Origin of the sequence: Tunturiibacter gelidiferens (assembly GCF_013410115.1) — a bacterium.
Classification (GTDB): domain Bacteria; phylum Acidobacteriota; class Terriglobia; order Terriglobales; family Acidobacteriaceae; genus Edaphobacter; species Edaphobacter gelidiferens.
In genome coordinates, this window is the sequence record NZ_JACCCV010000001.1 from 1,436,331 (window position 1) to 1,667,016 (window position 230,686).

Here is a 230,686-nt window from a genome sequence, read left to right on the forward strand (position 1 = left end):
GAACGTCACGATGTTTTGATATTTTGTGCTGAGCGGATAATTGTCGAACTCCTATCTAGTATTCGAGCCGAATAAAGCTTGAAGAAATAAGAATAAGTGTTGACAAGCGAGATGAAGGTTGATAATCTCGAAAAGTTCGCTAAAACGTCACACGCTACTGAATGGCACCTCGCAGAGCCAAAACAAGGCCACAGAGAGAGCTAGAAGTAGGTAGCAAACACAGACGACAACAGCGCATCAAGTTCGAGGACACGAATATGGCTTATGCCGATTCAGTCCTTGATCCAAAGCTGCCCGCTTAGGTGGATGCAGTCCGGATCTTTGACAACATAGTTGAACGTGCCAGTCGTGAGATGATACGAAATTTGGTTTAGTCATTCTCACTAGTTATAAACCTCCGGGTGTTTTCGAGCACCGGGGGCGCTTGATCCGCACCGACCCCTGTCGATGTGCGGCAAGCAAACCAAGATTAAACGAGAGTTTGATCCTGGCTCAGAATCAACGCTGGCGGCGTGCCTAACACATGCAAGTCGCACGAGAAAGGGTAGTAATACCTGAGTAAAGTGGCGCACGGGTGAGTAACACGTGACTAATCTACCCTCGAGTGGGGAATAACTGAGAGAAATCTTAGCTAATACCGCATAACACTTACGAGTCAAAGCAGCAATGCGCTTGGGGAGGAGGTCGCGGCCGATTAGCTAGTTGGCGGGGTAATGGCCCACCAAGGCGATGATCGGTATCCGGCCTGAGAGGGCGCACGGACACACTGGAACTGAAACACGGTCCAGACTCCTACGGGAGGCAGCAGTGGGGAATTTTGCGCAATGGGGGAAACCCTGACGCAGCAACGCCGCGTGGAGGATGAAATATCTTGGTATGTAAACTCCTTTCGATGGGGAAGATTATGACGGTACCCATAGAAGAAGCCCCGGCTAACTTCGTGCCAGCAGCCGCGGTAATACGAGGGGGGCAAGCGTTGTTCGGATTTATTGGGCGTAAAGGGTGCGTAGGCGGTTTGGCAAGTCTTGTGTGAAATCTTCGGGCTCAACCCGAAGTCTGCACAAGAAACTGCCGGGCTTGAGTATGGGAGAGGTGAGTGGAATTTCCGGTGTAGCGGTGAAATGCGTAGATATCGGAAGGAACACCTGTGGCGAAAGCGGCTCACTGGACCATAACTGACGCTGATGCACGAAAGCTAGGGGAGCAAACAGGATTAGATACCCTGGTAGTCCTAGCCCTAAACGATGATTGCTTGGTGTGGCAGGTACCCAATCCTGCCGTGCCGAAGCTAACGCGATAAGCAATCCGCCTGGGGAGTACGGTCGCAAGGCTGAAACTCAAAGGAATTGACGGGGGCCCGCACAAGCGGTGGAGCATGTGGTTTAATTCGACGCAACGCGAAGAACCTTACCTGGGCTCGAAATGTAGTGGAATCCGGCAGAAACGTCGGCGTCTAGCAATAGACCGCTATATAGGTGCTGCATGGCTGTCGTCAGCTCGTGTCGTGAGATGTTGGGTTAAGTCCCGCAACGAGCGCAACCCTTATCTTCAGTTGCTACCATTTAGTTGAGCACTCTGACGAAACCGCCTCGGATAACGGGGAGGAAGGTGGGGATGACGTCAAGTCCTCATGGCCTTTATGTCCAGGGCTACACACGTGCTACAATGGCCGGTACAAACCGCTGCAAACCCGCGAGGGGGAGCTAATCGGAAAAAGCCGGCCTCAGTTCGGATTGGAGTCTGCAACTCGACTCCATGAAGCTGGAATCGCTAGTAATCGTGGATCAGCATGCCACGGTGAATACGTTCCCGGGCCTTGTACACACCGCCCGTCACATCACGAAAGTGGGTTGCACTAGAAGTCGGTGCGCTAACCGCAAGGGAGCAGCCGCCCAAGGTGTAATTCATGATTGGGGTGAAGTCGTAACAAGGTAGCCGTAGGAGAACCTGCGGCTGGATCACCTCCTTTCTAAAAGAGAACGCCTCGACACACTCTAGCGTCCTGCGATTGCAGGCAGCTTGGTTTTGCGACCAAGTTGAGCATAGAGTGACGTTGTCGAGAACCATCTTGATAGGCTTCGGCAAATCTCGATGAGCCTGAACTAGACCTTCTTTTTTTCGATATCTGTCAACACCGATGGTCAATAGCGGCGTAGCTGCTATGCACGTTCAACTGTGTCCTCGAAACCTTTCGAGAGAGCTCGATTCTTGATTCTTCGGAGTCAACAACAGAGCAGCCTGCGCATCAGGCTCCTTGCTGATAAGCTGGAGGCTGGTGCTGTAGAGTCGGGCCTGTAGCTCAGTTGGTTAGAGCGCACCCCTGATAAGGGTGAGGTCGGTAGTTCGAATCTACCCAGGCCCACCACCTTTATCCCGACGGTCAGGTAATCTGATCATCGTATTTGTGTAAATCACAAGGGGCTGTAGCTCAGTTGGGAGAGCACCTGCTTTGCAAGCAGGGGGTCAACGGTTCGATCCCGTTCAGCTCCACCATACTTCTCGATTGGCATATTCGATATCTAGTGCAAGCGAAGTCTGCTTGAGGTTGAGTCTCTGCGAGCCGGAGATTGAACCTTGAGCAGGAATGCTCAAGCCGCCCGAGGGCGCGAAGTGATGACGCAGCAATGCGAATCGCTCCATGATTTTTGACAACTGAATAGATTGGGTAAATATAACTACAAGGCTGAGCAGCTAGCTTTCAGGTTGTTTCTGATAGCGACGCTGTCGTCAGTATTGAGTGTCTTTAGAATAATTTTCGTGTTACCGACTGGATTCTCGTAAGTTGAGATGAAGGTTGTACGACACAGGCGTGGACTATATCAAACGTAGATAGCTCTAGTGTTGCAGAGGTTGTCACTCTGCTGCGTGCGAGTAAATTCTATGGTCAAGCTACTAAGGGCGCACGGTGGATGCCTTGGCAGAAACAGGCGATGAAGGACGCGGCAAGCTGCGATAAGCTTCGGGGAGCGGCACACACGCGTTGATCCGGAGATTTCCGAATGGGGAAACCCACCCAGGTAAAACCTGGGTATGTCCAACTGAATTCATAGGTTGGAACAGGCGAACGGAGGGAAGTGAACCATCTCAGTACCTCCAGGAGGAGAAAGAAACCTCGATTCCGATAGTAGTGGCGAGCGAAATCGGAACAGCCCAAACCCGTACTATTTAGGTAGTTCGGGGGTTGTAGGGCCTGCAAAAGTAGAGTTACCAATCTGGTTGCTAGTCGAATCTTCTGGAAAGGAGATCCAAAGAGGGTGACAGACCCGTAGACGAAAGCGATCCAGACTCGAAGCAGGTACCTGAGTAAGGCGGGGCACGAGAAACCCTGCTTGAATCCACGGGGACCATCCCGTAAGGCTAAATACTCGTTTCTGACCGATAGTGAACCAGTACCGTGAGGGAAAGGCGAAAAGCACCCCATTGAGGGGAGTGAAAAGTACCTGAAACCGTGTGCCTACAAGCAGTGGGAGGACTATGCCCGTAAGGGAATGTCTGACCGCGTGCCTATTGCATAATGAGCCGGCTAGTTATTCTTGTCAGCAAGGTTAAGCGTGAGCGAGCCGCAGCGAAAGCGAGTCTGAATAGGGCGATAAGTTGGCAGGAATAGACGCGAAGCGGGATGATCTACCCTTGGCCAGGTTGAAGGTGAGGTAACACTCACTGGAGGACCGAACCGGTGTTTGTTGAAAAAAGCTCGGATGAGCTGAGGGTAGGGGTGAAAGGCTAATCAAATTCCGTTATAGCTCGTTCTCTCCGAAATAGCTTTAGGGCTAGCCTCGGGTGATTTGGATCGGTGGTAGAGACATGGATAGACTAGGGGGCTTTCCGGCTTACTGAATCTAATCAAACTTCGAATGCCGATCACAACCAGCCCGGGAGTCAGACTGTGGGGGCTAAGCTTCACAGTCGAGAGGAAAACAGTCCAGACCGCCTGCTAAGGTCCCAAAATTACAGTTAAGTGGGAAAGGAAGTCGGAACGCTCAGACAGCCAGGAGGTTGGCTTAGAAGCAGCCATCCTTTAAAGAAAGCGTAATAGCTCACTGGTCAAGCGGTCCGGTGCCGACAATACAACGGGGCTAAAACTGTATACCGAAGCAGCGGATGCACACCATTAGGTGTGCGTGGTAGGAGAGCATTCTGTCGTGGATGAAGCGCAACTGGGAAGATGCGTGGACGTTACAGAAGAGACCCTGCCGGCATAAGTAGCGATAATGAAGGTGAGAACCCTTCACGCCGAAAGTCTAAGGTTTCCTGAGGAAGGTTAATCCGCTCAGGGTTAGGCGGTCCCTAAGCTGAGGCCGAAAGGCGTAAGCGATGGAAATCCGGTTAATATTCCGGACCTCCCAGTTTTTCGTTATCACGATGGGGTGACGCAGAAGGATAAGCAGGGCCTCCTATGGCTATGGGGCTCGATACGCGTAAGCTGGTTTCTCTAGGCAAATCCGGAGAGACTTAACAGTGAGGCGTAAAGCAGTAAGCCGAATGGCTGAAAGCTGCTGATTTCATGCTGCCAAGAAAAACCTCTAAGGAGAGAGATTGGGAACCGTACCACAAACCGACACAGGTAGACGAGGAGAATATCCAAAGGCGCTCGAGTGAAAGCTTGTTAAGGAACTCGGCAAATTAGACCCGTAACTTCGGGAGAAGGGTCGCCCTTCAGGGTGCAAGCCCAGAGGGGCCGCAGTGAAACGCGAACGGCGACTGTTTAACAAAAACACAGGTCTCTGCAAAGTCAAAAACGACGTATAGGGGCTGACTCCTGCCCGGTGCCGGAAGGTTAAAGGGAGAGGTTAGGGCGCAAGCTCGAAGCTTTGAACTGAAGCCCCGGTGAACGGCGGCCGTAACTATAACGGTCCTAAGGTAGCGAAATTCCTTGTCGGGTAAGTTCCGACCTGCACGAATGGAGTAACGATCGTTCGACTGTCTTAACGAGTTGCTCGGCGAACTTGTAGTACCGGTGAAGATGCCGGTTACCCGCAGCTAGACGAAAAGACCCCGTGCACCTTTACTATACTTTTACTATGAGTTACGGCCACTGCTGCGCAGGATAGGTGGGAGGCTTTGATACCGGACTTTTGGGTTCGGTGGAGCCAACGGTGAGATACCACCCTGCGGTTGTTGTGATTCTAACCTGCTCCCGTAATCCGGGAGAGGGACATAGTAAGACGGGTAGTTTGACTGGGGCGGTCGCCTCCTAAATTGTAACGGAGGCGCGCGAAGCTACACTCAGGTCGTTTGGAAATCGACCGTCGAGTGCAAAGGCATAAGTGTGGTTAACTGCGAGACCTACAAGTCGAGCAGATGCGAAAGCAGGCCTTAGTGATCCGGTGGTTCTGTATGGAAGGGCCATCGCTCAACGGATAAAAGGTACGCCGGGGATAACAGGCTGATCGAAGCCAAGAGTTCATATCGACGCTTCGGTTTGGCACCTCGATGTCGGCTCATCACATCCTGGAGCTGTAGAAGGTTCCAAGGGTTCGGCTGTTCGCCGATTAAAGTGGTACGTGAGCTGGGTTCAGAACGTCGCGAGACAGTTCGGTCTCTATCTGCTGTGGGCGTAGGAGATTTGAAGAGGGCTGTCCTTAGTACGAGAGGACCGGGATGGACGAACCTCTTGTGTTCCAGTTGTCCTGCCAAGGGCACGGCTGGGTAGCGAAGTTCGGTTGTGATAACCGCTGAATGCATATAAGCGGGAAGCACGCTCTAAGATGAGATCTCCCAACCCAAAAGGGAAATGAAGGGCCCTAGAAGACCACTAGGTTGATAGGCTGGAGGTTGAAGTGCAGTAATGCATGTAGCTTACCAGTACTAATCGCCCGTTCGGCTTGTCCATAGAATTTACTCTGCGCAGTGAGAAAGTCCACTGTTCTGGAGTCATTCAATACAAGCTTTGTAGTTATATCTTTTGGAAAATACGCAGTAAATGCAACAAACGTCTAATCCCAATCTATTCAGTTGTGGAAGATCGCGAGAGCGAGATTTCTAAAGTTTGCCGGTGAGTTTACCGCGAGGGTCACACCCGTTCCCATCCCGAACACGGAAGTTAAGCCTCGTTGGGCCGATGGTACTGCACGCGTAAGTGTGTGGGAGATTAGGTGATCGCCGGCATAATACAGAGCCCCATCCTTTCGAGGATGGGGCTTTTTTATTGACCGGGTCGTTCCTTTTAGGACGTCTCCCACGCTTCCGCGGGCTGGAAAAGTCAAGAGCGGAGGACTGACCACTTGCCTGTGGATAAAACAGGTCTTCGGGGTTTGTGGTGAGTTGTGGTTGATTTTTGGTTTTGGCGGGTTCCATTTGGGCATTTGGGCTTGATTCTTTTGGCTTTCTGGGACGAAGACGACAATTTCTGTGCAGTAAAACGTGGTCATTAGCGTGGTGTTTTGCTGGTGAATGAGTGCATTTCTATGGTCACCTGTGGTCTTTCCGCTCGTACAACCGGGGGGTGCGAGCGCTCTGAAGGTGGTTTGCGGCGACTGTTCTGGATGGTCTATACGATTTTGATGACTGGTGTCATTTGATGACCGGTGAGATCGATGAGGGATGCGATCGTCGATTGGGAGTCAAGGAGACTCGTCGAAGGTGTCCCAACTTCGGAGGGTATGTTCGTAGACTTCCATGTTGACGCGCTTGCCTCGAAACTTTACGCCTTCTATGCTGAGACGAAGGCGTTGCTCTGCGGCAGCATCGCCTTTCAGTTTGATCTCGCCGCCTGCCCCTACTATTCGTTGCCAGGGGAGTCCGTGAAGCGGAGCGCTGCGTAATAGCTTTGCAACTGCCCGGTGGTACAGCGGATAGCCGGCTGCCGCAGCGACCTTGCCATAAGTCGAGACCTTCCCTTTGGGAACGGAGCGGATGATGCGCCGAAAGGCAGCGTCGCGTGGCTCATTTTTGCGGAGCGCATCTTTCAGAATGCGTCGCTTGAGATTTTGCGGAGCGATCTGGGGTCGCATGAGCTGAACCTTATCAGAACGTGATTGCCACAACTCAAATGAGTTTGTGTCTTATTTGATGTTGGTTAGTTGGGCCGGTGTGTATTCGAGCTTTGGATACCAATCGGTTCCGCGGCCTTCGGGTGCGAGGTCTAGGAATGTCCAGAGCAGGTCGATCTCCGGGGCGCCCCGGGGATCCTGGCCTGGATCGGCCATCTCGCCACTGATCTCGCCGCCCCAGAAGTGGCGGATGGTACCGTCGCGGCGGGTAAAGACGTTCAAGCCTGGGACGTCGCCGTCGTCGGCACTGACGTAGGCGCGGGTGTAGTCGCCTTTGCTGTCGGAGTAGAGTTGCAGGTTTTGCCAGCCTCGTTCTTTGCTGAATTCGAGAAGCCGCTGGATGGGTGAGCGTGCGAAGACCGCCAGGGAGACGCGTTCGCGGAGATTCCTTGCGGTTCCGTCCCACGCGGAGAGAAAAGAGGTGCATACCGGACATGCGCGTTGGCGTTCTGGGCCGAACATCATGCTGTAGATGATGAGGGTTTGCTTGTCGCCGAAGAGCTCCGACAGATGTACCGTGCCTTTTTCGCCTTCTAGGGTGTAGTCCTGTTCGAGGGTGCCACCGGGAGGCAATGCACGGCGCAGCTCTGCGACTCGCTCGATGTGACGCCTGAGTTCGATCTCTTCGGCGAGGAGGGCGTTGCGCGCCTTCCGGTACTCGGGGCTTTCATTGGGGAAGTGCGATTTGTTCTTTGCTGCGAGTTCGGTTGCTGGGATGAGAGTGCCACTGGTTGCCATTCAGTTCTCCTTTGAGGCGGAGCCGAGATATGGACTTGCGGGGGGCCGGGGTGAGGTGCTCGACCTCAACAGCATATCGACAATGGATGCAGACAGAGCCATTGGTTGGCTAGATGTACTGGATGTCGTGAGGGTGAAGGGTTCCGAGCCTCGCTCGAATGCCCACCTTAGCGCAATGAGGCAGTGCGAAGGTCGGGTCCCCAAAGTTGTGATTCGTTTGACGTGCCCTGCCTTCCTAGATATGGGCCACGCGCCTTCAAAATCAAGATCTGTTGTACGTTATAAACTTTCAAACTATGGCCCCACGTCGATACTCACGTTACATCATCTTGGGATTCTCGCTCGGCACTTGGTTTGAACACCAAAAAGATATTCCGCCGTACATTTTGTGTTCGACGGGAATCAAGAATTCCCGAATCGTGAGCCTCAGACTATCTGACCTTCGTAGTCGCCACGTTGGCCAATGGAGACTGTGTATAGAAGTTGAGCAAAACAATCTTACGTCAGCGAGACGAGTACTAAGCGACTTCGAAGGTCTATTCACCCAATTAAATCATGGCCGTATTGAAGATCTTTCTTTGCAATTGCTTCCCGCAGAAGTTGTTCGTGACCGCGAGATACTTGGCGCTGATCTTGTTCAAGCGGTAAAGATTCGAGCTCGCCGAGATGGTGATTTCTTCTTGGAGAGAACTTTTGAATCCCAGCTTTGGAGTTTTTATATGGTGCCCGACATTCTTGTCGCCTTTTTGTTCTTCCAGCTTCCAATATTGTTGCAGTCTGACTGGCTATTTGCAGCCTGTAGTTTTTTTCAGTCCGCCTGTCACGATTATGCTTTCACTGGCGACGGGAATAAGCGACATTTTGCGACAGAGAAGCATGCCTGTGAAGCATGAGCGTGATCGAGTGCAACTGGAAAACGTCATACTCAGTTCCTTTAGAACAGTCGAAGCGGTTGTTGGTGAGCCAGGAAAGGAACATCGGTTTAGAGCAATTCTTATGTCGCGGGGGCTTGATTTCAACGAACTAGTAGGTTTTCCGGGCACACGCCGGAAGAGACTCGGCGACGCTATTTACGCCCTGCAAAGTCTACGAGATGCTACCTCCGCCCACGGTGTTCGTCGTCGCTCCCACCCGGTTAGTTGGTTAGAGGCTATGCAGGCTCAACATCTTGCCGAGTCAGTATTCCACACTGCACTTTGGCAAGAGTGCTGTCGAGTTGGACGCTTAGGAGGTGGCGACGAAGAGCTGAGATATCTCTTACGGCTTATGTACCCATTCCGAAAGTCGGACGATTGGACCGAGAGGTCTTTTGAAACGCTGGGCAACTTATCACCAATTCAAGCAAGCCGACAACCCGGTGGCCTCAAGATGCTCGAAAATCTTCCGATGGGACTCTGATCGTCTGGTCTTCAGAAGGCGCTGCGGCATGACAGCGAAAGACAGAGACAAAATGCGGGGGGTCTCTCCACTACGCTGCAGACGATGAGTCTGTCTGTAGCTCCGGTCGAGATGACGTGTGGGTAGGAGATGTCTTCGGAAAGCTGGCGACCGAAGAGTAGCGTCTGAACTTTCGCCGCTTAGTTTCTCCGCTAGTAGGCGAGGGCGCAGCCGTCGGCTCGCATCTCGCTGGCGGCGGAGTAGAAACGATCGGAGCCGCTCATGCGGTGTTCGATGCATTCGTAGCGGCCGTAGCCGCCGTCGGATGGGCCCATCGGCCAACCGAGGGCAATGAGAGCGTTGCGGGTGGATTCTGGAACTCCGGCTTCCAGGCGGACGATACCTTTCGGGTCGAGGTTTGGTGGATCTTCTCCCATGCTTTGGGAGGAGCCTTCGTGGTGCCAGCGTGGGCTGTCTCCTGCGGCCTGGATGTCGAGCCCGTAGTCCACGCGATTGATGATGATCTGAGCCTGTCCCTGCGGCTGCATGTCTCCGCCCATTACTCCGAAGGACATCCAGGGCTTTCCGTCTTTGGTGGAGAAGCCGGGGATGATGGTCTGGAAGGGGCGTTTGCCTGGGGCGTAGATGTTCGGATGACCGTCCTGGAGAGAGAAGAGTTGGCCGCGGTCCTGGAACATGAAACCTAAGCCGTCGGCTACCAGGCCAGAGCCCATGCCGCGGAAGTTCGACTGAATCTGAGAGATCATGAGGCCGTCTTTGTCGGCGACGGTGAAGTAGGTGGTGTCTCCGTGGCTCGGGGCCTGGCCTGGATGAACTGGGGTGAGGATGCTGCCGAGCTTGATGAGTTTTGCTCGTTCGGCGGCGTAGGCCTTTGAGTTGAGCCATTCGATTGGAATCTTTGCGAAGTGCGGGTCTGCGTAGTAACGCGCTCGATCTTCGTACGCCAGTCGTTTGGCTTCGATCTGAACGTGGAGGGATTGAGCGGATTGAAAGCCCATGTTGCGCAGGTCGAAGTTCTCTGCGATGTTGAGCAGTTGGAGGGTCGCGAGGCCCTGGGTGTTAGCGGCCATTCCATAGACCTCGACACCACGATAGCTGGTGACAAGCGGATCGTTCCATTCGGCGTGTTGGTCGCGGAGGTCTTCGGCGGAGAGCCAGCCTCCGATGCGCTTGAAGTAGGCATCGATCGTCTTCGCAATGGGGCCGTCGTAGTAGGCGTCGCGGCCTCCTTCGGCGATGAGGCGGTAGGTCCGGGCTAGATCTGGGTTACGGAAGACGTCGCCTTCGCCTGGAGCTTTACCGTTTGGAGCCCAGGTGTGCAGTGCGTTTGCGGTCTCTTCGACTCCAGAGCCTGGGCGCGTGAAGGCGGCGAGATTTCGCTTGATGTAGTACCCGATGATTTGAGGGACGGGGACGCCGGATTCGGCGAGGTGAATGGCGGGTTCGAAGAGCTCGGCCCATTTGAGTTTGCCGTAGCGTTGATGAAGCGTCCACCAGGCATCGAGGGCGCCGGGGGTGGAGACGGTGACTGCTCCGAGGGGTGGGAGTGCTCCGTTTTTGGCGCGGGCGCGGGCTGTTTCCAGGGTGAGTGACTTCGGCGAGCGGCCGGAGCCAGCTAATCCCACCACTTTGGAGAGCTTCGGGTCCCAGATCATGGCGTAGCAGTCGCCGCCGATGCCTGAGCTGGTGGGTTCGAGAAATCCGAGACAGGCGTTGGCAGCTACTGCGGCGTCGATGGCTGAGCCGCCTTTTTTCAATATCTCGATTGCGGTCAGAGTCGCGAGCGGATGGGCTGTGCCGGCTGCACCTGAGCAGCCCATGACGGCGGATCGGCTGGCAAAGCTGGCTCCTGAGACGCGGTCGCCAGCGTGAACATCTGGACGGATAAAACGCTCAGCGCCCGCCGGCTGAAATTTGGGAGTGGAACCTTCTTCAGGTTTGCCGGCAGGGCTTTGGCCGAGACTCGGCTGCATGCGGGAGAGAGACCCAGCGGCAACCAACGGAAGAGAAGCGATGAAGGAACGACGTCGCACGATAGTTCTCCTGAAGGAGATTGAGAGAAACGCAGCAAATGATGTTGAACCATCTGTCGAGATATTCAATATATCAAGACCGACCGATTTGATTCGGCGGAAGGGCCTGGAAGATCTCCGGCTCGCAAGGTATCTGACCACAGACTGGGTATGATTGAAGAGATCCCTATTTGATTCCTGTGAGGTTGTTGGTGAGACGACTCGATTTGTTCAAGAAGATTTGTGTTCTGTTGCTGGTGGCGGGCTTCTCATGGACGGGTCTTGTCCGCGAAGTCTCGGCCCAAAGCGGCTCGAGTGAAACTGCGCTGCGGACGGTTGGTTTCATGACGGACTTCGATGTGAAGGACGATGCTGTCGGAATCTGTAAGGCGGTTATGAACGGCGTGGCGCCTGGGGTACAGATCATTGACATCACGCATCAGGCGACGCCGTACGACATTGCAGAGGGTGCGCGATTTCTTGCGGGATCTTCGCCATACTTCCCGAAGGATGCGGTGTTTGTTGTGGTCATCGACCCAACGGTGGGAAGTACGCGCCGCGCCATCATCGCTCATTCCAAGACGGGGCAGTATTTTGTATTGCCGGATAACGGCCTGCTGACATTGATCCAGGATCGGGACGGAATTGACGGTGCGAGACAGATCACTAATCCGGAGTGGATGATCGGGGCGAAGACCTCTTCGACCTTTCATGGCAGAGATATCTTTTCTCCGGCGGGAGCGCATCTTGCGCGAGGCGATGATTGGACGAAGGCTGGCCCGGCGGTGGAGGTGGCGAGTCTGGTAAGGCTCAATCTTCGAAGCGCAGTGGTGGATGCTTCTGGTCTGCATGGTGAGGTGATTGGAACCGACGGGCCCTTTGGAAACCTTGTGCTGAACGTGCCGGCTGAGACGTTTGCGAAGCTTGGGTATCGCGTGGGGGATATCGTGCCGGTGCAGGTAGGCGATCACCTTTACCAGCTGCCGTTTGTAAAGACCTTCAGCGACGTAGCGGTTGGGAAACCACTGGCTTACATTGATTCGCGCGGGCGGCTCAGCCTCGGTATCAATCAAAACAGTTTTGCCGATACCTACGGAGTCAGGGCCTCGACTCCAATCTCGATTGTTGCGAAGAGATGAGATTCAACCTGCAGTGAAGTGGTGCGGGTGTCGTTAGCAGTCACGGGAACTATTGGTTTTGATCTTTCTGCTGTTTGGCCTCGCGTCTGGCTTCGTCGGCAGCTTGTTTGGCTTCCCGTTTCGCTTCGTCGGCAGCTTGTTTGGCTTCACGCTTCGCTTCGTCGGCTTGGCGTTTCGCTTCATCTGCTGCCTGCTTTGCTTCGCGCTTACCCTCTTCCGCAGCCTGCTTGCCTTCACGGGCGGCGTCCTGCGCCTCCCGCTTCGCGTCCTGAATAGCCTGGCGTGCATCTTCCGGCATGGCGGTGATCTTTGGCATGGGAGGCAGAGGGGGCAGCGGCATGATGCTCCCCTTCTTCAAGGAGATGTCGCCCTGGCTGGTGGAGATATGCAGGAGGGGGCCGCCTTTGCCTGCAGTGCCGTTGATGGTCTTCTTTTGGAGGCCGCCATCGGGGATTTGAATCTCGGAGAAGTCGCTCTCGATGTCGCCGTTGGTGGCGTCGAGTTGATAGGCGAAGTTGGCCTGCTCGGGCAGGGTGAGGTTGACGGAGCCGTTGCGATTCTCGACGGTGACATTGCCGAGAGGGGGTGCGCTGGTGAGGTCAACCGACCCGTTGCGATTGGTGACGGTGACATCGCCGGCGACCCGCTCCAGGGTCACGTTGCGGTTGCCCGCTGTGAGCGTAAGAGGGCCGACGGCTTCACTGGCGGTGATATCGGAGTGGCTGATATCGATCTCGCCGTCGAGGCGGGCGAACTGAAGATCGGTGCGGCTGGTGTGGAATTTGATGGGGCCGCGGATGTGTTCGAAGTGCGTGGTACCGAAGAAGTCTCCACTCATGGTGACCGGGCCGGTGAGGTCAGAGAGTGTTGTGTCATGGCCGCGACCCTGAATGGCGAGGGGGCCGGAGACACTGTGTGCGGAGAGGTCGGAGTCGCTGTTGTTGACGTGAGTAACGACGGGTCCGGTGATGCCGGTGAGCTCGATGTTGCCGTGGTTGGCGGTAACCTGAAGCGGAGCCTTGAGTGCACTGACGTGGATGTCGCCGTGGTTGGCGGAGACAACTACAGGTGCAGTCGCCGGCAAGGTAATCGTGAGGTCGGCGCGGGTGCCGTCGATGGCTGGCATGGAGAGAGAGAGGCTATCTCCGGTGTTGGTCAGATTCGGACTGAGTTTTTTGGCTTTGCTGTCGGCGTCAGAGTCGGAACGAGTGTAGACCTCTTTGTGGACGGAGATGTGAATCTGGTTGTCGTCGCTGGTGCCTGAGATGGAGACGTCGCCGCGCGGGTTATCGACGGTGAAGCCGCTGTTTGCGGGGAACGATTGCGAGAGCATCTGGTCGCTCTCGTGTTTGTCGCCGAGAAATTCGTCGAGATTATCTTGATTGAGGTTGAGACCGTTGAGCACGTAACTGTGACCGTTGCCGTTGCGTACGCTGCTGAAGACGATCCCGGTTATGCCTAAGATCAAGAGCAGGGCGAAGACACCACCGCCGAGTCGGCGGCGATAGCGGGGCTGGGTGTCATCGGACTGCATGTACTGGTCGTAGGCCCACTCGAGGAGCATGATGACGCCGGCGCCTACGAGGAGGATCGGCCAGAAGCGGGCGTACCAGTCCCAGAGGCTGTGGGCTGCGACGCGACCGGTTTGCACCAGCAAGAAGAGGATGCCGATGGTGATGAGCAGCAGAGGTCCAAGGATGGAGCTGCGACGGAGGCTGCGGGCCTGATAGCGGTAGGCGTCACGCTGGGCGCGGGCCATGTCGCGCTGGGCACGGGCCTGCTCTTTGAGGACGCGGCGCTGATACTTCCAGTCGCCTCCGTAGGGTGGGCCGGGCGGTGGCGGATAGGGTGGAGGAGGATAACTTCCCATGGCCTAGCTCCCTTCCTGATCGTGCTGGTTGGAGGGGACGATGCTGGTGCCTGGAGGGGCCGGTGGGGGTGGAGCGACCGGGGAGGCCGGAGGAACCCCATAAGGGTAGGCTACGGCTGCGGCAGAGTTGAAAGAGGTGCGTTGAAAGACTGCCATGAGGCCGGCGACGATGATGAAGAGCGGCCAGCTATGGGACCAGGACAGAATGTCGAAGGAGTCGAGCAGGAAGAGGATACCAACGAGAATGACCCAGATGGAACCGCGCAAGGCGCTGAAGAGCCGGTATTGGTAGGCGGGGGTGCCGTCATCTGAGAGGCCGTTCCCTGTGCCGGTCATCTTGTGGACGAAGAGCCAGACGCCGAGTCCGATGAGGAAGAAGGGGATGATTCGGTGAATGGGGAAGTGGTGGAAGAGGCCTGCGTTGCCGATCAGGAAGATGCAGCCGAGGCCAATCAGCCAGAGGGCGCCGGCGGGAAAGCGGTTACGCGATGGCGTAAGGCTAGGATCTAGCGGGTAGGCGGGAGCGCCGTAGGGCGGGATCGGGGGTACGGGTGGGGCGTAGTTCTCCCAAGGAGTTCCCCAGGCGGCGGAGGGCGGCTGCTGGGGCGGATAGCCGGAGGGCGGTGGGGTGTAGGGGCTGCTGGGCGGGAAGTTTGGGACGTCGGGTGTCGGAGCGGTTCCTTGCGGAACGAAGGGGGCGGCTGAGCCTGATTGGGCTGTGCCGGGCCAGGACTTTCCGAAGCCGAGGCGTTCGCCGAGATCGTTCAGGCCGAAGGGATTTGGGAGCAGGGTGCCGTCTCGCCGGGCTTTGGCGGTGTGGTAGGCCTCGATAACCTGGTAGCACACCCAGCCGGCGATAAAGAGCCCGAAGATACCGTGCTCGTCGGCGAGGCTGACGAGGATCGCGAAGACGACCAGATGCACGACTCCCTTGGCGTATTGGCCGTTGTACATTGCACCTACGCCGGGGATAAAGCCTAAGAGTGCGGCGAGGCCGGGGTTTGGTGCTCCCGGCGGGATGGGGGGCGGAATGACTCCGCCGGCAGAGTAGTTTACGCCGGCTTCCGCTCCGCTATAGGCGTAAGAGCCGGCAGCGGGTGGTGGGGCTCCGGCACCTGAGAGTTTGGCGGCGAGGCAGGGTTCGCAGAAGACAGCAGAGCCGACGGTGCGGGTGCACTCCTGGCAGAGTGGCTTGCCGCAGTTCTGGCAGAAAGCAACACGTTCACGTTCAGGATGGTTTGCGCAAGTCATACCAATCCCCCTTCCGACTTAATGACACTGGGAGTAAAGACAACAAAATTCTGAGACTGGAAGGGGAGAGGGGCCCGGGTACTAACTGACGCTACTAGCTGGATATTGCCGCCGGGGGTTTCGCGACGGCTGGAGCCAGGGTTGGGTTTGGGGCTGTTCTGCTTCTGGTCATTTTTCTGGCCGGGCTTCTGATCCTTTGGATCATTCGGCTGGGTGCCAGCTGGCTTGCTGTTTGGCTGGGACGAGTCGTTCTGGTTGGTTGGGGTGCTGGTCGTTCCGGCGGATCCCTCATCGTCGGAAGAGCGCTGCAGATCGCGGACGCGCGATTCAAGTTCGTAGACGACGCGAAGATTGTCGGAGTAACGGACTACCTTGGCTTTGGCCTCGTAGCAACTACGCAGGATACTGGAGGGTTTGAGGTCGCTGGCGCGAAGCTGACTGAGGCGGACCCCGGTGAGGTTCATGGTGAGGGCGATGGAGAAGAAGGCCATGGCAGCAGTCATTGCCAAGCGCGGCTGCAGCATGGTCTGGCCGAAGGAGCGGAGCCCGGAGGTGACGCGAGTGCGGAAGGGAAGCACCTTGGCAGAGGCGAAGGGATTGGTTGCGAGGTTGCCTGACGCGGAGGGAAGCAGAGTCGGATGGCTGAGGAGCGTATTCGGAGTGCGAAGGTAGTCGGTTCGGCCGAGGACGATCGGGGGTTGGTCTTCTTTGGCGGGGCCGAGGGCGGTTTTGCCGCTCGTCTGGGCAAGAATGCTCTCAAAGAGGGTGGCGGGGGGTTCGGGGCGGGGAGACTTGAGCATCTCCATCCAGGCGGCTCCGCGCTGGGCGTCGGCGAGCAGGCCGGCGCAACTGGGGCAGCCGATCATGTGGGTGTCGAAGGTGGCCCGATCTGCTGCGGAGAGGGTACCGTCGAGTGCATCCACGAGCATTGCTTCGCATTGCGCGCAGTGCTGAGGATCGCCGGGTGCGCCGGGTTTGACGCTGCCGAATTGGTTGAAGTCTGCCACTTTAAACCACCTGCCCTTCTATACGTTGCAGAAGCCTTGCTAGTTCCCCGCGACCGCGGCTGATGCGGCTTTTTACCGTACCTTCGGGTATGCGGAGAACCTGTGATATCTCTTTGTAATCCATATCCTCGAGATCGCGGAGGATAACAGCTTCGCGAAGCTCTGGGGAGAGCTGCTTTAGCGCGTTTTGGACGCGAACTTTGAGCTCGAGACCGGCGACATGATGTTCCTGAGAGGGCCGGGGGTCGGCGAGCCGGTCGGCCATGGTGGGACCGTCTTCTTCGCCGTCAAAGGTGGCGTCGAGGGACTCGGAGGCGCGCTCGAGGCGGGTGCGGCGGAAGTGGTCGACCAGGAGATTGCGGGCCAGCGTGGTGATCCAGGTCTGGAAGCTGCCCTTCTGGGTATCGAAGCTGGAGAGGTTCTTGTAGAGCTTCAGGAAGACTTCTTGAGTGAGGTCTTCGGCGTCGGTGCCTGAGCCAGTGAAGCGGTAGCAGATGGCGTAGATACGGCGATGCTGGGAGGCAACCAGCTGCTGCCAGGCCTGCGAGTCGCCGGCCATGCACTGGCGTACCAGTTTGGCGACTGCTTCCTGCGCTGCTTCCTGTTCTGGGGTACGCTCCAACTTCGCCTCAAGTGATTTTGTCGGTGGGAGAAGTGTACCGCGTGGAACGGGCGCTGGATTGATTTGTTGCTGTTGGATATGTGGGTTCTCGACGGCCTTGGGAGCTGGCTGCGAGATGTGCTGCGTGGGGATTCTGGGCAGACGGCGCGTCGCAACTTTGAGCTCTGTGTACCGGCTCGCGGTTGGAATCGTCATGTGTAAAACGCCCATGCATTGCTATACGCATGGGCGTTCCGGTTTGTTCAAAGATGGACAGTGGATGAGGGTTAGGGGGTAGGAGCCGAGATGACGCCGCAGGCGATGCGGTTGCCGGAGTTGCCGGAGGGGTCGGTCTTCATGTCGTCGGCCTTCTCGTGGATGACGATGGAGGTGCCACCGTTGGCGAGGATGCTGTTGGCGGCGGAGGGGTCCATGGAGAGATAGTCGACGTTGAAGGTGGCCTGGCCGAGATGGCCTTCGCCGATGGTGACATTGGTCGGCAGGTCGCCCGCGTGGTGTCCCATGGGGTTCTGGAAGCCATGTTGCTTATTCTCGGGGTTGAAGTGACCACCGGCGGTCTTGAAGTCGGGTGCCTCGCAGAGCGGTTTGGCGTGGATGTGGACGCCGTGCTCGCCCACGGGAAGGTTCTTGAGGTCGAGCTTGATGTGGACACCTTTCTTCGTAGGGCTGAAGGTTGCGGTGCCTGCGTCCTCGCCGGTGGCGGTCTTGATGGGGACGACAACGGCGTCTTTTGGTTTGGCGAAGGCTGGAACGACGAGAAGACTGAGAGTGATGGCGGCGAGGATGTTGCGCATGGCTGTTTCTCCGAAAGACCTACACATGAGAATAGCGAAGTATTTGTTTGGGTTGCGCGCTGTTTCGAAACATCTATGTAAAAATTTGGATCATGATTTCAACGCGGTCCTCGATCCTGACGAAGTTGCTTGTTTTTTCGTTCCTTCCAACGATTTTTTCTGCTGTGGTTGCTCTCTCTGCGGCTGCGCAGACCGCGCCGGATACGAAGCCGGTGGATGCGAAACCCGCAGCTACACCGGGACTGTCGGTCACACTGCCACCCCTGCCGGCGGATGCTCACGTGGATCAGACGATGCAGTTTGAGGGAAAGACGCTGCACTACACCGTGACCGTAGGTACGCTGCCGGTGCGGGATGGTAAAGGCGCGCTGAGCGGGGAGGTGGTCTATACCTCGTACGTTGTTGAGGGGAAGGACCGGCCGGTTACGTTTGCGTTCAATGGCGGACCCGGTGCGGCTTCGGTGTATCTGAACCTCGGCGCGATTGGGCCGAAGAGGGTGGCGTTCGGGGCGGAGGGGCAGAGTCCGTCGGATCCAGCTACGTTGCTGGATAATCCAGGGACTTGGCTGGACTTTACGGATCTGGTGTTCATCGACCCGATCGGGACGGGGTTTTCTCGTTCGCTCGTGTCGGAGGAGGAGTCGAAGAAGCAGTTCTATGGCCCGGACCAGGATATTGCGTATCTGTCGCGGAACATCTACGACTGGCTGGTGAAGAACGGGCGGCTGCAGTCTCGCAAGTACATTGTGGGCGAGAGCTACGGGGGGTATCGCGGGCCGAGGCTGACGGCTTACCTGCAATCGCAGACTGGAGTCGCGGTGAATGGGTTGGTGCTGGTTTCGCCGGCGCTCGCTCCGCAGGCTGGTTCGCAGGATATCTCGCCGATTCCATGGATGATTACGCTGCCTTCGATCGTTGCGGCGAACTATGAGCGACAAGGGAAGCTGACGAACGAGAGTATGGCCGAGGTGATCGACTACACGCGCGGCGAGTATGCGGTGGATTTGATGAAGGGCAACAGCGATCCGGCGGCGACGCCTCGTCTGGTGAAGAGGGTGACGGAGCTGACGGGGCTTGATCCGACGTTTGTGAAGCAGTCGGGTGGGCGGCTGGAGACGCAGGCGTTTCTGCGGGAAGAGTTTCGTGAGACGGGCAAGCTGGGGAGTCGCTATGACCCGAATGTGACGGCTTACGATCCGTTTCCTTACAACCCGACGCAGGAGACGCAGGACCCGATTCTGTTGAGCATTATTGCGCCGACGACTACGGCGATGGTGGATTTTGTGACTCGCACGGTTGGTTGGAAGACGGATGCGAGCTATAACGCGCTGTCGTTCGATGTGAACAGAATATGGGATAACAGCGGGCGGAATGGCGCGTTTTCGGGGTCGGCTTCTGCGACAGATCTGAGGGTTGCGGTGGCTACCGATCCGAAGCTGCGCGTAGTGATTGCGCATGGATGGGCGGATCTGTCTTGTCCGTTTATGGGGTCGGTGCTGACGGTGAGCCAGATTCCGCCGATGGGCGATCCGACGCGGGTGCAGGTGCATGAGTACCCCGGTGGGCACATGTACTATGCGCGGCCAGCCAGTTCGCTGGCGCTGCGCAAGGATGTGATGGAGATGGTGTCGAAGCACTGACAGGGTCCTGCCGGACGGGCTGCCTGCGCGGCGGGCGGCCACTTCGTGGCGGGTGTACCTTGTCTTGGCTGAGTGGCTGTTGTGGGCCTCGCGTTGCTCGGCTTCAACTGCTGCTTTGGATCGAGAGGAACTCCAGTTGCTCGGTGTGCTGGTCGTCGAGGAAGGGCTCGAAGTGGGTGCGGCAGCGGGCTTCGTAGAGGCCGGCGGCGCCTACGAGGACGAGCTCCTGGCTTTGTCCCAGGCGCTGGGTGTGGATGGCGGGGGCGCCGCAGACCATGCAGACGGCGGAGAGCTTAGTGACCTCGTCGGCGATGGCCATGAGAGCGGGAATGGGGCCGAAGGGCTCGGCGTTGAAGGTGGTGTCGAGGCCTGCGATGATGATGCGTTTGCCTAGGTGAACGAGCTCCACGGTGAGGGGGAGGATGGTGTCGTCGAAGAACTGAGCCTCGTCGATACCGATGACGTCGATGGTGTCTAACTGAGGCAATAATGAGGCTTTGAGGTGCTCCACATTGGTGACGGTGCTGGCTTCGTGGGTTTGGGAGCTGTGGCTGGCGATGGAGGTGCGGTGGTAGCGGAGATCGATGTCGGGCTTGTAGCAGGCGACGCGCTGGCGGGCGATGCGGGCGCGTTTGAGGCGGCGGATGAGCTCTTCGGATTTTCCGGAGAACATGGGGCCTACGATGGTTTCGATTCTGCCTGGGATGGGGTGGGTCATTGTGCGGAGGCCTTTGTTGGGGGTCTCTGGTTATCCTAAACGGCGCTTGCGGTGGATTTCCGGGGAGTAATTTTTTTGCCGGGAGAAATGTGGTTTTTGCTGGGGGTTTTGGGAAAAACGGCGTTTTGATTGTGGTTTTTTGGTGGTGAGAACGTGGTGGATTGCGTGGTAGACGCGGTGATTTGGCAGCGTGTTTTTCTGATCTCAAAGATGTGACAGCTTGGTGAAGTTTTTTTTGCCTCACGCAAAAACGATTTTGACGCTTGACCGCAGCCTTGGGGCAACCGTAGTATCCATCCACCGACGACACAGCGCACCAACGACGAAGCCTTGCAATCCCACTTTGGTTGTACTCTCCCACGCTCCTCCCACAACTGCTCCAGACAGACAAACCCAATTCAACGAGGATTTTAGCTATGACGCAGCACTACTTTCGTAATCATGTCTCTCCTCGCCTTACCTTCGCCGCTGCGCTTGGAGTTCTGGCGCTGACGGCGGGTTCGGCATTTGCTGCCACGGCCGGCCAGACGAACCTGGGCCCAGAAGACGAGTCGAAGCAGATTTCAGTGACTGTTTGGCTGAATCCGCATAACAAGGCCGCTTTGGATACGGCGGTTCAGCAGATGTATGACAAGGAGTCAGCGAGCTATCATCACTTTCTGACGCTGAAGCAGTTCAACGAGCAGTACGCGCCGACTGCGAAGGAAGCCGGTGTGGTTCGCGAATATCTGGCGGCTCACAATCTGAAGGTCAAGTCGACCGAGAAGAACAATCGGTTTGTTGTGGCTGAGGGCCGGGTTGGGGACGCGCAGGCGGCTTTCAATACGAAGATCAACCGGGTGATGGTGAACGGAGAGGTTCACCATGCCAACACGGCGGAGGCTTCGGTTACAGGAGAAGCGGCTCCGCTGGTGGCTACGGTGCAGGGGCTGAGCGATCTCAAATATCGAGCGCTGGTGAAGCCTTCCGTCAACCCGGAGAGCGGCGTGCCTTATGAGGGGGTTTCGCCATCCGCGGTTGGCGCCGATGGACTGTTCTACAGCGCGGACTGTCTCCGTGGGGCTGCGTCGAAGGTTTTCAAGACGGACGGCGGATTTCCGGAGGCGTTCTACGCGGGCAACCTGTATGGGGCGAGCATTACCAATGCCAAACCGCCTAACCTGCCGCCGTGCGGCTACGATGCGGCTGAGATCCAAGAGGCGTACGGCCTGAAGCCGCTTTATAAGAAGGGCCTGGATGGGGCCGGGCAGACCATCGTTATTGTCGATGCCTTTGGCTCGAACAGTATCGTGTCAGATGCCAATCTGTTTTCTCAACTGAATGGATTACCTGCGCTCACGCCATCGAACTTCCAGATCGTGGAGCCGACTGGGCCGGCTACCTGCACAGCTACCAACGGATGCATTGCGGGGAACTGGCAGTACGAGACGACGCTGGACGTGGAATGGGCACACGCGATTGCGCCGAATGCCAATATCGTCCTGGTGTTGGGAGCAGACAACTCATTTACCAACCTCGATCTTTCCAACCTTGCTGCGATCCAGAATGGATATGGCAACGTGATCTCGAACAGCTTCGGGATTTCAGAGATAGCGCTGAAGGAGTTAGATCCGTCGGAGTTGGTGGTAGAGAACGGGATTGCGCAGATCGCTGCGGCATTGGGCATCTCGCTGAACGTATCTACCGGCGATAGCGGGGATGAACTGATCACGAATAATGCCGACTTCGGCATCAACGCGGTCTCTGTCAACGCAAATGCCGACTCTCCGTATGCGACGGCGGTTGGCGGCACGAGTACGTTTCTGGACGCCCACAACAACATCAAACTGCAGACGGGATGGGGTTTGAACCTTGCGCGAATCGCCAACGCGAATCCGAATCCTCCGGTGATTCCTCCACTCCTCTTTGGTTTTCAGTCTGGTTCGGGGGGAGGCACCAGCGTTGTCTATGCCAAACCTAAGTTCCAAAAGAGCCTGAAGGGGAAGTTCCGCCTGCTGCCGGATATCTCTATGAATGCGGACCCACAGACCGGCAACGAGGTCGTTGTTTCGCCCGATGGAGTTCCTGCTCACGGGACTCAAGTGCTGGTGTTCGGGGGGACGAGTCTTTCTTGCCCGATGTTCTCCGGCTACTGGGCGATCGCGAACCAGGCTGCCGGAGCGCCGCTTGGACAGGCTGCGCCGATTCTTTATGAGTTGTCTGAGGGTGCGATCATAGACGTCAATGTGACACCAGTCGATACGCTGCTGAACGTATCGGGACTTATCATCGATCCGCCGAACAGTCCGATCTTTGAGAGTCAGTCTGCTCTGGCGCAACCGTTGGAGAACACGAAGCTGTTTGTGAGTGCGTTGTACAACAGCCCGAGTTCGACTCGCTGGGACGTGCTGACGTTCGGGACGGACTCGTCGCTGGTCACGGGCCCCGGCTGGGACAACGTGACTGGACTGGGTACACCGAATGGAGCGACGTTCATCAACGACGTTGTCAAGGCTGTGCAGTAGAAGCAGGAGTAGATTTTTCAGGTCGGTTTTATCTAGTTGTTATCCGGGCCGGAGGTCTCAGGCGAAACGATCCGCCAGAGGCTCCGGCCGGAAGTACGTCCATCTTTGAATACTCAATGAGGACAATTATGAATGTTTCCCGTTTGTTAACCTGGGCGATCTCCGCCGCGTTGGGTATCACCCCCTCGCTTCATGCCACTCAACAGAAGCACATCGATGTACACAAGAAGGGAACGACCAGTATGGCTCAGGCCAGAGCGCTGGCTGAGGCTCCTGAGACTTCAGGGCTTTATGCGATGAAGCCGAGGGCTATGCGGAAGCAGATGCCGAAGCCGTTCGTCGGCAGATCTCATGTGGAGCTGAATCAAGCGACGAGCGCAGGTCTTGTATTTGGCGGCTTTCCTATAGTGGCTCCCGATAAGACGTTTTCCGGCTTCGACGCTCTCGACTCGACGGACTCCGGAGAAGCCAACGGATTTGTTGTGGAACCTCCCGACCAAGGTCTTGCGACCAACGGAGAGGATATTCTGGAGCCGGTGAATCTGGCGCTGCGGGTGTTCACGAAGACGGGAGCTGCTTTGACGCCGCCGGTGAGTCTGAATGCGTTCTTTGGCGTGCCGACCGCACCTAATAAGGACGGCACGACGGATCAGTTGTCCGATCCACGTGCGTTCTATGATTGGGAGTCGAAACGCTGGTTCGTGACGATACTCGAATACGCCACCACGCCTGCGGGGAATTTGAGCGGAGGGTCGGAGGTGCTGGTTGCGGTCAGCGATACGAGCGACGTTCTGGGCAGCTACACGGTGCAGTCCATCGATGTCTCTGACGCGAGTTTTGGTCAGTGCCCGTGCCTGGGTGACCAGCCGTTGCTGGGACTGAACAAGGATGGTGTGTATCTGAACACGAATGAGTACTCGAACACGACGGGGTTCTTTCAGACGGCACTGCTGATTGCGGTCAGCAAGCGCGACCTGATCGCAGGTTCGTCGAGCGTTTCCGCTGCAGGCTTTGACGGTCTGCCGGTGGCAGAAGGGCAGGCGTTTTCGATTCAGCCTTCGTTTCCTTCGCCCGGAACCTCGACCACAGAGAATCGCGGGACGGAGTACCTTGTTAGTTCGCTCGACTTCACCGGAACGGTGGACAACCGTCTGGCAGTGTGGTCGCTCACCAACACTCAGAGTCTGAATGGAAGTGTGCCTAACCTGAACCTGCAAGTGACGGTTATTACAACGCAGGAGTATGGGCAACCGGTTCCCGCGGTACAGAGACCTGGAAGCTATCCACTTGGTGAATCCCTGGGAGAGCCTGAAGAGGCGATCGACACGGGCGATGACCGCCTGCAGCAGGTGTTTTACTCACAGGGCAAACTTTACACGGCCTTGACTACAGTGCTTCTTGAGCCGAAGGAGACCACGGGACCGCGATCGGGTGCTGCCTGGTTCGCGATCGAGCCGAATGCTACCTTTGCTTCTCTGTCGGCGAAGATATGGAAGCAGGGACTTATAGGGATCGACGATGGTTCGGTCATGTACCCCGCATTCGCGGTGAACGCTGCAGGAAATGGCGTGATCGCCTTCAGCCTTACGGGCGCGAACTACTTTCCAAGTACGGGTTACGTTGATTTCAGCAAGGGGAGCGTTTCGCCCAAGGTGCATCTGGCCGGCATTGGTCAGACACCGGACGACGGTTTCTCTGGCTACCCGGAGTTTGGGGGCGCAGGAGTGGGTCGCTGGGGCGATTATTCCGCGGCGATGGTGAGTCCGAATGGAGACCTCTGGATGGCTGCAGAGTATATCCCGAATACTTTCTCTCGCCCACGGACCAAATACACCAACTGGGGTACGTTCATTTACCAAGTGCATTGAGGCAAAGGGCGGGCGTTCTGACGAACGTCCGCCCTTCATTTCGTCTGGCTGGAGAGGACCGTATGGCTGCTATTCGTGGGGCTGATGGCGGTCTTCTGGTGATGCGTAGTGGGTCGTGATGTCAGTCGCGGTGATATCGATTTTGGAGCTGGCGGCAATTGTTTGTGCGATCTGCTGATCGGTGTGCCCCTGCTTGCGGAGAGTTTCAATCTCGTCGCTGATCATGCCGACGAAAGATTGGATGGGAAACATTTCGGCTCCCAGGCCTGCGAGTTTACGGAGCGCGTTCTGGGCGCGAATGGCTTCTTCGATCGGGTAGCTCTTGCTTTCGTCGGGCATGGGATCTCCTTGTGGATGGATAAGTTCAAGGACCAGGGGAGCTGGTTTGTCCTGATCAGTATGGACCGATCGGATGCAGACGCGGAGGCTTTAGCGCGGCGGGTTTCGCGTGAGGTCAACTCTGAGGTTGCTACTTTTCGATGGGATAGAGGGATTCTTCCGGGGCGTTGGTGGGGCTCTCGAAGTCGAGTTTGTAACCGTCGGGGTCCGGGAGGATGGTGACCCACATCGCGTTGCCAACGAAGGGGCGTTGGGGCTGAAGACCTTGTGAGAGCGCTGCGTGGTAGATGGCGAGGGCGTCTTTGCATTGGAAGCAGAGAGAGACGCCTTCGCCGAGTTTGCCGGGTGGGCGTCTTTCGGGGCTGAACTCCTGGAGCATGAGGGCTGCGCCTTCGAGTTGAAGCCAGCACCAGCGAAGCTTGCCGTGGTCAATCCACTCCCTGGTCTTTTCAAAGCCCAGGCCGTCGACGTAGAAACGGAGAGAGGCGTTGAGGTTCGAGACCCAGAGGAAGGGAACTACCTGCTGGATGTTGGGAGCGAGTTTTTCCGGATAGGTTTCGACGGTCATAGGGCGGGCTCCTGTTGGTTATGCGGGAGGCTCTTCTTTCTTTTCGACGGCGACGAGGGGTTGCCAGAGTTCGATGCGGTTGCCTTCGGGGTCGGTGATCCAGGCAAAGCGGCCGTAGTCGGAGTCTTCGCGATGGGGATCGATGGGGATGTTTTCTGCGAGTTGGGCGAGGAGTTCATCCAGATTGTCGACGCGATAGTTGACCATGGCTTGCTGCGGGCCTTTCTCGTTGCCCTTGCCGAAGTAGGGGGTGTCTTCGGGGAAGAGAGACCAGATGGTCATTCCGGTGGTGGCGGGGATCTCGTCGGTCCAGAGGAGGGTGGCGCCGCCGTATTCGGAGAGGGTGAGGCCCAGGTGTTTGGCGTACCAGGCGGAGAGGGTTTTGGGATCGCGTGCGCGAAGGAAGATGCCGCCAATGCCGGTGACTCGGGCCATGAATGCCTCCTTGATTTTAAGACGAGTATATACACGGGAATTCCGGGGATGCGGGATGGAGGGGCTTAGGCGCCGACGTTGACGCTGGGGAGGGTGTCCGAGTATGCTCCTCGGCAGTTGGTGGGCCCGGGAATCTGCGCGACATCATGTGCCGGCTCGTGTGCTTGCTCTCGACTACTCCTGCGCACAACTTAGAACTGCTGTCGCGAACCCCGAATCAATTTTTTCCGAGGAGATTGCGATGGCTACGACACAGCAGGCGACCCCACAGGGGCGAGAGATTAATCCGGATGCGTTGAATGCGCTTCTGGGGCGTGTGGTTCAGGATATGGGTGCTGCGATGCAGGCCCCGCTGATTTTGATTGGCGACAAGCTGGGGCTCTATCGGGCGATGGGGGATGGAGAGCCCGTGACTCCGGCGGAGCTGGCGAAGAAGACGGGCACCGCGGAGCGCTATGTGCGGGAGTGGCTGAATGCGAATACTGCTGGGAAGCTGATGGAGTTTGACGCCGCTAAGGGGACCTATTTTTTGACGCCGGAGCAGGCGCTGGTGCTGGCGCTGGACGATACGCCGGTGCATCTTCCGGGGTTTTATCACATGATGGCCTCGGTGATGAAGGATGAAGAGAAGCTGACGGAGATCTATCGCACGGGCAATGGGATGGGTTGGCACGAGCATGAGAAGGGGCTGTTTGAAGGGTGTGAGCGGTTCTTCCGGCCGTCCTATCTTGCGAATCTTGTCTCCAGCTGGATTCCTGCGCTGGAGGGAGTGGAGGCGAAGCTGAAGGCGGGGGCGCGGGTGGCGGATATCGGCTGCGGGCATGGAGCTTCGACGTTGCTGATGGCGAAGTCTTATCCTGCCTCGAAGTTTTTTGGGTTTGATTATCATGGGCCGTCGATCGAGAAGGCTCGTGCGAAGGCGGAGGCTGCGGGGGTGGCGGATCGCGTGACGTTTGCTGTGGCTTCAGCGAAGGATTTTCCGGGGAAGGATTATGACCTGGTGGCGTTCTTCGACTGCCTGCATGACATGGGCGATCCGGCGGGGGCGGCGAAGCATGTGAAGACGACGCTGGCGCCGGGTGGCACCTGGATGATTGTTGAGCCGTCTGCCCAGGACGATACGGCGGCGAATCATAATCCGGTGGGGCGAATCTACTACTCGGCTTCGGCGACGATCTGCGTGCCTTGCTCGCTGGCGCAGGAGGTTGGGCTGGGGTTGGGAGCGCAGGCGGGGCCGGCGAGGATCGAGAAGGTGGTGCGGGAGGGAGGTCTTACGCACTTCCGCAAGGCTGCGGAGACGCCGTTCAATATGGTGTTTGAGACGCGAGGTTGATGGAGACGCGAGGTTGATGAAGAGGGACGGCGGCTTTTACTGCTCTGCCGTCAGCTTTATTTATTGCTTTTCGACAACGACGGCGGTGCCGTAGGCGAGGACTTCGGTGACGCCGTTCATGAGTTCGTTTGCGTCGTAGCGGAAGGCGATGACGGCGTTGGCACCGAGCTGGGCGGCGTGGAGGGTCATCATGGCGTAGGAGTCCTGGCGGGTCTTCTCGCAGAGTTCGGTGAAGAGAGTGATGTCGCCGCCGACGATGGTCTGGAGGCCGGCGCCGATGGTGGCAACGATGTTGCGCGAGCGGACGACGATGCCGCGGACGATGCCGAGGTTCTGGACGATGCGGTAGCCGGGGAGCTCGAGGGCAGAGGTGACGAAGGCCGGGTTGATGGAGTTTGCGGGCGGCGGGTAGGTCGACATTTGGAGCAGGCTCCTGACTTGCTGGAGAAGATACGGATTGAGGTGGGATTTGGTTCCGGCGTGTGTGTCGATGTGAGTTGCCGGCTAGTCGATGTGGAAGACTTCGTCGATGGGGGACATGAGCTGGTCGGGGTCTTTGCCGTTGGTTTCGACGAAGAAGTCCTTCATCTCCGACTGCCAGAGGGCGTTGATGGGTTCGTTGCGCATTCTTGTCTGGGCCAGCTGGAAGTCGTCGGTTTCGAGGTAGCCGATGAGCTGGCCGCCTGGGGTGAGGAAGAGGGAGTAGTTGTGCCAGCCGGTGCGCTGGAGGGCGGCGATCATGTCGGGCCAGACGGCGGCGTGGCGGCGGCGGTACTCGTCGAGGCGGTCGGGCTTGATTTGGAGGAGGAAGCAGACTCTTTGTTTGGTGGGGTGCTCTGAGTTCATGGGGCTCCCTTGTTTGTTGCTCGATGCTTGTTGCTTGACTCAGACGCGGAGGTTGGCGATGAGTCGGGTGACGGCTCCCGAGTCGATGGTTTTCGCGGCGAGGGCTATGCCGTTGGGGAGGTCGAGAGCAAGGTCTGCGGCGACGAGGACGGCGGCGGCGTTGAGCAGGACGATGTCGCGGCGGGGGCCTTGCTCGCCGGAGAAGATGGCGGTGAGGATGGCGGCGTTGGTCTGCGCGTTGCCGCCCTGGAGGGTCTCGATGGGCGCGCGCTGGAGGCCGAGGTCTTCGGGGGTGACGGTGGCGATGGTGACGGCGCCGTCGTGGACTTCGGCTAGCTGGGTGGGGCCGCTGATGGAGATCTCGTCGAGACCCTTTTCGCGGAGGGTGCTGCCGTGGACGACGAAGGCGTGATGGGTGCCGAGGAGGGACATGACTTCGGCGACGATGGGAACGAGATACGCGGCGTAGACGCCCATGACCTGCGCGGAGGCTCCGGCGGGGTTGGTGAGGGGGCCGAGGATGTTGAAGACGGTGCGGACTCCAAGGGCGCGGCGGACTGGCATGACGGCCTTCATGGCTGGATGAAGACTGGGGGCGTGGAGGAAGGCGAAGTGGTGGGTGCGCAGAGCGGTTGCGGCTTGCTCGGGGGTGAGGTCGACGGGGATGCCGAGGGCTTCGAGGACGTCGGCTGAGCCGGTCTGCGAGGTGATGGCGCGGTTGCCGTGTTTGGCGACCATGAGGTTTGCGTCTGGGGTTGCGGCGGCGACAAGGGCGGCGGCGGTGGAGATGTTGAAGGTGCCGCTGGCGTCGCCTCCGGTGCCGCAGGTGTCGACTAGATTGATGCGTTCGGCGTTGGTGAGGGGGATGGGGGTGACGGCTGTGCGCATGACGTCGACGAAGCCGGCGATCTCTGAGGCGGTTTCGCCGCGGGCTGCGAGAGCTCCGAGGAGGGCGGCGATCTCGACGTCGGTGAGGTCGCCGGCGAGGATGTGGTGCATGAGGTCGCGGGCTTGTTCGCGGGTAAGGGGAGTACGGGCTTCGATGATTTGTTTGAGATGAGGCTGGGGCGGCATTAAATAAAGCGTAGCAGGTGGGGGCTGGCTCTCGGGCCTTGAGTGTTCGTTCTGGCGATCCGATGTTGGCTGGTTTGCTGGGCGAGAACATTCGGGGGTGAACGTGATGTGGGGAAACCGGTTGTGGGCCAGTTTGAAATGCTAGGCAAGCAGAGTTAGCGATAACGTCGTTTTGCGGGATGTCGCTTCGTTACTACCGAGAAACCGACTTATCGTTACTTATCCCGGCTCGAAGAGTGACTTGGCGATTTATCAACAGTTGACCCGCTGTGAGACATTGACGCCCTACGCTGAAACATCACTTTCACGGCAGAGCGCACGCTCGTCTTCATATGGTTCCGTTTGAGTCGCAGTGGTTGATCTTATGCCCCATTCAACCAACCGCCGGTAAAGCCTGCTCGCTTCAAACCACGCACCAGGTTGGGCACTTTGCGGGTGGCGTTCCAGATGATCCCCGTTTTGTAATTCGCGATCATGCCTAGAATTGGCCCCTGATTGTCGCTGAGATAATCATTGTCAACCCAGCCTAAGCGCCCATCAACGCTGCCTGACCTAAGGCTGACATGGGTATCACGGAAGCTAGGGTTGAACGAATCGAAAAAACCGTACTTGCCGTAAAGCCGCCCACCTTGGAAATTGCGTAAGGCCCAGGCCGCAGGGATGCAAATCTCGGGTGCAAAGGGAATCGAGGCTACCGCGGCGGTGGGGGCAAGGGTGCCATAGTCTTCCTCGTCGGGCATGCCCTTCGGCCCATAGGCCGCATAGCCATAAAACTGCGTCGGCTTGCCTTTGAAATTTATGACTAGATCACCTGGTCCATCGCAGGCGCTGAGGCCCCAGATGTCCTTGGAATAACTATCCCAACCCATGGGGTTGGCCATGGCATAGTTGCGCTGCGCATAGGTGGCGCGGCGGGAATTCTCGAAATAGTCAAACCCGGCCGCGCGCGTGGTCGCATCATAGATGCCGCGATAGTCAACCCACACGGCCCCATATTGATGCGCAAAGTGCGGCGCAAAGGAGAGGTAGCGGTTCGCACCTTCTCCACGCCAATATTTTGGGAAGGGCGCAGTCCATGCCTCGAAGGCACCCTCCTTAGCCTGGTGAGACCGTGAGCCGAGCGCGAGGAAATAGAGCGCCATGCCCTCGTTATAGCCATCCCAATTTCGCTCAATAAAGCCGCTCTCCGGATGCCAGCCCATCGAGATGGCTTTGCCGCCCGTGCTATTGGCCTGCATCCAATCCCATTCGGTGCGATCCAGCAGACGTTGCGCGAGTGCACGGATCTCCTTTTCCTTCTCATCCTCCTGGTCGAACCAGCCTTGCGCAAATGCCATGCCCATTTGCAGCCAGCAGGTATCAATTGTTGAAAGTTCCCAATCTGGCAACCGTAGTCCGGTCTCCATATCGATAAGGTGGTAAAAGAAGCCACGATAGCCCGCGGTGCCAGACCGTTGTTCGCCCTGCGGTAACTGCTCAAAGAACCGCAGCGTCCGCAGCGTGATGTCTCGTGCCTGATCGCGTGTGATCCAACCGCGCTCAACTCCAATTGGCCAAGCAGTTAGAGCGAAGCCTGTCCCCGTGATGCTGCAAGCGGCCGGCGTCGACCAACGATCTGCCATCAGGCCGTTGCTATGGTTCACACGCTCCCAGTAAAAGGAAAAAGTGCGATGCGCAATATCGCTGAGCAACTGGGAATCCGAAACGCGCGCCGTAGCGGCCTTCGCCCATGTCGGACTAGAAACAATTCCGGCGGCAGCAGCGCTGAGGAAACTGCGGCGGGTCAGTCTCGGAGGCTCGCTGGGCATGGTCCGGTCAGTGTAACGGAGAGGAGACCAGAGCCGGAGGTTATGGTTAACGCTATCAGGCCTATGCACTCATTGAACGGGGCCTGGGTCCGTTTGCATCACTAGTCCCGGGAATCGAGCTTGTATTCCCAAAGCTAAATTGGGTATCTACGCAGCCCCTTCAAAGCGCCAACTTTTAGTTTCAATGTTCTTCTTCAGGATTTTGTGATGACTGTGAAGGGGGATGGATTCTCCTGGGGGCCGAGGAAGGCTGGGCGGCGGAGGTTGGCGGAGGAGAAGGCGTGTTCCCATGCTGGGGATTGGAGTTCGGGCATGGGTTTGGCGGCGAAGAGTTTGCGGCACTGCTTCGCGGTCCAGCGGGCCCAGGTTTTGGATTTTTTGCGGCGGGCGCTGTCGGTGGAGATGCCGGTGCCGGCGTACATCTGGCGGTAGAGCTTGGAGAGGAACATGAAGGCGACGCGGGCGCGGAGGGTGGGAGTGCAGGCGCTGCGCTGCCAGATGGAGGTCCAGTCGTAGAAGCGGTCCCAGACTTTTTGAGTGCGCTGGCTGATCTCGGCGGAGCTCATAGAGGGATGGGGCGTGAACATTTTGGGGCGGATGGCGGTGGGGATTAGCCAGTAGCGGGTGATGGGGATGTCGCCGGTGGGTGTTGCGACGACTTCGGGTGCTTTGGCTTGCTCCTTTTCCCAGCGGGCGAAGTCTACGGTGCCGGGGAAGGGCGTCATCATGACAAATTGGGCGAAGGTGACGCCGGCTTTGAGGGCCATCTCGACTGTGGCGTCGAAGGTGGCGGGCTTGTCGGTGGGGAGGCCGAAGATGAAGGAGCCGAGGACGTGGACTCCGTGCTTTTTGAAGGTTTGGAGCTGGCGGGCTAGCGCTTCACCGGAGTAGTTGAAGTCTTTGAAGACGGCTTTGAGGCCTTCGGGAGTGACGGCTTCTACGCCTACGAGTGCGCCTTTGATGTTGGCTTTGCGCATGGCGTCGAGGTACTCGCCGTCTTCGCCGGCTTCCATGGTGATCTGGGTGAAGAAGACCATGTCTTTGGGGAGTTTGGCTAGTTCGGCCATGAGGAGGAAGCGTTCGGCGCGGATGGCGGTGAGTTCGGCGAGTTTGGCTTCGTTGTTTTGTTCGCGTGCGAGGCGGAGGTCGGTGAGGGTGACGGGGTAGAAGTTGTCGTCGGCGAGGGCGATGAAGCGGAAGCCGATCTGGCGGAGGTTGACGATCTCGTCGATGACGGACTGGTGGGGGCGCTGGCGGGGCTGCTGGCCGTCGGTGCGCCAGACGCTGCAGAAGGAGCAGTGCTTGGGGCAGCCACGGATGGTTTGGACGGAGGCCCACATGTACTTGTCGCGGGGCATGAGATCCCAGCGGGCGGCGAGGAAGTCGGTGCCGCCGATGCGACCGCCTTCGTAGATCTTTTCGGGGTCTGCGCCGGAGAGAATATCAGTGACGGCTTTGCCCCAGGCGATGTCGCCGTCGCCTTTGACTTCGGCATGGGCTTCGCCTCGTTCGAAGGCCTCTTCGGGGAAGAGGGTGGCGTGGATGCCGCCGTAGATGACCCAGGCTCCGCGCTCGCGGGCGATGCGTCCGACCTCGTAGCCGCGGAGGGCGTTGCCGGTGTGGACGCTGATGCCGACGATGTCGCCGGACTGGATGGATTCGGGGATTATTTGTTCAATGGATTCGTCGATGAGGATGGGGTCGCCTGCGAGGGAGGGAGTTGCGGCGGCGAGGACGAAGAGCCAACGAGGGGTGATTACAGCGGTCCCAAAGGAGTTATCGCTGGGATTTACGAGATGAACACTCAAGAATCCAACTTTGCTGATTACGGTGGTTTCACAGAGTGTTTGAGAGTGGAACGAATCAGCACCTAGCTGCGGCTGGGCCCGAGTGCCGGCCGGGAAGATTCCCGCCAGACTATGTTGCCTATCATACAGAGGCAAGATGAAGGCAGGCTTAAGGTTACGCGCAGAGGGACGGGCGATAAACGCACATCTGTGCGAGTTTCTGATTGCGAGGGATTGTGAGAGTCCGCTACACTTCTCGCGCGAGCGTAATTTCAAAGGCATTCATGAAAATTCACGAGTATCAGGCAAAAGAGATTCTGCGGAAGTACAGTGTGCCGGTTCCGGGCGGCGAGATGGCGACAACCCTGGAACAGGCTGATACCACGGCGAAGAGCCTGTTTGGTGCGGGAAATAAAGTTGTGGTGGTGAAGGCGCAGATTCATGCCGGTGGGCGTGGCAAGGGCGGTGGCGTCAAGCTGGCGAGGACACTCGAAGAGGCGAATGCGGCGGCGAAGGCGATTCTGGGGATGCAGTTGGTGACGCACCAGACGGGGCCTGCCGGGCAGAAGGTGCAGAGACTGCTGATCGAAGAGGGATCGGCGATCGAGCGGGAGCTTTATCTCGGGCTGGTGCTGGACCGGGCTTCGGCGAAGGTGGTGTTTATGGCCTCGCAGTCGGGTGGGATGGAGATTGAAGAGGTGGCGCATGCTACGCCGGAGCTTATCTACAAGGAGTACATCGATCCGGCGGTGGGTTTTGCGCCTTATCAGGCGCGGAAGCTGGCGTTCAAGCTGGGATTGAAGACGACGCAGATCAACGATGCCGTGAAGTTTATGACAGGGTTGTACAAGGCGTTTGTGGAGACGGATTCGACGCTGATGGAGATCAATCCTTTCATCACGACGAAGGATGACAAGCTGCTGGCGCTCGATTGCAAGATCAACTTTGATGACAATGCGATGTTCCGGCATAAGGATCTGAAGGAGCTTCGCGATCTGGCGGAGGAAGATCCGCTGGAGGTTGAGGCGAGCAAGTTTGCGCTCAACTACATCAAGCTGGATGGCACGATCGCCTGCATGGTGAACGGCGCTGGGCTTGCGATGGCGACGATGGACATCATTCAGTATGCGGGTGGGAGTGCGGCGAACTTCCTCGATGTCGGCGGTGGCGCGAACCAGGAGCAGATTGAGAATGCGTTTGGGATTTTGCTGAGCGATCCGAATGTGAAGGCGATCTTCATCAATATCTTTGGCGGAATTTTGCGCGTGGATGTGCTGGCTCAGGGCGTGGTGAATGCCGCGAAGAAGCTGGGCGTGAAGATTCCGATTATTCTGCGGCTCGAAGGAACGAACGTGGAAGAGGGCCGGAAGATTCTGGCGGACTCGGGATTGAACTTTCAGGTGGGCACGACGATGAAGGAAGCCGCGGATCTTGCTGTGGCTGCTGCGAAAGGTGGCAAGTAATGGCGGTTTTGGTTGACAAGAATACGCGGCTGATTGTGCAGGGGATTACGGGGCGTGAGGGTACTTTTCACGCGAAGGGCTGCGCGGAGTATGGGACGAAGGTTGTGGGTGGTGTGACGCCGGGTAAGGGTGGGACTACGCATGAGGGTTGGCCAGTGTTCAACACCGTCGAAGAGGCGGTGAAGGAGACGGGGGCGAATGTGTCGGTGATCTTTGTGCCGCCGCCGTTTGCTGCGGATGGGATTCTGGAGGCTTCGGCTGCAGGGGTGCCTCTTGTGATCTGCATTACCGAGGGGATTCCTGTGCTCGACATGGTGAAGGTGTGGGAGTTTGTGAAAGGGACCGGATTAAACGGCAAGGGGACGCGTCTGATTGGGCCTAATTGTCCGGGGGTGATTTCGCCGGGTAAAGCTAAGGTTGGGATTATGCCGGGGCGGATTCACAAGGAAGGCTCGGTGGGGATTGTTTCGAAGTCGGGCACGCTGACGTATGAGGCGGTGTACCAGCTGACGACGCGGGGGATTGGGCAGTCGACGGCGATTGGGATTGGGGGCGACCCGATTATTGGGACGACGCATATCGATGCGCTGAAGCTGCTGAATGAGGATCCGGAGACTGAGGCGATCATCATGATCGGTGAGATCGGCGGGTCGGCGGAAGAGGCTGCGGCGATGTACATCAAGGAGCATGTGAAGAAGCCGGTGGTTGGGTTTATTGCCGGGCAGACGGCTCCTCCGGGGAGGCGGATGGGACATGCGGGGGCGATCATCTCGGGCGGCGAGGGGACGGCTGCGGACAAGATGAAGGCTATGACCGAGGCTGGGATTACGGTGGTGAAGTCGCCTGCGGAGATTGGTGAGGCTATGGCGAAGGTGCTGGGGAAGGCTTAGTTTCTTCGGTTGTAGATGTGGCAGGGAGAAGGCATACCCAGGGGCTAAAGCCCCTCCTGATGCGCTGATTTAGAGACCCAAGGCCAAAGCCTTGGGGGTACCTAGATGCAGAGGCAACTGCAAAATACGGGGGTCTCTCCACTGCGCTGCTCACGATGAGACTGTGAGCAGCTTCGGTCGAGATGACGCTTCTACGGTTTTGCAGGAGAAAGCAAAAGCAAAGTCAAAGCCAAATGCAAATGCAGGCGTTCTTCGCTCCACTTAGGATGACAAGATTTATTGGGCGTTGAGAGAGAAAGGCCGCAGAGTGAGTGCTCTGCGGCTCTTTTTTGTTGGGAAGCGCTGATCACTTCGTTGTTACGGAGGGTTATTTGATGAGGGTGCCGGTGGTGTCGCGGTACTCGATGGGGCCTAGGTTGAGTTCCTTTAAGCCGGGTTCGATTTTGGCGCGGTCACCTACGGCCATAAGGATGAGCTGGTCGGGATGGACGTCGGTTTGGGCGGCCTTTGATACTTCGGCGGGGGTGACGGCTTCGTACCGGGCGGGTAGCTTGGCGAAGTAGTCGAGGGGGAGGCTGTAGACGAAGAGTTGACGGAGGCCGCCGATGGAGGCTTTGGTGGTTTCAAAGTCTCCGGGGAGTGAGTGGAGGAGCGAGTCCTTTGCCAGTTTGAGTTCGGCTTCGGTGGGAGGCTCGGTGCGGATGCGGTTGAGTTCGAGCATGAGCTGCTTGGCGGCGGGAGCGGTGACGTCGGTGCGGACCTGGGCTCCGCTGTAGAAGGGGCCTCCAGTGCGGTACATCATGAAGCCTGAGGTGGCGCCGTAGGTGTAGCCGTGTTCTTCGCGCAGGTTCATGTTGATGCGGCTGGCGAAGAGGCCTCCGAGGACGTTATTCATGATCATGACGGCGGGGTAATCGGGCGTGGTGCGAGGAAGGCCGAGGCCGATGGCGAAGAGTGCGGTTTGTGGTGCGCCGGGTTTGTCGACGATGACGATCTTGAGGCCGGGTGGGGCGGGGGCAGGAGGTACGGCGATGGTTGTGGCTGCGGAGCCGGACCAGGGGGCGAAGTACTTGTCGGTGAGGTGCTTGACTTCGGATTCAGTAACGTCGCCGGCAAGGACGAGTGCGGAGTCCTTGGGGCCGTAGTGGGCTTGCCAGAAGCTGGTGATGTCGTCGTGGGTGATGGATTTGATTCCATCGGTGTTGCCGATGGAGCGGATGCCGTAGGGGTGGTCCCCGTAGAGGGTGTGGAAACCAACGCGGAGGACGGAGGCTACGGGCTGGTCGCCTTCCTGGAGGATGGCGACGAGGCGCTGCTTGCGAATGCGCTCAACCTCTTCAGGGGCGAAGGCGGGGTGCTCAATGACGTCGGAGAGGAGGTCGAGGCCCGCTTCAGTGTTGTTGCTGAGCGCATTGAGACTGGCGTTGGCGCTGTCTACGTCGGCGGCGGAGGTGAGGGTGGTGCCGATCTGCTCGGCGTTGTCGGCGAGTGTGGTAGCGGAGCGCTGGGTGGTGCCTTCGGTGAGGAGACGGGCGGTGAACCCTGCGAGGCCAGCCTTCGCGGGTGTGTCGGACTCGCTGCCGGCGCGGGCTACCACTGCGGCGCTGAAGACAGGAAGAGAGTGATCTTCGAGGAGATAGACCTGGAGGCCGTTGGCGAGGGTGAAGGTTTTGGGGACGGGGAGGTGGAAGGCGGTGGTTGGGCCGGGTGCGGGTGCGGTCTTGCGCCAGTTCTGCTGGTCTTCGAACTGCGCGGTGTAGGGGGCGGTGAGTTTGACGTCGGCGTCAGTGTTGTCCGGGCTGCGCGGGACGTCATCGACTACTTTTTTGCCGGGCACGCAGTTGACGACGACGCTTTGATCTTTGCCGAGGTACTGCGTGGCGGCTTGCTTGACGGAGGCAATGGTTGCGGCCTGATAGCGAGCAATGTCCTTAGGAAGGTAGCCGGGGTCGTCGAGGAACTGGTTGTAGCGATCGAGGGTGTCGGCTACGCCGCCGAAGCCTCCGAGGCGCTGGAGGCCGGTGATCTTGGCGGTGACGTCGACGGTGCGGGCGCGGTCGAGTTCGGCTTGCGTGGGCCCTTCGGATTGGAGGCTGGCTATTTCTTTCCAGAGGGCGGCTTCAAGGGTGTCGAGCGAGACACCGGGTTTGGCGGTGATATCGCACTGGGCGATGGAGCCCAGCTTGAGATCGTTGAGATTGCAGGTTACGGTCTGGGCGACTTGTTGCTCGTAGACGAGCTTGCGGTAGAGACGGCTGGCTTTGCCTCCGCCGAGGATGTGAACGAGAAGATCGGTTTCTGCGTCGCCGGGAGTGAAGACGGGAGGGGTGAGCCAGGCTACGGAGAGGCGCGGGAGTTGGACGGAGTCGGTGACGGTTGCGCGTTTTTGGGCGTTGATGGGTGGGGTTTTGACGGTGACGGGTTCGACGGGTGGGCCTTGTGGGATAGGGCCGAAGTATTTTGTGAGGAGAGCTTTTAGCTTTGCGGCGTCGAAGTCGCCGGCGATGGCGATGCTGGCGTTGTTGGGGGTGTAGAAGTGCTGGTGAAAGTCGCGGATGTCGTTGATGCGGGCGGCTTCGATGTCGGCGTGGGAGCCGATGACGGAGGCGTAGTAGGGGTGCTCGTGGGGGAAGAGCATGTGGTACGCCTGCTCGTCGGCGAGCGCGTAGGGAGTGCCTTCGCCCTGGCGGCGCTCGTTGCGTACGACGTCGCGCTGGTTGGTGAGCTTGACGCGGTCGAGGCCTTCCAGGAGAAAGCCCATGCGGTCGCTTTCGAGCCAGAGGCCCAGCTCGAGCTGGTTGCTGGGGAGGGTCTCGAAGTAGTTGGTGCGGTCGAAGTCGGTGGTGCCGTTGATGTCGGTGGCGCCTGCGCCTTCAAGGTATTTGATGTGGGCTTTTTCGCCGACGTGCTCGGAGCCTTCGAACATCATGTGCTCGAAGAGGTGGGCGAAGCCGGTGCGGCCAGCCCGCTCGTTGAGTGGTCCGACGTGATACCAGAGGTCGATGGCGACGAGGGGGAGGCGATGGTCTTCGTGAGTGAGGACGACGAGACCGTTGGGGAGGGTGTACTTTTCGTACTTGAGTTCGGGGAGCTTCAGTGGCTTGGCGGCCGGCAGATTGTCTGCAGCAATTGCCATTGGCGTAGTTACAAGGCCGCATAAAAGTGCTGCGGCAAATTTTTTGAATGCGAACTGGGGTGCTTTCATCTGTTCTCCACGGAGGCCCGGCAGGTTTTTTAGAGAGTGCCTGCGTACTCAGATTGCAATGGTGAAAGGATGATATCAACCTGGTGGGCGAATGACCTGAAGATAATGCGGTGTTGCGGCTCTCGGGTTTGTATACTGCCCCAATGCGTCTCCATTCGATCCCCTGCGTTCTAACGTTGGCTGCTGCGTGTGTGTGTTTGAACTCTGAGGCTGGGAATGCTCAGACCGGTGTTCAGGCGGTTTCGGTTTCTTTTCCTGCTGCGCAGTCGGCGAAGCCGCTGGACGGACGGGTGTTGCTGCTGTTGTCGAATGATCCATCGGAGGAGCCTCGGATGCAGATCGACGACACGCCGCGGAGCCAGATGGTGTTTGGGGTTACTGTGGATGGGCTAAAGCCGGGCGAGAGCGTTGTGGTGGACGATAAGGCTGCGGGTTATCCAATCAAGAGTTTGAAGGACGTGCCGGCGGGGGATTACACGGTGCAGGCGGTACTAGATGTTTATGAAACGTTCCATCGTGCGGATGGGAAGACGATCAAGCTGTCGCCGGACCGGGGCGAAGGGAAGCATTGGAATCTTGCGCCGGGGAATTTGTATAGCAAGGCGGTGAAGGTGCACGTCGGGCCGGGCAGTGCGCCGATCGCGATCTCGCTGGATCAGGTGATTCCGCCAATTGTGCCTGAAGCGGATACAAAATATGTTCGGCATATCAAGATTCAGAGTGCGCTGCTGACGAAGTTCTGGGGGACGCCGACGTATCTGAGTGCGGTGGTGCTGGTGCCGGAGGGATTCGATGAACATAGTGAGGCGCATTATCCTCTGATCATCTTTCACGATCACTTTGTGACGGGGTTTGATGACTTTAGGACGACACCGCCGGATCCGAATTTGAAGCCGAACTACTCGGAGCGATTTCATCTTGCGGGATATAACCGGATCCAGCAGGAGGAAGCTTACAAGGAGTATCAGCAGTGGGCCAGTCCGAAGTTTCCCCGTGTTTTGATTATGAAGATTCAACATGCGAATCCTTACTATGACGATTCGTATGCGGTGAACTCGGCGAACCTGGGGCCGTATGGAGATGCGATTGAGACGGAGCTGGTTCCTGCGGTGGAGAAGCAGTTTCGCGGGATCGGGCAAAGCTGGGCGCGGTTCATGTATGGCGGGTCGACGGGCGGATGGGAGTCGCTGGCGGTGCAGATCTTCTATCCGGACCACTATAACGGGGCGTTTGTGGCTTGTCCCGATCCGGTGGACTTTCATGCGTATATGTCGCGGGATCTTTATAAAGATGCGAATATGTTTTACCTGCAGGGCGCGAACAAGCAGGTGGAACAGCCGGCGATGCGGGACTATCTGGGGCATACGCTGATCTCGATGAGGGACAACATTGCGTATGAGGCGGCGCTGGGGGATCATGGACGATCTGGAGAGCAGTTTGACATCTGGCAGGCGGTGTATTCGCCGCAAGGGAAGGATGGGTATCCGGAGCCGATCTTCGATAAGGAGACCGGGGCGATCGATCACAAGGTCGCAGAGTATTGGAAGGAGCACTATGACCTGAACGCGAAGTTGCAACGGGATTGGAAGACGCTGGGGCCTAAGCTGCAGGGAAAGATTCACCTGTATGTGGGCAGCGACGACACCTATTTCTTGAACGATGCGGTTTATCTGATGGAGGACTTTTTGAAGGCGACGGGAACGCCTGGGCATGGCGTGGCCTATGACGGCGAGGTGCTCTATGGCCCGCGGGCAGAGCACTGCTGGAATGGGGATCCGACGCTGCCGAATGCGCTGTCGCGGCTGCACTACAACACTATGTACCTGCCGAAGATCATGGATCGCATCGAGAAGACGGCACCGGCCGGGGCAGATGTTACGAGTTGGCGGTACTAGGACAGACGGTCGGCTTTTGCAGAAGTTAACTTGAAATCAGCAATAAATTGGGCTTTCTTTGGATTCCGATCGATTTCAGCCTGCAAAAGATCTAAGTCAGTAAAGATTAAATTGCACAAAATCCCTTTCAAATGCATCAAACTGAGGCAGCGGTGGAGATCGATCCTTGAGGCACGCCTTCCACTCCGCTATCAAATCCGCCGGGGGACTAGACGTGCCAACAACTATCTTCGCGCCAGACGCACCGCTGATCAGTATTACTGATGCCGTCGCCTTTGAAGCACGCGTGGGCCTGTCTGCTACGCCTAAGACCCTGTCCCCGTGGCTCTTCTACGATGAGTCTGGTTCGCGCCTCTTCGAACAGATCACGGAGCTGCCGGAGTACTATCTGACCCGGACCGAGCGTGGCATCTTTGCGGCCAACGCCGATGAGATTCTTCGCGAGGCTGCGCTTGGTCAGGGGCCGAGCGGAAAGCTTACCCTGATCGAGCTAGGTGCTGGAACGGCGACCAAGACCGGCATCCTTCTGGCGGAAGCCGTTCGCCAGCAGGGGAGTGTGGTGTACCAGCCTGTTGATGTTTCCGAGACGGCTCTCGCCGAGGCCAGTGAAAATATTCTCGCCAATATTCCTGGCGTGACGGTCCGCTCTCAAGTCGCTGACTACACTCGTGAGGCTCTCCCGCTCAACCGCCTACCCGACACGCGGACGCTGGCTCTTTACATTGGTTCCAGTATTGGTAATTTCATGCCGGAGGATGCGAGGGATGTTCTTCGCAACCTCCGCGCGCAGTTGCTTCCCGGGGATACTCTTTTGCTGGGCACGGACCTGGCGCCGAACGGTGGCCCACACGCCAATAAAACTGTAGCCACGCTGCTTGCCGCATATGACGACGCCGCTGGGGTGACTGCGGCTTTCAATCTGAACGTGCTTGCGCGTCTCAATCGTGATCTGGGGACTGATTTTGCGTTAGCAAACTTTCAGCATCGGGTTCGTTGGAATCCCGCTCAGTCACGCATTGAGATGCACCTGGAGTCGGTCATCGCTCAGCGCGTTCATGTCCCGGCTAACTCCAGCGGTCCTGCCTTCGCTGTCGACTTTGCACGGGGCGAGAGTATTCACACCGAAAACAGTTACAAATTCACCTCGGCTGCGGTTGAGGAACTTCTCGCGTCGGCGAACTTCAAGAAGACCAGGTCCTGGGAGGACCCGCAACATCTGTTCGCGGTCACGCTGGCGACTGCGGTCTAATTCAGAGGCTTCCGCGCCGATAGTCGCCGCTCTTCCCGCCGGTTTTGCGCATCAATACCACCTCGCGGATTCGTATTCCTTTGTCGAGTGCCTTGGTCATGTCGTAGATGGTTAGCGCCGCGATTGAGGCTGCCACCATCGCTTCCATCTCAACGCCTGTGCCTGCAACTGTCGCTGCGGTTGCTTCGATCGCGACGCCACCTTCGACAATTTTTGTCTGTATGTCTACGAAGCTCAGCGCTATTTGATGACACATCGGAATGAGGCTTGAGGTTTGCTTCGCCGCTTGAATACCTGCGAACCGCGCCACCTCGAGGGGATTGCCTTTGGGATTTTGCGGCAGCGCCTCGAGCACCGCGTCGGACAGCTCGACGAACGCTGATGCCACGGCCTCGCGTCTTGTTGCCAACTTGTCGCTGACATCCACCATGTGCGCCTCGCCGGTCTGATCGTAGTGCGAGAGATGCAGCGGGACCGGGGACCGGGGAGGGAAGTCCGCATCATTGCCGAGAGGTTCGGGGGCGTCATCCATCAGCTGTTCGGAGGTGTAGTCTACGTCGTCCATCCTACAAGCCTACCGCAGGAGAATCGTGATGACATCCCCGGTGGAGAAGTGATCTTTGTCGGGTGGGAGGACCGCATAGCAGTTCGCTTGCGCATTCGCGGCCAAGTCGCCTGATCCCTGCCAGCCTACCAATCGTACCTCTGGGCGGACTCGGTTGGAGGTCCATCTGGCGGGGAGCACACGCATCAGGCCGGCCTTTCCTGCGAGGCCCTCTGCCAGCGTCGCCTGCAGAAAACGCGGGCCCTGGACTTCGGACCCGCCCATCGCACGGAGCACCGGTTCGACGAAACAATGGAAGGTCACTTGAGTCGAGACGGGGTTTCCGGGCAGGCCGAAAAAAAATTGGGCGGGGAACTGGTCGTCAGCCGGCAACCTGCCGAAGACCAGGGGTTTGCCTGGCTGCATCTTGACGCCGGTGAAGAAGAACTCTGCCCGCAGGCTTTGCAGTACCTCTTCGACCAGGTCGTACTTGCCCATGGAAACGCCACCGGACAGCAGCAGAAGTTCGCAATGGCGTGCGGAACGAATGGTTTGTTCGAGTTCAGGTCGCCGGTCCGGAGCAATCGGGAGCTGGACGGGTTCTCCGCCAGCGTGCCTGATCAGCTCAGACAGACCGTAGCTGTTCGAGTTTCTGATCTGGTGCGGCCCGGGCGTCGCTGCGAGGTCGACAAGTTCGTCTCCAGTTGCGACGATGGCTACCTTTGGCCTGCGATAGATCTCTAGCTCTGTGTATCCGCAGGAGGCGGCGAGAGCTACCTCCGCGCCCTCGATTTTAGAGCCAGAGGCCAATACTGTTTGGCCGGCCTGGGCCTCGCTTCCCTGGGGAACGATGTTTTCTCCGCTTCGAATCAGGCGTCCAGCAAGTAAGCGTATCGAGTTGTTGGTGCGTTCCACATGTTCGATCATCACGACAGCGTCGGCGCCTGCTGGAGTTGGTGCGCCGGTCATGATTTCAATCGCGGTATTTTGTTCGAGGGTGCTGCCCCGCCACTGCTCACCGGCCCTGACCTGGCCGACTACCTTCAATGGACCGAGCGTGTCGGACGCCCGCACAGCAAACCCGTCTCGGGTCGACCTATTGAATGGCGGCTGATCGCGATCCGCGAGCACGGGCTGGGCGAGTACGCGGTCTCCGCAGGCCAGCAGCGCGAGCGGTTCGCTTGGCGGACGTGGAAGATCGGTTGCGTGTTGAAGCACCTTCGTCAGAGCTTCATCGAAACCGAGAACTGCGGCCGCTGACTGCATCCTCTTCTCCTTCAGCTATCAGCGTGACAAATGGAAAGGCCCCGAGCGGGGTCGCCCGGGGCCTTCCGGTTTTTCCGGCGATTATTTCTTTCCAGCTTTGAAGGTCGACTTTATCGGTGCGCCGATGCCTTCGAGAATACCCTTCACATCAGCAGCATGTGGTCCGTCCGGAGCCAGTTCAAGGTATTCCTGATAGGCTTCGACGCAACCCGGTGGCGCTACAATCTTCTGGGTTTTCGGATCGACTGTTGCCTGTGGAATGAGCGCCTGTCCCTTGATGTAATAAGCATCCGCCTTCTTCGGATCGGCTGCGATTGCCTTGTCGGCAGCAGCACCCGCCTCGGTCAGTTTGCCTGAGTTGTAGAGGGTTGCGGCCTCGTTGAAGAAGTACATTCCGGCCTTTTCCGGTTGGGCCTTGGCAGCCTGCTCGTAGGCGTCGGAGGAGGCCTTGGCGTCACCCAGACGGGCCTCCGCCTGTCCCAACTGGTTGTAAGCTACGCCGGCGGTTTCGGGGTTTGGTTTCTTGGAAGCGGCATTCAGATCCGCGGCTTTTTTATAGGAGGCAGCGGCATCGGTGTACTTCTGGAGGATGGCCGGATCCGTCGGTGAGGTGCCAGCTGCTTTAGCTGCCTTTGCTGCGGTCTCTCCGCTCCCAAGTTGAGCATCACCAAGGGTGACCCACAGAATTCCCTCGTCGGGCTTGGTTTCGGTGGCCTGCTTCATGGCGGTGATTGCGGAGTCGTAGTTGCCAGCCTTGTTGTCGGCGCGGGCCTGAGTCAGAAGGGCGTTGAGGTTCTGAATCTTCGCGTTGCCGGCGACGACCTCGGCGTTCTTCTTCTTGTACTCTTCGAGCGCCTTCCGGTCTTCGGGGCTCATCTTACTGATGTACTCCGCGCGCGACATGTCGAAATCGAGGAGCTTGTCTTCGTCTTTCGCAATCGGAACACTCTCGTTGAAGTCCAAGCTCTTATCGTCCTGGAAGACGAAGACTACATAGGTCCCAGCCACGATCCCGGTTCCTTTGTAGTTGCCATCTTGATCGATGGGAAACTTGTAGGGGTACTTTCGGTCCTTCGCGTCAGACGAACGATCCGTTGTGAGCCTGACTTCGCCCTTTGTAATTGGCAGGCCGGCGGGATTGAGAATGTGGCCATGAATGCTTGCGGTTCCCGCGGGCGGGGCTGCTTGTGCTTTCAAGCGTGTGGGCTGCGCGATTGCCAGGATTACCAGCAGAGCGGCTGCCAGGGTGCTTATCTTCCATCCGATACGTTTCATGCTCTTATCTTCTCCTGGCCCATTGATGGGGGGCGTAAGTCTTCGTTGCAAAACAGTTCTTGCTTCCTCAAATTTGATGCAAAATGCAGCGGTCACGCGACCGCATACGATATGGGATCGACCGCTCCGGCGTCACGAAATGCCCGCAGTCGCAGAACGCAGCTCTCGCAAACGCCGCAGGCCTCGGTCTCGCCGGAATAGCATGACCAACTTACATGGAAGGGTGCACCGAGTTCAACTCCCAACCGGACGATCTCGCTCTTGCGCATCTGGATCAGCGGAGTGACGACCTGGATCTGTCCGTCTTTGGTGCCCATCCTGATTAGCTGATTGAACGCTTCATAATACGCTGGCCGACAGTCGGGATACCCCGAACTGTCCTGTTCGACGGCCCCGATAAAGACCTTCTTGGCACCCAGAACCTCGGCCCAGCTTACCGCGGCTGAGAGGAAATGCGCATTTCGGAATGGAACATAAGTGATTGGGACTTCGTTTCCGATGGTCGCTTCCTCCCCCGCCGCCGGTACGGCAATCGAGGCATCGGTCAGCGCCGACCCTCCGATTCGGCGAAACAGGTCGATCTTGAGATGCAGCAGCTCTTTCACTCCGACGATGCGGGCGACCTCCTGTGCGGAGTGCAGTTCCCTCGATTCCGTTCTCTGGCCGTAGCTGAAGTGGAGGGCGAAGACGTCGTAGTCTCGGGCCGTGAGCGCGGCGCAGACGCTGGAGTCCATTCCGCCTGACAGGCAGAGGACGGCTCGTGGGCGGCCTTGCTCATCCTTCGTCATCGCCTGCCTCCAACTCGCGCTGTTCGGATGGGGTCAGTTCATCTCCGGTCAACTCGCCGACGGACTCGCCGAGAATCTCCCGTGCGGTCTCTTCGTCCTGCTTGTGCACCAGCAGCCTTGCTCGAAAGGCCAACGCCAGCAGGCTATTGGCGTTCTCGCCCTGCAGGAAACACTCGATTCCCGCCGACTCGAGCATTCCTTTCGCCATCTGGGCATTCACGGGCTCGAGAAACTTGCCTACGGTTACGAACTTGTCTGGATCTTTGTCTGGATCTAATGCTGCGTCGTGTTTTGAATCTGCCATCAAAAGCCGTCTTTCTTCTTATTTTGTATCGTACGACTGCAGGTGGAAGGTGATCGTCCCCCAGAACAGCCGTGCCTGAATCTGCACGGGCATGTGACGTGCGTCGTCGGTATACCAAACCCAGATATGGCCGCGGTTTTTTACGATTCCCTCATCCGCGGTTGGCTCTACTTTTAGCGTCTCGAAGGTTCCGGCTGGGGTCTTGATCTCTTCTTTGGATTCAACCTTCATTGCCACGGTCACGGTGCGCATCGAGTCCGCCAAGGGGAACCGGATACTTTGGCCGACCGCCATTGGCTGCGACGCTGCATAAAAGATTGCCGAGAGGGAGTCGGTCACGCAGGCTGGAATCGAAGCCACTTGCTCCTTCGAGGTTCCCTTGACCAGATTTTTCTCGATCTGTTTTTGCTTGCCCTGGGAGTAATCGAAGCTCAGCTCGCTGGAGACCTTTCTGCGCCCTTCCTGTAATTGTTTGCTGAATCCGGTGGAGCAACCGGTCTTGGTGTCGAACCCGGCCTGGAACTTGTCTACGACGGGGAAGAGCATGGTCACGGCGCCGGTTGAGTCTGCGGTGGCTGTAATCTTTTGCACTGTCCCTTGCTGTTCGAGTTGAAATACTGCTGTGCCCGCCGTAAAGACACGCCAGTCAACAGTAAAAGTCAGGGTTTGTTTTTCGGGAAAGGGAAAGCCTGGCTGCGGAGGCTGTAGGGTTGGAATGACTACCGGCGCTGGTTTGGCGCCTAACCCCAGAAGCTGCGCACTCGCCGTCAGCGAACCTATGGAACACGACATCAGGAAGAAAGATGCAAGGAAAGACCGTTCCGGCTTCAGCAAAGGGCAGCACTCTCACGAGTTGAAGTTTGTGGGCCATTCAGCCCCAGCCTCCGCGCCTTCAGCGCAGACCCCCCGCCACCCCGTGGTGATGGAGAAAAAGCCGGACCGCCAGCGCTAGATAGATTGCGCCAGCACCCATTAGAGCATTGTACTCGCGGTGGTGCTGCCACTGTTGCCAGGAGAATCTGCCTCCGCTGGCATTCTGGTTCGCCGGAAATGTCGCCGGGGTCAGTCGCGGCAGCAGACGGGGCACCTTGGTGGAATAGTCGTCGAAGCCTGCAAAGTGCTCTCGCAGATAGGCTTCCTCGCTATAAATTGTGGGGATGTAGATGGCCGCAAAAAGTGCGGTCAGCGCAATAAGAATCGCCCAACTGCCTGCTGCTGCTGCGAATCCGAAGGCGATTAGCATCGAGCCCAGGTAGAGCGGATTTCGCGTGTAGGCGTAGGGGCCTGTGAATGTCAGCTCAGCGTTTTTGCGCACATAGCCAGCCGCGTAGGCTCGCAGCCATACGCCGGGTACTACCAACAGGAGGCTGAGCAGCATGGTTTTCCCGGTCGGTCGTGCCAGCCACAGAAATACGGCGGCGAAGGCGAATCCGAGCGGTACGCGGATCCGCCGGGCTATCTTTTGCCATGTTGTTCGTTCGCTCACAGCTTTACCTTATCTTGTCCGCTGCGGAGCAGCTCCAGCGCTGCTTCTACAACCTCGTCCGTTGATATCTGCATGAGCCCCGGCTCCGTCTCTGCGTGCCGCGAGTGGTCTGTTCGGCTGGACTCGTGTCGCAACACTCGCGCCTTTGAACTGTCGGTCATGTAAGGGCCGTTGCGAGAGGGATCGGTGGGGCCGTATAAACCGACTGTGGGATGGTCCAGGGTGGCTGCGAGGTGCAGTGGTCCGGTGTCCCCGGCGATCACCACTCCGGCGCGGCGCACGAGCGCAATCATCTGCTCGACGGAGCAGGGAACGGAAGTGGCAAAACCATCGCTGGCGTCAACGACTGCATCTGCAAATCGATGGCCGGGAGCTTCGTTTACGAGTGAGTGAAATCCGGCTCGGCCCAGAGCTGCAGCGACGGCGGCGTATCTCTCCGCGGGCCATTGCTTGGCCCCCCAGCCGGCTGTAGGGGCGAGGAAGACGAATCCGTCTCTGATCGATGAGGTCTGGGCTAGAAGTCTGTCGCACCATAACTCGGCCTTCGGGTTTACCGGCAGCGTTACTGCTGCTGGTCTCAGAGTTTCTCCCACTGCGGCGCCTAGCAGCTCGCACGCCTGCTCCACTACGTGGGTGGAGGTGGTTGCTATCGGATGTCGATAGAGCCAGCGCGCAGGAGTCTCACGTGGACTCGCTGGCCCGGCAAAGATCGGTGTGGCGGCCATTCGCCCCACGAGTGCGGACTTTATCGACCCCTGCATGTCGACGCAGACGTCATACCGGGCTGCACGGAGTTCACGACGCGTCGTATTGATCTCGGCCAGAGTGGAGGGAGCAAAAGGGCGGTTGCTCCAAGCTTTGGCAGGCACGGGGTGCCATCGATCGATCAATGGCTTGCTGCCGCTTCGGTCGGCTTTGTGGGAGATCCGGTTGAAGTCCGTTGAAGCCTGCAGCAGTCCGCTCCAGGCGGGTTCGATCGCCCAACCGATAAACCACTCGGGATGCTTCTCGCGCAATGCAGCAACCGCGGGCATCGCGTGGAGCACATCTCCCATCGCGCCAATCCTTACAATCAAGACGCTTCGCGAAGAATCTGACGTGTGGGTTGCGACACTGCGCGACGGTGAGGGCGTGAGTTCAGTGGCCAAGCCTTCATTTTCTCATGCAGGACCCAATCCCTAGCGGCCCTGGCGTCGGCGGCGATCGAGCCGGCCCACGAGCGCTACCAACTGCTCCAGCGCTTGCTTCTCATCCAGCAGTTCGACGCAGAGACGCGCCACGACAATGGGGCCTACCGTTTCCAGCCGGTCTCGGAGGGTGGGTGTCAGCTTCACGGCATCCTTTTCGGTGGTCACAAATCCATTCGCTTCGACCGCGCGCGCCTGCTGCATCAAACGCGCAATATCGTCTTCGTCGTAGGCATGGTGATCTTCGAAGGCCACTGTCTGCATGGCCTCATAACCCTGCGCCGCCAGCATCCGGGTAAAGTTTTCAGGTCTCGCAATTCCGCAAAAAGCAAACGGCATCGTTGGCAGCGTTACTTCGCCGCCCTCCCCCAGGCTCAACCTCCGGCGAATGATCCAGATCGAAGGCCTGCCCTTGGAGTGGCTTAATCCATCGACTACGCTTCTGAGTGTGTCCGCCTCGTCCTCTCGGAGAACCACAACATCGGCCTGCGCTATCGCCTCGAGCGGTTCTCTCAGGTTCCCGGCTGGCAGTAGCGTGTCCTCAACATCCTCCTGCGTCAGCAAGACGATATCGATGTCGCGAGCCAGCCGTCTGTGCTGAAATCCGTCATCCAGCAGATGAACTACCAACTTTTCCGAAGGCTCACCCTGCTCCGCCATCATGCCGGCCTGATAGCGGTCTGCTCCCACGTACACCGGGACGCCAGAACGCTGAGCCAGCAAGACGGGCTCATCACCATGCCAACGGGCGTCGTCGAACGGTTCGACCCTTGCAATCATCTCCGAGCTGCGTTTATACCCTCGCGTGAGGATTCGTACCGCGTAGCCGCGATGGCGCAGAATGCCAGCCAGCATCAACACAACAGGTGTTTTGCCCGCGCCACCCGCCGAGACGCTACCGATGCTGATCACAGTGCTCTCCAGATGGTTGCGCTTCAACCAGCCCCAAGCAAACAGCTGCTTTTTGAGCGCAAGCGCAGCTCCGTACAGGGGAGACATCGGAAGCAGCCATGGTCGCCGCACACTCATCGCGTGGTCCTCACCCTCTCCTCCAACAGTGAGACGACGGCCTGTGCCGTCCGCGCTGCTGCTCCTGCTTGAGCTTCAAATACTGCTCGTCCGCGTTCTCCGAGTGCCCGTGAGGCTGCCTCGTCCTGCAACATCGCGATCAGCGTCTCTGCAAGCTTTTCGTTTGCGACGATGCGAATCGCTTCTGCCTCTTGCATGGTCTTTACGATCTCACGAAAGTTCTCGAAGGAAGGCCCCATCAGCACCGGCACTCCAAACTGCGCTGGTTCCAGCGGGTTGTGTCCACCCTTTGGAACCAGGCTGCCCCCGATGAAGGCCACGGACGCCAATCCGTACACCGATGCAAGATCTCCTATCGTGTCCAGCAGAAGGATCGTTCCGCCGACAACGGGATTGGGATTCTGCGTGAGTTGGCTGCACTGGAGGAATGGAGTTCCGCTTCTTCGAATCAGCTGCAAAACTTCCTCAAAGCGGTCCTTGTGCCGCGGAGCTATCAGGAGCGACGCATCCGGAATAGCTTGCCGGATCGCAGGCCACGTAGCGAGGAGGGTCTCTTCTTCGCCGGCAAGGGTGCTCCCGGCGACAACCAGTCTTGTGCCGGAGAGTATCGACGCGATTCGCTTTGTCATCTCGTTGTCGGTCCTTGCCTGCACGTCATACTTCAGATTCCCGGTCACCCGCACACGTGTCTCGGAAGCGCCGATTTTTATCAGCCTGTCCGCGGTTTCGGTACTCTGCGCAAGAAACAGAGCAATCATCTCCAGGAACGGTCGCCAAAGTCGCCGCAGCCGCATGTATCGCGGAAACGACCGATCCGAGATCCGCGCATTCACCACTACAATCGGCATTCCATCCCTGGTGCACTCCGCGATCAGCCGCGGCCAAAGCTCGCTCTCCATGAGCACCAGCATCTTCGGCTGCAGTACGCGCAGATACTTCCTTACGGAAAATTTGAAGTCCAACGGCAGATAAAACACCGGTGAATCCGGTAGCCTCTCCTTTGCAAGCCTCTGTCCCGTCTCCGTGGTGGTCGAAACCGCCACCAGCCAACCCGGCAGCCTCTGCTTCAGTTCGCGTATCAACTGCGTAGCGGCCATCACCTCACCGACGCTTACCGCGTGTACCCAAACCACACTGCGTCCGGCTGCGCTCGCGTGCAACCCCTTCGACACCAACCCTAGTCGTTGCCGCAGCCCCGCCCTGTATCGCCCGCTGGTTGCCATTCGCACTAACCAGTACGGAGCGACTACCACCAGTACGGCCAGCAATAACGAGCTATAGATCACCATCATCACTGTCGCCGAGCCCTCGCTTTACGTTGTACGCCAGCGGAGATGATAATCAACCTTGGCTATGAAGTCCCACCGGTTCCCCACAACTCCGATCCTACTAGTAGTCATTTTCTGCCTCTTCGCGGCGAATGCCAGGGCCGCCGACAAGAAAGCGCCTCCGGTAAAACCGGCCGACCAGTACGCGGCCTTCGAGGTGCACCCGAACGAAAAGGTCACCGTCGCGGCCGAACCTTGCGACGACCCCAAAGACTGCGATTTCTTTCGTCTTCCCTACCTTCAGCACGGCTTCGTTGCGATCCGCGTAATCTTCACTAACGACAGCGACGCCGCGATTTCTCTCGACGATGCTCGTATCCAGTTCATCTCCATCAATAACGACAAGATTCCTGCGGCTACGGACGATGATCTTCAGCGCCGACTCTTCTCTACCAAAGGTGCAGCGGGCCGGAAGATTCCGCTACCGCTTCCCTTGCCTCCCGTGACCGTCCACGACAAGCCTGTCGATAAACAGATCATCAAGGACGACAAAGACTTCGGATTCAACGGGACGACAGTCAATCCCCACAGCACTCTCGCTGGCTATCTCTTCTACGACGTACGTCAGCTATCGGACCGACCCCTGAAGGGCGCTGAACTCTACGTCAAGATGGTTCACACCGTGGACGGCAAGAAACAGCTCTTCGACTTCAATATTCCTTTTGACAAATGGCTCGCGGCTCAACCTGGAGCGAAGTCCTCTGACAACGCGCCTAAACTATGAGCACAGGAATAATTCAGCGATGACCGATCCCCTCCCGAACCGCAACGACGAGCTCAATCTACGCGCTACTACGTCTGCCGACGTTTCGCAGATTCTCGAGTTCATCCGCGAACTCGCCACTTATGAGCGTGAACCAGATGCCGTTCTCGCCACGGAAGCCGATCTGCTTCGCGATGGTTTCGGACCCAATAAACGCTTTGATTGCGTTATCGCCGAGTTGACCAACGCAGACAGGACCATTGCCGCGGGCTTCGCTCTCTACTTCTACAACTACTCCACCTGGCGAGGCCACGCAGGTATCTATCTCGAAGACCTCTACGTCAGTCCCGAGCATCGCGGGAAGGGAATTGGGAAAGCTCTACTCACCCGCGTCGCCGCAATTGCTGTGTCCGAAGGGTGTCCTCGGTTCGAGTGGAGCGTGTTGGATTGGAACACTCCATCCATCGACTTTTATAAGCAGTTGGGAGCCGTCATGAAGTCCGAGTGGAAGGGTATGCAGGTTTCCGGCGAAGCTCTCGCTGCTCTTGCCACACAGTCCAAATAGGCTTGGTGAAGACTGTGAGCAATTGGCAAGCGTAGCTCTTTGCGACAAAAGACTTCTGCAACTTCCTCTATGCTGGAAGGAGCATGAAAAGAATAAAAATCATCGGCGGCGGGCTGGCCGGTCCTGAAGCAGCGCTCCAGGCAGCAAAGCGCGGCTGCGAGGTCGATCTTTACGAGATGCGCCCGACGCGTTCCACCGAAGCCCATCAGACCTCTGACTTCGCCGAACTAGTCTGCTCCAACTCACTGAAGTCTGAGTCTGAAAACACCGCTCCCTGGTTGCTAAAGCAGGAGATGCGCCGGGCAGGCAGCATCCTGCTCGCCGAAGCGGATGCTACGGCTGTCCCTGCTGGCCATGCCCTTGCGGTTGACCGCGTCGAATTCTCCAAGCGCGTCGCCCAACGAATCGAGTCAGAGCCTCGTATTCGTGTTCATCGTGAAGAAGTGACCACCCTTAACGAGGGAGACCCTGGCACTCTGACAATCCTCGCGTCAGGTCCGCTCACCAGCGCGGCGCTTGCTGCCGAACTCCAGCGCATCACTGGGTCTGACCATCTAGCTTTCTACGACTCCATCTCCCCTATCGTTGACGCGTCGTCCATTGATATGTCGAAGGTTTACTTCGCAGCGCGCTATGACAAAGGGACCGCCGACTACATCAACTGCCCCTTCACCAAAGAAGAGTACGACCGGTTTATGGAGGCTTTGACTACCGCAGAGGCTGTGGAATCGAAGGACTGGGAGAGGTTTCCTGTTACCGGTACGGCTGAGAAGCTTCAGTATTTCGAAGGCTGTCTGCCGATTGAAGAGACGGCCCGACGTGGTCGCGATACGCTCCGTTTCGGTCCGATGAAGCCGGTGGGGCTCACCGATCCCAAGACAGGCCGTTGGCCCTACGCTGTGGTGCAGCTCCGCCAGGAAAACCTCCGCGCCGACTCCTACAATCTTGTGGGCTTCCAGAATCACCTCAAGTACGGCGAACAGAATCGCATCCTCAGACTCATCCCTGGACTGGAGAACGCAACGTTCCTACGCTACGGCCAGATCCACCGCAACACATACATCCACGCGCCGTCTTTGCTCAGCGAAACTCTCCAACTCAAGGCTCAACCATGCATCTTGATCGCTGGCCAGCTCAGCGGCGTTGAGGGGTATACAGAGTCGATTGCCTCGGGTATGCTGGCGGGGATTTACGCCGCATCCATCGCGAACGGAAACACACCTGCAATTGCGCCGCGCTTGAGTGCGAACGGGTCTCTGACCCACTACATCACCCACGCTGATACGAAGAAGTTCCAACCGGCCAATATTACTTTCGACCTTCTACCACCTCTGGAAGAAGATCTTCGCAAAAAAATCCGCGACAAAAAAGAACGTCACAAACTGCAGTGCGACCGTGCACTCGCCGCCTGGACGGAGTGGCTCGCACCCACGAATTAGTGAAGGGGACTGACAATTCGATTTTGAAATTGGGAGAGCTGAGATACCCTCATCGCATCAACCTATGCGAATACTCTCAGCCGCCGAAGCTATCACGCCCGCTATCGAACGCACAAAGTCAATGTTCCGGCCCTTCTCTCTTCGAAGCTTCGTCAAGCTTGGGTTGGTCGCGCTTCTGGCGGAGATGGGCGCACAGTTTATCTTCCCTCCGACCGGCCACTTCGCTTCGCATTCGAACTCTCGGTCTGGAGCGGTCTCGTGGAGTATTAATCAGCATGCTGTGGTTGCGCTGGCAGTTGTCAGCGTTTTATTCCTTCTAATCGGCGTCTGCATGCTCTATTTCGGTTCCAGAATGCAGTTTGTTCTTATGGATCTCGTTGCTTGTCGCACCACTGTGGTCGGTCCGTCGTGGCGTCGGCATGGTCCGAAGACCTGGCCTTGGATTGGTCTCAAAGTTGCGACCTTTTTGTTGGCATTTCTGGTTATCGGCGCGGTCGCGGCTTGGCCGCTATTGCACCTCATCCGGTCGATGCCGGCCAAGACAGGCCAGCCGCCGAGCGCTATCTTCTTTGGAAACTTCCTTTTGTTATTCGCGATGGTCGCAGGCATGGTCGTAGTGCTGATGCTCTGCCTCTGGTTTCTGCGAGACATGGTCCTGCCATTTTTGGTCTTCGAAGACGCGACTATGCGACAGGGCTTCACCAGCGCGGTAGATCTGATTCGACGCGAACCGGGCGGCGTTTTACTCTACTTCCTGATGAAATTTGTGTTAACTCTGGTCGCAGCCATTGCTGCTGAGCTGTGCATCGTCGCCACTGCGTTTATCGTAGGCATCCCTGTCGGTCTTATCGGCGGAGGTCTATGGATCCTGCTCCGCCACGCGGGACTCTTCGGCGCAGTCTTTCTCTACACCAGCCTTGGGCTACTCGGCTTGATCTTCTTGGTGTGTCTGATGCTCACGATCGTTTGTATCGTGGGGGCGATATTGGTCTTCTATCAGGCCTATGCGCTTTATTTTGTAGGTGGACGTCTCGCCGCGCTAGGCGATCTGCTGGAGCCACCGCCTCCTCCGTTCCCGGAAGCGGTTCCCCAGCAGTTCTGTCCAATCTAGCTCTCGCCACGCTTATCCTATTTTTTTCTTGTTTCGAGCTTTGATCTTGAACCAGATCGGGCTTCCGATAAACCCGAAGTTCTCCCGGATCTGGTTGCCCAGAAAACGCTCGAAGGAGAAGTGCATCTTCACATCTTTGTCAGTGAAGAGTACGAACGTCGGCGGAGCAACGGCAGCCTGCGTCATGTAGTAGATCCGGACGCGCTTGTTCATCGGTACGCTTGCCTTCTGAAAGTCGACCTTCTCCAGAAACCGGTTCATCTGTCCGGTGGTCACGCGCTTCCGTCTCTCTCGCGCAACCAGCTCTACCTTCTTAAACACGGATTCTATGTTTTTTCCATCGGCTGCAGAGATAAACAGTAGCGGCGCATAGTCAAGGTACTTCAACTTATCCCGAACGTCTTGCTCGTAGAGCTTTTGATCGGCCGGCGGCTTGCCATCGAACAGGCGCATGCCGTCCTTGCCGGTGCGAGTCATTAGGTCCCACTTGTTGACGACGATAATTACACTGCGTCCACTCTCGTGGGCATAGCCTCCGATATTCGCGTCAAGTGCGGCAACGCCCTCCGCCGCATCGATGATCAGCAAGGAAACGTCTGCCGCCTCCAGATGTTTTCGCGCCATGATGACTGATAGCTTTTCGGCCATCAGCTTCGTCTTCCCCTTCCGCCTGATTCCTGCGGTATCGACAAATCGGAATGCGTGGCCGCCGCGCTCTACCACCTCGTCGACTGCATCGCGAGTGGTTCCTGCAATCGGGGAGACGATAGCTCGCTGCGTTCCTGTGAGCGCATTCAGAAGCGTACTCTTGCCGACGTTTGGCCGCCCGATGATCGCGATCTTCGTTTCGCGGCTCTCATACTCACCATGTGATCGAAGCATTCGCGGGCGTTTCGGTGTAGCGACCTCTGAGGGCTCTGTCGAGAGGGTTGCTGCGGGAGAGACGGAAAAGTCCGGGCCCGTTTCATCTTCTTCAGCTTCGTCGTTTTCGGTGAGCATCACCTCAGGCTCTTCGATGATCTCTGCCGGCTCCGGGAGTATCTCGAATACTGCATCCAGCAGATCACCCATCCCCGAGCCGTGTTCCGCGGAGATGGGGAGCACATTCCTGAATCCGAGCCGGCGGAAATTCTCCGCTTGCGATTGCATTGCGTCGGTATCCATCTTGTTTACGGCGAGAAACACCGGCTTTCCGCCGCGTAACAGCAATCGCGCCAGTTCGAGATCAGGCGAGGCCAGCTCAGTGCGGCCATCCACGACCATCACGATCGCATCGGCCTCTTCCAATCCAACCTTCGCTTGGAGGAAGATCTCTGCTGGAATCAGAGCCTCGTCGTCGGGTACCACGCCCCCGGTGTCCACGATTCTCGCCGCACGGTTCATCCACTCGATTTCGCCGTAGATGCGGTCGCGTGTGATTCCGGGCTCATCGCCTACGATCGATCGGCGTGAACCGGTTAGCCGGTTGAAGAGGGTGCTCTTACCCACATTGGGCCGACCGCAGATTGCGATCAACGGTAGTTCGCGCGCATCCGCACTCTCGGTCTCGGTGACCATCTGAGAAGCCAGCAGCTCAATGTCCCGCCAGTCGTCCTCAATTCGTTCGCGGCCTGCGACGTTCTCCGAACGCGGCGTCTGCCGTCCGACAATCCCATCTGCCGGTCTCTCGGCCTTTGGACGAACTGCTCCCGCGGGCTTTTTAGGGGTGGCTCCGTCGGGACGGATCGCCTTCCGCTTCTCCCGTTCGGGGGACTGCTTTGTGACTCGCGAAGCTCGGTCGACGGCAGCGCGCTTGGTTGAAAGGATCTTCCGCTTCCGCGGATCTACCCCCCCGGTTGTCGGGGTGGATTTCGGGGCTCGGCCTTTTTTGGGCCGCGTACTGGCCTGCCTGTGTTTTTTGCCTAACCGCTTTCTATCGTCTTTCTGAGCCACGGAACATCCAACTTTCTCCCGCGCACGCGTCAGGCGGCCAGGCTTATTACGCTAATTCTTCGCTTCCCCCTCTATTATAGAAATTGCAAAGCCTCTGTGCCGCCGATCCTTAAGCAAATCGCCTTGTCTACGACCGCTCCCATCTCGATTACGCCCGCGAAACCGGAGAATCTGCCGAATCTCCGTGATTTCTTTGCTCCTGGCGGCATTCTCTCTCGATCTTCGCTGGCTTTTGAGCATCGTCAAGGGCAGTACGACATGGCACGAGCCATTGAGGCGGCTTTCAAAGAGAAGCGTCACCTTATAGTTGAAGCTGGGACGGGGACCGGCAAGACCCTGGCGTACCTTCTGCCTGCCCTTCGTGTTGCTCGTGAGCGAAACCAGCGCGTCATCATCTCCACCGGCACTAAGAATTTGCAGGAGCAGCTTTATTTCAAGGATGTTCCTTTCCTTGAATCTCTCCTGGGCCCGCTCAAGGTTTGTTACATGAAGGGCCGCGCCAACTACCTTTGCCGGCACAAGCTCTATGCGCTCCGCGACAACCCTCTTCTCAATGGCCTCGAAGAGATCGATCAGTTCCATCAGATTGCTAAGTGGGAGAAGACATCTGAGACCGGAGATCGCGCTGAGCTCGATCATCTTCCGGAGTCTTCCGCTTTATGGCACAAGCTCGACGCCCGGACCGAGGTGTGCCTGGGCCAGACTTGCCCGGACTGGGAGCGCTGCTTTGTCACCGCGATGCGACGCAAGGCTCTCGAGTCGGACATTGTCATCGTGAACCATCATCTTTTCTTCGCGGACTTGAACATCAAGCAACAAGCGGCAGGCACGCCTGACGCAGGCATCCTGCCCGAGGCTGCGTGTGTGATCTTCGACGAGGCTCACGAGTTGGAAGAGGTTGCCTCCAACTACTTCGGTATCGGCCTCTCCACTCAACGCGTCGACGAGCTTACGCGCGATGTCGACATGCTGTTGAAGGCGAAACAGGCCAGCACGTCAGCGATCGAGAGTGCCTGCGCTACTCTCAAAGACCGCTCTCGTCTGTTTTTCTCTGTTCTTCCGACGGATCCCATGGGAATGCCGAATGGCGGAGGACGCATGCCCTTCGTTCATCGCGAAGCCTTCCTTGAGGAGAGCGGCGATACCTACATTGCTACCCTCAATGCTCTTACTCGACTTGAAAGCGAACTCGATTATCTGAAAAACGTCGAAGAGGCATCTGGGCTTCGCAAACGTGCCGCCGACATTCGCGCCCATCTGGTTTTTTTGCTTGAATCGACGGATCGCAACACGGTGTTCTGGATTGAGCGGCGCGCCGCAGGTGGAGTCCGGAACCTTGCGCGCGGAACTGGGAATGCGAGCTTTCACACGCATCTGCAGGCGACTCCTATCGACGTCTCCGAACTACTGACGACCTCGCTCTTCGATAACTATAGTTCTGTGATTCTTACCTCTGCGACCCTCACCGTCTCCGGAGGCTTCGACCACATCCGCAAACGCCTTGGCCTGACTACTGCTCGAGAACTGATCGTTCCATCGCACTTTAATTACGAAAAGCAGGCGCTGCTATACCTTCCACCCAATATGCCTGATCCGCGAGAACCGGATTTTCCGGAGCGCGCGGCTGAGCGCATCCGTCGCGTGCTAGAGATCACCAAGGGTCGCGCCTTCTGCCTGTTCACGAGCTACACGCAGATGCGCAACACATACGAGCGATTGCTAGCGGAACTCCCCTACCCACTACTGTTGCACGGCACCGCGCCGCGCCACGTTTTGTTGCAACAGTTCCGCGATACGCCTAATGCCGTCCTGTTTGGTACCTCGAGCTTCTGGCAGGGGGTAGACGTCCAGGGTGAGCAATTATCCTGCGTTATCATCGACCGTCTTCCCTTCGCCGTGCCCTCCGATCCGATCGTTGAAGCCCGTATGGAGGCCATCGAAGCACTTGGGGGGAAGCCTTTCTTCGACTATCAGATTCCCAACGCCGTCATCACGCTCAAGCAAGGCTTCGGTCGCCTCATCCGCTCGCTTAACGACCGTGGAGTCTTGATGCTGCTCGACCCCCGCATTCAGCGACAACGCTACGGCCGAATCTTTCTGGAGTCCCTGCCCCCCTACCGCCTCACGCAGGAGATTAGCGACGTCGAGAACTTCTTCAAAGAGCTTGCGTGACATCACAAAGATCGTTTCGCGTTGAACAACTAAGCGACGACCGATCCCATCTGACCTTCTGACTGCGTATGAACGAACGGCTTTGATGCCACGCAATCGCGCGGCCTGCCTTCAAATTCTGGTCACCGCAGAAAAGGACTCTCCCATGAAAGCTTTACGGTTCATCCTCTTGGCCTCGGCCGCGCTCGCCTGTACTTTTTTCACAACTACCCTCCCCACGTCGCGGGCTATCGCGCAATCGTCAGATCAGACGACCCCGCCCGATAACTCCAAACAAAATAAAGCCCAGCAACCGACGGCTGACACCCAGGCGCACGGCGGCACGTCGGATAGGCAGACAACTGCTCAGATTCGTAAGGCGATCATCGCCGACAAGTCTCTCTCAACCTATGCCCACAACGTCAAAATCATCACTGTCAACGGCACTGTAACTCTCAAGGGCCCAGTTTCATCCGACGACGAAAAGCAAAAAGTAGCATCCGTTGCGGCAAGCGTGGTTTCTGCTGACAAGGTAACAAACGATCTCACCGTCAAGTAGTAGCCCACCGTCAAAGAATTAAATCAAGACGATCAACCGAGTAGATCCATCATCCACCAGTGCTGCATCCAGCAGCAAAGGAGTAATCATGTCCAGCAAAAACACCGCAGTCTTCGGTATCTACGCGACTCCCAAGACCGCCGAATCCGCCGTAGACCACATACTCGCCAAGGGTTTTCAGAATTCGGCGATCTCCGTTCTCCTTCCCGACGACGAAAGCACACGCGCCTTCGCCCACGAGAAGCACACCAAGGCTCCTGAAGGCACAGCCACCGGCGTCACCGCTGGAGGCGTCATCGGCGGATCCCTTGGTCTCCTTGCTGGTATCGGAGCTCTCGCCATCCCCGGCGTCGGCCCGCTGATCGCCGCTGGCCCCATCATGGCATCGCTCGCCGGTCTCGGCATTGGCGGAGCGGTAGGTGGACTAGTCGGAGCCCTCGTCGGTATGGGCATCCCTGAATACGAAGCCAAGCGTTACGAAGGCGCCGTCAAAGGCGGAGGAACACTCCTCTCCATCCACTGCGACACCTCTGACCAGATCGACACTGCCAAAGCTGCACTCAAGGAGACCGGCGCAACCGACATCTCCTCCACTGGCGAAGCAGGATCGAAGGACACAACCGGCGGCCGCGGCACCTTCGGCAATCTATCTGACAGTGAGCCGATTGCCGCGCGCAAAATCGACAATGATCCGATAGACCGAGAGCGCGACCTTGTAGCCGGCGACCGAACCGTCACAAAGTACTAACTTCTTCTTGATGGATTGCTAACGGAAGAGCCTGTGTCTACTCGATGCAGGCTCTCTTTTTTCTGCGATCGCGGAGTGCCTTGCTTGACGCGCTTGAGGCTTCCGTAGACGATAGTGCGGTGAAGCCATCTACCCTCATCGCAATTCTTGCATTAGCCTACCTCGCGCCGTGCGTCCCGCTCCGGTCACAAGCCATCGCCCCTGCGCAGATTGCCCTCATCAACGGCTATCAGCCAATCTGGTGGAAGGAGGCCGTCGTCTATCAGGTCTACCCTCGCTCCTTCAAAGACTCTAACGGCGACGGCATCGGGGACATCCCCGGCATCACCTCCAAGCTCGACTATCTCCAGAAGCTCGGCGTCAACGTCATCTGGCTTAGTCCCCACTACGACTCCCCCAACGCCGACAACGGCTACGACATTCGCGACTACCGCAAAGTTATGGCGGAGTTCGGCACAATGGCCGATTTTGACGCCATGCTTGCCGGGATCAAGCAGCGGCACATGCGCCTTATCATCGACCTCGTAGTCAATCACACCTCCGACGAGCATCACTGGTTCGTCGAAAGCCGAAAATCAAAAGAGAATCCGTACCGCGACTACTACTTCTGGCGCGACGGCAAACCCGGTCCCGCGGGCCCTGACGGCAAACCCACCACGCTGCCGCCTAATAACGATCCGTCGTTCTTCTCCGGTTCGGCATGGCAGTTCGACCCCGCTACCAGTCAGTACTACCTTCACTACTTCGCCGTAAAGCAGCCCGATCTTAACTGGGACAACCCGAAGGTTAGGGAAGAGGTCTACAGCCTCATGCGCTTCTGGCTCGACAAAGGCGTCGACGGCTTCCGCATGGACGTCATTCCCCTCATATCGAAGAATCCGGCTTTCCCCGATCTGACGCCTGACCAACTTCACAACTACGGCAATGCCTACGCCAACGGCCCCCACATGCATGATTACCTGCAGGAGATGAACCGCAACGTCATGGCGAAGTACGACGTCATGACCGTGGGCGAGGCTCTCGGCATCTCTCTCGAACAAACCCCGCTCATCGTCGGCGACAACCGCCGCGAGCTCAACATGATCTTCAACTTTGACGCGATCCGCTCCAACCGCGACGGCATCAAGCTCAAACCCTTCGACCTCGCCACCATCAAATCTATCTACACCCGCCACTCAGAAGTGCTTGGCAAGCACGACTGGGACACCGTGTTCCTCTCAAACCACGACAACCCGCGCCTTGTCTCCACGTTCGGCGACGACTCGCCTGAGTTCCGCATCCCCTCTGCCAAGCTTCTCGCCACGATGCTCCTCACTCTCCGTGGCACGCCCTTCCTCTACCAGGGCGACGAACTCGGCATGACCAATTACCCTTTCAAAAACATCGCTGACTTCGACGACATCGAAGTAAAGAACGCGTATAAGGCCCAGGTCCTCACCGGCAAGATCCCTGAGGAAACCTTCATCGCCAACCTCCGCCATACCAGCCGCGACAACTCGCGAACCCCCATGCAGTGGGACACCTCCGCTAACGGCGGCTTCACCACCGCACCCAAGCCCTGGCTAGCCGAAAACCCCAACTACGCAGAGATCAACGCCGCCTCTGAAGTCGCCGATCCCAATTCGATCTACAACTACACCAGCAAGCTCATCGCACTTCGCCGGGCCCACCAGGTTTTTGTCTACGGCGACTACAAGGACCTCGACCCAGAGAACAAATCGATCTTCATCTACACTCGCGCGCTGGGCGCAGAGCGTTACCTCGTCGCCCTCAACTTCAGCTCAGGCCCTGTCGCCTACACCCTTCCGGCCAGCGTCAAAGTTAATTCGCTCATTATGTCGAACCTCGACACCACTGGCCTCGTCACCGGCACTCTCAACCTGGCCGGCTGGGAGGCCCGCATCTACAAGTTGAGGTAGGGCCGGAGTCGTGCGGGTGCTTCTCGCCGTAAAATAAGACCATCCGTATGGGCCGCAACCTCTACATCCTCGCCAGCAGCCTCATTCTCTTCGCACTCATATCCTGCGGTGTCGCCTACACGAACATTGCCCAACAGCCCGGCTCGCCCGGAGACGCCGCTCTGTGGCGCACTATGGGCTTGGGTCTCTTCGTCGTTGGCCTCCTCGTGGCCCTCGCAGGCATTCTGTCTTCACTCTTTGAGCAGGCAGAGCGCCGCAACGAAGAGGCACGCAGAGCAAAGCGCCGACGAGCCCTTTAGCCCGCAAAACGGTACAATCAAAGCAGGCTGCTGCCGCGTCCGCGAGCCCACCCATATCCAACCCAGACGCGGCCCGATCTTTTTCGAAGTATCGAACGATCGAACTACCGAAGGGACTTCCAGACTCATGTTCGAAGTAACTGTAGAAGCCGGCTTCTCCTCCGGCCACTACCTCCGCAACTATCGCGGCAAGTGCGAAAACCCGCACGGGCACAACTACAAGGTCTTCGTGACCCTCATCGGCGAAGAACTCGACGAAGCCGGCATGCTCCTCGACTTCAAACTACTCAAGCAGGTCATGCGCCCAACCGTTGACTACCTTGATCACTTCATGATCAACGACCTGCCACCGTTCGACAAAGAGATGAATCCCAGCGCCGAAAACCTCGCCAAATACTTCTACGATCAGACCAGTGCCCAACTCCACGAGATGACGAACGGTCGCGTCCGTGTCAAAGACTGCACCCTCTACGAGACCGACACCAGCTTCGCCCGTTACTACAAGTAGGGCCGCAGCCGGCCGGCTGTGCTCTGTACAGGGTCATGGCAGAGGGTTTCTTGTTCAGAACACAGTCGTTTTGACCGAAGTGGCGAACGGTTCCGTCCTGACGTCCTCTTCGTTAGCGAGATAAAAATGCATCTAATCGAGCTCTACAAATCTGTCCAGGGTGAGTCCTCCTTCGCCGGCCTCCCCTGCATCTTCGTCCGCCTTGCGGGTTGCAATCTGCGCTGTGCCTGGTGTGACTCTGAGTACACCTTTACCGGTGGTAAGGCACATACTGCCGATGAGATTGTCGCGCAAATTGAGGCCCTCGCCCCGTGCCGTCTCATCGAATTCACAGGCGGCGAGCCCATGCTTCAGGCCAAGGAATTGGTGCCACTCATGGAGCGGCTGCTGGCACAGAACTACACGTTGATGATGGAAACGAGCGGCGAGCGTCCTTTGGCGGACGTTCCCAAACTCGTTCACAAGATAGTCGACGTCAAGTGCCCGGGTGCAGGGAGTGCAGCCAACAGCTTCCGCATGGAAAACCTCGAAGCCCTCACTAAGAATGATGAGGTCAAGTTCGTTATCTCGCATCGCGAAGACTATGATTTCGCGCGCGAGTTCATCTTTTCCCATGCGCTCCACGAGAAGGCTGGTCAAATCCTGCTGAGTCCAGCCTTCCACAAAGCTCCTAGCCTGCTCCGAACAACCGATAACGCCATCCTGGACCCTCGCTTGCTCGTTGAGTGGATGATGGCCGATGGAATCGACGCCCGTTTGTCACTCCAGATTCACAAGTTCATCTGGGAGCCGATCAAGAAGGGTGTCTAGCTCGAATTAGTTGATCAGGCCCAGCGAGAAGACGGACGCCACCATCGTAATCAATACGACCGCCTCGTATCCGCGCCCCTTTTTTTCGTGCGTTTTGGGTTTCATTTCGACGATCCGGCCACTCCTGCTTCGTTCGCGTTCTGGTTGCTTTCGCATCGCCCTTCTACAACACTCGACTAAAGGAATCCAAGCGGCCATCACAGCAAAGAATGCGATGGTCACTACAACTGCAGCAGTATCTTCAGACATGTCAGTCTCCTTTCTATACTTTGCGCATATAGTGCAGGCGTCTGCTCACGCGTTACAAAGTTTTCGAGCGCTGCTGCGCTACCATTGCCTATGCGCCTCTTTTTCATGCTTCTCGTGTTGGCTGTGTCGAGCGTGGCTGCAAGTGCCTGTTGTCCGGCCCCCGTCGCCACAATCTCCAGCGCCGACCGGCACCTGACCGATCTCACCGGTGCTCCGGAGAAGGTCTCCAAGGCCATCGAGATCAAAGTCGTGGTCATCAACATGTTTGAAGTAGGTGCCGACACCGGCGATGCGCCTGGTGAGTATCAGTACTGGGTTGAGCGAGAACACCTCGATACGGTTATCCCCTTTTCCGCGGGCTACCACGACCTCCGTCTCAATGAAAAGAATGGGATTCTCGGCGTGCTTACTGGCGTCGGCACCGCCCGCACTGCCGCCACTATTATGGCGCTGGGCCTCGATCCCCGATTCGACCTTACGCATGCCTACTTTCTCGTTGCCGGCATCGGCGGCATCGACCCCAGCATGGGTTCGCTCGGCTCTGCAGTCTGGTCCGATTACATCGTCGACGGAGACCTTGCACATGAGATCGATGCACGCGAAATTCCGAAAGACTGGTCGACGGGATACGTGCCACTGGGTAAGTCCACGCCGTATGAGCAGCCCCGAGCCGCCAGGTTTGGAGACGACGGCAACATCTATCGCCTCAACACCTCTCTGGTTGACTGGGCGTTCGCACTTACCAAGGACACGCCGCTTCCCGATACACCGGCGATAGCCGCTCGTCGCCAGCAATACGCCGAAGAAGCGGCTCATCGTCCGCCCTTCGTTCTGCGGGGTGATAATCTCTCCGCTTCAACGTTCTGGCACGGCAAGCTCCTCAACCAGTGGGCGCGTGACTGGGTGAAGTATCAGACTGACGGCCATGGTACCTACGCGATCTGTGGCATGGAGGATACCGGCACCATGCAGTCCCTGACATGGCTTGCTCACGCGCATAGGCTCGATATCAACCGCGTCCTTGTACTTCGAACGGCGTCCAATTTCGATCAACAGCGTCCTGGAATCACGGCCGCCGAAAGCCTCGGCGAAACCAAGGTGCGACAGTACAGCGCGTACCTTCCGGCGCTCGATGCTGCTTATCGCGTCGGCCACCTTGTCGTGGATGATCTGATTGCCAACTGGCCCCAGGCCCGTGATCACATCCCATCGGCGCTGCCCGGTAAAATAGGCTCTGGAGCCCACCCTGAAGATCCTCATTCTCTCCCCACACCGCGATGACGCTGCGTTCTCTCTCTCGCTGGCGATGACTCACTGGCTTATCGCGCGCCACACGGTCACGCTCCTCAACGTCTTCACACGCAGCCGCTACGCTCCGTACTCGGATGCTGCCTTCGTCCACGAAAACGACGAGCTCTCCTATGTCTCGGCCATGCGCCTGCGTGAAGACGAGCTCTTCCTTCGGCGGATGAAAGAGTCCTTGCCGAAGGGTCTCAAGAACAATCTGCAGATGCTTGACCTCAACCTCAAAGACGCGCCGATCCGGCTTCGTGTTCCCCTCGATCAACTATGTGATATGCCTGTAAATCCAAGCGACCCGTCGATTGAAAAAATCCGCAAGGCTCTTACTCGTCAATCCGAGCTAGACGCGATGGAGGCTGTTGTTGTTCCGGCCGCTCTGGGCAATCAAATTGACCACCTCACCGTCCGCGAAGCTGCCATGCCCTTCGTAGGGTCGCTTCCCGCCGCCTTCTACGAAGACCTTCCGTACGCCGCTACTCACCCCAGTGCTGCCGCAGACCTTGACTCGCTCCGCGATGCGACGACTTTGCTTGACGAACCGCTCCGTTCCATCCTCTGCCGGACCGACGAATCCGCCGCCGGAGCTATCACTCGTAAGCGCAAGCTGGTTCTCAACTACGCCTCGCAGATCGACGAGGAAGCTGGCAACGTCATCGCCAACTTCGCCACTCGATACGACTCCGCCGAACGCCTCTGGGCTAATGCTCAATGGATAGCCGCTTTTACTCCTTGAAGCGATTGTGCGCTGCAGTGCTGCCAAGGTTATGCATTGCGGATTCTGTAACCTTCGGACTACATGTTGCGACAACGCCTAACCCAGCATCTTCCTCACTGCGCGACGGACGGTCTCGGTGACCATTCCGTAGACAACGTGGGTGGCCAGCTCACTGGTGCGTTCGCGGGTTGTCTGCTCTTCTGGCTCTGGCGAAATACCCAGCGCTGGAAGGGTTGTCCCATGGGTCAGGGAAGATAGTGCCATTCCGAATCCAGCACCATCCTTCGCCGTGGCTTGCGGATAGTACTCTGCCAGCGCTCCATAAGCAGCGCCAGCCGCAGCTCCGAACCCCCAGTGAAGTGTCTCCGTCGCGATGACCCTTTGGGTTCCGATAAGCTCGTGCCCGACGAGCTTCTCCGCCAGCACTGTGAATGGTTCTGGCTCTCCGTGAGTGCGCGGCGGATAGATCTTTTCCGCAAGCGTCTTTGCTGCTGTTGCCACCAAGCCACCAATCAACCCTGCCAGCAGGCCCTTCGCCAGCGACTTTGTAACTGTCTTCTCTTGCGACCGATCCATTTGTTCAACCTCTTCTCAATTTATCTAACTTACGATGCGGCAGAGCGTGCTTAGGGTGGTTGCACGAAGGGCCGTTTTACCGATGCCAGGTTCGGTGGACGAATTGTCGTGTCAACGAAAAGGCGCTGCACGAATGCAGCGCCTTGATTGTTGTGGCGGGTGACGATCTATTTGGATTCGACTTTGTCGTGCCAGGAGTGGGCCTGCTTGAGGGCGTTGTTGACGTTGGTGATGTTTTCTACGCCGGTGGTGTTGAGCCAGTCTTCGAAGGCTTTCGGGCCTTGCTTGGCGTAGATGGGGATGCCGTCCTTCCATGTGGCGCGGCCGCAGAGAACTCCGTTGAAGGTGGTTCCTGATTCGACCGCCAGTTCGAGGGTCTCGATGAAGACGGGGTTGGAGACGCCGGCTGAGAGGTAGATGAAGGGCTTGTGGGTCATGGTGGCGGCGTCGCGGAAGTGCTGGAGGGCTTCCTTGCGGGTGTACGCCTTCTCGCCCTTGAAGGACCTGGTGCCTTCAACGAAGGCCATCTCGACGGGGACTTCGACCTTGAGGACGTCTACGTTGTAGTGGGCTTTACCGAATTCCGCCATTGAGCCGGAGACGATCTCGGGCTTCTTCTTGGCGTAGGCTACGGACTTTTCATCGCCTCCTTCGGCGTCGTAGCCGACGAATTCGAGGAAGAAGGGGATGTCGTTGGCGACGCACTCAGCTCCGATGCGCTCGATCCAGGCGTGCTTGAGATCGTTGACGCTGCTCTTCTCGTAGGGGGTGTAATAGAGGAGGATCTTGATGCAATCGGCTCCGGCTTCCTTCAAGCGGCGGACGCTCCAGAGGTCGAGGAGGTCGGGCAGGCGGCCGGGGGTGGTGGCGTCGTATCCGGTCTTCTCGTAGGCGAGGAGGAGGCCCTTGCCGTTGCGGTGCTTGGAGGCGGGGAGGCCGAACTCAGGGTCGAGGAGGATGGCGGAGGCGTACCTGGTGAGGACCGAGGTGACGAGGGTTTTGAACTCCTCGAGGTCGTGGGCGTCGGCTGCTGCTCCGCGCTCTTTGGCGAGGGACTTCTGGAGGGATCCGCGCTGATCCATGGCGGCGGCGGCGATCACGCCACGATGGTCGGAGACGGCCTTGAGGCCGGCTAACTTTCCTGGTGTCAACTTGATCATGGGGTGCTTGTCTCCTGAGACGGTTCGAGTGATGGAAGGACTACGAAGGGTCATTTTACACAGCGGAGGATACGTTCGGTGTGAAGCGGAGGGCGAGGCTATGATGCGCCCGATCTTTGCAGATTTGAGGCGGTGTCCGTCGATTCGCTCAGGGATGGGATGCCGCTTCTGTGGGTTTGGCGTCATCCTGGATTTGGGCAGAGAGGCCGGGTGGGAAGACATGCCATTAATCCACGCTGGTCTCTACATCTCCCTTTCACCGAGCCAGTCAGGTAGACCTTGGGTGGCGGCGGGCCGAGTCTGGGGTACCCCCTGGGGGTATCTCTCCGTAAGCGGCTTAGATACAGTCAGATAGAAAAACAGGTGTCGCTAAATTCCTCAAAAGAAATGGGTTGCGGGCAAATTCTTCTTCTCAAAGGACTTACGGCCATCTGCTGCTGAATTCGGTTATGCACGAAACTTATTTGTTGATTTGTTGATCTGACTCTATTTTATAGGATTGGGAGGAACTCATACGCCACGCGTAAGTGGTTTTATAAGAGTGATTTGAGCGAATTGGGGACTTGACAGGTTTTTAGGGCTGTCTGGATTGGCACGGAATGGTCCATTTGGGGAGGCGAATTCGATAGTGGGCCAGTTTGAACTCCGGGGCAACCAAAGTTGCCTATAACAACGTTTTCAGGGATGCGGAACCTAAGCACCCTCAAGTGATGAACGCAGATCTCAAGATCGTTGATTCTCGGAGGCCCGAGTGGTCACGAAAATCCCGCGCTTAGGCAGGTATCTTCTGAGTGCAGCGGTCGCTATCTTGGCTTCTACGATTATTTATCAAGGGTTGCGTATGTTCCCAGAGTCAACATTCCAGTTGGCGAGTGAGTCGAGGCTGCCTAAATGGATCACGCTTCCGCCGGGACTTACACGCTCCGACGTTTCGATCAAGATGAGCTATTTCACATGGCCCAGCGCGGGATTTGTATTGCAAGATGCGAAAGGGCAAACACTGGAAAAGGCAGATGGTAGGGTGAAATGCTCAGATTTTAGAATGAAAAATCCTCCACCAGAATCCCCTCCGGGGTATCCACGCTATACAGAGATCGTTGTGAAGGGGACGAGTGAGTTGATCGAACGTCGAAAGATGGAGCCGGTGTTTTATGTAACGGATGATCCTGCTGTTTGGAAAGAGTATCGGACAGTTGGGTGTGGTTCCTAAGTCTGAAAGTGTGGTCCTCCCGCAAAGTCAGGTCTTCGGAAACTTCAGTCGTTCCCTCCAAACTGACCCGCTACCGAATTTCCCGGCGAAAGTTCTCGCCGGTGCGAAGGAGGAGCGGGTTCCTCCACTTCACTGCGCTTCGGTCGGAATGACAGATTTGTGCTGTTGCTATGAACTCCCACTTGCTTGAAGGGTGCCGGTGGGAGTTCTGTTTTAGTGAGCGGTGGCGGTGTGTGAGGGGTGTCTGGGGTCCTGATCGATGTCTTTGCGGCGGGAGGCGACGAAGCCGAAGATCGCGATGTAGATGTAGCAGACGGCGGGGATGATGAAGGCGTGCTGGACTCCTACACGGTCGGCGAGGTGGCCTTCTGCGAGGGGAAGGAGTGCACCGCCTACGATGGCCTGGACGAGGAGGCTTGAGCCCTTGCTGGTGAGCTCACCTAGTCCGGCGAGACCGAGGCTGAAGATGCTGGGGAACATGATGGAGTTGAAGAAGCCGATGGCGAGGACGCTGTAGAGGGCTACGGGGCCTCCAGTGGCCATGGTGGTGAGGACGAGGCAGAAGGCGATGAAGGCTGCGGCTGCGAGGGCTTTGCCGGTGCTGATGTAACGGAGGACGTAGGAGCCGATGAAACGGCCGATCATCGCTCCGCCCCAGTAGAAGGAGACGTAGTGGGCGGCGGTGCGCTCCGGGAAGTTCATGATGTGAGGCAGGCCGAGATAGTTGATGAGGAAGCTGCCGATGGAGACCTCGGCGCCTACGTAGACGAAGATGCCGAGAGTTGCCATCAGAAGATAGGGTTGATGCCAGATGCTTCCTGCGGCCCGGCCGACTAGTTCACCGGGGCGGAAGTCGCGGGTGAAGTCGGTGGTGGGGAGTTTGATGAGGCCGATGGCGACGGCGAGGACGAGAAGGGTGAGAGCGATGCCGAGATAGGGCAGGCGAACCGAGGATGCTTGCTGCTCACGATAGGTTTGGAGGGCTGCGGTGGAGAAGGACTGGAGCTTTTCGGGCGAGGCCTGGATGGCGCCGAGGATGAGCGCTCCGCCGAAGAAGGGAGCGATGGTGGTGCCGAAGGAGTTGAAAGCCTGGGCGAGGTTGAGGCGGCTGGCCGCGGTGGCTTGCGGGCCAAGGTTGGTGACGTAGGGATTGGCCGATACCTGGAGGCAGGTGATTCCGGCGGCGAGGATGACGAGTGCGGAGAGGAAGAGGGGAAAGGAGGCGGTGCTGGCGGCGGGAAGAAAGAGCAGCGCGCCGGCGGCCATGACGATGAGGCCGATGACCATGGCTTGTTTGTAACCGCGCCAGTCGACAAGTTTGCCGGAGGGCAGGGCGAAGATGAAGTAGGACGAGAAGAAGGCGAACTGGACGAGCAGGGCCTGGCCGTAGTTGAGGCTGAAGATGCCTTTGAGATGCGGGATAAGGATGTCGTTGAGACAGGTGAGGAAGCCCCACATGAAGAAGAGCACGGTGGCGATGCTCATGGCGCGAACGTCAGTGGCCTGGGGGTCGCGGGTGGAGGCGTTCTGCTGGGTCGTGGTTATGTTCAAGGGTTTTTTCCTGCCTCTGCAAGCTAGTTATATCAGCGTGAGAGATTCTACAGGTTTGGAGTGCCGGGTTGGGCCTCCGGTTGCAAAAGAGAGGTTGTGAGTTGTTGCAACCCGCAGTAAGGATCGGGTCATCCTAGGAGTGATTGCGGCGGAACGGGGGCTGCACATTCCCTTGCCGAAAGCCAGTGGCATGAGGTTTTTGACGAGGTGAGCCTATGTCCAGGCACAAGCGAATTTGTCTGATTGTGGTGTATGTGTTCGCTACGGTGCAGTTTGTGTGGTGCTATCTATGGCTGACAAGGCCCTACGTGAACACACTGCTGTACGAAGAGGGCCGGGAGCGGATGCCGTTCCAGGGGCGAAGCCTGATGATGCTGCCGATGCGGTGGGCGCATGAGAGCATCGTCCTTGCGTGGCTGGCGAGACCGCTGGCGAAGTCACACTTCTGGTTTCCCAAGCCGGTGTCTCCCGAGGTGCTGGTGCAGGCGGGGATCAACGTCGTGTGTTTGCTGGTGGCTGGGTACATGACGACGAGGATCTACCAGGCGAGTTCGCGGCGGCGGCTGTTGACGCCGATGGTTTATCCGCTGCTGCTGGTGGCCTGCGCCGCCACCTATGTAATGCATACGGTGCAGAACTTTCGATTCGTCTACGATCTGCCGAGCCTGGCGTTCTTCGCGACGGCGATGTACCTGATGTACTTTCGGCGGCACTGGATTTACTTTGCGGGACTGTTTGTGATCGCGACGCTGAACAGAGAGACTACGCTGCTGTTGCTGCCGTTGTTTTTGCTGAATGAAGCGGTGGAGGGTGGGCGGCTGCGATGGTCGAGGATGCTGCGCGTGCAGAGCCTGGGAGTAGTCGTGCCGCTGGCTTTATTTTGGGCGGGGTGGCAGATCTTCCTTCGACACGTGTTCGCGGGTAATGTGTCGGAGTTCTATCCACGGATCGACTGGAATGTGAAGTCGCTGCTGTTTCCACAGGCGTGGCCACAGTTGATGAGTGCTTGCGGATATCTGCTGGTGTTTGTCGTGGTGATGCGGCGGAGGATTCGCGACCCCCGGTTGGAGGCCTGGCTGTGGCTGCTGCCGATCTGGTTCGGGTTCATGTTCGTGTATGGGATTTTGATCGAGACGAGGGTGTTTGGCGAACTGATTCCGCTGATTGTGTGTGCGACTGTTTTGATCGTTGAAGAGGGTCTGCTGGCGCAGATGATGATGCCGAATCGGCAGCCTGCGCTGGAGTTGGCGGCCTCGGTTGGTACTTCGATGGGGGCACGTGAGGCGGCTTGAAGCGGTTGTCCTGCCGGACGGGCTCCCTGCGCGGGAGGCGGTCACTTCGTGACTTTTGTACCGGTCGCGGCTGGGTAGGTGCGCGGGTCCTCCCGTTGGTCGGGATGAAGATTTATCCTGCCTGGTCCAGGATCGTGCGCTGGGCGGCGAGGAGTTCTTGGATGCCCTTCTCGGCGAAGTCGAGCATCTGGCCAAGCTGGGTGCGGGTGTAGGAGTCGTGCTCGGCGGTGGCCTGGGTCTCGACGAGGCCTCCGTTGGCTAGCATGACTACGTTCATGTCGACGGCGGCGCGGGAGTCCTCTTCGTAGGCGAGGTCAAGCAGAACGTTGCCGTCGACGATGCCGACGGAGGTGGCGGCGACCATCTGTTTGAGAGGCGAGTTCTTGAGGGTGCCGGCTTTGACGAGCTTGCCGAGCGCGAGGGCCAGGGCGACGCAGGCTCCGGTGATGGCTGCGGTGCGGGTTCCGCCGTCGGCCTGAAGGACATCACAGTCGAGGATGACGGTGCGCTCGCCGAGAGCCTTCATATCTACCACGCTTCGCAAGGAACGCCCGATGAGGCGCTGGATCTCGTGAGTGCGGCCGCCGACCTTGCCGCGTTCGCTCTCGCGTGCGGTGCGGGTGAGGGTGGCTCGGGGGAGCATGCCGTACTCGGCGGTGACCCAGCCACGGCCGGAGTTGCGGAGCCAGCTGGGGACGCCCTGCTCGACGGTGGCGTTGCAGAGGACGCGGGTGTTGCCGGACTCCATGAGGACGGAGCCCTCGGCCATGGCGACGTAGTGAGGGGTGATGCGGACCTGACGGAGGGCGTCGGCGGAGCGGTGGTCGGGGCGGAAGAGCTGAGGGGAGGGTGTGGCGGTGGTTACGGACATTAGGGAATTATAGTTGCGGGGTTGTGGGAGCGATGGGATGGGTGGAGTGTGAGCCCTTTGGGGGAGTGTTCCGAAATGGGATTGGTTCCATAATGGGAAGGCTCGATTGGATTGGAGTTTTGTTGAGGATTTTGTGGGAGTCGGTGGATCTTGGTTGGATTCGGTTCCATATTGGGACGGCTCCTGATTCGGGCGGCGCAGGAGGATTGGAGGAGTTTTCGCTTGATGTGTAATCACTTAGGAAGGGAGTTCCAGTTTGGCACTTGAAGTGATTACAGAAGTGCATCTGCTATAGGTTACTAAGCAGGAGAACGGTGGATTTACGGAATGCAGGCAATGCAGAGTGGTACTGCCTCGGGGCCAGAGAGTTATTCAGGGAAGTTTGCGGCGCTTCGCCATGTGACACGCCAGATGGGTCTTGGTGGCTCGGCGATGCCGACGGTGCGGAGGACGGTGGATGCGCCGGCTGCCGAGGTGTCAGCGATCGCGGGGGTGGCCGAGGGCGCGGGGCTGGCGCATGACGCGGGTAATCTGCTGGGGGCGCTGAGTCTTTATTCTGATCTGCTGGCGCTGCCCGGAGTGCTGCATGAAGAGCATAAGGAATATGCCAACGAGCTGAGGATGTTGAGCGATCGCAGCTGGGCGATGATTGACCGGCTGGTGAATCATGCGCGTGCTGGAAGGTCGACGAAGGTGCAGGGAGAGTTTGCCGTGCTGCCAGATGTGGTGGACCGGTGCAGGGGCCTGCTGAGCCGGGTGGCCGGGCGAACGGTGGAGATCTCTTATGGCGTGGGCGCGTTTCAGGCGGTGAAGGTGCCGGTGGAGTCGGTGGAGCGGATACTGACGAACCTGGTGAAGAATGCGGCGGAGGCTACGCCGTGGGTCGGGGCGATCTCGATCCATGTGGAAGGCGTGCTGCAGCAGACGGAGAGCGAAGGCGAGGAGCCGCGACGCAGAGTGGTGATGACGGTGACGGACCGCGGCTGCGGGATGGATCAGGCGGCGGTGCGACGGTTGATGCAGACCGGTGGGATCTCTTCTGCGAATGGACGCGGGCTGGGCTTTCGGGTGGTGCGGGAGTTGGTGGCTATTTCGGGTGGATCTCTGAATATTGCGAGCCAGCCGGAGGTGGGAACAAGCATCTCGGTGGAGTGGAGTGCGATGAAGCGGTTGGATGCGGTGCTCGAGCGGGAGGAGTTGGAGATGGAGGGAACGAGGATGAACGATTCGGGAGTGAAGATGGTCGTACGGGGAGAGGCTGGATGGATCGCATGCTAAGGATGACGGGTTTTGAGACGGCGGGAGCGAGGACGAGCGGTGCAGGAGGTGTTTCTGTGTTGAACGAAGGAGCGAATGGTGAGCGGAGGAGTGGGGAAGTGGGCGCGGACTCGCCGTCGGGAGTGCTGGTGGGCGTGTCGCCGGTCTCTGCGCCGCATGCGGTGAGCTCGGCGGAACATCTTGGGCTGCTGCATGTGCTGGTGGTCGACGATGATGAGGCGGTGCGGAAGGCTTGCTGTCAGATCGCAGCGGGGATGGGGTTTGAAGTAGTGGGCGCTGAGAGTGCTACGGCGGCGCGAGCGATTCTGAAGCAGAGGCGGATCGATCTGTTGCTGCTGGATCTGAAGCTGCCGGGCGGGGGAGGTCTGCCGTTGTTGGAGCAGGTGAAGGCGCTGCATCCGGACACGGCGGTGATTGTGATGACGGCGTTTGCGACGGTGTCGTCTGCGGTAGAGGCGATGCGGATTGGTGCGGGAGATTATCTGACCAAGCCGTTTGCACTGGAGGAGCTGACGGCGGTGCTGGAGCGTACGGGACAGCAGCTGCATATGGATGTGCAGAGCCGGCAGCTGCGCGAGAGGTTGAGAACGCAGCAGGGAATGGGGGGGCTGGTAGGCCGGTCTCCGGAGATGGAGAAGCTGTATCGGATTCTGTCGAAGGTGGCTTATTCGACGCATCCGGTTTTGATCCTGGGGGAGAGTGGGACGGGCAAGGAGCTGGTGGCGCGGTCCATTCACTTCAACGGGCCGAACGCGACGAAGCCTTTTGTGCCGGTGGACTGCGGGTCGCTGGTGCCTACGCTGATTGAGAGCGAGTTGTTCGGGCACGTGAAGGGCGCGTTCACAGGAGCTGATCGAGCGAAGGAAGGGCTGCTGGCCTCGGCTGAAGGCGGGACAGTTTTTCTGGACGAGATTGGTGAACTGCCGCTGGATCTGCAGGCGAAGCTGCTGCGGGCGCTCCAGGAGAAGGAGGTTCGGCCAGTGGGAGCGACGCAGGCCAGGCCGATCTCGGCGCGGGTGCTGGCGGCGACCAATCGCGATCTTTCGACGATGGTGGAGCAGGGACGGTTTCGCAAGGATCTCTACTTCCGTTTGAACGTGGTGAACCTGCGGATCCCTCCGTTGCGGGATCGGCGAGAGGACATTGCTGTTCTGGCGACGCACTTTCTGAAGCAGATGGAGAAGGAGACAGGCGTGGAGCGCACGTTCTCGGACTCGATGCTGCGGACGATGGCAGAGTATGACTGGCCGGGCAATGTTCGTGAGCTTGAAAATGCGATCGAGCGGGCGTGTGCGCTGTCGTCGGGGCCGGTGCTGCACCTGGGCGACCTGCCGACGCAGCTGCAGAACTTTCGCATGCAGCAGGGACCGGCGATCCATGCGGTTGAGGAAGATGGGATGGAGCGGGGTGAGACGATGGGCGCTTCGCAGGGCGGCGGGATCGTTTCGATCGCGGAGATGGAGAAGCATGCCATTCTTGGGACTATCCGGCAGCTGAAGGGCGATAAGCTGATGGCGGCGAAGTTACTTGGGATCGGCAAGACGACGCTTTACCGGAAGCTAAAGGAGTATGGGATTACGGAGGGGATGGGGGATTAGAAGACTGGTCCTGGCCGGACGGGCCCACTACGCGTGGGGCGGTCACTTCGTGACTTGTGTACCTTGTTGTGGTCAGGGAACGATGCTGGTCCTCCCGTTGGTCGGAGGGAAGATGAAGCCGACCAGCGGGAGGCCCTTTGCTGGTGAGGGTGATGCGACCGGTATACGTGTCACGAAGTGACCGCCCTCCGCGCAGGAGGCCCGTCCGGCAGGATAGCTTCTCATCAGCCTCTTGGAGATAGAATCAGGCGAAGGCAGGTGCGCGAATGGAATGTACTCATCTGGATCAGATTCGTAAGGTGAAGCCGTCGGCGAAGGGTTGCGAGGATTGCTTGAAGATCGGCAGTAGCTGGGTGCATCTGCGGATGTGCCTGGAGTGTGGGCATGTGGGGTGCTGCGATTCTTCTCTGCACAGGCACGCGACCAAGCATTTTCATACTACACAACATGCGATTATGCGGTCGGTTGAGCCGGGCGAGAGCTGGGGCTGGTGCTATGTGGATGAGCTGGAAGTCGATGTTGTGTGATTGAGGTGCCTTGTCTTCGAAGGAGCGTGAAGATAGGAGGCTGCATCGTTTGGAGAGAGGTCCAATTTTTGAAGCGGGCGGGGGAGTCTGCGCGAATTTGGCCGCGACTGGATGGTGTGGATCTTCTTCGGGGTCTTGCGATTTGCATGGCGCTGATGAATCACGTCAACATGCAGCTGCTAGGCGCGGAGGTTCCCTACACGCAGGGCCTGCCGCGTCAGCTGGTGTCTTCGCTGGTCTGGAATGGTCAGTTTGGTGTCCAGATATTCTTTGTGATCTCCGGATTTCTGATTACGTCAACGACGCTGCGGCGTTGGGGTTCAGTGTCTGCGGTGAACGTGGGTGATTTTTATCGGTTGAGGTTCGCTCGCATCGCGCCGCTGCTGATGCTTCTTCTTGTGATTCTCAGTCTTCTTCACTTGGCGCACGTCAAAGAGTTTGTGGTCTCTCCGAAGACCGGCGGACTGGGGCGTGCTCTCGCCGCAGCGCTTACCTTTCATGTCAATCTGCTTGAGGCGCGAAGAGGATATCTGCCGGCGAGTTGGGACATTCTATGGTCGCTGTCAGTCGAAGAGATGTTTTATCTTGGTTTCCCGCTGGCTTGTCGAGTGCTTCGTCGCGTCAGCGCTGTCTCGGCTTTGCTCCTTGTTTTCGTCCTGTTGGGACCCTTTGCCCGGTCGCAGGCCTTCAACCATAATCCGGTCTGGAGAGAGTACTCCTATCTTGGTGGCATGGACGGCATTGCATTGGGTTGTTTGACTGCACTTCTCTCTGCGAAGACGCGTCTTTCCAGTACGACGCTGCGAGTACTCGGAGCAGCAGGGACCATGATGCTGGTTTTTATCCTCGGTTTTTCGATCAGCGTCTACCGTTGGGGCCTTGGCCGTAATGGACTGGATATGACGGTCCTGGCTGTAGGTGTTTGTATGGTGCTGATCGCGGTTGCTCAGATGCGGTGGCAAGCGCCGATATTTCTTGGTCCTCTGGTGCGCGTGGGGGCACTGAGTTATGAGGTCTATCTGACACACGTGTTTGTTGTTTTGAGTCTTTTTCATCTTTTCCTAATCATGAATAAACCAATCCAAACGGTTCCGGCGATGTTTCTTGCTGTTCTCTTGCTTTCGGGGTTGCTGGGAGCCCTTATTTCGCGGAATTATTCAGAGCCGATGAACCGCTGGCTCCGAGCGCGGTGGGTGAGAGATGCAGCGAGATATAGCGCCGTGCTCAAAACAGGCACAATTGCGAAGAGCGCGACGGCTGTCTCCCCGTAGCGACGAGGTGGAAAGGGTACTGGCTGTGGAGTGGCGCGACGGTTTGCTGCTGCCGAGGGTTTGCTATGCTGAACGCATCCTTTGTATGAGAGAGAGTAACGAACGATGTCAGAAGAAGTAGTAAAGATTACGGTTCGGCCGAATGGTCCGCTACGGGTTGAGGGTCACATCCTTTTGAAGGATGCGGATGGCAAGGAGTGGGATCTGACGGGGAAGCCGGCGATTTCGCTTTGCCGCTGCGGGGCCAGCGAGAAGCGGCCGTTTTGCGATGGGTCGCACAATCGAGTGGGCTTCCAGTGCGTGGCTAGCCCTGAAGCAATTCTTACCTAAGAAGGAGACTGCAGATTTCATGGAAAGAGGTGGGCCCTGAGTGCTACTCAACCCATTTCTTCTTGAGTGCCTGCGGTCTCTTTTGCTTTACGGCTTGACGATTTCAGTGTGAGGATGAGCTTGATGAAGATCAGCGGCTGGTGCGCGGTGGTTCTCTCCGGATGGTTGACGGCTTCGGTGGCTGTGCTGGGTGCGCAGGAGGTTCAGGCCGCGCAGAAGCCGCATGCGATTACGCTTTCCGTTGGGGCACTTGACGAGTATGTGGGGCAGTATCGGGATGAGATGGAGCCGGATGTGCTGAGTTCGGTTTACCGTGAGGGCGACAAACTCTACGTCGAAGGCGAGCGTTCACCGCGATATGAGTTGCGGGCCGAGTCGGTCGATCACTTCTTTGCGCACGAGCTGCGAGTCGTTTTCGCGCGGGACGCTGCGGGGAAGGTCTCCGGATTGACGAGCACGTTTGGCGAACGGGGCGAGCCGGGCGTCGAGAGGAAGGAAGGCCGCGTCAGCCTGGTGGGAACGCGGCTCAATCACTTTCGGGAGTACACGCGTAGCGAGGCAATGATTCCGATGCGTGACGGGGTGAAGCTGCATGTGGTGATTCTGCGGCCAGCGGGATCGGAGACGAGTGGGGAGACGCTTCCCTTTTTGATGCAGAGGACGCCGTATGGGACTTCGTGGGTTTCGTCGGCAGCGGTAAACGGCAGTAAGCCGGAGCTGGCGGCGAGTGGGTACGTCTTTGTGTTTGGAGATATTCGCGGACGGTATGAGTCGGAGGGAAAGTTCGTGATGAACCGCGCGATCGTTGCACATGCGACGAAGAATGATGTGGATGAGACGACCGATACGCGCGACACGATCGACTGGCTGCTGAAAAATGTACCGAAGAATAACGGAAAGGTGGGGGTGCTGGGGGTCTCGTATCCGGGGTTTCTGGCGATGTCGGCTGGGATTGATGCGCACCCGGCGGTGAAGGCGATCTCGCCGCAGGCTCCGATGACGAATGTGTGGATGGGGGATGACTTTTTCCATAATGGAGCGTTCCGCGAGACGTATGGCTTCGACTATGTGCAACAGTTAGAGGCACAAAAGACGGATGCGCGGGTGGAGAGTAAAGAAGACACTTTCGATTTTTTTCTTCGCAACGTGAACTTCGCTGGTGCTGCGGACGCAGCGAAGATGGAGAGTCTGCCAACGGCGAAGATATTTTTGACGCAGCCCGCTTATACGAAGTTCTGGCAGGATATGGCGGTGGAGAAGCGTCTGACGAAAGTGGAGGTGCCGACGCTCGAGGTGGGAGGGTGGTGGGACCAGGAGGATATGTGGGGGACGCAGGCCGAGTATGCTGCGTTGAAGCCACATGACTCGCAGAACGAAGTGTTCATGGTGCTGGGGCCGTGGAATCATGGTGGATGGGGGCCGACGACGCGGCATCTTGGGGTGCTCGACTTTGGGGCTGCGACGGGCGATCAATACCGGAAGACGATTGAAGCTCCTTTTTTTGAGAAGTATCTGAAGGGAAGGGCGGGTTTTGATTTGACGGGTGTGGCAAGCTTCAGGACGGGCGTCGATAAGTGGGAGCGCTATGAGGCGTGGCCTCCGAAGCAAGGGTTCAAAGAGACGAAGCTATTTTTGAATGCTGGTGGGGAGTTGACGACGAATGCGCCTGCGGCTGGGGGAGCTGCGAAGGCTGCGGTTAGTTACAGTGCGGATCCCGCGAACCCAGTGCCGTATCGGAATCGGCCGATTCAGTCGACGTATGCGGATGGGTCGAAGTGGCGGACTTGGCTGGTGGAGGATCAGAGGTTTGTGAGTGGGCGGAAGGATTTGGCGAACTTTTCATCGCCGGTGCTGGAGAAGGATGTCACTGTGACGGGGGATGTCGTTGCGGATCTGTTTGCTTCTACGACCGGTACGGATGGGGACTTTGTGGTGAAGCTGATCGATGTTTATCCGGACGATGCGCCGGCACCGATGGCGGGGTATCAGTTGATGATTGTGGATGAGATCTTTCGCGGGCGATATCAGAAGAGTTTTGAGGCACCCGAGGCGTTGACGCCGGGGAAGGTGACTGAGTACAAGTGGAGTTTGCATGGGGCGGATCATACTTTTCTGAAGGGACACAAGATGATGGTGGAGGTGCAATCGAGCTGGTTTCCGCTGTACGACCGGAATCCGCAGACGTTTGTGCCGAATATCATGACGGCTCCGGCGGGGGCGTACCGGGGGCAGACGGTGACGATCTATGGATCGGAGAAGTATCCGTCGCACCTTGAGTTTTCGGTTCCTGACGGGGATTGAGTGTGACGGAGGTGTTGTGACGATCAAAACGATTAGCAGCCGGGAGGTTTATCGGAATCCGTGGACGAGCGTGCGCGAAGACGTGATCGAGCGGGCGAATGGTAAGCGCGGGATCTATGGCGTCGTCGACAAGCATCCGGCTTGTATTGTGATTCCGCTGGAGGTGGGAGCGGATGGCGAGTTTGTTTATCTGATTGAGCAGTTCCGGTACACGGTGGGGGCGCGGCACTGGGAGTTTCCGCAGGGAGGTTGGGAGTTGGCGGAGGTGGTGCCGGAGGAGTTGGCGCGGGGAGAGTTGCTGGAGGAGACTGGATTGACGGCGGAGCGTATGACGCTTTTGTCGACGCTGCAGATCGCGTATGGAGTGATGAATCAGATACAGCATGTGTTTCTGGCTGAAGGGCTGACGATGGGGAAGCCAGACCCGGATGCGGAGGAGAGCGATCTGGTGGTGAGGCGGGTGAGCGGGGGGGCGTTCGAGGAGATGATTCTCGATGGGACGATCGTGGATAACTGCTCGGTGGCGGCGTGGGGGTTGTACAGGCTTTGGCGGGAGCGGCGGCAGGTGGGTTCGCGGCCATAGCTGGTCTCCTGGTGGAGCGGTTTGCATCTAAGAAGCCTATGACAGCGCGGTCGAACTTCGTTGTGATTGCGATCCTTCTCGGCGGCTCTCTTGCTCGGGCGCAGAATGCAGCGGTGCAGCTGGTACCGGGGCGGCGGATGCCTGTACAGCAAGTAGTTATGCTGCGGAATGCGCGGGTGATTGACGGCACGGGTGCGGCGCCGCAGGAGCATGTTTCGTTGCTGCTGCGCAATGGAAAGATTGAGCAGGTTGGTGGGGCGGAGATGGCGGTGCCGGTGGAAGCGCAGGTTCGTGATTTGACGGGAAAGACGGTGATTCCGGGGTTGATTTGCGCGCACTCGCACCTGGGTTTGATTGTGGATGATGCTGAGTCTTCTGCGACGGGGTACACACGGGAGAATGTGACCGCGCAGTTGATCCAGTATGAGCGATATGGTGTGACTACAATCTTGTCGCTGGGACTGAATCGCGATCTGGTGTTTGTGTTGCGTGACGAACAGCAGGCGGGGCGCTTGGCTGGGGCTTCGATCTTTACGGCGGGCAGGGGGATTGGAGTGCCGGACGGTGCGCCTCCGCTGCTTTCGGCGGCAGACCAGATCTATCGTCCAACAACAGAGAAGGATGCGAGGCGCGATGTGGATGAGATGGCGGCGCAACGCGTGGACATCATCAAGATCTGGGTGGACAAGCTGCATGGCAAGGTGCCGGAGATGACGCCGGAGATCTATAAAGCCGTGATCGATGAGGCTCATAAACGGCATGTGCGTGTTGCGGCGCATGAGTATGCGCTGGAGGATGCGAAGCAACTTGTGGCGGATGGTGTGGATGTGCTGGCGCACTCGGTTCGCGACCAGGTGGTGGATGATGTGTTTGTGCGGTCGATGAAGCAGCACCACGTCTGGTATGTGCCGACGTTTACGGTGGACGAGTCGGCGTACATTTATGCGCAGAATGCTGCATTCATGCAGACGCCTTTCTTTCAGCAGGCTGCGGGTCCGAAGTTGATGGCGAAGTTTAGCGCGCCTGGGTATGCGGAGAAGATCATGCAGGATCCGCAGACAGCGCAGCATCAGAAGGACTTCGAAGTGGGACAACAGAATTTGAAGAAGGTGTTTGATGCGGGCGTGAGCGTCGGGTTCGGAACAGACTCAGGGGCTTTGCCCGGGCGCATTCCGGGGTTTGCCGAGCATCACGAGCTTGCATTGATGGTGCGGGCTGGACTTACTCCGTTGCAGGCGATTACGGCGGCGACGGGAGAGAATGCGAAGCTGCTGCATGCGGGTGATCGTGGGACAATTGCGCCCGGGAAGCGAGCGGATTTGCTGGTGCTGGACGCTGATCCGCTCGTTGACATCGGCAACACTCAGAGGATCTTTGCGGTGTACCACGATGGACATAACATCGCCGATCTGCCGGGTCGTACGAAGTAGCAGTTTTTTTATCACTAGTGCACGGGCGAGTTTTCTTGAAAGACGATGGTGCAGGTTTCTTTATCCGGCGCGGCAAGCCGGTTGCAGTTTTTGAGTGCGTCTTTGCGAGCGTCGTCAGAGTTCATCTGTGCGACGGAAGATGCGTAGTGGTGGGCAGAGATCGCGAAGGCCTTGTGCGGGCCGAGTATGAGATAGCTGCGGAAGGCTTGCTGGCCGCGGTCGGAGAGGTCTGCGGGTGGTGGGATGTCGGGCGGAGTTACGTCGGGAAGCGGTTGCGGCAGAAGTACAAGGTCATGGGCTTTGAGGAAGTCGTCGACCATGGGCGACCAGATGGGGATACCGTGGCTGAAGAGAGTATGACCATCATCGCCGAAGGCTGGAGCGTGGAGGAACTGGTCTTGACCACCGGCGGAGCGAAAGGCGGTGTCGAACTGCTGAGCGATCTCGGGCCAGAAGTACTTGTCGTTATCGGCATAGATCCAGAGCATGGGCGTGCGTGAGTGCTTGCCGAAGTCGCGAAAGGCGGCGATAAGGGCGTTGGGGTTGCAGATCTCGTGATCGGCGTTTGAGCCGCGGCCACCTGCGAAGTTGATGGCTGCGACGAGGTTTTTGGGAGCGTCGGCGGTGAGGGCGACGGTGGCCATGCCGCCGGTGGAGATGCCGACCGCGAGAACACGGGTGGGGTCGACCTGGGGGAGCTTGCTACCGAAGTCGATGGCGATGCGAAGATCTTCGGCGGACTTGCGGGCGGCACCTTCGTAGTCGGTCTGGGGGCAGCGGCCGTTGCCGAGGTAGTCGGGCTTACCGCTGGAGGAGCCGTAGCCGCGGCGCACGACGACGAGGGCAACGAAGCCGCGACGCGCAAACCAACGCGCCTGGGGAAGAAACAGCCAAGGGGTAACGTTGTTGCGTGGTTCGAGGTCGCGGGAGGTTCCGTGGGTGATGACGACGAGAGGACGTTTGCCGGGAAGATCAGCATAGACAAGAAGCGCGCTAAGACCGTTTGGCGTTGCCTGAGTCCAGGGAATGCGCGTGGGTTCTTCGTGGATCTGCACAGCGTGAACAGTAAGCGGCAGCAAAAGGACCAGGATACCGAAGACGATCATGTGTGGCTTTGGCGACACGGATAAACGTAACTCAATCTCTGACGTAGGAGTATTTTTTGTTTACAAGAGCATTCTGATGGAGGGAGTTGACTGCGCCGGGGTTGCCTTCGGTTTGATTTATTGCGCCGGAACCGTGCTGCAGCTTTTTGGCATCAAAAAATATCACTGCAGTTGTGAATGACGAAAACATGAACGAAACAATAAGTGACTTGAAGACTCCGAAGCATCGCGGCGTGTGGGCTTGGATTTTGGTCTCTGTGCTGATTGCGGTTGTTGTTCTCGTGGTGATCGGCGTGATTGTGGTGCATCGGGCCATGCCGATCTTGAAGGGGCGCGTGATCGAGACGCTGAGTACTCGCTTTGACAGCAGGGTGGAGATGGATGGGTTTTCTGTTTCAGTGCTGAAGGGGCTTGAGGTCTCTGGGGACGGGCTCCGGATCTACCCTGAGGACGAGGTGGTTGCGGCAGGGGCGACAGATCCTCTTATCGCGCTTGATCATTTTTCGTTTCATGCAAACCTGTCGGGTTTGTTTGTGAAGCCGATGCGCGTTCGGACGGTGCACGTTGCGGGCATGGCGATTCACATCCCGCCGCGGGAGATGCGGCAGCAGGCGCCGAAGGGACGGAGGCATCTGGGCAAGATCACGATTGTGGTGGATGAGATAGTGTTCGACGATTCGAAGCTGATCATCGGAACGATGAAGCCGGGCAAAGAGCCGAAGGACTTTGAGATGAGCCGCATCGTGATGCGGAATGTTGGGCCGGATGCGGCGTGGAGGTATGATGCAACGCTGGTCAATGCTATTCCGAAGGGCGATATCCATGCGACGGGAACGTTTGGGCCATGGAATAACGAGAGCCCCGGCGACTCGACTGTGACGGGAAGATACACGTTTGATCATGTGGACCTGAATACGATCAAAGGCATTGGCGGGATGCTGTCTTCAGTGGGTGAGTTTAGCGGGCAGTTGAACAAAATTATTGTGGATGGGACGACGGAGACGCCGAATTTTTCGCTCGATACGGCAGATCATCCTGTGCCTTTGCATACGAAGTTTCACGCGATTGTGGATGGGACCAGCGGCGATACGTATCTACAGCCGGTGGAGGCGCGGTTGGGTAGATCGGAGTTTACGTGCAGCGGAGCGGTTGTGAATGAAAGAGGCAAAGGGCACATGATTGACCTGGATGTGAACGTACACGCGGGAGAGATTCAGGACTTTCTGCGGCTTGCGGTGAAGACTACGCCGGCGGTGATGACGGGGCGACTGCAAATGAAGACAAAGCTGCATATTCGCCCGGGACCGGAGAGCGTGTCGAAGAAGATTGGATTGAAGGGCGGATTTTCGCTGCAGCAGATTCATTTCAGCAATACCGAGGTGGAGGATAAGGTGGATATGTTGAGCCTGCGGGCGCAGGGCGATCCGAAGGATGCGAAGCCTGGCGCGGCGGACGTGCACTCCGAGATGGTGGGAGAGTTTGTGATGGATGCCGGGCGGATCAGTTTTAGCAAACTGAACTACACCTTGCCGGGAGCCGATGTGATGCTCGCGGGGGAGTACACGCTGGATGGAGAGCGGTTCGAGTTTGAGGGAAAGATACGGACCAACGCCAAGGTGTCGCAGATGGTGGCTTCGAGGTGGAAGTCGATTTTGCTGAAGCCGGTTGATCCATTCTTCAAGAAGGATGGTGCAGGCGCGGTGATTCCGGTGAAGGTGAGTGGGACGAGGTCAGCACCGAAGTTCGGGCTGGACCTGCATCGGTAGGGTCATTTGCTGAGGGATTGTCTTCTTGAGTAGCGGGTTGCGCTTTCGAGGAGGATGAGGGCGAGTCCTATGAAGAGGATGATGCCTGAGAATGCAGAGGCTGCACCAAGGTGAGGCGAGACGATGCGCATGAGGAGGAGCCAGGAGAGGAGGGCGAGGGCGAAGCTGGCGTCGTCGACGAAGAGTCCGAAGATCTCGCGGAGGATAGTTTTGATCGAGTTTATGGCGGTCTCCTTATGTGGTGGATGGGACGGCTTGCGAGCGCCTGCGGCAGAGGGGCACCATTGCTAACGCGAGGACAAGGTAGGCGGCGATGAGAGCGAGGATGGACCAGTCGGCTGCAGGCCAGTGGAGGTTCATGCCTTCGCCGACCCAGAAGGTCCCGAAGGCGGAGAGCAGGACGCCGACGATGAACTTAAGGGTGTTCTCGGGGACTCGCGCGAGGGGTCGATGCAGGATGAGGCCGAGGGCGATGACGACAAGGAGTGCAGCCACGGCGCCGAGGCTGGCGGGTAGGAGCGTGCCGGCGCGGCCTGCACCGATGGCAATGACGATGAAGACGACCTCGGTGCCTTCGAGCATGGTGATGTTGAAGGCGGCGGCGAAGGCGATCTTGTCCCATGCGGCGGGGCGGTTGCCGTGCTGACGCATGGCCTCGGTGTTCTTCGAGAAGGCAGCAGCTTCGTCGTGAAGGGGAATGTGGCCGGCGGCTCTGAGGATGGCCTTGCGCAGCCAGCGCAGACCGAAGAGGAGTAAGAGGGTGCCGACAGTGAGTTGAAGGATGTGCAGAGGGATGTGGGTGAGGGCGGTCCCAAGCGCGGCGATGATGAGGAGAAGAACGGCGATTGCTGAGGCGCTGCCGATGAGAGCGGAGCGCCAGCCGCGGACGCTGCCTACGGCGAGGACGACGGTAAGGGCTTCGACACACTCGACGAGGGAGGCGAGGAAGGAAGCTGTGACCGCGGTGCCGATATGTGCCCAGCTTGTGCCCATGATTCTCCTTTTGGTGATGATAGTTGAAAGTGCTGTCCTGCCGGACGGCCCGCTGCGCGCGGCGCGGTCACTTCGTGACTCGTATACCTTGTCTCGGTGGGACTGGCGCAATTGTCCTCCCGTTGGTCGGAAGGGGTTCTCAGTGGATGGTCTTCATTGACGCTTAGCGAGCTACTGAATGGTCCGCTCGATTTTAGTGGATGGTCTTCATGCGGCGGGACATGAAGTCCATGAGAAGGTAGTTGCCGAGATTTTCCGGAGTGGTGAAGTAGGCCTTGCCGCGGCACATCGCGCTGACCTGCTGGACGAACTGCACGAGGGAGAAGTCGCTGGCGAGCATGAAGGTGTTGATCATGATGTTGGAGCGCTTGCAGCGGGCCACCTCTTCGAGGGTTTCGGAGATGACGAGCGGGTCGAGGCCGAAGGCGTTCTTGTAGATGCGGCCGTCGGGAAGGGTAAGGGCCGAGGGCTTGCCGTCGGTGATCATGACGATCTGCTTCATGTCTTTGTTCTGGCGGGCAAGGATGCGCTGGGCCATGCGAAGGCCCTCGCGGGTGTTGGTGTAGTGCGGGCCGACTTTGACGCGGGAGAGTTGTGAGACCGGGATCTCTTCGGCGGTGTCGTGGAAGAGGACGAGGTTGAGAGTGTCGCCGGGGAACTGAGTGCGGATGAGATGTGAGAGGGCCATGGCGACGCGCTTGGCGGGGGTGAAGCGGTCTTCGCCGTAGAGGATCATGGAGTGGGAGCAGTCGAGCAGGACGACGGTGGCGCAGGAGGACTGGTAGTCGGACTGGTGGACGTGGACGTCGGAGTGGTAGATGTTGAGTGGGGCGTGCTCTTCTCCCTCGATGGCAGTGGCTAGACCCTCGCGCGCGAAGACGCTGGAGAGGGTTGCGGTGATGTCGAGGTTGAGGGTGTCGCCGAACTCGTAGAGCTTGCTGCTGCCGTTGGTTTCGACACCGGCGGCTTCGTGGCGGGTGTCGTGGCGGCCCAGGTTGGATTTGCCGAGGGGGCCCAGGAGTTCGCGGAGGGCCTTGTAGCCGAGGAAGTCCATGCCCTTGTCGGTGACCTCGAAGCGCGCTTCGCCGTTGCCGTCGCCTTGCTCGCCCTGACCTTGTTCGGGCATCTCGGCGTTGATGAAGTTCTGCTCCTGCATCTTCTGGATGATCTGGTCGATGAGTTCTTCGACTTGATCTTCGGAGAGTGCTTCGTACTTTTCCTGCGCTTCGTCGTCGAAGAGCTCGCCTGAGTCGAGGGCCTGGCGGATGGCTTCGCGGAGGTTCTCCATGGTCTGGTCGCCGTCGAACTCCTGGAAGCGGGACATGGGGTCGTTGAAGCCGGAGTCGAGCAGGAAGTCGGATAGGGCCTGCATGAGGTCTTCGAGGCCGAAGGAGGAGGCGAGGTCGCCGGTGAACTTTGTGTATCGGACGCGCTTCATGGTGTGGACCTAGTGGACCCAGCGGGTGTTGACGACGGTGAGTTTCGGGCAGCCAGCCTTGGCTGCGAGCTGTTTGTCGGTGAGGATTGGCGCTTGCGACTGTTGTCTGATTTTGGATTGGAACGACTTGATGTCCTCGAAGCGGAAGACCTGACAGCCGCGTAGGAAGTCGACCACATCGCCGGTGGTGCGGTCGATGGAGTACATGCGGACGAGGTGGGCTTTTTTGTAGATGCCGATCGAGTCGAAGCCGTCGTCGGTGTCGGGATGCATTGGATCGAGCGTGTAATCCGGGTCGCCCAGGGGCCAGCCTTCGTCGTGGGCGAGGATGGTGGCGATGTTGTTGAGTTGATCGGCGGGGATGTGGGGGCGCGGCTTCTCCGGGGTGACGGCGAGGGCGAGGAGTGCGATGGTGGAGGTGAGGAGCATGGTTGTTTAGCGATTGGATCTGAATTGATCGAACGAAGAGACATTCATAAGCTTATAAGGCCATACCGAAACCCAACCAGACAACGAGCGCGAGACTTGATACGACCAATACTGCGATTCGGGAGAAACCTCTTCCAAAGAGACTAAGGATTATGGACAATAGTGCGACAGCCAGCCCAGCACGCAGCCATAGATCGTTTTCGGACATGTGATTCCAGAACCCTCCGATTACTTTGGCACGATGCATGTAGATAGCCCCAAGTGCCCATGAAAAAGCTGCGAGCACTACGCCGGCACGGAAAAACATAATACGGGTGGAGGACATCTAGGCTCCTTAGTTGAAGCCGCGGCGGGTGCGCTTCGCGTAGTCGTCGCGTTCGATCTCGCGTTCGCGCATCTTTTCGGCGTACTGCGAGGCCTGATCGTTACGGGATTTCTTTTCGGCGGCGCTGAAGGCACGCTCTTCGGTGCGACTGAGGCGCTTGTGGGCGTACATGCCTTCGAGGAGAAACTCAGCCGCGCTTACGGTGATCTCGGGTTTGGACTTGGAGTTGATCTCGAGCGGTGAGAGTTTTTCGATGAGGCCTTGAATCTGTTTGAGCTCTTCGAGAGAACCGCTGGAGGGCTGCTCGTCGTTGAGCTGGACGGTGCCGCCGAGGTTGAACCACTGCTCAATCTGTTGCGTGTTGGTGGTGGCGAAGTACTTGTCGAAGACGTTCGCTACACTCGTGCGGATGATCTCGCGGATGACGGTGTCGGCCCCGCGCATCTCACCTTCGTACTCGAGTTCGATCTTGCCGCTGATGCCGGGAAGCGCGGTGTAGATGTCGCCTACGCGGGGTACGGCTACGGCTTCGTCATGGAGCAGGGCGCGGCGTTCGGCGTTTGAGAGGACTAGTTCCATCGTGCTGATGGGGAGACGCTGGGAGACGCCGCTGCGCTTGTCGACCTTCTTGTCTTCGCGCGCGGTGAAGGCGATTTGCTCGACGATCTGGCGGATGTAGTGGGGGATTTCGATCCTGGAGGCGGGGCGTGTGGACCACGCTTCCTGCGCGGTGATGGCGATACCTTCTTCTACGTTTTCTGGGTAGTGAGTGCGAATCTCGCTGCCGATGCGGTCTTTGAGTGGAGTGACGATCTTGCCGCGGGCGGTGTAGTCCTCGGGGTTGGCGGAGAAGACGATGGCTACGTCGAGGGGCAGGCGGACCGGGTAGCCTTTAATCTGCACGTCGCCCTCCTGCATGATGTTGAAGAGAGCTACTTGAATTTTGCCGGCGAGGTCGGGGATTTCGTTGATGGCGAAGATGCCCCGGTTGGCGCGGGGAAGCAGACCGTAGTGCATGGTGAGTTCGCTGCCGAGGTCCTGGTTACTGCGGGCGGCTTTGATGGGGTCGATGTCGCCGACGAGATCGGCTACGGTGACGTCTGGGGTGGCGAGCTTTTCTACGAAGCGGTCGTCGGGAGTCATCCAGGCGATTGGGGTCTCGTCGCCCATCTTTGCGATGAGGTCGCGGCTGAATTTCGAGATGGGGGCGTAGGGGTTGTCGCGGATCTCGGAGCCGGCGATGTAGGGGCAGTGCGGGTCGAGCAGAGTGGTGAGGGAACGCAGGATGCGGGATTTCGCCTGGCCACGAAGGCCGAGGAGGATGAAGTTATGTTTTGAGAGGACGGCGTTGACGATCTGGGGGACGACGGTGTCCTCGTAGCCGACGATGCCCGGGAAGAGCGGAGCTTTATTGCCTTCCTTCGATTGGGCGGAGGCGCGAAGTTTGGCGATCAGATTTTCGCGGAGCTCGTCTTTTACGCTGCGAGCAAGCCGGACTGGAGTGAATTCGCTGGCGCGAAGAGAGCCTAGGGTGGTCGGGAGTGTGGTCGCCATGTCTAAGTATAGATGTTTGGCGGCGACGAAGGGTTCGGATGTCGGCCCCTTGTAGGCGGATGTGAAACAAATGCGGATAATTTTCAGTGTTCGTTGCGGACGTGTTTGTAAACGGTTCTATGAGGTGAGATCGTCGCGGAGGGATTCCATTTCGGCAAGGGCGTGCGGGTTGTTGGTGCGGTTCGCGGTAGCGATGCCGTGGTGGAGGCGGTCGAGGGCTTCTTGGGTGCGGCCTAGTTTGGCCAGTGTCTGTGCGGACATCTGGTAGGCGGGGACGTAGTCGGGGCTGTGGTGGATGAGCGCGCTGAATTCGGCGAGGGCGGTGTCGGTGTTGCCCTGGCTAATGTGCTCCATGGCGAGGCCGTAGCGGGCGAAGGCGTTGGTCGGGTCGGCGGTGAGGATTTCGGTGAGAGCAGCGATCTTGTCCATGAATCGATGGTGCGTTGTTCGGGGTGGGATTGGCAAGTCTCGTATGCGCAGGATTTTTGAGGGCGAACTGGCGTCGCTGCGGTGCTCTAGGTGATTGCGTGCGGCACGCGACTTTGTGGCGATTTAGACTTGTAGGAATGAGCGATTTGGTTTTGGAACGGACGGTGGCTGAGTCGCAGTCGGAGCGAAGCGAGATTGTCTTGCCTGCGGACTCGAATGCGTTGGGAAGCCTGTTTGGCGGGAGGTTGATGCAGTATATCGACCTGGTGGGAGCGATGGCTGCTTCTCGGCATGCGCGTGCGTTTACAGTGACGGCGAGCATGGATCATCTGGATTTTGTGGCTCCAGTGCGGGTGGGGGAGTTGCTGATTTTGAAGGCGAGCGTGAACCGCGCGTTTCGGACTTCGATGGAGATTGGTGTACGGGTGATGGTGGAGGATGTGCGGGAGCAGAGATTGCGCCATGTTTCTTCGGCTTATCTCACGTTTGTGGCCGTGGATCGCGAGGGGAATCGGTTGGTCGTGCCGCAGGTGGTGCCGGAGACGGAGCATCAGAAGCGCAGGTTTGAAGATGCGGGGCGGCGGCGCGAGATGCGGGCTGGAGAGACGCAGAGGAAGAAGGAGATGCGAGCGGCGCTGGGGGCCGGCTGGCATGTGTGAGGCTCGTGCCGATGCGGTGAAGCAGATTCCTTCCCCCTTCGGCTTCGCTCAGGGTGCGGAATGACAATAAATAAGACGTTCGATTTCAGGAGATGAATATGGGACACACAGGAGCAGGAGTACCGCAGGGGCCGCAGCCGTTGCCGGGAGTGGCGCATGTAGTGGCGATTGGGAGCGGTAAGGGTGGGGTGGGGAAGACGACCGTTGCGGTGAATCTGGCGGTTTCGCTGGGGAAGCTGGGATATCGGGTTGGGCTGATCGATGCGGACATCTATGGGCCGAATGTGCCGATGATGCTGGGTGTGACGCGGCAGCCGAATATTGTTGGGGAGAACCGGATCGAGCCGATTCTGTCGCATGGGGTGAAGTTTATTTCGGTGGGGCTGATCTCGCCGGGGGACAAACCCATGGTGATGCGGGGGCCGATGCTGCACCAGATCATCCGGCAGTTTTTGCAGCAGGTGGAGTGGGGGGAGCTGGATTTTCTGATTGTTGATCTGCCTCCGGGGACTGGCGACGTGGTGATTTCGCTGGTGCAGACGGTGCCTTTGACCGGGGCCGTCGTGGTTTCGACGGGTTCAGGCGTGGCGTTGCAGGATGCGCGGAAGGCGTTGGAGATGTTTCACCAGGTGAAGGTGGAGGTGATTGGCCTAGTGGAGAATATGTCGCAGATGACGCTACCCGATGGGCAGGTGATCGACGTGTTTGGTGCGGGCGGAACGGAGCGGACAGCGGCGCAGTTTGGGCTGGAGTTTCTTGGGGCCGTGGAGCTTGATCCTCAGATTCGGGAGGGTGGAGATAAGGGGCTGCCCGTGGCGCTGGCGGGACCTGAATCGAAGCTGGCGAAGGACTTCTATCTGATCGCGGCTAAGGTTGCGGAGAGAGCTAAGGCGATTGCTTCGAAGACGGAGGATGTGCTGGAGATTTCGTAAGTGCTTGTCCTGCCGGACGGGCCCGCTGCGCGCGGTGCGGTCACTTCGTAACGTGTGTACCGCTTCGCGTGGCGCTCCCGTTGGTCGCGAGGGAAGATGATTCCGACCAACGGGAGGACCGATGCAGATCATCTTGCCGAGACCGGTATACGCGTCACGAAGTGACCGCCCTCCGCGCAGGAGGCCCGTCCGGCAGGACATGGGTTTGCGTGCTTGACGGGTGGCGTAAAGTTAAGGGTGGAGGAGCGAATGGCGGATGCGGAGCGGGTGACGGCGCGGCAGAGAGCTATTCTGACCGCCATTATTGAGAGCTACATCGAGACGGGCGAGCCGGTGGGTTCGGGAACTATTGCGCGGCTGCAAAGCGGTGAGAGCGTGGGGCTTAGCCCGGCTACGGTGCGGAACGAGATGGCGGAGTTGGCCGATGCGGGGCTGCTGGAGCAGCCGCATACTTCGGCGGGGCGGGTGCCTACGGCTCGGGCGTTTCGGATGTTTGTGGAGCAGTTGAGTGGCGGGGTGAATCCGAGAATCGATGCGGCGCGGTTGTCAGCGCGGTCACGGTCGCAGATCGACCTGAGTTTTGTTGGAGTTGCGGGGACGCAGGCGGTGTTGGAACGGACTTCGCATGTGCTGGCTACGTTGTCGAGCGGTGTGGGCGTGGCGATTGCCGCGGCGGCGGATGGGGACATGCTGGAGCATGTTCATTTTTCGCGGCTGGCTCCGGCGCGGGTGCTCGCGGTGGTGGTGACGCGCAGCGGGCTGGTGCGGGACCGGGTATTGGCGCTTGATAAAGACTTGACGGTGAGGGAGTTAGAGGTTGCGGCGAATTTCTTGAATGAGAACTTTCGTGGGTGGAGCGTGGAGCGGGTACGGGCGGAGATTGCCCGGCTGGTGGAGCGGGAGAAGAGTGAATATCAGAGGTTGCTGAATTCGGTGCAGCAGCTTTGGGTGAAGGCGGTGCCGGAGATGGATGTACCGATGCAGACGGTTTATGTGGATGGAGTGGCGAATCTCGTTGGTTCTCAAGAGGATAGGGAGAGGCTGCGGGAGGTGTTGACGGCGCTTGAGGCGAAGCAGCGGTTGGTGGAGCTCTTGAATGCTTATATCGATGCGCGGCAGGAGAGCGTGAGGGTGGTGTTTGATCTGGAGGAGCAAGCGCCTGAGATGGCTGGACTTGTGCTGATTGCCGCGCCAGCGCGGATGGGCGGAGAGAGTCGCGGGACGGTGGGAGTGATTGGGCCGAAACGGATGCACTACGAGAACACGATGAATGCGGTGAGCTATATTGCGCAGGTTTTTGACCGGATGCTGCATCCGGAGGAGTGATTTTTTTCTGGCGGGGCGCGGCGTGGTTTTGCTGGGGTTTTTGAGAAAATAGCGTGTTTGGACGTGGTGAATTTGTGGTGTGAGTGTGGTGTTTTGCGTGGTGGATGTGGTGTTTTGGACGTCACTTTTTGGGTCACGAAAAAAGTGCCAGGTTTTTGAGATTTATTTTTAGCGAGTTGTGAATGGGGTGGGTTTTGAAAAGGTTTGAGGTGGGGACGTTCGGAGTTGGAACGGCTGGCGGAGGATTTTCGCGATGAACGCCAAGGAGCAGTTCGCGCGATGGGCCCGGATGGGCAACAATAGAAGAGGTACTACGATGAGGAGTTCTAAAAAGATGCAGGATGAGATGAACGGGCAAGGAGTTGTTGACCCGGAGGTGGCTGTGGGTTCTGACGTTGAGCCGATAAATGAGATGAGCCCCGCACAGGCGGAGTTGGAGCAGGTGAAGGGCGAGCGGGACCAGTTGCTGGACCGTCTGGCTCGGCTGCAGGCCGAGTTCGATAATGCACGGAAGCGTGAGGCGAAGGAGCGGGCCGATTCGCGGGACTATACGATCTCGAATACGGTTGAGCCGTTTCTGGGCGTGATGGATAACTTTCAGCTGGCGCTGAAGGCGAATGGTACGGCCGAGCAGCTGCGGGGTGGCGTGGAGCTGATTCTGAAGCAGATGGAAGATGCGCTGAAGGGATTGAATGTTCAGGCTGTCGAGACGATTGGGACGCAGTTCGATCCTCGAATCCATGAGGCTTTGGGAAGCATCGAAACCAAGGAGTTCCCGGACCACCAGGTGCTGGAGGAGATTCGGCGGGGTTACAAGATCCGCGAGAAGCTGTTGCGGCCGGCGCTGGTTAGGATTGCAGCGAATCCGAATCAGGTTGTGGATTAGTGGCTCGACCAATGCAAATGCAACAGCAAAAATGCGGGGGTTTCTCCACTGCGCGGACCACGATGAGACTGCGGTCCGCTTCGGTCGAAATGACGGTTTGTTGAGTGGGCGATGAAAAGCAGATTCCTGCGGGATGACAAGCAAAAGAGCAACGGCAACGACAAATGCAAAAGCAACAGCAATGCGGGGGTTTCTCCACTACGCGGACCACGATAAGACTGTGGTCCACTACGGTCGAAATGACGGTTTTATTGAGTGGGGTGATGAAAAGCAGATCCCTGCGGGATGACAGGCAAAAGAACAATGGCAAGGATAGCGACTGCAACGACAGAGTGATTGGTACGAATTTTGTAGCTGCATAGAATGGAAGAGAGATTTTCAGGGATATGGCGACGGCAAACGTGACGAAGGTTGACTACTACGAAGTATTGAGTGTTTCGCGGGATGCGAGCGACCAGGAGTTGAAGACTGCGTATCGCAAGCTTGCCATGCAGTATCACCCGGACCGGAACCCGAACGATCCGTCTGCGGAGGAGAAGTTCAAGGAGTGCGGCGAGGCCTACTCGGTGCTGAGCGATCCGGATAAGCGCGCGGCTTATGACCGGTATGGGCATGCGGCGTTTCAGAACGGTGGTGGTGCCGGTGGTCCATTTGGTGGCGGGTTCAGCGGCAATGCGCAGGACCTGGGGGATATCTTCGGCGATCTGTTCGGCGAGATGTTCAACATGGGCGGCAATGGCCGTCAGCAGGCCTCAAGGGTGCAGCGTGGGCGCGACCTGCGGTACGACATGAAGCTCGAGTTCGAAGAGGCGGTGTTCGGCAAGGAGAAGGAGATTACGATTCGGCGGATGGAGACCTGCTTCGACTGCAAGGGCTCGGGCGCGTCGAAGGGCAAGGCTCCGGTGACTTGTACGCAGTGCGGCGGGCGCGGGCAGCAGAGGTTCCAGCAAGGATTCTTTTCGGTGGCGCGGACCTGCTCGGTGTGCGGAGGGACGGGGACGCTGATCGTTGACCCGTGCCAAACGTGCAAGGGTGAGACGCGGGTACAGCGCGAGCACACGATTATGGTGAAGGTGCCGGCGGGTGTGGAGCAGGATACGCGGATTCGCTACTCGGGCGAGGGCGAGGCGGGCAAATATGCAGGGCCTGCCGGTGACCTGTATGTTGTGCTGAGTGTGAAGGCGCACAAGTTCTTTGAGCGCGACGGTGACGATCTGCATTGCGTGATGCCGATCTCGTTTCCGCAGGCGGCGCTGGGGACGGAGCTGGAGATCCAGACGCTGGAGGGTGCGGCGACGATCAAGGTTCCCGAAGGAACGCAGAATGGGAAGGCGTTCAAGCTGAAGGGCAAGGGCGTACCGCATCTGAACTCGCATGGGAAGGGTGATTTGATCGTCGAGATTCGGGTGCAGACTCCGGGCAAGCTGAGCAAGCAGCAGCGGGAGTTGTTGAAGCAGTTGAGCGAGACGATGGTGGTGGAGAATACACCGACGTCGCGTGGGCTGTTTGATAAGGTGAAGGATATGTTCAGCTAGGTAGTCGGTGATCTGTTCTCTGCTGTTAGTTGTTGGGATGGAATGGAAAGAGGACGGATCGCTTGCGCGACTGCGCATCTTACGACGAAGAGACCGTCGCCCCGCCAAGTATCGAGGGCAAGAACAAATGCAAATGCGGGGGTCTCTCCACTGCGCACCTCACGATGAGACTGTGAGGTGCTTCGGTCGAGATGACGATTCGGTGGGGACTTCTAAATAAGGCTGGCTTGCTGATGTCGCCTGGCTTGCTGATGTCGCTGACTTGCCGAAACGGGGGATGGAATGTTCCTGGCTATTGGACATGCGTTGATGATGTCGTTGACGATGGCCTGGGAGATTCTGTGGGCGTTGATTCTTGGATTTCTGCTGTCGGCAGTGGTGCAGGCGGTGGTTTCGAAGGAGGAGATGTCGCGGCTGCTGCCGGACGACAGGCCGCGCACGATTGTGAAGGCGTGCGGGTTGGGGGCGGCGAGTTCTTCGTGCTCGTATGCGGCGGTGGCGCTGGCGAGGTCGATGTTCCGGAAGGGTGCGAACTTTACTTCTTCGATGGCCTTCCAGTTCGCTTCGACGAACCTGGTGATGGAGTTGGGAATTCTGTTGGCGGTGTTGATGGGCTGGAGGTTTACGCTGGCGGAGTTTGTGGGCGGACCGCTGATGATCTGGGTGCTGGTGCTGCTGTTTCGGATGTTGCTGCGGCCTGAGTGGGTGGAGGCGGCGCGGCGGCAGGCGGAGCTGGGGATTCAAGGTCGCATGGAAGGGCATGCGGCGATGGATATGAGTCTGCATGAGGGGTCGCTGTGGGAGCGGGCTGCGTCGGAGAAGGGGCGAACGGCGATCAGCCACTTTTTCGTGATGGACTGGGCGTCGCTGTGGCTGGATATTGCGGGAGGTCTGCTGATTTCCGGAGCGCTGGCGGCGTGGGTGCCGAAGCAGTTCTGGCAGGCGTTTTTCTTCGCGGGGCATCCGGTGTTGGCGAAGCTGTGGGGGCCGCTGGTGGGGCCGGCGGTGGCGGTGATCTCGTTTGTATGCTCGGTGGGCAATGTACCGCTGGCGGCGGTGCTGTGGAACGGCGGGATCAGCTTTGGTGGCGTGATTGCGTTTCTGTTTGCCGATCTGATTATTCTTCCGATCCTGAATATCTATCGCAAGTACTACGGGTGGAAGATGAGCGCGTTTCTATTTGTCACGTTTTACGTGGCGATGGCGGCTGCAGCTTTCGTGGTGGAGCTTTTGTTTGGGGCGCTGCACCTGATTCCGCAGCAGAGGGATGCGAGGGTGATGGAGGAGGCGATCTCGTGGAACTATACGACGTGGTTGAACATCGGATTTCTGGTAGTGGCGGGAGTGTTGGTGGTTAGATTTTTGAGGACAGGCGGGCCAGCGATGCTGCGAATGATGGGGAAGCCGCAGAAGGCGGGTGGGGATCACTCCCATTCTCATACTGCGGCGACTATGGATGACCACGGATAAGGGCGTGCGAGACTCTTCTTATCCGCCTACCTTGGACCTGCTCTAGAACCTGTCGTTTCGGCGATCTTGCTGGCTATAGATACCGCCTCACTCGATTGGAGTATTCGGAGTATTGTTGGCCGTAGTGACTTCTCAGGTATTGCTCTTCACGTGATACCTGGCGGTGGAATAGCCAGATGGCGGCGAGCAGATAGACCAGGAGAATCCAGTTTGAGAAGAGCAGGAATTGGCCCAGCAGGACCGAGGCAAAGGCCACGTAGATTGGGTTGCGGCTAAAGGCAAAGATGCCGGTGGTTACGAGTTTGTCCGGGTAGGCCTGGTCAATGCCAACGCGGAAGCTCTTCCCGAAGGAGATGAGACTCAGGAGTAGCAGGAGCAGACCCGCTAAACAGAGTAGGACTCCGATCAAGGAGGCTATTCGGGAGTGAAAGAGTTCTTGCCTGCTTACGGTTGGAAGATTGAATGCTGCGGCAAAGACGAGGTAGAAGTAGAAGAAGGCGAACGGCGGAATCAGGAAGTCTTTTTTGTCGATTTTGCCGAAGTTCATCGCCTGGATTCCTTTGCTTCTCATCAGCAGGACGCGGCTGCCTACCAGGCCAAGCAACAGCACAATGGTCAGAGGTCCGAAGTACTTTTGCATGGAGGCCGTCCGTTCAGATGAGATGGGTGGAGGCGATGGCGATGGCGGCGATGGCGGCGGTTTCGGCGCGGAGGATGCGGGGGCCTAGGGTGACGGGCTGCCATTGATGGGTGGTGAAGAGGCTCATCTCTTCGGGGGTCCAGCCGCCTTCGGGGCCGATGGCGAGGGCCGTGTCGGTCTCTCGTGAGGGGGTTGTCGCTTTGAGTGCGGCGGTTAGGGTGAGGGTTTGTTCGGTTTCGCTTAGAAGGATGCGGGTGGGGGAGTTCTCGTTTTCGAGGGCGGATTTCAGGGGAGTGGGGTCGGCGATCTCGGGGATGGTGGTGCGGCGGGATTGTTTGGAGGCTTCGAGGGTTATGCGGCGCCAGCGTTCGGCGCGTTTGAGGGCTGATTGGGCTAGGTGCTTTTCGGTGCGGCGGGCGAGGATGGGCGTGATCTTCGCGATGCCCAGTTCGGTGGCTTTTTCGATGGCCCACTCCATGTGGTCGAACTTGAAGACGGCGAGGAGGAGATGGAGGGGGAGGGCGGCGTCGGAGGAGAGCTCTTCGTGGAGGGTGAAGAGGACTTCGTTGTCGGAGACGGTGAGGATCTCGGCGCGGTGGAGGAAGCCGTTGGAGACGATGTCGTAGATCTGGCCGGGTTCGGCGCGGAGAACGCGGGCGAGGTGGGCGGCCTGGTCGCCGGTGAGAGATGCGGTGGTGGCGGTCCAGGCGTCGGCGATCCAGCGGCGGCGGGTCATGGAGTTAGTTTATGGGTTGGTGGGTGGATTCTCACGGAGGGTTTGGGCGCTTCGGGCGAAATGCGGGGGTCCCTCCACTGCGCTGCGCTCCGGTCGGGATGACGGGATTTGTGGTGCGTCCTAAAAGCAAGTCGTCGATTTGTGGGTGCGTCCTAAAAGCCAGTTGAGTCGGGTGGGTGCGTCCTAAAAGTTTATGGGCTGGTTCTCAAAGGTCAGTTAAGTCAGTTGGCGAGTTTGGAGGCGGGGGCGGGGATGGATTCGCTGGCGCGGCTGATCATCACCCCTTGTTGACCCTGGTGGTAGAGGTCGACGTTGAGAATGGCGGTGCGGCGGTGGTCCCATACGGCCTGGGTGACGGGGAAGTGGAGGAGGATCATGCCTTCGGCGGATTGGCCGGGGCTGATCATGGTCTCGCGGAGGAGGGGCTCGGAGGCGAGGGGCTTGAGGGCGGGGAAGGTGGTGTAGAGGTTGGCGAAGTCGTCTTTTTCGACGGCGCTGGTGGTGATCTCCTGACCGTCGCCGGTGGTGAGGGTGGCGGTGAAGTCTTTGAGGAAGAGGGGGAGGCGGAGGCCGTCGGTGATGCGGAGGGTGGTGAGGACGTAGAGGTCGTCCTGGCCCTGATCGTGGCCGACGAGGATGGATTCGCCTTTGAAGACGGTGTGGGCGGGGTAGATGGCGGTGTGGAGGATGTCGAGGTCGGCAGTTCTGCGCGGGGTGAAGCGCATGACCAGGGCGAGGGTGATGCCAAGGATCAGAAATGCCAGGAGGACCGGTGCCAGCAGGTTGCTTCGAGCGGGTTGGGCAAACTTGAGGTCGGACACTGGGATGAGAATAGCAAGGCTGGTTGGTTTTCAGAAGATTAAAAAAACTGAAATTTAACTTAATCGATTGCCCACAGGGGTTTGTAAGCCCTGATGGAGGTGAGAATGCGGGTTCTGAGGCTACTGGAGTTGGAGGCGGTCAGGGTCGGCCTTTTTGGACGGCGTACTCCTCGAGGAGAACGGTGATGAGGGCGGCGGTGGGGACTGAGACGAGTGCGCCGACGATGCCAGCCAGGGCTGTGCCCAGAAGCAGGGCTACGAGGACGGTGAGGCCCATGAGGTTGACGCTGGAACGCATGATGCGCGGGGTGAGGACGGCGTTTTCGATGTTGATGTAGATGGCGTAGAAGATGAGGACGCTGGCCATCTTGGTCCAGGAGTCGAGCGCGGCGACCCCGGCGGCGACGACGATGGTGATGACTCCGCCGGCGATGGGGATGATGTTGAAGAGGCCCATGAGGAAGCCGAGGAGGAGGAAGTATCGGACGTGAAGGAGGCCGAAGACGATTGTGCTGGAGACTCCGAGGATGAGCATGAGGAGTCCCTGGCCGAGGAGCCACTTGCTGATCTTGCGCTCGGCTTTTTTGAGGGTGTTGTTGAGGCGGTGGCGTTCGGCGTCGGGGAAGAGGGAGAGGAAGAAGTGATAGGCGTGCTCGCCTTCGAGCATGAAGTAGATGCAGAGGAAGGCGGCGGTGAGGATATCGAAGAGGTGGGAGAGCCAGAGGGGGAGCGAGGTGACGAGATAGGAGGCGGTGGCGTCGAAGGCTCCGGCGGCGCGCTGGGCGATGGAGTCGATGCCTAACTTATCGGCGAAGGGAATTCTTTTGACACGGGCGACGACTTCGGGGATGCGCTGGGGGAGTTCGGCGGAGAAGTTACGAAGGTCGCTGAGGACAGGCGGGAGGCCGGTGGTGAAGAAGACGGCGAGGACGAGTGCCACGGCAGCGATGAGAAGGACGATGGCGACGCCGCGGGAGGGCTGGTAGTTGCGGATCTTCAACTGCCGGATGCGCGTGACCGCGGGCATGAGGACGACGGCAAAGAGACCGCTGACATAGATGATCAGCAGCTCTTTCTGAAGGGTCCAGGCGAGGGCGAGCAGGAGGATGACGGCGAAGAAGAAGAGGATGTTGCCGCGTACCTGGGCGCGGGTTTTTTTCTCGTAGGGGGTGAGGTCGTCGGGTGTGGGGTTGGTCAGCCGGGTTCTCCTGTGGGTGCTGACGTTGAGATGCAGATAGTGTGCGCTTTCACTGCTCACGTGCGGGAGTGCGGAGTTTGAGTCTGGGTTTGGGGGGGAGAAGCGGCGACTAGAGCCTCTTTTCAGCTAAAGCGCGGAGGAGGGCTTCGACGGTTTGGGTGGGGGTCTGGTCGGTGGTGGCGATGGTGAGGCCGGCCATGCGGCGGTAGAGGGGGTGGCGGCGCTCGAAGCGGAGTTGGGCGGCGGCGGGGTCTTCGAGGACTGGCCGCGCGATGTCCTGCAGCATGCAGCGGTCGAAGAGGGTGGGGAAGGGTGCGTCGAGGAAGATGGTGAAGGTGGCGGGGGTCTGCTCGAGGAGGAGGCGGTTGGTGAGGTCTTCGGGGGTTCCGCCGCCGAGGGCGAGGACGATGTTGCTGTAACCGAGGGCGGAGGCGAGGGCGGTGGATTCGAGGCGGCGGAAGCGGGCTTCGCCGTGCTGCTCGAAGAGCTGGGGGATGGTGGCGTTGGTGCGGGACTCGAGGTGGGCGTCGAGATCGAGGAAGTTCCAGCCGATGCGGGCGGCGAGGAGGCGTCCGATGGTGGATTTGCCTGCTCCCATGAAGCCGGTGAGGACGAGACGTTTGAGGTGGGCTGGGGCTTCGGTCATGGTTTCGGTTTGGGGCTTGGATTCTGTTTTGGTTTGGGTTTCGGGTTCGGTGGACGTCATTGCCTCTCCTTAGTGTGCCTGTCAACGTGTGCAGAAGACGAAAGAGCCGCAACCTGGTGTGGGTTGCGGCTCGGGAAGGTCGAAGACTCTGAAGTTTTTTAGGTGTTTTCAGAGATGCATGCGAGGACTCCACTGGCCGCTGGATGGCGCCAATAGGAGCAGGTAAAAAAGGCGAACTGGAAGCGGCTCGACATGCTGGTTGGAGGATACACCGGAGGTTTGGGGGATTGCAAGGGGTTGAAGCGTTCGGTTAGTGGATCAGTTTGAAATCATTCCTTGTGGAAGACCATGAGGACCACAAACGCAACAAAAATCAAAATCGAGATTGGTATGGCTGACCACCACTTATTACCTTGCCTTGAGGCCATCCAGCCAAATAATGCCGCGAACACGGCGAATATCCATCCAAATGGAAGATTGCCAATCATGAATGGCGACACGATAAATACACCGAGGAGGAGGATTGCAGCTATCCCAAGTTTTGTTGGGCGTCTCATTCCAGTCATACTCTCATGCGGTTAGACCTTCTACAAGATCGTCGACCATCTACATGTGACAACAGAAGGACAGGCAACAGCAAAGACAGAATGCGGGGGTCTCTCCACTTCGCGACGGACGATGAGACTGTCCGTCGCTTCGGTCGAGATGACGATTTCTGGGGTGTTCTTGGATGTTGAGGGTGTTGAGGCTGTCTTGGGTGTTCGGGGAGTCGTTCGAGGTGTTGTGGGATTGCTGGGGGCTGGGAGTGTTCTTAGGGTGTTATGGAGTTGGTTCGGTGGAGGGTGCGATGGGTTTGCCCCATTCTTCGCTCAGATCTTTCCAGGTCGGATTTTGCGCGACAATCAGCCGGATCTTTTTGATGCGAGACCAGCGTTTGAGCTGTTTCTCCCTTGCAATGGCGGTGCTGATTTCGGTGTAGCGCTCGAAGTAGACGAGTTTTTCGATCTTGTACTTCGAGGTAAAACTGCCTTCGTATCTCCCTGCTTGGTGTTGGCTGGTGCGGAGTTGGATTTTGGTCGTGACGCCTATGTAGAGTTTTTGAAAGGTGCTGGAGAGGATGTATACGTAGGCTTGCTCGACCATAGCTGGATTATTGCAGGGGGCGGTGGAGAACAGGCAACAGCAAGAGCGAAATGCGGGGGGTTTTGACGGATACCGCGACATGAATCGGTTCGCTGCAACTGAGAGCTGTGGCCGCAATCCACTTCGCGACGCACGATGAGACTGTCCGTCGCTTCGGTCGAGATGACAAAGTTTTTGGAGGCGGTGGATTCCGAAGACAGCGTTGGACGCACGTCGGAGTGGAAACGGCGGGTGAGGGTTACTCGTAGCGTAAGGCTTCCATCGGTTCTATCTGGGTAGCGCGGCGGGCAGGGATGCCACTGGCGATGAGGACGACTGATGCGAGGATGGCGACAGCGATGAGGAGGGGACCGGCGCTTTGGTCGGTTGATGTGGCCCAGTGGGCCAGACTTTTTTGCAGGAGGATGGAGAGTAAGACTCCGAGGGCGACGCCCATGCCGACGCTGGTGGTTGCCGAGCGCACGACCAGCTCGAGAACGCTGCTGCGGGGCGCGCCCAGGGCCATGCGAATGCCGAACTCGTTGGTGCGTTGCGAGACGGTGTAGGAGACCACGCTGTAGAGACCGACGGCCGCGAGGAGGAGAGCGAGAATGGCGAATCCGGCGAATAGCCAGGAGAGGAGCTGACCCTGGGCGTACTCGGGTTGGGTGCTGATCCAGTGGTCGAGGTCTCTGACCTGTGCGCCTATCTGTTGATCGTGATCGATGGAGGCTATCTGCTGGGCGATGGTGTGGAGCATGGCGGTGGGGGAGCCATCTGTCCGGACGAGGAATTGGGTGTATTGCCACATGGCGAGGGGATAGGGGACGAAGGCCTCCGGTACCACTGGATTCTTCAAGCCATCGTCGAGCTTGTCTTCGATGACGCCTATGATTTGAAGCCAGTCTCCTGCGTGGGGCTGAGTGGTCACGTAGGGCGGTGCGTTTTTGAGAGCCACCATCTGGATGGAGTGGCCGATGGCATCGCCGTTGGGGAAGTACTTGTGGGCGAGGGTCTGGTTGATGATTGCGACGGTGTTGGCGTTGTGGTTCTCGGCTTCGGTCCAGAGCCGGCCCTGGAGGAGGGAGATTTTGAGCAGCGGGAAGTAGCCTTCACCTACAAAGTTGAGCCTGGCAGTGCGGTCCTGGGAGGAGGGCTGGCCTAAGAGTTCGATTGGCGTGTTGAGGCCGTTGTTCGGGGGCGTGGCGTTGGCAGAGATGGCGACCATGTTAACGCCCGGGATCTCGGCGACTTTGTTGCGAAGCAGTTCCACGTAGGCGAGGCGGGCGGTGAGGGTCGAGTAGGCGGACTCGCGCAGTGGAATGCCGATCGACATGGTGTGATGCGGGTCGTATCCGAGGCGGGTGTGGGCGAGTTTGAGAAAGCTTTGAACGGCTGCTCCGGCGGCGGACAAGAGCAGAAGGGTAAGAGCGATCTGACCTGCGATGAGCGCGTTGTGGAGCGTTCGGCCGCTGACGGTGCCGGCGACTTTGCGTGTGCCGGTCTGCATGGCCTCGCGAACATCGGGCCGGGAAAGACGCAGGGCGGGCCACAGGCCAAAGAGGATGCCAGTGAGCAGCGCAACGGTGACCGAGAAGCACAAGACGGGGAGGTTGATGGCGAAGGCGGCCTCGTGGGGGAAGGAGTACTCGGGAAGCAGCGCGACGATGCCTGCCAGGAGTTTGTAAGCGAGAAGCACACCGAGGGCGGCGCCGGTGATTGAGAGGAGCAAGGCTTCGGTAAGGAGTTGGCGGACGATGCGGACCCGAGAGGCACCGATGGCGGCGCGGACGGCAAACTCATGCTCGCGTGCGACCCCGCGGGCGAGAAGAAGGATCGACACGTTGCCGCAACCGATGGCGAGGAGCAGGAGCACGGCACCGAAGAGGAGCGCGAGGGAGGGGCCGATCGCTTTCATGAACTGATCGTTGAGGCCGATGACGGTAAGAGGGCCCGGGTTGACGGGAAAGTTACGTGGCGTTTCCTTTTCGAACTGGGTGATAAGGCCTTGCATCTGCTGTTCGGCGAGGTGGTGGCTGACTCCGGGTTTGAGGCGGGCCTCGACTTCGTTGGAGTCGGTGCCTGGAACTATCTTCATGGGGAGATAGACATCGGCGTCGCTCCAGGTAAATCTCTTTGCGGTAACGCCGACTACGCTGTAGGGCTGGTGATCCAGTTGAATGATCTTGCCGATGATGGTGGGGTCGCCGTTGAAGCGGCGCTGCCAGAACTTGTAGCTGAGCACGACGACGGGTTGCGGATCGTGGCCGTCGATTGCGTCGGAGGGGAGAAGTTCCCGGCCGAGCAGAGCGGGCACGCCGAAGAAGTTGAAGGAGTTGGCGCTCATCTGGCTGCCCTGAACGTCTTCGGGCAGGTCGCTTCCGGTGATGGTCATGCGTTTGAAGCTTAGGAGGATCGTGTCTTCGATCGCAGGAACCTGGCGGAGTTGTTGCCACTGGGTGGAGGTCAACTGGACGGGGTAGTAACCGCCGGCCGTGGCGCCGCCGAGGGCGAAGTGCACCATGCGGTCGGGTGCGGCGTAGGGGTAGGGGTTCATCACGACTCCCCAGACGACGCTAAAGACGGCGGAGGTGGCTGCGATTCCGCAGGCGAGAGAGAGGATGGCGGTGGCTGCGAAGCCGGGGCTCTTCAGGAGCTGGCGTAGGGCATAGCGCAGGTCTTGGACGAGAGATCTCATGCAGACTCCAGCGGAGCAGCGATTGAACTTATCGGTGTTGGAGCATGCGAATGCCCAAATCGGGGAGTTCTATTCGAGTCAACTATATGGGTGTTTTGTTGGTTTTGGGGGTTTGCGGTGCGTGATTTGTTCGGGGACGATGTCCGTAAATGGACGAGCGCGTCCACGGATGTACAGGGTAGCCGGGTGGGCGTGAGGGCTCAGGCTTTTATCGAAGGGGCGAGGTAGCCTTCGGTGGCGAGGTGTTGGCCCATTCTGGCGTACATTTCGGGGTCTTCGGGTTGCCAGGTGGCTAGTCCGTCGACGTAGCGGTTGAACATGCAGAAGGCTGCGGCGATGAGGACGGTGTCGTGGATTTCGAGGTCGGTTGCGCCTTGCTCGCGGGCGTTTGCTACGTCCTCGGAGGTGACGTGCTTGCCTCCTTGTTGGACCTTGCCTGCGATTGTCAGGAGGGTTTTTAGCTTTTCTGAGACGGGGGCTTGTTCGTAGTTTTGTCTTACCTGTTCGGTTAGCCCCCAATCGTTGTTGAGGTGCGCGGCGGCTGCTGAGGCGTGACTGGTCTGGCAGAAGTAGCAGTCGTTCTGGCTGGAGACGTAGGTTGCGATGAGTTCGCGCTCGCCGGGGGTGAGCGTGCTGGGCTCGTGGAGGAGGACGTGGGCGAGTTCGCGCATGGGCTTGGCGGTTTCGGGGCGATAGACGAATCCGCTGCTGATTCCGGCGAAGCCTTCGGGCAGTTTGATGTGGGGCATGGGGTCTCCTTAGCGTGCGGCTTCGGCGGGTAGATATTCCTTGCTGACGTTGACGTATCCTTCGCGTGCGATCCACTTGCCGCGTTCGCGATACATGGCTTCGTCGCGTGGCTGGATGGTGGCGAGGCCATCGACGTAGCGGTTGAACATGCAAAAGGCGGCTGCGATGAGGACGGTGTCGTGGATCTCGATGTCGGTTGCGCCCTGGGTGCGGGCGGCGGCTACGTCTTCGGTGGTGACGTGCTTGCCGCCGCGCTGTACTTTGCCTGCGATGACGAGGAGAGCTTTTAGCTTTTCGGAGATGGCGGCGTTGTGGAAGTCGTGCTTTACCTGTTTGACGAGGGCTTCGTCGCCGTTGAGGCTTGCGGCAGCTACGGCTCCGTGGATGGTTTGACAGTAGTAGCAGTCGTTTTCGGAGGAGACGTAGGTTGCGATGAGTTCGCGTTCGCCGGGAGTGAGGGAGTTGGGGCCGTTCAGGAGGACTTCTACGAGATCGTTGAGCGGCCGCGCGGTTGCGGGGCGGAAGGCCATTGCGCCGCGGATGCCGGGGAGACCTTCGGGGAGTTGGATGTGTGCCATAAGAGTGATCCTTTCAGGATGGAATTTGTTCGGGAAGTGGATTGGTGGTGAGGGTTGGATTTGCGAAGAAGAGACGGCGGACGGGGTCGCCGCAGAGCACGATGACTAAACCTATGAGCGCGGGGATGGGATCGTGCATGAGGATCATGAGGTTGATGATGGTGCAGCCGAGGAGGAAGACGATGGGTGCGGCGGGGAACCACCATCGGCGTACGGGTTGCGGCATGCGGAAGAGGGTAGTGACGGAGAGCGCGAGGAAGCAGACCGCGGAGAAGATGATGAAGGAGAGGATGCGGGTGAAGGCTCCGAAGCTGAGGACGAGGAGAGCCAGGGATGTTTGCAGGAGGACGGCGTTGGCGGGAGTTCCGAAGCGTGGGTGGAGCCTGCCGAATGGGGCGAAGAAGGCTCCGTCTTTTGCCATGGCGTAGTAGACGCGCGGGGCTGCCATGGTGAGGGCCATGAGCCCTCCGAGGACAGAGAGCAGGACGCAGGCGGAGAGGACTTTGCCTCCGATGGTGCCGAAGAGGGCTTCGCCGAATTGGGCTACGAAGGCGGTGTTGGAGACGATCTTTTCGAGTGGGACGACCATCAGGAACGAAGAGCTGACGAGGAGATAGACAGCTGTGACTAGAAGTACGCCCCCTGTGAAGGCGAGTGGCATATTGCGGCGCGGGTTGCGGACTTCGCCGGCGATCTTGCCTGCCTCCCACCATCCGCCAAAGCTGAAGAAGGCGCTTACAGTGGCTCCGGCGATGGCGGCGAAGAGGGGTTCGGAGCCAGGGCGGCGGGCAGTCAGGGGCAAGAGATTTGTTGCAGTGGCGTGGCCGGAGATCCATGCCCAGAGGACGAGGCATAGGAGGACGGCGATCTTGAGGAGGTTGGCGGTGGTCATTACGCGGCGGCTGAGGCGAGTGCCTATGTAGTTGAGGATTGCTAGGCCGATGAGGATTAGCGCGGGGATGATGATTTGCGCGCGTGGTGGAAGGCCGAAGAGGGAAAGGACATATGGGGCTGCGCCTACGGCGAGCGCGGCGGCGAGGCCGGGGTCCATGACTGCGGCGGACATCCAGCCGTAGAGAAATGCGAGGCGGGTGCCGTAGCCCTGGCGGAGGTAGACATACTCGCCGCCGGTGAGGGGATAGTTGATGGCGAGTTCGGAGTAGCAGAGCGCTCCGCATAGAGTGATGAGGCCCATGCCGCACCAGACGGAAGCGAGCAGGAGTGGGGAGCCTAGCGATCTTGCCATTGCGGCGGGGGTGAGGAAGATGCCGAGCGCGATCGATTCGCCCGTGACTACGGAGAGGGCGGCGGCTAAACCCATCTGTCGGCGTTGTTCCATCAGGGAGCCATGCTACGCGTCCGAGGAGGAATCGCCCATCCATCAAAGGGTGGAGATGAGTCGTCGCATTTAGTTGCCAGATGATCGAAGCGCGGTTGCGAGGACGGAGATGCCGCGATTCTGTCGCAAGATCGAAAAGTGACTATTCGACAGTTTGATTGTGGACCTTTCCGATGATCCGTAGTTCTTCTAGTCTGAAGATGGAGGAAATAACGATGAAAGCAAGAGTGGAACCTCACAAGGCATCTCCCGCGGCGTATCGGGCAATGATGGGGCTGGAGACGTTTGTCAGTAAGTCGTCAAAGCTGGAGCCGTCGTTGCTGGAACTGGTGAAGATGCGGGCTTCGCAGATTAATGGGTGTGCATATTGTTTGGATATGCACTCGAAAGATGCGCGTGCAAAGGGGGAGAGCGAACAGCGGCTCTATGCTTTGAACGCCTGGCGGGAGACGCCGTTCTTTACGGATCGGGAGCAGGCTGCGTTGGCGTGGACCGAGGCGGTGACTCTGGTGAGTGCGGACCATGTTCCGGATGCCGTGTATGAGCATGCGAAGCAGCACTTTTCGGAGGAGGAGCTGGTGAACCTGACGACGGCTGTGATCGCGATCAATGGATGGAACAGGATTGCGATCTCGTTTCGGATGGTGCCGGGTGAGTACCAGCCGGCGGTGCTCAAGGCGGAAAAATAAGTGAAGAAGTCTTCGGGTGCTTGGCGAGGGCGCAACTGGAAGTGGATTGTCGACCTCGCTGGCTGGGGTGATTTGTTGACCGAGTTTTAATTGCGCTTTGGAACTTCGATTGGCTGGTGGACGTATCCGGGGGCATGAGTTTACTTGTGCGCTCAGTTCTGCTTTGTGCCGCGATGGGAGCCTGCTGGTACAAGTATGGGTATGGGCAGGATGGTGTGCCGACTCAGGCGGATGCTCAATCGACGATTCGAGTCTCGGCGAAGTTCGTAATGCTTGACGCTGAGGTTGAGAACAAGAAGACAGGCAAATTGATCGGGACGTTGAAGTCTGATGACTTTGTGTTGTCGGAAGATGGAGTTCCGCAGCACATCACTTACTTCAGCCACGATCAACTGCCTCTGTCGGTGATCTTTCTGTTCGATCTGACTCAGTCGGTGCGTCCGGCTCTCGCATCGCTGGGCGGAGGCGCGAGGGAGGTGCTGGGTCATCTCAAACCGCAGGATGAGGTGGCTGTGATGGTCTTCTCTTCGCATACGGAGCTGCTGCAGAGTTTCACTACTGACCGTTCGCTTGCCGCTGATGCTATTGGAAGAGCCTCGAATATGAAGACTGGCGAAGGGACGTTTATTCACGAAAGTATGTATGAAGCTGTGGACCAGGCGATGAAGTCGACTGCTCCGGGCAGCCGGAAGGTGTTGGTGTGGCTCACGGACGGAACTGCGAACTTTGAAAATTCGCATACGCGAAAGACTATGGGGAGGGAGGCTCCGGCGTATCTGCATACGAAGGAAGAGGCGACGGCGAGCCTGCTGCGGTCGGGGGTAGTGGTCTCGGCGCTCATCGACCGCACCGCGGAGACGGATGCTGTGATGGTCGCCGCAGATGTTAATCCGTTTGCGATGTTCTTTGGCGCACGCATGGGGGATATCCGTAAGTATGCGGATCTGACGGGTGGGCCGGTTCTGAACACGAGCAAGAAGGAGGTTGCGGATCGGCTCGCCGAGTTGATCGATCAGCTTCGCGGACGGTATACGGTTGGGTACAAGCCGACGAATGCGAAGCCGGAGGGAACGTTCTGCAAACTGGAGCTTCGGCTCAAGCCGGAGGCTTATGAAGGTCTTTTGGATAGGCAGGACGTTGTTGTGCGCACGAGGAACGGCTACTTTCGATAGCTTAGTAGCAGTTTGTATTGATGTGGAGGGTTAGAGGCAGAGACCAAATACGGGGATCCTTCCCCTTCGGCTACGCTCAGGGTCAGGATGACGGCACGTGTAGGATGATGCGCCCCTTTTGCACTGATCGGCCCATCCCGGTGAGTCGGGATGGGCCGATGTGGTCAAGATGCCGGCTAAACAGTTTGGGGAATGGGGGAGTCGTCTTCGCCACTGACGCTGACGCCCTGCTTGAGCTTGTTCTGAATGTTGCTCCAGACGGTGTCGCTTGGGTCCTGATCCTCTGTGGGTTCGAAGAGGCTGCGGGCCTGGTCGGCGATAGCTTCGAGGTCGCGAACGAGGGCGGCGCAGTCCGGATTGTTCCTGAGGAAGGTCTGAAGGCGGGGGTCGGTGCTGACGTGTCCGTCTCCGTTGGCGAAGAACTCAGGCAGATAAGTCTCGAAGTCAGCCGGAGTCATGGTGTCGAAGTCGAGAGATTGGAATTCAGTCATACCGCCACCTCCTTGAGGCCGTTTGGCTGGGCAGCAGGTTCAGGCTGGCGGAGGAGCTCACGGAGTTTGAGGCGGGCCTTGTGGAGCTGCGATTTGCTGTTGCCGGTGGAGCACTCGAGCATGGTGGCGATCTCGTTATGCTCGAAGCCTTCGACATCGTGAAGGACGAAGACCATGCGATAGCCGGGGGGTAGAGAGGCTACGGCACGCTCCAGGGCTACGCGGTCGACTGAGCCGGTGAGGGCGAGGTCTCGGCTGCCGAAGTCGCGCTTAGGTGCGTCTTCTTCCGAAGGGTTGATGGTCTCTTCGAGGGAGACCAGGTTGAGACCTTTCTTACGGAGATGCATGAGCACCAAGTTTACCGTAAGCCTGTGAAGCCAGGTAGAGAAGGCGGACTCTCCGCGGAAGCTGCCGATCTTGCGGAAGAGATGCAGGAAGGCCTCCTGGGTCATGTCTTCGGCTTCGGAGACGTTGCCGAGCATTCGCAGGCAGAGGGTGTAGACGCGGCGTTTGTGGAGGGCGTAGAGGCGGGAGAATGCTTCTGCATCTCCATTCTTCGCTGCTTCGATGGCTTCGGCTTCGCCTGCGATGGGCGGGTTGCGTTTGAAGACGCCAGGAGTAGGTGGTGTTGGTTGGGTCATTTGTAGGCCTTGGACGTCCATAGCTAGACTCCGGACTAAATTAATCATTCACCGTTAAGTTTTCGCCTGCATCGAGCCTACCGCAAACGGAGGAAATATTCTGTCGTAGGTACGTTGGATGGATGACAGGCGGGAAGGGTTGTTTGTGGGGTGCACGCAGCGAATACGGGCGGACGGAGCAGGCAGAAGCAGCTTCTCCTCTACGGCGGCAGAGCGCCAACCGTTCGACTTCGCTCAAGATCAAAAGGACCGTGGTGTGGGAGGTGAAGGCAAACAAAAGCAAAGGCGAAATGCGGGGGTCCCTCCACTGCGCAACGGACGATAAAGCCGTCCGCTGCTTCGGTCGGGATGACGCTTCTTTTTGGCGGGTTGGAGGAGAATGACGACGGCAAGTGCAAGGGGCTGTGCTAATTCAGGAGCCGATGAAGCGGGCGTAGAGGGAGCGCGCGAGGGTGATATCGGTGGTGCCCTGGATGAGGGCGCGGCCGTCGGGAAAGAGAGTGAAGGTGTGTGGGCCGCGTTTGAAGCGGAGGAGAAGTTCATTGAAGCGCAGGTCGTGGATGTCGGCGTGAGGCGCGAGGCGGTTGTGCATGGCAGCGAAGTCTACGGGGCGGTGATGCTCGTGGATCTGGACTGAATTGCGGCCGCAGAGAGTGATGTGAGGGCGACCTTCGCCGGCGAGGTGGGTGAAGATGCGCTGGCCGCAGACGGTGCAGGAGGGATCGGGTTTGGTGGCGTTGATCTCGGTGCGCTCATTGGACCAGAGGTCGTGGGAGAGGAGAGTACGGCGCATCAGGTGGGGCTGGTTGGTGAGGAGCTTGAGGGCTTCGGTGGTTTGGATGGAGGCGGCGAGGTTGACGGCGGTGGAGAGGATGCCCGCGGTGTCGCAGGTCTCGACCGGGCCGGTGGGGGGCTTGGGGAAGATGCAGGCCAGGCATGCGGTGGGGGTGTAACGTGCAGCGGTTCCGCCTGTGGACTCCGGCGTCTGCGGGAGGATGTTCATGGTGGCCGCGTAGGCGCCGATGGCGGCGGCGTAAATCCAAGGTTTGGATTGTTGGACGCAGTAGTCGTTGAGGAGGTAGCGGGTCTCGAAGTTGTCGGTGGCGTCGAGGACGAGGTGGGCGGGGGCGAGGAGCTCGTGGATGTTGTCCGGGACGAGGTCTGCGATGTGAGAGTGGACGGTGACGTCGGAGTTGAAGAGGGCGATCTTGCGTCGGGCGGCCTCGGCTTTGGGGAGAGAGTCGCGGGCGTCGGCCTCGTCGAAGAGGATTTGGCGCTGGAGGTTGGAGGGTTCGACGAAGTCGCGGTCGATAAGGGTGAGGGTGCCGACGCCGGCGCGCGCCAGGAGGGAGGCGGTAGCGGCTCCGGTGGCTCCGATGCCGATGATGGCGACGTGGGCGGAGGCGAGGAGATGCTGGCCGGGGGCTCCTATGCCGGGGAAGAGAATTTGGCGGGAGTAACGGTCTGTATCGAGAATGACGGGATCTGTGGTGCGATTGGGATTGGCGTGGCTGGTGGTGCCAGTTTTAGTGGTCCTGGAGGATTGCGCGTCAGCGGGGGTGCCGATGTGGATGCTCGCGGTCGGTTCTTCGAAGGGGGGTGCCGGATGCTTTGACATGATGGGGTCACACCGTCTGAAAAAGGCGGCTGTTTCGTAGTATAGGGAAGGACGGATGTGCAGGGAACCGGCTGACGAGCTATTGGCTTTCGGCATCCTACGGGAGAACGAGTTTGCGGGCTGGATGCGGGCTTGCTGCACATCGTGAAAGACTTGCTGGGCTCCTCAAATTAGATAAGGAATGATGGGTGGTTTTTTGGGTCAGGTGCTTCGAGGTCGTGCGCGAATACCACGGTGGATGAGGTGCGAGTGTGTCGCTGCGGCGGTGTGGCTTGGTTTGTCGCTGATGGCGGGTGTGGCTTTCGGGCAGGAGGTGCCGGCGGCGTCGACTTCGGCGCGTACGCCGAGCCCGGTGCCGAGTGAAGCGACTCCGGCGCAGGGTCAGCAGACCAAACCGGTTGAGGACAAGCCGGATTCGGTTGACGAAAAGAATGTGGGACTGACGACTTCGGTTTGGCAGTGGAAGGGTCTCATCGTCGAGAAGATTTCATTTGAGGGTGTGACGTTCGATGCGACGGATACGCTGCCGAAGGAGTTGACGCAGAAGGTTGGCGTGCCGCTGGATCCGGAGGAGGTGCGGGCGAGTCTGCGTCGGCTGTTTGCGAGCGGGCGGTATCGGGATATTTCGGTTCGAGGGATCCGGCAGGGCGACCAGGTGACGCTGATCTTTGCTGGTGCGGCGCGGTACTACGTGGGCCGGGTGACGATTGCGGGGGTGAAGAGCGAACGGCTGACTTCGCTGCTGGAGTTTGCCACGAAGCTTTCGCCGGGAACTGCGTTTACCGATTCACAGATACCGGCGGGGACGGTGGGGATTAAGGAGATTCTGCAACAGCAGGGGTACTACGAACCAACGGTGGCGGTGAAGTCCGAGACCGATGAAGCGGGCGATCAGGTGAATGTAACTTATACGGTTGCAATTGGGCCACAGGCGAGAGTCGGACAGATAAAACTGGTGGGTGACGATACGGGGTTAACGCCGGAGGGGTTTCGCAAGAAGTCGAAGCTGAAGGAGAACAGCAAGGTGGGGCGGGATACGACGAGCAACGCGCTCGATCGATTGCGGAAGCTCTATCAGAAGAAGAACCGGCTTGAGGCGACGGTGTCGCTGCAGAAGCAGACGTACGACGATGCGCGGGACAAGGTGGATTACGAGTTCCATGCGAGCCAGGGACCGGAGGTGAAGGTGTCGGTGGAGGGGGCGAAGATTTCGACGGGTCGCCTGCATCTCCTGGTCCCCATCTTCGAGGAAGGCACGATTGATAACGACCTGCTGAACGAAGGTGTCTTCAACATTCGGGACTACGAACAGCAGCAGGGGTACTTCGACTCGAAGGTGGATGTGAGGGTGGTGGGGAACGGTGCGACGGCGGAGCAGGTGGTGTTTACTGTGGATCGCGGGGTGAAGCACAAGGTCGTGGCGGTGGATTTGAAGGGCAATAAATACTTCACAGATGATCTGCTGCGGGAGCGGATGCGGGTGCAGAAGTCGAATGCGTATCAGCGAAGCGGGAGGTACAGTCCGGCGCTGGTGTCGGGCGATGTGAGTGCGATCCAGGCACTCTATCGTGCGAATGGCTTTGATCAAGCCAAGGTGACGACGGATGTGAAGGATGTTACGACGGCGAAGAATGGAAAGGCTATGAAGGTGGGGGAGATTGCGGTGACCTTCACCATCGTCGAGGGGCCGCAGCAGAAGTTTGGCAAGGTGGACCTGACGGGAGTAAATGCGAGCCGCGTGCCGGATGTGCGGGGACTGATGAATACGCAGGCAGGCCAGCCGTTTTCGTTGGTAACGCTCTCTGGCGATCGAGACACGGTGCTGCAGTATTACCTGGCGCATGGGTTCGACCAGGTGAAGGTGGAGATCAGGCAGACGAAGGAGGGGGCGGACGCGGATAAGACGAATGTGTCGCTGAACGTAACCGAGGGGCAGCAGGTGTTCGTCAACCGCGTGCTGTTATCGGGAGTGGAGAAGACGAGGCCGAGCGTTGTGGCATCGCAGATTCTGGTGCATCCGGGGGATCCGCTGGACCAGACGGCGCTGCTCCAGACGCAGAGGAATCTGTATAACATTGCGCTGTTCAATGAGGTTGTGGCGGCGGTACAGAATCCTGCGGGAGACGCACCTCAGAAAAATGTGGTGCTGCAGTTGACGGAGGCGAAGCGGTGGAATGTGACGTATGGGTTCGGCTTTGAGGCGCAGACGGGGACGCCGCAGCAAGGCATGATCTCGGAGGCCTCGTGCATTCAGTTGATGCTGAACCCATGCAACCAGTTGACGCAGGAGGGAAGGGCGGGAGTGAGCCCGCGGGTGTCGCTGGATGTGTCGCGAATTAATCTGCGAGGGTCAGAGGATTCGCTGACGCTGCACACGTCGTATGGGTTATTGGAGCAGGTGGCGATTTTAACGTTGCAGAATCCGCATCTGCACGGGAGCAAGAACTTCAGTGCGGCGATCTCAGGCGGCTACTCTAACATCCAGGACATTACGACGTTTCAGGCGTCGACGCTTCAGGGCGACTTTCGGATTACGGAGAAGCTTCGGCGTCGGGATACATTTATCTACGACTTTCTGTATCGCCGGGTGGCGGTGAACCCAAACAGCTTGCAGGTCTCGGCGGATCTGATTCCGCTGCTGTCTCAGCCGGTTCGCGTAGGCGGGCCCAGCATCACGTGGTTTCACGACACGCGGTCGCCGGGGCCGCTGGATGCGGTGAAGGGACAGTATTCGACGGTGCAGGGCTTTGTGGCTTCGTCGAAGTTCGGGTCGCAGACGGACTTCTGGAAGCTGGATGGAACGAACTCAACGTACTACCAGTTAGGCAAGCTGAAGTATGTATTCGCACGTGAGACACGGATTGGATATGAGCGGGCGTCGGGACTAAATCCAAACGTAGGGAACGCTGCGTGCGCTGGCGTTTTGCTGACGACGAATCCTAGCTGCAATGCGATTCCGCTGCCGGAGCGGTTGTATGCGGGCGGTGCGAATTCGCATCGCGGATTTCCGATCAATGGCGCGGGGCCCAGGGACTTGCAGACCGGCTTTCCTGTGGGTGGGTCAGCGGCGTTCGTGAATACGCTTGAGCTGAGGTTGCCGCCGCAGACTTTGCCGCTGGTGGGGAACAGTGTGAACTTCGTGATCTTTCATGACATGGGCAATGTGTTTCAGAATGCGAAGGATATGTTTCCGAGTTTTACGCGGTTTCATCAGCCGGACAAGCAGACTTGCGCGAATGTTTCGGGGATGATCGGGACCTGCAACTTCAATTATTTTTCCCACGCGGTTGGGCTTGGCGCACGCTACAGGACGCCGGTTGGGCCGATTCGTGTGGACTTCAGCTATAACCTTAATCCGCCGGTGTATCCGATCATTTACGACTTCAACAATAACCCTCCGCATGAGGGGCAGGCTTCGCACTTCAACTTTTTTTTCAGCATCGGAGAGAGCTTCTAGATGCGTTGGATGACGCACAATACGATGAAGCAGTTGTTGCTGGTTGCGTTTGCAATGACGCTTGTGTGGAGCAGCGGGCAGGGTTTGGCTTCCTTGCAATCGCCTGCCGGACAGACGACGACACCACCGGCCGGGGCTGCGAGTTCCGCGCCTGTCACTACGCCTGGTTCGGTTGCCCAGCAGGGTGTGGTGCTGGATCGAGTGGTCGCGGTAGTGAACGGAGATGTGATTTTGGAGAGCGATGTCGATGAAGAACGGCGGTTTGAGGACATTCAACCTTATCGAAGGACTGCAGGGGACCGTTCGAGGGAGAGGACGATCGAACGATTGATCGATCGCGATTTAATCCTGCAGCAGGCGGAACTGGAGCCGGAAGATGCAATCTCCAGTAAGGCGTTGGATGACCAGTTGACGATGCTGCGGAAGGATATTCCCGACTGCAAGGAGTATCACTGCGAGTCGGACGAGGGTTGGAAGAAATATCTCGGCGACCACGGATTTACGGTGGAGGAGTTCCGCGAGCGGTGGCGGCTGCGGATGGAACTGCTGAGGTTTATTGAGGTGCGGTTTCGCAATGGAATCAAGATTTCGGACTCTGAGATTAAGGACTTTTACGAGAAAAGGATGGCGCCGGAGTATGCGAAGCGAAATGTGCCCGCGCCACAGCTGGATACGATCTCGAAGAGGATTGAAGAGGTGCTGCTGCAGCAGCAGGTAGGAGCACTGTTGGTGGATTGGCTGAAGTCGCTGCGGGTGCAGGGCAGCGTGAAGATTATGAATCCAGGTGAGGTGGCACCATGAGCGACCTGGAGAAAAAACTTAGTGAGAAGAAGGAGGAGCTCGAGGCGAAGGTTGCCGGTGAGATTGCGAAGGTGAAGAGGTCGCTGGCGAAGCGGATGATGATCTGGATCGGCTGGACCGTGGCGGCGTTGCTGGTGCTGGTGGTGGTGCTGTTCGGGACGTTCGCGTGGTATTCGAAGACGAACGACTTCAATCGGCGGGTTGGGAAGGAGGTTGTAAAGGTTCTGGAGGACGCGACGGGCGGAAGAGTAGAGCTGGCGAAGATCAGCTTCGATCTTTGGCACCTTGCCATAGAGGCCGATGGGCTGGTGATACATGGGCTTGAGGGGCCGGGAGAGGCTCCCTATATCGCGGTGGATAGAGTTCTGCTTCGCGTAGAGATCTTTGACTTCTTCACGCATGTAACGGGCAGCGGGATTTCGTCGCATATTCGTTTGAACTACCTGGACGTGGAGCGTCCTCAGTTCCATTTGATCGTTGATAAAGATGGCAAGACCAACCAACCGGTGCCGAAGCATCCTAATACGAGTAAGACATCGGTTACGGATACGCTGCTTGATCTGAAGGCGCAGGAGGTGGTGCTGTCCAACGGTGTGGCGTTGATTAATAATCGGGCGATTCCGTTCGATCTTGCTGCCCGAGATCTGGATGCGGAGGTGCATTATCTTGCTGCAACGGATCGGTATGGCGCGACGGTAGAGCTGAAGGATCTTCGAACGAAGATGGGGAAGCAGGTGGAGGCGCAGTCGGCGTTGAGCCTGGCAGTGGAGTTGGGAAGAGACGCGATGGAGTTGCAGCGGCTGAAGTTCACCACAGGCAAGAGTTCCGAGCTGGACGCAACTGGGAGCTTCAAGAACTTTGCTAAACCACAGTGGCAGGCGACGGTGAAGGGAACGGTCGAAATAAAGCAGATTTCGGTGCTGGCCGATGTGGATGGTCTGAATGCGGGCACGGTGGATCTAGATTTGAATGGGCATAACTGCACGACGTCCCCCTCGGTAGCGCAGAAGCATCCGCCGTTCTGGCGCCGGAGCCATCCCGCGGAGACGACTAAGCCGCCGCGGCCGTTGCCGCCTGATCCAGATTGTGTGGCTGGATATCTTTTGGTGGGGACGGCGAAGATTCACAAAGCAGCTTATCGGGATCAGAATGTGCGACTACATGATATCGATGGCGGTGGGACGTTGCATGTGACGCCTACGGAGTTATTGTTGACTGCGTTGACGGGATATCTGCCTGGCGGAGGCGGCGCGGCGGGTGAGCTGCGGATTGCGAACTGGCTTGGGGAGGTACCGCCTCAGGATGTTGCGGTGAGTTCGTCTTCGACCAAAGCTGCGATTACGACGGCGAATACGACTGCAAAGACGATCGGGGCGAAGGCTCCGATTTCGGAGACGGCGAAGGTGCCCCCGGTGCAGGTCGCGCACGCGTATTTGACTGCGATAGTTACGAAGATTCCGCTGCGAACGATTATGGACGTGACGGCCCCGGAGGACTATGGCGATCTGGGGTTTGATACGGCTGTGAGCGGGCCGGTGGAGGTCGAGTGGGGCGGCCCGGCGAAGAATATTGCCGATACGGTGGAGGTGGAGGGAAATTTGACGTTTGCTCCGACAGGGGTTAAACGGCGTGGGGCGTTGAACGATGTTCCGGTGACGGGGCAAACTGTGGCTCACTACACGGGCCGTAACGAGACGGTGTTGATTCAGCGGATTTCGTTGCAGATGCCCCAGACAAACTTTGAGGCGTCAGGAATTTTGGGGGTGAATGAGGGCGATCCGCTGACGGACCTGCGTGTGGATATGACGGTGCGGGATCTATCAGAGTACAACCAGCTGCTGACGACGCTGGATCTGGAGGGAAATGGAAAGAAGGGCACCGCGGCAATTCCTGTTGTGTTGCATGGCGCGATGCAGTTCAACGGAACAGCGAAAGGGAAGATTGCGGATCTTGATGTGAAGGGGCATCTGCAGGCGACGAATGCGGAGTTCGCGCTGGGAACGACTGATGTGTTGATCGATTCGCTTGTGACGGATGCGGAGTATTCGCCTAACACCGGGGTGGTTGTGGCAAGTTCGACGATCAAGCGGGGGACTGCGGTGCTGAATGTGGAGGGCAAGATTGCGCCGCGGAAGGTTGTGTCGCGATTCGGCAAGACGACTTATTTGTGGGACGACGGGATGGCTCTGGACGCGAAGGTGCAGCTGGCCAATGCGCAGGTGGTCGATGTATTGCAGATCGCGGGGCAGCAGGAGAAGGTCTCGCTGACAGGAACGGTGGCGCTGAACGGGCATGCGGTGGGGACGCTGAGGAGTTTGAGTGGAGGCGGTCATCTTTCTTTGATGAACGGTGTGGCCCACGGGGAGCCGTACGAGTCGGCGGTGGCGGATTTGACGGTGCAGGGGAAGGATGTGGAGGCGGCCAATGTCGTGCTGCGGCTGCACGGGATGCAGATTGCGGGTAACGGCGGGTACGACATGGACACGGACCACCTTCATGGGCACGTAGAGGGACATGATATTCAGCTGTCGAAGTTTGAGACGGTGAAGAAGGCGAAGAACGATGTCGATGGGACGGTGAACCTGGTTGCGGATGCGAATGGGACGCTGACGCAGCCCGGGTTGAAGGCGAATGTCACTTTGAACGCGGTGTCTTATCGCGGGCAGATGATTGGCGAGGCGACGGTGGAGGTGCATAGCCAGGGAGAGGTGATGTACTTCACTGCGAACTCGACGCTGGTGGGAGCGAAGCTTGATGCTTCAGGACAGACGCGGCTGACGGGCGACTACCAGACGCAGGCGAAGATGACGGTGGCGGGTCTCGATATCGGCAAGCCGCTAGCGATGTTTGGGCCAGGGACGATGAAGGCTCAGTCGATGATTAATGGAAGTGCGACTGTGAGCGGGCCGCTCAAGACACCGAAGGCGCTGCGAGGCGAGGCTGAGTTCAGCCAGGTAGATGTGAAGCTGCAGGGGGTGGAACTGAAGGCTGCTGAACCCTTGCGTGTTGGACTGCGCGATGGTTTGGCTACGCTCGAGCAGGTTCACATCACCGGGCAGGATACGGATATGCGCGCGAGTGGGACGGCACAGTTATTTGGCGCGACGGATCCGAAGGGAGGCAAGCTGGATGTGAAAGCCACCGGCAGCGTGAGCATGACGCTGCTGCACACCTTCGACTCGGATGTTATTTCGACTGGCAAGGTGGAGTTCACCGTGGGCGCCGGCGGATATGTGATGAATCCGGAGCTGACGGGGAGAGTACAGTTCGACAAAGTGAATGTTGCGATCGATGGCGTGCCGAATGGGTTGAGCAATATGAACGGCACGCTGGTGTTCAACGACGACCGGCTGCAGGTGCAGAGCCTGACTGCTACGACCGGCGGAGGAACACTGAAGATCGGCGGGTTCATCCGCTACAAGAATGGGTTGTATGCGGACCTGTCGGCGACGGGCGATGTGGTGCGGGTGCGGCTGTATGGGTTAAGTGCGACGGCGAATGCGAACTTGAAGTTGCAGGGCGGTCCGGAGAGCTCGCTGTTGAGCGGAACGATCCTGATTACACGATTCGGCGTGGGGGCTGATGTGGATTTCGCAGCGTTTGGTTCTGCAGGAGGGGTAAGCCCGCCTCCCGATCCGAATGCGCCTTCGAACAAGATTCGTTTAGATGTGCATGTGACGAGTGCGCCGCAGCTTGATTTTCAAAACTCGTATGCAAAGCTGGCGGGGACCGTTGATTTGCAGATTCGTGGGACGGCTGCGGTGCCTTCTTTGCTGGGGCGGATCGAGATCAATGAAGGAAGCGCGACGTTTGCGGGGACGAAGTATCTACTGCAGCGCGGGGACATTTACTTTACGAATCCAGTGCGTATTGATCCGATCATCGACCTGGATGCGACGGCGCAGGTGGAGAACTACGACATTACGATTGGGCTGCACGGGACTTCGACGAATTTGAAGCCGACGTATCGGTCGGAGCCGCCACTGAGCGAGTCGGATGTGTTTGCCCTGCTGGCGCTGGGACGGACGCAGGAGGAGGCGCAGCTATACCAGGAGCGGCAGGTGCAGCAGGGAACCGATCCAACGACTAGCGCGTTGTTGGGTGGGGCGTTGAATGCTACGGTCAGCAATCGTGTGGAGAAGTTGTTTGGCGTGGGCAGCGTGAAGATAGATCCGGCGTTTGTGGGGACGCTGGGCGGGTCGTCGGCGAGGATCACGGTGCAGCAACAGTTATCTCGGCAGATTACGGCTACGTTTGCGACGAATGTGAATACTTCGGCGCAGCAGTTGATCCAGGTGCAGTATGACTTGAACCATGACAACTCGATTGTGGTGGCGCGTGACGAGTCGGGCGTGTTCAGCATCGTCTATAAGCTGCGGAGGAGATATCGTTAGCGCGCTGAGACGGATGTTGCATCGTACTAAGTGTGGATGACGGTGCTTCACGCGGGTATCGCGACGCAATATTTTCGGAGGAAAGATATGAGCAGGATGAAGAATTTTGCACGCGTCGGCGTGTTGGGTTTTGCTGGTCTGGTGATGTTGTTCGGGACGTCGAAAGGTGTGGCCCAGAGCGCCGTCAACAACGTCGGATCGGGGCCAAACGATACGCAGATTCAGGCGGATGTGACGAAGGCGCTGGATAATAAGCGATTCAAAGATGTGAAGAGTTTGGTGCAGAATGGCGTGGTGACGCTGACGGGGACCGTGGAGCTTTACAGCGCGAAGATCGATGCGGATGATCGTGCGCACCACCGCAAGAATGTAAAGGGCGTTGAAAATCAGATTCAGGTTGCGGGGCCTGAGGTCGATGACATGACACTTCGGAACAAACTGGCAGAAAAGCTGGCGTACGACCGGGTTGGGTATGGAACCACGGCGTTCAATGCGTTTACGATCGGCGTCGAGAAGGGTGTTGTGACGCTCGGCGGGACTGCGTATGGGCCCACGGATAAAGATTCGGCGCTGAGCCTGGTGGAGAACTATCCGGGTGTGAAGGATGTGATTGACAACGTGGAGGTGGCGCCAGTGTCGCCGATCGATGACCGGATTCGATTGGCAGAGGCGCGGTCGATCTATGGGTTTCCGCAGTTGAACAAGTACGCGATTGATCCGGCAAAGCCGATTCGGATCACGGTGGTGAATGGGAGTGTGACCCTGTCGGGTGTGGTGGACAGCCAGTCGGATAAGGATGTGGCGAATATACGGGCTAACGCTGTTTCGGGGGTGTTCAAGGTAGTGAACAACCTTGAGGTGGTTGGTAGTGAGGCGGAGAAACCAGCTAAATAGGGATAGTTTCTGGCGTTCGGGCTGCGCCGGTTAGGTCGGCGGGGCCCGGGTCTTTTACGATGGAAGGATGGCATCGTTGTGGAAGAGTACGGTTGTAACGCTTGAGATGATCAAGTGGGAGCATTCGGTGTTTGCGCTGCCGTTTGCGTTGACGGGTGCTGTGCTGGCTGCGGGTGGTTGGCCGACGCTGCGAGTTTTGGGCTGGATTATTGTCTGCATGGTGGCGGCGCGGTCTGCGGCGATGGCGTTCAACCGGCTGGCAGATGCTCAGCTGGATGCGGCAAACCCGCGTACGGCGATGAGGGCGCTGCCTGCGGGGACGCTGAGCAACGGGTTTGTTGCGGGATTTGTAGTGATATCGATCGCGCTGTTCGTGCTGGGTGCGGCGATGTTGAACCGGTTGACGCTGGAACTTGCTCCGGTGGCGTTGGCTGTGGTGCTGGCTTATAGCTACATGAAGCGCGTAACGCGATGGTCGCATGTTGTGTTGGGGCTGGCGTTGGGGATCGCGCCTTCAGCGGCGTGGATTGCGGTGAGGGGATCGCTGGATATCAGGATTGTTGTGCTTACGGCGGCAGTGCTTTTGTGGGTGGGCGGCTTCGATGTGTTGTATGCGTGTCAGGATTTCGAGCACGACCGCAAGGTGGGTTTGAACAGTGTGCCGCAGGCTTTTGGCATAACAGCGGCGTTCTGGATTGCGCGTGCAATGCATGTGGGAATGCTGCTTATGCTGTGCTGGCTGATGGAGTTGTTCGGGCTGGGAAGGGTTGCGATGTTGGGGGTTGGACTGGTTGCGATGCTGCTGCTGTATGAGCACTCAATTATTTCGCCAAAGGATCTGCGGCGCATGAATGCTGCGTTCTTTACGTTGAACGGGGTAATCTCAGTGGTGTTCTTTGGATTTGTTGCCGCGGATGTGTTGATGCGCAAATAGAAGGCCCGCTCGATGGCGGACCTTCTCTAGGGGATTACAGTTCTGTTTAACTGCGGTGCTCTCGTTTGAAGTTATCCAGCTTTTCGCTCACGCTCTCTTTGACATTGTGCGCTGTGTTCGCGATCTTCTCGCGCATATTGTGAGCTGTATCTTCAGCACGCGCTTTGTAGTCTTCGCCTTTGACTTCGGCACGGGCGCGGGCATCATCATTTGCGACAGCCGCGGCATCTTTGGCATTGCCCCAGGTTTCTTTGGCGGCGCCCTTGACCTGATCTGCCACGCCGGAGTTGGCTAGTTTCTGATTGCCGACAGCTTCGCCAACGTTCTGCTTGATCTTGCCTGCTACCTGGTCAAACTTGCCTTCTACTTTTTCGGTGTTCATAGTTTGCTCCTTGGGTGTACGCGTAAAACGGGAGGGCTGCGATTTCGGGGTGGTTACAGTGCTCGCCTACCGGACAGCAGGTTGAAGATGAGCACGATGATGGCGAGGACCAGAAGGATGTGAATCCATCCGCCGAGGGTGTAGCTGCTTACAAGCCCTACGATCCAGAGGATGAAAAGAATGATAGTGATTGTCCAAAGCATTTCGTTCTCCTAAACGATTGCCGGTTTTGGGTCCCCGGTTCGCTGTGATGGTATTCAAAAACTCAGGCCCTTCTTGTGGTAAGTTGCCGGGTTCGTCGAGGGGGTTGCCAATGAGCATAAAATATGAACCTGATAAGAACGAATATGCGGGGTGTGTGGATTGAAGGTGGCGATTCAAGGGGAGTTGGGCTCGAATAGCCACATGGCGACAGTCGAGATGCTGGAGAGTCCTGGGGGCTTAGAGATCGTCGCGTGCGCGGTGTCGGCACAGGTGTTGGCGAAGGTCATCGCGGGTGAGGTCGATGCGGCGGTGCTGCCGATTGAGAACAGCCTGCACGGATCGGTCGCTGAACACTACGATCTGTTGCTGGATCTGCCGGTGCACATTGAGCGTGAGAGCCTGCTAAGGATTCGACACAATGTGATTACGATGCCAGGGGTGAAGCTGCAGGAGGTGAAGAGAGTGATGTCACATCCCGTGGCGCTGTCGCAGTGCAGGAGATTTCTGGCCTCGCATCCAGAGTGGGAGGTAGTCCCCTTCTACGACACGGCGGGGAGCGTGAAGCGACTCATGGCCGAAGGCTTGCGGGATGCGGCGGGGATCGCTCCTGCGCTTGCGGCATCAGAGTATGGCGCCGAAGTAATGGTGGCTGACATAGAGGACCATACGGAAAACTACACGAGGTTTCATCTGGTTCGGCGGGACGATTCGGTTTTGGAAAAGGCCGGAGCGGACGGGAACAAGATGAGCCTGGCATTTGCAATCGAACATCGGCCGGGAACGCTAGTGGCGGCTTTGCAACGACTGGCGAAGGCCGGGGTGGATCTGACTAAAATCGAGTCCAGACCGGTCCCGGGTAGCCCGTGGGAGTATGTTTTCTATGTCGATGTGCGGTTCGATTCACGGGAGAAGGCTGAGGCTGCTTTGATTGCGCTGCGCGAGCACTGCCGGATGGTCAAGGTGCTGGGGCGGTACTGGGCGGCTTAGGTAGCAGTGCTGGGGCAGCGATGCAGAAACTGTGCGGTTTTTAGACCTTGGGCGGCGGTGGCGAAGACGCAGAGTGGAGGCGTAATATGCCGAGTACTGTGAGCCGTTGGGAGGCTTGCCATGGCGGTCCCTTCCCTCAGGGTCTGCGTCGATGTAGGCGAATGATGGTTTTGGCGGCGTGACTGGGCCAGCACTCTCTATTTGGAACTACTCATAATACCTCTATTAGACAGTTACTCACTGATGTGAAGGGAGTTATGGCCGATGACGGAATGTGAAGAGACACGTTTTCCTGAGAGAGGGCCATAGTTTGCGACCAGACGAAGACTTGCTGCATCGAATAGTGGATAATCTGATAGAGGTACACTCAATGCCAAGCGATTTTGTAAGTGTGATTCAACCTACGGCAACAAAAAGCGGTGAAGGGTCAGGCGCGGAAGTGGTAGGCAAACGTCCTGTTCCAGTGTTGCCGGTGCGGGATACCGTCTTATTTCCTCACGCGGTGCTTCCACTGACAGTGGGGCGGGATAGCTCGATCCAGCTGATTCAGTCGCTGGGCGAGGAGAAGACCATTCTGGTAGTGGCACAGCGAGATGCGCGGCAAGACGCTCCGCAGGCTGCAGATCTGTTTGCGACCGGGACCAGAGCAACAGTGCACAAGGTCGTCAAGATGCCAAACCAGAGCCTGTTTGTGTTCACCGAGGGCAATGAGCGGGTACATCTTGGCGAGTTTGCGCAACTGACGCCCTTTATGACGGCCGAATATGAGGCCATCCCCGACGTGGATCCGCAGCAGACGCCGGAGGCCGAGGCGCTGCAACGCAATGTGGTGAGCCAGTTCCAGCAGATTGTGACCTCGTCTCCTACATTGAGCGACGATCTGCAGACGATTGCGATCAACATCGACGAACCCGGCAGGCTGGCGGACTTTATTGCTTCGTCGCTTCCGTTTTTGACGACGACGGACAAGCAGGAGCTATTGGAGACGCCGGATGTTTCGGCTCGTCTGGAGCGGATCAACAAGCACCTGGCGAAGGAGCTTGAGGTGCAGCAGCTGCGCAACAAGATCCAGACGGAGGTTCAGGATTCGGTGCAGTCATCGCAGCGGGATTACTACCTGCGCGAGCAGTTGAAGGCGATCCAGAAGGAACTGGGTGACCAGGATGATACCCAGAAGGACATCGCGGAGCTGAAGGAGAAGATTGAGACCGCTGGAATGCCGGAGGATGTGAAGAAGGATGCGCTGAAGGAACTGGGCCGGTTGAGCCGGATGAATCCTGCTGCTGCGGACTACTCGCTGACGCGGAACTATGTGGAGTGGCTGGCGGTACTGCCGTGGTCGAAGACATCTTCGGGCGAGGTGGACATTCTGAAGGCGAAGGCGATTCTCGATGAGGATCACTACGGCTTGAAGAAGGTGAAGGATCGCATTCTGGATTACCTTTCGGTGCGGCGTTTGAAGCCGGATATGAAGGGGCCGATTCTTTGCTTCGTTGGGCCTCCGGGTGTTGGTAAGACGTCGCTGGGACGTTCGATCGCGAAGGCTCTGGATCGCAAGTTTTCACGCATCTCGTTAGGCGGTATGCATGATGAGGCGGAGATTCGCGGGCATCGGAGAACGTACATTGGCGCGCTGCCTGGGCAGATCATTCAGCACTTGAAGCGGGTTGAGGTGAAGGACCCGGTGTTTATGTTGGATGAGATCGACAAGCTGGGGCGCGACTTCAGGGGAGATCCTGCGAGTGCATTGCTCGAAACGCTGGATCCGGAGCAGAACAATACATTCCGCGATAACTATCTCGACCAGCCGTTCGATCTGAGCAAGGTTTTGTTCATCTGCACGGCGAACCAGCTGGATACGATTCCTGGGCCGCTGCTTGATCGTATGGAGATCATTGAACTGACTGGCTACACGGAAGAGGAGAAGGTGAATATTGCCATCAGGTATCTTATTCCGCGGCAGATCAAAGAGAACGGAATTACGGAAGAGCAGATCGAATTCCCGAAGGATAGCGTGCATCTGATTGCGCGGCACTACACGCGGGAGGCTGGTGTCCGTAAGCTGGAGCAACAGATTGGTACCGTTTGCCGTAAGGTTGCGCGCAAGATTGCGGAGGGTCAGACGGAGAAGGTTTTGATTACTCCTGAGATCGTGCACGAGTTTCTTGGAGGTATCAAGGTGCGCGTGGATACCGAGATTGCAGAGCGGACCAAGCGTGCCGGCGTTGCTGTTGGACTGGCGTGGACCCCGGCGGGCGGCGATGTTTTGTTCATCGAAGCGAACCGGATGAAGGGTAAGGGCGGGTTCACGATCACTGGCCAGATTGGTGATGTGATGAAGGAGAGCATGCAGGCTGCGTTGACCTGGGTGCGCTCGAATGCCGCGTCGTTAGGGCTTGAGGAGGACTTTACCAAGGATACGGACCTGCACATTCACGTGCCTGCGGGTGCGATTCCGAAGGATGGCCCGTCGGCTGGCGTGACGATGGCGACTGCGCTGGTGAGTCTGTTGACCGATACTCCGGTGCATCCGCTGACGGCGATGACGGGCGAGATTACGTTGAGCGGCAATGTACTGCCGGTTGGCGGAATCAAGGAGAAGTTCCTTGCGGCGAAGCGGGCCGGCGTGCGGGATGTGATTCTGCCGGCGGACTGCAAACAGCAGGTGGATGAGGACTTAACGCCGGATCAGATTGAAGGTGTGACGCTTCACTACGCTACGCGGATTGAGGATGTTCTGGCGGTTGCGCTGCCTAAGACTCGAGCGGAGAAGGTGGAGGACGAGGTGGTTCGCGAAGAGGTACTTCACGCTACGGTGTAAGTTGGATTGAGAAAAGTGGGCGGTTCGGCGAGTGCCGGATCGCCCTTTTTTGTTTTTTGGAGGGATTTTTTTTGTTTTGTGGTGGAGAGGCGTTTTTGCAGGGGTTTTTGCGCAAAATGGGTGTTTTGGTGTGGTGTTTTGGTGGTGAAGATGTGGTGGTTTGCGTGGCTGGTGTGGTGTTTTAGCCGTCATGTTTTGAGCGTCTAAAAATGTGACACGTTTTGGAACTCTATTTTCGGGCGGTGGCTGGGATGATGACGGTTGGACATTCGACGCTGGAGCTGGAGTCGTTTCTGCGGGCTTTGCGGGAGAATGGGTGCTCGACGCTGGTGGATGTGAGGCGGTATCCGGGGTCGAAGAGACATCCGCAGTTTGGGCAGGAGAGGTTGTTTGCTTCGCTTGAGGGGGCTGGGATTCGCGGAGTGTGGCGGGTGGGGTTGGGAGGGCGCAGGGCTGCGCGGAAGGACAGCGTGAATACGGGATGGCGGAATGAGAGCTTTCGGGGTTATGCGGACTACATGCAGACGGCGGAGTTTGCTGCGGAGATCGACTGGCTGATGGGGCTGCCGGATTTGGAGACTGCGGTGGTGATGTGTGCGGAGGCGGTGCCCTGGAGGTGTCACCGGTCGCTGATTGGTGATGCGGTTCTGGCGCATGGGGAAGGGGTGGAGGATATCTTTGTGACGGCTGAGGGTGGGAGCTCGCGAAGGGTGCACGAGATGACGGAGTTTGCCCGGGTGGAGGGCGGGAGGGTTTGGTATCCGGGCGTGACGGAGGCTGGGTTGTTTGATTGATTTTTGAGATTGGGATTCTACTGTGTCCCGTTCGTCAGTGGTCCACGCAAGTGAGCTTTCTGTTGTTGAGGGGAGAGGAGCGGTTCGCGCGGGCGCGAATGCCCACATCTCGAAATCGAGATATGGGGCACCCGGCACCCGGCCTACATATTAGGAGCGGGATTGAGGACGCGGCTGTTCTTTTTCGATCAATCGGCGCTTACCGATTGATGACTGTGCAGGAGATGAGCGATGGGTTCGGGAGTCGGCTGGTGGCGGAGAAGCCACTCTGCGAAGAACAGGTTTGGTACCCAACAGGCCCAGGCGATAATTCGATAGCTTGTCGAGAAGGAAAGTCCAGTGAGCGGCAGAAGTGGAAGGTAGATGCGAAGAGTGATCGCAGCCGCAGTGAGGGCAAAGCTTCTGATCATCCACCTGCGATGGGCGATTACTTTACCGGAACGAATCGTGAAGTAGCCCGCGGCGGTGGAGCCGACCCAGAGAAAGCCGAGTGTGAGGAAACCCGCGGAAGAGATGGCTCCTGCCTGCGCATGGGCTGCTATGGGTAACGAGGCCAACCATCCCAAAAGGACCGCGCCGCAATAGATCCTTCCTATCCAGCGATGCATAGGAAGCCAACGCTGTCTTATGAGAGGAAGGAACTGCCAAGGGCCAACCAGAAGCGCGATGGAAGCAAAGATTGCATGAGCTATGAGCCACTTGTGGCGTAGCTGAAAGTTCGGCAGACCGGCAGGGAAAGGGACTTTGGGCAGGGTGTAACGAAGCGATGCCAAACCAACCAGGGTTGCGAGAAGCGCCAGGAGCGCCCAACGCCATGAGACAAGCCTTGAACTCGATGCAGCCTGAGGCATGAATTCCTCCCGTGTCGATAGAACGTCTAAAGCGACCGGTTGGTTCCACGCTTTACGATTTTGGGCGGACGCGTATCTTTTTGATCTGAAGAGCGGAAGAAGCAAAATTTTTCTGGACGATCTGTCGAATTCCGGTTCGGTCGTTCGACTATGTAGTGAAGGCAGGCAAGCGCCCGCCTGAGACCGTTACAGGAGAGATCATGACGCAGTATTTGGTCGCTACTCACCACCCCGACAACTTCGACTCGTCCACAGAGGGCGAAGCGATCCAACTGCGCTTTCAATCCGAGTTCACCGGTTAGTCAACAAAAATAGCTAAACCCGAAGATAAGCCACCCAACCATCGCTCAACCCAAAGGAGATTCCGCAATGCGATTCATGGTCATCGTCAAATCAACCCCAGAGGCAGACAAAAAAGGCGCCCTCCCCGATCCACAGATGTTGCAGGAGATGGGCAAGTTCAACGAAGAGCTCATCAAGGCTGGAGTCGTGCTCGCCATGGATGGTCTCCATCCCAGCTCCAAAGGCGCACGCGTCAAGTTCTCCGGCAAGTCTCGTACCGTCGTCGACGGCCCCTTCACCGAGGCCAAGGAGCTCATCGCCGGCTTTTGGATCTGGCAAGTCAAGTCCCTTGAAGAGGCCATTGAGTGGGTCAAGCGCTGCCCCAACCCCCATGGCGGCGAGTCCGAGATCGAAATCCGCCAGGTCTTTGAGATGGAAGACTTCGCACCCGTCCTGTCCAAAGAGGAGATTCAGTACAAAGTAGCGAAACGGGCTGAGCTGCCGAATCAGCCCGTCAGCAAATAGCCGCTCTTGCATCCACGGATTGAAGCGGTAGTGGTGCGCGCGTTTTTTCCGATGCCGGCCCGACGGGCTGGCATCGGGGTGCCACGAGCCCAGGGGCAGGACTCGAAAGGAACTCAGTCATGAGAAAGATCAATGTGCTTGAATTTGTCTCACTTGATGGCGTCATCGAAGCCCCAGGCGACCCAGAGGAAGATACCAGTGGCCCGCCATGGTGGATACGTATGCATTCCGACCCAGTTAGTTCAGCGGCCGTAAAAAAGCAGATGAACATGCCGTTTGACTTGTTGCTAGGGCGCAGAACCTTTGATCTTTGGGCACAATTCTGGCCGCAACATAATGACATTTGGCCAGGCGTCAACTCAGCGACCAAGTACGTCGCCTCGAATACCGTGACTTCTCACGAATGGCAGCCGTCCGTGTTTCTAAACGGAGATATTGCGGAAAAAATCACCAAACTTAAGCAGCAGGAAGGTCCGGATTTGCACGTTTATGGAAGCGCAAATCTCGTGCAGACGCTTATGAAGCATGATCTGGTTGATGCGTTCTGGTTGAAGATATTTCCGATCACGTTGGGCGGTGAAAAACGATTGTTTGCCGAGGGCACGATCCCGGCGGCATTCAAGGTGACGGAGAGCACAGTCACCTCGAAGGGCGTGATTTTCGTGAACTACGAGCGTGCAGGCGCGGTCCAAACCAGAAGTCTATGAACATCTGACGGAGGACTTGAGCTACGCGTGGATGGCTCGGTAGGCCAGGCAAAAGAAGAGGGCTGAGTGCTGTATACGTCGTATGCGGCGAGATTCCGAAGACCGCATAAACACGGTATCCCGAAGGTCGCGGCGGCGATGGTAGTGGGAAGGGGCTGGGCGCTTTGTCCCTTGAACGAGTCAGTAAAGAATCGCGGCTGTTGCCAGGAGTTTTTGCCATGTTCGCAGGATTTTTGGGTGGCGCTTTCATCTTCGTTTGTATTCGTACGGCGGGGGAGTTGTTGTCATGGCGAGAGATAAGGAGACGGCTTGACACTGTACCTACCGGTGGGTATGTTGGTGGCCAGAATTTGCCTGACGAGTTTTTGCTTCGAAAGTGAACTTGATCCGGGTTCGTGCGTAGTCGGTGCAGGACGGGGCTTCGTGATTGCCGGCTGGGCCTGGCCGATTTGCGGGGACCGTCGAGATGCTTTCTGTTTCATCAACCAAAGGAGAGAAGACGATGACGCTTAATAATGGCAAGGCCGGGCCCTCGAATTTTGTCTGGTATGAGCTGGTGACCTCGGATGCGAAGGCGGCTGAGGCCTTCTATCGCGGCGTGGTGGGGTGGGAGGCGGATACGCAGGCGGGCGTGACTCCGGGGGAACCTTACACCATCTTGAAGGCGGGAAAGGTGCCGGTTGCGGGGATGATGGCGATGCCGAAGGAGTTCTTTACCGGTGGGACGAAGCCGGGATGGATCGGCTATATCGGGGTTGATGACGTGGAACGATTTACGAAGCGGGTGCAGGAGGCGGGTGGGAAGCTGCATCGTCCGGTTCGGGAGATTCCGAGTGTTGGGAGTTTTTCGGTGGTGGCCGATCCGCAGGGAACGGTGTTTGTGCTGTTTCAGCCGAAGGAGGGAGCAGAGAGACCGCCGGAGCCGCCGGCGGGGACGCCTGGCTATACGAGCTGGCATGAGCTGCATGCTGTGGATGGGAAGTCGGCGTTCGAGTTTTACTCCGGAATGTTCGGCTGGAAGAAGACTGAGGCGATGGATATGGGGCCGATGGGGGTGTATCAGATGTTCGCGGCAGATGGGCCTCCGATTGGCGGGATGATGACTGCTGAGGATCAGGCGAATCGTCCGGGTTGGATTTACTACTTCAATGTGGAGAGCGCGGAGGCGGCGGCGGGGAGAGTGAAGGAGAAGGGCGGCAAGGTGTTGATGGGGCCGCATGAGGTTCCGGGCGGGAGCTGGATTGTGCAGGGGATCGATCCGCAAGGGGCTTTCTTTGCGGTGGTTGGGCCTAAGTAGGTACTGCTTTGGAGACGGCAGTAGATTTCTCCCTTGCAGAGCGACAGAAAGAAGACAGGGGCACCAGCAAAGACGAGATGCGGGGGTTTCTCCACTGCGCTGCTCACGGTGAGACTGTAAGCAGCTTCGGTCGAAATGACCGTTTTTTTGTTGGACTGGAGGACAAGCAAAGGCAACGGCAAAGGCAAAGGCAAAGGCAACGCAACGACAAAGGCAACGGCAACGCAACGGCAACGGCGACTACGGCAGAGATAAAGGAGAGTGGAATGCAGAGAGTGATGGTGTTCAACAACGTGTCGGTTGATGGCTACATCGCGGACGACAAGGGCGACATGAGCTGGGCCCGTAACGATGACGCAGAGTGGAACGAGTTTGTGCAGGGCAATGCCAGCGGGAAGGGCGTGCTTTTGTTTGGCAGGAAGACGTATGACCTGATGGTGAGCTTCTGGCCAACGTCTGCCGCGATTGCGATGATGCCTGAGGTCGCGGAGAAGATGAATAGTGCGAAGAAGGTGGTGTTTTCGAAGTCGATGGAGACGGCGGGGTGGAAGAATACGACGCTGGTGAAGGGTGATCCCGCAGAGGCCGTGCGTCAGATGAAGGGCGAGGCTGGGGAAGGGATGGTGATCTTCGGGAGTGGAACGATCGTCGCGCAACTGGCGGATGCGGGGCTGATCGATGAGTATCAGATCGCGGTGGTGCCGGTGGCTTTGGGTGGGGGAAGGACGATGTTTGAAGGGCTGGAGAAGAAGTTGAAGTTGAAGCTGACCAAACATCGCGTGTTTGGGAATGGGAGTGTGCTGCTGCACTATGAGCCGGTGCAAGTGTGAGCCGGTGAAGCCTGAGACGGCAGGTGATGGCTGCTATTGCGTCGCTGAGACGACGGTGAATCTCGAGCCAAATTGTCTTCCTGAGGATTCGAAGGCGTGGCAAACGCGGTTACGGCCGGTGGCTTTGGCGGAGTAGAGCGCTTCGTCGGCGATCTCTATCAGGTCTTCGGAGGTCTCCTTCCATCCGAAGGCGGTGGCGATGCCGATGCTGATGGTGGGGGAGCTGATGGGTTTTGTTTCGTACGCGATCATCGTGGACTGGACTGCTTTGCGAACGCGTTCGGCGACGCTCCAGGCCTCGCTGGAGGCGGATTGAGGGAGGATCACGAGAAACTCCTCTCCGCCGTATCGTCCGATGTATCTGGAGTCGGGGATGATGCGTGCGATGACGCGGCCAAGCTCTTTGAGGACGATGTCTCCGGCGCGGTGGCCGAAGGTGTCGTTGATGGTTTTGAAGTTGTCGATGTCGATGAGAAGGATGGAGAAGGGTGAGTTGCGGTCGCTGGAGAGCTGGCATTGCGCGTCGAGAAGAGCCATGATGTGACGGCGGTTGAAGAGCTCGGTGACGGGATCCACGATGGCTGCAAACTCGAGAGCAGCAATCTTCGAGACATCCTTGGCCGTGTTGAGCGCCAGGGTGCAGACGGTGACGACGAAGATGGATGCGGCGAGGAAGACAAGGCTGACGAGCCAGTCTTCGTGGTGGTTTGGGCCTTCTGTGCTGTTGATGCGCAGGAATACGGTGACGCCTGCGGCAGAGAGAAGGATGAGTATGCCCATGGAGCGCCAGGTGGAACGTGCGAATCCACGAGGGAGCATCCCGCAGATCCAACGGATGGGGAAGAGGGAGGCGAGAAGTAGCGCGACGGAGATGGCCAGTATGAATTTAATAATGAGATCTGGGATGGATGGAATGGTCATGGACGGTGCGGCTGGTTGATGTTGATTTGATGCTGAAAGGGGCGTGGATGTTGGTCCGTCTGGAGTTACTTGAACGGACGATGGGCAAGTGACGCTATCGCAGCGGTTACAGGGACGGTCGATGGAATGTGAAGACAGGGCGGATTCTAATTGGAGCCGTGGGTGGTGCAATTTGTGAGAAGTACCATGCGGCGAAGGAGTCGAAGGGAGAGCGGTCGTCCTTCGGACGATGCCCACATCTCAGAATCGAGATATGGGGGCCCGATTTTTGGGTATGTGAAGGCTGTTGATGGAGTCAGTGTTGGGTAGGGCGTTTGAAGCGGTGGATGTATTCGGCGGGGGTGACGCCGAGGATGCGGGAGAAGGTGCGGCGCATGGCGTCTGCGGTGCTGAAGCCGGTGGCGTCGGCTATTTCTTTTAGGCCCATGTTGGAGCTGTCGATCATTTGTTGCGCGGCTTCGACGCGCATGCGATCGACGAACTGGCCGGGGTTCATGTTGGTTTCGCGAAGGCAGATGCGGGTGAAGTGGCGGGGGCTTATTCCCATGCGCTCGGCGAGGCGGTCGACGGTGAGGTTTTCGCGGAGGTGTTCGAGCATCCAGACCTGGAGCTCGCGGAGGGGCTGCGAGGTGACGGCTTGGTGGGAGAGCATGTGGCTGTACTGGGCCTGGCCTCCGGGGCGGACGAGGAACATGACGAGCTTGCGGGCGATGGCGAGGGCTGTAGCGTGGCCGTGGTCTTCTTCGACGAGAGCGAGGGCGAGGTCGATGCCGGCGGTGATGCCGGCGGAGGTGTAGACGCAGCCATCGCGGAGATAGATGGGGTCGGGCTTGACGTGGACGGCGGGGAATTCGCGGGCGAGGCGGTCGCAGAAGTCCCAGTGGGTGACGGCCTGGCGGCCGTCGAGGAGGCCGGCGGCGGCGAGAGGGAAGGCTCCGGTGCAGATGGAGGCGACGCGGCGGGAGCGGGTGGTGGCGGCGGCGATCCACGCGATGTAGGCGGGGTCGTAGGTGCCGGATTCGGCGCCGGGGCCGCCGGTGACGAGGAGGGTGTCGATCTTGCCGGTGATTTCGGTGAGTGGAACGGCGTTGGTGAGGGCGAAGCCTCGGTTGGTTTGGAGGAGGTGAGTGGTGTCGGGTGTGGCGATGGTGATGTCGTAGTCGGGGGAGTGGGCGAAGACGGCGTTGGCGAAGACCTCGAGGGGGCCGGCGATGTCGAGGATCTGCACGGGTGGAGGGCCGGTGATGACGATCTTTCGCATGAGTTTCAGGGTACGACAAGTGCAAAGGCGAAATACGGGGGTCTTGACGGATACCGCAACATGAATCGGTTCGCTGCAACTGGGAGCTGTGGCTGCAATCCACTGCGCAACGGACGGTGAGGTTGTCCGCCGCTTCGGTCGAGATGACGAGTTTTTATCTGGCCGAAAGAGAGCGAGCCAGACAAAGAGAAAGTTGAGTTCGATGGTGTACGGGGGCAAGCTTCGCTGCGGAATGGCAAGAAAAGACGGAGACGGCCAGCGCGGAGGGATGTCCGAATTTGCTGTATCTGTGTCGTGGCGGTGCGGGCGGGGGAGGCGCAGGATTGGGGTGTTAGTGAGTTGTGCCAAAGGAGAGTGCCATGAGCCTTACGATTTCCGCTACTGCGATTCCTGATACCAAGCTTGCCAAAGAGGCGACAGAGATTTTGCGTGAGCAGGGTACGGATCTGTTGTTCAACCATTCGAACCGGGTTTATTTGTTTGCTGCTGAGCTGGGGCGGCAGAAGAAGCTGCGGTTCGATCCTGAGCTGTTGTATGTGAGTGCGGCGTTTCACGATCTTGGGCTGGTGAAGAAGTACATCAGCGAGACGGAGCGGTTTGAGGTGGATGGTGCGAATGCGGTGCGGCAGTTTTTGACTGCACATAACGTTCCCGAGGAGGAGGTGCAGACGGCTTGGACAGCGATTGCGCTGCATACGACTCCGGGGGTGACGCAGTATATGAAGCCGGAGGTGGCACTGTTGTTTTCGGGCGTCGGGCTGGATGTGCTGGGGGAGGGATTTGAGAGTTTTCCGTCGGACGTTCGCGAGGCGATTGTGGTGGAGTATCCGCGGGTGAACTTCAAGGACGGGATTGTGAAGGCGTTCTTTGGCGGGTTTGAGCATAAGCCGGGGACGACGTGGGGGACGGTGAAGGCGGATGTTTGCGAGCGGTTTATTCCGGGGTACAAGAGCCCGAACTTCTGCGATTTGATTGCGAATTCTCCGTTTCCGGACTCGCCTGTGCGCTGAGGATTGCTGTAGGACGATGTTGCTCCCGGTGGGGGAGTGATGTTTGAGGTTGGCTGAACGTCAAAGACTCGTGCTCGCGTATCCTGATGGGATATGCGGGTGCGAGTTCTTTATTTTGGGGTGCTGAAGGATGTCTTTGGCAATAGCGGTGAAGAGATGGAGTTGGCGGATGGAGCCTCGGTGACGGATTTGATTTCGGCTTGCCGAGGGCTTGCTGCGGACGCTGGGGTTTGGGATGCGATTGCGGTGGCGGTGAATCAGGAGTATGCGCGGGGCGTGGATGTGTTGAAGGATGGCGATGAGGTGGCTTTGTTGCCGCCGGTGAGCGGCGGGAGTTTTGGAGTTGGATGGCAGGGATAGGAAGGCTTCCAAAGGGGCTAAAGCCCCAGTTGGTTGGTCGGTAGAGGGCCAAGGCTGAAGCCTTGGCGTACCTAGAGGCAACGGCAAGGGCGATACAGCAGATCCCCTTCGGGGATGACAACCAAGGAGGCAACGGCAACTGGAGATGCAACGTCAACTTCAGCGGCAACTGCAACTGCCGAGGCAACTGCAAAGGTAAAGGCAACTGCAACTGCAAAGGTAAGGGCAACTGCGAAGGTGAGGGTATGCGGGGACGAGGATAGGATGATGCGGGTTGAGATGACGGATGAGGTGATTGCGGGGGAGGAGATAGTCGCGGAGATTAAGGCTGGTGCGGACGGCGCGGTGTGCGTGTTCGATGGAATCGTGCGGGATAATACGCGGGGAAGGAAGACGCTGTATTTGGACTATGAGGCCTATCGGGAGATGGCGCTGGAGAAGATGCGCGGGCTGGCGGGTGAGGCGGTGGAGCGATTTGGCGTGAGGGATGTGGCGCTGGTGCATCGGCTGGGGCGGCTGTACGTTGGGGAGACGAGTGTGCTGATTGTGGTGGCTTCGGCGCATCGGGGTGCGGCGTTCGAGGCTTGCCGCTGGTTGATCGATACGTTGAAGAAGACGGTGCCGATCTGGAAGAAGGAGCAGTTTGTGGATGGCGCGATCTGGGCGGATGGGGAGCCGTTTCCTGAGGCGGTAGGGTTGGGTGTTATGGATGCGGAGGAGAGCGGTCGCCCTTCGGACGATGCCCACATCTCAGAATCGAGATATGGGGCACCCGGTGAGACGGGGGATGCTTCTGAGGCTTTGGATTCGGGAGATGGGGAGCAGAGCGGTCATGCTGCGCATGATGCACCTACATCAGAAGCGACGTATGGGGCACCGGGTTCTTTGGCGAAGGTCGAAGGTGGAGGCGGTCGGTGAGATTGGTGGTCGGGGCTCTGGTTGGGTTGCTGATGGTGCAGGGTGATCTGCTGTCGCAGGCTCCGGTGGTGCGGCAACCGCCGCCGACGGTAGGGGCGCAGGCGCCGAAGGATCCGGATGATGTGCAGAGTCCTCCGGTGGCTGATGCGCAGACGAACGGCGCGCAGGCTGGTGGGAAGACGAATGGCACTGCGACAAATGGTTCCACGAATGGCTCTCCCGCGGGTGGGTTTCCTACGATTAAGGTGGAGACGCGGCTGGTGAATGTGGCGTTGAATGTGGTGGACGCGAAGGGTTCGCCGGTGGGTGGGTTGGGAAGGGACGATTTCGAGATTCTGGAAGATGGGAAGCCGCAGAAGATTGCGGTGTTTGAGAAGGAGGCTACGACGCCGCTGTCGATCGTGCTTGCCATTGATGCGAGTGAGAGCGTGATGACCAGCGAGCGGCTGGAGAAGGAGGCGGCGAAGCACTTTGTGCGGGCGCTGCTGCGGGAGCAGGATGAGCTGGACCTGATGGAGTTCTCGGATGTGGTGCGGGAGATTGTGCCGTTTACGAATCAGCCGAAGCGGATTGAGAGTGGGTTGAACGCGATTCAGCATGGAGACGCTACTGCGTTGTATGACGCGATCTATCTGGCGTCGGACCGGTTGGCGGGGACCTCGGCTGCGAACGGGCGGAGGCGGGTGATTGTGCTGATCACCGATGGCGGAGATACGGTGAAGGGCGCGCGGTATACGCAGGCGCTGGAGCAGGCGCAAAGGGCTGGGGCAATGGTGTACTCGATCATTATTGTGCCGATCTATGCGGATGCGGGCAGGAACACGGGTGGAGAACATGCGCTGATTCAGATGGCAGAGGATACGGGCGGGAAGTACTACTACGTGGTGGATCCCAAGGACCTGGAGCCGGCGTTTGCGCATGTGTCTGATGATCTGAGGACGCAGTATTTGCTGGGTTACTATGCGCCAAAGCGGGGGACGGACAGCTCATTTCGGCAGATCAAGGTGCGGATGACGGATGCGGAGATGAAGGGGAAGTATGACCTTCGCTACAGATCTGGGTACTACGCGGACGCGCGGTGAGGTTTATGCGTCGGCGTAGTTGGGGTCAATCGTGGACCGGATGAGGGTGATGACGTTGGCAGGGAAGCCGCCCTCGAAGGCGTTGCGGCGGATGATCTCTTCGTCGGGCGCGATGTAGATGCAGAAGATCTTGTCGGCGGTGACGAAGGAGGTGATCCACTTCACTTCGGGATCGATGCCTCGGAGGGTAGAGCAGGAGCTTTTGGAGATGGCGAGGAGTTGCTCGGGCGTGAAGTTACCAGCTCCGGGGATGTCGCGTTCGATCAGAAATTTTGGCATGACTGACCTCGAGAGAGATGGAGTTTCGAGCAGGCTCGGCGGGCACAGGATACTCTGGAGGACAACGATAGCACTGGAGACGGCTGCGGTCGATGGGAGGGTTACCGTGAAGAAGTTTGAGTTTGCGCATCTTGCTGAAGGGATCGCGCGGCAGGCGGGGGCGTTGCTGCGTGGGTTTTATGTGAAGGGGGTGGCAACCGAGTACAAGGGCGATGTGGACCTGGTGACGGAGGCCGATCGGGCGAGCGAGCAGTTGATTACGGAGAAGTTGAAGGCGGCGTTTCCTTCGCATGGGGTGTATGGCGAGGAGGGGACGCGGAGTGGGTTGGAGAGCGAGTTCCGGTGGTACGTCGATCCGCTGGATGGGACGACGAACTTTGCGCATGGGTTTCCGGCGTTTTGCGTGGTGCTGGGGCTGGAACGGCGCGTCGCGGGGCTGGCTGCGGATGCAGATGGAGAGATGGTTGCTGGGGTGATCTACGATCCGTTGCGGGATGAGATGTTTTCTGCGGAGAGAGGTAAAGGCGCGTGGCTGAATGGGAGGAAGATCTCGGTTTCGAAGATAGCTTCGCTGCAGGAGTCGCTGACGGCTACGGGGTTTCCGAGCAAGAAGCGGCATGAGAGCCCGAATATTAACTTCTATAACGAGATTACGCTGCGGTCGCATGGAGTGAGGCGAGCGGGGAGCGCGGCGCTGGATATGGCTTATGTGGCTTGCGGGCGGCTGGATGGGTTTTGGGAGTTCAATTTGAATCCGTGGGATACTTCGGCTGGTTTCTTGTTGGTGGAGGAGGCGGGTGGGACGGTGACTCACTTCGATGGGGGGAAGTTCACGCTGGATAGTCGCGAGGTGCTGGCGACGAATGGGCTGGCCCACGGAATCCACGGGGAGATGGTGCATCTGTTTACGGAGATGTTTGCGGGGCGGGAGCTGACGGCGATTCCTTCAGCGGCGGAGTTTGCGGCGAAGCGGTTGGCGGCGAAGTAGGGTGCGGAAGAGGCGAACGGCGCGGGTGATGCTGTTTGATGAGTCCGGAGAGGTTTTGCTGATTCGATTTGTGGTGCCGCGAGAGGATGGCGAGTTCGTCTTCTGGGCTTTGCCGGGTGGAGAGATAGAGGCGGGCGAGACGGAGACTGAGGCGGCGGTGCGCGAGGTGCGGGAAGAGCTTGGTTTGGATTTGGTGATGACTGGACCGGTCTATTGCGACAGGAATCAGTTTCTGCATCAGGGGGAGATGCAGGACAACACGGATTTTCTCTTCAGGGCGAAGTGTCGGCGCGAGGAGCCTCAACTGATGGGAGTTACGGCTGATGAGAGGGAGATCATGCGAGAGAGTCGCTGGTGGAGTGAAGATGAGATTGCGAATTCGAAGGAGAGAATCTTTCCTAAGAATCTGGCGGAGCGGATGCGGGAACAGAGCGGTCGAAGTGGGCTGGATCGAGCCTGAAGCGGGCGCAGTTGCATTGGGCAGCGAGTTGCGAAGGAGTGCGGTTGTGCTGCTAGAATCTAGCTACGAGCTGATTTTTGCGCGGCGAATTTAGACGGTGAATTTAGACGTGAGTTTACACGTAAATAAGGGAGATTTTTGAGATGGCTTATGTGATTGCGGAACCGTGCATCGGGACGAAGGATTCGGCTTGCGTGGATGCCTGCCCGGTGGACTGTATCCATCCGAAGAAGGATGAGTCCGGGTTCGGCGAGTCTGAGCAGTTGTTTATCGATCCGGTGGAGTGCATCGATTGCGGCGCGTGCGTGCCGGTGTGCCCGGTGTCGGCGATCTATGCCGGCGATGACCTTCCAGAGAAGTGGGCGGAGTATCAGACGAAGAATGCGGCTCACTTCGGGCGGTAATTGGTTTTAGGGATTTCAAAAGAGACGCGTGGCCAATGGGCTGCGCGTCTCTTTTTGCGTGCCGGCTCGGTTCAGTTCATCTTGAGATGGTGTCGATGACGAGACCGTGGGAACCGTTTTTGGCGTAGTCCTTTCCAGTGACCGTAACGTGCTCGCCTGCGTAGGGGAGTAGTCTAGCGTTCTGCGATGCGGAGGGTGTGTTGCTGTCGATCGGCAGATAGATGGTTCCGTCGTCTTGCAGAATGACCAGCGGCGAACCGTTTTTGGCGCAGGCTTTCGCGCACGCTACTCCGATGGGTTTGCTGAGGCCTTTGGTGTAGGCGCACGCGGAGTCGATGACCCAGCCGGCGACTTTGACGTTTGAGCCGCGTTCTTGTGCCATTGCGATTAGAGATACCGTCATTGCGGCTCCCACAAAGAATCCTTGGATTTTCTTCACGCTATTCCTCCCAAAGTATTGCTGGCGGCAGAAGTGGTTGCTCGCCGACGCAATCCTACACCTCGCATCGCCGGTTTCAGAGATGGCGCGGGGATCTCCGGCGATAGACCCGTGTTTGCTGGCTTGTTGCCGTGGTTGTAGCTGGCGTGGGAGGCACGGAGGAAGTTTTGGGGAGGGTTTCAGGAGGCGGCTCCTGGTTAGCCTGTTTTATTAGGACAAGCGCGTCTGCGATTTGGCTTATTTCGCGCTCATTTGGAAACCTCATTCGTTCGATTGAATCAATTAGAAGTGCCGGCGATTTTCTCGGGAAGTTGATAATTCTGTCGGCCAGGAAAGGTTCTATGTCAAAGGTTTGGCTTATTACGGGAAGTTCTCGGGGACTTGGACGCGCGTTTACGGAAGCTGTGCTGGAAGCAGGCGATCGCGTGGTGGCGGGTGCGCGAAATCCGGCGCAGCTTGCCGATCTAGAGAAGAGGTTTGGGGAGAGGGTTCGTGCGGTTTCTCTGGATGTGACGAGTGAGGCACAGGCGAAGGATGCTGTCGAGGCGGCGATTGAACGCTTTGGTGGGCTGGATGTGCTCGTGAACAATGCGGGCTATGGGAATGTAGCTCCGGTAGAAGATACGACGCTTGAGGAGTTTCGTGCGCAGATCGAGACGAATCTGTTTGGCGTGATCATCATGACGAAGGCGGTGATTCACTACTTTCGCGAGCGCGGGGCGGGACATATTATCCAGGTGACTTCGATCGCTGGACGACTTGGACCGGTGGGGCGGGCGCCTTATGCGGCTGCGAAGTTTGGGGTGGAGGGATTTTCAGAGTCGCTGTCGCGGGAGCTTGGACCGCTTGGGGTGAAGGTGACGATTGTGGAGCCGGGTGGGTTTCGTACGGACTTTGCTGGCTCGTCTACTGAACTTCGCGAAGGGCGGCCGGAGTATGACTCGACTGTGGGGGCGACGGTGCGATTTCAGAAGAACTACAACGGGAGGCAGCCGGGTGATCCGGCAAAGGCTGCTGCGGCACTTCTGCAACTTGTGTCGCTGCCGGAGCCTCCGCTGCGGCTGTTGCTGGGAAGTGATTGCTATGCGGCGGCTGAGAAGAGCGCTCTTGCGACACTTGAGGCTGACAGGAGATGGAAGGATCTTAGCGTCTCGACTGACTTCCAGAGAGATGACGGCTGAGCGGGGCCTGTTGCGTGGATTAGTCTTGGAGGGATGACAGAGCGGCAGGGAGAGGCGATCGTGTTGCGGGTGTGGCCGTTCCAGGAGGCGGACCTGCTGGTGAGCCTGTTTACGCGGGAACAGGGGCGGGTGAAGGGAGTGGCTCGTCATGCGATGCGGTCTCGACGGCGGTTTGGCGGGGCGCTGGAGCCGATGACGTATGTGCGCGCGACGTATGCGGAGAGGCCGAAGCAGGAGCTGGTGCGACTGGATGCGTTTGAGATTTTGAGTTCACCGCTGTCGCGGCCGATTGATTATGCGCGGACGGCGGCGCTGCAGTTTGTGGCGGAAGTCGTGGAGGAGGCGCTGCCGGAGCAGGCTCCTGAGGATGCGGTGTTTCGGCTGGTGCTGGCAGTGCTCGACCAGATACAGGTGGGCAGGGTGTGGATGCCGGTGACGTATTTTTCGCTGTGGATGAGCCGGCTGATGGGATGGATGCCGGAGTTGGGACGGTGTGTTGTGTGTGGACTCGTGCTGGATCCGAGAGACGGGGGCGGGGGAACGGTTTGGTATTCGTCTACAAGTGATGGGGTAACGTGCGAGGATGACCGGCGGCCGGGGAGTGTGGCGCTGTCGGCGGCGTCGGTGGGTGAAGCGGTGCGGATGTTTCGGGGGACGGTGGGCGAACTGGCGAAGGAGGAGTGGCCTAAGGGGCGGGCGGCGGATCTGCGGCGCTTTGCGGTGGAGACGCTGGAGCGGCATCTGGAGCGGCGGTTGGTGAGTGCGAGGGCGTTGGGGAGAGCGTGAGAGTTAGCCAGGAGAGCGGTTCGCGCGCGGCGAGAATGCCCACATCTCAGAATCGGGATAGGGGCACCCGGCTGTCTGACCGGGACGTTTCCGAAAACGCCGTTTCCGGTAGTCAGACGATCAAGCCGTCACCGTAGGTTTCCGATGAGCCGATTTCACTATTCCGATGCGAGATCCTATGCAACGTGCAGGTCCATGTCTAAGATGGAAGCGCCTGGCAGAGCGCTTTGATTTACTTCTTACCCCAAATCCACGTCGATAAGCGCGGAGCGCTCACGAAGTAATCGCCTCGCCGACATGAACATGCACACCGTCCTCTGAAGCGTCTTCGACAGACGCCAGAAGCACCCTGATGCAGTTTCGTCCAGCCCGTTTCGCGTTGTAGAGAGCCCTGTCCGCCCGCGCAAGCGTCGACACCGCGGTCTCGCACGGTCTGGCAAAGGTGAGCCCGATGCTCAGCGTAATCGGAAGCGCGAATCTCGAGACCGCAAGCCCACTCACCGCGTGTTCTATCCGTTCCGCGATTCGCAGCGCGTCTTCGTAGGAAGTCTGCGAAAACACCAACAGGAACTCGTCGCCTCCGTAGCGCCCGAAAAAATCATACGAGCGAAGCCGCGAGGAGATGACCTCGACAACCTGCTTCAGCGCCGCATCTCCTGCGGCATGGCCTGCCGTGTCATTAATCTGTTTGAAGTGGTCGATGTCGATCAGCGCCACAGCAAGCTCATAACCGTTTCGCTCCGCACGAACCAGCTCAAGGGCAAGCCGCTGATCAATTCCTCGCCTGTTCAGCGCACCTGAGACGTGGTCATACAGGGACTGCGCCTCAACAATCGCTACCAGTTCACTGCTCAGCATCAGCAGAAAGAACAACCCGATAATGCAGATGAACAGAAGGTTCACCACCAGCGACGGTGTCTGAAATCGGCTGGTCTGCATGAAGTCGTATGGAGGGCCATGCAGAAAAGTCACGATCGTCCGGACCGCACCAAATGACGCGTAGGCTGCCATGAGCGCCGCGAAGACGTTCAGGATCGACCGCTGTCTGGCCTGGTGGAACAACTCCACCGCGATCAGCCCGCGCGAAACCAACAGCACGCACGATACGATAACGATCCGCGCGGCGACCCGGTCCTCTACCGCACTGAAGTACGTCAACAGCAAAAGGGCGACAGCGCACAGGATCGAAAGGAAGCGAGTCGTCCGTGGACTACGAAAGAAGAGCAATATCCCGCGATAGAACAGCACAAATGTTGAGAAGATCAGGGAATGCTCGACAACGACAGCGACAGAGTTCGGCACGCCGCTTCGTAGAAGAATCAGGATGCACCCCAGAAAGCCCGAAAAAAATCCCAGCGCGAAGGACCCGGTGCCAGGCAGATGACGATACATCCGCCTCATTCCCAGAAAGGCGATCGAGTAAACCATCGTCAGCAGAATCTGACATGCGAAGAGCGTTCTGTTATCCATCCACGAGAGCCACATAATCTTGTGCAAAGTGCAATAAAGCGGTGCAGCCAGGTTAAGCGGACACGAGTTGAGGTTTGCGGCGCGTCCGACGCTCACATCACTGGGAAACAGGCTGGTTCAGCTGGTTCTAACTGCTTCTATTGATCGGCAATCAGCGAGAAACCGAGAGGAGGAGAGACAATTTGAACAACGGAGATCGACGAGTTGCCGAAAACTCGACTTTCGATTGCGTTGCGGCGATGGGTGTGGCATTTGCGCTTTGGTCAGGGTTGTTTGAAGTTGAGCCAGGCAAGGTTCATGTTGCCGCCGGTGAGGATGTGGACGGTGAGGACGCTTTTGCCGGCGGGGAGGTTGAGTTTGAAGAGGCTTGGGGTTAGGTTCCAGTGGTGCCACTGACGCCAGGCGAGGGGGTCGGCCTGGTTGAAGGTGGATTGGATGGTGAGGGGGCCGGTGGCGGGTTTGCCGTTGAGGTCGATGGAGATGGTCCCTCCGCGGTTGGAGGTGTAGAGAAGGTCGGCGGGGTAGAGGCCGGCGTGGGCGACTTCGACGGTGATGTTGAACCACTCGCCGGGCTCGGTCCAGCCGACGTAGAGCTGGTCTTCGGGCGGGAGGACGAGAGAGTAGGGGCTGTTGTCAGTGGGGTCGGGCGTGGTGTGGAACTTGGTGTAGGAGGTGTCGACGCCCTCGTGGATGCGGAACTCGTGGAGGTAGGAGCCGTCGGCGGGATTGAGCTCGCCGGAGCCGTGATTGACGGAGTCGGTGTCGTGGTAGGCGATGCCTTCGCCGCCGCTGTCGTAGAAGGCGCACTCTACTTTGCCGGGGATGGTTTGGGGTGCGTTTTTGTGGTGGTCGTTGCGGTAGGGGGTGCCCTTGTAGTCGCTGGGCAGATTGTTTTGAATGGCGAAGACGGTGGTGGTGAGGAGCGTGGCGAGGAGGGCTGCGAGCGGTCTTCTTTGCAAGAGGGTAGTGGCCTTTCGGAGACGGGTGCGGTGTTGGAGACGAGATGATGGTACACCGCACCTTCTTGCAGGCCTGGTTCGTGTGGTCGGATTAATGGGGGTCGGCGGCCATGGCGTCGTTGAATTGTTTGAAGAAGGCGTTGTACTTTTCGGGGCCGTTTTGTTCGGAGAAGCGGAGAGGCTTGACGCGTTCGACGAGGACTTCGGTGACGTCGGGTTGGGATTTGAGGATGTTGATGGTCTCGTTAAGGTAGTCGGCTAGCGGCATGGCGCGTGGGTCGGAGGCTTGCTTGCTGCCCATAAGCTCGGTCTGGACGTAGGGTGGGATGAGTTCGATGACCTGAATGTTGGTGGACTTGAGTTGATAGCGCAGGGCCTGGGTGTAGGAGTGGATGGCGGCCTTGGTGGCGTTGTAGGTGGGGGTCATCGCCATGGGGATGTAGGCAAGGCCGGAGGTGACGGTGAGAATAGCGGCGTGGGGTTGCTTTTCGAGGTGAGGAAGAAGAGCTGCGGTGAGACGGATGGGGCCGAGGAGATTGGTGGTGATGATTGCCTCGGCGTCGGTGAGGTCTTCTGGTTGAGCGAGGAGTTTCTCGGGGCGCATGATGCCGGCGTTGTGGACGACGGCGTTGAGGGCGGGGAAGTCGGCGATGAGCTTGGCGGCGAAGGCGCGTATGCTGGCGGCGTTCTCGATGTCGAGGATCGCGGAGGACATGCCGGGGTTGGCGGCTACGGTGTCGTCGAGGGCTTGTTTGCGGCGACCGGCGATGATGACGTGGTTGCCGAGTTTGTGAAAGGCCTCTGCCAGGCCGCGGCCGATTCCGGAGCCGCCGCCGGTGATGAGGATCGTATTTCCAGTGGTGTTCATGGTGTTGAATTCTCCTGACTTAATAGTAGGATTGTTTGTATCCATTGGGAAGTAGGCACCTTAAATATCTATACTTACCTAAAAGAGAGTGAAGAATTTATGGGAAAAACGAAGGTTGCGGCTAAGAAACCGGTTCGTAATAAGACGACGACAAAGGAACGGTCGAAGTATCCGGCTGAGGCGGACCCAAAGGTCGAGGCACTGGTCCGAGAGATTATTGCGCGTGTGGCGGACAAGTGGACGATGCTGGTGCTGGAGGTTTTGGAGGAGCACGGGGTGGTGCGGTTTACGCGGCTCGGGGAGCTGGTGGGCGGTGTAAGTCAGAAGATGTTGACCAAGACGGTGCGGCAGATGGAGAGGGATGGGCTGGTGACACGGAAGGTGCATCCTGTGATTCCGCCGCGAGTGGAGTATGAGTTGACGGCGCTTGGTTCGAGCCTGGGCGAGGCGTTTTGCGGGGTGTGGATCTGGGCGGAGAAACATGGGAGTGAGATTGAGCGGGCGCGGGTTGCGTTCGAGAAAAATGCGGTCAAACGGCAGGATTCCGTATAGATGGTTGTTGCCGACTAAGTTCTGGCATACTGCTGGGATGGCGAGGGCGGGTGGGTTCGCGTTTGGGTTGGGTATGGCGGGCCGGTTGGCAAAAGCTTGTGTGTGGGCCTTTGTGTGGGTATTCGTATGGGCTTTGTGGATGGCGGGGTGGGGACTGGGCTTGCCGGCCAGGGCACAGGATGCGGATATTCCAACGTTGCATGTCTATGCGAATACGATTCAGATCCCAGTGCTGGTGCTGGGGGAGGATCGGAAGAAGATTGCGCCGATCGCGCCGAACAGGTTCAGCGTAAGCTTCGACGGAGGACCGCCGTTCCGCGTCTCGCATGTTCGTCTGGAGGGGGATGATCCGATCTCGCTTGCGATTTTGCTGGACATGAGCGGGGCGGAGGCGGAGTTATCGTCGAAGCTTGAGGATGCGATTGCGGGGCTTGCGCCGTTGTCTCTGCGTTCTCAGGATCATGTCTCGGTCTACGGGCTGGATTGCGAGCTTACTCGCTATGCGAGTGACGTGCCAGCCGACCAGGCGCATTTGAAGAAGCTGGTCCATGAAGCGCTACAGTCATGGGTCGACCGGAGGCGCGATAAACAAGGGTCGAAGTGCAAACCAAAGGTGCAGCTATGGGACGCACTGGCCTTCGCTACCAATCAACTGTCGGCGCTTCCTGGCCGGCGGGTGATTCTTGCGGTGACCGATGGGAACGATAAGGGAAGCACGCATCGATGGAACGAGGTGAGGGTGTTCGCGCAGGCTAGTGCGGTTGCGGTCTTTGGCGTGACGTATGTACCGTGGCTTTCGGTTGGATCCCCCAGCGTGGGTAACGCATTGGAAGATCCCTTCCGTTCGATCTGTGAGTGGAGTGGGGGGTTGGTGTTTTCGGCGAACAGAAGTGACGTGGCGAAGAGGCTAAAAGGGTTTATGGAACTGGTTAGAGGACGCTACATCTTGGAGTTTCCTCGACCGTACAACTCGACGAAGGGACTACACGAGCTGGTGGTGGCTATCGATAAGAGCAAGGCGTTTATTCGCTCGACGGGGATCTCAGTACCTGTGCAGGATGCGAAGGTGCTGGCCGATCCGACGACGGTACATACGGATCCTGCCTTGGCCCCGGAGGTGGGGACGCATCATATTCTGACGCCGCCGCAGTGATGTCGTGAAGGCGATGAGGCGGTCTCCGGAGAGACGCCGATGTAAACCTACCCCGCACCTCTTCAGGTGGTGCGGGGTAGGTTTGAAGGGGAGCCGCGCCTATTTGGGAGGCGGCTGCTTCGACTCTGTTTTGGGTTGTGGGGGATGGGCGACTGGATGAGGAATAGGCTCGGGCTGCTCATGTGGACCGGCTGGGCGTCCGCTGCGCAGATTTTCGACCTGCTGTGGACCAAGAGGGCGGCCGGGGTCGGTCTTCTGTATGGCCTGTCGTTGCTGGACGAAGGTGGGTTGCGCGGGCGGGGGCTCGCTTCGGTTGATGAGCGGACGAGGTTGATCGACGGGCCGTGGCTGCGGCTTCGGTTGAGCGGCTTGCGCCGGAGGCTCGGGCTTCGGCTGGATGACCGGAGGTGGCGGCTGCGGTCTAGGTTGTGTTGCTTGCGCGGGCGGTTCGGGCCTTGATTGGTTGACGGGAGCCACGCTTTGCGGCTTCGGCTGGATGACAGGAGGTGGCGGCTGCGGTTTTGGTTGGGCCACTTGCACCGGAGGCTCGGGCTTTGGTTGGTTGATTGGAGCTACAGGTTGAGACCGTGGCGGGTTGGACTGGGCTGTGGGCTGTGCGGGTTGTGCCGGGACGGCGCGCGCGGGCTGGTTTGGAGTAGGTCGTTCTACGATTGCTTGTCGTTGAACGGGTGCGGGTGCGGGCTGCTGGATCGGTTTCTGGCCGCCGGGCAGAGGTTGGAGTTTGACTGCCTGCTGCTGTTGCGGGGTGAGGGTATGGACTGGGACGGGGTGGGCCTGGGCTCCGGGGACGGCCTGCGCAAGGCCAACGCGGGTTTGCAGGACGGGGCGTGCGAGGTTGACGGGAACGGCTCGGGCTGGGGCAGGCGCCACGATCTCATGGGTGGGTGTGATCATGGGGTGGGGCATGACCTGAGCCTGGACGAGCTGCTTTGGATCTACGTGAACGGCTGCTGACGCTACCGGACGTCCGGCAGCGAAGGCGCGCTGGGGAACGACGGTGGTGGCGGCGGTGCGATTGACGTAGGTGATGTTGTTGATGGTGGTGTTGTTGACGGTTGTCTTGTTGATGTAGGTGTTGGTGGTGCGGTTGTTATAGATGTTGCGGATCTCGGTGTCGTTGCGGCTATAGATGTTGGTAACGTTGACGCGGTTCACGTAGCCGGGGCTCGCGTGATACCAGGGAACATAGGTTTCGCGCGGGCCGAGTGGGAACCATGCGGCGAGGCCACCTCCGTTGCCGCCGCCGAAGCCAACGCTAACGGAGAAGTTGGATCCTCCGACGAAGGCTACCAGAGCTGGAGAGTAGACGGGACGCACGATGGTGGGGCCAGGGATCCATCCCCAGCGTCCGTTGAAGCTGGCCCAGCGGCCGTAGTGGAAGGGTGCGAATCCCCAGGGTTCGGCTTCGACCCAGGTCCAGCCCCAGGGGGCGATCCAGGCCCAGTGGCCGTTATGGTAGGGGGTCCAGCTGGCGTCGACGTTGCGGGGATACCAGACCTGACCGTAGTCCGATTGGGAGGACCATTCTCCATACTCCTGAAGGTCGCTGTATCCGATCATGTTTGGGTTGACGTACTGCTGCTGGGCGGCGCGGTCGGCCATCTGGCGGCGGTCGCGATCCTGATCGAAGCGGTCGAGGTTGTCGCCTGGGGCGAGCTCAACATATTCGACGTAGATGGGGTTGGAGCCGGTGAGGCGGAGGGCCTGGCCGGGATTGATGGCTTGAGAGAGATTGGGGCCGGTGGCTTCGGCCTCTCCGGAGTTGACGGTGACGACGGTGGTGTCGTCCTGGGGGTAGCTGTCGATGCGTACGTCGCCTGGCCGGACGATGGTGATGGTGCCGTTAGGGGTATCGATTTCGATGGTGGCGCCGTTCTGGAGGTCCCAGCTGCGGATGTGGACGGAGCCCTGGGCGAGGCCGAGTTGGGCGACCTGATCGGTCATGCTGGTGAGGGAGAGGTCGGCACCGAGGCCCATGCGGATGGCGAGGGCGTCGCTTTGAAGTTCGGCGAAGCTGGAGTTGTCGACGTAGATGCGGTCGCCGTTGGTGAGGGGATAGTTGGTTTCGGCCTGGCTGAACTGATCGACGCCAGCGGGCTGGAGGGAGACGTTGCCTTGAAGGATGCTAAGGCGGGCGACGCGCTCGGGTGGGTCTGTGTTCTGAGGATAATCCTGGGCATGCAGGGAGAGGGCAGAGAGGAGGGTGAGGACGAATGAGGCGATGATGCTCTGCTTGAAGAAGCCCCTAATGGTCGTACTACGTGTTTGTGGGGTTTTCATGGTCGTTCCTCGATACTTCGGTTGTATGAACCCGGCTTTTCCCGGATGTTGTCGCCGACAATTGAAATTGGGTTGTAAAGTACTGGGCAATCATAGATGGGAAACCCGGTCGCAGGATCGGAGAAGGCGCGGAAGTTGCTTGGATGGCGCGCCAGGGTAAGGGTTGCGTGACCACGGTTCGGTGCGGGTGGGAATTGACCGATTGCATTTAGAATCGGTGGATTGCCGTTTGTGAAGAGAGATGCATGACTGAGATAGCTGGAAAGAAGCGCGCGCTGACGTTTCAAGAGCTGTTGTTTACGCTGCAGCGTTTTTGGGCAGATCGGGGTTGTGTGCTGCAGCAGCCTTACGATGTTGAGGTGGGCGCGGGGACGATGTCTCCGGATACGTTTTTGCGGGTGCTGGGGCCGAAGCCGGTGCGGATCGCTTATGCGCAGCCCTCGCGCAGGCCTGCGGATGGCCGGTATGGAGAGAATCCCAATCGGCTGTTTCGGCATACGCAGCTGCAGGTGATTCTGAAGCCGCCACCGGTACGGATTCAGGAGATGTATCTCGAGTCGCTGGTGGCGATTGGGATTGACTTGAAGGAACACGACATCAAGTTCGAAGAGGATAACTGGGAGTGGCCGGTGGGCGGCGCCTGGGGCGTGGGCTGGCAGGTGATGCTGGATGGGCTGGAGATTACGCAGTTCACGTACTTTCAGCAGTGCGGCGGGATGGATCTGGATCCGATCTCGGGAGAGATTACCTACGGTTTGGAACGGATCGCGGGGTTCCTGCAGGATGTGGATTCGATCTACGACATTGTATGGGCGGTGGAGCCGGATACCGGGCGCAAGGTGACCTATGGCGAGATGCGGCTGGCCGAGGAGGAGCAGTTTTCGGCTTACAGCTTCGACTACGCGGATGTTGGGCGGCTTTGGGAGCATTTGAATTCGTATGAAGCGGAGTGTTTGGGACTGCTGTCGCAGGTGAAGGATTTTGGTGAGATGGATGAGCTGAAGTTGAAGCGCTTTCCGGTGTTGGGCGCGTATGAGTTGGCGCTGAAGTGCTCGCATCTTTTCAATCTGCTGGATGCTCGCGGGGCGATCTCGGTGACGGAGCGCGTTGGAGTGATGGCGCGGATTCGGACGCTGGTAGTGGGAGTGGCGAAGGCGTATGCGGCGCAGGGTGAACGAGTCAGCGAGTTAGCAAGTTAGCGAGTCAGCAAGTTAGCGATTTGGAATTTTGCGAGAGTGTGATGGCTGATTTTTTGTTTGAGATTGGTTTGGAAGAGGTCCCGGCGCGGATGATAGCCGGGGCGCAGGCGGAGCTGGAGCAGCGCGTGGTGAAGATCCTGGAGCGCGAGCGCCTGATGAGGTCGGGCGCAGGGACGAAGAGCTTTGCTACGCCGCGACGGCTTGCGGTGTGGGTTGAGGGAGTTGCGGAGCAGCAGGAGGATGTGGCTGAGGAGTTGGTGGGACCCTCGGTGAAGGTGGCTTACAAGGATGGTGTGGCGACTCCGGCGGCAGTGGCATTCGCGAAGAAGGCTGGGGTGGAGGTTGCTGCACTGAAGACGATTACGAATGCCAAGGGGGAGTATCTTGCGGCGACTTTAGTGAAGGCGGGACGCGAGGCGGCGGAGGTGATTGCTGCGGAGATGCCGAAGGAACTGGCTGGGATTTATTGGGCTAAGAATATGTACTGGCGCGCGGGGCGGCCGGAGCGATTTGTGAGGCCGGTGCGGTGGATGGTAGCGATGCTGGGTGAAAAGACGGTGCCGGTGGAGTTCGGCGGATATGTAGCTGGAAGTGTTACGTATGGGCACCGGGTCTTGTTTGGGGAGAAGGAGATTGTGCTGAAGGCTCCTGGGGACTACGAGGATGCGCTGCTGGGCGGCTTTGTGATTGCGGATGTGGAGGTACGGAGGCAGAGGATTCGGAAGGCTTTGGATAAGGTGACGCGGGCTGGTGATCCCAAGGGGTCGGGACTGCGGTGGCGCGAGGACCATGAGCTGGTGGATAAGCTGACGCAACTGACGGAGTGGCCTTCGGTGCTGATGGGTGGGTTTGAGAAGGAGTACCTGGCGCTGCCGGAGGAGGTTCTGGTGACGGTGATGCGGGATCATCAGAACTACTTTGCAGTGGAGGATAAAAGTGGAAAGCTGGCTCCGCATTTTCTCGCGGTGCTGAATACAGAAGCCGATGAGGCTGGTGTCGCGGTGATTCGGCATGGCAATGAGCGGGTGCTGAGAGCGCGGTTCAATGACGCGCGGTTCTTCTGGGAGTTCGACCAGCGGGTGCCACTAAACGAGCGGTGTATGTTGCTCGAAAATGTGACCTTTCAGAAAGACTTGGGAAGTTATGCTGTGAAGACAGGTAAAGTACGGAAGGCTGCGGCCGCGCTTGCGGGACGCGTCGTGGAACGCGGCTTGGAAGTGGATGTCCTAGCACTGGATCACGCGGCGCGATTAGCGAAAGCGGACCTCACGGCAGAGCTAGTGAAGGAGTTTACGGAGCTGCAGGGCGTGGTGGGCGGCCTGTACGCACGGGCTCAGGGGTTTCCTGCGGCGGTGGGAGATGCGATATATGACCAGTACAAGCCTGAGTCGATGGAAGATGGCGTACCTCGGACAACGGAAGGTGCGCTGCTGGCGATAGCAGATAAGGCGGATACGATTGCGGGGATGTTCGGGTTGGGATTGGAGCCTACGGGGTCGAAAGATCCGTTTGCGCTGCGACGGGCGGCGAATGGGATTGTGAAGATTTTGGCCGAGACGAAGGTAACGCTGCCGTTGAAGCTGGATGAGATCGCGGAGATGGGTAGCTACGATGCTGCGGTGGTCGCGAAGATGCGAGGTTTTTTTGCGGAGAGGCTGGAGTTCTATCTAAAAGAGGCGCGCGGGCAGGCTTATGACGTGGTGAAGGCTGCGTTGGCGGCTGGTGCGAGTGATGTTCGAGATGCGGTAGCGCGGGCAGAGGCGGTAACTGCGGTGCGCGGGTCGGATGATTTTGTTGCGGTGAGTTCGGCGTTCAAGCGGATGAAGAACATTCTTTCGCAGGCGAGGGAGAAGGGGATTTCAGCGGCGCGCGGTGTTGATGCTGCGCTCCTGACGGAGCCAACAGAAAGGGCGTTGGCGGATAGGTCGGCGGAGTTGGCTGATCGCGTCTACACGCTGCGGGCGGAGAAGAGTTACAGGGCAGCGTTGGAGGAGATTGCTACGCTGCGGCCGCAGGTGGATGCGTTCTTCGAGGCGGTGATGGTGATGGCGCCCGATGAGGCAGTGCGGGCGAATCGGTTGGCGCTGCTCGAGAAGGTGCTCGGGGATTTTTCCGGGATCGCAGACTTTTCGGAGATTGTGATCGCCGGCTAGGTTGTGATGAGCATGACGCCGAGCATGAAGAGAAAGACCGCGAAGAGGGAACCAAGTGGGATGAGGACACCTTCGCAGAGGCCGCTCCAGCGGCTGCGGTCGAGTAGACCGTCTTCAGCGCGATTGTTGGACTGGAAGGTTGGTGCTATTTCTTTCGATTCGATGTAGTTCATCTTTGTTTTCCTGTGCGAAGTGTCGCTGGCATCCGGCAAAACGTTCAGGCAGAGAATGCATTTGTCCTGCTTTGCATAAGATGCCGGATGCGAGGTGCGAAGAAGGCAGCGCGGGCTGCCATTTCTTCGACGGCCGTGTTTGTTGCTCGTCATCATGCATGACGAAAACTGTTGACGGCAAGGGTAACGTGAAGGGGTGGAGCCTTGAATGACACTTCTTGGTGATGCGCTCAGAGCTGGAGTTGTACCAGCTCTGAGTGGCGCCGGGGCAGGAAGGTGTCGTTCTGCGGGTTGTCTGGCGAGACGGGGAGCTCGCCGAGGGCCATCGCGGTCTCGTCGCAGGCATTGCGGCGGGAGCAGTGGATGCAGTCTTTGAGCACCTTGTCGTGCAGAGCTTGACGCTCGGTCACGTAGAAGTGGAAGTGTTTGAAGAAGGACGGGATGCGGGTGAAGAGGCAGACGCACCCGATGCCGCGAGCGTTGGCCTGACGCAGGAGTTCGTGGACGAGTTGGCCTCCTGCGCCACGGCCTTTGATGTCAGGGCGGACGACGATGGAGCGGATCTCGGCCAGGTGCGGGCCGTAGATGTGGAGGGCAGCACAGCCGAGGAACTGGTGCGTGTGGGTTTCGACGACGGTGAAGGTGCGGATGTTGGCGCAGACTTCAGCGTAGGAGCGGGGAAGGAGGGTGCCGTCGTGGGAGAGGCTCTCGATCAGCTGATGGATGGCGCGGGCGTCTTGCAACTGCGCCTTGCGCGTTCGCAGGAAGATGGTTTTGGGTTCGCTGCGGAGAGTGGTGGAGCGGGCTTGTGATGGGGCGATGCGCGAGCGCGGGAAGAGGGATGAGGCTGTGGGGATGATCGTTGTTGTCGGTAGGAAGGGGAACGGGGACGCCGGAGGTTCTAGTACAGGGGACAATGCCATAGGACACTGCGCTTTTCTCTTTGAGGATCGTGGGGCCCGGGGCCGGTTGGTGAAGGTTTCGGGTTGAATTTCTGACGGAGGAGTGGCTTAGCTGCCGTAGTGGCGGCCTTCGCTCGAGGACTCCCATGGAATGGGGGCGAAGGTGCGCTGGAAGAAGGTGTTGTCGACGATGTAGCGCTCGCGGTTTTCGCCTTCGATGATCCAGTCGCCGGGATAGGCTTTGCGCTGTCCGGAGTCGGTAAGGATGAGGGTGGGGTGGAGGCACTGGGTGGCGTTTACGAGGAGCGGTCTGCGGGTGCGAAAGGTGTTCATCTAACTCTCCTGTCGGTCGTTGCTTCAGCCGACTTTTATATTTCAGCACTGCGTTCGTAAAGAAGGCATAAGAGATTTCGATGAAGTTCGTAAAGATGTTCGTCTTTGTTTTCTGCGGTTCCTGGTGTTTTCGAGGGCTCTAAAAGCCGGTCTGGAATCTCTGGCACGGCTGAAGCGGATCTCTTGTTCCGGACGTCTGTTCTAGTAGTGAAGAGGCCTTTAGTGCTGGTCGATACGGAGCGAATCGCTACACCGTTGCTGGTGGCTTGTGGCCTATGCTGAAGGTGCGCTTTTTCCAGTGAGGGGATTACCAGTGACGCTCAGTAGTCCAAAGACGCAGAGGAGGCCGGAGTTGGATGCGCTGCGTGGGCTGTTCCTGGTGTGGATGACTTTCACCCATATGCCGACGCATTTCAGCGACTTCGTAAATCAGCCGGTTGGATTTGTGTCTTCGGCGGAGGGATTTGTGTTTCTGTCGGCGATGCTGGTGGGCACGGTCTATTTGCGAGACGCCTTGGAGGATGTGTCTGGTGTGATTGCGAGGTTGTGGCGGCGGACGTTGAAGATTTACGGCTATCACGTATTGATGCTGGCTTTCGCGTTTACTATTGCGGCTGCACTTGCGGCGAAGACTCACCGGTCAGCGATTTACAACCTCATTAATTTTTATCTGGCTCATCCGAAGGTGGCGATACTTGGCGGAGTGCTGCTGATTTACTGCCCTCCTTTATTGGATATTCTGCCGATGTATGTGATCTTCATGTTTCTGACGCCGATTTCGCTGGCGGTGGGTGTGCGTTATGGGTGGAGATGGGTGCTGGGGGGCAGCGCGGCGCTGTGGGTTTGGGCACAGTTCGGATTAAGGGAGCTGGTGCATGCGTGGATTGTCAGGGTGACCCATCTGCAGATTCCCTTGCAGGAGACCGGGGCGTTTAACCTGTTTGCGTGGCAGGGAGTGTGGATCGCAGGGCTGTGGCTGGGGGCAAAGAGCGCTCAGGGCGAGATGCCGTTGAAGAGGGTTCCGGGATATATGGTGGCAGGGTGCGGGATGGTGTGCCTGTTTTTTCTTGGGGTGCGGCATCACTGGCTAGGGCCTGTGCTGACGCAGGAGTCGCTGGGCATTGGGCTGGATAAGTGGCAGATTGGGCCGATGCGGGTGGTGAACCTGGCGGCGTTTCTAGTCGTCAGCTACTGGATGCGGCGGTATCTGGTGAAGCTGATCTCGGTTGAGCCGTTTCTGACACTGGGAAAGGCTTCACTGCAGGTGTTTTGCGCGCATGTGTTCTTTGTGTTTGTCGGGTTGACGTTGTTGTACGAAGACACTCCGCAGCTGCATGGTGCGCGAGCTTATGGGGTGCTGTCGCTGACCTTTGCAGGATTGATGCTGGTGGCGATGAGAGAGGCCAGGTTGCGCAGAGAGGCCAGGGCTGCTGCTGCGGCGGCGAAGAATGCGGCGGCACGGGGCGAGAGTGCAGTGACAGAGAGCGCTAGTTGACGCGCTGCAGGCGGTCGATGAGCTTTTGGGCGAGGGGTTCGCCGGACTCGGTCCAGAGGAGACGGCTGCTGATGCCGCAGTTTTTTTCGACGGAGAGGGTGAAGGCTAACAGCATCTCTACGTTCTGCTGGATGTGTTTGGTGGCGGCTTCGTCGAGTTGCTCGTCTTCGAGGGTCTCGGCGAGCCAGGGGGTGTCGAGTCCGAAGTCGACGCGGATGTGGCCGTTCTGGTCGAAGCTGGCGTCGTCGAAGTTGGGGCCGAATCCGAGGATGCGAACGGTGGCAGGCTGGAGCTTCCAGAGGGGATCGAGGGCGGCGGATTCGTACTCCGGGTCGATGTCGGAGTCGGGATCGATGTCGGGGTTGGGATAGTTGGGGTTCACCTCTGGGGACCAGAGCTTCCAGCGCATCTCGAACTCGTAGGCCATGTCGTCATGGAGCTGCTCGGTGGCTTCGGCGACGGCGTTTTCGATGATGGAGCCGGAGGTGTCCTGGTTTTCTTCGGCGCGGTCGTCGTTGACGTAGATACGCTGGTAGGTGGGGGCTTCGGTGAAGCTGATGGGGTAGACGCTGGCGGCCGCTACACGCTTTTCTCCGCTGATGAGCGCGAACTGGCGCATGACCGAGACCATGGTCGCTGGGAGGGTTTCGAAGCGGAAGTTGGGGAACCAGAGACTGAGGTAGAGCTGATCGGCCATGGTTCTAGTTTAGACCTTTTAGTTGTTTTGATGACTTGTCCTGCCGGACGGGCCACTGCGCGTGGGGCGGTCACTTCGTGACTTGTATACCGGTCTTGATAGGTTAGCTGCATGGGTCCTCCCGTTGGTCGGAATCATCTTCCTCCGACCAACGGGAGGACCAACGCGAAGCAATCACAAGTCACGAAGTGACCGCCCCACGCGCAGTGGCCCGTCCGGCAGGACTCCGGTGCGGAATGAGAAGATAGAAGGTGAATGAACGTTTCGGTAGAGCGGCTGCGTGTCTGGTTGCTGGTGGGTGCAGGCCTGCTGGTGCTGGTGATCGCTTCTTTCCTGGGGTATGCCCACTATCGCGCGCATCGGTTTCTCACGAATCTGCCTAAGAAGCTGGGAGTGAATGTTCGGCGGGAGACGAACGGATTTACTTACTCGCAGTCGGTGCAAGGGCGCACGATCTATACGGTTCATGCGGCCAAGGCGGTGGAACGTGGTGATGGCAAGGTGACGCTGCACGATGTGGGGATCGTGCTCTATGGGCTGAAGGAGGATCGGGCCGATAGGATCTACGGGAAAGAGTTTGAGTATGACCAGAAGAACCAAGTGATACGCGCGGATGGAGAGGTGCATATCGATCTGCAGGCGCCGGAGGCAGCGGATGCGAACGCAAAGATGGACTATGCCGCAGGGAAGGATCTGCATGGCGCGGGAGCGGTTGAGACTAAGGATGTGCGGCTGATCCATGTGACGACCAGTGGGCTGGTGTTTTTGCAGAAGCTGGGTGTGGCGGCGACGGATAACGAGATTGAGTTTGCGTCGGGTGGGCTGACGGGGCATGCGGTGGGGGCGGATTACAACTCGGACACGGGAGTGTTGGTGCTGCACTCGGCGGTGAGGGTGAATGGGCTGGAGCATGACAGGCCGGTGGTGTTGACGGCGTCGCGTGCGGAGTTGGATCGGCAGAATGAGAGAGCGGTGCTGACTCAGGCGAAGTATGTGGCGGTGGGCGGCAAAGGGAATTCGGGGCAGACGGCGCAGGCGAGGAATGTTGTCGTGCATCTAAGGCCGGATGGAACGGCGGAGCGGGTTGAGGCGGAGGGAGAGGTAACGCTGACCGATGGGTTGGGCGGGACGGTTGTGGCTCCGCGGGGTGAGGTGACGTTGAATGCGCAGAGTCAGCCGGCGTCGGCGGTGATGCAGGGCGGGGTGAAGTACTCGGCGGATGAACCGCTGCGGCAGGCCAAGGGAGAGGCGGCGCAGGGACGGGCGGTGTTCGACAAGGTGGGCAGGCCGGAGCATGTTGTGATGACTGGCGCGGTGCATCTGACCGAGCGGGTTCGGACAGATGCGTCGGTTGAAGCCTGGGGGGAGCGCGATTTGAATGCTGGGCAGATGGAGCTGGCATTGTCCGCAGATCGCGCAGGTAAGGCGCAGTTGCGCGATGCGAAGGCCACCGGGGATGCGCGGCTGACGGTGATGAATCCGGCTGCCAAGGGTGGGGGAACGACTGGCAGTGCTTTGGCGGGGGATGTCTTGACGGCACACTTTGTGCGTGTGGGGAACGCAGACCATCTTGCGGAGGTGCATGGCGATGGGCACACGTCGATGCGTCGGGTGAATGGAAAGGGAGTCGTCGATACGAGCTCGGGGGATTCTTTGGTGGCGCACTTTCGGCCTGTGACTGCGGGTGCGGCGCGTGGTTCGAGCGCTACAGGCAAAGGGCAAGGGGCGGATGAGATCACGAGTGCGACCGAACAGGGGCACGTGGTGATGACCGAGTTGCCGGTGAAGAAGCCCGGCGATTCGGTGGCTCCGACAGAGGAGCGAGTGACGGCGGAACGAGCTGCTTATGACGGCCAACTGGAACGGACGACGTTGACAGGCAATGTGCAGGTGAGCAACGGGACGAGCGTGTTGTGGGCGGATCGGGTGGTGACTGAGCAGCAGACGGGAGATGTTACCGCGGACGGTTCGGTGAAGGCGAGCTTTAGTCAGGTAGGTAGTGAGGCTGAGCCGGTGCATGTGCTGGCGTCGCGTGCGGAGATGAAACATGATTCGCAGGTGGCGAAGTTTTATGGGGCGGGATCTAACGGCAAGCCAGCGCGGTTGTGGCAGGGAGCTTCGCAGGTAGACGCTCCGGTGATTGAGTTTGAACAGAAGCAGAAGAGGCTGCTCGCGCATAGCGAGGGACAAGACGCTGCTGCCGCTGTGCATACTGTTTTGGTGAGTGGTGGGTCTGGTACCAAAACGGATTTAGCTAAGACCGGTAAGCGGGAAAGCGGCGGCAAGACCAGCGTGGTGCGGGTGATCAGCCGTGAGCTGGTTTATTCGGATGAGGGCCGCAAGGCGGACTTTACGGGTGGGGTTCAGGTGGATAGCGCGGATGGAAGCATGCGAGGGCAGGAGGCGGTCGTTTATCTGCAGGCGGCTTCGGGTAATGGTGTGAAGAAGCCTGATGGTGCGGCTGGTGGATTTATGGGCGGCAGCGTGGAGCGGGTGGTGGCGAGTGGACATATCGAGATGCAGCAGCCGGGCCGGCGTGCGAGTGGGGACAAGTTGGTGTACACCGCGAGTGATGGCATGTTTGTTTTGACTGGGACGCCGACGGCGTTACCGAAGGTGGTGGACGATCAGCGGGGGACCGTGACAGGTACGTCTTTGCGATTCCATACCGGAGATGAGAACGTCGTAGTTTCTAATGAAGGAGAGAGTGGCGCGGGGCAAAGAGTGCGCACGGAGACGCGGGTGAAGAACAAGTAATGAAGACCTTATCGACGGAGGAGATTGGCAAGTCGTACGGTGGCCGCCAGGTGGTGAAAGGGGTCAGCCTCGAGATCGAGCAGGGCGAAGTGGTTGGGCTGCTGGGTCCGAATGGGGCGGGAAAGACAACGAGTTTCTACATGATCGTAGGGCTGGTGCGTCCGGATACGGGGCGCGTGCTTGCGGATGGGCACGACATCAGCCGGTTGCCGATGTATCTGCGGGCGAGGAACTACGGCATTAGCTATCTGCCGCAGGAGCCTTCGGTGTTTCGCAAGCTGACGGTGCAGGACAATATTCTGGCCGTGCTGGAGGCGCAGCAGTTGAGCTGGGAGAGCCGTCGGACACGCACGGAAAAGCTGATCGAACAGCTGAATCTGGGACACGTGCGGAAGACGCGCGGCTATGCGCTGAGCGGCGGAGAGCGCAGAAGGGTGGAGATTGCGCGGTGTCTCGCGATCGAACCGGCGTTCATTCTGCTGGATGAACCGTTTTCGGGGATCGATCCGATTGCGGTGCTGGATCTGCAGGAGATCATCTTCGGGCTGAAGAAGAGTGGGATTGGGGTGCTGATTACGGACCACAATGTGCGTGAGACGCTGTCGGTCACGGACAGGGCTTACATCATTGCCGAGGGGAAGATTTTTAAGACGGGAACGCCGGGTGAACTGGGGCGAGATCCTGAGGTGAGACGGATTTATCTGGGCGAAAATTTCTCGATGGGCTGAGGAGCCGCGACGTTACAACTTCTGTTGTAAGACAGAGATGCTATCGGTGCAGGGCGCGCAGCCTTTGACAGCGTTAGACTTACAGCGAGATCCAGGCAGGGCGTGTAGACTGTGGCCAAGCCAGGGAATAGCGTTCTGTTTGTAATTAATTGCACAATGAGCACGAGACGTGCCAAATGGCACATCTCGTGCAAAGTCAAAGTAATCGGGTTGTGAGGGAATAACGTGTTGCTGCAACCGAAGCTGAACTTGAAAGTCTCGCAACGACAGGTATTGACGCCTGGCCTGGTGCAGATGGTAAGCGTGCTGGCGCTGAACAAGCTTGAGCTGAGAGAGATGATCAATACCGAGATGGTGGAGAATCCGGTGCTGGAGGAGTTGGAAGAGTCGGTTGCCACGCTAGATGAAAGAGCGGGCCTTGAAGGCGATCGGGAGCGTTCTGCGGAAGATGTTGCCGCGGAGAGCGAAAGGGTGGAAAAAGACCCGTTCGATGAGATTGACTTCGGCAGCTACTTTCAGGATTATCTCGATCCGGGTTTTCGCACGGCCTCTAATTTCGAAGAGTATGACAAGCCATCGTTTGAGAACTTTCTTTCGCAGCCGAGCACGCTGAGCGACCATCTGGCGTGGCAGCTTGGTTCGCTGACGCTGAGCCCGGAGGTCCGTGCCGCGGCGGAGCTGGTGGTGGGAAATCTGAATGAGAATGGCTATCTGACGGCAAGCGACGAAGAGCTGGTTGAGGCTCTGATGCAGATGCAGGAGCCGGAACGGTCGGAGCCGATTCCATTTGAGCGAGGGACCAGGAGCCGGTCTGCGCATGTGTGGGATCTTCCGGAGACGAGCGAGGGAGAAGACGGGTCGGTGCAGGGTAAGTCGTTGGATTTAGCGGCTGCTTCCGATGAGACGGTCGGCGTGTTTTTGGCGGCGGTCCGCGAGGCGCGGAAGGTGGTGAATTTTCTTGACCCAGTGGGAGTGGGGTCGAGGGATTTGCGTGAGTGTCTGCTGATTCAGATATGCGCGCAGCAGGGTGAGGCGGCGATCGTGCTTCGACGCCATCAGATGCATGCGGCGGATGTAGCCGCAAAAAATGGCACAGCCAGCGACGAAGACTATGGCGCGATAGAGGCGGCTGCAACTTCCGATCATCCGGGACGCGAAGATGTCTTCAGTATCGCAACGCACATTGTGACGAACTGTCTACCGCTGCTGCAGAAGAAGGATATGCGAGAGCTGACCCGGAGCTGCGGACGCACGGCGGACGAAGTGAACGCGGCGGTGGAGTTTATCCGCACCTTGGATCCGCGCCCGGGGCAGCGATATAACCACAGCGAAACGCGGCTAATTGAGCCGGATGTGGCGTTTGTGAAGCGCGATGATGTTTATGTCGTGTTGATGAACGAAGAGGATATGCCGACGCTTCGGTTGAATCAGGGCTATCGCAAAATGCTGCAGCAGAAGCAGACGGAGAAGGAAGTCAAAGAGTACGTGAAGGAGCGGTACAAGTCGGCGATTCAGCTGCTGCGGAATATCGAGCAGAGGAAGAATACGATTGTGCGAACTTGCGAGGTGATCGTCAGGCGGCAGCAGGAGTTTCTCGAGCATGGCGTCAATGCTCTGAAGCCGATGATGATCAAAGAGGTTGCGGAGGAGATCGGGGTGCATCCTTCGACGGTGAGCCGCGCGGTGGCAAACAAGTATGTTCATACCTCGCAGGGCGTGTTTGAACTGCGGTTTTTCTTCTCCGAGGGAGTGAACGGCCCGGAAGGTGGCGATCTTCCGCTGGTCTTGCTTAAGCGCAAGGTGAAGAAGCTGATTGAGGAAGAGGATGAGCGGAAGCCGCTGACGGACGATCAACTTGCTGCTGAGTTACAGCGGCAGGGGATTCAGGTGACCCGAAGGACGGTGGCAAAGTACCGGGAAGATATGCAGATTCCAAGCACGCACCAACGTCGTGTACGCTGATCGTCTGCGAACCGATCGCGGGGACGAGGTGAACGTATGGACGTGGAGTACACCGGCAGACAGACAACGATTACAAAAAAACTGAAGTCACAGGCGGAAGAAGGTGTTGAGGCGATTGCGAAGATCGTCGGCAACTCCGGCAGCGTGCATGTGATTTTGTCCACGGACAAGTATCGACAGATCGCTGAGGTGACGGTGCAGACCAGGCATCAGAAGATGGTGGCGCGGTGCGAGGCAACGGACATGATCGTCGCGTTGCACGATGCGCTGGCGAAGATTGAACAGCAGGCGATCCGACACAAGAAGAGATACGGGACGATCAAACGGCATCCTAAGTCAGATTTGAAGGGCGCGGCGGCTGAGGTTGCGGGGGCGCCTGTGGTACGGAAAACCACCGCGGTGAAGGCGGCGGCGAAGAGCAGTGTTGGACGTAAGGCAGTGCCGATGCTCGTGCACTCTTTTCCCTCGCACTCGCCGCTTGCGGAGCCGCATGTGGTGCGTTCGAATGATTCAGTTGCGCTGCGGCCGATGTCGATCGAGGAAGCGGTGAAGGAGGCTGCGTTTCGAGACCGCGAGGTATTTGTGTTTCGCGATCATGCAGGGCAGGCGATGGTGCTCTATCGTAAGCGTGACGGAAAGATGGAACTGATCGAAGTTCCGTAGAGTCTCTTGAGACTGGGGTGCTAGGATTTCTGCATGAGGAAGCGGGTCACGAAGAGTTCTGTGAAGTCATCCACTAAGACGCGCAGGAAGAGAGTCGTGGAGCTCGCGCTTCCGGAGCATCGGGGGGAACTGGTCATTTTGACTGGACTCTCGGGGTCGGGGAAGCTGTCGGCGCTGAAGGCGTTTGAGGATTTGGGGTATTACTCAGTCGATAATTTGCCGCTGGAACTGGTGCCGAGCTTTGCGGACCTTGTGCGACAGTCAGCGGAGATCGAACGTGCGGCGCTGGTGGTCGACGTGCGCGAGGGAATGCGACTGGATGAGTTTCCGGCGATTCTAAAGAAGGTTCGCAAGGTTCTTCCGACGCGGGTAGTATTTTTGGAGGCGAGTGAGGATGCGCTGATTCGACGGTTCTCCGAGACGCGGCGGCCTCATCCGATGGGACGCAGCGATACTGTGGTGAAGTCGATTCGAGCCGAGCGCAAGCGGCTGGATCCGATTCGTAATGTCGCCGACATCGTGTTGGATACGACGAAGTTCAACGTGCATGATCTGCGGGCGCACATCAACTCACAGTTCGAACGTGAGGAGAGCGGACGGGCTTTGATGATCTCGTCGAATAGTTTTGGTTTCAAGAATGGCGTACCTGCGGAGGCGGATCTGGTGTTCGACGTGCGCTTTCTGCCGAATCCTCACTTTGTGCCGGAGTTTCGCAAGCTGACCGGCAAGCATCCTAAGGTCGCGAAGTATGTTCTTCAGTTCCCGCAGACGAAAGAGTTTTTGGATAAGACGACCGAGATGCTGAAGTTTCTTCTGCCTCATTACATCAAGGAAGGGAAGAGCTATCTGACGGTGGCGTTTGGATGCACCGGAGGACAACATCGGTCGGTCTTTATTGCGGAAGAGATGAAGAAACGGCTGGCCGATGTGGGGTATCGGGTGAAGACCTCTCACCGGGATATGCCGAAGTAGCTCTGCGCGCGGTCTGGCGCAATAGAATAGTGAGATGCGCAATGCGATGGCAACAATCGGGAGAGTGACGGCTTGAAGCGCATCTGGCGATTGCTGCTGTACGTTCGTCCGTATGCGCTGTACTCAATGGCGTCGGTGGTACTGATGGCGGTGGTGGGCGCGATGGCGGCTTTCCGCGTGCTGCTGGTGAAGCCGATCTTCGACAATGTTCTGAGTCCGGATGCGTACACGCATGACGTGCTGGTGTTCCCTCATGTGCCTTTTCTTGGCAGGCCGTTGAACCTGCACTTTCTGGTTCCGAGTCCCCTTCACAATGCGTGGACGGTGGTGGCGTATGCGCTGGTGGTCTCTGCACTGGTAAAGTCGGTATGTGATTACGCGGGGACGTACCTCGTGAACTATGCGGGCTTCGGGATGATTACCGATCTGCGGAACGACCTGTATAACGCCGTGCTGCGACGTTCGGTGGGTTTCTTTCAGAAGCATACGACGGGGACTTTGCTGTCTACGCTGATCAACGATATCGAGCGCGTGCAGACAGCTATGTCGAGCGTGCTGGGGGAGTTTCTGCAGCAGATCTTCACCTTGATTTTTATGATCGGTGTGGCAATTTTTTACGGCGGGAAGTTGGCCTGGGTGCTGCTGCTGTTTGTTCCTGTGGTGATTTCCTCCGCGCGACGCATTGGTCGCAGGGTTCGGCAGACGACGCGCAAGGGACAGGACAAGCTGGCGGAGATTCAGAACATTCTTCACGAGACGATTACGGGCAATCGAATCGTGAAAGCCTTCGGAATGGAACTGTGGGAGATGAATCGCTTTCGCCGCGCGGCGCGGAGGTTGTTCAGCGCGAATCTTCGCTCGGTGAGTGTGCAGGCGATCAGCTCGCCTTTGATGGATGGGCTCGGTTCGGTTGCAATCGCACTGTTGTTGCTGCTTGGCCGCGACCGCATCAAGAGCGGTTCGATGACGATCGGCTCATTTATTTCTTTCCTGATCGCGGTGTTTACCTTGTACGATCCTGTTCGGAAATTTGCATTGTTTTACAACAGCTTTCAGCAAGCGCTCGGAGCAAGCGAAGAGATCTTCAAGTTTATGGACGCGCAGGACGATGTTCAGGAGAAGAAGCGCGCGTTTGTTTTGAAAGGGTTTAAGGAGGAGATCCGTTTTGAAGATGTCGGCTTCGCCTATGAGAGCGATGGCGAGATAAGGCAGGTTCTGCATGGAATCAATTTGAACGTGCGGCCCGGCGAGGTCATTGCGTTTGTGGGGCCGAGTGGTGCGGGCAAGTCTTCGCTGGTTAATCTCATTCCTCGGTTTTTTGATGTGAACGATGGAAGGATCTTGTTGGATGGGCACGATCTGCGTGATGTGACGATTGCATCGTTGCGACAGCAGATTGGAAAGGTGACGCAGGAGACCGTGCTGTTCAACGATACAGTGCGGAACAACATCGCTTACGGTCAGCCGGATGTTCCGATGAATAAGGTGGAAGAGGCAGCGCGGATGGCGCTGGCGCATGAGTTCATTCTCAACATGCCTGACGGGTATAACACGATGATAGGCGAGAAGGGGACTCGGCTGAGCGGGGGAGAGCGTCAGAGACTTGCGATTGCGCGGGCGATTTTGAAGAACGCCCCGATTTTGATTTTGGATGAGGCAACATCGGCGCTCGATATGGAGAGCGAACAGTTTGTGCAGGCGGCGTTGGCGAATTTGATGCAGGGCCGGACGGTGTTTGTGATCGCTCATCGCCTTTCGACGGTGCGGAGAGCTTCTCGGATTGCGGTGATTGAAGGGGGACGGATCACGGAGATCGGCACGCACGACGAGCTGATGCAGCACTCAGGGACCTATCGGCGGCTCTACAACATGCAGTTCAGTGAGGACGATGTTGTGCCGGCGAGTAACAGCGAAACTGCGCTACCGGTGGGGCTGGAGGGGATCGCGTGAGGAGTATTTATTCGATGACTGGGTACGCCAGTCTGCGCGGGGCGGTGCGCGATAGCATCTCTTTTACCTTGAGTATGAAGAGCGTGAACCATCGGTTTCTCGATCTTCATCTGAGGTTGCCAGCCTCCTGCGATGGGCTGGAGGTGCAGATGCGGAGGATGTTGAAGGAGAATCTGCGGCGGGGGCATATTGAGGTAACACTGCAGTTGGAGCGTAGGGCGAATGTTGAGATCCAACTGCATACGGGGTTGCTGGAGGCTTATGTGCAGGCGTTCCGTGAGGCTGCCGTGACGCATGGCGTGCCGGGCGATCCGGACTTGAATGCGATGCTGCGCATACCAGGTGTGATGAGTACTGAGAGCGTCGCAGGTGCCGCGGATATTGAGGGGCTTGATGCAGCGGTGCTCTCGCAGATCGTGCCGCTTGTAGGGAAGCTGAATGAAGGGCGGGCTCAGGAAGGTGCGACGTTGGCTGCTGAGCTGAAGGGTTCGATGCTGCGGCTGCAGGCGTTTGGGGAAGAGATGGCTGGGCTAAGGAACGGCGTGCGCGAGGTGCAGTTCGAGCGGTTACGGAGTCGACTGATGGAGCTGACGCAGGGCGTTCCGGTGAGCGAGGAGCGGCTGCTGGCTGAGGCTGCGGTGCTGGCGGAGAAGAGCGATATCGAGGAGGAGATCGTTCGGTTGCGGACGCATGTGGAGCGCTTTGTGGCGATGCTTGAGGAGGGCGGAGAGTTGGGCAAGCGTCTGGACTTTCTGCTGCAGGAGCTGAACCGCGAGGCGAATACGATGTTGTCAAAGACCAGTGGAGCAGCCGGCGAGAATAGCCTGCGGATTACGGAGCTGGGACTCGAGATGAAGGCCGAGATTGAGAAGGCGCGGGAGCAGGTTCAGAATCTCGAGTAGCTCGAGTGGGCGCGGTTGTTAGACTGGCAGAGACAAATTGATTAGGTGATTGAGGCGCATGGCAGGAATTCTTTTTATCATTTCGGCGCCGTCGGGTTCGGGGAAGTCGACGCTGGTGAGTCAGCTGCGGACGTTGGTGGAGGGATTGGATTTTTCGATTTCGTATACGACGCGGGCGCCACGGGGGTCGGAGACGGATGGGCGCGAGTACCACTTCACGACCCGGGCGGAGTTCGAGCGGATGATTGCGGCGGGAGACTTTCTGGAGTGGGCAGAGGTCTTTGGCAACTACTACGGGACGGCGATTTCGGCACTGGGACATGCGAAGGACGCGGGAAAGGACCTGCTGCTCGATATCGATGTGCAGGGCGCGGTGCAGGTGATGAAGAAGATGCCGAGGGCGGTTTCTATCTTCATTCTGCCGCCGAGTCCGCAGGTATTGGAGATGCGGCTGCGCAACCGGAGCGAGGCGGAGCATGTTACGTCTGAGAAGGTGATTCAGAGCAGGTTAGCTGAAGCTCGGACTGAGTTGAAACAGATGTGGGATTACAAGTATGCGCTGGTGAATGATGTGCTTGACCAGGCTGTGGCGGAGTTGCGGGCGATTGTTTTGTGTGAGCGCGGTGAGCGGGACGGAGTGCAGGCGCTGGCTTCGAGTTGCAGAACCGATGCTGCTTCGCCTCGGTTGAAGAAGGCTCTGAGTACCTTTCACGAATAAAGAGCGTGTTATCCACTACGAATTGTGTATGGCTTTTCACCGGGGTGAGTTATAACTTCTGCATCGGGGTGAAACGCATGACGATTGAGAATGCTTTCCACAATAAGTACAGTCTGGTGAAAGGTGCGGCGCGTCGCGCGCGGCAGCTACAGTCTGGCGCCTCTCCTCTGATCGTGGCCAAGTCGATGAAGGCTTGTCGCGTGGCGCAGGATGAGATCAAGCAGGGACACGTGAAGTTCGTTTTGCCGGAGAAGGTTGTAGAGCCTGTACTTGATCTTCCTGTGCACTAAGCGCGATACCATAGAGCCATGGCAGGTGAAGTAGAGCAGCAGCTGCGGGCTTACGTGGAATATCTTCGCGACATCGGCGTCCATGACTTCTATCGTCGGGGCGAGCCGGTGTACGCGGAGACCGTTCCGGTTGCTCCTCTTGATGCCGTTGATGCGGTTTCTCCCGTCGACGATGCGGTGGAAGCGCGACCGTTGCCTGCGAAGGCGGCTGTGGCAGAACAGCGGGCTGTTGCTGTTTCGAGTCGACCTCAATTTCTGGAGCCTCCTATCGCGAAGCTTGTGAGTTTCGATGATCTTGTTCCCCTGCCTGCAACCCGGGTGGCCGCGGCGCATAAGGCTGAGGCACTGATTGGAATCAAAACTGAGATTGGCGATTGCACGCGGTGTCCGCTGGCGTATGCGGGCAGGCGGACGATCGTGTTCGGCGATGGCGATGCCAATGCGCGGTTGATGTTTGTCGGCGAGGGGCCGGGGGCGGATGAGGACACCACGGGGATTCCTTTTGTCGGGAAGGCTGGGCAGCTGCTCAACAACATGATCCAGGCGATGGGCCTCAAGCGGGAGGAGGTTTACATCGCCAACATCGTGAAGTGCAGGCCGCCGGCGAACCGGGTTCCTGAGCCGGTGGAGGCTAATACCTGCGATCAGTTTTTGCTGCAGCAGATAGACGTGGTACAGCCCCAGGTGATCGTGGCGCTGGGGTCTACGGCGGCGACGTACCTGCTGGGTGTGAAGCAGTCCCTGAGCGTGCTGCGGGGCCGCTGGCATAGCTGCAGGGGAGCGAAGCTGGCGGTGACCTACCATCCGGCGTTTCTGCTGCGGGATCCGGGGATGAAGGGTGAGGCCTGGAAGGATCTGCAGAGGGTGATGGCGGAGATGGGGTTGAAGGGCGCGAGCCGGGGCTGACAAAGTTGTGGTCCTTTTGGGAAGTGTGGGGGTACCCCCTGGGGGGTATTTCCGCGCAAGTTGTTTGTTTATAGTTACTTGCATTTTTTGAAAATCTCCAAAATCTTCTAAACAAAAGGGTTACAGGTAAATAAGTCTAAACAAAAGAGTTACGAACCTTTAACGACGAAGAGCCCGAGCAGAAGCTCGGGCTTTTTCTATCTTTATCCAGTTTACGGGATTGGAGGTAACTAATACGCCACGCGAATCTCCCTTATTGGCGCGGGGATTTGCGATTTGAGGGCTTGACAGGTTTTTGCGGGGGTGGGAGGACGGGCAACGACAAAAAGCAGAAGCAGATCCCCTGCGGGGATGACAACAAGAAAGGCAACCGCAACTGCAACTGCAACTGCGACCGCAACTGCAACTGCGACCGCAAGTGCAACGGCAACCGCAAGTGCAACGCAACCGCAATTGCAAGCGCAACTGCGAAATACAGGGATCCTTCCCCTTCGGGGACGCTCAGGGTCAGGATGACGACTTCGGGGAGAGGTTCGTGGGTCAGGGTGGTGTGATTCGGACGGAGTTGGCTCGGCAGGAGCGGACGGGTCCGCAGGGGGTGGGCTGAGCGCGCTTGTCGAGGCAGACCTCGACGGCGGTGAGGTAGTTGTTGCCGCAGCTGATGGCGAGGCTTGCGGCGGGGATGGAAGGGTTCGCTGTCTGGAAGAGGTCGATGAGCTGGGCGGGCGTGAGCGAGATCTGGTGATTGAGCTGAGCGAGCGTTGGCGGGACGGCGACCGCCTTGTAGGCGGTGCGGGCGAGGGTGAAGAAGGCGTCCGGAGAGAGGCCGGAGCAGGTGCCGTGGGTGCGCCACTCGTGGCGGAGGAGACCGGGGTCGGGATAGATGTCGGAGTAGGAGGAGGGATCGCGCGGACCGGGGTCGGTGGAGCAGTTCTGCGGATAGCCTCCGTTGGTGTTTTGAGGCCAGAGGCCGTGCAGTACGAAGGCGGGGCGCTGGGCGCACTCGGTTGCGGTGGGGTGTGAGTGGCAGAATTCGGGGGACCAGGAGAGGTTGAGGAGGTAGTAGTCGAAGGGTTGAGTGGTGATGGGTTCGATGGCTTGCGCTGCGGCCGCACCTGGACGTGGAGCGGGCTCAGGCGTGGGTCGAGGAGGCGGGTTGCAGGCGGTGAGCAGAAGAAGGATCAGAAGCGAGAGTGCGGCTTTCTTCTTCATAGTGGGAGAAGGATAGCGTTTGTGGATGGATGACGCCAGCGAACTAACGATGCCATGTTCTGTAAGGAGTGGACTTGTTGTTGTGCGTCTTCGCAGGGTTGGCGGTGCGTTTCCGGATGTCACCGAATATTTTTGAATCGAAGAGTGGAGGCGTATTCTGCATATAGAATGGCGTGTTTCGCATATCAGTGACCAGTTGTGACGGTCTACATTTGAACCATGTACAACGCAAAAGCATACTCCGCTGCCAGTGCGTCATCGCCGCTTGCATCCACTACGATCGCGCGGCGCGATCCAACCGAGACAGACGTGCAGATCGAGATTCTCTTCTGCGGAATCTGTCACTCTGATCTACACCAGGCCCGTAATGAGTGGAGCGGTGTGATGCCCACTGTTTATCCGTGCGTTCCCGGTCATGAGATTGTGGGCCGTGTAACCAAGACCGGCTCGGCTGTAACTAAATTCAAGACCGGCGACGTTGTTGCGGTCGGCTGCATGGTCGACTCGGATGGTGTGTGCGAGGAGTGCAAGGCGGGCCTGGAGCAGTTCTGCCCGAACTTGACGCTCACTTACAACTTTCCTGACAAGCATACCGGCGGCGTCACGTATGGCGGCTACTCGGACAGTGTTGTTGTGGACCAGAGATTTGTCCTTAAGGTTCCGAGCAATCTTGATCCCGCGGGAGCTGCTCCTCTGCTCTGTGCCGGCATTACGACCTACTCTCCGATGCATCACTGGGGCGTGACGAAGGGCAAGAAGGTTGGCGTTGTGGGCCTTGGCGGACTTGGCCACATGGGAGTGAAGTTCGCTCATGCGCTGGGTGCGCATGTCGTACTGTTTACGACTTCGCCTAACAAGAAGGACGATGCTCTTCGTCTGGGAGCAGATGAGGTTGTCATCTCTCGCAATGCGGACGAGATGGCAAAGCATGCGGGCAGCTTCGACTTTATCCTCGATGCGGTGTCGGCTGACCACGACATCAACGCTTATTTGAATCTGCTGCGCCGCGACGGGAATCTCTGCCTGGTGGGTGCGCCGGAGAAGCCGTTGTCGGTGTCTGCATTCGGCCTGCTGTTCGGTCGCCGTAGTCTGTCGGGTTCGCCGATCGGGGGCGTTGCGGAGACACAGGAGATGCTTGATTTCTGCGGCAAACATAACATCACCGCGGATGTCGAGATCATTCCTATTCAGAAGGTGAATGATGCTTACGAGAGGTTGCTGAAGGCTGACGTGAAGTACCGGTTCGTCATCGACATGGCCTCTCTGAAAGGTGCGGCGTAGTTCAACGATGAGTAAGCATTTTCGGGTTTCCGGCCGTCTAGCGTCGAAGTTGAACGAGTCGGGAGTTCGTGTGTCCTCTGTTCTGGAGCGTGCGGGGTTGCCTTCGGGTCTGCTCGATCAACCTCGCATTCTCTTATCGACAGGAGAGTTCTTTGCGCTGTGGCGGGGGATTGGGCAGGTAAGCTCTGATCCCGCCATCGGGCTTGTGTTGGGCACGGAGACGAAGGCTGAGCACTTCGATCCTGTGGTGCTTGCGGCTCTTTCGACGGGCAGCTTTGGTGAGGCGATGCGGCAGATCGCGCGCTATAAACAACTCTCTTGTCCGGAGGAGGTTGTGCTTGAGCCGGGTGACGCGGAGTGGACTATTCAGTTTCGTTGGCTGCTGGCGAACGAGGCTGAGCCCGCGGTGCTGACGGATCTTTGCTTCGCGTGGGTACTTGGGATTGCGCGGCTTGGGACGGGAGTGCGGGTTTCGCCGTTGCGTCTTGAGCTGCAACGGCCGCGTGCGAATGCAAGATCTCTTGAGCGCCACTTTGGCTGCGCGGTTGTGTTTGGTGCGGCGCGTAATGCGATTGTGTTTCGCCCGTCGGATGCTGAGCTTCGCTTTGTGACTCGTAATGCGGAGCTGTTGGCGATGCTTGCGCCGCAACTGGATGAGGAGTTGAAGCAGCATAAGGGCGAGGAGAGTTTTCCGGAGCGGGTTCGCGCGACGATTCAGAGGAAGCTTACGGGGAGCCGTCCGAAGATGGAGGAGATCGCTCGCGAACTTCATATCAGCTCTCGTACGCTGCAGCGGCGGTTGCAGGATGCCGGCTCGAGCTTTCAGAAGGCTTTGGAAGAGGCGCGGCATCAGCTGGCGCGGCACTATTTGACCAACTCGTTGCTGGAGTTGGGTGAGACGGCACACCTGCTGGGATATGAGGATTCGAACTCATTTGTGAGGGCGTTTCGGATATGGGAGGGTGTTCCGCCGGCGCACTGGCGGGGAGCGCAGCGGGCGAAGGCTGCTTTGTAGATTCTTCGCGAGGGCAAGGGTGGAGATCGGGCTGTGGGGGCTGGTCGGTTAAGCTGGTGGGATGGCTTTGTTTTGCGATGTTGCTTTGCCGGTGCCGCTGGATAGGACGTTTACCTATGCGGTGAATGGGGTGGTGCCGGTGGTGGGGGCGCGGGTGCTGGTGCCGTTCAGTGGGCAGAGGCTGATGGGCGTGGTGGTGCGGGTGCATGAGGATGCGCCGGTGGAGGAGTTTGAGATCAAGCCGGTGCAGCAGGTGTTGGATGATGCGGCGCTGCTGCCGGAGGAGCTGATGAAGCTCGCGGGGTGGATCGCGCAGTACTATGTCGCGCCGCTGGGTGAGGGGCTGCGAGGGATGCTGCCGCTGGCGGCGGAGGTGAAGCGGCATTTTTCTTATCGGATCGCGGAGGCTGGGAGGAAGGTGTTGTATGAGGGGGCGGTGAAGGGGTCTTCGCGGCGATCGAAGCTGACGGTGGAGGAGCAGAATCGGGAGTACGCGGTGCTGAATTATCTGGAGGGGGGCGAGGCGGCGAAGATGTCGGCGCTGCGGTCGGCGACTGGGGCGAATAAAGGGCTCTTGGAGGGAATGGTTCGAAAGAAGTGGCTGGTGAGGGAGGCAGTGGCGGAGGAGCGGGATGCGAGGCGGCTGGAGAAGGTGGCGGTGCTGGTGGCGGAGGCTCGACTGCCGAAGTTGAATGAGAATCAGACGGCGATTCTGGCGGAGCTGGCAGCGGTGGGTGGGCGGATGCGGGTGCGGGATCTGCGGTTGAGTTTGACGCGTGCGGGAGTGCCGGAGTCTACGTTAGGGACGCTGGTGAAGCGCGGGCTGGTGGGGGTTGAAGAGGTGAAGCGGGAGTTCTGGATGGGAGGGCTGGTTGCGGAGGGTGGAGAAGAAGCAGATTCCTCCGCTGCGCTGCGGAATGACAACCAAAAAAACAGGAACTTGCGTGCCCCCGAGGACCGGACGATGCGTGCGCAAGAGGACACGACGTTGCATGCGCAAGAGGATACGACGTTGCATGCGCAAGAGAACAGGACGATGCATGCGCAAGAGAACAGGACGATGCATGCGGGCGAGAAGAGGAAGAAGCATGCGCATGAACATGCTTTGAATGAGGCGCAGATGGAGGCGCTCGGGACGATCGCGGCAGCGATGGAGAAGGGTGGGTTCAGGCCGCATCTGCTGTATGGGATTACGGGGAGTGGAAAGACCTCGGTTTATTTTGCGGCGATGCAGAGGGCGCTGGATGCGGGGAAGAGCGCGTTGCTGCTGGTGCCGGAGATCGGGTTGACGCCGGCGATGGCAGGGCAGATGGTGGCGGCGTTTGGCGGTGAGGTGGCACTGCTGCACTCGCAGCTGACGCCGGATGAGCGGGCAGAGCAGTGGCACAGGATTCGTCGGGGTGAGGCGAGGATTGTGGTGGGGACGCGGTCTGCGGTGTTTGCGCCGATGGTGGATCTGGGGTTGATCATCGTGGATGAGGAACATGACTCGAGCTACAAGCAGGAGGAGACGCCGCGGTATCACGGGAGGGATGTGGCGGTGATGCGGGCGAAGTTCAATGAAGCTGTGGTGGTGCTGGGGTCGGCGACGCCTTCGCTTGAGAGCTGGGCGAATGCGGAGAAGGGGCGGTATGCGCGGGTGGAGATGCGCGCGCGGGTTGCGGACAGGCCGATGCCGCTGGTGGAGCTGGTGGATATGCGGGAGGAGTTTCGCGAGACGGGGCAGGAGCAGATCTTTTCGCGGAGGTTGATGGAGGAGACGCAGGCTACGCTCGACCGCGGGGAGCAGGTGATTTTGTTGTTGAATCGGCGGGGGTACTCGTCGACGGTGTTGTGCCGGAGCTGCGGGGAGAAGATCGAGTGCGAGAACTGCGCGGTGTCGATGACTTATCACAAGCCGGTGAGTGGCAATGATGCGATTGCGCAGCCGGGACAGCGATTGGAGTGTCACTACTGCGGATCGCGACGGGCGGTGCCCAAGGCTTGTCCGAAGTGTGAGAGTGAACATCTTTATTTTCTTGGAGTGGGCTCGCAGCAGGGAGAGGAGAGGCTGCAGGAGCTGTTTCCGACGGCGCGGATTGGGCGGATGGATCGCGATACGGTGCGCGGGCGAAGTGATATGGAGCGGCTGCTGGCGAGGCTCCATGGGGGCGAGATCAATCTGTTGGTGGGGACGCAGATGATCGCGAAGGGACATGACATTCATGGAGTGACGCTGGTTGGAGTGATTGGGGCGGACTTCCAACTCGGGCTGCCCGACTTTCGCGCGGCGGAGAGAGTGTTCCAGTTGCTGACCCAGGTGTCAGGCCGGGCGGGGCGTGGGGATCTGATTGGGAAAGTGCTGGTGCAGACGTACCATCCGGATCACTACGCGATTCAGTTCGCGGCGAAGCATGACTATCTTGGGTTTGTAGCGAAGGAGATGCAGTATCGGCGATGGATGCACTATCCGCCGTTTGCGGTGCTGGCGAATGTGGTGGTTCAGAGCGAGAAGCTGGAGGAGGCCACGGCGTGGGCGGGAACGCTGGGGCGATGGTTTCAGAAGGCTCGGTTGGATAAGGTGCGAGTATTGGGGCCGGCGGCGGCACCAATTGTCCGGTTGAAGCGGATTTACCGGTACCACTTTGTGCTGAAGGCGGAGCGGCGGCAGACGCTGGGCGAGACGCTGCGGGCGATGCTGGCTTATGCGGAGACGCAAGGGATTGCGCGCCGAAACCTGATGGTCGACGTGGATGCTGTGCACCTGATGTGACGCATCGTTGGCGGTGAAATGTTGGGGAGGTTAATGCTAACAAGTCGCGACTGCTGGTGCGTCAAGACTTAGCCAAATGCTCTAGTCAAGCAGATGGAGTTCTTTGCCTGGCTTGAAGCGAACTGCTTTGCCTGGGGCAATGGTGACTTCGGCGCCGGTCCTGGGATTGCGGCCGATTCCGGTTTTGCGCGGCTTGACGGTAAATACACCAAATCCGCGGAGTTCAATGCGATCTCCCGCGATGAGAGTGGCTTTCATGCTTTCAAAGATCGCATCGACAGCCGACTCTGCTTTTGTCCTTGGAAGGCCGGTTCTTTCTACCACCCTCTGTATGAGATCCTGCTTAATCATCTGGGCCGCCCTTGGGCTGTAATTTTTTTGAAACTGGATGCTGACCTGGTAGTACGGTGATGTTAGAAACTCAAACTCAGATTGTCAACGAAAGAACGCTACCGTAAGATGAAGAATCTAATGACGCAATGGGACCTGGGACACTACCGCACCCAATTTACACCCTTCTGCGACAATTAGGGATATCACCTTCTGCGAGAATTGAAGAAATTTCAAAAAGCAGGACTGAAGGGGCACACCAGAGTGGCAATTAAAAGCGACCGTTGGATTCGCCAGCAGGCGAACGAACACGGAATGATCTCTCCGTTTAGCGAAAAACAGGTTCGAGAGGGTGTTATCTCTTATGGACTCTCTTCTTATGGGTACGATCTGAGGGTATCGGACGAGTTCAAGATCTTTACCAACGTCAACAGCGCGATCATCGATCCGAAGGCTTTCGATGAGCGCTCGTTTGTGACGGTGCAGGCCGATAGCGTGATCGTTCCGCCGAACTCTTTTGCGCTGGCGCGGTCGATTGAGTACTTCAAGATTCCTCGCGATGTGCTGACGATCTGCGTAGGCAAATCGACGTATGCGCGGTGCGGGATTATCGTGAACGTTACGCCGTTCGAGCCGGAGTGGGAGGGCTATGTGACTCTGGAGATCTCGAACACAACGCCTTTGCCGGCGCGGGTATATGCGAACGAAGGCCTCTGCCAGATCCTTTTCTTTCAATCCGACGAGGTGTGTGAGGTCAGCTATGCGGATCGGAAGGGGAAGTATCAAAATCAGCAGGGAATCGTGCTGCCTAAGCTATAAAACTACAGAGTTACGATTTTTCTGAAGCGCTGAAGACGGCCTACTAAATGCACGATGCTGAGTAAAGGGGCTGCGCAGGCGATGAAGGACACAAAAGACAAGAAGGTTAAGAAGGCCAAGGGATCTCTGCGCGTCGGACTCGTGGCTGCGGATCCGTTGCGAATCTTGGGATTGCAGACGATCTTTCCTGACGGCGGACCGGTGGAGGTTGTTCCTCTGTCGGTTCCGGGGGCGCTGGATGCGTCGGGAGTGTCGTTGATCCTGATCGATTCGGCTTGCACCGAGCACATCTTTGAGCTGCTGGCAACGTTTCGCAGAACGCGCCCCCGTTTTCGGCTGATGGTGCTTGGGCTGGAGGAGGATCACGAACACATTCAACGAATTATCGGCGCCGGAGCGAAGGGCTACCTGGCCCATTCGGCGAAGGAGAGCGAGATTCGGATGGCGATCGATGTGGTGCAGGATGGGTCGGTGTGGGCTCCCCGCAAGGTTTTGGCGCGGTTGCTGGAGTCGACTTCAGCTGGCGCGGAGACGACGACCAAACCAGCCAAGGAGCCGAAGTTCACGAAACGGGAGCTGCAGGTGCTGCGTTTGCTGGCTGCCGGGCATCCTAACCCGACGATTGGCCGGGAGCTTGGAATCGACGTGGGCACTGTGAAGAAGCATGTGGGCAACCTGATGCGGAAGGTCGGGGTTGATAATCGCATCGCATTGTCTGTTCAGGCCGTCAAACAGAAGCTGTTGCTGAAGCGGTAACCCGGAATTTTGGTAAGAAATTTGATCGACTGGAACCGTTGGTGGGTCTCGTTCGTTGCAAATGCTGATACAGGATGAGTTAGTGGATTTTTATTGTCCAAATAGCGTTAACTACTAAGTTAACAAAAACCGCTCAAAGGTCTACCCACCTTCGTACCGTTGTGAGCGAAGGTAATGTGGGGCAAAGTACTACCAAGCAACACAGACCTGGGAGAGGGGTTGTAGAGATAGCGTCGGAGTTCTGCCGACACTATCTCTACAACCCCCATTTTTTCGGGTGTGTGTGGTCATATTGACATATGCTGGTTCCGTTTGTGTTGACGGACAACTTGGAGCGGTTTCGGCCCATCCTACATATTGTTGGAAATAGGCAGCTTGCTGAGCCCTCTCCAAAATATAGACAAGAACGTGAAAGGGATAACGATAATGTTGAAGAAGATTTCAGTGGCACTTTGTGGTTTGGCGATGATGGCCGGTTCTCTGTCTGCGCATGCGCAGGGCGATAAGGCGAAGATTGCGGATCGTATGACCGCTGCTGGCGAGGTGCTTAACCAGATCATGGCGACACCAGATAAAGGCATACCAAGCGGGATTCTGTCGGGTGCATCGTGCGTGGTAGTGATTCCGAGCTTTAAGAAGGGCGCCTTTGTTGTGGGAGCGCAGTACGGACAGGGTGTCGCGACTTGTCGTACGCCTAGCGGAAAGTGGAGCGCTCCGGTTTGCGTTCAACTAGCCGGGGGCAGCTTCGGGTTCCAGATTGGCGGTCAGGCGACGGACCTCGTGTTGATTGCGATGAATCAGCAGGGTCTGCAGGACATGTTGAAGAACAAGTTCAAGCTGGGAGCTGATGCTGCTGCCTCTGCTGGTCCAGTGGGACGAAATGCCCAGGCTGGAACGGACTGGAAGTTGAATGCGGAGTTTCTAAGCTACTCGCGTAGCAAGGGGCTGTTTGCCGGCATCGATCTCGATGGCACGGTGCTGTCGCAGAATCAGGACGACACCCGCGCGCTGTACGGTTCCGACATTCAGTTCGAACAGATTCTTGGTGGCAAGGAAGTGACTCCGGTTGAGGCTCGTCCGTTTGTGCGAACGGTGGCGAAGTATTTTGTGGTTGCCAAGAACCGGTAGTGGCATTTGTTGTTTGATCATGGAAGGGCGGCTGATTTGGCCGCCCTTTCTGTTTTTAAGGCGTCGAGGATGGGAATCGGTAGACTAGAGGCTTGAGCAAGGTTCCAAAAAAAGAGCAGGTTGACGCGGAGGTGAGCTTCCGCGAACGAGTTGAGTTTGCCGTGGTGTGGTTGGCGGTTCGTGGGATGCGTTTGTTTCCGCGTGGAGTGGCCAGGTCGGTGGGCAAGGGGATTGCGACGATTGCGTTTCACGGGTTGGGACGGCTACGTGGAGTGGGCGCACGGAACCTGAAGCTCGCGTTTCCTGAGATGCCGGAGGTGGAGCGTGAGAGGATTCTGCGGTCGTTGTACCGGCGTCTTGGCTGGCTGCTGGCGGAGTTCTGCCTGATGCCGGGATACACGCCGGAGAGTGCGAGCAGGTTTATTCGCTATGAGGGACTGGAGAATTACCTGGCGGCTCGCGAGCGCGGGAAGGGGGTGCTGGTGTTGACGGGACACCTGGGGGCGTGGGAGCTGTCGAGTTTTTATCACTCGCTGATGGGGATGCCGATGGGGATGGTGATACGGCGGCTGGATAATCCGCTGGTGGATGAGTTTGTGAACCGCATCCGGTGCCTGCATGGAAATCGAGTGATTCATAAGGACGACTTTGCGCGGGGATTGATTGCGTCGATGCGTGCGGGGGAGACGGTTGGGATTCTGATGGACACGAATATGACTCCGCCGCAGGGTGTGTTTGTGCCGTTCTTTGGAGTGCAGGCTTGTACGGCCTCGGGGATGGCACGGATTGCAGGCAAGACGGGAGCGGCGGTACTGCCGGGGTTTCTGCTGTGGGAGGAGAGCGAGCAGAAGTACGTGCTGCGCTTCGGCAGAGAGCTTGAGGTGACGCATACGGGAGATTCTGAAACCGATGCGGTTACAAATACAGCGGCGTTTACGGCGGCGATTGAAGCAACGATTCGACGGTATCCTGATCAGTGGCTTTGGATGCATCGGCGATGGAAGACGCGGCCTCCGGGAGAAGAGGGGATCTACTGATGGCGGGGATTTACTGATGACAACGATGAGCAAGATCGCGGACTGGGTTGGGGTGAGCGCACCGCTGTTGGAGGTGGAGATTACGTCGGTCTCGAGTATCGAGGACGCTGGCGAAAGCTCTGTTGTGTTTGCGGTCGATGGGGAGGCGCTGGGCAGGGCGCTCCGGTCGAGGGCTGGCGTGATTCTGGCGAGCAGGAAGCTGGAGTCGGCGGAGCTACCTCCCTATCGGACGCCGGATCCGCGGATTTTGTGGGTGGCGGATGCGAGGTATGCGTTTGCCTTGGTGGCGCGGAAGTTGAATGTGGATGGGGTTCGGGCGGGAGTGCATGCCTCGGCCGTGGTGGGGCAGAAGGTGGCGATTGGCGTGGGGACGGCGGTTGGGCCGGGTGCTGTGCTTGGCGACGGTGTGGTGATTGGGAGTGGATGTGAGATTGGTGCGCGGGTGACGATTTGCGCGGGTACGATGCTGGGGGACCGCGTGGTGGTGCAGGCGGGGGCGGTGCTGGGGTCGACAGGATTTGGGTATGTGAGGAGTGCGGAGACGGGAGAGTATTTGATTTTTCCGCAGCAGGGGCGGCTGGTGGTGGAGGACGATGTTGAGATCGGGGCGAATACGACGATCGACCGTGGTGCGCTGGGGGAGACACGGATCGGACGTGGCACGAAGATCGATAACCTGGTGCACATTGGGCATAACTGCGTGATTGGGAAGAACGTGATCATCGCGGCACAGACGGGGATCTCGGGTTCGAGTGTGGTGGAGGATGGCGCGATTCTTGGTGGGCAGGTGGGGATTGGAGAGCACGCGACGGTGGGAGCGGGTGTGATCCTGGGCGGTGGGGCTGGCGTGCTGAGCGGGAAGAAGATGCGGGGGCCGGGCGAGGTGTTCTGGGGCCGGCCCGCGCGACCTTTGAAGGAGTATCTGCGGGATCTTGCGAGGTTGAAGCGGCGTTGAGGTGTCCTGCCGGACGGGCCCACTGCGCGTGGGGTGGTCACTTCGTGACTCGTATACCCCTTCGGTTGGCGCTCCCGTTGGTCGCGAAGGAAGAGGACTCCGACCAACGGGAGGACCGCGCGAAACTCTAAAAAGGCGTGCGAACGCCCGCGCCACGCGCAGTGGGCCCGTCCGGCAGGACATCCGCCTGGCAAGAGCGACTAAAATTACTGGATTGTGCGGTGAGTGATGGCGATTGTGGTGGTTGGCGGACATACGAGGAATATCGGAAAGACAAGCGTGGTGGCTGGGTTGATCGCCGCGATGCCGGAGATGCATTGGACCGCGTTCAAGATTACGCAATTCGGGCATGGGATGTGCTCGGCTAATGGCGAGCCGTGCGACTGCGAGACCGCTGAGCATACGGTGGCAGTCAGCGAGGAGCGAGTGGGGGGCGATGCTACGACGGATTCGGGACGGTATCTGGCGGCGGGTGCGATGCGTTCGTTCTGGGTGAGGACGCGGCAGGGCGACCTGTCGGAGGCGATGCCGCGTATTCGGAAGGAGATCGCGCGAGCGGAGAACGCGGTGATCGAGTCGAACAGCATCCTGCGGTTTCTGCGGCCGGATCTTTATCTGAGCGTGCTCGATCCGGAGACTGCAGACTTCAAAGATTCGGCTAAGTACTTTTTGGACCGCGCGGACGCCGTGCTGGTAGCTGAGGGCGTGTTGGGAAGGCCGGAGTGGAAGGGAGTTTCGCTGAAGCTGGTAGAGGGGACGCCGGTACTTGCGATGAGACCGCCGGTCTATGTGACGGAAGAGGTGGCGGGGTTTGTGAGGGAGCGGCTTCGAGTTCGTGCGGTTGTTTGAGTGAGTTCGCTGGAGATGCAAAAGAGCCGCGGCTTTGAGGCCGCGGCTCTTTTCTTGTTGATGTGGTGCGTGGAGCTATGCGATGAGACCGTTGAGGCCATTGGGGAAGAAGACTCCCTGATGGACTGTTGCGGTTGGCGTCGTACCGGTGACGATTGCGAGGATCTGGGAGGTGTTACGGGACCAGCCCAGAGAGTTCTGATCGCAGTCGACGATGGTTGAGGCTGTTATGTTCGCGGTGGCGGTGTTGAGCGCTACCTGGGTCGTGGAGACTCCGATGTCGTCTGCCGCTGAGCCTGTGAAGGTTACAAACGGAGTTGTGATCGGGTTCTTAGGATCAGGATTGGCCAGCGAGGAGCGAGCCGCCGAGATCATCTGAGTCAACGTGCTGAGCGGTCCGGTGCCACCGCCGCCATCGAGACCGTTGATGGTGGTGCGGATGAGGCCGGCGTGATAGGCCTCGACGGCGTGGATACCTACTGCAGCCGGGAGGACATTGACCTTGTCGGTGATCAAGGGGGCAGCACCGTGGTATGCGGAGACACCCACGTCCTCGAAGATATAGGCGCCGATGAGGAAGTTTGCGTCGCTTGCGAAGGGGTTGAAAGTCCCGCCTGCGATGTTCGCTGCAGCTGCGAGAGCGTTGAAGGAGTTGAACAGGTCGATGTTGGGCATCGAGACTGCCTTGGATCCGAGAGCGCCCTGGAGAAAGGTGACGTGCTTGCCTTCTTCGGTAGCTGTCTCGGTGGCATAGGCCTGAACGTACGAAAGCGCGAACGGGACCTTGGAGAAGGTCGGGCTTAAGGTGACGGTTCCAGCGGCTACGCCGTTGACGCTGACGGGGATCGGCGTCGGCAGCTTGTCGATGGTGACGCCATAGACTGCGAGGTTGTAGAACTGTGCCTCGAGATACTCCAGGTTGAGGGCGAAGTTGAGGATGTCCGAGTCACCGATGGCGGCTGCCTGGGCCTCTGCTTTGGGTGTCGTTGTTGCGCCGAAGGCAAGAGCAGCCAGCGCGGCGCCTCCCTTGGTGAGCATCTTTCGGCGGGTACTTACGATAATTTCATCGAGTTGCTGTGTCTCTAAAGTTGCCATGATGTCTCCGTCCTTAGGAAGCTGTTACTGAGATGTTGCCGTTGAGACCATTGGGAAAGAAGCCGCCCTTGGAGAGGCCCGCGCCCAGTGCGCCGTACACAATGTGCAGAACCTGGTCGGTTGTGCGGTGGAAGGCGATGGCGTTGGTGGGATCGGCCGCGACGATACTGCTGACGCTGAGGGTGGTCTCATTGCCGCCGCCGAGCTTACCGCGGAGAGCCGACACCTGGTTGGCAATCGTGGTGTAGGTCTGATTGCCAGCCGCACCATCAACGGCAGTGATCAAGGTGCGGATCTCTGCTGCGTGGTAGGCCTCCGTCGCCTGGATGCCGGCGGCGGCGGATAGGATGTTGTTGTTGGCGAGCAGGGGAGCAGCGCCAGTGTAAGCGGTAACGCCTACATCTTCGAAGACGAATGCTCCGATGAGGAAGTCGTTGTTGCTGTCGAAGGGATTGAAGGTGGGTGCCGTTGTAATGCCTGCGGCGACCGCGAGGGGACCGAAGAAGGTGAGGTCGAGAGCAGGACGGGGAACTGGCGTTCCACTGTTTTTTGTGATGGCTGCCTGCAGGAAGCGAACGTGATTCAGTTCATCCTGCGCGATCTCGGCGGCGTACTGAGCGAAGACCGAATTGGTCCATGGCACTGCCTTGATTCCCTGAGGAACGGTGGTGGTACCTGCACCCGTGAGTGCATCGGCCGAGGAGAGACCAGAGCCGGTTGATGCGTAGAGGTAGAACTCGGCCTCAAGATATTCGAGGTTGAGGGCGAAGTTCAGAATGTCGTTGTCGGGAATGTCGAGCGGGGTTGGCGTCGGTGTCGGCGTGGTGGTGGGCGCTGGTGTGCTGCTGTTGCAACCGATGATCATTGCCCCAGCGGCTGCTGTACCTGCTCCGGCCAGAAACTTTCGGCGGGACAGAGCCTTATCTATTAGTTCGTTTAGCTTTTTTTCCACAATATACCTCTCCTCAGTGCGTGGTGCTGGCTTCCTATGTCATTTGGATGACGCACTGTGGAGTGTATCGGATTTACAGATGCTTTGAAAATAAAGGTTAGATTGATGGAACAGAAAGAAGCATCACGTCATCAACGAGACTGACTTCCTTTTGAACGAAGGGTTCAGCGTAGCGGACGCCGGCAAGCAGACCATAGTGGCGGGCGGTGGCGAAGGTTCGCTCGCGAATCTCATCTTCGGGGACGAAGAGGCCGGTGCCCTCCGGTTGAGTGCCGTATTGGGATCGGTAAGCCAGTAGAGATTGCAGGCGCTGCTCGGCGAAGGGTGTGATGTCGACGACGAAGGTGGGGCGCACATCTGCGTAGAGGCTTGCGTAGAGGATCTTGTAGGGCCGATGAGGTGGGGCGGGGTCGCCGGGCGTTATGACTTTCGCAAGGCCGCTGACGAAGCAGGCTTCATAGCCTAACGTGGCCGAGGTGTAGTGGTCGGGGTGACGGCCTTGCCAGTAGGGAAGGATGACCACGCGGGGTCGCAGGCGGCGAAGAACGGCGGCGAGCTTGAGGCGGTTGAGCAGGGTGTTCTCGACGTTGCCGTCGGGAAGGTCGAGAGCCTCGCGATGGGCTACGTTGAGGATGCGGGCTGCGGCGGTGGCTTCGGCTTCGCGGTCGGCTGCGGTGCCGCGGGTGCCGGACTCTCCCTGGGTGAGATCGAGGATGCCGGTGGTCCAGCCGCGAGCGTGCATGGCGAGAAGAGTGCCGCCGCAGGTCTGTTCGACGTCGTCGCGATGGGCTGCTATGGCGAGGATATCGAGTTGGGTGGGCGAGGGCATAGGACTTAGGGCGTACAGCCTAGGGTTCAGGCGGGGAGACCAGAGGCGGGATCTTCTCCGGACCTAAGGCCTGTTCCCTAAGCCGGGCATTAGTTGGCAGCGTCGGTAACGGCGTCCATGTAGGCTACGTCGAGGGCTGTGCCCTGAACGGTGATGTTCGCGTTGTTGATCTCGGAGCCGTCTGCAGTGTTGAAGGCATGAACCTGTCCACCGTAGGCGGTGTAGACCTTGTGGAAGCCCTGGACCCAGCAGAGTCCTGTCAGGTCGCCGTAGTAGAACTGGTTTTGGTTCGTATTTGGATAAGGGACGACGACCGGCGACGTTGTGCTTTGCGTGACCGCAGGAATGATCGATGCACTGGGGCCGGCCGAACCTGAAGGAAGAACAACGCGGGTGAGGCAGTTGTAGTTGGCGCTCTGGTCGGTGGCCTGGCCTGCTGCGATCTGTTGCGCTGCGCGGGCCGCGCGTTCGCCTGTGGCGCAGAACTGAGAGCCGATCCACAGAGTGTTGTCGTCGGCGAAGAGGATTTTGGTGTGAGTGCCGTCGGAGATGGAGGTGGTGCTGGTAACGGCGTTGGTCGCGAGGCTGATGATGGAGAGATTGCCCGCAAAGAGACCGTCGGGCTGTCGCTGCTGGCCTGCGACGTAGAGATTATTTCCATCGGAGACTGCCGTTGTGACGCCGCCAGCAACCGGGAGATTCGAGACGAAGGCGTTCGGGTTCTGTTGTGCAGGCACAGTGCTGTTGGTGTAACTGTTAACTTGAAGCGCGCCGGGCGAGAGATAAGTGACGCTGGAGGTGTTTCCACCGCACTCTGCTCCACAGTTGAGAACGTAGACAGTGTTGCCGTCGAGGGAGAAGTAGGCTCCGGTAGGGCGGTCGAAGGCGTTTGCGTTGGTTCCGGTGTTGACGGGAATGATGCAGTAGGCGGGAAGGTTGAAGGGCTGACAATCCACCGCGCCAATTGCGGCGATGGCGGCGGTCGAGGTGAGGTACTGGTTGGCGTTCAGCTTGATGACGCGGTAGAGCGAGTTGGAGTTGCGGACCATCGCAAGTATGACGGTGTCGCCCTGGTTGACGACGACCTGGAAGACGTTGGGGAGATTAAGACCGTAGGTTGCGCCGGTGGTCTTGTCGATGATGCCGAGCAAGCCTGCGCCCTCTTCGGCAGAGTAGACGTGGCCGAAGGTTGGAGGGACAGCGATGCTGGTTGACTTGGCCGGGAAGGTGCCGGCAGAGCCGACGGTGGATTCGGTACCGTAGTTGATGATCTGCACGTCGCCCAGCGTGTTGGAGTACACGTAGCCGGTGATCTCAGAGGGGAAGTTGAGGATGAGATTGGGGAAACCGGACGAGTATCCGCTGATGGAGAATGATGGTTTGGTGTTCTGTACGTTGTTGCGGAGGTCGCGAAACGCATCGAGGATCTGCAGGCTGCCGCTGGTGCCGCCGTTGGCAGTGACACCAACCATCACCCGTTGGGCAAGCTTGCTGGGAGGAATGGGCCGATTGGCGAAGGTGTATTGCGGGAACTTGTAGAACTGCGTGCTGCAGGCTGTGAGGCCCAGCGTGACAGCGGCGATCAGGAGGCCGCAGAAGATCTGGGCACGGAGAGACTGGGTAAAGAGACTTCGATTCGTCAACGGTAACTAACTCCAACCTGAGCGCAGCGGCATAATTTTGGCGGCCACGGCTATCTGCCGAGTATAACAAAGGACTCGGCCAGTCCACGGTTTGGGAGCAATCAGCAAAGGGTTGAGTTTTATTGGTTTGGAGCGGATCCGCCGGGTGGCTTAAGATGGTGAGAACACTTGGAGACGGCTATGGCGGATGGCGTAGGTGGTGAGGAGTTGGTGTCTGTTGCAGGATATGCTGCGGCCGACCGGCTGTTTGACGGCGGGACAGTGCTGTGCGATGGAGCCATGGGCACGATGCTGTACGCGCGGGGCGTCTTCATCAATCGGTGTTACGACGAACTGAATCTGTCGCAACCGGAGTTGGTGCGGGAGATTCACGCGGAATACCTGCAGGCGGGTGCGGAGGTCGTCGAGACCAATACCTTTGGGGGAAACAGGTTTCGCCTGGGCCAGCATGGGTTGCAGGATCAGGTGCGTGCGATCAACGTAGCTGGCGTGAAGCTGGCGCGGGAGTGCGTGAACCAGATACGGGAGAAGCAGGCCTGTGAGGCGTTTGTGGCGGGGTCGATCGGGCCGCTGGGCGTGAGGCTGGAGCCGCTGGGTAAGGTTGGACTCGAGGAGGCTCAGGAGGCTTTTGCGGAACAGATTCGTGCTTTGGTGGAGGGTGGGCCCGGCGTGGGCGTGGATCTGCTGATTGTGGAGACGATGACGTCGCTGACCGAGGCGGAGCAGGCGATTCTGGCCGCGCGCAGTGTGGCTCCGGGAGTTTGCGTCGTCGTAATGATGACGGTCGATGAAGACGGGAACTGCCTTGACGGTGCATCGGCGGAGACTGCCGCGATCAAGCTGACGGAGTGGGGCGCAGACGCTGTGGGATGCAACTGCAGCGCGGGTCCGGCGACGGTGTTGAGCGTGATTGAGCGGATGCGTCCGGTGACGACGCTGCCGCTGGCTGCGATGCCGAACGCGGGAATTCCACGGGCCGTCGAGGGGCGGACGATCTATCTTACGTCGCCCGAGTACATGGCCAGCTTTACCCGCAAGCTGGTAAAGTCGGGCGCGAGCATCGTTGGCGGATGTTGCGGAACCACGCCGAGCTATACGCGTGCAATGAAGAGTTCGCTGCGGGCGTTGGGAGCGATGGAGGGCGGCATCGAGGTGATGCAGCGCGACGGAACGCAAAAAGCTGCGAGCCAGAAGGAGAGCAAAGTTGTTCCACCACTGCTGGCCGAACGGTCGAAGATCGGATCGATGGTAGCGGCGGGCGAGTTTGTCACGATGGTGGAGATTGTGCCGCCCAAAGGCATTGACTGCAGCAAGGAACTGGACGGCGCGATGCAGATGCACCGGCTCGGCGTCGATGCGATCAATGTGCCGGATTCGCCACGGGCCAGCGCGAGGATGAGTGCGCAGAGCCTGTGCGTGCAGATTCAACAGCATGTCGGCATCGAGACGATTCTGCACTACACCTGCCGCGACCGCAACGTGCTGAGCATCCAGAGCGATCTGCTGGGTGCGTCATCGATTGGGTTGAAAAATATTCTGTGCCTGACGGGCGATCCGCCGAAGCTGGGCAACTATCCGAATGCGACGGCGGTGTTCGATGTCGATGCGATCGGGCTGGTGAATGTGGTGAGGAATTTGAACTACGGGCTCGACATCGGTAACAACTCTATTGGAGAGTCGACTGGCTTCTCCATTGCGGTAGCGGCGAACCCCGGCGTGCAGGATATGGATCAGGAGGTTCGCCGGTTCGCGTTCAAGGTAGAGGCTGGGGCGGAGTACGCCATCACGCAACCCGTCTTCGATATGCGCGTGCTTGAAGAGTTTTTGCGCAGGATTGAAGGCTTCCGCATTCCGGTGATCGCGGGCATCTGGCCGTTGACTAGTCTGCGCAACGCAGAGTTTATGAAGAACGATCTGCGCGTGAGTATGCCGGATGAGATTATGGCGCGGATGGCCAAGGCGCTGACCCCCGAAGCAGGCAGGCTGGAGGGCGTCAAGATTGCGCAGGAGATGCTGGCCGAGGCAAGGCCGATGGTGCAGGGCGTTCAGGTGAGTGCGCCCTTCGGACGCTACGGCGTCGCGGCTGATGTGCTCGGTCTGGCGGAGGTTGAGGTTGTGTAATGGCGAACTTTGAAGAGCAGTTGACGGCGTTGGAGACGGTGGTGGAGAAGCTGGAGCGCGGAGACCTTTCGCTCGACGAGTCGGTGCGTCTGTTCGAGGAGGGTGTGAAGCTCTCGAACGCATGCAAGAAGGAGCTGGAGGCAGCAGAGGGAAAGATCCAGGTGCTGGTGGAGCAGGGTAAGGGTAAGAAAGGGGTGGAGGATCTGGATATGTCTGAGAATGGTCAGTTGGGTGACGACGAGGAGTAGAGGCTGGGCCGTAGGGAGGGCAGGTCCCGATCATGTTTCTCGGTCATTTCGCAGTCGGTTTTGCGAGCAAGAAGTTTGCGCCTCGTACCAACATGGGTGCCCTGATTGCGGCCCCCATGTTTCTGGATATGCTGTGGCCGGTGTTTCTTCTGACTGGCTGGGAGCGAGTACGTATCGACCCTGGCAATACGCGGTTTACTCCGCTCGATCTTGAATATTTTCCGTGGTCGCACAGCTTGTTGATGTCAGTTGTCTGGGCCTCGGCGTTCGGGCTTCTGTACTACCTGACCACACGCTATCGGCGTGGCGCGGTTGTGATTTGGATTGGCGTGGTGAGCCACTGGTTACTCGACTGGATTACGCATCGTCCGGATATGCCACTCTATCCTGGCAGTCCTCTGTTCGGTCTGGGGTTGTGGAACCATGTGGGCGCAACGCTGGCCGTCGAATTGACCATGTTTCTGCTGGGCATCTGGTTGTATGTTGGCGTTACTCGCGCTCGCGATCGAGTTGGGCGATACGGATTTCTCGCTTATGTCGTGTTGCTGCTGGTGCTATACCTTGGAGATCGATTCAGTAGTCCACCTGCTAACGTCGCACAAGATATTGCGTGGCCTGGAATCGTTGCTGAGTTAGTTTTGATTCCGTGGGCGTGGTGGTTTGATCAGCATCGTGCGCTGCGCGCAGAGATGGGTGAGGCAGTGATCTAGTTTCTCTTTCGCGGGATCTTTCGATGTCAGCGGTCGCGGCTGGTGACGAAGCCGGGTACCCAGAGGAGCGCGCGCTTGGCGTCGGAGTCGGGCAGCTCTGCGATGGTGAGGCGGGCTGCTTCGGCGTAGGCGCAGGCGGTGTCCATGGCGTAGTCGATGGAGCCGTGGCGTTGCAGAATCTCAAGGATCTGCGGGTGGGAGACACGGGCGAAGCTGCGGTCGGCGAGGACGGTGCGGATGGCCTCGCGGTCGGCTCCGGTGCCGCGCTCGAGCGCGTGGATGACGGCGAGAGTGGCCTTGCCTTCGCGCAGGTCCGAGGCGACAGGCTTGCCGAGGACATCTTCAGCGGCGGTCAGGTCTAAAACGTCGTCGACGATCTGGAAGGCGAGGCCCAGGTTGCGGCCGTACTCGCCGAGCTGGGATTCGAGTTCATCGGGGTCACCGAAGCCGTGAGCAGGCGTGATCGCCGCACCGAGCTGCATCGAGACCTTGAAGAGGCAGGCGGTCTTGCGGAAGATGAGGTCGAAGTACTCCTCTTCGTTGATAAGGTGGCCGAGCTTTTCAATCTGGAGCAGCTCGCCCTCGACCATCTGCTGGGTAAGCGAGATCAGCAACTCAAGGACGCGAAAGTTCCGCTCCTCAAGGGCCGCCGAGAAGGACTGCATGTAGAGCCAGTCGCCCGCGAGAACGCACTTGGCGTTGCCCCATGTCGTGTTGGAAGAGGGGCGTCCGCGGCGCGTGTCGGCTTCATCGATGATGTCGTCGTGGACCAGGGTTGCGGTGTGAAGCATCTCGACGACGGCGCCGAGACGGATGCGGCTCTCGCTGGTACAGCCTAGAGCCTTGGCCGAGAGCAGCAGAAGAAGCGGCCGGATGCGCTTACCGCCCCCAGCGATCAGGTACCGCGCGATGTCGGTGATGACCTCGACGTTGGAAGCCGATTGGCGGGAGAACTCCTGCTCGATGGCGGCTAGATCGTCACGGAGGAGGTCGAACACCTCGGCTGCGGTCGCGATGGAGAGCGTGCTCACTTACTAGTCAGAGTATCAGGATGTGGATTTGGCTTCAGAATAGGCTCGAAAAAGTAAGTCAGAATTTTGATCGCAGCAATGGGTTGGTGAGCGGCAGCGAAACGAGGCCTTCTGCCGCCTTGAGGAAGAGGACGCAGGTTAGTTGGAGCGGAAGTTGGTGAACTGAAGGTCGACGCCGATATCTTTGCCCTTCAGAAGCGCCATGACCTCCTGCAGAACATCGCGGTCTTTGCTGACGACGCGCACGGTGTCGCCCTGAATGCTGGCCTGCGCCTTCTTCTTCGAGTCTTTGATCGCCGCGACGATGATCTTCGCCTTCTCCGACGGAATCCCCTGGACGAGCTTGATCTTCTGGCGAACGCTGGAGTTGGCTGCCGGCTCGATCTTTTCGAACTCGAGGTTCTTGAGCGAGACGCCGCGTTTGACCAGCTTCTGCGAGAGGATCTCGGTGACGGCCTGCAGCTTATACTCGTCCTGCGAGGCGAGCTGGATGGTGTCGGTGCCTTCGAGCTCGATCTTCGACTTCGAGTCCTTGAGATCGAAGCGGGCGTGGACCTCCTTCGAGGCCTGATCGATGGCGTTTTTCACTTCCTGAATCTCTACTTTGCTCACTACATCGAAGCTGTTATCGGATGCCATGGGTGTGTTCCTTCTTATGTAACTTTGTCGATCTCTATTCGTCTGTAACTCGGTCGATCTCTATTATGTCAGCGCTTGAGAGCTTCGCGGGTTGTGGGGAACAGATTTTTGAAGTTCGCTGTCGTCTGGGTGGCGAGCTCTTCTGGTGAGATGCCGCGAAGTTCCGCCAGGGCTGCCGCGGTATGTGTGACAAAAGCAGGCTCGTTGCGTTGGCCACGAAGCGGAATTGGCGCGAGAAACGGCGCATCGGTTTCGACGAGGATACGGTCCGGCGGGGCCATGGCGGCGGCGTCACGGATGGCCTGCGCCTTCGGATAGGTAAGGTTCCCCGCGAAGGAGAGATAGAAGCCTGAGGCGAGGGACCGTTCCGCCTGGTCGACGGTACCAGAGAAGCAGTGCATGATGCCGCCTAGCGCATGCGGCGTCCAGTGTTGGTCGATGAGCGCAAGAAGGTCCTCCCAGGCGTCAGCCTCGCCGAACTTCTCCTTGGCCTGCGCGGTTGCGAGTTCGCTGGTCCGGCAGTGGATCAGGATTGGCTTACGCATATTCGCCGCAAGACGCATCTGGTCGATGAAAGCCTGCTTCTGCGTGGCGATGTCGGGGTTGTCGAAGTGGTAGTAATCGAGCCCGATTTCACCAACTGCGATACACCTCTCCTGGTCAGCCAGCGCGGCCAGCTTGTCGAGTGCTTCGGGGGTGGCGTGAGTTGCCTCCTGCGGGTGAATCCCTGCGCTTGCGTAGATTTGCGGAAGTCCTACGCCTATGGCCGTGCTGGCGATTTCGAGCGCCTGGTGCATGGTCGCGGGACCATCACCGATGCCGATCGCAAGGATGGTATGGACGCCTGCGGTATAGGCGCGGCGCAGCACTTCTTCGCGCTCCGTTGGGGTCTCGGTGTAGAAGTCGAGGTGAGCGTGAGAGTCGATGAGAGGCATCTCTTTCAGGGTATCCCATCGGGGCGCGACATTGAGGCCGACAGGGAGGCGGCGAAGGAGTGCGTGACTGGTATAGTTCGGACCGCGTAGTATGTCGGCATGAAAAATCTTAATCGGCGTGATCTTTGTGTTGCTCTTTCGGCTCTGGCGGCGATGGGCGGTGTGATGGCGGAGGGGCAGAGCGGTACCGGGGCGGCAGAACCCGTGCTCGCTCACTCGGAGATATTTCCCTTCGACAAGCTGCCCGTGCATGCTTCGGCGAATGGCGGAGCGAGCCGTGCGGTGATCCAGGGGCGGCTGGCTACAGGCGAGTTTGTTGAGGTGCACGAGACTGCGCTGCCCCCCGGCCAGATGCCGCACCAGCCGCATCGGCACACGCACTCGGAGTTCCTGATGATTCGCGAGGGGAAGCTCGAAGTCACCAGTGACGGACAGACGGGCATCGTCGAGCCGGGCGGAGTCATCTTCACCGCGTCAGGCGTCTTGCACGGATTGAAGAACGTTGGCGACGTGATGGCGAACTACTTTGTCGTTGCAATCGGCGTGCAGAAGGCGATCGTCTGAATGAGGATGCGGCGAGTGGTCGATGACAGACTAAGGATGGCAGATCAATGGGATGAATCCAACTAACGCGAGTCCCGGCTATACTTCCTTCGCGCAAGGCTAACGAGGCCGAGGACACCAGTGGTCAGCAGGGCCAGCGTCGAGGGCTCAGGCGTCGGTGCGGTCGTCTCGGGCGTAATTGTGAGGCTGTAATCGAGGAAAGGTGGGGACCCTTTGGGGTTGAGCGCAGTCAGGTCAAAAGTCCCTGTCAGGAAGGTAGGATTGGCGGCGTCCGGTGCGAAGAGCTGCTCGCCGAACAGTCTTCCAGGGATCAGGCCAAGGCTCAGGCCTCCGAGGAAGCGGCCCGTCGGGAAGACGATGCTCTCCTCGCTGGAGACGCCGTTGGTTGTGACCATTGTGGACGCGGAGAAAGAGGTCTCCGAACCCGGGAGGCAGGAGGTGATGATGCCTGTAGGGCAAGTACTCTCATTGCCCGGAGGTGAGGCCGGCAGGGAGAACGTGATGTCGAGGCCATTGCCGGTTAGGACGAAGCCGTCGATCGTGTCGGCGCGGGCGGTTAGAGGTTGGACGAAGGCAGAGAAAAGAAGAGCAAGTGGGAAGACAATATTTCTCATAATGAGAGCTTCCTTCTTGAAGCTATTCGAATTTACGGACAAGGATGCGACCGGCCTGGCGGGATGTCAAGGAGATTCTTGGTCTTGTTTTACGCAGCTTTCCAATGATGCGAGTACTGGCGCGGGTCTTCGTGGCAACAGTGATTGGGTATACGACGACGATTAAAACGGACTTGCTGCGCTGGATGCCGCCGTCGCATGAGACCGGCAAGGTAGCATCCAGCTTGCGGCCTTAACGATGTCTAACGTAGGCGAGAGCCCAGGGCAATCTCTTCGCCGAAGGTTGCGAGGACGGGCTTTCCGTCTTCACCGTGCGAGGCGGCCAGCAGCATGCCGTGAGATTCGAAGCCGCGCATCTTGCGTGGTGCGAGATTGGCGATGACGACAATCTTTTTGCCGAGGAGCTCTTCGGGCGTGTACCACTCGGCGATGCCGGAGAGGATCTGGCGTTTTTCGTAGCCGAGATCGACCTCGAGGCGTAGGAGCTTGTCGGCCTTGGGGATGCGCTCGGCGACGACGATCTGCGCGACGCGAAGGTCGATCTTGACGAAGTCGTCGATGACGATCTGCGGGGTGTCGGGCGCAGTGCCGGAGATGTTCGACTGCGCGGCAGAGTTGGCGAAGATGCCCGAGGCGGGGGCTTCGGTGTGCGAGGGCGTGCCGGTGCGCTCGGTGCTGACGGCGTGACTTCCGCCGACGGTGGTTCCAGGCGCAGCTTCGGCGAGGTAGGAGGTGCGGGGGGCGGCGGCGGGATCGGTGGGGTCGGTGGGAGCCGCGGAGGTGTGGGTGGTCGTCTCGTCGACGAACTTGGAGGGCTTCGGATGCTCGGGCTTTGGTGGGGTGGTCGGGGATTCCATGTCGGTCATGATTTGCGCGAGTCCTTTGTCTGCTCGGGGGAAGATGGGGGCGAGTGGGCCAAGTTTTGTGCCGGGTTTCAAGCCTCCCCATTTAAGATTTTTCAGTTCGCCGTTTTTCGCGGCGTCTTCGATGTCGCCGAGGCCCAATTGGGCCCACACTTTGGCTGTAGAGTAGGGAAGGACGGGGTAAAGCAGGGCGGAGATAACCCGAATGGATTCGGCAGCAGTGTAAAGTATGCATTCAAGCTGGATGACGTCTTTTCGCAACTCCTCCTCAAACTCCGTCTGCTTCGCTGCATCTAGGTAGGTCGTCGTGGACGATGCCTTAAGCTGCGCTGCGAGCTTCCAAGGCTTTTCCTCAGTCATGAAGACATCAACCTTTTGAATTAGGTCGAAAATCCTTTGAAGTCTCGATCCAAAAGTGTATTCATTCTCCGTCGCATCAAGATCCGCTAGAGTATCGGCGTGCGCACGCAGATTATTGCTGTAAATGAACGCGAGCGTATCGTTGCCATCGGTCAAGGGAGGGACCCGAGCAACCCCCCTTGGCGAACCCTCGATATCTCCCGCGCTAAAATTTTGAACTATCAGCCCGAGAGTACGGCTAACTAGGTTGCCGTAGCCGTTGGCGAGGTCGGCGTTGTAGCGGGTGATCATGGCGTCGAAGCTGAAGCTGCCGTCTTGTCCGAAGGGGATCTCGCGGAGGAGGAAGTAGCGGAGGACGTCGGCGGCGAAGAGGTCCTGTTCTTTCTTCGTGCTGTCGGGGAACTGCTTTTTGTAGACTTCGGTGCCGAAGGCGTCGAGGATGGTCTCGGTGCGGACGACGTTGCCCTTCGATTTCGACATCTTGCTGTCGTCGAAGAGCAACCAGCCGTTGGCGACTACGGATTTTGGAGTGGGGATCTCGGCGGCAAGCAGGACTGCGGGCCAGTAGACGCAGTGGAAGCGCGTGATCTCCTTGCCTACGAGGTGAAGGTCGGCGGGCCAGTAGCGTTTGAATTTTTCCTGGTCGGCGGGGTTGTCGCTGCCGTAGCCGATACCGGTCAGGTAGTTGATCAGAGCGTCGAGCCAGACGTAGATAACGTGCTTTTCGTTGCCGGGCACGGGGATGCCCCACTTGAAGCTGGTGCGCGAGATGGAGAGGTCTTTGAGGGCGCCGGGAACATAGGGCTTGCCGAGGGCTGACAGTTCGAGGACCTCGCCGCGGTCGGTGGCTTCGGCTACGTTGCCGCGAAGGAAGCTGAGGACTTCGTTGCGGCTCGACTCGGGCTGGATCAGAAGACGGCTCTCAGGGTTCTCGCTCTCGATCAGGTCGATGAGGGGAAGCTGGTATTCGGAGAGGCGGAAGAAGTAGTTCTCTTCGGTGACGGTTTCGGTCGGCTTGCCGTCGGGGCCGATGGTACCGGGAGGTCCATCGACGAACATCTCCTCGCCGATCGAGTACTGGCCGGTGTAGCTGCTGAGGTAGAACTTGTCACGGTCGAGGAGTAGTTGGAAGAGCTTCTGGACGGCCTCGGTGTGCCGGAGCTCGGTGGTGCGGATGTAGTCGTTGTAGGTGATCCCCATGCGGTCCCAGAGGGCGCGGAAGGTGGCGGAGACTTGGTCGGCGAACTGGAGGGGCGGAATACCGGCGGCGGCGGCGGAGCGCTCGACCTTCTGGCCGTGCTCGTCGGTGCCGGTGAGGAAGAAGGTGTCGTCGCCAAGCAGGCGGTGGCGGCGCGCGATCACGTCGGCCGCAATGGTCGAGTACGCATGGCCGATGTGAGGGCGTGCGTTGACGTAGTAGATAGGGGTCGTGAGATAGAACTTTTGCGGGGCTTCAGGCATGACGATATGCCTAAGTCTAGCAGGGCAGAGGGATGATGTTGGCTGGTGGGACGGGAGGTTGCCGCTCGCCCGGTGAGAGCGGAGCGGCGTAGGCGCTAGGGGCGCGAAGGGAACATTCCGTTGACGGCGATGATATTGTGCACCGGGGCTGCGGTGTCCTTGCCGGCTACGGCGTGAGTCTTTGCGTCGGGCAGGTTGGGGAGGTTGAAGGTGGTGGTGCCGTCCCCGCCATACTGTGTGCCGAGGAGGGCGAAGAGTGCCTGATTTTGATTGATGGGCAGAGACGCGCCGTTGCAGGCGGCCCAGCCTGCGGGAACGAAGTTGAAGGCGACGACTCTGATTTCGCCTAAGAATGGATCCATGGGGAACTCTCCTGGCCCGAAGGCCGTGCGTCATGGTGTAGCGCTAAGTTGATCAGGACGTAGAGATAGTCCCGAAGAGTGAAGCAACTTGACGATACACAGCGGCGTGGAGGGGCGGTATGACTTGCAAGTTGTAGGGTCAGCGGGCGGGGGTTGATTGAGGGGTCTCGGTTTCGCTCGCGGCTGAGATTTCGGCTTGGCTGGTCGGAGTCGTCTCGTGTGCGGCGGGAGGGTTCGACGGGCTTTCGGCGGCCTGAGCGATGCGGGCGAGGTTGAGGTGCTGCTCCATGGAGCGGCGAGCCTGCGCGGGGTTGTGGGAGCGGATGGCACGATAGATCTCGCGGTGCATCTCGGAGGATTCTTTTAAATCTACGGCGTTCTGGATGGTCTTGCTGCGGATCTCATAGAGATTGGCGATGAGAGTCTCCATGATGGCGGCCAGGATGGGGTTGGCCGCGGCGCGGGCGATGGCGCGATGGAAGCGGACGTCATGGATGAGGTACTCGTGGGGATCGTCGAGCGCGGCGTACATCTCGGCGACCTCTTCGGCCAGCTCTGTCACCTGTTCCTCGGTAGCGCGTTCGGCGGCGAGAGCGGCGAGGTTGGATTCGATGATGATGCGGGCTTCGAACATCTGTCCGGGAAGGAAGCCGTGGAGCGCGCCGAGGACGGAGAAGGAGCTGGAGTCGAACGAGGGCGGACCGGAGGCGACGAAGGTTCCAGCGCCGTGGCGGCTTTTGAGGACGCCCATGGCTGCGAGAAAGCCGATGCCGGACCGCAGACTGGAGCGGCTGATCTTGAGCTGGCGAGCCAGGTCGCGCTCGGGGGGGAGGCGGTCGCCGGGGCGAACCTCTCCCGAACTGATGAGCGAGCGGATGTGTTCAACGACCTGCATGGTGAGCTGGCTGTGGCTGGAGACCTCGTCGAACTGCTCTTTGACCTCTTTTTTCATGCTGAACGAAGCTCCCTTGCGCCTGATTTGATGAAGGGTAACACGGCGGTGCGGCGCATGTTTCAGTGGGACGGGTAGGGGAGCGAGACGTTTCGGGCTGTGTTCGACGCTGCTCATTGTTGCGATTGGGAAGACGGGATTTAGGCAGTTTGCCGGCCGCCGAGACGTGGAACCAGGAGCTGGAAGATCAGGAGAGCAGTGACGTAGGCGAGGCCTCCCATGGTAAAGATCAGCAAAGGATGGAGGGAGAAGTAGTGAGAGACGAGCCAGGTGAAGCACGCTCCGCCGAGGGCTCCGGCAGCGCCGCCGATGCCGACTACGGTGCTGACGCTGGTCGAGGGGAACATGTCCGTTGGAGTGGAGAAGAGGTTGGCAGACCAGCCTTGATGGGCGGCGGTGGCGAGACAGAAGAGCGCGATAGCGGGCCAGGCATTGTGTGGGGAGATGGAGTGCATGTGCGGGACGAGCATGATGGGAAGAACGCAAAGGGCACAGATGAGAAGGGCGAACTTGCGACCGGAGTTGACGGTGTGGCCGTGCTTCATGCGAAATCCGGAGAGCCAGCCGCCAGCGATGGAGCCGATGCTTGCGGCGGTGTAGATGACGATGAGCGGGTACTTTACGTGGCTTAGATTGAGGCCGTAGTTATCGTTGAGGAATTTGGGGAGATAAAAGAGATAGAACCACCAGATGGGGTCGGTGATGCCTTTGGCGATGGAGAAGGCCCAAAAGCCGCGGTGGTGGAGAAGGATGGGGTAGATGGAGCCGCCCTGCGTGACGGGGGCAAGGTCAGTCTGGGTTTGCGTCGCGCTGCGGCGAAGTTTGTTGTAAGGGAAGATAAGCCAGATGATTGCCCAGATGAGTCCCATGGAGCCGGTGCAGATGAAGGCGGCGTGCCATCCCCAACGGGCGGCGACCGCTGCGATGAGAACCGGGGCGATGAAAGCGGAGGCGTTGGAGCCAGAGTTGAAGAGGCCGGTGGCGAGGGCGCGCTCTTCGGAGGGGAACCACTCGGTGGTGGCCTTGATGGCGGCGGGGAAGTTGCCGGATTCGCCGAGGCCGAGGAAGACGCGCGCGATGCAGAAGCCGGCGACGCTGGCCACCATGGAATGGCTGATCGAGGCACATCCCCAGATCAGGATGGCGAGGGCGTATCCGGTTTTAGTTCCGAGTTTGTCGATGATGCGGCCGGCGAAGAGAAAGCCGACGCCATAGGCGATCTGGAAGCAGATGAGGACGCGTCCATAGTTGAGGTTGTAAGCGGTTTGATGAGCGGCGTCGATGCCGGGAATCCAGCCCATGAAGTCGAGGTGGAGGAGCGGCTCGATGAGGGAGAAGACCGAGCGGTCCATGTAATTAATGGTGGTGGCGAGGAAGAGAAGACCGCAGACGAGCCAGCGGACGGTGGATTTCTCCGGGGCGGTGGTGGTGAAGCCCGAGTCAGGCAGGCTGGCAGTGTTGATCGACATTAGTTGTAACTCCAGCGTAAATGTTGGTCCGACGGCTGCCCGGATTGCGCCTGCTGCGGCAGATTCGGGTCAAGGGGTGTCGAGGATGAGGATAGTCTGTGCTGGGCAGTAGGTGTCAAGCGCCGTCTCCGATGATCTGGAAAGATCATTTTTGATTACAAATGAATGCGTTGGAGCGCTGGCGAACGAAGGAAGGTGGGCGACCGGGTTTTGAGAAGGGTCCATTTGAAGAGTTCAAGCACATGAATGTTAAGGGCGCTTTGCCGGTGAGGAAGGTGGGCATGGGAGATGCGAGGTGGAGCACGTTATTATCGCTAACGTGCCTAAGGATTTCAGGACGAGTGGGGTTGAAGTTGCGCAGATGATGGCGCGGGTGCGGGCAGGCGATGTTCGTGCTCTGGCTCGGGCCTTATCTCTCGTGGAGGATGGCGGGGGAGCGGAGGTGCTTGCGGCTTGCCGGGAGTTTGCGGGCAGATCGCTGCGGGTGGGAGTGACGGGGCCTCCTGGGGCGGGGAAGAGCACGCTGGTGGACCAGATGGTGAGGTGGCTTCGGCAGCAGGGGCAGAGTGTGGGGGTGGTGGCGGTCGATCCGTCTAGTCCTTACACGGGTGGGGCGTTGTTGGGGGACCGGATTCGGATGCAGGATTTTGCCGGGGATGATGGGGTGTTTATTCGCAGCATGGCTTCGCGTGGGGCTATGGGGGGCGTTGCGCGTGCGGCTGCCGATGTTTGCTCGGTGATGGAGGCGGCCGGGCGGCAGACGATTGTGATTGAGACGGTGGGTGTGGGACAGGATGAGGTGGATGTGATCGGCCTGGCGGATGTGACTGTGCTGGTGCTTGTGCCCGGAATGGGCGATGAGGTGCAGAGTCTGAAGGCTGGCGTGATGGAGGTCGCGGATGTGTTTGTTGTGAACAAGAGCGACCGTGGGGGCGCGGAGCTGGTAGAGCAGGAGATTGTTGCGATGCAGGCTTTGGCGGTTGGAGAGGGTGAGTGGGTGCCTCCTGTTGTGCGGACGGTCGCGACTACGGGGGAGGGTGTCAAGGAGTTGATGGAGACGGTGAGACGATGCGCCTTGGAGAAGGGGTCGCGAAGAGTAAGGCTTGAGAGCGCTGACACTCTGTGCGTGCTGGGGCAGGGCGGGCTGCGGCTGGATCATCTTGGCGTCGCGGTGAAGAGCATTGCGGGGGCGCGTGGATTTTATGAGGCGCTGGGGCTGGTGGTGAGCCATGAAGAGACAGTGGAGCATGAGCAGGTGAAGACGGCGATGCTGCCGCTGGGAGAAAGCCGTATCGAGTTGTTGGAGGCGACCGAGGCAGATTCCACGATTGGGAGATTTTTGGCGAAGCGAGGTGAGGGGCTGCATCATATCGCCGTCCATGTGGATGAGATTGACGTGATGTTTGCGCGGCTGACAAAGCAAGGGGTGAGGTTGGCGAGCAATGCGGTGAGAGTGGGGGCTGGCGGGCATCGGTATTTCTTTGTGCATCCGGCCAGCACAGGGGGCGTGTTGCTGGAGATTGTCGGGGATGCAGTTGAGCCGCGGAAGGGTGGGGAGTGATGCGGTTTCTGATGATTCATACGGCAGGGGGTGAGGGGAGCGTTGCGCTGGCGGATACCGAGATGGCGTCGGCGATCGTTGCGACTGAGGTGTTGCCGGGAAGGAGTTCGTCGGAACGGCTGGTTCCAACTGTGCGGCGGCTGATGGCGTCGAGTGGATGGCTGCTGAGAGAGTTGGCGGCTGTGGTTGTGGTGTATGGGCCGGGATCTTTTACCGGGGTGCGAGTGGGGGTGAGCGCGGCGAAGGGGCTGAGTGAGGCTGGAGCGGTGCCGCTGATTGCAGTGTCGCGGCTGGCGCTGCTTGCTGGCGCCGTCGATGGCGGGGAGCAGAGGGTGCATGCCGTTCTGGATGCTGGTCGCGGAGAGTTTTATTACGGGGAATATATGGGGAGGAGATGCGTACGGGAGGTCTTGGTAGGCGCGCAGGATGTGAGGACGGCGGCTTCGGGTGGGTTGGTGGTTGTGTGTGAATTGAAGGTGGCGGAGGCTTTGCTGGAGTTATGTCCGAAGTTGGTGGATGAGCCGTTGGCAGGGGATGCTCTGCCGTTTGCGGTAGAGCGAGTTGTGTCGGGGCGATTTGATGATGCTGCTGCGCTGGATGCGAATTATCTGAGACGGACCGATGCTGAGATATTTGCCAAACCTACTGCTCCGCGAGCCACTCGATGAGTTCGGCCAAGTATAGGGTTCGCTCTGGTCGTGCTGAGGACTTTGTTGGTGTGATAAGGCTGGAGAGAGCTACGCCTGACGCTCCGCATTGGGCGGAGGCCGAGTATGCGGCAATTGTGGGTGCCGATAGAAGCTCTGAGGTTGCGGTGACGAGGTGCTTGTTCGTTGCGGAGTCGGATGCTGGGTTGTTGGGTTTTGCAGTTGGAAAGGTTCTTGTTTCCGGGGCTGTGAGGCTGGCCGAGCTTGAAAGCGTGGCAGTAAGTGCGTCGGCCCGACGAGTGGGCGTGGGAAGGGCGTTGTGCGGGGGGGTCATTTGCTGGTGCAGGGAGCGGGGTGCGAAGGAGATGGAACTCGAGGTGAGGGCGGGGAGTGGGGGTGCAGTTGCGCTTTACAGGGGGTTAGGGTTTGCGGTCGTTGGACAGCGCGATAACTACTACCACGATCCTACAGAGGACGCGTTGCTGATGCAATTGAAGTTAGCTGGAGACGAGTAATCCACATTGCCGGTAATTATCGCGCTGTGATAGCGTGTCGGCCATCAGTGCGAAGTCGTCTGTTGCTGGAGGTACTCTCACGTGCAAACTGGCAAGTTCACCGAGCTGCCCCATCCTGCGTCGTTCCCTTCCATTCAACAATTGATGCAAGAACATAGCCTTTATGATCGCAGGCTGGATACGCTGCGGTCCAAGTTGTTTCTCACTGACTCGGAACAGTTGGAAGAGGTGAGATTGAAGAAGCTGAAGCTCAGTTTGAAGGATGAGATCGAGCGGCTTCGACGCCTGGGAGCATCCTAAAGCTAGAAGACGCGGTTTTGACCGTATGGAGGCGACAGGCCTGACTAGCGTTACGCTCAGGTCCGAGGTGTACGTGGCCTTATAATCGAGTCACTTATGGTGCGAGACGGTTTTTTCTATGCCTTAGGGCTTGGGGTTGTTGCGGCGGCACTTTGGTATCTGAATATGCCGATTGCGCTGGTGGCGTTGCCGGTGGTGCTGGCGGCTTTCTTTTTGTGGTTTTTTCGCGATCCGAACAGGACGATTCCGCAGGCGCCGGGACAGATTGTGTCTCCTGGGGACGGGGTGGTTACGGAAGCTGAGTGGATCGAAACGGTTAGCGGGAGTCGGTTGCGACTTAGCATCTTTCTGAACGTGTTTGATGTGCATGTGAACCGTTCGCCGGTGGGCGGAGTCGTGAAGGTGTGCGAGTTTCGCAAGGGCGAATTCATGAATGCGATGAAGCCGGAGTCTGTGTTGAACAACGAGCAGACTCTGATTACGATCGATGCCGGTGGATATGAAGTCAGCTTCAAACAGATAGCCGGGCTGCTGGCTCGGCGTATTGTGTGCAACCTGAAAGTAGGTGACCGAGTGGAGCGTGGACAGCGGATCGGCCTCATCAAATTTGGGTCGCGGGTGGATGTACTGATGCCGGCAGCGGCGAACCTGAAGGTGAAGACGGGGGCTCGCGTTAAGGGTGGGTCGACCGTGCTGGCCGTGCTCCCGGAGCAGTCGCTGAGAGACGCACCGGCAGTGGTGGCCTAATGGAGGACGCGCAGATCGAGACCGACGAGAAGGTGAGGCGTCAACCTAGTCGGGGGATGTACGTGCTGCCATCGCTATTTACGGCGGGCAACATGGCCGCTGGGTACTACGCAATTACGCAGAGTATTCAGGGGTCCGTGGCGGATCAGAGTTACTTCGATCGAGCTGCGTTGGCGCTTGGGATTGCCGTTCTGTTCGATGGTCTTGATGGCATCATCGCAAGAATGACCCACACGACCAGCGACTTTGGAAAGGAGCTTGACTCGTTGGCAGACGTGATTACGTTTGGCGTGGCGCCGAGTCTGCTGGCTTATATATGGGGTTTTCGGATGCTGCCTTTGATGGCGCATCCGGAGGCGCGACAGCAAATTGTACATATCGGGGTGTTTGTCTGTTTTATCTTTTTGATATGCGGCGCCAGTCGGCTGGCGAGATTTAATATCAGCATCAACCCGCAGCCTCGCAATCCGGGGCGGCCGGGCAAGAAATATTTTGTGGGCATGCCGATTCCGGCAGGTGCGGGCGTGATCAGCTCGGTGATTCACTTTCAACACGGATCGCCGATCGACAGTCCCTGGATTGCGTTGGTATGGCTATGTCTTCTGCTCTTCACCAGTTTTTTGATGGTGAGCAACTGGCGGTTCTGGAGTGCGAAGGAGATCACGCTTGGTAAGCGTCATCCCTTTCAACTGGTCGCGGTGATAGCGTTTATAGGAGCGCTGATCGTGCTGTATTCGGAGTACATGCTGATCATTCTGGCAATGGCGTATCTGGTGTCCGGTGTGGTGGCTCGGCTTGCGTACTCGTGGGGGCGAGAGCGGCGGCACTCCGCGGTGTAAGTCGGTGACGGGAGATGAACAGATAAGATAGTAATCTGGCGCTCAGACCTTACGTCTCGTCGGACATCAGGAAAATATGACGGAAAGAATGTATCGAATCGGAATCGTTGGGGCGTCTTCGCTCGCTGGTAAAGAGCTGAGCGAGGAGTTGGCCGAGTCGGTGCTGGGAGCATCGGACTTTGTCCTGCTCGACGAAGAAGAAGCCGCTGGCCAAGTGACCTCCGCTGGCGATGAGGTTGTTTTTATACAACGACTGGAGACATCTTCCTTCGACCGAATGGACTTTGTTTTTTTTGCGGGCAGTGCAGAGGTGACGAAGAAGCATTGGCAGGCCGCGCGGCGCGAGGGGGCGAGCATTGTCGATCTAACGTACGCGTTGGAGGGCGAGAAGGATGTTCTGGTGCGGGCTCCTTGGGTGGCTGAGGTGCTTGCAGATAAGAGCGAGCCTGGAGGCCCAGAGCCGGATTTGAAGACGCCAGCTCTAGTAGCTGCGCATCCGGTCGCTGTGATGCTTGCCCTAGTTGCCGGAAGACTGCAAGCGAAGATGGCTTTGACGAGCGTTGCTGCGACCGTCATGGAACCGGCGTCCGAGTATGGCCGCGCCGCGATGGATGAGTTGCATCAGCAGACTGTTACCCTGCTTTCATTTCAGACGCTACCACGGGAGCAATATGATGCGCAGGTGGCATTTAATCTGTTGCCTTCGCTCGGCGATGCCGCGAAGGTGAAGCTGAGCGCCACGGAACGGCGTATCCGCAAACACTACGCTGGGCTTGCTGATTCGCTGTTACCTGAACTGGCGCTGCAGGTCATTCAGGCTCCGGTGTTTCATGGGTATGTCGTTTCGATGCTGGTGGAACTCTCTGGTGAAGCGACGCAGGAGGAAGTAGAGGCGGCGCTTGCCGGGGAACATATAGACGTAGTAAGCGAGGAATCCGATCCGCCGAGCAACCTGAGTGCGGCGGGGCAGGAGGACATTATGGTACGAGTGAGCGGAGACTTTGATCAGGGGGAGCGAGGAACACGCTTCTGGCTGTGGCTCGCTGCGGATAACCTGAAGCTCGCGGCGCTGAATGCGATTGCATGCGGCGGGGAGCTAAGCAGGTTGCGTCCCCGTGGCAAGGTGCAGTAGGGTTCGTTGTGCCCACTTTTTAGAGTGGCAAGTGAAAGGGACTGGAAGGCTCAATGACGGAGATGGGGATGCGCATCGGGATTGATCTTGGTGGGACAAAAATCGAGGCACTCGCTATCGATGATCGCGGCACAGAGTTGGCTCGGCATCGTGTCGATACTCCGCGGGACGATTATGAAGCGACGGTGAAGGCAATTGTTGCGCTGGTCCACCGCATAGAAACGGAGACTGGAAAGACAGGCACTGTGGGTGCCGGTATTCCAGGTACCATCTCGAGAATTACCGGGCTGGTTAAAAACGCCAATTCAACGTGGTTGAATGGCCAACCATTTCATAGAGATTTGATCGCTACGCTTGGTCGCGAAGTACGGGTCGCCAACGATGCAAATTGCCTTGCGGTATCAGAGGCGACAGACGGCGCGGCCGCCGGTGTGCGTTTTGTGTATGGAGTCATTCTAGGGACCGGATGTGGAGGCGGAGTCGCTCTGGAGGGATGCGTCCACGACGGACCGAATGGAGTTGCGGGCGAATGGGGGCACAATCCACTGCCGTGGCCGAAGCCGGAGGAGTCCCCTGGACCGGAGTGTTATTGCGGAAAGAAAGGGTGCATGGAGATGTGGGTCTCGGGCACGGGGATTGCGCGGGATTACAAAAATGTGACCGGCAGAGCGCGGACTACGCGGGAGATAATTGCTGACTTTGCCGCGGGAGATCTAGTGGCGGCGGAGACCGTTGAGCGGTTCGAAGATCGTTTGGCGCGCGGTTTGGCTAACGTGATCAACATACTGGATCCAGATGTCATTGTGGTTGGTGGAGGCGTATCAGGGGTGGAGCATATCTACGAGGCACTGCCTAAGTTGCTGCCGAAATATGTGTTTGGAGGAGAGGCATCCACGCCGGTCGTGAAAGCAAAATATGGAGACTCCAGTGGAGTCCGCGGCGCGGCGTGGCTTTGGCCAAACAGACGAGTTTGAGAAGATGCGGATCAGTGAATGTTATACGATACTTAAAGGCAAAGCCCGCTGATTCGATGATCGAGCTCAGCGCAGCGGTATTTTTTGCGATTTGATTAGCGGTGAGGTAGAACATTCACTCTTGCAAGTTGCAAGCAAAAGCCGGGATGGCGGAACTGGCAGACGCAGCGGACTCAAAATCGTCTACGATACAGTCTGACAGTCGGCTAAGCTACTGCAAATACATGTAATTGACTCAATCAAAAGACAAGCGATATCCTTACACAACTCTTCCACACTTTCGCAATTCCGGGGGAGTCTGGAGGTGCTTAGGCATGTCCGAACATCACACCATCCTTGGTGGCAAGGTTCACGTCTACAAGCGTCCGAACAGTTCTAGCTGGCAATGCGCAACCTATCTTGGCGGGAAGAACCGGCGCACAACTACCAAAGAAGACAGCCTCTCAAAAGCGAAGGAGTTCGCTGAAGACTGGTATCTGCAGTTGCGGGGCAAGCTCCGTGACGGTGAGTTGAAGAGCGGCAAGCCGTTCCGCGAAGCTGCGAAGTTGTATCTGCGCGAATTCGACATCATGACACAGGGACAACGGAATGCGACCTATGCGCGTGGACAGCACGCGCGCACCAATGGTCATCTCGTGCCGTTCTTCGGCAACATGGTTCTTCCTGAGATCACTGCTGGCAAGATCAACGAATATCGCATCCATCGCCTTGAGGAATCTAAGGCGCTACGCGGCAGACCTCCAGCGCATAACACCATGCACCAGGAGATCGTGACGTTGCGCCAGATTTTTAAGACGGCTCTGCGCCACGGATGGATCGATCATTTACCGGATATGTCAGCGCCCTATAGGGCGTCGGCCAAGATTTCTCATAGAGCATGGTTTTCGCCGGAAGAGTACAAGCAGCTTTACGAAGCTACTCGCAAACGGGCCCAGCATCCAAAACAGCCGCGCTTCCGCTGGGAAGCGGAGCAGCTTCACGACTACGTTCTGTTCTCCGCGAATACCGGGCTCCGGCCTGATGAAGCGATGCGTCTGCAGTTCCGCGATGTAAAGATTGTCGAAGACGAGGGTAGCGGCCAAACGATCCTGGAGATCGAAGTTCGAGGAAAGAGGGGCATTGGTTTCTGCAAGAGTACGGCAGGGGCGGTGCGACCGTTCGAGAGGTTGAAGACTCGCCTTCGTCCCGATGGCGGGCCGGGACGGACGGGAAACCGTAAGGAGTCGATGGACAAAGGGGAGTGGCAGCAGCCAGGAGCGACCGATCTTCTGTTCCCCAAGTGGTCGCGTGATTTGTTCAACGCGATTCTTGAGGAAGAGAAGCTTAGGATTGACCGGGATGGCAGGCCGCGAACGGCCTATAGCCTTCGTCACACGTACATTTGTTTACGTCTTCTCGAAGGGGCCGACATTTATCAAATCGCAAAGAACTGCCGGACAAGTGTGGAGATGATTGAGAAATACTACGCGGCGCATCTGAAGACCCAGCTCGATGCATCTGCGATCAATGTGATGAAACCGCGTCCGAAGAAAGACGCGGCGAAGAAGGGGCCTCGTAGAGTTGAGTCTCAGCCATTCGCTGATGCGATGTAGAAGATTAGTTCTGAGGCGGCGTTACTCTCTCCGCCGCAGTACTTACGTTGCACCTGCCCGGATGGAACCATCCGGGTTGCTTTGGCACCGGATCAGGGCCGCTACGGCCCGTTTTGATCCGGTGCGGCCTCTGCATACGGACGTATGCAATAGAAATGTCTCTACTGACCAAAGCCTTGTATACGAGTCAATTATCTTGATTTCGCAATTATTGCGCTGTATATTAGGCAAATGCTGCAGCTGACCGTCATTGCCGAACGGATTGCCCAGAAGCGGAAGGCGCTCGGTTTGAGCCAGACGGCGCTTGCTAAGAAGGCGCACGTCGGTCGTTCCACTCTGGATGCTCTCGAAAATGGCCGCATGGGAGAGTTGGGATACACCAAAATCAACAACATCCTTAGCGCACTGGGCCTCGAATTGAGAATTCAGGAAGCCACCTCTCACAGACCGACTCTGGAAGAGCTGAGCGAGGAGAGCCATGATTAAGGTCTGGACCGACTCCCAAGAAGCGGGAATGCTGGATCGTTCGGGCGAACGTGGCAGCAGCTTTGCCTATAGTCCAGAAGCCCCTTCTACACGTGCAGTCTCTGTGACGATGCCGGTTCGGCTCCCCTCATGGGATATCCGTTTTGGATTACCGCCAATCTTCGAGATGAACCTGCCTGAAGGTGTACTTCGGGAACGCCTGCGTTTAGCCTTCGCCAAGGCCACGGGAACCTTCGACGAATTTGACCTCTTAGGAGTTGTGGGGCGTTCGCAAGTCGGACGCGTTCGATACACCGGACAACGTGAGCAGCTTCAGGAGGATGTTCCGTTCCAGTCGGTCGATGAGATTCTAGAGCAACGGCGGGGTGGCGATCTCTTCCATTATCTCATCGAAAAGTTCGCCACCTTTTCCGGCATCAGTGGAGTGCAGCCGAAAATTCTCGTGAGAGATGAAGCAGCGTCCTCCGCTCTCCACGACTCAGGCCATCGCTTCTCCGAGAGCTATCGGGGCGCGACACACATCGTGAAGTTTTGGGAGCAGAACGAGTATCCGCAGCTCGCGGCGAACGAATACTTCTGTCTCGAAGTCGCCAAAGCGTGTGGGCTTGAAGTACCGTCCTTTCGGCTTTCGGAAGATGCGCTCGCGCTGGTGATCGACCGATTCGATCTGCGTTCCGATGGCACCTATCGAGGCTTTGAAGATTTTTGCGTACTGAATGCCAGGCGCACCGATGAGAAGTATCGCGGGAGCTATGAAACATCCGTCATGAAGCGCTTTACGCAGTTTGCGAATTCACCGCATCTCGTCGAGGACACGGAGCGGCTCTTCACGCTTATCGCGCTTAACTGCGCGTTGCGGAATGGAGATGCGCATCTGAAAAACTTTGGCATCGTCTATAACGATGTTCAAGGCGAGGCACGACTCGCTCCCGTCTATGATCTGGTGACAACGTCAGTCTACCTTCCGAAAGACAGCATGGCGCTCACGTTGAATGGCTCGACCCGCTGGCCAAGCGTCAAAGACCTTCAACGTCTGGGCGAGACTCGTATGGGTGGCTCGCCCGCCAGAATCACCGCGATCCTCGAACGCATCGCGGATGCGATGTCTGGGGTCGCGTCAACCATAAGGCAATACATCAAAACCCGTCCTGAGTTTGGTCAAGTAGGTTCTCTGATGCTGGCGCAATGGCAGGTTGGAATCGCATCTTCAATCAGAGAGCGCGCCTAGAGTCCAATGGCCCCATCCTTTTTTCCCGCCGTGGCTGCGAGGCCCCTAGTCGGTTGCTGGTGCGACCTGATCCCTCCTAGACTTCGGCCAGGTATTGCCTGTAACCTGGAAGAGTTCAGGAGGTTCCCAATGCCGCTTCAGGAGACATATTTAGAAAAGCCGGTGAACGGTGGCCGGGCTCTGGTCATCAAGTCCTACGACGAGAAGCTGGCCCGTGAGGCATTTGAATCCATTGGTGACGACACTCTCGAATCGATCGCTACAGCTCTTAAGCTTCACGATCTTTTCGAAGAGGAAGACATTCCTAACGCACAGTCCCCTGAATACCGAGACTTCCTTTGGGAAACCCTTTCGGACGAAGCACGTGAGGACGGACACACCAAGTCGTTTTTCATTGTGGTGAAAGAGATAACGGGACAACTTCCCGCAGCACTGTACGTGAGCCCGGATTGGCCGAGTGCAGAACTTTTCGCGCAAGGGCTATCGCAAGAGTGATTCCAGTAATAGACATCTTTGCGGGGCCGGGCGGCCTCGGCGAGGGCTTTTCAGCCCTCGGAAATGGTGGGGTACCCGCGTTCAAAATCAGGCTCTCATTGGAGAAGGATTCGAACGCTCATAGCACCCTGCGCCTGCGAGCCTTTTACCGGCAGTTTCAAAAAACTGACGTTCCCGATGACTACTACAAGGTACTGAGGCGAGAACTGGACGTCGCCGAACTGTACACCCGATATCCATCGCAAGCTCAGGCAGCGAACGACGAAGCGGTTCAATTTACGCTCGGCGAGGAAACCTGGACGGAAGCGGAAGGCCTCATCGAGAAGGCGTTGAACGGAGCGACGAAGTGGTTGCTCATCGGCGGACCGCCGTGCCAAGCGTATTCGCTGATCGGTCGTTCCCGAAACAAGGGCAAAGAAGAGTACAAAGCTCAAGATGACGCGAGACATTTCCTGTACCGCGAATATCTGCGTATCCTTGGCCGATTCCGTCCTTCCGTTTTCGTGATGGAGAACGTGAAAGGGCTCCTCTCATCCAAGCCGGAGGGGTCTTTGATCTTCGACACGATTCTGAATGACCTTAAAGCCCCTGTCGAAGCACTTGCGGAAAGCCAGACTCCGCTGGCAGCTCCCACCGTTGGGTACAGGTTGTTTTCCCTTGTGGAGGATGACGCCAAAGGCAAACGAACTTATGTCGTTAAGGCTGAACTGCACGGAATCCCCCAGGCGAGGCACCGAGTCATCATCATTGGTATTCGAGATGACCTAGGAGCGTTTGTCCCTGATCGCCTATCCGTCACCGATTCTGTTCCGGTAAAGGACGTGATCTTCGGGTTACCCCGATTGCGCAGTGGCATATCACGTTCAGAGGATAGTTCCGAAGCCTGGCTTCAACTCATTAAGTCGTCGGTCAACCGGCGATGGTTTCAGACTGCAAAAGGGATGGGGCCAAATATGGAGCAGCAGCTAAGCTCCGCTATTTCGCAGATGACCAAGCCCCAGAATGACCGTGGTGCGGAGTTCATTCCACATCCGCCGTCCGTCTCCTACAAGCCTGAGTGGTTTCTCGATGAGCGTATACTAGGGGTCTGCAATCATGCCTCGCGCGCCCATATTGAAAAGGATCTTTACCGGTATTTTTACGCCGCTTGCTATGCCAAGGCACAAAAGACGAGCCCCGTCCTTCGAGACTTCCCAAAAGATCTGATTCCCAACCATGGCAACGTGCTGACAGCGATTGAAGAGGGGAACCTCTTTGAGGATCGGTTTCGCGTGCAACTCAGTACGAAGCCGGCTACGACCGTAACCTCTCACATAGCCAAGGATGGTCATTACTACATTCATCCGGACCCGACCCAGTGCAGAAGCTTGACCGTCAGGGAGGCCGCTCGGCTACAAACCTTCCCAGATAACTACCTGTTTACGGGGCCGAGAACCGCGCAATATACCCAAGTAGGGAATGCTGTCCCTCCACTGCTCGCGAACCAGATTGCCGCCATAGTTTTGAAACTCTTTCAAGATTTGGGATAGTCCTATGGATCGACTCGATCAGACCAGACGAAGCTGGAACATGAGCCGCATCAAGGGGCGGAACACTGCGCCCGAGGTCCAAGTTCGATCGATTCTTCATCGGGTGGGCTTTCGATTCCGCCTTCACCGCAAAGACCTTCCAGGTAAACCAGACATCGTATTGCCGAAACGGAGAGCAGTCGTTTTCGTGCACGGCTGCTTCTGGCATCGTCATCAGGAGTGCAAGAATTGCACGAATCCGAAAACTAACGCAGATTTCTGGCAGACGAAGTTCGATGGGAACGTGGCGCGCGATGAGCAAAACGCGAAAGCCCTCCGGAAGGCCGGCTGGAAGGTAGTCGTGGTGTGGGAATGCGAACTTGCATCGCCAGCCAAGTTGCAGCGACGCCTACTCCGGCTACTGGGCAATCCCAGCGGGTAACCTCGACCACATCCGCTCCATGAAATACAATTCTGTCTCACGCCGAATTCGGGATGCAGAGGGCCTCAAAAGTATTGCCTTCGCTGTTGAGTCATCTAAAACCCTCGCGGCGAACGTCATCAGGAGGCGCGACCACTCCAGCTTATCTATTGGGATAGTAGCCGTAATACCCCATCCATTTGCTGTAATTGCTCAACTGATGGCCAAATATCATCCTCTACCTCCAAGCGCCGCCAGTCTTTCCGCTTCCCTTAGAGACCTTGGTTATTCTCTTGAGACCGCCGTTGCGGATCTGATCGACAACAGCATTTCGGCTGATTCATCGGTTATCCAAGTATTCTGCGAGACGAGTCGAAGCGTTCCCGTCCTAGCCATTAGCGACGACGGACGTGGTATGACGGAGGAAGAACTCGTCGCTGCCCTCCGCCACGGGGCAACTGATCCTCGAAAGAAGCGCAGTCTCAAGGACCTCGGCCGGTTTGGATTAGGTCTTAAAACGGCTTCGTTTTCCCAATGCCGGAGACTGACTGTCGTCAGCAGCATCAACGGTTCGCGTTCCGCTGCAGAATGGAATTTGGACGATGTGGAGAAAATGGACGATTGGTTCATCTCCATTCTCGACCAAGACGAAATTGCGGCGCTGCCCTATCTGGACTCTCTTCAAGAGACAGGCACGATGGTGATCTGGCGTGATCTTGACCGCCTCTCGGAGGACGAATCCGGCCGCAAGCGTGACGAGATCGTAAATGAAAAGCTCGCAATTGTTGAACGGCACCTTGCCCTCGTTTTCCATCGGTTTATCGCAGGGGAACTCAAGGGACGGAAGAAGCTTCGAATTTGCATAAATGGCCACGAGATCGAACCCTTCGATCCGTTCTGCCGAAAGAACGACGCAACCCAAATACTTCCATCCGACACCGTGTGGATTGATGACGTGCCTATAACATTGCAGCCCTATATTCTTCCGCATCACAGCCGATTGTCGGCAACCGAATATGACTACTATCAGGACCGCAGCGACTTCATCTCCAATCAGGGCGCGTATGTATATCGAAACGGTCGCCTCATGGCATGGGGAGATTGGTTCCGCATGGTTCCGAAGGGCGAGGCGACCAAATTAGCCCGTGTCCAGATCGACTTTCCGAACAGCCTCGATGAGGCATGGACGATCGACATCAAGAAGTCACGCGCTCGTCCTCCCCATGCCGTTCGTGACCGACTGCGCCACATTATCGCGAAGATCACCGCGAGAAGTGTCACGGTACATCGAGGGCGCGGCCAGAGGCTGTTTCAGGAAGTACAGGCGCCCCTTTGGGAACGCTATGCGGATCATAGCGGAATCCGGTTCGCGCTCAATATGGAGCATCCCTTGATCGTCTCGCTGCGCAAGAAGCTGCCACCCGATGATGTTGATGCGCTTAGCATCCTGCTGAATTCGATCGGATCATCACTTCCTGTGGAGATGATCTATTCCGACTACTCCACACATCCGCGAGAGTTCGGCCAGTCCACCGGTGGCGACCTGACCGTGATACTTGAGCGACTTAAAAATCTCAAGCAGACACTCTACGGGGACGGCCCCGTTGATGCGAAGGACTTCCTTCAAGTCGTCCAATCCACTCATTTGTTCGATGGTCATCTCGACATTGTGAAGACTTTCATTCAAGAGACCCTCCTATGAGCCAGCCGAGCAACGCCGCAGAGCAAAACATAACGAATGCCCTCATATCGGGTTTGGCGAACTTTGCCGAAACCCCAACACGAGACGATGTCGAAGCAAAGGCAAAGCAGCTAGCCGATATTTTCGGCTATACGGGAGACATGCGAGGTATTGTCACCGCCGCCCTCATTTCGGTCGATACCCGGATGGGAGCGGGCGTTTCCCTAGTTGATGTTGCTGCGAAGCACGATGATCTATGGGTTCGCAAGCGCGAAGACATCGAGTGGACCTACAGCAATGCTTACGAAGGCTTCCTTCGGGAAGACGGATGGCCGCCGTCCATGGTGACCTCCTTGGGCGACGTGACGGGCCGCATCCTTGGCTTGTTGCAGGACCCCCACAGCGAAGGCACCTCTTGGAACCGTCGCGGCCTGGTTATTGGACACGTCCAGTCGGGGAAAACGGCCAACTATACCAGTTTGATCGCCAGGGCAGCCGATGCCGGCTACAAGTTCATCATCGTGATCGCGGGTATTCACAACAATCTCAGGAAACAGACTCAGGAGCGGATCGATAAAGCCTTCATCGGCCGTTCGAGCGATCCAGAGGACCGGCGCAACATAGGCGTGGGACTCAACCCCAATTACCCGCACCCCGCCACCCTTACCAATATCAACGAAGATTTCAACAAGAACACAGCGACCAAGAGCGGCTGGAAGATCAACGATTTCAGCAAGCCGATCATATTGGTCATCAAGAAAAACGTCACCACTCTGACAGCTCTACACAAATGGCTCAAAGACCTTAATGCCAAAGGCGACGGTAGGATCTCCGACGTACCGATGCTCTTGATTGATGATGAAGCGGACAACGCCTCGATCAATACGAACAAAGAGGATCTCGATCCTACGAGAACAAACGGAAAAATCCGAGAGATTCTCAGCCTTTTCGCCAAGTCCTGCTATGTCGGATATACAGCGACTCCGTTCGCGAACATCTTCATCAATCCTGATGCCTATACCGATGAGGTCCGCGAAGACTTGTTCCCTCGGGACTTTATCTATTGCCTCGACGCCCCGACGACCTATTTTGGCGCGGAGAAAGTTTTCCTGGATGAGGAGAGCAGTCAGAACATAGTCCGGCCCATTGATGACTGTGAAAACTTCATCCCGTTCGCGCACAAGAGGGACGACAAGCTTCCGGAGCTGCCCGCCAGCCTCTATAGGGCTCTCGATCAGTTCATTGTGGCGAGGGCCATTCGAAATCTGCGCGGACAGACGAATAAGCATTGCTCCATGATGGTGAACGTATCCCGGTTCGTGCCCATTCAAAGAGCGGTGCGCGACTTCCTCAGCCTACGAGAGAAGAGGATACGGGAGGCCGTTAAAGCCAACTATCGGATGCCGGAATCGGCATCGTCAACGAACGAATACATGCAGGGCTTGAAGCGAGCTTTCGACGACGAATATTCGGCGGCCGGCTTTGCCTGGAGTGAAGTTAAGGCCGCGCTTCACGGTGTGTTTGAGCATCTGCACCTATATGTCATCAACAGCAAGAGCGACGAAGTGCTCGACTATGGACGCTACGAGAAGGAAGGCGTCGGCTTAACAGCCATCGCTGTCGGCGGACTCAGCCTGTCGCGCGGTCTAACCATTGAAGGGCTGACTGTCAGCTACATGTATCGCAATACCAAGATGTATGACGCTCTCATGCAGATGGGGCGCTGGTTTGGATACCGGCCCGGGTTCGAAGATTTATGCCGGGTTAACCTCTCGAGAGATTCGATCAACTGGTATGCCCACATTGCCGACGCCGCCGATGAGCTCACCCAGCAGGTCAAGAGGATGCGCCGTGATGGTTTGAGCCCTAAAGATTTCGGGTTGTATGTACGTTCCCACCCGGACAGTCTGTTGGTGACCGCAGCCAACAAGATGCGCTCCGGCGAAGAAATAACAATCGAACAGAGCTTCAGCGGGGTTCTGATCGAAAGCTATATCGTATCGACGGACGTGAACGCGAACAAAGACAACTTCAAACTTGTTGAGGAGCTTTGGCGCCAGGGCTTCGGGGGGAGAAATGAAGAGGAAACGTCGAAGGGGTTCATATTCAGGGATGTGCCGATTGGGATCGTTGAAGCGTTCGTGAGACGGTTCGAATGCCACACGAACTTCAGTCCGAGAAAGTTGGACGTTCTCAACTATATCGAGCAGATTGCCGATCACCGACTTGAAGCGGATGTCTTGCTGATCTCGCCTAAGAACGGGACAGGCGGTGGAGATTTCGTACTCAGGCATCAGGCACGTGCGGTCGGAGAAGACCAACCTGTCGGTACAGCGTGGCTGTTGAACAAGTATCGCGTAGCTTCGCGAGGCGACGAAGGGCTGGGCCTGACTGACGAACAGAGAGAAGAGGCAACGCAATTCGCCCGCGAAGGTAAAGCCGAGCAACTCGCGCGGAAGAAAAGGGACAGTAAGGATGAGGGCGGAGAGGTCTCCGTGTCAGACGCACATTTCCGGATGGTCCGTAAGAAACCCCTACTGATGGTCCACAGTCTAGAGCCAAAAGGCAAGCAAATACCGGGTCCGGTCGCGGCCTTCGGCATCAGTTTCCCCTATGGGGATTCCGAGACGATCAAAGCTGTTGTAAACATTGTCTGGCTCAGGCAGATGCAGGGATACGGCGATAATCCGGATGATGAGGAGGACTACGATGACTGAGACATCCCCGTGGGACGACATCGCAGTTCCTGGTTCAGACTTTAATGTAAGGCAAGTTTCCGACAAGACTTCCGTACCTTGCTTCTGGGGTAGGGACACGACCGGGGCATGTCTCTTCATCCTGGAACTTGAAGGGGATCACACTGCCCAGTACCGAAAAGAAAACGTAGCAGTCCGCGGAATCCAAGTTGATCTGCGAGTGGGAGAGAACAGCCGACAGCGCCTTATTCTCAGTCTGGAAAGACAGGTAGATCGGGACCTTTTCAGCGGGCTCTGCCGCTCCTTAGCGGGCGCACTGGAAAATGCTGGCGACTCAGCCGGCGCTCTTGGCGTCGCTCTCACGCATATTCGCAGATGGAAAGCATTTCTTTCCGGTTCTTCCCAACGCTTATCGGCAGAAGAGATTCGTGGTCTGTTCGCGGAATTGGCTTTTCTGTTGGAACTCTTGAACCGGCCACTTGAGCCTCATGCCGCACTGACCGCGTGGCTCGGCCCTGAACGTGCCCAACAGGACTTTGACTTCGGAAACAGCGCAGTCGAGATCAAGTCGCTTTCGGGCAGCGAGCGTAACTCTGTCCGTATCTCCTCTGAAGACCAGCTCGACTCTTTGAAAGATCATCTCTTCCTTCGGATTTACAGGCTCAGCAATCTCACGGAATCCCCCACGGCACGCTCGCTAAACCAGATGGTCAGAGAAGTTGAGGACGGAATGGATTCCGACTCCATCGCCGATTTCGACCGGAAACTAGTCATGCACGGCTACGCGCCTCTGCCGGACTATGAGGAACCGCTCTTTGCTATCGCTGAAGTGAGCACCTATCTGGTTGCGGGCGATTTCCCCAGACTGATTCGGTCCAGCCTGCCTACTGGACTCAGAAAAGTGAGCTACGAGATTGAGTTGGAAGACATCTCTGATTACCGTTGCGACGATATGACCGTCTTCAAGGAGCTCTGATGGAACAAACTGTTGAAGAGTTTTCCCATGACTTCCGGCAGGAGCTACTCGCCGGGGCAGAAGCCAGCAGCACGTATCAGTTGGAGGCTTTCATGGAGACCATCTCAAATGAGCTCATCGAGACCGGCTTCGTTGAAGGCTTCGAGCACTGCCATTTCCGCGCCCAACGCGGCGTTCGCGTCGACGGTTTCTGGTTCAATGATGAAGGGTCATTAGACATCTTCGTCGCAGACTTTGAGTGCCGCCGTGAGCTGGAAACCCTCACGCGAACTGACGTGGAGGCGATCTTCAAGAGAGCCGTAAATTTCGTCGAAGCCAGTCTGATGGGAAAGCTCGCACCCGATGTCACGACTCCGGAATATGGACTGGTTCGGCAGATTTCGGACCGGCGGTCGGAGCTTCGTCAACTCAACTTCTTTCTCTTGTCGGAACGTGTGCTCAGCGATCGCTTTCAAGCCTCTCCAGATGGCGAAGTATCCGGAATACGCTCGACGTACCACATCTGGGACATAGCAAGACTCCAGCGACAGCGCAGCTCGCGAGGTCACAAGGAACCACTCGACATCGATTTCGTCGAACTTTTCGGCAATGGCATTTCCTGCCTCCCGGCAAATCTCGGGTCCGACACCTACCAGTCCTACCTCATTGTCATGCCGGCACCGATTCTGATCGCTCTCTACGATCGGTACAGCGCGCGCCTGCTGGAGCAAAATGTTCGAACGTTTTTGCAGGCACGAGCGCAGGTGAACAAAGGGATTCGTAAAACAATCCTGGACGAGCCCCACATGTTCTTCGCCTACAACAATGGAATCACTGCAACGGCCCAGATGGTTGAGACTAGGGCGACGAATTCAGGCCTTCAGATCGTCCGACTGACCGACCTCCAGATCGTCAACGGAGGTCAGACAACAGCATCACTCTTTCACACCCAACGCCGAGACAAAGCAGATGTTTCAGAAATCTTTGTCCAGATGAAGCTCTCCGTCATAGACAGTGAGGAGAGCGAGCTCGTCGTGCCCCGGATCTCAGAGTATGCAAACACTCAAAACAGAGTGAATGCAGCGGACTTTTTCTCCAATCATCCTTTCCACGTTCGTATGTCTGAATTTTCGCGACGCATCTGGGCGCCAGCCCAACAGGGCGCTCAGAGAGAGACCAAGTGGTTTTATGAACGGGCGCGAGGACAATACCTTGATGCGCAATCCAAGCTGACACCAGGCGAACAGAAACGCTTCAAGGCGGAGTATCCAAAGCCTCAAATGTTTACGAAGACCGATTTGGCGAAGTTCGAGAACGTGTTCGACGACCATCCAAGGTGGGTCAACCTCGGAAGCCAGAAGAACTTTGGACGGTATGCCGTCAGGATCGGTAAGGAGTGGGAGAAATCCTCCGACGCCTTCAACGAACTCTATTTCCGTAGAGCCGTGGCCCGTGGGATTCTGTTCCGCGCGACAGAGAAGCTCGTCTCCGAGCAACCTTGGTACAACGGCGGATATCGTGCAAACATCGTCGCCTACACGCTTGCGATGCTTGAAGAAGTCACAAAGCGCCGTAAAACGTCCGTCAACTATGCCAGGATTTGGGCGGCACAGACCTTGGATGATGTTCTCATGGACACGTTGACCATCATCGCCGCTGCTGTGAACGATGACATCACTCAACCGCCACAGGGAATTTCGAACATATCCGAATGGTGCAAGCGAGAAGGATGCTGGACGCGGTTGTTGGAAGAAGCATCGGGGATCGCGGCATTGCTCCCAGCGGAGTTCTGGAAATCGCTTTCATCGTCGGAAGACAATCAGCATCACGCAAAAACCGCCCGACAGAATCAGAAAATTGAGGACGGGATTGAAATGCAGACCCGAGTCCTCGAAGTGCCGGCTGCAAAATGGAGGAGAATCCTTAGTAGGGGCGCTCTTGAAGGGCTGTTTACGCAGAAAGAGATGGACATACTGAAGATTGCTGAACAAATTCCCAATAAAATCCCATCCGAGAAGCAAAGCTCAATCTTGATGGAGATACTCGGACGGGCCAAGGAGGAGCGGTTGCTGAATTGACACATCGACGAGCAGCTGGCACTTGGCTAGATCAGGTGGACCTCCCTCCGGCGTCCGAGTCTGTAGGTGGCCAAGCTAGATAAAGTATCAGCGCTGCAGATAGTGCAGACGCCAAGCCGTGGCCTTTGTTGTCGGCAAGGCCGTTGGTTTGGTCAACGAGAACGCATCAGCGGATTACATCAGCGTGTATCACGGCAATGCGTCCCTGTTGGTCGAGAGCTTGGAAGTCATCGCAGACTGCAGGCGTCATCCTTGTCGCTCTGGAGTCATCCTTCGAAGCCGAATAAAGAAGAGACAGAAGCCACGCCGGAGCCTACCATTCATTTGGGATGAAATGGCATCAAGTCCTGTAGAAGATACTCCGTCACGGGGCCATTTCTTGCGGCTTGGCAAAACACCATACAAGTTTCTGGGTCAGCGAATTGGAAGATCCAATCTAGGCATGCTCCACACGGGGTAAACCTTTCTCGCTCGGCTACAACCGCAAGAGCAAGCAGTCGGCGTTCACCAGCCGCTACCATGTTCGTTATTGCGTTGACCTCAGCATGAACATCGTGAGATCGATACCGGTGTTCGACATTGCAACCGGAATAGATTCGCGAGCCTTCAGAGAGCACAGAGCAACCCACTTTTGTCGGGCCAATCACGTAGGCAGAATCCCGTGTCACCCAAGCTGTATTTAACAGTTCGTCAGACCGTAATTGCATTTGCCTCCGTCGTCACTTCAGATTCGTTTTCTGAGAATGGAAGATCGAAAAGAGATTGAGCGGTGCGTGTCCACTTCTCTTGATCATCATTTGATTCCGATGGCTGCCAAGTCGAGATCAAACGTACGCAGGACTTGATCCACGACTTTGGTCGCTTGGCCCGAGGAATCAACATCGCCCTCCTTATCTCATCTTTGAGGAAAGGATATTCCAAGATGAATTTACTGTTCTGATTGAGTATTGCGAATGTTTCTCCTCTAACCTCTTCGGACGCCTGAGAAGCTGATTCGAAACAAGAGCGAATGCCGCCATAACGGACTAGGAGGTCTTTGTCCCGTATGGCATCTGCCAAAGCAGTCAGATTTTCGTGGGATGGGAACGCGCCGAGCGTATGGATAGCCCTCCATCTCACTACCGCTAAAGGTTCACCGACCAAGCCTCGAAGATATGCTTGCTGCGCTTCCGTAAGAATGCATCTTCTAAGAACGTTAGACGTTGTCCATCCGATGACCGAATCCTCATCTTTGATTTTGTGTTGGACCGCATCACTCACGGAAGATTTAGGCTTCGTTGTAAATAGCTCCTTCCATTGCGTAAACCATGATGGTCCTTGCCAGGAGCGCCCGATGAAATCGAGTACCTCATCCAAACGTTCATATCTCAAGAATCGTTGAGAATCTGCGTCGTCTCTAAGCAGCTTCAGAGTGTCTCGAGCCTTGAGTGCGGTTGGCTCAATAAGGTCCCAACGGCGCTCCGTGAACATAGCCACCATTACATGACGCATCTGTTCCGAAACGTTGTGGTGTCGACTCTCCGACAGTGCGTATCCAACCCCATATAAATTCCAATCGTAGACACTACGAATAAAAGCATCTGCCTCCGATTCAGCTACCTGCTCCAAGCACATCATGATCGCGTCGAATGAGCTTCCCGAGAATGTCACAAGATCAAAAGAATCTTTAAACCAAAGCTCGCGATGATCTGCTAAGTAGTGTGAGGCGAGAAAATCGTGTTTCAGATGATGGTCGAAAAGCGCATCCTCTCCGCTAAGGGTTAACGCTCCGGAAATTAAAAGCTTTTGAGTCGTAGACTCTCCAGCGATCGCTTGGAATTCATCTACTGGAAAGCTCCGCGATCTGTGACTGTAAACTCGGAAGGCTGCTTCAGCCGCTGCAGGCAGTTCATCGGCGGATATCGAGTGTTCGACGAACCAAGCTTCCATCTCTGCTGCACTACTTGACCCAAGCGACCCATTCGCCAGGTAGAGGTCTAAAAAGTATGGGCTGCTCAATAGTGTTTGTTGGTCGTTCGTAATTGTTTTGTGCGCAGACTTAATCTGTCCCCGAACCTCACCCAGGGATAAGGGTTGAATAGCATAGAGCGACCACCGGTGTGGCGAAATAAACTCTCGTCGGACGAGACGATCTGAAACTACGACTGATGTACTGATAGCGGTCCCGGCATATTCATCGAGGCAGAAGATGAGCTCTTGCGCTACCTTTGCGTCTACCTCATTCAAACCGTCGATTAGGAGGACCCTTTGCACCGACGGCGTAAGGCTGTCGAGCTCAGCTATGCCCAATTTTGCAGAAGACAAGCTCCGAAGTAAGAAGTCGACCTTTGCCAATCTGCTTTGAAGATCTAGCCACACAGAGGCTTTCTGCTGTGTAAAAAACTTGAGAGAGATGAAGACAGCGACGTAGCCAAGTTTCAAGCATCGCTGCGCGCAACGTCTCAGAAATACAGTCTTGCCGCCGCCACCTCGCCCGGCAAGCAATACTCTTCCGTCCCGGATGGCATTGCTGAGAAGTTCTTCTTCACGGAGCAAACTTTCGTCCGTGAGTTCAAATAAGCGGTCGTACGTCCTCGCGAACTCGACATGAAGGTCAAACCGAGGAGATGGCATTTCAAAAGCGGAGACATCCTCTTCGAGATTTGCTCGCCACGTAGGAACCGTCGAGACACTTTTAGTCTTCTTGACAAAATTCATAGACGCCCCTTTGATTGAGTGTTTCCCTTCGAGAAGCCAGGCCCCAAAAGCCTCTCCACTAAGACCAAGGCAAACGTCGCAGCGGCATCAACAGCGAACGGGGTCCACTTAGCGCGTGTAGCGTTATTTTCATCCGCCCCTTCATTAACGAGGTCAGAGATCCCCCGGATGATCAGGAATTGAGGGTTGTAATGCACGGAAGACCTGTATGCATATACCGTTCGCGCAACCCCATAGGACTCCATCTCGAACGCGAGTGCCTTGTCGTATGCTGTCAATATTCTTTGCTGCTCTGCATTATCGGCATCGCCCAAAAGCAGATCGCCTGCAACGACTGCACCAGTCAGAACGTTAGGATAAGGTTCACCGTCTTTGTGTGAGGCGAATCGATGTTGCCAAGCCTCCGGATTGCAGCTGAGACCTTCAGCAAAATTGGCGAGCAGGTGCAGCGAGGGATGATCGCAAGCATTTCGGCGCGCGTGAAAGACCCCGTCCTTGAGCTTCCAGTAACCCGAATAGTCGATATAGTCCGCGACAACGATGTCTCCCAGCTTAATATCGCGCCCAGAATGCCCCCCAGCGGTTCCAATAACGAGCAGGTACGATGGCCGGAAATCTTCCAAAATATCTCGCGTCATTTGGCTGGACAAGACATTCGTCTGACCCGATGCTCGCCGAAGAACTACCGGGTAGTCATTCTGCTCGTTTAGTGCCTTGACCGCGTACGCCGTTGAAACCAATTCCTGATTCAATCCAAATACGGACCGCACACCTTTAAATTCCTCGATCGTCATCGTGAGAATCGCAACGGTTGCGTGGCCGAGCTTTCCGGTCAAGTGAGCTGGTTGTGTCCGCTTTTGCATCGCTGAAGTCATTATCTCAATAAGGCGAATGAAAAGCGAATCCATTCGAGGCCCCGATCATAAACTTGCTAGAGACAACAGACTACAATACGGCTGATGGCTCTGCACTTTGACACTGTTGTGTCGGAAGTGCGGCCAGTGTCGAACCGAGCGCACCATACGGCGGAATTGAATCTGCGCTGCGGGCAGTGCTCGGTGGTTTCCTAGCAGCGTCTTGGGTGAATCTGGCTGCGGCTGCGGGCCGACAGCGACGCTGCTGCGCAGCGGATACAGGGTGACACGTCACCCCAGAATGGGAGCTGCACAGTAACCTGAAGTTACTGTGCAGGAACTATAAGAAAACAGGCGGCTAAGTGGAAAAGTCCGGGAAACCGGGTTACTCTATATGCGAGCGCACGTTGCTGTAGGGGAACCTCATGAGCTGCAACCCCTTAGCCTGTCTCCGGCCCCTTCGCTGTCCTTCCTGCGACGCGCGGCCACCGTATGGCCTCCATCCAAAATCCAGTTCAGGCGGTGCTCACTGAAGCCGCCGCTCCGTACAAAATCCGTAGGCACCAAAGTCAGCGAGGCGGAGTTCGCGTTGCTGGAAGAGCGTGCGTCTGGTGCCGGGTTGCGCCTGGCCGAGTGGGTTCGGGAGGCGTTGCTGGCCGCGCCGGCGGAGCCGGGCGTGGACTCCGGCGAGGTCGCTCTGGCCGAGGTTCTGGCCCTGCGGTCGCTGCTTCTCAATCTCCACTTCCGGGCCGCGAAGGGTGAGCCAGTGGCCGAGGCGGAGATGCGCGGCCTGATCGAGCGGGCCGACGGGGTGAAGATGCAGCGGGCGCGGGAGCGCCCGGAGGCAGTACGAACGGAGGCAAGGAAGGCGGACGGCGAAACCAATCCAGAGGAGGGCTGACGATGGCGGAGTGGGGACGGAAGGAATACTCGAAGGCATGGCCGAGCCGGACGCCGGTGTGGACGTGGACGGCGATCCTGCTGTCGTTCGTGTTCCTGGCCGGGATGCTGACGCTGGAGTATCAGGGGAGCTGGACAGCCGCCGAGCGGCTGTACCTGTCGGACTACCTGAAGAGTGGGGCGCGGGGCAAAGCGTCGGCGACGGCATCGAGCAAATACACGTTGTTGGAGGCCGTGGTCGGAAAGGGCCAGCAGCGGCTCGTGATACGGGACGAGATCGAGGCGGTGCCGGAGTTGGACGGCAGGCCGGGATACCGGCTGACGGACGAGGGCGTGAAGGACGGCATCTCTCGGCTGACCTGGGTGGCAGGGGTGTTCAACGACCGTGGCCTGCACCGGGTGATGAGCGAGGCGGTGTACGCGGATCATGAGTCGTGGGAGTTCTATCAGAAGCCGGTCTATGCAACGCTCGCGTTCTTCGTGTTGGCCTTGTTCGTGGCGGTTCCGAAGGATCGAGCGCGGCGGATGATCTGGAAACATGGCCGCAGGTTGCGCGGGCCGGAGCTGGTCACGACGGCGGAGTTTAACACGAAGCTGGGCCGGTCGAAAGGGCTGATGTCGTACCTGCCGGATGGGGTCATGTTCATCAACGAAGAGATGAGCTGGAGCGACAAGCTCTTCCACAAAAACGCCAGCCACTGGGCACGCATCCCGCGCGAGCGCGAGGCGATGCACTTCCTGATCGTGGGCGACAGCGGCACGGGCAAGAGCGCGGCCATCCGCCAGATGCTCTCGCAGATATGGGAGCGCGGCGAGTCGGCCATCGTGTACGACCCGGCGATGGAATATCTGCCGCAGTTTTACAACGAAGCGCGGGGCGACGTGATCCTGAATCCGATGGACGCGCGGTGTCCGTTCTGGAGTCCGGGCGATGAGGTTCCGCACGAAGCGGAGGCTCTTACCTTAGCAGCCAGCTTGTTCCCGGATCAGGGCCGAGAAAACCGCTTCTTCGTCGAAGCTCCGCGCAAAATCTTCGCTCATCTGCTGAATCTTAAGCCGACGCCGCAACAGCTTACCTACTGGATGAGCAACGCGGAGGAGATCGACAAACGAGTCGAAGGTACCGAGCTTGCGGCGATGATCGACCGCCACGCGGCGAACCAGCGCAGCGGTGTCCTTGGCTCTCTGAACATGGTGGCCGACGCCTTCAGGCTGCTGCCCAAAGAGAGCGAAACGACGCGGCGATGGAACACGGTCGAGTGGGCGCAGGCGCGCAAGGGCTGGGTGTTCTTAACGTCGAAACCGACGATGCGCGAGAGGATGCGCCCGCTGATGAGCCTGTGGCTTGACCTGCTCGTGTTGCGGCTGATGAATGAGGAATCAACGAAGCGCAAGACGTGGTTCGTGCTCGACGAGCTGGCGAGTCTGCAACGTCTTCCGCAGCTCACGACGGCGGTTACAGAGAACAGGAAATCGAACAATCCGATGGTGCTGGGCTTCCAAGGAAAGAGCCAGGTCGAAGCCCTGTACGGCCATGTTGCCGAGGCGATGCTGTCGCAGCCTGCGACGAAGATCTTCCTTAGAACGAGTGAGCCGTATGCGTCGGAGTGGATCTCGAAAGCCATCGGCGAGATCGAGGTCGAACGCTTCCGCGAGTCGCGCACGCGGGGCCGCTTCCCGCGCAACACGGAGAATGAGCAGCGAGACATCACGCGCGAGCCGTTGGTCATGGCGTCCGAAGTCGGCGGCCTCGATCCTCTGCACGGCTATCTCAAGCATGGCAATCTCGTCTTGCGGATGCGCTTCCCGTACCTGGAGCTGGCGAACAACGCGGAGAAGTTCGTCGAGCGAAAGATGACGACGGCGGTCGTAAAGCCGACCGCGCAGCCCGCGCCAGTCGAGGTCAGAGAGCGCGAGCCGGTCATGCAGCGGAAGCCTCCGCAGACCGTCCAAAAGAAGCAGGAGCAGAAGCCCGCAGAGGTCAACGAACAGCATCCTTACTTCGAGTAAAAGAACATGGTGACGCTCTCCAAACCGATCAGCGCGAGCCAGGCGCAGGCGTACCACAAAGAGGAGTTCGCCAACGCCAAAGAGAACTACTACACAGAGGGCGAGCGTGTGCGCGGCGAGTGGCAGGGCCAGCTTGCGGAGCGGTGGGGCTTAGGGGGCGAAGTGCAGGAGCAGCAGTTCGCGCGGCTCTCCGAGGGCCAGCATCCGCAGACTGGCGAGCAACTTGTGCGCTATCAGGCCGCGCGGGAGTACACGAACGAGCGCGGCGACGTGGTGCGTTCGATGGAGCACCGGGCCGGATGGGACGCAACATTCAGCGCACCGAAATCTGTATCGCTGACGGCCTTGGTGGGCGGCGATGACCGCGTGCGCGAAGCACACAAAGAGAGTGTGCGCGTGGCGCTCGATGAGATGGAGAAATACGTGCAGGCCCGGATGGGCGGCAATGCTCCGGCACAGACGACCGGCGAGTGGATCGTCGCAAAGTTCGAGCACGACAGCAGCCGCCCTGTTGGCGGCTATGCCGCGCCGCAGCTCCACACGCACGCGGTCATCTTCAATATGACCGAGACATCCGATGGGAACAACCGGGCGTTGCAGCCACGGGAGCTGTACAAGACGCAGCAGTACGCGACGGCAGTCTATCGGTCGGAGCTGGCGGCACACTTGCAGAGGCTCGGTTATGAGATCGAGCGCGGCGAGCATGGGCAGCCGGAGATCAGAGGTTACACGCGAGAGTATCTGGAGGCGTCGAGTCCGCGACGGGAGAAGATCAAAGAGCACATGGAGGCTGCGGGCGTGAGTGGCGCTGGCGCTGCGCAGATTGCGGCGCATCAGACCCGTGAAGGCAAGCAGCATCTCTCGCAGGACGAGGTCCGGGCTGCACATCAAAAGATGGCCGTTGCGTATGGTCAGCAGCCGCAGCGTGTGCTTGCTGAAGCTGCGCAGTGCGACGGCGTGGAGTTAAAGCCGGAGTCGTCGCAGCGTGCAGCGCACCATGGTATGAGCTACGCGCGCGCGCGTGGCATGGAGCGCGAGGCCGTTGTGGATGAACGCTCGCTAATGCGCGATGCGTTGAAGCACACGATGGGAGAAGCACGCTTGCCCGAGATACGCGCGGAGTTCGAGCGCCGCACCACAGACGGGAACCTTATCGAAGTAGAGCCGTCAGACGGACGCGTTGGCCGCGCGTACACGACGCGCGAGATGCAGGACGATGAGCGCGAGCTGATCGAGCGCATGAAGCAGGGCCAGGGCACGCGCGATGTGCTGGCCGATGGCAACGTGCGCGAGCAGGTGATGCAGGAACACATCCATTTGAGCGTGAGCCAGCGGCAGGCGGTCGAAACTGTATTGACGAGCCGCGACCAGATGATGGCTCTTGAGGGAGTGGCTGGCGCGGGGAAAACAACCTCTCTGGCCGCTGTCCGGGAGGCTGCGGAACGTGTGGGTTATCAGGTGGAGGGTGTGGCACCGACATCCCGCGCGGCGCAGAAGCTCGCAGAGGCCGGGATCGACACGCAGACGTTACAGCGCCATCTGGCGCAAGACGACAGAGAAGATGATGGACGGAAGCGGCTCTATGTGGTCGATGAGTCGAGCATGGCGAGCACGCAGCAGGTGCACACATTTGTCGAGCGGCTGAAGGAAAATGACCGTGTGTTGTTCGTCGGCGACAAGCGGCAGCATGAGGCAGTTGAGGCTGGCCGACCGTATGCACAATTACAGGAAGCTGGACTGCTGACTGCTTACCTCGAAGATATCATTCGGCAGAAAGACCCGACATTGAAGGAAGTCGTCGAGCAGCTTGCGCGGGGCGAGGTCCGCGAAGCTATCGGCAACCTCAACAGCCAAGGGCGCGTGCTAGAGATCAAAGACCGCGAAGAGCGCATCGCCGAGATAGCCCGCGAGTACGTGTGCGCGCCGGAGCGGACGTTGGTCGTGTCGCCGGATAATGAATCTCGCCGAGAGATCAATACTGCAATCCATCAGGCGATGCAAGCGGAGGGCAAGGTCAGCATCGAGGAGCATCGCGTACATGTACTCTACGCGCGGCAGGATGTGACGGGTGCGGATCGGCAGCACGCACAGAACTACGCGAAAGGCGATGTTCTCCGTTACTCGAAAGGCAGCAAGCCTCTCGGAATCCAAGGCGGGGAGTATGCTCGCGTCACGGCCACAGATCGAGAGACAAACACGGTTACGGTGAAGCGGTACGGCGGCGAAGAACTGAACTACGATCCCCGGCGTTTGCAGGGAGTGACGATCTACCGTGACGCGGAGCGCACGTTCGCTCAGGGCGACCGCGTGCAGATGACCGCGCCATATCACGAACAAAAACTTGCAAACCGTGAACTAGGCACCGTGGAGCAGATCTACAAGAACGGAAATCTGAAGCTGAAAATGGATTCAGGCCGTGAGATCGAGTTCAATGCCAAGCAGCATCCGCATCTTGACTATGGGTATGCGGTGACAAGTCAAAGCAGCCAGGGACAGACAGCCGACCGCGTATTGATCTATGTAGACTCCGAGCAGGCACACGGTGAGTTGCTGAATAGCCGTATGGCTTATGTCTCCGTCTCGCGCGCTCAATTCGATGTGAAGATGTATACGAACGATGCGAAGACACTTGGCCAAGAGCTGAGCCGGAATGTGACCAAGGCTACGGCACTTCAGGAACGGCCATTTCTCCAGGACAAGGATGTGAGTCAGTCCATCAAGCCGCAGTCGGTTGGCGTGGAAATATCGCGGGGCTTGAGCATTGGCTAAACACTTTCTTCGCCGATAACAGTGATAGCCGGCCTCTGCGGGGCACAATGGTACGAAAAGGAATCGCTGGGGAACCTCTACCGGGAGTGCCGTAATCATTCATCCGCTCGGAATGACGCATAGCTCAAGCGGATAAAAGACGACGCTCAGCGTCCTCCTTGCGATACAATCTTGATTATGGCCGAGTGGTGAAATTGGCAGCCACAGCAGACTCAAAATCTGCCGAGGGCAACCTCGTGTCGGTTCGAGTCCGACCTCGGCCACCATCTCTCCAAAATTCAGGCATCCGTCGACCGCCAGCCAGTAAAGCAGGCTGTGGACGCGCTCGGATCGCATAGAGGGTGGCTTCACCTGTTTGATCGGGACCGGTTTTGACGATTTCAAAGCTCCGCCGTTAGTAGATGACGAGGATCCCTGCCGTCACTTTATTTAGGTACTGGAACGACGGTGCCGTCCGGCCGTTCTCCCACGAGAGTGATCCTGAAAAGTGTTTCGCCTGGTCAAGGCTGATGTTGTAGGTGCCCTTAGCATGGGGTTGGAGACCTGAGACTGTTCGCGAATAGACAATACTATTGGTTTTGAAGGGAGCCGTTTCCGTGTTGAAAAGCTCAACCCATGAACCGTCAAAGGTTACGGAGTTGATTCCGTATGTGGCCGTTGCTTGTGAGCCAAAGTAGAACCTCGAGATCGAATAAGTTGGAATGTCTATGTTCGGCAGATTCGCCGTCGAATTCGAAATCGACTGCGCTTTTACGTGTCCGCCGCCGTCGTATTGAATGTACGGAGTAACCGACCAGCCGTTCGCAGGAAGATTGAGCGTACTGCGAATAGACGGATTTGCAGCTGAGACAGCCGCAGTTCGCGCGTTGGCAGTAGCGTACAGCTTTGACAGGTAGAACTCGGCGCGTCCCTCTCCAATAAGATTAGTTCCCCCATACTGAGTATCAATCTCCGCTCGTAGGCCTCCCATCGCATTCAAGATTGAGATATGGGATGGCTTACGCGAATCCAGATCTGCTAGGTTCTGTGGAGGTCGTGGACGTCCAAGGAGGAAAGGACGGATGAATTGGGAAGGTATCGTCACCGCGTTCGTCGTCGTTGCATTTTTTGACCCGACATCAAAGGTGATGGATGGATCGAAGTGAATCAAGTACGGCAAAACAACGGAGCTCTGCGCAACATGAAGTGGAGCGACAGCTCCGGTGGCACTGTACGTGGGACCGCTGTGGACGGCACCGATCGCAGAGATCTGAATGGAGATAAAATCCTTTGTCGCGTCCGTTGGCGCGCTGGCAGCACTTGGAAGGGGGCCTGACACCGGCACGGCTACCCCGTAGAGATCCATGAGCCCGTCAATCTTCAATTGAAGCGAATTTGAAAGTCCTGCGGGTAACGGCTCATCAATCCATAATTCGAGGCCTAAGCTTGGCCTCGCACCGAGTACGCGTGCAGGATAGATCGTCTTCGGACCCTGTCCGGGGTCATACGTGACGGTAACGGTGTTTGCAGGATAGGTCGCCTTGAGCGGCACGTTCGCATTTACATACATGGCATTGCGAATGTGCTTCTGATCCGAGGAAGCGAGGGTCGGCGAAGCTGAAATTGTTGCGTCGAGATAGTTTCCTTGCGGGTCTTTCGCCTCGATCAGATAGGTCTTATCTGACCGCAGAGGCTGCTTGAGTGGTAGGACTGCCCTGGTTTTGTCCAACACTATCTGAACCTGGCCTGAGGAATTGAGAAAGTCAGGCGAGACATCCTTGAAGCTTACGCGGGAGGAGTTTGCGTTCGTCACCTCGTAAATGGTGTAGTTGTCGATGTTTCCTCCGGGCGAACTCGAATCAGCAAACCATTCTGCTGAGGCCGGTGTGCCTGAAGGAGCGATCAATAACCAAACCTGCTGGTTATTGCCCTGCTGAGGGACGACTGAAACAGTGGTTAGGCTGGGGGATTGCGGCCCGGCACTAACCGGAGTTTGGGCAACACCACTTCCACTCGCGACAAACAAGCAAAGCCCAACCAGGCCGATTACGTCGAGTAATCGGACGAGAGAATGACTCATGGTCTTACCCTTTCTTCTCTGCGGGCTTTTTGTCTGACTTTTTCTTAGCAACAGACTTCTTTGTCGCCGCCGGCGTATTCGTCCCGCTGCTCACCGAAGCCACAGCTGCAAAAGCCAAATTGGCCTTCGCGAACGTAGGTGCAAAAGGCAAATCGGCCTTCGCGAACGTGGGAGCGCTTGCGCACGGTGTCAGTTCCATATAGACCGCACTGAAGGTTTGCAGTCCTCCACCTGTGATCAGCTCTCCTGAAGTAATGTTGTGAGCCGCAGTGCAGGACGAAAATAACGAGTCCTGATACATCTGCTTCATGAAGCTTGGGACTCCATAGGTGTCGTAATCGAGGTTAGGAACCTGTTCCTGCCAGATATCACGCAATTGAGAGTCGACGGTATATTGCGAGGGTGCCGCTCCGCACCAAAGATTAATTACCAGCTTCAAGTGATACTCAACGAGATCCATTGGACTTGCTCCTGGAATGAGAAGCAGTGTTGGGGAGGGGCACCCACAGCATAACATTCAAGTCCGAGGTTTCATTTCAATATTCGTGAGTTGTCAGTACCTGCGATAGGTAGCTTTCACTTGGAAGATAGCTTCCTAACAAGATTCGTGAACCTTAGGCGTTTTCAGAATGGATTTCTCGAACTCAATGTCGGCCAGCGTGACTTCCCATTGTTACCCGAACTCCTCGTCATCGAGCCATGCCCCGACTTCATCGATTGCCATATCAGACCATGTTGCCTCCGACCTTGCAATCGAACCTCGACATACGTTCCGAACCTGCTTTTGCTTTCGATCAGAAACTTGTGTGCATCGAGGATCGCACTGTGCTTTTCAGCAGGAGACAGTCCTGACAGCGGACGAAAATATCTCCCATATTCAGTGAATGGTGTTTGGTCTCGAACGTAGTCCAGGAATGCCATCGACATCACGTTCTTGAAGTCTCCCGCGCAGGCCATTACGGCGCGCTCAAGGATCTTGGGCTTGAGCATATAGGGTTGGCCATATGCGTCGGCGGTTTTGCTCTTCCTTTTCTTGCGAGTTCCCCCTGTCGAAGTCGAGGCAGGCTCCTGCACAGAAGCACAGACAAAAGGAACGTGATATTCGAAACTGAGCTGTCTGAAGAACTCACGCATGAGGTCTTCGCAATCATCGGAACTCTCGAAGTCTTCGAGCCCTCGGTTACTCCCGACAACAAGTACAAAGTTGTCGAGCAAAACACCGCCAGTCGCTGTAGGTTTTCGTCTCATTTCTGGTTCGGTATCCGACATATGTCAGCCCTCTGAAGTGTTAACACCTGGAGCGTCTGCGGGCTGCGTCGGAAATGCCTGCACCGGGCCCCTCGGTGGAATATGGACGATCCACGATCCGCCATCCAATAGGACAACCTGGTGCCATGACAGCAGTGTCTGGATGCGTGATATCCACTCACCAACGGTGTACTTTACATGGATGGTTGGGTCGCCCTCGCGGTAGGGATTCCGTGTATGCAAGACTTCCGAAGACGCCTGGTAAAGAATTGCGAACTCATCTTCAGTCAGGAAGCCGCTATCGATTGGTTCGAAGTGTATCTCTCCATTCCAAGTTGGAGCTCCTAACGGAATCGGATAGAAGCCAGGGTTGAGCTTACTCACGGCTTCGAGGATTCGCGATGCGTTCCAATGTTGGGAAAACGTCGCATGAGCCTCAGAGTATTTCTCCTTATTCGCAGCCAGAGATGGAAAGGCCATCTCCTCAAGTATTTTCCGGAACTGCAGGAAAATCAATTCCGCAGTAAAAGCATCCGAATCCAGATCCATACTTCCCTTGAAAACCTTCTCGATCAGGTCGACGCGCTGGCGAATCCTGGACATGCTGTTTGTGTAGAGAGTTGCGTCACTTCGATTCGACATCTTCATCAAGTCCCATCACCAATATTCGCAGCTCATGCGCGTTCGATGTCGCTAACCGTGACGCTCTTGAGAGATTTATTCGCCACTTCGAGTTGGAGATCGGCGGATATGACGGGGTAAACCACTTTGACCTGTGACGTCGGTCCCTTCGACCTAGACAACCAGACATCCTGACCGATTTCAAATTCGATTTCGATCTCAAGTTCCGCCCAGAGCGAAACTCCCACCATCATTGCCCCGGATACCATGTCGGATACGAAAAAGTTTTCGACATCTCTTTGAACCACCTGGACGAAGTTTGAGTAGCCTGTGAACTTTGCGCCTTCATGGTCTACAGATGGCATTACCAATCGGTTTTCTTTGCCGTTGATGTATCGTTCGATCGCGGAGTCTACGAGGGAGCTCTCCACTTGGGCCTCCACCCATTCCTTGTCAATCCAGGATGACCGGGCATGATGAACCTTCAGAAAGGCATCCAGCCCCTCATAAACCGCGACTGCATTCGAGACTGAGTTGAGTTCTTTTTCCAGCTCCGGCTTCAGATTTCCGTCTTTGTGAAAGGCCTTTTTGTCTCCGGTTACGAATGCTAGTTCGTCCTTTCGAGCGAGTCTCAAAACCGCGAGCCAAATAAGCACGTCTCGTGCTTCTTCTCCGGCTGGCGAGGCAGGTGGAATACGGTTCGCGAGTCGCC

Annotated in this window: 205 protein-coding genes, 3 tRNA genes, 3 rRNA genes and 1 pseudogene (1 of these 212 running past the window's edge); 119 read left to right on the forward strand and 93 right to left on the reverse strand. The window is 58.1% G+C overall.

What is annotated here, in order from left to right; translation table 11 throughout:
• Positions 1-469: 469 nt before the first annotated feature.
• From HDF12_RS05965 to rrf, 5 genes are all read left to right on the forward strand, one after another.
• Positions 470-1,969: ribosomal RNA gene (locus tag HDF12_RS05965) — 16S ribosomal RNA — on the forward strand.
• 319 nt (positions 1,970-2,288) lie between these two features.
• A tRNA-Ile gene (locus tag HDF12_RS05970) sits at positions 2,289-2,365 on the forward strand.
• Positions 2,366-2,417: 52 nt separating this feature from the next.
• Positions 2,418-2,493 (forward strand) — tRNA-Ala (locus tag HDF12_RS05975).
• Positions 2,494-2,882: 389 nt separating this feature from the next.
• Positions 2,883-5,833 (forward strand): 23S ribosomal RNA (locus HDF12_RS05980).
• A gap of 158 nt (positions 5,834-5,991) precedes the next feature.
• Positions 5,992-6,108, forward strand: a 5S ribosomal RNA gene (rrf, locus tag HDF12_RS05985).
• Together the 16S, 23S and 5S rRNA genes with 2 tRNA genes alongside form the textbook arrangement of a ribosomal RNA operon.
• A 455-nt stretch (positions 6,109-6,563) precedes the next feature.
• On the opposite strand, the gene HDF12_RS05990 is transcribed toward rrf, so the two are convergent.
• Together HDF12_RS05990 and HDF12_RS05995 are read right to left on the reverse strand one after the other, a co-directional pair.
• Complete coding sequence (locus HDF12_RS05990) at positions 6,564-6,953, reverse strand: MGMT family protein (protein ID WP_179581662.1); 390 nt, start codon at positions 6,951-6,953, stop codon at positions 6,564-6,566.
• Positions 6,954-7,004: 51 nt separating this feature from the next.
• On the reverse strand, positions 7,005-7,730 hold the full coding sequence (locus HDF12_RS05995; protein ID WP_179581663.1) for a DUF899 family protein: 726 nt from the start codon (positions 7,728-7,730) through the stop codon (positions 7,005-7,007).
• A 578-nt stretch (positions 7,731-8,308) separates the two neighbouring features.
• Here HDF12_RS05995 and HDF12_RS06000 point away from each other — a divergent pair.
• Complete coding sequence (locus HDF12_RS06000) at positions 8,309-8,623, forward strand: hypothetical protein (RefSeq protein WP_179581664.1); 315 nt, start codon at positions 8,309-8,311, stop codon at positions 8,621-8,623.
• A gap of 696 nt (positions 8,624-9,319) precedes the next feature.
• Here the strand turns inward: HDF12_RS06000 and HDF12_RS06005 are convergent.
• Positions 9,320-11,161: a gamma-glutamyltransferase family protein gene (locus tag HDF12_RS06005; protein WP_179581665.1), complete on the reverse strand. Its 1,842-nt coding sequence runs from the start codon at positions 11,159-11,161 to the stop codon at positions 9,320-9,322.
• A 191-nt stretch (positions 11,162-11,352) separates the two neighbouring features.
• Here HDF12_RS06005 and HDF12_RS06010 point away from each other — a divergent pair, with 191 nt between their 5' ends.
• A complete protein-coding gene (locus HDF12_RS06010) occupies positions 11,353-12,279 on the forward strand; it encodes an SAM hydrolase/SAM-dependent halogenase family protein (RefSeq protein ID WP_373563850.1) in 927 nt (308 codons plus the stop codon).
• Positions 12,280-12,328: 49 nt separating this feature from the next.
• Here the strand turns inward: HDF12_RS06010 and HDF12_RS06015 are convergent, their stop codons facing one another.
• The 5 genes from HDF12_RS06015 to HDF12_RS06035 form a co-directional block, all read right to left on the reverse strand.
• Positions 12,329-14,149 (reverse strand): DUF4097 family beta strand repeat-containing protein, encoded by a 1,821-nt coding sequence (locus HDF12_RS06015; RefSeq protein WP_179581666.1) that lies wholly within the window; start codon positions 14,147-14,149, stop codon positions 12,329-12,331.
• Between the two features lie 3 nt (positions 14,150-14,152).
• Positions 14,153-15,400, reverse strand: coding sequence for a B-box zinc finger protein (locus HDF12_RS06020; RefSeq protein WP_179581667.1), 1,248 nt, complete (start codon positions 15,398-15,400; stop codon positions 14,153-14,155).
• Positions 15,397-16,407: an anti-sigma factor family protein gene (locus HDF12_RS06025; protein ID WP_179581668.1), complete on the reverse strand. Its 1,011-nt coding sequence runs from the start codon at positions 16,405-16,407 to the stop codon at positions 15,397-15,399. Before HDF12_RS06025 ends, HDF12_RS06020 begins: the two co-directional genes overlap by 4 nt.
• 1 nt (position 16,408) lies before the next feature.
• Positions 16,409-17,224, reverse strand: a complete 816-nt coding sequence (locus HDF12_RS06030; RefSeq protein ID WP_257025375.1) for an RNA polymerase sigma factor — start codon at positions 17,222-17,224, stop codon at positions 16,409-16,411.
• Between the two features lie 71 nt (positions 17,225-17,295).
• Positions 17,296-17,823: a superoxide dismutase family protein gene (locus HDF12_RS06035; protein ID WP_179581669.1), complete on the reverse strand. Its 528-nt coding sequence runs from the start codon at positions 17,821-17,823 to the stop codon at positions 17,296-17,298.
• Between the two features lie 92 nt (positions 17,824-17,915).
• On the opposite strand from HDF12_RS06035, the gene HDF12_RS06040 reads away from it, so the two are divergent.
• Positions 17,916-19,463: a S10 family peptidase gene (locus HDF12_RS06040; RefSeq protein ID WP_179581670.1), complete on the forward strand. Its 1,548-nt coding sequence runs from the start codon at positions 17,916-17,918 to the stop codon at positions 19,461-19,463.
• A 103-nt stretch (positions 19,464-19,566) separates the two neighbouring features.
• Here HDF12_RS06040 and HDF12_RS06045 read toward each other — a convergent pair whose 3' ends face one another.
• Positions 19,567-20,181 (reverse strand): thymidine kinase, encoded by a 615-nt coding sequence (locus HDF12_RS06045; RefSeq protein ID WP_179581671.1) that lies wholly within the window; start codon positions 20,179-20,181, stop codon positions 19,567-19,569.
• A gap of 416 nt (positions 20,182-20,597) precedes the next feature.
• Between HDF12_RS06045 and HDF12_RS06050 the strand changes: the two genes are divergently transcribed.
• Both HDF12_RS06050 and HDF12_RS06055 read left to right on the forward strand, forming a co-directional pair.
• Positions 20,598-22,685, forward strand: coding sequence for a S53 family peptidase (locus HDF12_RS06050; RefSeq protein WP_179581672.1), 2,088 nt, complete (start codon positions 20,598-20,600; stop codon positions 22,683-22,685).
• A gap of 128 nt (positions 22,686-22,813) precedes the next feature.
• On the forward strand, positions 22,814-24,553 hold the full coding sequence (locus HDF12_RS06055; RefSeq protein WP_179581673.1) for a hypothetical protein: 1,740 nt from the start codon (positions 22,814-22,816) through the stop codon (positions 24,551-24,553).
• 69 nt (positions 24,554-24,622) lie between these two features.
• On the opposite strand, the gene HDF12_RS06060 is transcribed toward HDF12_RS06055, so the two are convergent.
• From HDF12_RS06060 to HDF12_RS06070, 3 genes are all read right to left on the reverse strand, one after another.
• Positions 24,623-24,892, reverse strand: a complete 270-nt coding sequence (locus HDF12_RS06060) for a hypothetical protein (protein ID WP_179581674.1) — start codon at positions 24,890-24,892, stop codon at positions 24,623-24,625.
• Between the two features lie 130 nt (positions 24,893-25,022).
• Positions 25,023-25,460: a VOC family protein gene (locus HDF12_RS06065; RefSeq protein ID WP_179581675.1), complete on the reverse strand. Its 438-nt coding sequence runs from the start codon at positions 25,458-25,460 to the stop codon at positions 25,023-25,025.
• An 18-nt stretch (positions 25,461-25,478) separates the two neighbouring features.
• Complete coding sequence (locus tag HDF12_RS06070) at positions 25,479-25,895, reverse strand: VOC family protein (RefSeq protein ID WP_179581676.1); 417 nt, start codon at positions 25,893-25,895, stop codon at positions 25,479-25,481.
• 241 nt (positions 25,896-26,136) lie between these two features.
• Here HDF12_RS06070 and HDF12_RS06075 point away from each other — a divergent pair, with 241 nt between their 5' ends.
• Positions 26,137-27,228, forward strand: a complete 1,092-nt coding sequence (locus tag HDF12_RS06075; protein WP_179581677.1) for a class I SAM-dependent methyltransferase — start codon at positions 26,137-26,139, stop codon at positions 27,226-27,228.
• Between the two features lie 60 nt (positions 27,229-27,288).
• Here HDF12_RS06075 and HDF12_RS06080 read toward each other — a convergent pair whose 3' ends face one another.
• From HDF12_RS06080 to HDF12_RS06100, 5 genes are all read right to left on the reverse strand, one after another.
• Positions 27,289-27,648: a YbjQ family protein gene (locus HDF12_RS06080; RefSeq protein ID WP_179581678.1), complete on the reverse strand. Its 360-nt coding sequence runs from the start codon at positions 27,646-27,648 to the stop codon at positions 27,289-27,291.
• 84 nt (positions 27,649-27,732) lie between these two features.
• Positions 27,733-28,074, reverse strand: a complete 342-nt coding sequence (locus HDF12_RS06085; protein WP_179581679.1) for an L-rhamnose mutarotase — start codon at positions 28,072-28,074, stop codon at positions 27,733-27,735.
• A gap of 39 nt (positions 28,075-28,113) precedes the next feature.
• Positions 28,114-29,148: an anthranilate phosphoribosyltransferase gene (trpD, locus tag HDF12_RS06090; protein WP_179581680.1), complete on the reverse strand. Its 1,035-nt coding sequence runs from the start codon at positions 29,146-29,148 to the stop codon at positions 28,114-28,116.
• 362 nt (positions 29,149-29,510) lie between these two features.
• Positions 29,511-30,839, reverse strand: a complete 1,329-nt coding sequence (locus HDF12_RS06095) for a glucoamylase family protein (protein WP_218892308.1) — start codon at positions 30,837-30,839, stop codon at positions 29,511-29,513.
• A 311-nt stretch (positions 30,840-31,150) separates the two neighbouring features.
• Positions 31,151-32,764: a B12-binding domain-containing radical SAM protein gene (locus HDF12_RS06100; protein ID WP_179581682.1), complete on the reverse strand. Its 1,614-nt coding sequence runs from the start codon at positions 32,762-32,764 to the stop codon at positions 31,151-31,153.
• A 263-nt stretch (positions 32,765-33,027) separates the two neighbouring features.
• Here HDF12_RS06100 and sucC point away from each other — a divergent pair, with 263 nt between their 5' ends.
• Together sucC and sucD are read left to right on the forward strand one after the other, a co-directional pair.
• Positions 33,028-34,206 (forward strand): ADP-forming succinate--CoA ligase subunit beta, encoded by a 1,179-nt coding sequence (gene sucC / locus HDF12_RS06105; protein WP_179581683.1) that lies wholly within the window; start codon positions 33,028-33,030, stop codon positions 34,204-34,206.
• Positions 34,206-35,096 (forward strand): succinate--CoA ligase subunit alpha, encoded by an 891-nt coding sequence (gene sucD, locus HDF12_RS06110; protein WP_179581684.1) that lies wholly within the window; start codon positions 34,206-34,208, stop codon positions 35,094-35,096. Before sucC ends, sucD begins: the two co-directional genes overlap by 1 nt.
• Before the next feature lie 367 nt (positions 35,097-35,463).
• Here sucD and HDF12_RS06115 read toward each other — a convergent pair whose 3' ends face one another.
• Positions 35,464-38,301, reverse strand: coding sequence for a M16 family metallopeptidase (locus HDF12_RS06115; RefSeq protein ID WP_179581685.1), 2,838 nt, complete (start codon positions 38,299-38,301; stop codon positions 35,464-35,466).
• 143 nt (positions 38,302-38,444) lie between these two features.
• Between HDF12_RS06115 and HDF12_RS06120 the strand changes: the two genes are divergently transcribed.
• Positions 38,445-40,196, forward strand: coding sequence for an alpha/beta hydrolase (locus tag HDF12_RS06120; RefSeq protein ID WP_179581686.1), 1,752 nt, complete (start codon positions 38,445-38,447; stop codon positions 40,194-40,196).
• A 166-nt stretch (positions 40,197-40,362) separates the two neighbouring features.
• Positions 40,363-41,445, forward strand: coding sequence for an L-histidine N(alpha)-methyltransferase (gene egtD, locus HDF12_RS06125; RefSeq protein ID WP_218892309.1), 1,083 nt, complete (start codon positions 40,363-40,365; stop codon positions 41,443-41,445).
• 1 nt (position 41,446) lies between these two features.
• Here the strand turns inward: egtD and moaC are convergent, their stop codons facing one another.
• The 10 genes from moaC to HDF12_RS06175 form a co-directional block, all read right to left on the reverse strand.
• On the reverse strand, positions 41,447-42,010 hold the full coding sequence (gene moaC / locus HDF12_RS06130) for a cyclic pyranopterin monophosphate synthase MoaC (RefSeq protein WP_257025376.1): 564 nt from the start codon (positions 42,008-42,010) through the stop codon (positions 41,447-41,449).
• A 9-nt stretch (positions 42,011-42,019) separates the two neighbouring features.
• Complete coding sequence (locus HDF12_RS06135) at positions 42,020-43,255, reverse strand: molybdopterin molybdotransferase MoeA (RefSeq protein ID WP_179581687.1); 1,236 nt, start codon at positions 43,253-43,255, stop codon at positions 42,020-42,022.
• A gap of 81 nt (positions 43,256-43,336) precedes the next feature.
• A complete protein-coding gene (locus HDF12_RS06140) occupies positions 43,337-44,530 on the reverse strand; it encodes a tetratricopeptide repeat protein (RefSeq protein ID WP_179581688.1) in 1,194 nt (397 codons plus the stop codon).
• 92 nt (positions 44,531-44,622) lie between these two features.
• Complete coding sequence (queC, locus tag HDF12_RS06145; RefSeq protein ID WP_179581689.1) at positions 44,623-45,318, reverse strand: 7-cyano-7-deazaguanine synthase QueC; 696 nt, start codon at positions 45,316-45,318, stop codon at positions 44,623-44,625.
• Positions 45,305-45,622 carry a putative signal transducing protein gene (locus tag HDF12_RS06150; RefSeq protein ID WP_179581690.1) on the reverse strand — a complete coding sequence of 106 codons (318 nt, stop codon included), beginning with the start codon at positions 45,620-45,622 and terminating at the stop codon, positions 45,305-45,307. Before HDF12_RS06150 ends, queC begins: the two co-directional genes overlap by 14 nt.
• Before the next feature lie 18 nt (positions 45,623-45,640).
• Entirely contained in the window at positions 45,641-46,414 is a 774-nt protein-coding gene (locus HDF12_RS06155) for a DUF3108 domain-containing protein (protein WP_179581691.1), read from the reverse strand.
• 100 nt (positions 46,415-46,514) lie between these two features.
• Positions 46,515-47,108, reverse strand: coding sequence for a methyltransferase (locus tag HDF12_RS06160; protein ID WP_179581692.1), 594 nt, complete (start codon positions 47,106-47,108; stop codon positions 46,515-46,517).
• Entirely contained in the window at positions 47,105-48,163 is a 1,059-nt protein-coding gene (locus tag HDF12_RS06165; protein ID WP_179581693.1) for a glycosyltransferase family 9 protein, read from the reverse strand. Before HDF12_RS06165 ends, HDF12_RS06160 begins: the two co-directional genes overlap by 4 nt.
• 123 nt (positions 48,164-48,286) lie before the next feature.
• A complete protein-coding gene (gene lpxK / locus HDF12_RS06170; protein ID WP_179581694.1) occupies positions 48,287-49,324 on the reverse strand; it encodes a tetraacyldisaccharide 4'-kinase in 1,038 nt (345 codons plus the stop codon).
• Positions 49,321-50,616, reverse strand: a complete 1,296-nt coding sequence (locus HDF12_RS06175; protein ID WP_306457997.1) for a 3-deoxy-D-manno-octulosonic acid transferase — start codon at positions 50,614-50,616, stop codon at positions 49,321-49,323. Before HDF12_RS06175 ends, lpxK begins: the two co-directional genes overlap by 4 nt.
• Positions 50,617-50,677: 61 nt before the next feature.
• Between HDF12_RS06175 and HDF12_RS06180 the strand changes: the two genes are divergently transcribed.
• From HDF12_RS06180 to HDF12_RS06195, 4 genes are all read left to right on the forward strand, one after another.
• Positions 50,678-51,376: a hypothetical protein gene (locus HDF12_RS06180; protein ID WP_179581695.1), complete on the forward strand. Its 699-nt coding sequence runs from the start codon at positions 50,678-50,680 to the stop codon at positions 51,374-51,376.
• 19 nt (positions 51,377-51,395) lie between these two features.
• Positions 51,396-51,920 (forward strand): GNAT family N-acetyltransferase, encoded by a 525-nt coding sequence (locus tag HDF12_RS06185; protein ID WP_179581696.1) that lies wholly within the window; start codon positions 51,396-51,398, stop codon positions 51,918-51,920.
• 83 nt (positions 51,921-52,003) lie between these two features.
• Positions 52,004-53,359: a methylenetetrahydrofolate--tRNA-(uracil(54)-C(5))-methyltransferase (FADH(2)-oxidizing) TrmFO gene (gene trmFO, locus HDF12_RS06190; protein WP_179581697.1), complete on the forward strand. Its 1,356-nt coding sequence runs from the start codon at positions 52,004-52,006 to the stop codon at positions 53,357-53,359.
• Positions 53,360-53,423: 64 nt separating this feature from the next.
• Positions 53,424-54,470, forward strand: coding sequence for a DUF7544 domain-containing protein (locus tag HDF12_RS06195; RefSeq protein WP_179581698.1), 1,047 nt, complete (start codon positions 53,424-53,426; stop codon positions 54,468-54,470).
• A 12-nt stretch (positions 54,471-54,482) separates the two neighbouring features.
• On the opposite strand, the gene der is transcribed toward HDF12_RS06195, so the two are convergent.
• Positions 54,483-56,402: a ribosome biogenesis GTPase Der gene (gene der / locus HDF12_RS06200; RefSeq protein WP_179581699.1), complete on the reverse strand. Its 1,920-nt coding sequence runs from the start codon at positions 56,400-56,402 to the stop codon at positions 54,483-54,485.
• A gap of 123 nt (positions 56,403-56,525) precedes the next feature.
• Here der and yoaA point away from each other — a divergent pair, with 123 nt between their 5' ends.
• The 7 genes from yoaA (at position 56,526) to HDF12_RS06235 (ending at position 63,396) form a co-directional block, all read left to right on the forward strand.
• Entirely contained in the window at positions 56,526-58,574 is a 2,049-nt protein-coding gene (gene yoaA, locus HDF12_RS06205) for a DNA repair helicase YoaA (RefSeq protein ID WP_179581700.1), read from the forward strand.
• A gap of 145 nt (positions 58,575-58,719) precedes the next feature.
• Positions 58,720-59,112, forward strand: coding sequence for a BON domain-containing protein (locus tag HDF12_RS06210; RefSeq protein ID WP_179581701.1), 393 nt, complete (start codon positions 58,720-58,722; stop codon positions 59,110-59,112).
• An 88-nt stretch (positions 59,113-59,200) separates the two neighbouring features.
• A complete protein-coding gene (locus HDF12_RS06215; RefSeq protein ID WP_179581702.1) occupies positions 59,201-59,860 on the forward strand; it encodes a DUF3341 domain-containing protein in 660 nt (219 codons plus the stop codon).
• 44 nt (positions 59,861-59,904) lie between these two features.
• Complete coding sequence (locus HDF12_RS06220) at positions 59,905-61,779, forward strand: alpha,alpha-phosphotrehalase (protein ID WP_179581703.1); 1,875 nt, start codon at positions 59,905-59,907, stop codon at positions 61,777-61,779.
• 47 nt (positions 61,780-61,826) lie between these two features.
• Positions 61,827-62,078, forward strand: a complete 252-nt coding sequence (locus tag HDF12_RS06225) for a hypothetical protein (RefSeq protein ID WP_179581704.1) — start codon at positions 61,827-61,829, stop codon at positions 62,076-62,078.
• Positions 62,079-62,205: 127 nt separating this feature from the next.
• The gene (gene queD / locus HDF12_RS06230; protein WP_179581705.1) at positions 62,206-62,586 is read left to right on the forward strand and encodes a 6-carboxytetrahydropterin synthase QueD; all 381 of its coding nucleotides are present in this window, start codon (positions 62,206-62,208) and stop codon (positions 62,584-62,586) included.
• A 126-nt stretch (positions 62,587-62,712) separates the two neighbouring features.
• Positions 62,713-63,396, forward strand: a complete 684-nt coding sequence (locus HDF12_RS06235) for a 7-carboxy-7-deazaguanine synthase QueE (protein WP_179581706.1) — start codon at positions 62,713-62,715, stop codon at positions 63,394-63,396.
• 6 nt (positions 63,397-63,402) lie between these two features.
• On the opposite strand, the gene HDF12_RS06240 is transcribed toward HDF12_RS06235, so the two are convergent.
• Positions 63,403-63,645, reverse strand: a complete 243-nt coding sequence (locus tag HDF12_RS06240) for a hypothetical protein (protein WP_179581707.1) — start codon at positions 63,643-63,645, stop codon at positions 63,403-63,405.
• 90 nt (positions 63,646-63,735) lie between these two features.
• Here HDF12_RS06240 and HDF12_RS06245 point away from each other — a divergent pair, with 90 nt between their 5' ends.
• Positions 63,736-64,926: a purine nucleoside permease gene (locus HDF12_RS06245; RefSeq protein WP_257025377.1), complete on the forward strand. Its 1,191-nt coding sequence runs from the start codon at positions 63,736-63,738 to the stop codon at positions 64,924-64,926.
• Positions 64,927-64,951: 25 nt separating this feature from the next.
• Positions 64,952-65,680, forward strand: coding sequence for a hypothetical protein (locus tag HDF12_RS06250; protein ID WP_179581709.1), 729 nt, complete (start codon positions 64,952-64,954; stop codon positions 65,678-65,680).
• A 78-nt stretch (positions 65,681-65,758) separates the two neighbouring features.
• Here HDF12_RS06250 and HDF12_RS06255 read toward each other — a convergent pair whose 3' ends face one another.
• The gene (locus tag HDF12_RS06255) at positions 65,759-66,238 is read right to left on the reverse strand and encodes a DUF1440 domain-containing protein (RefSeq protein WP_179581710.1); all 480 of its coding nucleotides are present in this window, start codon (positions 66,236-66,238) and stop codon (positions 65,759-65,761) included.
• A 167-nt stretch (positions 66,239-66,405) separates the two neighbouring features.
• Positions 66,406-67,395, reverse strand: coding sequence for a tagatose 1,6-diphosphate aldolase (locus HDF12_RS06260; protein ID WP_179583414.1), 990 nt, complete (start codon positions 67,393-67,395; stop codon positions 66,406-66,408).
• Between the two features lie 754 nt (positions 67,396-68,149).
• Here HDF12_RS06260 and HDF12_RS06265 point away from each other — a divergent pair.
• Complete coding sequence (locus tag HDF12_RS06265) at positions 68,150-68,608, forward strand: hypothetical protein (RefSeq protein WP_179581711.1); 459 nt, start codon at positions 68,150-68,152, stop codon at positions 68,606-68,608.
• A gap of 213 nt (positions 68,609-68,821) precedes the next feature.
• Here HDF12_RS06265 and HDF12_RS06270 read toward each other — a convergent pair whose 3' ends face one another.
• Complete coding sequence (locus HDF12_RS06270; protein ID WP_257025379.1) at positions 68,822-70,159, reverse strand: sugar MFS transporter; 1,338 nt, start codon at positions 70,157-70,159, stop codon at positions 68,822-68,824.
• A 215-nt stretch (positions 70,160-70,374) separates the two neighbouring features.
• On the opposite strand from HDF12_RS06270, the gene HDF12_RS06275 reads away from it, so the two are divergent.
• Entirely contained in the window at positions 70,375-71,451 is a 1,077-nt protein-coding gene (locus tag HDF12_RS06275) for a hypothetical protein (RefSeq protein WP_179581712.1), read from the forward strand.
• A gap of 112 nt (positions 71,452-71,563) precedes the next feature.
• Here HDF12_RS06275 and rph read toward each other — a convergent pair whose 3' ends face one another.
• Positions 71,564-72,322, reverse strand: a complete 759-nt coding sequence (gene rph, locus HDF12_RS06280) for a ribonuclease PH (protein WP_179581713.1) — start codon at positions 72,320-72,322, stop codon at positions 71,564-71,566.
• 92 nt (positions 72,323-72,414) lie between these two features.
• Between rph and HDF12_RS06285 the strand changes: the two genes are divergently transcribed.
• From HDF12_RS06285 to HDF12_RS06325, 9 genes are all read left to right on the forward strand, one after another.
• Positions 72,415-72,555, forward strand: coding sequence for a hypothetical protein (locus HDF12_RS06285; RefSeq protein ID WP_179581714.1), 141 nt, complete (start codon positions 72,415-72,417; stop codon positions 72,553-72,555).
• Positions 72,556-72,649: 94 nt separating this feature from the next.
• Positions 72,650-73,600, forward strand: a complete 951-nt coding sequence (locus HDF12_RS06290; RefSeq protein WP_218892311.1) for a sensor histidine kinase — start codon at positions 72,650-72,652, stop codon at positions 73,598-73,600.
• Positions 73,585-75,198, forward strand: coding sequence for a sigma-54-dependent transcriptional regulator (locus tag HDF12_RS06295; protein ID WP_257025380.1), 1,614 nt, complete (start codon positions 73,585-73,587; stop codon positions 75,196-75,198). Before HDF12_RS06290 ends, HDF12_RS06295 begins: the two co-directional genes overlap by 16 nt.
• A gap of 266 nt (positions 75,199-75,464) precedes the next feature.
• Positions 75,465-75,725, forward strand: coding sequence for a UBP-type zinc finger domain-containing protein (locus HDF12_RS06300; RefSeq protein ID WP_179581716.1), 261 nt, complete (start codon positions 75,465-75,467; stop codon positions 75,723-75,725).
• A 116-nt stretch (positions 75,726-75,841) separates the two neighbouring features.
• A complete protein-coding gene (locus tag HDF12_RS06305) occupies positions 75,842-76,996 on the forward strand; it encodes an acyltransferase family protein (protein ID WP_373563851.1) in 1,155 nt (384 codons plus the stop codon).
• 105 nt (positions 76,997-77,101) lie between these two features.
• Entirely contained in the window at positions 77,102-77,326 is a 225-nt protein-coding gene (locus HDF12_RS06310) for a CDGSH iron-sulfur domain-containing protein (protein WP_179581717.1), read from the forward strand.
• A 123-nt stretch (positions 77,327-77,449) separates the two neighbouring features.
• Positions 77,450-79,627, forward strand: a complete 2,178-nt coding sequence (locus tag HDF12_RS06315; protein WP_257025381.1) for a CocE/NonD family hydrolase — start codon at positions 77,450-77,452, stop codon at positions 79,625-79,627.
• 16 nt (positions 79,628-79,643) lie between these two features.
• A complete protein-coding gene (locus HDF12_RS06320) occupies positions 79,644-80,210 on the forward strand; it encodes an NUDIX domain-containing protein (protein ID WP_179581718.1) in 567 nt (188 codons plus the stop codon).
• Positions 80,156-81,640, forward strand: coding sequence for an amidohydrolase family protein (locus tag HDF12_RS06325; protein WP_373563852.1), 1,485 nt, complete (start codon positions 80,156-80,158; stop codon positions 81,638-81,640). The genes HDF12_RS06320 and HDF12_RS06325 overlap by 55 nt, the downstream gene beginning before the upstream one ends.
• Before the next feature lie 14 nt (positions 81,641-81,654).
• Here the strand turns inward: HDF12_RS06325 and HDF12_RS06330 are convergent, their stop codons facing one another.
• Complete coding sequence (locus tag HDF12_RS06330) at positions 81,655-82,764, reverse strand: alpha/beta hydrolase family protein (RefSeq protein ID WP_179581719.1); 1,110 nt, start codon at positions 82,762-82,764, stop codon at positions 81,655-81,657.
• Between the two features lie 170 nt (positions 82,765-82,934).
• Between HDF12_RS06330 and HDF12_RS06335 the strand changes: the two genes are divergently transcribed.
• Complete coding sequence (locus HDF12_RS06335) at positions 82,935-84,512, forward strand: AsmA family protein (RefSeq protein WP_179581720.1); 1,578 nt, start codon at positions 82,935-82,937, stop codon at positions 84,510-84,512.
• Positions 84,513-84,514: 2 nt separating this feature from the next.
• Here HDF12_RS06335 and HDF12_RS22230 read toward each other — a convergent pair whose 3' ends face one another.
• From HDF12_RS22230 to HDF12_RS06360, 6 genes are all read right to left on the reverse strand, one after another.
• A complete protein-coding gene (locus tag HDF12_RS22230; protein ID WP_257025382.1) occupies positions 84,515-84,643 on the reverse strand; it encodes a hypothetical protein in 129 nt (42 codons plus the stop codon).
• 103 nt (positions 84,644-84,746) lie between these two features.
• Positions 84,747-85,505, reverse strand: a complete 759-nt coding sequence (locus HDF12_RS06340; RefSeq protein ID WP_179581721.1) for a COG4280 domain-containing protein — start codon at positions 85,503-85,505, stop codon at positions 84,747-84,749.
• A 193-nt stretch (positions 85,506-85,698) separates the two neighbouring features.
• Positions 85,699-86,943 (reverse strand): vWA domain-containing protein, encoded by a 1,245-nt coding sequence (locus tag HDF12_RS06345; protein ID WP_179581722.1) that lies wholly within the window; start codon positions 86,941-86,943, stop codon positions 85,699-85,701.
• A gap of 9 nt (positions 86,944-86,952) precedes the next feature.
• Complete coding sequence (locus HDF12_RS06350; RefSeq protein WP_179581723.1) at positions 86,953-87,372, reverse strand: hypothetical protein; 420 nt, start codon at positions 87,370-87,372, stop codon at positions 86,953-86,955.
• 334 nt (positions 87,373-87,706) lie between these two features.
• Positions 87,707-89,251, reverse strand: a complete 1,545-nt coding sequence (locus HDF12_RS06355) for a sigma 54-interacting transcriptional regulator (RefSeq protein ID WP_179581724.1) — start codon at positions 89,249-89,251, stop codon at positions 87,707-87,709.
• A 117-nt stretch (positions 89,252-89,368) separates the two neighbouring features.
• Positions 89,369-89,680: a tetratricopeptide repeat protein gene (locus tag HDF12_RS06360; RefSeq protein ID WP_179581725.1), complete on the reverse strand. Its 312-nt coding sequence runs from the start codon at positions 89,678-89,680 to the stop codon at positions 89,369-89,371.
• Positions 89,681-89,817: 137 nt separating this feature from the next.
• On the opposite strand from HDF12_RS06360, the gene HDF12_RS06365 reads away from it, so the two are divergent.
• From HDF12_RS06365 to HDF12_RS06390, 6 genes are all read left to right on the forward strand, one after another.
• Positions 89,818-90,339, forward strand: a complete 522-nt coding sequence (locus tag HDF12_RS06365; RefSeq protein WP_179581726.1) for an acyl-CoA thioesterase — start codon at positions 89,818-89,820, stop codon at positions 90,337-90,339.
• Positions 90,340-90,437: 98 nt separating this feature from the next.
• Positions 90,438-91,271 (forward strand): Mrp/NBP35 family ATP-binding protein, encoded by an 834-nt coding sequence (locus tag HDF12_RS06370; protein WP_179581727.1) that lies wholly within the window; start codon positions 90,438-90,440, stop codon positions 91,269-91,271.
• Between the two features lie 249 nt (positions 91,272-91,520).
• A complete protein-coding gene (gene hrcA / locus HDF12_RS06375; RefSeq protein WP_179581728.1) occupies positions 91,521-92,597 on the forward strand; it encodes a heat-inducible transcriptional repressor HrcA in 1,077 nt (358 codons plus the stop codon).
• Between the two features lie 316 nt (positions 92,598-92,913).
• A complete protein-coding gene (locus tag HDF12_RS06380) occupies positions 92,914-93,483 on the forward strand; it encodes a nucleotide exchange factor GrpE (RefSeq protein ID WP_179581729.1) in 570 nt (189 codons plus the stop codon).
• Positions 93,484-93,869: 386 nt separating this feature from the next.
• Positions 93,870-95,018 (forward strand): molecular chaperone DnaJ, encoded by a 1,149-nt coding sequence (gene dnaJ / locus HDF12_RS06385; RefSeq protein ID WP_179581730.1) that lies wholly within the window; start codon positions 93,870-93,872, stop codon positions 95,016-95,018.
• Positions 95,019-95,300: 282 nt separating this feature from the next.
• A complete protein-coding gene (locus tag HDF12_RS06390; RefSeq protein ID WP_179581731.1) occupies positions 95,301-96,488 on the forward strand; it encodes a permease in 1,188 nt (395 codons plus the stop codon).
• A gap of 73 nt (positions 96,489-96,561) precedes the next feature.
• Here the strand turns inward: HDF12_RS06390 and HDF12_RS06395 are convergent, their stop codons facing one another.
• The 11 genes from HDF12_RS06395 to HDF12_RS06445 all read right to left on the reverse strand — a co-directional run bounded on the left by HDF12_RS06395 (position 96,562) and on the right by HDF12_RS06445 (position 107,016).
• On the reverse strand, positions 96,562-97,128 hold the full coding sequence (locus HDF12_RS06395) for a methyltransferase family protein (protein ID WP_179581732.1): 567 nt from the start codon (positions 97,126-97,128) through the stop codon (positions 96,562-96,564).
• A 13-nt stretch (positions 97,129-97,141) separates the two neighbouring features.
• Positions 97,142-97,864, reverse strand: coding sequence for an RsmE family RNA methyltransferase (locus tag HDF12_RS06400; RefSeq protein ID WP_179581733.1), 723 nt, complete (start codon positions 97,862-97,864; stop codon positions 97,142-97,144).
• 221 nt (positions 97,865-98,085) lie between these two features.
• Entirely contained in the window at positions 98,086-98,685 is a 600-nt protein-coding gene (locus HDF12_RS06405) for a hypothetical protein (protein ID WP_179581734.1), read from the reverse strand.
• Between the two features lie 139 nt (positions 98,686-98,824).
• Positions 98,825-99,943 carry an AI-2E family transporter gene (locus HDF12_RS06410; RefSeq protein WP_373563853.1) on the reverse strand — a complete coding sequence of 373 codons (1,119 nt, stop codon included), beginning with the start codon at positions 99,941-99,943 and terminating at the stop codon, positions 98,825-98,827.
• A gap of 49 nt (positions 99,944-99,992) precedes the next feature.
• Complete coding sequence (locus HDF12_RS06415; protein ID WP_179581735.1) at positions 99,993-100,589, reverse strand: shikimate kinase; 597 nt, start codon at positions 100,587-100,589, stop codon at positions 99,993-99,995.
• A gap of 269 nt (positions 100,590-100,858) precedes the next feature.
• Positions 100,859-101,095, reverse strand: coding sequence for a hypothetical protein (locus tag HDF12_RS06420; protein ID WP_179581736.1), 237 nt, complete (start codon positions 101,093-101,095; stop codon positions 100,859-100,861).
• Positions 101,096-101,348: 253 nt separating this feature from the next.
• Complete coding sequence (locus HDF12_RS06425; RefSeq protein ID WP_179581737.1) at positions 101,349-101,672, reverse strand: GIY-YIG nuclease family protein; 324 nt, start codon at positions 101,670-101,672, stop codon at positions 101,349-101,351.
• A 238-nt stretch (positions 101,673-101,910) separates the two neighbouring features.
• The gene (locus tag HDF12_RS06430) at positions 101,911-104,349 is read right to left on the reverse strand and encodes an ABC transporter permease (RefSeq protein ID WP_179581738.1); all 2,439 of its coding nucleotides are present in this window, start codon (positions 104,347-104,349) and stop codon (positions 101,911-101,913) included.
• Between the two features lie 200 nt (positions 104,350-104,549).
• On the reverse strand, positions 104,550-105,098 hold the full coding sequence (locus HDF12_RS06435) for a carboxymuconolactone decarboxylase family protein (RefSeq protein ID WP_179581739.1): 549 nt from the start codon (positions 105,096-105,098) through the stop codon (positions 104,550-104,552).
• Between the two features lie 9 nt (positions 105,099-105,107).
• Positions 105,108-105,677 (reverse strand): carboxymuconolactone decarboxylase family protein, encoded by a 570-nt coding sequence (locus HDF12_RS06440; RefSeq protein WP_179581740.1) that lies wholly within the window; start codon positions 105,675-105,677, stop codon positions 105,108-105,110.
• A 13-nt stretch (positions 105,678-105,690) separates the two neighbouring features.
• Complete coding sequence (locus tag HDF12_RS06445) at positions 105,691-107,016, reverse strand: APC family permease (RefSeq protein ID WP_179581741.1); 1,326 nt, start codon at positions 107,014-107,016, stop codon at positions 105,691-105,693.
• 215 nt (positions 107,017-107,231) lie between these two features.
• Between HDF12_RS06445 and HDF12_RS06450 the strand changes: the two genes are divergently transcribed.
• Both HDF12_RS06450 and HDF12_RS06455 read left to right on the forward strand, forming a co-directional pair.
• On the forward strand, positions 107,232-107,705 hold the full coding sequence (locus HDF12_RS06450) for a carboxymuconolactone decarboxylase family protein (RefSeq protein WP_179581742.1): 474 nt from the start codon (positions 107,232-107,234) through the stop codon (positions 107,703-107,705).
• A gap of 146 nt (positions 107,706-107,851) precedes the next feature.
• Positions 107,852-108,877 (forward strand): VWA domain-containing protein, encoded by a 1,026-nt coding sequence (locus tag HDF12_RS06455; protein WP_179581743.1) that lies wholly within the window; start codon positions 107,852-107,854, stop codon positions 108,875-108,877.
• Between the two features lie 176 nt (positions 108,878-109,053).
• On the opposite strand, the gene HDF12_RS06460 is transcribed toward HDF12_RS06455, so the two are convergent.
• The 3 genes from HDF12_RS06460 to HDF12_RS06470 form a co-directional block, all read right to left on the reverse strand.
• On the reverse strand, positions 109,054-109,368 hold the full coding sequence (locus HDF12_RS06460) for a hypothetical protein (RefSeq protein WP_179581744.1): 315 nt from the start codon (positions 109,366-109,368) through the stop codon (positions 109,054-109,056).
• Positions 109,365-110,030, reverse strand: coding sequence for an RNA polymerase sigma factor (locus tag HDF12_RS06465; RefSeq protein ID WP_179581745.1), 666 nt, complete (start codon positions 110,028-110,030; stop codon positions 109,365-109,367). The genes HDF12_RS06460 and HDF12_RS06465 overlap by 4 nt, the downstream gene beginning before the upstream one ends.
• Before the next feature lie 391 nt (positions 110,031-110,421).
• Entirely contained in the window at positions 110,422-111,630 is a 1,209-nt protein-coding gene (locus tag HDF12_RS06470; RefSeq protein WP_373563911.1) for a ThiF family adenylyltransferase, read from the reverse strand.
• A gap of 235 nt (positions 111,631-111,865) precedes the next feature.
• On the opposite strand from HDF12_RS06470, the gene HDF12_RS06475 reads away from it, so the two are divergent.
• The 5 genes from HDF12_RS06475 to HDF12_RS06495 all read left to right on the forward strand — a co-directional run bounded on the left by HDF12_RS06475 (position 111,866) and on the right by HDF12_RS06495 (position 122,107).
• Complete coding sequence (locus tag HDF12_RS06475) at positions 111,866-115,084, forward strand: POTRA domain-containing protein (RefSeq protein WP_257025383.1); 3,219 nt, start codon at positions 111,866-111,868, stop codon at positions 115,082-115,084.
• Positions 115,085-115,885 carry a peptidylprolyl isomerase gene (locus HDF12_RS06480; protein ID WP_179581747.1) on the forward strand — a complete coding sequence of 267 codons (801 nt, stop codon included), beginning with the start codon at positions 115,085-115,087 and terminating at the stop codon, positions 115,883-115,885. It begins immediately after the preceding gene.
• Positions 115,882-120,279: a translocation/assembly module TamB domain-containing protein gene (locus HDF12_RS06485; protein WP_179581748.1), complete on the forward strand. Its 4,398-nt coding sequence runs from the start codon at positions 115,882-115,884 to the stop codon at positions 120,277-120,279. The genes HDF12_RS06480 and HDF12_RS06485 overlap by 4 nt, the downstream gene beginning before the upstream one ends.
• 87 nt (positions 120,280-120,366) lie before the next feature.
• Positions 120,367-121,173: a BON domain-containing protein gene (locus HDF12_RS06490; protein ID WP_179581749.1), complete on the forward strand. Its 807-nt coding sequence runs from the start codon at positions 120,367-120,369 to the stop codon at positions 121,171-121,173.
• 67 nt (positions 121,174-121,240) lie between these two features.
• A complete protein-coding gene (locus tag HDF12_RS06495) occupies positions 121,241-122,107 on the forward strand; it encodes a UbiA-like polyprenyltransferase (protein ID WP_179581750.1) in 867 nt (288 codons plus the stop codon).
• A gap of 46 nt (positions 122,108-122,153) precedes the next feature.
• Here HDF12_RS06495 and HDF12_RS06500 read toward each other — a convergent pair whose 3' ends face one another.
• Both HDF12_RS06500 and HDF12_RS06505 read right to left on the reverse strand, forming a co-directional pair.
• Positions 122,154-122,489, reverse strand: coding sequence for a CsbD family protein (locus HDF12_RS06500; protein WP_179581751.1), 336 nt, complete (start codon positions 122,487-122,489; stop codon positions 122,154-122,156).
• A gap of 53 nt (positions 122,490-122,542) precedes the next feature.
• Positions 122,543-122,692, reverse strand: a complete 150-nt coding sequence (locus HDF12_RS06505) for a lmo0937 family membrane protein (RefSeq protein WP_121472057.1) — start codon at positions 122,690-122,692, stop codon at positions 122,543-122,545.
• A gap of 166 nt (positions 122,693-122,858) precedes the next feature.
• On the opposite strand from HDF12_RS06505, the gene pheA reads away from it, so the two are divergent.
• The 3 genes from pheA (at position 122,859) to HDF12_RS06520 (ending at position 127,295) form a co-directional block, all read left to right on the forward strand.
• Positions 122,859-123,680 carry a prephenate dehydratase gene (gene pheA, locus HDF12_RS06510; RefSeq protein WP_373563854.1) on the forward strand — a complete coding sequence of 274 codons (822 nt, stop codon included), beginning with the start codon at positions 122,859-122,861 and terminating at the stop codon, positions 123,678-123,680.
• Positions 123,681-124,050: 370 nt separating this feature from the next.
• Positions 124,051-126,501 carry an endopeptidase La gene (gene lon, locus HDF12_RS06515; RefSeq protein ID WP_179581752.1) on the forward strand — a complete coding sequence of 817 codons (2,451 nt, stop codon included), beginning with the start codon at positions 124,051-124,053 and terminating at the stop codon, positions 126,499-126,501.
• Between the two features lie 221 nt (positions 126,502-126,722).
• On the forward strand, positions 126,723-127,295 hold the full coding sequence (locus HDF12_RS06520; protein ID WP_257025384.1) for a DUF488 domain-containing protein: 573 nt from the start codon (positions 126,723-126,725) through the stop codon (positions 127,293-127,295).
• Positions 127,296-127,483: 188 nt separating this feature from the next.
• Here the strand turns inward: HDF12_RS06520 and HDF12_RS06525 are convergent, their stop codons facing one another.
• The gene (locus HDF12_RS06525; RefSeq protein WP_179581753.1) at positions 127,484-128,146 is read right to left on the reverse strand and encodes a DUF2306 domain-containing protein; all 663 of its coding nucleotides are present in this window, start codon (positions 128,144-128,146) and stop codon (positions 127,484-127,486) included.
• A 369-nt stretch (positions 128,147-128,515) separates the two neighbouring features.
• Here HDF12_RS06525 and HDF12_RS06530 point away from each other — a divergent pair, with 369 nt between their 5' ends.
• The 4 genes from HDF12_RS06530 to HDF12_RS06545 all read left to right on the forward strand — a co-directional run bounded on the left by HDF12_RS06530 (position 128,516) and on the right by HDF12_RS06545 (position 131,787).
• Complete coding sequence (locus HDF12_RS06530) at positions 128,516-128,953, forward strand: YciI family protein (RefSeq protein ID WP_179581754.1); 438 nt, start codon at positions 128,516-128,518, stop codon at positions 128,951-128,953.
• A 119-nt stretch (positions 128,954-129,072) separates the two neighbouring features.
• On the forward strand, positions 129,073-129,660 hold the full coding sequence (locus HDF12_RS06535; RefSeq protein ID WP_179581755.1) for a dihydrofolate reductase family protein: 588 nt from the start codon (positions 129,073-129,075) through the stop codon (positions 129,658-129,660).
• A gap of 502 nt (positions 129,661-130,162) precedes the next feature.
• Positions 130,163-130,957, forward strand: coding sequence for a VOC family protein (locus tag HDF12_RS06540; RefSeq protein WP_179581756.1), 795 nt, complete (start codon positions 130,163-130,165; stop codon positions 130,955-130,957).
• 266 nt (positions 130,958-131,223) lie between these two features.
• Positions 131,224-131,787: a dihydrofolate reductase family protein gene (locus tag HDF12_RS06545; RefSeq protein WP_179581757.1), complete on the forward strand. Its 564-nt coding sequence runs from the start codon at positions 131,224-131,226 to the stop codon at positions 131,785-131,787.
• A gap of 33 nt (positions 131,788-131,820) precedes the next feature.
• Here HDF12_RS06545 and HDF12_RS06550 read toward each other — a convergent pair whose 3' ends face one another.
• Together HDF12_RS06550 and HDF12_RS06555 are read right to left on the reverse strand one after the other, a co-directional pair.
• Positions 131,821-132,708 (reverse strand): GGDEF domain-containing protein, encoded by an 888-nt coding sequence (locus HDF12_RS06550; protein ID WP_179581758.1) that lies wholly within the window; start codon positions 132,706-132,708, stop codon positions 131,821-131,823.
• Between the two features lie 295 nt (positions 132,709-133,003).
• Positions 133,004-133,969, reverse strand: a complete 966-nt coding sequence (locus HDF12_RS06555) for a GlxA family transcriptional regulator (RefSeq protein ID WP_179581759.1) — start codon at positions 133,967-133,969, stop codon at positions 133,004-133,006.
• Positions 133,970-134,328: 359 nt separating this feature from the next.
• On the opposite strand from HDF12_RS06555, the gene HDF12_RS06560 reads away from it, so the two are divergent.
• The 4 genes from HDF12_RS06560 (at position 134,329) to HDF12_RS06575 (ending at position 137,339) form a co-directional block, all read left to right on the forward strand.
• A complete protein-coding gene (locus tag HDF12_RS06560; RefSeq protein WP_179581760.1) occupies positions 134,329-134,979 on the forward strand; it encodes an HD domain-containing protein in 651 nt (216 codons plus the stop codon).
• A gap of 99 nt (positions 134,980-135,078) precedes the next feature.
• Entirely contained in the window at positions 135,079-135,339 is a 261-nt protein-coding gene (locus tag HDF12_RS06565) for a MoaD/ThiS family protein (RefSeq protein WP_179581761.1), read from the forward strand.
• A gap of 114 nt (positions 135,340-135,453) precedes the next feature.
• Positions 135,454-136,257: a molybdenum cofactor biosynthesis protein MoaE gene (locus tag HDF12_RS22235; protein ID WP_257025386.1), complete on the forward strand. Its 804-nt coding sequence runs from the start codon at positions 135,454-135,456 to the stop codon at positions 136,255-136,257.
• Positions 136,254-137,339, forward strand: coding sequence for a VWA domain-containing protein (locus tag HDF12_RS06575; protein ID WP_348641583.1), 1,086 nt, complete (start codon positions 136,254-136,256; stop codon positions 137,337-137,339). The genes HDF12_RS22235 and HDF12_RS06575 overlap by 4 nt, the downstream gene beginning before the upstream one ends.
• Before the next feature lie 3 nt (positions 137,340-137,342).
• On the opposite strand, the gene HDF12_RS06580 is transcribed toward HDF12_RS06575, so the two are convergent.
• Positions 137,343-137,618, reverse strand: a complete 276-nt coding sequence (locus HDF12_RS06580) for a DUF4242 domain-containing protein (protein WP_179581762.1) — start codon at positions 137,616-137,618, stop codon at positions 137,343-137,345.
• Between HDF12_RS06580 and HDF12_RS06585 the strand changes: the two genes are divergently transcribed.
• From HDF12_RS06585 to HDF12_RS06595, 3 genes are all read left to right on the forward strand, one after another.
• Complete coding sequence (locus HDF12_RS06585; RefSeq protein WP_179581763.1) at positions 137,617-138,606, forward strand: inositol monophosphatase family protein; 990 nt, start codon at positions 137,617-137,619, stop codon at positions 138,604-138,606. The genes HDF12_RS06580 and HDF12_RS06585 overlap by 2 nt on opposite strands.
• A 1-nt stretch (position 138,607) precedes the next feature.
• Positions 138,608-139,066: an NUDIX hydrolase gene (locus HDF12_RS06590; RefSeq protein ID WP_179581764.1), complete on the forward strand. Its 459-nt coding sequence runs from the start codon at positions 138,608-138,610 to the stop codon at positions 139,064-139,066.
• Between the two features lie 143 nt (positions 139,067-139,209).
• Positions 139,210-139,470, forward strand: coding sequence for a 4Fe-4S dicluster domain-containing protein (locus HDF12_RS06595; RefSeq protein WP_179581765.1), 261 nt, complete (start codon positions 139,210-139,212; stop codon positions 139,468-139,470).
• Positions 139,471-139,546: 76 nt separating this feature from the next.
• On the opposite strand, the gene HDF12_RS06600 is transcribed toward HDF12_RS06595, so the two are convergent.
• Positions 139,547-139,909, reverse strand: coding sequence for a hypothetical protein (locus tag HDF12_RS06600; protein WP_373563855.1), 363 nt, complete (start codon positions 139,907-139,909; stop codon positions 139,547-139,549).
• 341 nt (positions 139,910-140,250) lie between these two features.
• Here HDF12_RS06600 and HDF12_RS06605 point away from each other — a divergent pair, with 341 nt between their 5' ends.
• Both HDF12_RS06605 and recO read left to right on the forward strand, forming a co-directional pair.
• Complete coding sequence (locus HDF12_RS06605; RefSeq protein ID WP_179581766.1) at positions 140,251-141,090, forward strand: oxidoreductase; 840 nt, start codon at positions 140,251-140,253, stop codon at positions 141,088-141,090.
• Positions 141,091-141,123: 33 nt separating this feature from the next.
• Positions 141,124-141,876 carry a DNA repair protein RecO gene (gene recO / locus HDF12_RS06610; RefSeq protein WP_179581767.1) on the forward strand — a complete coding sequence of 251 codons (753 nt, stop codon included), beginning with the start codon at positions 141,124-141,126 and terminating at the stop codon, positions 141,874-141,876.
• Positions 141,877-142,149: 273 nt separating this feature from the next.
• Here recO and HDF12_RS06615 read toward each other — a convergent pair whose 3' ends face one another.
• From HDF12_RS06615 to HDF12_RS06625, 3 genes are all read right to left on the reverse strand, one after another.
• The gene (locus HDF12_RS06615) at positions 142,150-143,346 is read right to left on the reverse strand and encodes a GGDEF domain-containing protein (RefSeq protein WP_179581768.1); all 1,197 of its coding nucleotides are present in this window, start codon (positions 143,344-143,346) and stop codon (positions 142,150-142,152) included.
• Positions 143,347-143,609: 263 nt separating this feature from the next.
• A complete protein-coding gene (locus tag HDF12_RS06620; RefSeq protein WP_246373551.1) occupies positions 143,610-144,305 on the reverse strand; it encodes a carbohydrate-binding protein in 696 nt (231 codons plus the stop codon).
• Between the two features lie 91 nt (positions 144,306-144,396).
• Positions 144,397-145,173 (reverse strand): SDR family oxidoreductase, encoded by a 777-nt coding sequence (locus tag HDF12_RS06625; RefSeq protein ID WP_179581769.1) that lies wholly within the window; start codon positions 145,171-145,173, stop codon positions 144,397-144,399.
• Between the two features lie 99 nt (positions 145,174-145,272).
• Between HDF12_RS06625 and HDF12_RS06630 the strand changes: the two genes are divergently transcribed.
• Positions 145,273-145,725, forward strand: coding sequence for a winged helix-turn-helix transcriptional regulator (locus tag HDF12_RS06630; protein ID WP_179581770.1), 453 nt, complete (start codon positions 145,273-145,275; stop codon positions 145,723-145,725).
• Between the two features lie 7 nt (positions 145,726-145,732).
• Positions 145,733-146,878 carry a vWA domain-containing protein gene (locus HDF12_RS06635; protein ID WP_246373549.1) on the forward strand — a complete coding sequence of 382 codons (1,146 nt, stop codon included), beginning with the start codon at positions 145,733-145,735 and terminating at the stop codon, positions 146,876-146,878.
• Between the two features lie 99 nt (positions 146,879-146,977).
• On the opposite strand, the gene HDF12_RS06640 is transcribed toward HDF12_RS06635, so the two are convergent.
• Positions 146,978-149,179 carry a DUF6600 domain-containing protein gene (locus tag HDF12_RS06640; RefSeq protein WP_179581771.1) on the reverse strand — a complete coding sequence of 734 codons (2,202 nt, stop codon included), beginning with the start codon at positions 149,177-149,179 and terminating at the stop codon, positions 146,978-146,980.
• Positions 149,180-149,424: 245 nt separating this feature from the next.
• Here HDF12_RS06640 and HDF12_RS06645 point away from each other — a divergent pair, with 245 nt between their 5' ends.
• Together HDF12_RS06645 and glyS are read left to right on the forward strand one after the other, a co-directional pair.
• The gene (locus tag HDF12_RS06645; protein ID WP_179581772.1) at positions 149,425-150,378 is read left to right on the forward strand and encodes a glycine--tRNA ligase subunit alpha; all 954 of its coding nucleotides are present in this window, start codon (positions 149,425-149,427) and stop codon (positions 150,376-150,378) included.
• Positions 150,379-150,419: 41 nt separating this feature from the next.
• Positions 150,420-152,531, forward strand: a complete 2,112-nt coding sequence (glyS, locus tag HDF12_RS06650; protein ID WP_179581773.1) for a glycine--tRNA ligase subunit beta — start codon at positions 150,420-150,422, stop codon at positions 152,529-152,531.
• Here the strand turns inward: glyS and HDF12_RS06655 are convergent.
• The 3 genes from HDF12_RS06655 to HDF12_RS06665 form a co-directional block, all read right to left on the reverse strand.
• A complete protein-coding gene (locus tag HDF12_RS06655; RefSeq protein WP_179581774.1) occupies positions 152,528-152,704 on the reverse strand; it encodes a hypothetical protein in 177 nt (58 codons plus the stop codon). The genes glyS and HDF12_RS06655 overlap by 4 nt on opposite strands.
• Positions 152,705-152,934: 230 nt before the next feature.
• On the reverse strand, positions 152,935-153,627 hold the full coding sequence (locus tag HDF12_RS06660) for a GNAT family N-acetyltransferase (RefSeq protein WP_179581775.1): 693 nt from the start codon (positions 153,625-153,627) through the stop codon (positions 152,935-152,937).
• A gap of 87 nt (positions 153,628-153,714) precedes the next feature.
• Positions 153,715-153,939: a hypothetical protein gene (locus HDF12_RS06665; RefSeq protein ID WP_158943198.1), complete on the reverse strand. Its 225-nt coding sequence runs from the start codon at positions 153,937-153,939 to the stop codon at positions 153,715-153,717.
• A 313-nt stretch (positions 153,940-154,252) separates the two neighbouring features.
• On the opposite strand from HDF12_RS06665, the gene opgC reads away from it, so the two are divergent.
• Positions 154,253-155,434 (forward strand): OpgC domain-containing protein, encoded by a 1,182-nt coding sequence (gene opgC / locus HDF12_RS06670; RefSeq protein ID WP_179581776.1) that lies wholly within the window; start codon positions 154,253-154,255, stop codon positions 155,432-155,434.
• Here the strand turns inward: opgC and HDF12_RS06675 are convergent.
• A complete protein-coding gene (locus HDF12_RS06675; RefSeq protein ID WP_179581777.1) occupies positions 155,427-156,131 on the reverse strand; it encodes a hypothetical protein in 705 nt (234 codons plus the stop codon). The genes opgC and HDF12_RS06675 overlap by 8 nt on opposite strands.
• A gap of 255 nt (positions 156,132-156,386) precedes the next feature.
• Here HDF12_RS06675 and HDF12_RS06680 point away from each other — a divergent pair, with 255 nt between their 5' ends.
• The 10 genes from HDF12_RS06680 to HDF12_RS06725 all read left to right on the forward strand — a co-directional run bounded on the left by HDF12_RS06680 (position 156,387) and on the right by HDF12_RS06725 (position 167,979).
• Positions 156,387-158,888 (forward strand): LptA/OstA family protein, encoded by a 2,502-nt coding sequence (locus HDF12_RS06680; protein ID WP_179581778.1) that lies wholly within the window; start codon positions 156,387-156,389, stop codon positions 158,886-158,888.
• Positions 158,888-159,616, forward strand: a complete 729-nt coding sequence (lptB, locus tag HDF12_RS06685; protein WP_179581779.1) for an LPS export ABC transporter ATP-binding protein — start codon at positions 158,888-158,890, stop codon at positions 159,614-159,616. Before HDF12_RS06680 ends, lptB begins: the two co-directional genes overlap by 1 nt.
• Before the next feature lie 225 nt (positions 159,617-159,841).
• Positions 159,842-161,578, forward strand: coding sequence for an RNA polymerase factor sigma-54 (gene rpoN, locus HDF12_RS06690; RefSeq protein WP_179581780.1), 1,737 nt, complete (start codon positions 159,842-159,844; stop codon positions 161,576-161,578).
• 36 nt (positions 161,579-161,614) lie between these two features.
• Positions 161,615-162,241: a ribosome hibernation-promoting factor, HPF/YfiA family gene (gene hpf, locus HDF12_RS06695; protein WP_179581781.1), complete on the forward strand. Its 627-nt coding sequence runs from the start codon at positions 161,615-161,617 to the stop codon at positions 162,239-162,241.
• A gap of 33 nt (positions 162,242-162,274) precedes the next feature.
• Positions 162,275-163,213, forward strand: a complete 939-nt coding sequence (rapZ, locus tag HDF12_RS06700) for an RNase adapter RapZ (RefSeq protein WP_179581782.1) — start codon at positions 162,275-162,277, stop codon at positions 163,211-163,213.
• 72 nt (positions 163,214-163,285) lie between these two features.
• Positions 163,286-165,163, forward strand: coding sequence for an ABC transporter ATP-binding protein (locus tag HDF12_RS06705; RefSeq protein WP_179581783.1), 1,878 nt, complete (start codon positions 163,286-163,288; stop codon positions 165,161-165,163).
• Between the two features lie 14 nt (positions 165,164-165,177).
• The gene (locus HDF12_RS06710) at positions 165,178-166,065 is read left to right on the forward strand and encodes a YicC/YloC family endoribonuclease (RefSeq protein WP_218892313.1); all 888 of its coding nucleotides are present in this window, start codon (positions 165,178-165,180) and stop codon (positions 166,063-166,065) included.
• Between the two features lie 58 nt (positions 166,066-166,123).
• Positions 166,124-166,783, forward strand: coding sequence for a guanylate kinase (gene gmk, locus HDF12_RS06715; RefSeq protein ID WP_179581785.1), 660 nt, complete (start codon positions 166,124-166,126; stop codon positions 166,781-166,783).
• Between the two features lie 77 nt (positions 166,784-166,860).
• Complete coding sequence (gene rpoZ, locus HDF12_RS06720; protein WP_179581786.1) at positions 166,861-167,073, forward strand: DNA-directed RNA polymerase subunit omega; 213 nt, start codon at positions 166,861-166,863, stop codon at positions 167,071-167,073.
• Positions 167,074-167,091: 18 nt separating this feature from the next.
• Positions 167,092-167,979, forward strand: a complete 888-nt coding sequence (locus HDF12_RS06725; RefSeq protein WP_179581787.1) for a uracil-DNA glycosylase — start codon at positions 167,092-167,094, stop codon at positions 167,977-167,979.
• 540 nt (positions 167,980-168,519) lie between these two features.
• Here HDF12_RS06725 and HDF12_RS06730 read toward each other — a convergent pair.
• Positions 168,520-169,191, reverse strand: a complete 672-nt coding sequence (locus tag HDF12_RS06730) for a ribonuclease T2 family protein (protein WP_179581788.1) — start codon at positions 169,189-169,191, stop codon at positions 168,520-168,522.
• Between the two features lie 219 nt (positions 169,192-169,410).
• Here HDF12_RS06730 and HDF12_RS06735 point away from each other — a divergent pair, with 219 nt between their 5' ends.
• The 3 genes from HDF12_RS06735 (at position 169,411) to priA (ending at position 174,239) form a co-directional block, all read left to right on the forward strand.
• Positions 169,411-170,472: an NAD(P)-dependent alcohol dehydrogenase gene (locus HDF12_RS06735; RefSeq protein ID WP_179581789.1), complete on the forward strand. Its 1,062-nt coding sequence runs from the start codon at positions 169,411-169,413 to the stop codon at positions 170,470-170,472.
• A 7-nt stretch (positions 170,473-170,479) separates the two neighbouring features.
• Positions 170,480-171,487, forward strand: coding sequence for an AraC family transcriptional regulator (locus HDF12_RS06740; protein WP_179581790.1), 1,008 nt, complete (start codon positions 170,480-170,482; stop codon positions 171,485-171,487).
• Positions 171,488-171,548: 61 nt separating this feature from the next.
• Positions 171,549-174,239, forward strand: a complete 2,691-nt coding sequence (priA, locus tag HDF12_RS06745) for a replication restart helicase PriA (protein WP_179581791.1) — start codon at positions 171,549-171,551, stop codon at positions 174,237-174,239.
• An 81-nt stretch (positions 174,240-174,320) separates the two neighbouring features.
• On the opposite strand, the gene HDF12_RS06750 is transcribed toward priA, so the two are convergent.
• Positions 174,321-174,590, reverse strand: coding sequence for an HU family DNA-binding protein (locus HDF12_RS06750; RefSeq protein ID WP_158943184.1), 270 nt, complete (start codon positions 174,588-174,590; stop codon positions 174,321-174,323).
• 243 nt (positions 174,591-174,833) lie between these two features.
• On the opposite strand from HDF12_RS06750, the gene dcd reads away from it, so the two are divergent.
• From dcd to HDF12_RS06780, 6 genes are all read left to right on the forward strand, one after another.
• Positions 174,834-175,388: a dCTP deaminase gene (gene dcd, locus HDF12_RS06755; RefSeq protein WP_179581792.1), complete on the forward strand. Its 555-nt coding sequence runs from the start codon at positions 174,834-174,836 to the stop codon at positions 175,386-175,388.
• A gap of 54 nt (positions 175,389-175,442) precedes the next feature.
• Positions 175,443-176,144 (forward strand): helix-turn-helix transcriptional regulator, encoded by a 702-nt coding sequence (locus HDF12_RS06760; protein WP_179581793.1) that lies wholly within the window; start codon positions 175,443-175,445, stop codon positions 176,142-176,144.
• 426 nt (positions 176,145-176,570) lie between these two features.
• On the forward strand, positions 176,571-177,272 hold the full coding sequence (locus HDF12_RS06765; protein WP_246373545.1) for a lipid-binding SYLF domain-containing protein: 702 nt from the start codon (positions 176,571-176,573) through the stop codon (positions 177,270-177,272).
• Positions 177,273-177,364: 92 nt separating this feature from the next.
• Positions 177,365-178,309, forward strand: coding sequence for a lysophospholipid acyltransferase family protein (locus HDF12_RS06770; protein WP_257025391.1), 945 nt, complete (start codon positions 177,365-177,367; stop codon positions 178,307-178,309).
• Between the two features lie 16 nt (positions 178,310-178,325).
• Positions 178,326-179,264: a UDP-3-O-(3-hydroxymyristoyl)glucosamine N-acyltransferase gene (gene lpxD, locus HDF12_RS06775; protein WP_179581794.1), complete on the forward strand. Its 939-nt coding sequence runs from the start codon at positions 178,326-178,328 to the stop codon at positions 179,262-179,264.
• 228 nt (positions 179,265-179,492) lie between these two features.
• The gene (locus HDF12_RS06780) at positions 179,493-180,113 is read left to right on the forward strand and encodes a hypothetical protein (protein ID WP_179581795.1); all 621 of its coding nucleotides are present in this window, start codon (positions 179,493-179,495) and stop codon (positions 180,111-180,113) included.
• Between the two features lie 75 nt (positions 180,114-180,188).
• On the opposite strand, the gene HDF12_RS06785 is transcribed toward HDF12_RS06780, so the two are convergent.
• The 4 genes from HDF12_RS06785 to HDF12_RS06800 all read right to left on the reverse strand — a co-directional run bounded on the left by HDF12_RS06785 (position 180,189) and on the right by HDF12_RS06800 (position 184,632).
• Positions 180,189-181,208, reverse strand: a complete 1,020-nt coding sequence (locus HDF12_RS06785) for a ferritin-like domain-containing protein (RefSeq protein WP_179581796.1) — start codon at positions 181,206-181,208, stop codon at positions 180,189-180,191.
• 13 nt (positions 181,209-181,221) lie between these two features.
• Complete coding sequence (locus HDF12_RS06790; RefSeq protein WP_218892314.1) at positions 181,222-182,160, reverse strand: ferritin-like domain-containing protein; 939 nt, start codon at positions 182,158-182,160, stop codon at positions 181,222-181,224.
• 97 nt (positions 182,161-182,257) lie between these two features.
• Positions 182,258-182,989 carry a bacillithiol biosynthesis deacetylase BshB1 gene (bshB1, locus tag HDF12_RS06795; protein ID WP_179581797.1) on the reverse strand — a complete coding sequence of 244 codons (732 nt, stop codon included), beginning with the start codon at positions 182,987-182,989 and terminating at the stop codon, positions 182,258-182,260.
• Positions 182,990-183,078: 89 nt separating this feature from the next.
• The gene (locus HDF12_RS06800; RefSeq protein ID WP_257025392.1) at positions 183,079-184,632 is read right to left on the reverse strand and encodes a hypothetical protein; all 1,554 of its coding nucleotides are present in this window, start codon (positions 184,630-184,632) and stop codon (positions 183,079-183,081) included.
• 180 nt (positions 184,633-184,812) lie between these two features.
• Here HDF12_RS06800 and HDF12_RS06805 point away from each other — a divergent pair, with 180 nt between their 5' ends.
• The 3 genes from HDF12_RS06805 to HDF12_RS06815 are packed head-to-tail and all read left to right on the forward strand — an operon-like array spanning position 184,813 to position 187,711.
• Complete coding sequence (locus tag HDF12_RS06805; protein WP_179581798.1) at positions 184,813-186,753, forward strand: bifunctional homocysteine S-methyltransferase/methylenetetrahydrofolate reductase; 1,941 nt, start codon at positions 184,813-184,815, stop codon at positions 186,751-186,753.
• Positions 186,753-187,001 carry an exodeoxyribonuclease VII small subunit gene (gene xseB / locus HDF12_RS06810; protein WP_179581799.1) on the forward strand — a complete coding sequence of 83 codons (249 nt, stop codon included), beginning with the start codon at positions 186,753-186,755 and terminating at the stop codon, positions 186,999-187,001. The genes HDF12_RS06805 and xseB overlap by 1 nt, the downstream gene beginning before the upstream one ends.
• Before the next feature lie 32 nt (positions 187,002-187,033).
• Positions 187,034-187,711, forward strand: coding sequence for a metal-dependent hydrolase (locus HDF12_RS06815; RefSeq protein ID WP_179581800.1), 678 nt, complete (start codon positions 187,034-187,036; stop codon positions 187,709-187,711).
• A gap of 26 nt (positions 187,712-187,737) precedes the next feature.
• Here the strand turns inward: HDF12_RS06815 and HDF12_RS06820 are convergent, their stop codons facing one another.
• The 3 genes from HDF12_RS06820 to HDF12_RS06830 all read right to left on the reverse strand — a co-directional run bounded on the left by HDF12_RS06820 (position 187,738) and on the right by HDF12_RS06830 (position 190,316).
• Positions 187,738-188,742 carry a polyprenyl synthetase family protein gene (locus tag HDF12_RS06820; protein ID WP_179581801.1) on the reverse strand — a complete coding sequence of 335 codons (1,005 nt, stop codon included), beginning with the start codon at positions 188,740-188,742 and terminating at the stop codon, positions 187,738-187,740.
• Between the two features lie 138 nt (positions 188,743-188,880).
• On the reverse strand, positions 188,881-189,381 hold the full coding sequence (locus HDF12_RS06825; protein WP_179581802.1) for a YajQ family cyclic di-GMP-binding protein: 501 nt from the start codon (positions 189,379-189,381) through the stop codon (positions 188,881-188,883).
• 68 nt (positions 189,382-189,449) lie between these two features.
• Complete coding sequence (locus HDF12_RS06830; protein WP_179581803.1) at positions 189,450-190,316, reverse strand: TatD family hydrolase; 867 nt, start codon at positions 190,314-190,316, stop codon at positions 189,450-189,452.
• 99 nt (positions 190,317-190,415) lie between these two features.
• Here HDF12_RS06830 and HDF12_RS06835 point away from each other — a divergent pair, with 99 nt between their 5' ends.
• Positions 190,416-190,880 (forward strand): cupin domain-containing protein, encoded by a 465-nt coding sequence (locus HDF12_RS06835; RefSeq protein ID WP_179581804.1) that lies wholly within the window; start codon positions 190,416-190,418, stop codon positions 190,878-190,880.
• Positions 190,881-190,942: 62 nt separating this feature from the next.
• Here HDF12_RS06835 and HDF12_RS06840 read toward each other — a convergent pair whose 3' ends face one another.
• The 5 genes from HDF12_RS06840 to HDF12_RS06860 all read right to left on the reverse strand — a co-directional run bounded on the left by HDF12_RS06840 (position 190,943) and on the right by HDF12_RS06860 (position 196,961).
• Positions 190,943-191,494: a PEP-CTERM sorting domain-containing protein gene (locus HDF12_RS06840; protein ID WP_179581805.1), complete on the reverse strand. Its 552-nt coding sequence runs from the start codon at positions 191,492-191,494 to the stop codon at positions 190,943-190,945.
• Positions 191,495-191,736: 242 nt separating this feature from the next.
• Positions 191,737-194,178 (reverse strand): methionine--tRNA ligase subunit beta, encoded by a 2,442-nt coding sequence (gene metG, locus HDF12_RS06845; RefSeq protein WP_179581806.1) that lies wholly within the window; start codon positions 194,176-194,178, stop codon positions 191,737-191,739.
• 95 nt (positions 194,179-194,273) lie between these two features.
• Positions 194,274-194,540 carry a phage tail protein gene (locus HDF12_RS06850; RefSeq protein WP_179581807.1) on the reverse strand — a complete coding sequence of 89 codons (267 nt, stop codon included), beginning with the start codon at positions 194,538-194,540 and terminating at the stop codon, positions 194,274-194,276.
• A gap of 139 nt (positions 194,541-194,679) precedes the next feature.
• Positions 194,680-195,492: a FadR/GntR family transcriptional regulator gene (locus tag HDF12_RS06855; RefSeq protein ID WP_179581808.1), complete on the reverse strand. Its 813-nt coding sequence runs from the start codon at positions 195,490-195,492 to the stop codon at positions 194,680-194,682.
• A gap of 140 nt (positions 195,493-195,632) precedes the next feature.
• Positions 195,633-196,961, reverse strand: a complete 1,329-nt coding sequence (locus HDF12_RS06860) for an MFS transporter (RefSeq protein WP_179581809.1) — start codon at positions 196,959-196,961, stop codon at positions 195,633-195,635.
• Positions 196,962-197,256: 295 nt separating this feature from the next.
• Here HDF12_RS06860 and meaB point away from each other — a divergent pair, with 295 nt between their 5' ends.
• The 19 genes and pseudogenes from meaB to HDF12_RS22240 form a co-directional block, all read left to right on the forward strand.
• Entirely contained in the window at positions 197,257-198,522 is a 1,266-nt protein-coding gene (meaB, locus tag HDF12_RS06865) for a methylmalonyl Co-A mutase-associated GTPase MeaB (RefSeq protein WP_373563856.1), read from the forward strand.
• 11 nt (positions 198,523-198,533) lie between these two features.
• Positions 198,534-199,190 carry a tRNA (adenosine(37)-N6)-threonylcarbamoyltransferase complex dimerization subunit type 1 TsaB gene (tsaB, locus tag HDF12_RS06870; RefSeq protein ID WP_179581810.1) on the forward strand — a complete coding sequence of 219 codons (657 nt, stop codon included), beginning with the start codon at positions 198,534-198,536 and terminating at the stop codon, positions 199,188-199,190.
• Positions 199,187-199,684, forward strand: coding sequence for a GNAT family N-acetyltransferase (locus tag HDF12_RS06875; RefSeq protein WP_179581811.1), 498 nt, complete (start codon positions 199,187-199,189; stop codon positions 199,682-199,684). The genes tsaB and HDF12_RS06875 overlap by 4 nt, the downstream gene beginning before the upstream one ends.
• A gap of 81 nt (positions 199,685-199,765) precedes the next feature.
• Positions 199,766-199,984: a DUF465 domain-containing protein gene (locus HDF12_RS06880; protein ID WP_179581812.1), complete on the forward strand. Its 219-nt coding sequence runs from the start codon at positions 199,766-199,768 to the stop codon at positions 199,982-199,984.
• A gap of 96 nt (positions 199,985-200,080) precedes the next feature.
• A complete protein-coding gene (locus HDF12_RS06885; protein WP_179581813.1) occupies positions 200,081-200,731 on the forward strand; it encodes a phosphatidylserine decarboxylase in 651 nt (216 codons plus the stop codon).
• A complete protein-coding gene (pssA, locus tag HDF12_RS06890; protein WP_257025393.1) occupies positions 200,731-201,570 on the forward strand; it encodes a CDP-diacylglycerol--serine O-phosphatidyltransferase in 840 nt (279 codons plus the stop codon). Before HDF12_RS06885 ends, pssA begins: the two co-directional genes overlap by 1 nt.
• Positions 201,571-201,658: 88 nt before the next feature.
• Positions 201,659-202,702, forward strand: a complete 1,044-nt coding sequence (locus tag HDF12_RS06895) for an Asd/ArgC dimerization domain-containing protein (RefSeq protein ID WP_257025394.1) — start codon at positions 201,659-201,661, stop codon at positions 202,700-202,702.
• A gap of 68 nt (positions 202,703-202,770) precedes the next feature.
• A complete protein-coding gene (gene mak, locus HDF12_RS06900) occupies positions 202,771-203,676 on the forward strand; it encodes a fructokinase (protein WP_179581815.1) in 906 nt (301 codons plus the stop codon).
• Positions 203,677-203,990: 314 nt separating this feature from the next.
• Positions 203,991-205,268, forward strand: a complete 1,278-nt coding sequence (locus HDF12_RS06905) for a tyrosine-type recombinase/integrase (RefSeq protein ID WP_179581816.1) — start codon at positions 203,991-203,993, stop codon at positions 205,266-205,268.
• 231 nt (positions 205,269-205,499) lie between these two features.
• Positions 205,500-205,754, forward strand: a complete 255-nt coding sequence (locus tag HDF12_RS06910) for a helix-turn-helix domain-containing protein (protein WP_179581817.1) — start codon at positions 205,500-205,502, stop codon at positions 205,752-205,754.
• Positions 205,747-206,982 carry a type II toxin-antitoxin system HipA family toxin gene (locus HDF12_RS06915; protein WP_179581818.1) on the forward strand — a complete coding sequence of 412 codons (1,236 nt, stop codon included), beginning with the start codon at positions 205,747-205,749 and terminating at the stop codon, positions 206,980-206,982. The genes HDF12_RS06910 and HDF12_RS06915 overlap by 8 nt, the downstream gene beginning before the upstream one ends.
• A gap of 129 nt (positions 206,983-207,111) precedes the next feature.
• On the forward strand, positions 207,112-207,477 hold the full coding sequence (locus HDF12_RS06920; RefSeq protein WP_179581819.1) for a hypothetical protein: 366 nt from the start codon (positions 207,112-207,114) through the stop codon (positions 207,475-207,477).
• On the forward strand, positions 207,474-209,006 hold the full coding sequence (locus HDF12_RS06925) for a DNA cytosine methyltransferase (RefSeq protein WP_218892316.1): 1,533 nt from the start codon (positions 207,474-207,476) through the stop codon (positions 209,004-209,006). The genes HDF12_RS06920 and HDF12_RS06925 overlap by 4 nt, the downstream gene beginning before the upstream one ends.
• Before the next feature lie 4 nt (positions 209,007-209,010).
• Positions 209,011-209,427 (forward strand): very short patch repair endonuclease, encoded by a 417-nt coding sequence (locus HDF12_RS22815; RefSeq protein ID WP_179581820.1) that lies wholly within the window; start codon positions 209,011-209,013, stop codon positions 209,425-209,427.
• Positions 209,366-211,108, forward strand: coding sequence for an ATP-binding protein (locus HDF12_RS06935; RefSeq protein ID WP_218892317.1), 1,743 nt, complete (start codon positions 209,366-209,368; stop codon positions 211,106-211,108). The genes HDF12_RS22815 and HDF12_RS06935 overlap by 62 nt, the downstream gene beginning before the upstream one ends.
• Complete coding sequence (locus tag HDF12_RS06940) at positions 211,105-213,804, forward strand: Z1 domain-containing protein (RefSeq protein WP_179581821.1); 2,700 nt, start codon at positions 211,105-211,107, stop codon at positions 213,802-213,804. The genes HDF12_RS06935 and HDF12_RS06940 overlap by 4 nt, the downstream gene beginning before the upstream one ends.
• Entirely contained in the window at positions 213,797-214,759 is a 963-nt protein-coding gene (locus HDF12_RS06945) for a PD-(D/E)XK motif protein (protein WP_179581822.1), read from the forward strand. Before HDF12_RS06940 ends, HDF12_RS06945 begins: the two co-directional genes overlap by 8 nt.
• Complete coding sequence (locus HDF12_RS06950) at positions 214,759-216,816, forward strand: AIPR family protein (protein WP_179581823.1); 2,058 nt, start codon at positions 214,759-214,761, stop codon at positions 216,814-216,816. Before HDF12_RS06945 ends, HDF12_RS06950 begins: the two co-directional genes overlap by 1 nt.
• A gap of 112 nt (positions 216,817-216,928) precedes the next feature.
• Positions 216,929-217,103, forward strand: a pseudogene (locus tag HDF12_RS22240) (DUF1738 domain-containing protein); the annotation flags it as partial.
• A 33-nt stretch (positions 217,104-217,136) separates the two neighbouring features.
• On the opposite strand, the gene HDF12_RS22820 reads toward HDF12_RS22240, so the two are convergent.
• The 4 genes from HDF12_RS22820 to HDF12_RS06970 form a co-directional block, all read right to left on the reverse strand.
• Positions 217,137-217,523, reverse strand: coding sequence for a cytidine deaminase family protein (locus tag HDF12_RS22820; RefSeq protein ID WP_179581824.1), 387 nt, complete (start codon positions 217,521-217,523; stop codon positions 217,137-217,139).
• Complete coding sequence (locus HDF12_RS06960) at positions 217,507-219,513, reverse strand: NACHT domain-containing protein (protein WP_179581825.1); 2,007 nt, start codon at positions 219,511-219,513, stop codon at positions 217,507-217,509. Before HDF12_RS06960 ends, HDF12_RS22820 begins: the two co-directional genes overlap by 17 nt.
• Positions 219,510-220,421, reverse strand: a complete 912-nt coding sequence (locus HDF12_RS06965) for a 5'-methylthioadenosine/S-adenosylhomocysteine nucleosidase family protein (RefSeq protein ID WP_179581826.1) — start codon at positions 220,419-220,421, stop codon at positions 219,510-219,512. The genes HDF12_RS06960 and HDF12_RS06965 overlap by 4 nt, the downstream gene beginning before the upstream one ends.
• Before the next feature lie 472 nt (positions 220,422-220,893).
• Positions 220,894-221,307, reverse strand: coding sequence for a hypothetical protein (locus HDF12_RS06970; RefSeq protein ID WP_179581827.1), 414 nt, complete (start codon positions 221,305-221,307; stop codon positions 220,894-220,896).
• Here HDF12_RS06970 and HDF12_RS06975 point away from each other — a divergent pair.
• The 3 genes from HDF12_RS06975 (at position 221,271) to HDF12_RS06985 (ending at position 226,312) form a co-directional block, all read left to right on the forward strand.
• On the forward strand, positions 221,271-223,277 hold the full coding sequence (locus HDF12_RS06975) for a type IV secretion system DNA-binding domain-containing protein (protein WP_179581828.1): 2,007 nt from the start codon (positions 221,271-221,273) through the stop codon (positions 223,275-223,277). The genes HDF12_RS06970 and HDF12_RS06975 overlap by 37 nt on opposite strands.
• 6 nt (positions 223,278-223,283) lie before the next feature.
• Entirely contained in the window at positions 223,284-226,046 is a 2,763-nt protein-coding gene (gene mobF / locus HDF12_RS06980; RefSeq protein ID WP_179581829.1) for a MobF family relaxase, read from the forward strand.
• A gap of 179 nt (positions 226,047-226,225) precedes the next feature.
• Positions 226,226-226,312: transfer RNA gene (locus HDF12_RS06985), tRNA-Leu, on the forward strand.
• A 128-nt stretch (positions 226,313-226,440) separates the two neighbouring features.
• On the opposite strand, the gene HDF12_RS06990 is transcribed toward HDF12_RS06985, so the two are convergent.
• The 5 genes from HDF12_RS06990 to HDF12_RS07010 all read right to left on the reverse strand — a co-directional run.
• Positions 226,441-228,105: a hypothetical protein gene (locus tag HDF12_RS06990; RefSeq protein WP_179581830.1), complete on the reverse strand. Its 1,665-nt coding sequence runs from the start codon at positions 228,103-228,105 to the stop codon at positions 226,441-226,443.
• 4 nt (positions 228,106-228,109) lie between these two features.
• Entirely contained in the window at positions 228,110-228,565 is a 456-nt protein-coding gene (locus HDF12_RS06995; protein ID WP_179581831.1) for a hypothetical protein, read from the reverse strand.
• Positions 228,566-228,729: 164 nt separating this feature from the next.
• Positions 228,730-229,374 carry a hypothetical protein gene (locus tag HDF12_RS07000; RefSeq protein ID WP_179581832.1) on the reverse strand — a complete coding sequence of 215 codons (645 nt, stop codon included), beginning with the start codon at positions 229,372-229,374 and terminating at the stop codon, positions 228,730-228,732.
• Between the two features lie 3 nt (positions 229,375-229,377).
• Positions 229,378-229,995 (reverse strand): hypothetical protein, encoded by a 618-nt coding sequence (locus HDF12_RS07005; protein WP_179581833.1) that lies wholly within the window; start codon positions 229,993-229,995, stop codon positions 229,378-229,380.
• Between the two features lie 32 nt (positions 229,996-230,027).
• On the reverse strand, positions 230,028-230,686 hold the 3' portion of the coding sequence (locus HDF12_RS07010) for a PIN domain-containing protein (protein WP_179581834.1). It continues 352 nt past the right edge of the window; the window shows 659 of its 1,011 coding nt (coding positions 353-1,011); the start codon falls outside the window, past its right edge; it ends in the stop codon at positions 230,028-230,030.

Bases quoted from the DNA above. Each gene is read 5' to 3' on its own strand.
- HDF12_RS06850 (WP_179581807.1), bottom strand. From the start codon at position 194,540: ATGGATCCATTCTTAGGCGAAATCAGAGTCGTCGCCTTCAACTTCGTT.
- HDF12_RS06825 (WP_179581802.1), bottom strand. From the start codon at position 189,381: ATGGCATCCGATAACAGCTTCGATGTAGTGAGCAAAGTAGAGATTCAG.
- HDF12_RS06290 (WP_218892311.1), top strand. From the start codon at position 72,650: ATGCAGGCAATGCAGAGTGGTACTGCCTCGGGGCCAGAGAGTTATTCA.
- HDF12_RS06080 (WP_179581678.1), bottom strand. From the start codon at position 27,648: ATGTCGACCTACCCGCCGCCCGCAAACTCCATCAACCCGGCCTTCGTC.
- HDF12_RS06645 (WP_179581772.1), top strand. From the start codon at position 149,425: ATGACTGAGATAGCTGGAAAGAAGCGCGCGCTGACGTTTCAAGAGCTG.
- HDF12_RS06030 (WP_257025375.1), bottom strand. From the start codon at position 17,224: ATGACGATTCCAACCGCGAGCCGGTACACAGAGCTCAAAGTTGCGACG.
- HDF12_RS06430 (WP_179581738.1), bottom strand. From the start codon at position 104,349: ATGAGATCTCTCGTCCAAGACCTGCGCTATGCCCTACGCCAGCTCCTG.
- HDF12_RS06460 (WP_179581744.1), bottom strand. From the start codon at position 109,368: ATGACTGAATTCCAATCTCTCGACTTCGACACCATGACTCCGGCTGAC.
- HDF12_RS06175 (WP_306457997.1), bottom strand. From the start codon at position 50,616: ATGATGGTGATCTATAGCTCGTTATTGCTGGCCGTACTGGTGGTAGTC.
- HDF12_RS06370 (WP_179581727.1), top strand. From the start codon at position 90,438: ATGGGACACACAGGAGCAGGAGTACCGCAGGGGCCGCAGCCGTTGCCG.
- HDF12_RS06760 (WP_179581793.1), top strand. From the start codon at position 175,443: ATGCTGAGTAAAGGGGCTGCGCAGGCGATGAAGGACACAAAAGACAAG.
- HDF12_RS06075 (WP_179581677.1), top strand. From the start codon at position 26,137: ATGGCTACGACACAGCAGGCGACCCCACAGGGGCGAGAGATTAATCCG.
- rapZ (WP_179581782.1), top strand. From the start codon at position 162,275: ATGAGGAAGCGGGTCACGAAGAGTTCTGTGAAGTCATCCACTAAGACG.
- HDF12_RS06500 (WP_179581751.1), bottom strand. From the start codon at position 122,489: ATGAACACCGAAAAAGTAGAAGGCAAGTTTGACCAGGTAGCAGGCAAG.
- rpoZ (WP_179581786.1), top strand. From the start codon at position 166,861: ATGACGATTGAGAATGCTTTCCACAATAAGTACAGTCTGGTGAAAGGT.
- HDF12_RS06365 (WP_179581726.1), top strand. From the start codon at position 89,818: ATGAGCGATTTGGTTTTGGAACGGACGGTGGCTGAGTCGCAGTCGGAG.
- HDF12_RS06990 (WP_179581830.1), bottom strand. From the start codon at position 228,105: ATGAGTCATTCTCTCGTCCGATTACTCGACGTAATCGGCCTGGTTGGG.
- lpxK (WP_179581694.1), bottom strand. From the start codon at position 49,324: ATGAGTGTGCGGCGACCATGGCTGCTTCCGATGTCTCCCCTGTACGGA.
- HDF12_RS06400 (WP_179581733.1), bottom strand. From the start codon at position 97,864: ATGACCCGCCGCCGCTGGATCGCCGACGCCTGGACCGCCACCACCGCA.
- HDF12_RS06485 (WP_179581748.1), top strand. From the start codon at position 115,882: ATGAGCGACCTGGAGAAAAAACTTAGTGAGAAGAAGGAGGAGCTCGAG.
- HDF12_RS06240 (WP_179581707.1), bottom strand. From the start codon at position 63,645: ATGTCTGAAGATACTGCTGCAGTTGTAGTGACCATCGCATTCTTTGCT.
- HDF12_RS06740 (WP_179581790.1), top strand. From the start codon at position 170,480: ATGAGTAAGCATTTTCGGGTTTCCGGCCGTCTAGCGTCGAAGTTGAAC.
- HDF12_RS06885 (WP_179581813.1), top strand. From the start codon at position 200,081: ATGGTGCGAGACGGTTTTTTCTATGCCTTAGGGCTTGGGGTTGTTGCG.
- HDF12_RS06220 (WP_179581703.1), top strand. From the start codon at position 59,905: ATGCAGGCTCTCTTTTTTCTGCGATCGCGGAGTGCCTTGCTTGACGCG.
- HDF12_RS06915 (WP_179581818.1), top strand. From the start codon at position 205,747: ATGATTAAGGTCTGGACCGACTCCCAAGAAGCGGGAATGCTGGATCGT.
- lon (WP_179581752.1), top strand. From the start codon at position 124,051: ATGCCAAGCGATTTTGTAAGTGTGATTCAACCTACGGCAACAAAAAGC.
- HDF12_RS06655 (WP_179581774.1), bottom strand. From the start codon at position 152,704: ATGAACTACATCGAATCGAAAGAAATAGCACCAACCTTCCAGTCCAAC.
- HDF12_RS06730 (WP_179581788.1), bottom strand. From the start codon at position 169,191: ATGAAGAAGAAAGCCGCACTCTCGCTTCTGATCCTTCTTCTGCTCACC.
- HDF12_RS06440 (WP_179581740.1), bottom strand. From the start codon at position 105,677: ATGGCACACATCCAACTCCCCGAAGGTCTCCCCGGCATCCGCGGCGCA.
- HDF12_RS05990 (WP_179581662.1), bottom strand. From the start codon at position 6,953: ATGCGACCCCAGATCGCTCCGCAAAATCTCAAGCGACGCATTCTGAAA.
- HDF12_RS06120 (WP_179581686.1), top strand. From the start codon at position 38,445: ATGCGTCTCCATTCGATCCCCTGCGTTCTAACGTTGGCTGCTGCGTGT.
- HDF12_RS06585 (WP_179581763.1), top strand. From the start codon at position 137,617: ATGACTGACCTCGAGAGAGATGGAGTTTCGAGCAGGCTCGGCGGGCAC.
- HDF12_RS06495 (WP_179581750.1), top strand. From the start codon at position 121,241: ATGGCATCGTTGTGGAAGAGTACGGTTGTAACGCTTGAGATGATCAAG.
- HDF12_RS06195 (WP_179581698.1), top strand. From the start codon at position 53,424: ATGCGAATACTCTCAGCCGCCGAAGCTATCACGCCCGCTATCGAACGC.
- HDF12_RS06835 (WP_179581804.1), top strand. From the start codon at position 190,416: ATGAAAAATCTTAATCGGCGTGATCTTTGTGTTGCTCTTTCGGCTCTG.
- HDF12_RS06065 (WP_179581675.1), bottom strand. From the start codon at position 25,460: ATGACCGTCGAAACCTATCCGGAAAAACTCGCTCCCAACATCCAGCAG.
- HDF12_RS06165 (WP_179581693.1), bottom strand. From the start codon at position 48,163: ATGGGAGATGTGCTCCACGCGATGCCCGCGGTTGCTGCATTGCGCGAG.
- HDF12_RS06840 (WP_179581805.1), bottom strand. From the start codon at position 191,494: ATGAGAAATATTGTCTTCCCACTTGCTCTTCTTTTCTCTGCCTTCGTC.
- HDF12_RS06475 (WP_257025383.1), top strand. From the start codon at position 111,866: ATGAGGTGCGAGTGTGTCGCTGCGGCGGTGTGGCTTGGTTTGTCGCTG.
- recO (WP_179581767.1), top strand. From the start codon at position 141,124: ATGACAGAGCGGCAGGGAGAGGCGATCGTGTTGCGGGTGTGGCCGTTC.
- HDF12_RS06060 (WP_179581674.1), bottom strand. From the start codon at position 24,892: ATGCCCGACGAAAGCAAGAGCTACCCGATCGAAGAAGCCATTCGCGCC.
- tsaB (WP_179581810.1), top strand. From the start codon at position 198,534: ATGATTCATACGGCAGGGGGTGAGGGGAGCGTTGCGCTGGCGGATACC.
- HDF12_RS06450 (WP_179581742.1), top strand. From the start codon at position 107,232: ATGAAAGCAAGAGTGGAACCTCACAAGGCATCTCCCGCGGCGTATCGG.
- HDF12_RS06140 (WP_179581688.1), bottom strand. From the start codon at position 44,530: ATGAAACGTATCGGATGGAAGATAAGCACCCTGGCAGCCGCTCTGCTG.
- HDF12_RS06765 (WP_246373545.1), top strand. From the start codon at position 176,571: ATGTTGAAGAAGATTTCAGTGGCACTTTGTGGTTTGGCGATGATGGCC.
- HDF12_RS06680 (WP_179581778.1), top strand. From the start codon at position 156,387: ATGAACGTTTCGGTAGAGCGGCTGCGTGTCTGGTTGCTGGTGGGTGCA.
- HDF12_RS06390 (WP_179581731.1), top strand. From the start codon at position 95,301: ATGTTCCTGGCTATTGGACATGCGTTGATGATGTCGTTGACGATGGCC.
- HDF12_RS06015 (WP_179581666.1), bottom strand. From the start codon at position 14,149: ATGGGAAGTTATCCTCCTCCACCCTATCCGCCACCGCCCGGCCCACCC.
- HDF12_RS06910 (WP_179581817.1), top strand. From the start codon at position 205,500: ATGCTGCAGCTGACCGTCATTGCCGAACGGATTGCCCAGAAGCGGAAG.
- HDF12_RS06115 (WP_179581685.1), bottom strand. From the start codon at position 38,301: ATGAAAGCACCCCAGTTCGCATTCAAAAAATTTGCCGCAGCACTTTTA.
- HDF12_RS22815 (WP_179581820.1), top strand. From the start codon at position 209,011: ATGGATCGACTCGATCAGACCAGACGAAGCTGGAACATGAGCCGCATC.
- metG (WP_179581806.1), bottom strand. From the start codon at position 194,178: ATGCCTGAAGCCCCGCAAAAGTTCTATCTCACGACCCCTATCTACTAC.
- hpf (WP_179581781.1), top strand. From the start codon at position 161,615: ATGGACGTGGAGTACACCGGCAGACAGACAACGATTACAAAAAAACTG.
- HDF12_RS06945 (WP_179581822.1), top strand. From the start codon at position 213,797: ATGACTGAGACATCCCCGTGGGACGACATCGCAGTTCCTGGTTCAGAC.
- HDF12_RS06420 (WP_179581736.1), bottom strand. From the start codon at position 101,095: ATGACTGGAATGAGACGCCCAACAAAACTTGGGATAGCTGCAATCCTC.
- HDF12_RS06055 (WP_179581673.1), top strand. From the start codon at position 22,814: ATGAATGTTTCCCGTTTGTTAACCTGGGCGATCTCCGCCGCGTTGGGT.
- hrcA (WP_179581728.1), top strand. From the start codon at position 91,521: ATGGCGGATGCGGAGCGGGTGACGGCGCGGCAGAGAGCTATTCTGACC.
- queC (WP_179581689.1), bottom strand. From the start codon at position 45,318: ATGACGAAGGATGAGCAAGGCCGCCCACGAGCCGTCCTCTGCCTGTCA.
- HDF12_RS06335 (WP_179581720.1), top strand. From the start codon at position 82,935: ATGAACGAAACAATAAGTGACTTGAAGACTCCGAAGCATCGCGGCGTG.
- HDF12_RS06940 (WP_179581821.1), top strand. From the start codon at position 211,105: ATGAGCCAGCCGAGCAACGCCGCAGAGCAAAACATAACGAATGCCCTC.
- HDF12_RS06640 (WP_179581771.1), bottom strand. From the start codon at position 149,179: ATGAAAACCCCACAAACACGTAGTACGACCATTAGGGGCTTCTTCAAG.
- HDF12_RS06665 (WP_158943198.1), bottom strand. From the start codon at position 153,939: ATGAACACCTTTCGCACCCGCAGACCGCTCCTCGTAAACGCCACCCAG.
- HDF12_RS06020 (WP_179581667.1), bottom strand. From the start codon at position 15,400: ATGACTTGCGCAAACCATCCTGAACGTGAACGTGTTGCTTTCTGCCAG.
- HDF12_RS06815 (WP_179581800.1), top strand. From the start codon at position 187,034: ATGTTTCTCGGTCATTTCGCAGTCGGTTTTGCGAGCAAGAAGTTTGCG.
- HDF12_RS22820 (WP_179581824.1), bottom strand. From the start codon at position 217,523: ATGCAATTACGGTCTGACGAACTGTTAAATACAGCTTGGGTGACACGG.
- HDF12_RS06975 (WP_179581828.1), top strand. From the start codon at position 221,271: ATGGCGGAGTGGGGACGGAAGGAATACTCGAAGGCATGGCCGAGCCGG.
- HDF12_RS06395 (WP_179581732.1), bottom strand. From the start codon at position 97,128: ATGCAAAAGTACTTCGGACCTCTGACCATTGTGCTGTTGCTTGGCCTG.
- trmFO (WP_179581697.1), top strand. From the start codon at position 52,004: ATGAAAAGAATAAAAATCATCGGCGGCGGGCTGGCCGGTCCTGAAGCA.
- HDF12_RS06905 (WP_179581816.1), top strand. From the start codon at position 203,991: ATGTCCGAACATCACACCATCCTTGGTGGCAAGGTTCACGTCTACAAG.
- moaC (WP_257025376.1), bottom strand. From the start codon at position 42,010: ATGGACGACGTAGACTACACCTCCGAACAGCTGATGGATGACGCCCCC.
- pssA (WP_257025393.1), top strand. From the start codon at position 200,731: ATGGAGGACGCGCAGATCGAGACCGACGAGAAGGTGAGGCGTCAACCT.
- HDF12_RS06530 (WP_179581754.1), top strand. From the start codon at position 128,516: ATGCGATTCATGGTCATCGTCAAATCAACCCCAGAGGCAGACAAAAAA.
- mobF (WP_179581829.1), top strand. From the start codon at position 223,284: ATGGTGACGCTCTCCAAACCGATCAGCGCGAGCCAGGCGCAGGCGTAC.
- lpxD (WP_179581794.1), top strand. From the start codon at position 178,326: ATGACAACGATGAGCAAGATCGCGGACTGGGTTGGGGTGAGCGCACCG.
- HDF12_RS06535 (WP_179581755.1), top strand. From the start codon at position 129,073: ATGAGAAAGATCAATGTGCTTGAATTTGTCTCACTTGATGGCGTCATC.
- lptB (WP_179581779.1), top strand. From the start codon at position 158,888: ATGAAGACCTTATCGACGGAGGAGATTGGCAAGTCGTACGGTGGCCGC.
- HDF12_RS06035 (WP_179581669.1), bottom strand. From the start codon at position 17,823: ATGCGCAACATCCTCGCCGCCATCACTCTCAGTCTTCTCGTCGTTCCA.
- HDF12_RS06735 (WP_179581789.1), top strand. From the start codon at position 169,411: ATGTACAACGCAAAAGCATACTCCGCTGCCAGTGCGTCATCGCCGCTT.
- HDF12_RS06435 (WP_179581739.1), bottom strand. From the start codon at position 105,098: ATGCCCCACATCAAACTGCCCGAAGGCTTCGCCGGAATCAGCAGCGGA.
- trpD (WP_179581680.1), bottom strand. From the start codon at position 29,148: ATGCCGCCCCAGCCTCATCTCAAACAAATCATCGAAGCCCGTACTCCC.
- HDF12_RS06580 (WP_179581762.1), bottom strand. From the start codon at position 137,618: ATGCCAAAATTTCTGATCGAACGCGACATCCCCGGAGCTGGTAACTTC.
- dnaJ (WP_179581730.1), top strand. From the start codon at position 93,870: ATGGCGACGGCAAACGTGACGAAGGTTGACTACTACGAAGTATTGAGT.
- HDF12_RS06250 (WP_179581709.1), top strand. From the start codon at position 64,952: ATGACTCACTGGCTTATCGCGCGCCACACGGTCACGCTCCTCAACGTC.
- sucD (WP_179581684.1), top strand. From the start codon at position 34,206: ATGGCGGTTTTGGTTGACAAGAATACGCGGCTGATTGTGCAGGGGATT.
- HDF12_RS06050 (WP_179581672.1), top strand. From the start codon at position 20,598: ATGACGCAGCACTACTTTCGTAATCATGTCTCTCCTCGCCTTACCTTC.
- HDF12_RS06540 (WP_179581756.1), top strand. From the start codon at position 130,163: ATGACGCTTAATAATGGCAAGGCCGGGCCCTCGAATTTTGTCTGGTAT.
- bshB1 (WP_179581797.1), bottom strand. From the start codon at position 182,989: ATGCCCTCGCCCACCCAACTCGATATCCTCGCCATAGCAGCCCATCGC.
- HDF12_RS06550 (WP_179581758.1), bottom strand. From the start codon at position 132,708: ATGACCATTCCATCCATCCCAGATCTCATTATTAAATTCATACTGGCC.
- mak (WP_179581815.1), top strand. From the start codon at position 202,771: ATGCGCATCGGGATTGATCTTGGTGGGACAAAAATCGAGGCACTCGCT.
- HDF12_RS06555 (WP_179581759.1), bottom strand. From the start codon at position 133,969: ATGCGAAAGATCGTCATCACCGGCCCTCCACCCGTGCAGATCCTCGAC.
- HDF12_RS06180 (WP_179581695.1), top strand. From the start codon at position 50,678: ATGAAGTCCCACCGGTTCCCCACAACTCCGATCCTACTAGTAGTCATT.
- HDF12_RS06070 (WP_179581676.1), bottom strand. From the start codon at position 25,895: ATGGCCCGAGTCACCGGCATTGGCGGCATCTTCCTTCGCGCACGCGAT.
- HDF12_RS06210 (WP_179581701.1), top strand. From the start codon at position 58,720: ATGAAAGCTTTACGGTTCATCCTCTTGGCCTCGGCCGCGCTCGCCTGT.
- HDF12_RS07000 (WP_179581832.1), bottom strand. From the start codon at position 229,374: ATGTCGGATACCGAACCAGAAATGAGACGAAAACCTACAGCGACTGGC.
- HDF12_RS06525 (WP_179581753.1), bottom strand. From the start codon at position 128,146: ATGCCTCAGGCTGCATCGAGTTCAAGGCTTGTCTCATGGCGTTGGGCG.
- HDF12_RS06560 (WP_179581760.1), top strand. From the start codon at position 134,329: ATGAGCCTTACGATTTCCGCTACTGCGATTCCTGATACCAAGCTTGCC.
- HDF12_RS06340 (WP_179581721.1), bottom strand. From the start codon at position 85,505: ATGGGCACAAGCTGGGCACATATCGGCACCGCGGTCACAGCTTCCTTC.
- HDF12_RS06860 (WP_179581809.1), bottom strand. From the start codon at position 196,961: ATGTCGATCAACACTGCCAGCCTGCCTGACTCGGGCTTCACCACCACC.
- HDF12_RS06465 (WP_179581745.1), bottom strand. From the start codon at position 110,030: ATGGACGTCCAAGGCCTACAAATGACCCAACCAACACCACCTACTCCT.
- HDF12_RS07005 (WP_179581833.1), bottom strand. From the start codon at position 229,995: ATGTCGAATCGAAGTGACGCAACTCTCTACACAAACAGCATGTCCAGG.
- HDF12_RS05995 (WP_179581663.1), bottom strand. From the start codon at position 7,730: ATGGCAACCAGTGGCACTCTCATCCCAGCAACCGAACTCGCAGCAAAG.
- HDF12_RS06245 (WP_257025377.1), top strand. From the start codon at position 63,736: ATGCGCCTCTTTTTCATGCTTCTCGTGTTGGCTGTGTCGAGCGTGGCT.
- HDF12_RS06970 (WP_179581827.1), bottom strand. From the start codon at position 221,307: ATGCCTTCGAGTATTCCTTCCGTCCCCACTCCGCCATCGTCAGCCCTC.
- HDF12_RS06995 (WP_179581831.1), bottom strand. From the start codon at position 228,565: ATGGATCTCGTTGAGTATCACTTGAAGCTGGTAATTAATCTTTGGTGC.
- HDF12_RS06225 (WP_179581704.1), top strand. From the start codon at position 61,827: ATGGGCCGCAACCTCTACATCCTCGCCAGCAGCCTCATTCTCTTCGCA.
- HDF12_RS06425 (WP_179581737.1), bottom strand. From the start codon at position 101,672: ATGGTCGAGCAAGCCTACGTATACATCCTCTCCAGCACCTTTCAAAAA.
- HDF12_RS06045 (WP_179581671.1), bottom strand. From the start codon at position 20,181: ATGACCCACCCCATCCCAGGCAGAATCGAAACCATCGTAGGCCCCATG.
- HDF12_RS06595 (WP_179581765.1), top strand. From the start codon at position 139,210: ATGGCTTATGTGATTGCGGAACCGTGCATCGGGACGAAGGATTCGGCT.
- xseB (WP_179581799.1), top strand. From the start codon at position 186,753: ATGGCGAACTTTGAAGAGCAGTTGACGGCGTTGGAGACGGTGGTGGAG.
- HDF12_RS06275 (WP_179581712.1), top strand. From the start codon at position 70,375: ATGTCCAGGCACAAGCGAATTTGTCTGATTGTGGTGTATGTGTTCGCT.
- HDF12_RS06380 (WP_179581729.1), top strand. From the start codon at position 92,914: ATGAGGAGTTCTAAAAAGATGCAGGATGAGATGAACGGGCAAGGAGTT.
- HDF12_RS06350 (WP_179581723.1), bottom strand. From the start codon at position 87,372: ATGCTCCTCACCTCCACCATCGCACTCCTCGCCCTCGCCGTCACCCCG.
- HDF12_RS06255 (WP_179581710.1), bottom strand. From the start codon at position 66,238: ATGGATCGGTCGCAAGAGAAGACAGTTACAAAGTCGCTGGCGAAGGGC.
- HDF12_RS22230 (WP_257025382.1), bottom strand. From the start codon at position 84,643: ATGCGCATCGTCTCGCCTCACCTTGGTGCAGCCTCTGCATTCTCAGGC.
- HDF12_RS06675 (WP_179581777.1), bottom strand. From the start codon at position 156,131: ATGGCCGATCAGCTCTACCTCAGTCTCTGGTTCCCCAACTTCCGCTTC.
- HDF12_RS06150 (WP_179581690.1), bottom strand. From the start codon at position 45,622: ATGGCAGATTCAAAACACGACGCAGCATTAGATCCAGACAAAGATCCA.
- HDF12_RS06660 (WP_179581775.1), bottom strand. From the start codon at position 153,627: ATGGCATTGTCCCCTGTACTAGAACCTCCGGCGTCCCCGTTCCCCTTC.
- HDF12_RS06155 (WP_179581691.1), bottom strand. From the start codon at position 46,414: ATGTCGTGTTCCATAGGTTCGCTGACGGCGAGTGCGCAGCTTCTGGGG.
- HDF12_RS06135 (WP_179581687.1), bottom strand. From the start codon at position 43,255: ATGCAGTCAGCGGCCGCAGTTCTCGGTTTCGATGAAGCTCTGACGAAG.
- HDF12_RS06615 (WP_179581768.1), bottom strand. From the start codon at position 143,346: ATGGATAACAGAACGCTCTTCGCATGTCAGATTCTGCTGACGATGGTT.
- HDF12_RS22235 (WP_257025386.1), top strand. From the start codon at position 135,454: ATGACAACCAAGGAGGCAACGGCAACTGGAGATGCAACGTCAACTTCA.
- HDF12_RS06725 (WP_179581787.1), top strand. From the start codon at position 167,092: ATGGCAGGTGAAGTAGAGCAGCAGCTGCGGGCTTACGTGGAATATCTT.
- HDF12_RS06960 (WP_179581825.1), bottom strand. From the start codon at position 219,513: ATGAATTTTGTCAAGAAGACTAAAAGTGTCTCGACGGTTCCTACGTGG.
- HDF12_RS06895 (WP_257025394.1), top strand. From the start codon at position 201,659: ATGTATCGAATCGGAATCGTTGGGGCGTCTTCGCTCGCTGGTAAAGAG.
- HDF12_RS06300 (WP_179581716.1), top strand. From the start codon at position 75,465: ATGGAATGTACTCATCTGGATCAGATTCGTAAGGTGAAGCCGTCGGCG.
- HDF12_RS06360 (WP_179581725.1), bottom strand. From the start codon at position 89,680: ATGGACAAGATCGCTGCTCTCACCGAAATCCTCACCGCCGACCCGACC.
- HDF12_RS06315 (WP_257025381.1), top strand. From the start codon at position 77,450: ATGAAGATCAGCGGCTGGTGCGCGGTGGTTCTCTCCGGATGGTTGACG.
- HDF12_RS06950 (WP_179581823.1), top strand. From the start codon at position 214,759: ATGGAACAAACTGTTGAAGAGTTTTCCCATGACTTCCGGCAGGAGCTA.
- HDF12_RS06235 (WP_179581706.1), top strand. From the start codon at position 62,713: ATGCATCTAATCGAGCTCTACAAATCTGTCCAGGGTGAGTCCTCCTTC.
- HDF12_RS06785 (WP_179581796.1), bottom strand. From the start codon at position 181,208: ATGGCAACTTTAGAGACACAGCAACTCGATGAAATTATCGTAAGTACC.
- HDF12_RS06630 (WP_179581770.1), top strand. From the start codon at position 145,273: ATGGGAAAAACGAAGGTTGCGGCTAAGAAACCGGTTCGTAATAAGACG.
- sucC (WP_179581683.1), top strand. From the start codon at position 33,028: ATGAAAATTCACGAGTATCAGGCAAAAGAGATTCTGCGGAAGTACAGT.
- HDF12_RS06215 (WP_179581702.1), top strand. From the start codon at position 59,201: ATGTCCAGCAAAAACACCGCAGTCTTCGGTATCTACGCGACTCCCAAG.
- HDF12_RS06830 (WP_179581803.1), bottom strand. From the start codon at position 190,316: ATGCCTCTCATCGACTCTCACGCTCACCTCGACTTCTACACCGAGACC.
- queD (WP_179581705.1), top strand. From the start codon at position 62,206: ATGTTCGAAGTAACTGTAGAAGCCGGCTTCTCCTCCGGCCACTACCTC.
- HDF12_RS06310 (WP_179581717.1), top strand. From the start codon at position 77,102: ATGTCAGAAGAAGTAGTAAAGATTACGGTTCGGCCGAATGGTCCGCTA.
- HDF12_RS06805 (WP_179581798.1), top strand. From the start codon at position 184,813: ATGGCGGATGGCGTAGGTGGTGAGGAGTTGGTGTCTGTTGCAGGATAT.
- rph (WP_179581713.1), bottom strand. From the start codon at position 72,322: ATGTCCGTAACCACCGCCACACCCTCCCCTCAGCTCTTCCGCCCCGAC.
- HDF12_RS06285 (WP_179581714.1), top strand. From the start codon at position 72,415: ATGGGAAGGCTCGATTGGATTGGAGTTTTGTTGAGGATTTTGTGGGAG.
- HDF12_RS06625 (WP_179581769.1), bottom strand. From the start codon at position 145,173: ATGAACACCACTGGAAATACGATCCTCATCACCGGCGGCGGCTCCGGA.
- HDF12_RS06965 (WP_179581826.1), bottom strand. From the start codon at position 220,421: ATGGATTCGCTTTTCATTCGCCTTATTGAGATAATGACTTCAGCGATG.
- HDF12_RS06920 (WP_179581819.1), top strand. From the start codon at position 207,112: ATGCCGCTTCAGGAGACATATTTAGAAAAGCCGGTGAACGGTGGCCGG.
- HDF12_RS06185 (WP_179581696.1), top strand. From the start codon at position 51,396: ATGACCGATCCCCTCCCGAACCGCAACGACGAGCTCAATCTACGCGCT.
- HDF12_RS06545 (WP_179581757.1), top strand. From the start codon at position 131,224: ATGCAGAGAGTGATGGTGTTCAACAACGTGTCGGTTGATGGCTACATC.
- priA (WP_179581791.1), top strand. From the start codon at position 171,549: ATGGCTTTGTTTTGCGATGTTGCTTTGCCGGTGCCGCTGGATAGGACG.
- glyS (WP_179581773.1), top strand. From the start codon at position 150,420: ATGGCTGATTTTTTGTTTGAGATTGGTTTGGAAGAGGTCCCGGCGCGG.
- HDF12_RS06780 (WP_179581795.1), top strand. From the start codon at position 179,493: ATGGCGATTGTGGTGGTTGGCGGACATACGAGGAATATCGGAAAGACA.
- HDF12_RS06355 (WP_179581724.1), bottom strand. From the start codon at position 89,251: ATGGCGACCACACTCCCGACCACCCTAGGCTCTCTTCGCGCCAGCGAA.
- HDF12_RS06710 (WP_218892313.1), top strand. From the start codon at position 165,178: ATGACTGGGTACGCCAGTCTGCGCGGGGCGGTGCGCGATAGCATCTCT.
- HDF12_RS06295 (WP_257025380.1), top strand. From the start codon at position 73,585: ATGGATCGCATGCTAAGGATGACGGGTTTTGAGACGGCGGGAGCGAGG.
- gmk (WP_179581785.1), top strand. From the start codon at position 166,124: ATGGCAGGAATTCTTTTTATCATTTCGGCGCCGTCGGGTTCGGGGAAG.
- HDF12_RS06085 (WP_179581679.1), bottom strand. From the start codon at position 28,074: ATGAACTCAGAGCACCCCACCAAACAAAGAGTCTGCTTCCTCCTCCAA.
- HDF12_RS06445 (WP_179581741.1), bottom strand. From the start codon at position 107,016: ATGGAACAACGCCGACAGATGGGTTTAGCCGCCGCCCTCTCCGTAGTC.
- HDF12_RS06040 (WP_179581670.1), top strand. From the start codon at position 17,916: ATGATTTCAACGCGGTCCTCGATCCTGACGAAGTTGCTTGTTTTTTCG.
- HDF12_RS06345 (WP_179581722.1), bottom strand. From the start codon at position 86,943: ATGAAGCGCGTCCGATACACAAAGTTCACCGGCGACCTCGCCTCCTCC.
- HDF12_RS06875 (WP_179581811.1), top strand. From the start codon at position 199,187: ATGAGTTCGGCCAAGTATAGGGTTCGCTCTGGTCGTGCTGAGGACTTT.
- HDF12_RS06480 (WP_179581747.1), top strand. From the start codon at position 115,085: ATGCGTTGGATGACGCACAATACGATGAAGCAGTTGTTGCTGGTTGCG.
- HDF12_RS06415 (WP_179581735.1), bottom strand. From the start codon at position 100,589: ATGACGTCCACCGAACCCGAAACCCAAACCAAAACAGAATCCAAGCCC.
- HDF12_RS06505 (WP_121472057.1), bottom strand. From the start codon at position 122,692: ATGCTTTGGACAATCACTATCATTCTTTTCATCCTCTGGATCGTAGGG.
- HDF12_RS06605 (WP_179581766.1), top strand. From the start codon at position 140,251: ATGTCAAAGGTTTGGCTTATTACGGGAAGTTCTCGGGGACTTGGACGC.
- HDF12_RS06490 (WP_179581749.1), top strand. From the start codon at position 120,367: ATGAGCAGGATGAAGAATTTTGCACGCGTCGGCGTGTTGGGTTTTGCT.
- HDF12_RS06750 (WP_158943184.1), bottom strand. From the start codon at position 174,590: ATGATTAAGCAGGATCTCATACAGAGGGTGGTAGAAAGAACCGGCCTT.
- HDF12_RS06855 (WP_179581808.1), bottom strand. From the start codon at position 195,492: ATGAAAAAAGAGGTCAAAGAGCAGTTCGACGAGGTCTCCAGCCACAGC.